This window comes from Lysobacterales bacterium (assembly GCA_014946745.1).
Lineage (GTDB): Bacteria > Pseudomonadota > Gammaproteobacteria > Xanthomonadales > Xanthomonadaceae > Aquimonas.
On sequence record JADCRD010000001.1, the window covers coordinates 2,640,504 to 2,868,405 of the forward strand.

Annotated in this window: 195 protein-coding genes, 8 tRNA genes and 4 pseudogenes (1 of these 207 running past the window's edge); 69 read left to right on the forward strand and 138 right to left on the reverse strand. The window is 66.9% G+C overall.

Features of this window, described 5'->3' with window-relative positions:
* From H4O13_10480 to H4O13_10490, 3 genes are all read left to right on the forward strand, one after another.
* Positions 1 to 3,008, forward strand: the 3' portion of a protein-coding gene (locus tag H4O13_10480; GenBank protein MBE5315818.1) for a S8 family serine peptidase. 307 nt of this gene lie to the left of the window's left edge; the window shows 3,008 of its 3,315 coding nt (coding positions 308-3,315); its start codon lies off the left edge, out of view; the stop codon is at positions 3,006 to 3,008.
* A gap of 167 nt (positions 3,009 to 3,175) precedes the next feature.
* A complete protein-coding gene (locus H4O13_10485) occupies positions 3,176 to 3,673 on the forward strand; it encodes a TIGR00645 family protein (protein ID MBE5315819.1) in 498 nt (165 codons plus the stop codon).
* Positions 3,673 to 4,224, forward strand: coding sequence for a DUF2058 domain-containing protein (locus tag H4O13_10490; GenBank protein ID MBE5315820.1), 552 nt, complete (start codon positions 3,673 to 3,675; stop codon positions 4,222 to 4,224). Before H4O13_10485 ends, H4O13_10490 begins: the two co-directional genes overlap by 1 nt.
* A gap of 69 nt (positions 4,225 to 4,293) precedes the next feature.
* Here H4O13_10490 and H4O13_10495 read toward each other — a convergent pair whose 3' ends face one another.
* A complete protein-coding gene (locus H4O13_10495) occupies positions 4,294 to 5,313 on the reverse strand; it encodes a sugar kinase (protein ID MBE5315821.1) in 1,020 nt (339 codons plus the stop codon).
* Between the two features lie 341 nt (positions 5,314 to 5,654).
* Between H4O13_10495 and H4O13_10500 the strand changes: the two genes are divergently transcribed.
* Both H4O13_10500 and H4O13_10505 read left to right on the forward strand, forming a co-directional pair.
* Positions 5,655 to 8,363, forward strand: coding sequence for a TonB-dependent receptor (locus H4O13_10500; GenBank protein ID MBE5315822.1), 2,709 nt, complete (start codon positions 5,655 to 5,657; stop codon positions 8,361 to 8,363).
* 197 nt (positions 8,364 to 8,560) lie between these two features.
* Positions 8,561 to 9,487 (forward strand): rhamnogalacturonan acetylesterase, encoded by a 927-nt coding sequence (locus H4O13_10505; GenBank protein MBE5315823.1) that lies wholly within the window; start codon positions 8,561 to 8,563, stop codon positions 9,485 to 9,487.
* Between the two features lie 59 nt (positions 9,488 to 9,546).
* Here the strand turns inward: H4O13_10505 and H4O13_10510 are convergent, their stop codons facing one another.
* Positions 9,547 to 10,890: a pectate lyase gene (locus H4O13_10510; GenBank protein MBE5315824.1), complete on the reverse strand. Its 1,344-nt coding sequence runs from the start codon at positions 10,888 to 10,890 to the stop codon at positions 9,547 to 9,549.
* Positions 10,891 to 11,025: 135 nt separating this feature from the next.
* On the opposite strand from H4O13_10510, the gene H4O13_10515 reads away from it, so the two are divergent.
* The 5 genes from H4O13_10515 (at position 11,026) to H4O13_10535 (ending at position 15,813) form a co-directional block, all read left to right on the forward strand.
* A complete protein-coding gene (locus H4O13_10515) occupies positions 11,026 to 11,871 on the forward strand; it encodes a 2-keto-4-pentenoate hydratase (protein MBE5315825.1) in 846 nt (281 codons plus the stop codon).
* Positions 11,868 to 12,869 carry a TRAP transporter substrate-binding protein gene (locus tag H4O13_10520; GenBank protein MBE5315826.1) on the forward strand — a complete coding sequence of 334 codons (1,002 nt, stop codon included), beginning with the start codon at positions 11,868 to 11,870 and terminating at the stop codon, positions 12,867 to 12,869. Before H4O13_10515 ends, H4O13_10520 begins: the two co-directional genes overlap by 4 nt.
* Positions 12,870 to 12,964: 95 nt before the next feature.
* Complete coding sequence (locus H4O13_10525; protein MBE5315827.1) at positions 12,965 to 13,363, forward strand: TRAP transporter small permease subunit; 399 nt, start codon at positions 12,965 to 12,967, stop codon at positions 13,361 to 13,363.
* On the forward strand, positions 13,363 to 14,643 hold the full coding sequence (locus tag H4O13_10530) for a TRAP transporter large permease (protein MBE5315828.1): 1,281 nt from the start codon (positions 13,363 to 13,365) through the stop codon (positions 14,641 to 14,643). Before H4O13_10525 ends, H4O13_10530 begins: the two co-directional genes overlap by 1 nt.
* A gap of 57 nt (positions 14,644 to 14,700) precedes the next feature.
* Positions 14,701 to 15,813, forward strand: coding sequence for a LacI family DNA-binding transcriptional regulator (locus tag H4O13_10535; GenBank protein ID MBE5315829.1), 1,113 nt, complete (start codon positions 14,701 to 14,703; stop codon positions 15,811 to 15,813).
* A gap of 103 nt (positions 15,814 to 15,916) precedes the next feature.
* Here H4O13_10535 and H4O13_10540 read toward each other — a convergent pair whose 3' ends face one another.
* From H4O13_10540 to ffh, 6 genes are all read right to left on the reverse strand, one after another.
* Positions 15,917 to 16,330, reverse strand: a complete 414-nt coding sequence (locus H4O13_10540; GenBank protein ID MBE5315830.1) for a hypothetical protein — start codon at positions 16,328 to 16,330, stop codon at positions 15,917 to 15,919.
* Positions 16,331 to 16,765: 435 nt separating this feature from the next.
* Positions 16,766 to 17,134 carry a 50S ribosomal protein L19 gene (gene rplS, locus H4O13_10545; protein ID MBE5315831.1) on the reverse strand — a complete coding sequence of 123 codons (369 nt, stop codon included), beginning with the start codon at positions 17,132 to 17,134 and terminating at the stop codon, positions 16,766 to 16,768.
* 70 nt (positions 17,135 to 17,204) lie between these two features.
* On the reverse strand, positions 17,205 to 17,951 hold the full coding sequence (gene trmD, locus H4O13_10550) for a tRNA (guanosine(37)-N1)-methyltransferase TrmD (protein MBE5315832.1): 747 nt from the start codon (positions 17,949 to 17,951) through the stop codon (positions 17,205 to 17,207).
* Positions 17,952 to 17,997: 46 nt separating this feature from the next.
* Positions 17,998 to 18,531 (reverse strand): ribosome maturation factor RimM, encoded by a 534-nt coding sequence (gene rimM / locus H4O13_10555; protein ID MBE5315833.1) that lies wholly within the window; start codon positions 18,529 to 18,531, stop codon positions 17,998 to 18,000.
* A gap of 21 nt (positions 18,532 to 18,552) precedes the next feature.
* On the reverse strand, positions 18,553 to 18,810 hold the full coding sequence (gene rpsP, locus H4O13_10560; protein ID MBE5315834.1) for a 30S ribosomal protein S16: 258 nt from the start codon (positions 18,808 to 18,810) through the stop codon (positions 18,553 to 18,555).
* Positions 18,811 to 18,954: 144 nt separating this feature from the next.
* Positions 18,955 to 20,328 (reverse strand): signal recognition particle protein, encoded by a 1,374-nt coding sequence (ffh, locus tag H4O13_10565; GenBank protein MBE5315835.1) that lies wholly within the window; start codon positions 20,326 to 20,328, stop codon positions 18,955 to 18,957.
* Positions 20,329 to 20,419: 91 nt separating this feature from the next.
* Between ffh and ccsA the strand changes: the two genes are divergently transcribed.
* Positions 20,420 to 21,211, forward strand: coding sequence for a cytochrome c biogenesis protein CcsA (gene ccsA / locus H4O13_10570; protein ID MBE5315836.1), 792 nt, complete (start codon positions 20,420 to 20,422; stop codon positions 21,209 to 21,211).
* Complete coding sequence (locus tag H4O13_10575) at positions 21,208 to 21,591, forward strand: PilZ domain-containing protein (protein ID MBE5315837.1); 384 nt, start codon at positions 21,208 to 21,210, stop codon at positions 21,589 to 21,591. The genes ccsA and H4O13_10575 overlap by 4 nt, the downstream gene beginning before the upstream one ends.
* Positions 21,592 to 21,692: 101 nt before the next feature.
* On the opposite strand, the gene radA is transcribed toward H4O13_10575, so the two are convergent.
* The gene (gene radA, locus H4O13_10580; GenBank protein MBE5315838.1) at positions 21,693 to 23,060 is read right to left on the reverse strand and encodes a DNA repair protein RadA; all 1,368 of its coding nucleotides are present in this window, start codon (positions 23,058 to 23,060) and stop codon (positions 21,693 to 21,695) included.
* A 206-nt stretch (positions 23,061 to 23,266) separates the two neighbouring features.
* Here radA and H4O13_10585 point away from each other — a divergent pair, with 206 nt between their 5' ends.
* The gene (locus H4O13_10585) at positions 23,267 to 24,526 is read left to right on the forward strand and encodes a DUF21 domain-containing protein (protein ID MBE5315839.1); all 1,260 of its coding nucleotides are present in this window, start codon (positions 23,267 to 23,269) and stop codon (positions 24,524 to 24,526) included.
* A 257-nt stretch (positions 24,527 to 24,783) separates the two neighbouring features.
* Here H4O13_10585 and H4O13_10590 read toward each other — a convergent pair.
* Positions 24,784 to 24,859: transfer RNA gene (locus H4O13_10590), tRNA-Thr, on the reverse strand.
* A 60-nt stretch (positions 24,860 to 24,919) separates the two neighbouring features.
* Positions 24,920 to 25,870 (reverse strand): 4-hydroxy-3-methylbut-2-enyl diphosphate reductase, encoded by a 951-nt coding sequence (ispH, locus tag H4O13_10595; GenBank protein MBE5315840.1) that lies wholly within the window; start codon positions 25,868 to 25,870, stop codon positions 24,920 to 24,922.
* A gap of 204 nt (positions 25,871 to 26,074) precedes the next feature.
* On the opposite strand from ispH, the gene H4O13_10600 reads away from it, so the two are divergent.
* Positions 26,075 to 28,009 (forward strand): conditioned medium factor, encoded by a 1,935-nt coding sequence (locus H4O13_10600; protein ID MBE5315841.1) that lies wholly within the window; start codon positions 26,075 to 26,077, stop codon positions 28,007 to 28,009.
* 199 nt (positions 28,010 to 28,208) lie between these two features.
* A complete protein-coding gene (oxyR, locus tag H4O13_10605; protein ID MBE5315842.1) occupies positions 28,209 to 29,138 on the forward strand; it encodes a DNA-binding transcriptional regulator OxyR in 930 nt (309 codons plus the stop codon).
* A 19-nt stretch (positions 29,139 to 29,157) separates the two neighbouring features.
* On the opposite strand, the gene H4O13_10610 is transcribed toward oxyR, so the two are convergent.
* Positions 29,158 to 29,565 carry an MGMT family protein gene (locus H4O13_10610; protein MBE5315843.1) on the reverse strand — a complete coding sequence of 136 codons (408 nt, stop codon included), beginning with the start codon at positions 29,563 to 29,565 and terminating at the stop codon, positions 29,158 to 29,160.
* 98 nt (positions 29,566 to 29,663) lie between these two features.
* Between H4O13_10610 and H4O13_10615 the strand changes: the two genes are divergently transcribed.
* Positions 29,664 to 30,071 (forward strand): hypothetical protein, encoded by a 408-nt coding sequence (locus H4O13_10615; GenBank protein MBE5315844.1) that lies wholly within the window; start codon positions 29,664 to 29,666, stop codon positions 30,069 to 30,071.
* A 60-nt stretch (positions 30,072 to 30,131) separates the two neighbouring features.
* Here H4O13_10615 and phoU read toward each other — a convergent pair whose 3' ends face one another.
* Positions 30,132 to 30,842, reverse strand: coding sequence for a phosphate signaling complex protein PhoU (gene phoU / locus H4O13_10620; GenBank protein MBE5315845.1), 711 nt, complete (start codon positions 30,840 to 30,842; stop codon positions 30,132 to 30,134).
* Between the two features lie 227 nt (positions 30,843 to 31,069).
* Between phoU and H4O13_10625 the strand changes: the two genes are divergently transcribed.
* Positions 31,070 to 31,672, forward strand: a complete 603-nt coding sequence (locus tag H4O13_10625) for an exopolysaccharide biosynthesis protein (protein ID MBE5315846.1) — start codon at positions 31,070 to 31,072, stop codon at positions 31,670 to 31,672.
* A gap of 192 nt (positions 31,673 to 31,864) precedes the next feature.
* Here H4O13_10625 and H4O13_10630 read toward each other — a convergent pair whose 3' ends face one another.
* A complete protein-coding gene (locus H4O13_10630; protein MBE5315847.1) occupies positions 31,865 to 33,352 on the reverse strand; it encodes a histidine--tRNA ligase in 1,488 nt (495 codons plus the stop codon).
* 56 nt (positions 33,353 to 33,408) lie between these two features.
* On the opposite strand from H4O13_10630, the gene H4O13_10635 reads away from it, so the two are divergent.
* Positions 33,409 to 33,485: transfer RNA gene (locus H4O13_10635), tRNA-Pro, on the forward strand.
* A gap of 127 nt (positions 33,486 to 33,612) precedes the next feature.
* Positions 33,613 to 33,897 carry a zinc ribbon domain-containing protein gene (locus H4O13_10640; protein MBE5315848.1) on the forward strand — a complete coding sequence of 95 codons (285 nt, stop codon included), beginning with the start codon at positions 33,613 to 33,615 and terminating at the stop codon, positions 33,895 to 33,897.
* A gap of 269 nt (positions 33,898 to 34,166) precedes the next feature.
* Here the strand turns inward: H4O13_10640 and H4O13_10645 are convergent, their stop codons facing one another.
* Positions 34,167 to 35,531, reverse strand: coding sequence for an LOG family protein (locus H4O13_10645; protein MBE5315849.1), 1,365 nt, complete (start codon positions 35,529 to 35,531; stop codon positions 34,167 to 34,169).
* A gap of 297 nt (positions 35,532 to 35,828) precedes the next feature.
* Between H4O13_10645 and rapA the strand changes: the two genes are divergently transcribed.
* Together rapA and H4O13_10655 are read left to right on the forward strand one after the other, a co-directional pair.
* Positions 35,829 to 38,678 carry an RNA polymerase-associated protein RapA gene (gene rapA / locus H4O13_10650; GenBank protein ID MBE5315850.1) on the forward strand — a complete coding sequence of 950 codons (2,850 nt, stop codon included), beginning with the start codon at positions 35,829 to 35,831 and terminating at the stop codon, positions 38,676 to 38,678.
* A 298-nt stretch (positions 38,679 to 38,976) separates the two neighbouring features.
* Entirely contained in the window at positions 38,977 to 39,498 is a 522-nt protein-coding gene (locus tag H4O13_10655; protein ID MBE5315851.1) for a response regulator, read from the forward strand.
* Between the two features lie 245 nt (positions 39,499 to 39,743).
* Here H4O13_10655 and H4O13_10660 read toward each other — a convergent pair whose 3' ends face one another.
* Complete coding sequence (locus H4O13_10660; protein ID MBE5315852.1) at positions 39,744 to 43,796, reverse strand: hypothetical protein; 4,053 nt, start codon at positions 43,794 to 43,796, stop codon at positions 39,744 to 39,746.
* A gap of 438 nt (positions 43,797 to 44,234) precedes the next feature.
* On the opposite strand from H4O13_10660, the gene H4O13_10665 reads away from it, so the two are divergent.
* The 11 genes and pseudogenes from H4O13_10665 (at position 44,235) to H4O13_10715 (ending at position 58,651) form a co-directional block, all read left to right on the forward strand.
* Entirely contained in the window at positions 44,235 to 45,728 is a 1,494-nt protein-coding gene (locus tag H4O13_10665; GenBank protein MBE5315853.1) for a phospholipid carrier-dependent glycosyltransferase, read from the forward strand.
* A complete protein-coding gene (locus H4O13_10670) occupies positions 45,725 to 46,300 on the forward strand; it encodes a hypothetical protein (protein ID MBE5315854.1) in 576 nt (191 codons plus the stop codon). Before H4O13_10665 ends, H4O13_10670 begins: the two co-directional genes overlap by 4 nt.
* A gap of 496 nt (positions 46,301 to 46,796) precedes the next feature.
* Entirely contained in the window at positions 46,797 to 47,552 is a 756-nt protein-coding gene (gene kduD / locus H4O13_10675) for a 2-dehydro-3-deoxy-D-gluconate 5-dehydrogenase KduD (protein ID MBE5315855.1), read from the forward strand.
* A 163-nt stretch (positions 47,553 to 47,715) separates the two neighbouring features.
* On the forward strand, positions 47,716 to 48,351 hold the full coding sequence (locus H4O13_10680) for an RpiB/LacA/LacB family sugar-phosphate isomerase (GenBank protein MBE5315856.1): 636 nt from the start codon (positions 47,716 to 47,718) through the stop codon (positions 48,349 to 48,351).
* Between the two features lie 145 nt (positions 48,352 to 48,496).
* Complete coding sequence (locus H4O13_10685; protein ID MBE5315857.1) at positions 48,497 to 48,964, forward strand: cupin domain-containing protein; 468 nt, start codon at positions 48,497 to 48,499, stop codon at positions 48,962 to 48,964.
* Positions 48,965 to 49,219: 255 nt separating this feature from the next.
* Positions 49,220 to 49,606 (forward strand): BlaI/MecI/CopY family transcriptional regulator, encoded by a 387-nt coding sequence (locus H4O13_10690; GenBank protein ID MBE5315858.1) that lies wholly within the window; start codon positions 49,220 to 49,222, stop codon positions 49,604 to 49,606.
* A gap of 5 nt (positions 49,607 to 49,611) precedes the next feature.
* Entirely contained in the window at positions 49,612 to 51,645 is a 2,034-nt protein-coding gene (locus tag H4O13_10695) for a TonB family protein (protein ID MBE5315859.1), read from the forward strand.
* A gap of 452 nt (positions 51,646 to 52,097) precedes the next feature.
* Positions 52,098 to 53,174 (forward strand): annotated as a pseudogene (locus tag H4O13_10700) (pectate lyase).
* Positions 53,175 to 54,580: 1,406 nt separating this feature from the next.
* Positions 54,581 to 55,660 (forward strand): annotated as a pseudogene (locus tag H4O13_10705) (polysaccharide lyase family 1 protein).
* Positions 55,661 to 56,914: 1,254 nt separating this feature from the next.
* Positions 56,915 to 57,991: pseudogene (locus tag H4O13_10710) on the forward strand (polysaccharide lyase family 1 protein).
* A 378-nt stretch (positions 57,992 to 58,369) separates the two neighbouring features.
* Positions 58,370 to 58,651 (forward strand): annotated as a pseudogene (locus H4O13_10715) (hypothetical protein).
* 60 nt (positions 58,652 to 58,711) lie between these two features.
* Here H4O13_10715 and H4O13_10720 read toward each other — a convergent pair.
* Positions 58,712 to 60,349: a sigma 54-interacting transcriptional regulator gene (locus H4O13_10720; GenBank protein ID MBE5315860.1), complete on the reverse strand. Its 1,638-nt coding sequence runs from the start codon at positions 60,347 to 60,349 to the stop codon at positions 58,712 to 58,714.
* A gap of 170 nt (positions 60,350 to 60,519) precedes the next feature.
* Between H4O13_10720 and H4O13_10725 the strand changes: the two genes are divergently transcribed.
* The 4 genes from H4O13_10725 to H4O13_10740 all read left to right on the forward strand — a co-directional run bounded on the left by H4O13_10725 (position 60,520) and on the right by H4O13_10740 (position 65,542).
* Entirely contained in the window at positions 60,520 to 62,067 is a 1,548-nt protein-coding gene (locus H4O13_10725; protein MBE5315861.1) for an RNA-binding protein, read from the forward strand.
* A gap of 389 nt (positions 62,068 to 62,456) precedes the next feature.
* Entirely contained in the window at positions 62,457 to 63,677 is a 1,221-nt protein-coding gene (locus H4O13_10730) for an RtcB family protein (protein MBE5315862.1), read from the forward strand.
* Between the two features lie 79 nt (positions 63,678 to 63,756).
* Positions 63,757 to 64,437, forward strand: coding sequence for a hypothetical protein (locus H4O13_10735; GenBank protein ID MBE5315863.1), 681 nt, complete (start codon positions 63,757 to 63,759; stop codon positions 64,435 to 64,437).
* A 31-nt stretch (positions 64,438 to 64,468) separates the two neighbouring features.
* Entirely contained in the window at positions 64,469 to 65,542 is a 1,074-nt protein-coding gene (locus H4O13_10740; protein MBE5315864.1) for an RNA 3'-terminal phosphate cyclase, read from the forward strand.
* 356 nt (positions 65,543 to 65,898) lie between these two features.
* Here H4O13_10740 and H4O13_10745 read toward each other — a convergent pair whose 3' ends face one another.
* From H4O13_10745 to H4O13_10770, 6 genes are all read right to left on the reverse strand, one after another.
* A complete protein-coding gene (locus tag H4O13_10745) occupies positions 65,899 to 67,125 on the reverse strand; it encodes a PQQ-dependent sugar dehydrogenase (GenBank protein ID MBE5315865.1) in 1,227 nt (408 codons plus the stop codon).
* 151 nt (positions 67,126 to 67,276) lie between these two features.
* Entirely contained in the window at positions 67,277 to 67,759 is a 483-nt protein-coding gene (locus H4O13_10750; protein ID MBE5315866.1) for a hypothetical protein, read from the reverse strand.
* Positions 67,760 to 68,008: 249 nt separating this feature from the next.
* Positions 68,009 to 68,584, reverse strand: coding sequence for a hypothetical protein (locus H4O13_10755; protein MBE5315867.1), 576 nt, complete (start codon positions 68,582 to 68,584; stop codon positions 68,009 to 68,011).
* 247 nt (positions 68,585 to 68,831) lie between these two features.
* Entirely contained in the window at positions 68,832 to 70,193 is a 1,362-nt protein-coding gene (locus H4O13_10760) for a sigma-54-dependent Fis family transcriptional regulator (GenBank protein ID MBE5315868.1), read from the reverse strand.
* Between the two features lie 10 nt (positions 70,194 to 70,203).
* Positions 70,204 to 71,730 carry a HAMP domain-containing histidine kinase gene (locus H4O13_10765; protein ID MBE5315869.1) on the reverse strand — a complete coding sequence of 509 codons (1,527 nt, stop codon included), beginning with the start codon at positions 71,728 to 71,730 and terminating at the stop codon, positions 70,204 to 70,206.
* Between the two features lie 59 nt (positions 71,731 to 71,789).
* On the reverse strand, positions 71,790 to 73,028 hold the full coding sequence (locus H4O13_10770) for a DUF4010 domain-containing protein (GenBank protein ID MBE5315870.1): 1,239 nt from the start codon (positions 73,026 to 73,028) through the stop codon (positions 71,790 to 71,792).
* Positions 73,029 to 73,223: 195 nt separating this feature from the next.
* Between H4O13_10770 and H4O13_10775 the strand changes: the two genes are divergently transcribed.
* Entirely contained in the window at positions 73,224 to 73,661 is a 438-nt protein-coding gene (locus H4O13_10775; GenBank protein MBE5315871.1) for a VOC family protein, read from the forward strand.
* 334 nt (positions 73,662 to 73,995) lie between these two features.
* On the opposite strand, the gene H4O13_10780 is transcribed toward H4O13_10775, so the two are convergent.
* The 3 genes from H4O13_10780 to H4O13_10790 form a co-directional block, all read right to left on the reverse strand.
* Entirely contained in the window at positions 73,996 to 74,535 is a 540-nt protein-coding gene (locus H4O13_10780; protein MBE5315872.1) for a response regulator transcription factor, read from the reverse strand.
* On the reverse strand, positions 74,532 to 75,812 hold the full coding sequence (locus H4O13_10785) for a sensor histidine kinase (protein MBE5315873.1): 1,281 nt from the start codon (positions 75,810 to 75,812) through the stop codon (positions 74,532 to 74,534). Before H4O13_10785 ends, H4O13_10780 begins: the two co-directional genes overlap by 4 nt.
* Positions 75,813 to 75,886: 74 nt before the next feature.
* Positions 75,887 to 76,636, reverse strand: a complete 750-nt coding sequence (locus H4O13_10790) for an rRNA pseudouridine synthase (protein ID MBE5315874.1) — start codon at positions 76,634 to 76,636, stop codon at positions 75,887 to 75,889.
* A 141-nt stretch (positions 76,637 to 76,777) separates the two neighbouring features.
* On the opposite strand from H4O13_10790, the gene H4O13_10795 reads away from it, so the two are divergent.
* The 9 genes from H4O13_10795 (at position 76,778) to H4O13_10835 (ending at position 87,988) form a co-directional block, all read left to right on the forward strand.
* Positions 76,778 to 77,737 (forward strand): acyl-CoA desaturase, encoded by a 960-nt coding sequence (locus H4O13_10795; GenBank protein MBE5315875.1) that lies wholly within the window; start codon positions 76,778 to 76,780, stop codon positions 77,735 to 77,737.
* A gap of 1 nt (position 77,738) precedes the next feature.
* Complete coding sequence (locus H4O13_10800) at positions 77,739 to 78,986, forward strand: FAD-dependent oxidoreductase (protein ID MBE5315876.1); 1,248 nt, start codon at positions 77,739 to 77,741, stop codon at positions 78,984 to 78,986.
* On the forward strand, positions 78,983 to 79,822 hold the full coding sequence (locus H4O13_10805) for a DUF1365 domain-containing protein (GenBank protein ID MBE5315877.1): 840 nt from the start codon (positions 78,983 to 78,985) through the stop codon (positions 79,820 to 79,822). Before H4O13_10800 ends, H4O13_10805 begins: the two co-directional genes overlap by 4 nt.
* Before the next feature lie 139 nt (positions 79,823 to 79,961).
* Positions 79,962 to 81,230 carry a class I SAM-dependent methyltransferase gene (locus tag H4O13_10810; protein ID MBE5315878.1) on the forward strand — a complete coding sequence of 423 codons (1,269 nt, stop codon included), beginning with the start codon at positions 79,962 to 79,964 and terminating at the stop codon, positions 81,228 to 81,230.
* Positions 81,227 to 81,754 carry a DUF2878 domain-containing protein gene (locus H4O13_10815; GenBank protein MBE5315879.1) on the forward strand — a complete coding sequence of 176 codons (528 nt, stop codon included), beginning with the start codon at positions 81,227 to 81,229 and terminating at the stop codon, positions 81,752 to 81,754. Before H4O13_10810 ends, H4O13_10815 begins: the two co-directional genes overlap by 4 nt.
* A gap of 1 nt (position 81,755) precedes the next feature.
* Positions 81,756 to 82,550 carry a DUF1295 domain-containing protein gene (locus H4O13_10820; protein MBE5315880.1) on the forward strand — a complete coding sequence of 265 codons (795 nt, stop codon included), beginning with the start codon at positions 81,756 to 81,758 and terminating at the stop codon, positions 82,548 to 82,550.
* A gap of 33 nt (positions 82,551 to 82,583) precedes the next feature.
* Positions 82,584 to 83,615, forward strand: coding sequence for a class I SAM-dependent methyltransferase (locus H4O13_10825; GenBank protein ID MBE5315881.1), 1,032 nt, complete (start codon positions 82,584 to 82,586; stop codon positions 83,613 to 83,615).
* A gap of 225 nt (positions 83,616 to 83,840) precedes the next feature.
* On the forward strand, positions 83,841 to 85,385 hold the full coding sequence (locus tag H4O13_10830; GenBank protein MBE5315882.1) for a DUF4080 domain-containing protein: 1,545 nt from the start codon (positions 83,841 to 83,843) through the stop codon (positions 85,383 to 85,385).
* A gap of 425 nt (positions 85,386 to 85,810) precedes the next feature.
* The gene (locus tag H4O13_10835; protein ID MBE5315883.1) at positions 85,811 to 87,988 is read left to right on the forward strand and encodes a hypothetical protein; all 2,178 of its coding nucleotides are present in this window, start codon (positions 85,811 to 85,813) and stop codon (positions 87,986 to 87,988) included.
* Positions 87,989 to 88,339: 351 nt separating this feature from the next.
* On the opposite strand, the gene H4O13_10840 is transcribed toward H4O13_10835, so the two are convergent.
* Both H4O13_10840 and H4O13_10845 read right to left on the reverse strand, forming a co-directional pair.
* Positions 88,340 to 89,050, reverse strand: coding sequence for a hypothetical protein (locus H4O13_10840; protein MBE5315884.1), 711 nt, complete (start codon positions 89,048 to 89,050; stop codon positions 88,340 to 88,342).
* Between the two features lie 390 nt (positions 89,051 to 89,440).
* On the reverse strand, positions 89,441 to 90,403 hold the full coding sequence (locus H4O13_10845; protein ID MBE5315885.1) for an alpha/beta hydrolase: 963 nt from the start codon (positions 90,401 to 90,403) through the stop codon (positions 89,441 to 89,443).
* A gap of 120 nt (positions 90,404 to 90,523) precedes the next feature.
* Between H4O13_10845 and H4O13_10850 the strand changes: the two genes are divergently transcribed.
* The gene (locus H4O13_10850; protein MBE5315886.1) at positions 90,524 to 91,417 is read left to right on the forward strand and encodes a mechanosensitive ion channel; all 894 of its coding nucleotides are present in this window, start codon (positions 90,524 to 90,526) and stop codon (positions 91,415 to 91,417) included.
* A 17-nt stretch (positions 91,418 to 91,434) separates the two neighbouring features.
* On the opposite strand, the gene H4O13_10855 is transcribed toward H4O13_10850, so the two are convergent.
* On the reverse strand, positions 91,435 to 93,915 hold the full coding sequence (locus H4O13_10855; GenBank protein ID MBE5315887.1) for a glycogen debranching protein: 2,481 nt from the start codon (positions 93,913 to 93,915) through the stop codon (positions 91,435 to 91,437).
* A gap of 363 nt (positions 93,916 to 94,278) precedes the next feature.
* Between H4O13_10855 and H4O13_10860 the strand changes: the two genes are divergently transcribed.
* Positions 94,279 to 97,320 carry a DUF3372 domain-containing protein gene (locus H4O13_10860; protein ID MBE5315888.1) on the forward strand — a complete coding sequence of 1,014 codons (3,042 nt, stop codon included), beginning with the start codon at positions 94,279 to 94,281 and terminating at the stop codon, positions 97,318 to 97,320.
* Between the two features lie 273 nt (positions 97,321 to 97,593).
* A complete protein-coding gene (locus H4O13_10865) occupies positions 97,594 to 99,207 on the forward strand; it encodes an alpha-glucosidase (protein ID MBE5315889.1) in 1,614 nt (537 codons plus the stop codon).
* Positions 99,208 to 99,509: 302 nt separating this feature from the next.
* Here H4O13_10865 and pip read toward each other — a convergent pair whose 3' ends face one another.
* From pip to H4O13_10925, 12 genes are all read right to left on the reverse strand, one after another.
* On the reverse strand, positions 99,510 to 100,451 hold the full coding sequence (gene pip, locus H4O13_10870; protein ID MBE5315890.1) for a prolyl aminopeptidase: 942 nt from the start codon (positions 100,449 to 100,451) through the stop codon (positions 99,510 to 99,512).
* A 155-nt stretch (positions 100,452 to 100,606) separates the two neighbouring features.
* A tRNA-Pro gene (locus tag H4O13_10875) sits at positions 100,607 to 100,683 on the reverse strand.
* A gap of 131 nt (positions 100,684 to 100,814) precedes the next feature.
* Positions 100,815 to 101,180 carry a MerR family transcriptional regulator gene (locus H4O13_10880; GenBank protein MBE5315891.1) on the reverse strand — a complete coding sequence of 122 codons (366 nt, stop codon included), beginning with the start codon at positions 101,178 to 101,180 and terminating at the stop codon, positions 100,815 to 100,817.
* A complete protein-coding gene (locus tag H4O13_10885) occupies positions 101,161 to 101,460 on the reverse strand; it encodes an integration host factor subunit alpha (GenBank protein MBE5315892.1) in 300 nt (99 codons plus the stop codon). The genes H4O13_10880 and H4O13_10885 overlap by 20 nt, the downstream gene beginning before the upstream one ends.
* A gap of 1 nt (position 101,461) precedes the next feature.
* Positions 101,462 to 103,885: a phenylalanine--tRNA ligase subunit beta gene (locus tag H4O13_10890; protein MBE5315893.1), complete on the reverse strand. Its 2,424-nt coding sequence runs from the start codon at positions 103,883 to 103,885 to the stop codon at positions 101,462 to 101,464.
* Positions 103,886 to 103,971: 86 nt separating this feature from the next.
* Positions 103,972 to 104,967 (reverse strand): phenylalanine--tRNA ligase subunit alpha, encoded by a 996-nt coding sequence (gene pheS, locus H4O13_10895; protein MBE5315894.1) that lies wholly within the window; start codon positions 104,965 to 104,967, stop codon positions 103,972 to 103,974.
* Between the two features lie 205 nt (positions 104,968 to 105,172).
* The gene (rplT, locus tag H4O13_10900) at positions 105,173 to 105,529 is read right to left on the reverse strand and encodes a 50S ribosomal protein L20 (protein MBE5315895.1); all 357 of its coding nucleotides are present in this window, start codon (positions 105,527 to 105,529) and stop codon (positions 105,173 to 105,175) included.
* A 15-nt stretch (positions 105,530 to 105,544) separates the two neighbouring features.
* Positions 105,545 to 105,742 carry a 50S ribosomal protein L35 gene (gene rpmI, locus H4O13_10905; protein ID MBE5315896.1) on the reverse strand — a complete coding sequence of 66 codons (198 nt, stop codon included), beginning with the start codon at positions 105,740 to 105,742 and terminating at the stop codon, positions 105,545 to 105,547.
* Between the two features lie 377 nt (positions 105,743 to 106,119).
* On the reverse strand, positions 106,120 to 106,641 hold the full coding sequence (gene infC, locus H4O13_10910) for a translation initiation factor IF-3 (GenBank protein MBE5315897.1): 522 nt from the start codon (positions 106,639 to 106,641) through the stop codon (positions 106,120 to 106,122).
* A 64-nt stretch (positions 106,642 to 106,705) separates the two neighbouring features.
* Positions 106,706 to 108,625: a threonine--tRNA ligase gene (gene thrS, locus H4O13_10915; protein MBE5315898.1), complete on the reverse strand. Its 1,920-nt coding sequence runs from the start codon at positions 108,623 to 108,625 to the stop codon at positions 106,706 to 106,708.
* Between the two features lie 278 nt (positions 108,626 to 108,903).
* On the reverse strand, positions 108,904 to 110,034 hold the full coding sequence (locus H4O13_10920; protein ID MBE5315899.1) for a PilT/PilU family type 4a pilus ATPase: 1,131 nt from the start codon (positions 110,032 to 110,034) through the stop codon (positions 108,904 to 108,906).
* Positions 110,035 to 110,194: 160 nt separating this feature from the next.
* Positions 110,195 to 111,232, reverse strand: a complete 1,038-nt coding sequence (locus H4O13_10925; protein MBE5315900.1) for a type IV pilus twitching motility protein PilT — start codon at positions 111,230 to 111,232, stop codon at positions 110,195 to 110,197.
* Positions 111,233 to 111,380: 148 nt separating this feature from the next.
* Here H4O13_10925 and H4O13_10930 point away from each other — a divergent pair, with 148 nt between their 5' ends.
* The 5 genes from H4O13_10930 to H4O13_10950 all read left to right on the forward strand — a co-directional run bounded on the left by H4O13_10930 (position 111,381) and on the right by H4O13_10950 (position 114,965).
* Positions 111,381 to 112,106: a YggS family pyridoxal phosphate-dependent enzyme gene (locus tag H4O13_10930; protein ID MBE5315901.1), complete on the forward strand. Its 726-nt coding sequence runs from the start codon at positions 111,381 to 111,383 to the stop codon at positions 112,104 to 112,106.
* Between the two features lie 76 nt (positions 112,107 to 112,182).
* On the forward strand, positions 112,183 to 113,013 hold the full coding sequence (locus H4O13_10935) for a pyrroline-5-carboxylate reductase (protein MBE5315902.1): 831 nt from the start codon (positions 112,183 to 112,185) through the stop codon (positions 113,011 to 113,013).
* Positions 113,014 to 113,198: 185 nt separating this feature from the next.
* The gene (locus H4O13_10940) at positions 113,199 to 113,771 is read left to right on the forward strand and encodes a YggT family protein (protein ID MBE5315903.1); all 573 of its coding nucleotides are present in this window, start codon (positions 113,199 to 113,201) and stop codon (positions 113,769 to 113,771) included.
* Between the two features lie 62 nt (positions 113,772 to 113,833).
* Positions 113,834 to 114,268, forward strand: a complete 435-nt coding sequence (locus H4O13_10945; protein ID MBE5315904.1) for a DUF4426 domain-containing protein — start codon at positions 113,834 to 113,836, stop codon at positions 114,266 to 114,268.
* A gap of 10 nt (positions 114,269 to 114,278) precedes the next feature.
* Positions 114,279 to 114,965, forward strand: coding sequence for a histidine phosphatase family protein (locus H4O13_10950; GenBank protein MBE5315905.1), 687 nt, complete (start codon positions 114,279 to 114,281; stop codon positions 114,963 to 114,965).
* Positions 114,966 to 115,153: 188 nt separating this feature from the next.
* Here H4O13_10950 and H4O13_10955 read toward each other — a convergent pair whose 3' ends face one another.
* The 56 genes from H4O13_10955 to H4O13_11230 form a co-directional block, all read right to left on the reverse strand.
* Positions 115,154 to 116,461: an amidohydrolase family protein gene (locus H4O13_10955; protein MBE5315906.1), complete on the reverse strand. Its 1,308-nt coding sequence runs from the start codon at positions 116,459 to 116,461 to the stop codon at positions 115,154 to 115,156.
* On the reverse strand, positions 116,451 to 119,624 hold the full coding sequence (locus H4O13_10960) for an amidohydrolase family protein (GenBank protein MBE5315907.1): 3,174 nt from the start codon (positions 119,622 to 119,624) through the stop codon (positions 116,451 to 116,453). Before H4O13_10960 ends, H4O13_10955 begins: the two co-directional genes overlap by 11 nt.
* Positions 119,625 to 119,735: 111 nt before the next feature.
* A complete protein-coding gene (locus H4O13_10965) occupies positions 119,736 to 121,121 on the reverse strand; it encodes a 3-deoxy-7-phosphoheptulonate synthase class II (GenBank protein MBE5315908.1) in 1,386 nt (461 codons plus the stop codon).
* Positions 121,122 to 121,228: 107 nt separating this feature from the next.
* Entirely contained in the window at positions 121,229 to 121,735 is a 507-nt protein-coding gene (locus H4O13_10970) for a disulfide bond formation protein B (protein MBE5315909.1), read from the reverse strand.
* A 168-nt stretch (positions 121,736 to 121,903) separates the two neighbouring features.
* Positions 121,904 to 122,290, reverse strand: a complete 387-nt coding sequence (gene rplQ / locus H4O13_10975; GenBank protein MBE5315910.1) for a 50S ribosomal protein L17 — start codon at positions 122,288 to 122,290, stop codon at positions 121,904 to 121,906.
* Between the two features lie 146 nt (positions 122,291 to 122,436).
* Positions 122,437 to 123,432, reverse strand: coding sequence for a DNA-directed RNA polymerase subunit alpha (rpoA, locus tag H4O13_10980; protein ID MBE5315911.1), 996 nt, complete (start codon positions 123,430 to 123,432; stop codon positions 122,437 to 122,439).
* A gap of 18 nt (positions 123,433 to 123,450) precedes the next feature.
* Positions 123,451 to 124,077: a 30S ribosomal protein S4 gene (gene rpsD, locus H4O13_10985; protein ID MBE5315912.1), complete on the reverse strand. Its 627-nt coding sequence runs from the start codon at positions 124,075 to 124,077 to the stop codon at positions 123,451 to 123,453.
* Between the two features lie 23 nt (positions 124,078 to 124,100).
* Entirely contained in the window at positions 124,101 to 124,493 is a 393-nt protein-coding gene (gene rpsK, locus H4O13_10990) for a 30S ribosomal protein S11 (protein MBE5315913.1), read from the reverse strand.
* 9 nt (positions 124,494 to 124,502) lie between these two features.
* The gene (gene rpsM, locus H4O13_10995; protein ID MBE5315914.1) at positions 124,503 to 124,859 is read right to left on the reverse strand and encodes a 30S ribosomal protein S13; all 357 of its coding nucleotides are present in this window, start codon (positions 124,857 to 124,859) and stop codon (positions 124,503 to 124,505) included.
* Positions 124,860 to 125,037: 178 nt separating this feature from the next.
* Positions 125,038 to 126,402, reverse strand: coding sequence for a preprotein translocase subunit SecY (secY, locus tag H4O13_11000; GenBank protein MBE5315915.1), 1,365 nt, complete (start codon positions 126,400 to 126,402; stop codon positions 125,038 to 125,040).
* A 3-nt stretch (positions 126,403 to 126,405) separates the two neighbouring features.
* Positions 126,406 to 126,840, reverse strand: coding sequence for a 50S ribosomal protein L15 (rplO, locus tag H4O13_11005; GenBank protein MBE5315916.1), 435 nt, complete (start codon positions 126,838 to 126,840; stop codon positions 126,406 to 126,408).
* Between the two features lie 21 nt (positions 126,841 to 126,861).
* Positions 126,862 to 127,050, reverse strand: coding sequence for a 50S ribosomal protein L30 (gene rpmD / locus H4O13_11010; protein MBE5315917.1), 189 nt, complete (start codon positions 127,048 to 127,050; stop codon positions 126,862 to 126,864).
* A complete protein-coding gene (rpsE, locus tag H4O13_11015) occupies positions 127,043 to 127,549 on the reverse strand; it encodes a 30S ribosomal protein S5 (protein MBE5315918.1) in 507 nt (168 codons plus the stop codon). The genes rpmD and rpsE overlap by 8 nt, the downstream gene beginning before the upstream one ends.
* A 73-nt stretch (positions 127,550 to 127,622) precedes the next feature.
* Positions 127,623 to 127,976, reverse strand: a complete 354-nt coding sequence (gene rplR, locus H4O13_11020; protein ID MBE5315919.1) for a 50S ribosomal protein L18 — start codon at positions 127,974 to 127,976, stop codon at positions 127,623 to 127,625.
* A 68-nt stretch (positions 127,977 to 128,044) separates the two neighbouring features.
* Positions 128,045 to 128,572 (reverse strand): 50S ribosomal protein L6, encoded by a 528-nt coding sequence (gene rplF, locus H4O13_11025; protein ID MBE5315920.1) that lies wholly within the window; start codon positions 128,570 to 128,572, stop codon positions 128,045 to 128,047.
* Positions 128,573 to 128,585: 13 nt separating this feature from the next.
* Positions 128,586 to 128,981: a 30S ribosomal protein S8 gene (gene rpsH, locus H4O13_11030; protein ID MBE5315921.1), complete on the reverse strand. Its 396-nt coding sequence runs from the start codon at positions 128,979 to 128,981 to the stop codon at positions 128,586 to 128,588.
* Between the two features lie 106 nt (positions 128,982 to 129,087).
* Positions 129,088 to 129,393, reverse strand: a complete 306-nt coding sequence (rpsN, locus tag H4O13_11035; GenBank protein MBE5315922.1) for a 30S ribosomal protein S14 — start codon at positions 129,391 to 129,393, stop codon at positions 129,088 to 129,090.
* A gap of 18 nt (positions 129,394 to 129,411) precedes the next feature.
* Complete coding sequence (gene rplE / locus H4O13_11040) at positions 129,412 to 129,954, reverse strand: 50S ribosomal protein L5 (protein ID MBE5315923.1); 543 nt, start codon at positions 129,952 to 129,954, stop codon at positions 129,412 to 129,414.
* 11 nt (positions 129,955 to 129,965) lie between these two features.
* Entirely contained in the window at positions 129,966 to 130,280 is a 315-nt protein-coding gene (rplX, locus tag H4O13_11045) for a 50S ribosomal protein L24 (GenBank protein ID MBE5315924.1), read from the reverse strand.
* Between the two features lie 11 nt (positions 130,281 to 130,291).
* Positions 130,292 to 130,660 (reverse strand): 50S ribosomal protein L14, encoded by a 369-nt coding sequence (gene rplN / locus H4O13_11050; GenBank protein MBE5315925.1) that lies wholly within the window; start codon positions 130,658 to 130,660, stop codon positions 130,292 to 130,294.
* Positions 130,661 to 130,679: 19 nt separating this feature from the next.
* A complete protein-coding gene (gene rpsQ, locus H4O13_11055) occupies positions 130,680 to 130,940 on the reverse strand; it encodes a 30S ribosomal protein S17 (GenBank protein ID MBE5315926.1) in 261 nt (86 codons plus the stop codon).
* 10 nt (positions 130,941 to 130,950) lie between these two features.
* Complete coding sequence (rpmC, locus tag H4O13_11060; GenBank protein MBE5315927.1) at positions 130,951 to 131,136, reverse strand: 50S ribosomal protein L29; 186 nt, start codon at positions 131,134 to 131,136, stop codon at positions 130,951 to 130,953.
* Positions 131,136 to 131,549: a 50S ribosomal protein L16 gene (gene rplP, locus H4O13_11065; protein ID MBE5315928.1), complete on the reverse strand. Its 414-nt coding sequence runs from the start codon at positions 131,547 to 131,549 to the stop codon at positions 131,136 to 131,138. Before rplP ends, rpmC begins: the two co-directional genes overlap by 1 nt.
* 12 nt (positions 131,550 to 131,561) lie before the next feature.
* Entirely contained in the window at positions 131,562 to 132,257 is a 696-nt protein-coding gene (rpsC, locus tag H4O13_11070) for a 30S ribosomal protein S3 (protein ID MBE5315929.1), read from the reverse strand.
* Positions 132,258 to 132,270: 13 nt separating this feature from the next.
* Positions 132,271 to 132,606, reverse strand: coding sequence for a 50S ribosomal protein L22 (rplV, locus tag H4O13_11075; protein MBE5315930.1), 336 nt, complete (start codon positions 132,604 to 132,606; stop codon positions 132,271 to 132,273).
* Between the two features lie 12 nt (positions 132,607 to 132,618).
* Positions 132,619 to 132,894 carry a 30S ribosomal protein S19 gene (gene rpsS / locus H4O13_11080; GenBank protein MBE5315931.1) on the reverse strand — a complete coding sequence of 92 codons (276 nt, stop codon included), beginning with the start codon at positions 132,892 to 132,894 and terminating at the stop codon, positions 132,619 to 132,621.
* A 12-nt stretch (positions 132,895 to 132,906) separates the two neighbouring features.
* Positions 132,907 to 133,728 carry a 50S ribosomal protein L2 gene (rplB, locus tag H4O13_11085; protein ID MBE5315932.1) on the reverse strand — a complete coding sequence of 274 codons (822 nt, stop codon included), beginning with the start codon at positions 133,726 to 133,728 and terminating at the stop codon, positions 132,907 to 132,909.
* Positions 133,729 to 133,739: 11 nt separating this feature from the next.
* Complete coding sequence (gene rplW / locus H4O13_11090; GenBank protein MBE5315933.1) at positions 133,740 to 134,036, reverse strand: 50S ribosomal protein L23; 297 nt, start codon at positions 134,034 to 134,036, stop codon at positions 133,740 to 133,742.
* Entirely contained in the window at positions 134,033 to 134,638 is a 606-nt protein-coding gene (rplD, locus tag H4O13_11095; GenBank protein MBE5315934.1) for a 50S ribosomal protein L4, read from the reverse strand. Before rplD ends, rplW begins: the two co-directional genes overlap by 4 nt.
* 12 nt (positions 134,639 to 134,650) lie before the next feature.
* Positions 134,651 to 135,289 (reverse strand): 50S ribosomal protein L3, encoded by a 639-nt coding sequence (gene rplC, locus H4O13_11100; protein ID MBE5315935.1) that lies wholly within the window; start codon positions 135,287 to 135,289, stop codon positions 134,651 to 134,653.
* 10 nt (positions 135,290 to 135,299) lie between these two features.
* Positions 135,300 to 135,611 (reverse strand): 30S ribosomal protein S10, encoded by a 312-nt coding sequence (gene rpsJ, locus H4O13_11105; GenBank protein MBE5315936.1) that lies wholly within the window; start codon positions 135,609 to 135,611, stop codon positions 135,300 to 135,302.
* An 82-nt stretch (positions 135,612 to 135,693) separates the two neighbouring features.
* Positions 135,694 to 136,884 carry an elongation factor Tu gene (gene tuf, locus H4O13_11110; protein MBE5315937.1) on the reverse strand — a complete coding sequence of 397 codons (1,191 nt, stop codon included), beginning with the start codon at positions 136,882 to 136,884 and terminating at the stop codon, positions 135,694 to 135,696.
* A 54-nt stretch (positions 136,885 to 136,938) separates the two neighbouring features.
* Positions 136,939 to 139,029 carry an elongation factor G gene (fusA, locus tag H4O13_11115; GenBank protein ID MBE5315938.1) on the reverse strand — a complete coding sequence of 697 codons (2,091 nt, stop codon included), beginning with the start codon at positions 139,027 to 139,029 and terminating at the stop codon, positions 136,939 to 136,941.
* Between the two features lie 74 nt (positions 139,030 to 139,103).
* Positions 139,104 to 139,571, reverse strand: coding sequence for a 30S ribosomal protein S7 (gene rpsG / locus H4O13_11120; protein MBE5315939.1), 468 nt, complete (start codon positions 139,569 to 139,571; stop codon positions 139,104 to 139,106).
* 65 nt (positions 139,572 to 139,636) lie between these two features.
* The gene (gene rpsL, locus H4O13_11125; GenBank protein MBE5315940.1) at positions 139,637 to 140,011 is read right to left on the reverse strand and encodes a 30S ribosomal protein S12; all 375 of its coding nucleotides are present in this window, start codon (positions 140,009 to 140,011) and stop codon (positions 139,637 to 139,639) included.
* A 238-nt stretch (positions 140,012 to 140,249) separates the two neighbouring features.
* Positions 140,250 to 144,458: a DNA-directed RNA polymerase subunit beta' gene (rpoC, locus tag H4O13_11130; GenBank protein ID MBE5315941.1), complete on the reverse strand. Its 4,209-nt coding sequence runs from the start codon at positions 144,456 to 144,458 to the stop codon at positions 140,250 to 140,252.
* 119 nt (positions 144,459 to 144,577) lie between these two features.
* Positions 144,578 to 148,669, reverse strand: coding sequence for a DNA-directed RNA polymerase subunit beta (gene rpoB / locus H4O13_11135; GenBank protein ID MBE5315942.1), 4,092 nt, complete (start codon positions 148,667 to 148,669; stop codon positions 144,578 to 144,580).
* Positions 148,670 to 148,914: 245 nt separating this feature from the next.
* Positions 148,915 to 149,289, reverse strand: coding sequence for a 50S ribosomal protein L7/L12 (gene rplL, locus H4O13_11140; protein MBE5315943.1), 375 nt, complete (start codon positions 149,287 to 149,289; stop codon positions 148,915 to 148,917).
* Positions 149,290 to 149,359: 70 nt separating this feature from the next.
* Positions 149,360 to 149,860, reverse strand: coding sequence for a 50S ribosomal protein L10 (gene rplJ, locus H4O13_11145; GenBank protein MBE5315944.1), 501 nt, complete (start codon positions 149,858 to 149,860; stop codon positions 149,360 to 149,362).
* A gap of 322 nt (positions 149,861 to 150,182) precedes the next feature.
* A complete protein-coding gene (gene rplA / locus H4O13_11150) occupies positions 150,183 to 150,887 on the reverse strand; it encodes a 50S ribosomal protein L1 (GenBank protein ID MBE5315945.1) in 705 nt (234 codons plus the stop codon).
* A gap of 3 nt (positions 150,888 to 150,890) precedes the next feature.
* Entirely contained in the window at positions 150,891 to 151,319 is a 429-nt protein-coding gene (gene rplK / locus H4O13_11155) for a 50S ribosomal protein L11 (GenBank protein ID MBE5315946.1), read from the reverse strand.
* 170 nt (positions 151,320 to 151,489) lie between these two features.
* Positions 151,490 to 152,050 (reverse strand): transcription termination/antitermination protein NusG, encoded by a 561-nt coding sequence (gene nusG, locus H4O13_11160; GenBank protein ID MBE5315947.1) that lies wholly within the window; start codon positions 152,048 to 152,050, stop codon positions 151,490 to 151,492.
* 8 nt (positions 152,051 to 152,058) lie between these two features.
* Positions 152,059 to 152,436, reverse strand: a complete 378-nt coding sequence (gene secE, locus H4O13_11165) for a preprotein translocase subunit SecE (protein MBE5315948.1) — start codon at positions 152,434 to 152,436, stop codon at positions 152,059 to 152,061.
* A gap of 15 nt (positions 152,437 to 152,451) precedes the next feature.
* Positions 152,452 to 152,527, reverse strand: a tRNA-Trp gene (locus tag H4O13_11170).
* A 96-nt stretch (positions 152,528 to 152,623) separates the two neighbouring features.
* Positions 152,624 to 153,814, reverse strand: coding sequence for an elongation factor Tu (gene tuf / locus H4O13_11175; protein MBE5315949.1), 1,191 nt, complete (start codon positions 153,812 to 153,814; stop codon positions 152,624 to 152,626).
* Between the two features lie 58 nt (positions 153,815 to 153,872).
* A tRNA-Thr gene (locus H4O13_11180) sits at positions 153,873 to 153,948 on the reverse strand.
* A gap of 103 nt (positions 153,949 to 154,051) precedes the next feature.
* Positions 154,052 to 154,125: transfer RNA gene (locus H4O13_11185), tRNA-Gly, on the reverse strand.
* 30 nt (positions 154,126 to 154,155) lie between these two features.
* Positions 154,156 to 154,241 (reverse strand) — tRNA-Tyr (locus tag H4O13_11190).
* An 83-nt stretch (positions 154,242 to 154,324) separates the two neighbouring features.
* Positions 154,325 to 155,416, reverse strand: a complete 1,092-nt coding sequence (ychF, locus tag H4O13_11195) for a redox-regulated ATPase YchF (GenBank protein MBE5315950.1) — start codon at positions 155,414 to 155,416, stop codon at positions 154,325 to 154,327.
* A gap of 89 nt (positions 155,417 to 155,505) precedes the next feature.
* Positions 155,506 to 156,096, reverse strand: a complete 591-nt coding sequence (gene pth / locus H4O13_11200; protein MBE5315951.1) for an aminoacyl-tRNA hydrolase — start codon at positions 156,094 to 156,096, stop codon at positions 155,506 to 155,508.
* A 49-nt stretch (positions 156,097 to 156,145) separates the two neighbouring features.
* Positions 156,146 to 156,763, reverse strand: coding sequence for a 50S ribosomal protein L25/general stress protein Ctc (locus tag H4O13_11205; GenBank protein MBE5315952.1), 618 nt, complete (start codon positions 156,761 to 156,763; stop codon positions 156,146 to 156,148).
* 81 nt (positions 156,764 to 156,844) lie between these two features.
* Positions 156,845 to 157,801 carry a ribose-phosphate diphosphokinase gene (locus H4O13_11210; GenBank protein ID MBE5315953.1) on the reverse strand — a complete coding sequence of 319 codons (957 nt, stop codon included), beginning with the start codon at positions 157,799 to 157,801 and terminating at the stop codon, positions 156,845 to 156,847.
* A 150-nt stretch (positions 157,802 to 157,951) separates the two neighbouring features.
* Positions 157,952 to 158,026, reverse strand: a tRNA-Gln gene (locus tag H4O13_11215).
* 28 nt (positions 158,027 to 158,054) lie between these two features.
* Positions 158,055 to 158,915, reverse strand: coding sequence for a 4-(cytidine 5'-diphospho)-2-C-methyl-D-erythritol kinase (gene ispE / locus H4O13_11220; GenBank protein MBE5315954.1), 861 nt, complete (start codon positions 158,913 to 158,915; stop codon positions 158,055 to 158,057).
* Complete coding sequence (gene lolB, locus H4O13_11225) at positions 158,908 to 159,537, reverse strand: outer membrane lipoprotein LolB (GenBank protein MBE5315955.1); 630 nt, start codon at positions 159,535 to 159,537, stop codon at positions 158,908 to 158,910. The genes ispE and lolB overlap by 8 nt, the downstream gene beginning before the upstream one ends.
* The gene (locus H4O13_11230) at positions 159,534 to 161,243 is read right to left on the reverse strand and encodes a tetratricopeptide repeat protein (protein ID MBE5315956.1); all 1,710 of its coding nucleotides are present in this window, start codon (positions 161,241 to 161,243) and stop codon (positions 159,534 to 159,536) included. The genes lolB and H4O13_11230 overlap by 4 nt, the downstream gene beginning before the upstream one ends.
* A 105-nt stretch (positions 161,244 to 161,348) precedes the next feature.
* Between H4O13_11230 and H4O13_11235 the strand changes: the two genes are divergently transcribed.
* Genes H4O13_11235 through ppk2 form a run of 3 tightly spaced genes read left to right on the forward strand, consistent with a single transcriptional unit; the run spans position 161,349 to position 164,549 of the window.
* On the forward strand, positions 161,349 to 162,638 hold the full coding sequence (locus H4O13_11235; protein ID MBE5315957.1) for a glutamyl-tRNA reductase: 1,290 nt from the start codon (positions 161,349 to 161,351) through the stop codon (positions 162,636 to 162,638).
* Positions 162,635 to 163,711: a peptide chain release factor 1 gene (gene prfA, locus H4O13_11240; protein MBE5315958.1), complete on the forward strand. Its 1,077-nt coding sequence runs from the start codon at positions 162,635 to 162,637 to the stop codon at positions 163,709 to 163,711. The genes H4O13_11235 and prfA overlap by 4 nt, the downstream gene beginning before the upstream one ends.
* Before the next feature lie 40 nt (positions 163,712 to 163,751).
* Entirely contained in the window at positions 163,752 to 164,549 is a 798-nt protein-coding gene (gene ppk2, locus H4O13_11245) for a polyphosphate kinase 2 (protein ID MBE5315959.1), read from the forward strand.
* 178 nt (positions 164,550 to 164,727) lie between these two features.
* On the opposite strand, the gene H4O13_11250 is transcribed toward ppk2, so the two are convergent.
* From H4O13_11250 to ttcA, 10 genes are all read right to left on the reverse strand, one after another.
* The gene (locus tag H4O13_11250; GenBank protein MBE5315960.1) at positions 164,728 to 166,419 is read right to left on the reverse strand and encodes a cyclomaltodextrin glucanotransferase; all 1,692 of its coding nucleotides are present in this window, start codon (positions 166,417 to 166,419) and stop codon (positions 164,728 to 164,730) included.
* A 67-nt stretch (positions 166,420 to 166,486) separates the two neighbouring features.
* Positions 166,487 to 167,875: an MFS transporter gene (locus tag H4O13_11255; GenBank protein MBE5315961.1), complete on the reverse strand. Its 1,389-nt coding sequence runs from the start codon at positions 167,873 to 167,875 to the stop codon at positions 166,487 to 166,489.
* A gap of 418 nt (positions 167,876 to 168,293) precedes the next feature.
* Positions 168,294 to 170,450: a flavodoxin domain-containing protein gene (locus H4O13_11260; protein MBE5315962.1), complete on the reverse strand. Its 2,157-nt coding sequence runs from the start codon at positions 170,448 to 170,450 to the stop codon at positions 168,294 to 168,296.
* A gap of 2 nt (positions 170,451 to 170,452) precedes the next feature.
* Positions 170,453 to 171,355 (reverse strand): FAD:protein FMN transferase, encoded by a 903-nt coding sequence (locus H4O13_11265; protein MBE5315963.1) that lies wholly within the window; start codon positions 171,353 to 171,355, stop codon positions 170,453 to 170,455.
* A gap of 573 nt (positions 171,356 to 171,928) precedes the next feature.
* Positions 171,929 to 172,735, reverse strand: a complete 807-nt coding sequence (locus H4O13_11270) for a DUF4198 domain-containing protein (protein MBE5315964.1) — start codon at positions 172,733 to 172,735, stop codon at positions 171,929 to 171,931.
* Between the two features lie 72 nt (positions 172,736 to 172,807).
* Positions 172,808 to 173,344 carry a DUF2271 domain-containing protein gene (locus tag H4O13_11275; protein ID MBE5315965.1) on the reverse strand — a complete coding sequence of 179 codons (537 nt, stop codon included), beginning with the start codon at positions 173,342 to 173,344 and terminating at the stop codon, positions 172,808 to 172,810.
* A gap of 17 nt (positions 173,345 to 173,361) precedes the next feature.
* Positions 173,362 to 173,985 (reverse strand): PepSY-associated TM helix domain-containing protein, encoded by a 624-nt coding sequence (locus H4O13_11280; GenBank protein MBE5315966.1) that lies wholly within the window; start codon positions 173,983 to 173,985, stop codon positions 173,362 to 173,364.
* A gap of 567 nt (positions 173,986 to 174,552) precedes the next feature.
* Positions 174,553 to 175,332, reverse strand: coding sequence for a M48 family metallopeptidase (locus H4O13_11285; protein ID MBE5315967.1), 780 nt, complete (start codon positions 175,330 to 175,332; stop codon positions 174,553 to 174,555).
* A gap of 7 nt (positions 175,333 to 175,339) precedes the next feature.
* Complete coding sequence (locus H4O13_11290; protein MBE5315968.1) at positions 175,340 to 176,251, reverse strand: recombination-associated protein RdgC; 912 nt, start codon at positions 176,249 to 176,251, stop codon at positions 175,340 to 175,342.
* Between the two features lie 365 nt (positions 176,252 to 176,616).
* Positions 176,617 to 177,567 (reverse strand): tRNA 2-thiocytidine(32) synthetase TtcA, encoded by a 951-nt coding sequence (gene ttcA, locus H4O13_11295; GenBank protein ID MBE5315969.1) that lies wholly within the window; start codon positions 177,565 to 177,567, stop codon positions 176,617 to 176,619.
* 179 nt (positions 177,568 to 177,746) lie between these two features.
* Between ttcA and H4O13_11300 the strand changes: the two genes are divergently transcribed.
* Positions 177,747 to 177,953, forward strand: a complete 207-nt coding sequence (locus H4O13_11300) for a DUF465 domain-containing protein (protein MBE5315970.1) — start codon at positions 177,747 to 177,749, stop codon at positions 177,951 to 177,953.
* A 109-nt stretch (positions 177,954 to 178,062) separates the two neighbouring features.
* Here the strand turns inward: H4O13_11300 and H4O13_11305 are convergent, their stop codons facing one another.
* The 4 genes from H4O13_11305 to H4O13_11320 are packed head-to-tail and all read right to left on the reverse strand — an operon-like array spanning position 178,063 to position 181,748.
* Positions 178,063 to 178,446, reverse strand: a complete 384-nt coding sequence (locus H4O13_11305; GenBank protein MBE5315971.1) for a response regulator — start codon at positions 178,444 to 178,446, stop codon at positions 178,063 to 178,065.
* Entirely contained in the window at positions 178,439 to 179,527 is a 1,089-nt protein-coding gene (locus tag H4O13_11310) for an HDOD domain-containing protein (GenBank protein ID MBE5315972.1), read from the reverse strand. The genes H4O13_11305 and H4O13_11310 overlap by 8 nt, the downstream gene beginning before the upstream one ends.
* Positions 179,524 to 180,645 carry an ATP-binding protein gene (locus H4O13_11315; protein ID MBE5315973.1) on the reverse strand — a complete coding sequence of 374 codons (1,122 nt, stop codon included), beginning with the start codon at positions 180,643 to 180,645 and terminating at the stop codon, positions 179,524 to 179,526. The genes H4O13_11310 and H4O13_11315 overlap by 4 nt, the downstream gene beginning before the upstream one ends.
* Positions 180,642 to 181,748, reverse strand: a complete 1,107-nt coding sequence (locus tag H4O13_11320) for an FIST C-terminal domain-containing protein (protein MBE5315974.1) — start codon at positions 181,746 to 181,748, stop codon at positions 180,642 to 180,644. The genes H4O13_11315 and H4O13_11320 overlap by 4 nt, the downstream gene beginning before the upstream one ends.
* Before the next feature lie 246 nt (positions 181,749 to 181,994).
* On the opposite strand from H4O13_11320, the gene H4O13_11325 reads away from it, so the two are divergent.
* From H4O13_11325 to H4O13_11335, 3 genes are read left to right on the forward strand one after another with little or no spacing between them, the layout of a single operon-like run.
* Positions 181,995 to 187,247 (forward strand): PAS domain-containing protein, encoded by a 5,253-nt coding sequence (locus H4O13_11325; protein MBE5315975.1) that lies wholly within the window; start codon positions 181,995 to 181,997, stop codon positions 187,245 to 187,247.
* Positions 187,247 to 187,690 carry a response regulator gene (locus H4O13_11330; GenBank protein ID MBE5315976.1) on the forward strand — a complete coding sequence of 148 codons (444 nt, stop codon included), beginning with the start codon at positions 187,247 to 187,249 and terminating at the stop codon, positions 187,688 to 187,690. Before H4O13_11325 ends, H4O13_11330 begins: the two co-directional genes overlap by 1 nt.
* Positions 187,690 to 190,563 carry an EAL domain-containing protein gene (locus H4O13_11335; GenBank protein MBE5315977.1) on the forward strand — a complete coding sequence of 958 codons (2,874 nt, stop codon included), beginning with the start codon at positions 187,690 to 187,692 and terminating at the stop codon, positions 190,561 to 190,563. Before H4O13_11330 ends, H4O13_11335 begins: the two co-directional genes overlap by 1 nt.
* A 121-nt stretch (positions 190,564 to 190,684) precedes the next feature.
* Here the strand turns inward: H4O13_11335 and flgL are convergent, their stop codons facing one another.
* The 12 genes from flgL to H4O13_11395 form a co-directional block, all read right to left on the reverse strand.
* Positions 190,685 to 191,881 (reverse strand): flagellar hook-associated protein FlgL, encoded by a 1,197-nt coding sequence (gene flgL, locus H4O13_11340; GenBank protein MBE5315978.1) that lies wholly within the window; start codon positions 191,879 to 191,881, stop codon positions 190,685 to 190,687.
* A gap of 2 nt (positions 191,882 to 191,883) precedes the next feature.
* A complete protein-coding gene (flgK, locus tag H4O13_11345) occupies positions 191,884 to 193,773 on the reverse strand; it encodes a flagellar hook-associated protein FlgK (protein MBE5315979.1) in 1,890 nt (629 codons plus the stop codon).
* 66 nt (positions 193,774 to 193,839) lie between these two features.
* A complete protein-coding gene (flgJ, locus tag H4O13_11350; GenBank protein ID MBE5315980.1) occupies positions 193,840 to 194,982 on the reverse strand; it encodes a flagellar assembly peptidoglycan hydrolase FlgJ in 1,143 nt (380 codons plus the stop codon).
* A 12-nt stretch (positions 194,983 to 194,994) separates the two neighbouring features.
* Complete coding sequence (locus tag H4O13_11355) at positions 194,995 to 196,101, reverse strand: flagellar basal body P-ring protein FlgI (GenBank protein ID MBE5315981.1); 1,107 nt, start codon at positions 196,099 to 196,101, stop codon at positions 194,995 to 194,997.
* A gap of 8 nt (positions 196,102 to 196,109) precedes the next feature.
* A complete protein-coding gene (gene flgH / locus H4O13_11360) occupies positions 196,110 to 196,787 on the reverse strand; it encodes a flagellar basal body L-ring protein FlgH (protein ID MBE5315982.1) in 678 nt (225 codons plus the stop codon).
* An 8-nt stretch (positions 196,788 to 196,795) separates the two neighbouring features.
* The gene (flgG, locus tag H4O13_11365; GenBank protein ID MBE5315983.1) at positions 196,796 to 197,581 is read right to left on the reverse strand and encodes a flagellar basal-body rod protein FlgG; all 786 of its coding nucleotides are present in this window, start codon (positions 197,579 to 197,581) and stop codon (positions 196,796 to 196,798) included.
* 23 nt (positions 197,582 to 197,604) lie between these two features.
* On the reverse strand, positions 197,605 to 198,348 hold the full coding sequence (locus H4O13_11370; protein ID MBE5315984.1) for a flagellar basal body rod protein FlgF: 744 nt from the start codon (positions 198,346 to 198,348) through the stop codon (positions 197,605 to 197,607).
* 25 nt (positions 198,349 to 198,373) lie between these two features.
* Complete coding sequence (flgE, locus tag H4O13_11375; GenBank protein MBE5315985.1) at positions 198,374 to 199,606, reverse strand: flagellar hook protein FlgE; 1,233 nt, start codon at positions 199,604 to 199,606, stop codon at positions 198,374 to 198,376.
* 23 nt (positions 199,607 to 199,629) lie between these two features.
* Positions 199,630 to 200,289: a flagellar hook assembly protein FlgD gene (gene flgD / locus H4O13_11380; GenBank protein ID MBE5315986.1), complete on the reverse strand. Its 660-nt coding sequence runs from the start codon at positions 200,287 to 200,289 to the stop codon at positions 199,630 to 199,632.
* A gap of 30 nt (positions 200,290 to 200,319) precedes the next feature.
* Complete coding sequence (gene flgC, locus H4O13_11385) at positions 200,320 to 200,730, reverse strand: flagellar basal body rod protein FlgC (GenBank protein MBE5315987.1); 411 nt, start codon at positions 200,728 to 200,730, stop codon at positions 200,320 to 200,322.
* A 5-nt stretch (positions 200,731 to 200,735) separates the two neighbouring features.
* Complete coding sequence (gene flgB / locus H4O13_11390) at positions 200,736 to 201,143, reverse strand: flagellar basal body rod protein FlgB (protein ID MBE5315988.1); 408 nt, start codon at positions 201,141 to 201,143, stop codon at positions 200,736 to 200,738.
* A gap of 124 nt (positions 201,144 to 201,267) precedes the next feature.
* Complete coding sequence (locus H4O13_11395) at positions 201,268 to 202,203, reverse strand: chemotaxis protein CheV (protein MBE5315989.1); 936 nt, start codon at positions 202,201 to 202,203, stop codon at positions 201,268 to 201,270.
* A gap of 270 nt (positions 202,204 to 202,473) precedes the next feature.
* Here H4O13_11395 and flgA point away from each other — a divergent pair, with 270 nt between their 5' ends.
* The 5 genes from flgA to H4O13_11420 all read left to right on the forward strand — a co-directional run bounded on the left by flgA (position 202,474) and on the right by H4O13_11420 (position 206,125).
* Entirely contained in the window at positions 202,474 to 203,154 is a 681-nt protein-coding gene (gene flgA / locus H4O13_11400) for a flagellar basal body P-ring formation protein FlgA (protein MBE5315990.1), read from the forward strand.
* 295 nt (positions 203,155 to 203,449) lie between these two features.
* A complete protein-coding gene (gene flgM, locus H4O13_11405; GenBank protein MBE5315991.1) occupies positions 203,450 to 203,734 on the forward strand; it encodes a flagellar biosynthesis anti-sigma factor FlgM in 285 nt (94 codons plus the stop codon).
* A 26-nt stretch (positions 203,735 to 203,760) separates the two neighbouring features.
* The gene (locus H4O13_11410; protein ID MBE5315992.1) at positions 203,761 to 204,078 is read left to right on the forward strand and encodes a hypothetical protein; all 318 of its coding nucleotides are present in this window, start codon (positions 203,761 to 203,763) and stop codon (positions 204,076 to 204,078) included.
* 83 nt (positions 204,079 to 204,161) lie between these two features.
* Positions 204,162 to 205,550, forward strand: coding sequence for a sensor histidine kinase (locus H4O13_11415; GenBank protein ID MBE5315993.1), 1,389 nt, complete (start codon positions 204,162 to 204,164; stop codon positions 205,548 to 205,550).
* Entirely contained in the window at positions 205,547 to 206,125 is a 579-nt protein-coding gene (locus H4O13_11420; GenBank protein ID MBE5315994.1) for a response regulator, read from the forward strand. Before H4O13_11415 ends, H4O13_11420 begins: the two co-directional genes overlap by 4 nt.
* Positions 206,126 to 206,503: 378 nt before the next feature.
* Here H4O13_11420 and H4O13_11425 read toward each other — a convergent pair whose 3' ends face one another.
* The 7 genes from H4O13_11425 to H4O13_11455 all read right to left on the reverse strand — a co-directional run bounded on the left by H4O13_11425 (position 206,504) and on the right by H4O13_11455 (position 213,460).
* Positions 206,504 to 207,652 carry a hypothetical protein gene (locus H4O13_11425; GenBank protein MBE5315995.1) on the reverse strand — a complete coding sequence of 383 codons (1,149 nt, stop codon included), beginning with the start codon at positions 207,650 to 207,652 and terminating at the stop codon, positions 206,504 to 206,506.
* Positions 207,653 to 207,840: 188 nt separating this feature from the next.
* Complete coding sequence (locus H4O13_11430) at positions 207,841 to 208,260, reverse strand: hypothetical protein (GenBank protein MBE5315996.1); 420 nt, start codon at positions 208,258 to 208,260, stop codon at positions 207,841 to 207,843.
* A gap of 17 nt (positions 208,261 to 208,277) precedes the next feature.
* A complete protein-coding gene (locus H4O13_11435; GenBank protein ID MBE5315997.1) occupies positions 208,278 to 209,120 on the reverse strand; it encodes a hypothetical protein in 843 nt (280 codons plus the stop codon).
* Positions 209,121 to 209,381: 261 nt separating this feature from the next.
* Positions 209,382 to 210,218: a ferritin-like domain-containing protein gene (locus H4O13_11440; GenBank protein MBE5315998.1), complete on the reverse strand. Its 837-nt coding sequence runs from the start codon at positions 210,216 to 210,218 to the stop codon at positions 209,382 to 209,384.
* 4 nt (positions 210,219 to 210,222) lie between these two features.
* Positions 210,223 to 211,692, reverse strand: a complete 1,470-nt coding sequence (purF, locus tag H4O13_11445) for an amidophosphoribosyltransferase (GenBank protein ID MBE5315999.1) — start codon at positions 211,690 to 211,692, stop codon at positions 210,223 to 210,225.
* A 52-nt stretch (positions 211,693 to 211,744) separates the two neighbouring features.
* Positions 211,745 to 212,311, reverse strand: coding sequence for a CvpA family protein (locus H4O13_11450; protein ID MBE5316000.1), 567 nt, complete (start codon positions 212,309 to 212,311; stop codon positions 211,745 to 211,747).
* A gap of 15 nt (positions 212,312 to 212,326) precedes the next feature.
* Positions 212,327 to 213,460, reverse strand: coding sequence for an SPOR domain-containing protein (locus H4O13_11455; protein MBE5316001.1), 1,134 nt, complete (start codon positions 213,458 to 213,460; stop codon positions 212,327 to 212,329).
* A gap of 79 nt (positions 213,461 to 213,539) precedes the next feature.
* Here H4O13_11455 and H4O13_11460 point away from each other — a divergent pair, with 79 nt between their 5' ends.
* On the forward strand, positions 213,540 to 215,279 hold the full coding sequence (locus tag H4O13_11460; protein ID MBE5316002.1) for a DNA primase: 1,740 nt from the start codon (positions 213,540 to 213,542) through the stop codon (positions 215,277 to 215,279).
* 380 nt (positions 215,280 to 215,659) lie between these two features.
* Here the strand turns inward: H4O13_11460 and H4O13_11465 are convergent, their stop codons facing one another.
* From H4O13_11465 to folC, 3 genes are all read right to left on the reverse strand, one after another.
* Positions 215,660 to 216,865 carry a methionine adenosyltransferase gene (locus H4O13_11465; GenBank protein MBE5316003.1) on the reverse strand — a complete coding sequence of 402 codons (1,206 nt, stop codon included), beginning with the start codon at positions 216,863 to 216,865 and terminating at the stop codon, positions 215,660 to 215,662.
* 114 nt (positions 216,866 to 216,979) lie between these two features.
* Positions 216,980 to 217,945, reverse strand: a complete 966-nt coding sequence (locus H4O13_11470) for a magnesium and cobalt transport protein CorA (protein MBE5316004.1) — start codon at positions 217,943 to 217,945, stop codon at positions 216,980 to 216,982.
* Complete coding sequence (folC, locus tag H4O13_11475) at positions 217,942 to 219,198, reverse strand: bifunctional tetrahydrofolate synthase/dihydrofolate synthase (GenBank protein ID MBE5316005.1); 1,257 nt, start codon at positions 219,196 to 219,198, stop codon at positions 217,942 to 217,944. The genes H4O13_11470 and folC overlap by 4 nt, the downstream gene beginning before the upstream one ends.
* Positions 219,199 to 219,320: 122 nt before the next feature.
* On the opposite strand from folC, the gene tdh reads away from it, so the two are divergent.
* Together tdh and H4O13_11485 are read left to right on the forward strand one after the other, a co-directional pair.
* Positions 219,321 to 220,355 carry an L-threonine 3-dehydrogenase gene (gene tdh, locus H4O13_11480; protein ID MBE5316006.1) on the forward strand — a complete coding sequence of 345 codons (1,035 nt, stop codon included), beginning with the start codon at positions 219,321 to 219,323 and terminating at the stop codon, positions 220,353 to 220,355.
* On the forward strand, positions 220,346 to 221,815 hold the full coding sequence (locus tag H4O13_11485; GenBank protein MBE5316007.1) for a hypothetical protein: 1,470 nt from the start codon (positions 220,346 to 220,348) through the stop codon (positions 221,813 to 221,815). Before tdh ends, H4O13_11485 begins: the two co-directional genes overlap by 10 nt.
* Here H4O13_11485 and H4O13_11490 read toward each other — a convergent pair.
* From H4O13_11490 to H4O13_11510, 5 genes are all read right to left on the reverse strand, one after another.
* Complete coding sequence (locus tag H4O13_11490; protein ID MBE5316008.1) at positions 221,724 to 222,425, reverse strand: class GN sortase; 702 nt, start codon at positions 222,423 to 222,425, stop codon at positions 221,724 to 221,726. The genes H4O13_11485 and H4O13_11490 overlap by 92 nt on opposite strands.
* Before the next feature lie 21 nt (positions 222,426 to 222,446).
* Complete coding sequence (locus H4O13_11495; GenBank protein ID MBE5316009.1) at positions 222,447 to 222,719, reverse strand: hypothetical protein; 273 nt, start codon at positions 222,717 to 222,719, stop codon at positions 222,447 to 222,449.
* 13 nt (positions 222,720 to 222,732) lie between these two features.
* On the reverse strand, positions 222,733 to 224,460 hold the full coding sequence (locus H4O13_11500; GenBank protein ID MBE5316010.1) for a VWA domain-containing protein: 1,728 nt from the start codon (positions 224,458 to 224,460) through the stop codon (positions 222,733 to 222,735).
* A gap of 104 nt (positions 224,461 to 224,564) precedes the next feature.
* Complete coding sequence (locus tag H4O13_11505; GenBank protein ID MBE5316011.1) at positions 224,565 to 225,338, reverse strand: FHA domain-containing protein; 774 nt, start codon at positions 225,336 to 225,338, stop codon at positions 224,565 to 224,567.
* Positions 225,339 to 225,410: 72 nt separating this feature from the next.
* Entirely contained in the window at positions 225,411 to 227,825 is a 2,415-nt protein-coding gene (locus H4O13_11510; protein ID MBE5316012.1) for an SUMF1/EgtB/PvdO family nonheme iron enzyme, read from the reverse strand.
* Positions 227,826 to 227,902 lie beyond the last annotated feature (77 nt).

Consider the following 227,902-nt stretch of genomic DNA (forward strand, 5'->3'; position numbering starts at 1 on the left):
GGCAGGGCGAATTCAGCCCCGACTGGAAGTCGGCGCCGGAGCTGAAGGGCCGTGAGGGGCGAATCGACAATGTCGCCGCGCTGGTGGTCAATGATGGCAAGCTGGATGAGCTGCTGGTGCGCATCGCGGCCATGGGCGGCGCGATCCGCAGCCACTCTCCGGCACAGCCAGATCGGGCCTTGCACACCATTGTGCTGGGCCTGCACGCCGACAAGCTTTCCGCACTGAACGATCTGCCGCAGGTGCTCTGGGTCGAGTACTCCAGCCCCAAGCCAATTCTCGATGACGAACTGTCGAGCCAAATCGTGGCGGGCAACTACAACGCATCGAACCAGGTTATCGGTCCGGGCTACCTGAACTTCCTGCAGTCGCTGGCCTTGAGCGGTGCAGGCGTGACCTTTGCGGTGACCGATTCGGGCATCGACTATGACAACCCCGAGTTCGCCGGCCGGATCGTGGGCGGCTTCGACTATGCGGGCTGCGCCTCGGCCGCGGGTCGCCCCGGTGACGACAAGTCCACCGGCGGCCATGGCACCCATGTAGCCGGCATCATGGCCGGCGCAGGTGTAGTCGCGGGCGGGGTCGACGCCAACGGCTACCATTACGGCGTTGGCGTAGCTCCGGCCAGCCGTCTGGTGGCGCTTAACCCGATCTGCGGCGGCAGCGGCGCGTCTTGGCCGCCGGCAGGTGGCTGGCAGGAGCTGTCGAAGCGCGCACTGCTGCTTGGCGCCATCGGCAGCAACAACAGCTGGAACTCGGGCGAAGGGACCGGGATCGGCTACAACGCGTCAGCGCGTACACACGACTTCATGGTGCGCGACGGTGACTTCGACACTGCCGGCGTCAACGAGCCCTTCGTGCTGGTGTTCTCGGCCGGGAATTCGGGCAGCGGCGCAAGGACCATCACGGCGCCGAAAGAAGCCAAGAACATGATCACCACCGGCAATTCGCTCAATCAGCGCGCGGGTGCGATCACCGGAATGGCCACCTCGAGCAGTCGTGGCCCTGCCGTCGATGGCCGCATACTGCCGACGATCGCCGCGCCGGGCTCACAGATCGCGGCGACCCGTCGCGTCGCCGGTGCGACCCAGTGCGGCACGGCGATCGGTGCGGGGGTGCTTCAGAACTATGCGTTCTGCACCGGCACCAGCATGGCCTCGCCACATGCCGCTGGCCTCACCATCCTGCTCACCGAGTGGTGGCGTGGCCTCAACAGCGGCGTCACGCCCAGCCCAGCGATGCTGAAGGCGCTGCTGATCAATGGCGCAGTCGATATCGGCGGACCTAGCGCCCCGGTTCCAAACAACGCGCAGGGCTGGGGACGCGTGCATCTGCCGGGCAGCATCGGGCTCGGTCTGCAGAGCAACTACTATGACCAGAGTCATCTGCTGGACAACGCAGGCGAGGTTTTCGAGCGGAGCTTCCGTATCCCTAACTCGGCCAAGCCAGTGCGCATTTCCCTCGCCTGGACCGACGCGCCAGGTGCGGCAGGCGCCAACCCTGCCTTGGTCAACAACCTCGACCTCGAAGTCGTGGCGGGCGGGGTCACCTATCGCGGAAACGTCTTCAGCAACGGCAGCTCGGCCGCAGGCGGCAGCGCCGATGATCGAGCGGTGACTGAAAACGTCTTCTTGCCCGCCGGCACCAGCAATATCGTGGTGCGCGTGCGCGCCTCTGCCCTCCCGGGCGACGGCGTACCCAACCGCGGCGACGCCACCGATCAGGACTTCGCGCTCGTGTGCAGCAACTGCGCCGAGGAAGCATCGTTCACGATGGCCGGGAGCACGATGGGGGAATCCTTCTGCGCAGGCGAAACGATCACCAGCACGCTCGGACTCGGCCCGATCCTAAGCTTCAACAGTCCGGTGACGATGAGCGCCACGGGTCTTCCCAGCCCCGGCACAGTCAGCTTCAACCCGAACGTGGTCAGCACCTTGCCGGGCACCACGACGGTGGCCATCAATACGGCCGGCGTCCCTGCCGGCACGCATACCCTCCAGCTCGTGGGCACCTCGGGAGACATCGTCCGCAGCTTGGGCCGCAGCCTTTTCGTGGCCAATGCCCCGGCAGGCGCTGCCACCTTGGCCAGCCCAGCGAACAACGCGGTGGGCATCGCGCTGAACGCAGCCTTCAACTGGGAAGCAGGAAGCCAGAGCTTCGAGTACACGGTGCAGATCGCTCGCGATGAGGGCTTCACCGACATCGTGAGCGAGGCCACCACTCGCGGGCTGGCGTTCACCCCGCCGCAGGCACTGCCTAGCAACGCCCGCTTGTACTGGCGGGTGATTTCGCGCAATGCCTGCGCCGCCGTGCCAACCGCGCTGTTCTCGAACGGTTTCGAGAACACTCCCCCGGCAATCCGCGCGATCGGCGCAACCGGAACAGTCTCAGCGATCGGCAGCTTCACCACCGCCGCCTTGCCGGGCGACTGCCCAATCGGCACTACGGTCCAGGCGCTGTACTCGGAGGACATGGAGACCGGCGCGGGCCCCTTGCCGAGCGGCTGGACCAGCAGTGCGGGCACAGGCACCAACACCTGGACGATCAACACCTTCGCGCCACAGGCCGGTCTGCGTGGCCTGCAGGGCGTTGCCCCCACAACAGTCGCGGATCAGCGGATCGAAACCCCCGCCATCGCGGTGCCCGCAAGCGGCGGCCCCAGCTCGCTCGTCTTCTGGCAGCGCCATGACCTTGAACCACGCAGCGGTGGCGGCTGCTGGGACGGTGGATTCCTGGAGGTTTCGGCCAACGGCGGTGCGTTCACGGCGGTCACGTCGGGTATCGCGAACCCGCCCTACGACGGCGCCCTGGCTGGCAGCAACCCTGCAACCCCACAAGCGGCCTGGTGCGGAACGCGCGACTACGTCCGCACGGCCGTCGACCTTGCGCCCTACGCCGGCCAGAGCCTGCGCTTCCGCTTCCGTCTGACCTCCGATGACTCGGCCAATCGGCCCAACGGCTGGATGATCGACAACGTCCGCGTGCAGCAGTGCAGCACCGCGCCCTGAGCCGGATCTAGCCCGGCGGGACCACGGAGGCCCGGGGCAACCCGAGCCTCCGTGGTCCTTCTTGCGAGCGCGTCCGAGACGTGCCGCTTTCACCGTCCGCCTGCGACCGCAATGCGGGCCTGCTATCGTGCGCGCCCCCAGAGTTCACCCTGCGAGGTCCACGGACCATGCTTGAGCGCGTTATCGAACGCAGCCTGTACGCCGCGCGCTGGCTGCTGGCGCCCATCTACCTCGGCCTGTCGCTGGCCGTGCTGGCCTTGGGCTTGAAGTTCTTCCAGGAGCTCTTCTATCTGCTGCCGTCGGTGTTCGAGAAGACCGAGGCGGATCTGATCCTGGTGGTGCTGTCTCTCATCGACCTCGCCCTGGTGGGCGGCCTGCTGGTGATGGTGATGCTGTCGAGCTATGAGAGCTTCGTGTCGCAGTTGGACTCGGCCGACGAGGGCGACAAACTCGGCTGGCTGGGCAAGATGGATTACACCAGCCTCAAGAATAAAGTGGCCTCCTCTATCGTTGCGATCAGCTCGATCCACCTGCTCAAGGTGTTCATGGACACCCATCGCACCGACAACGACAAGCTGCTGTGGTACGTCATCATCCATCTGACCTTCGTGGTCTCGGCCGTGGGCATGGGCCTGCTCGACAAGTTCACCCGCAAGGACGACTGATGGCGCGCAACCCACTGCAGGAACAGCTGCTCAAGGCCGGCCTGGTCAACAAGAACAAGCTCGACCAGGTGGTCCGCCAGCAGCAGAAGGCGCGCGCCGGCAAGGGGGCGCCGGCATCCAGTGAAGAAGCCGATGCCGTCGACGCCGAGCGCTTGCGGCTGGAGCGGGCGGAGCGCGATCGCGCGATCGAGTCACAGCGCCGCAGCGAGCGCGAAGCGGCGGAGCGCGCGGCGCAGGTGCGCCAGATCATCGAAGCCCATCGAGTGAAGAACGGCGATGACGGCGACTATCGCTTCGAACATGCGGGGCTGATCCGCAGCCTGCGGATAGGCGCCGCACAGCGCCCGCTGCTGGGCCGCGGAGCGCTGGTGATCGCAAGCCTCGGCGAATCCTACGCCTTGGTCGCGCGCGACATCGGCGAACGTCTGCGCGGCATCGACCCAGGAGTGATCTGCGTAGACCATGCGCAGAGTCCGCATCAGCCCCCGGAATCGGGGTCTGACGAGGAGTTCTACAGCCGCTTCCAGGTGCCCGACGACCTGGTCTGGTGAATCCGCGCGGCGGTCGACGGACGGCACCGGTCATCCACCGCCGCGCCTTGCCTCAGGCGCATGACGCCTTCAGCGACGCACGTCAGCGCCCTCACCGACCTGCCAGGCCTCGATCTCGGCCCGGCTGCAGCGCGAGAAGTCGCCCGGCACCGTGTGCTTGAAGGCGCCGCTGGCGAGCGCGAAATCCAGAGTCGCCTGGGCATCGAGGCCGGAATGCAGACCATGCAGCAAGCCTGCAGCGAAGGCATCGCCTCCGCCAATGCGATCGACGATGCCGTCGAGCACATAGGGCGCTGCTTCCAGCAGACTGCCGTCGCGCAGGGCCAGCAGCGCGCCCAGCTCTTGCTGCTGGACTCCTCCTGACAGTCGCAGGGTCGCGGCAAACTGCTGGAGCCGCGGAAACGCCGTGAACGCGGCCTCGGCGGCGGCGCGGAAGGCCGTACGCGGATGCATGCCGTCGAAGTTTTCTCCCAGCACCAGTGCGATGTCGCGGTGGTTGGCGAAGATCACGTCTGCACTGGCCATCAAGGGCTTGAGCAGGGCTGCCGCGTCGCCTCCCCAACGCTGCCACAGCTTGCCGCGGAAGTTGCCATCGAACGAGACCGGCATTGCCAACTGGACGGCGGCCTCGGCCGCGGCAATGGCTGTGCGCGCGCACTCGGCCCCCAGTGCGGGCGTTACCCCTGACAGGTGCAGCCGACTTCCGCCCGCCAGCAGGGCCGGCCAGTCGTAGTCGGCACTCTGCGCAGACGCGAATGCTGAGCCTTCGCGGTCATAGACCACCTCGCTGGCGCGCCGCAGCGCACCCTGTTCGAAGAAGTACAGCCCCATCCGGCCCTCGCTGCGACGCACGCCATCGGTCTGTACGCCAAGCCGACGCAATTCGCCCAAGGCCGTCTCGCCGAGCGCGTTGGCAGCGACGGTGCCAAGCATGGCCACCGGGTGACCGAACTGAGCAAGCGCAACGCCGACGTTAGCCTCGGCACCCCCGACATGGACCTCCAGACGCGGCGTCTGCAGGAGACGTTCGTGCGCAGGTGCCGAAAGCCGCAGCAGCAGCTCACCAAAGCACAGGATCGGGCCGCTCATTGCACCTCTCCGCGCATTGCGCTGCACCGCACCATCGATCCGCTTTCCATCCTCATCCCTCCTGAACGCCATGATTTTTCGAGCCTGGTGAGCGAGCGCTGCAACCGCTGTTGACGGCGGCATCGTCCTTATCTGGCCTCTTGTTGCTGCAATGCGATGCTTGCTAGCCTGCTGTCTACCGGTGTCACGGCCATCTTCTCACGCCAGATGCTACCGGTGTCAAAGACATCCAGCGTCGCGGCCAAGGCTGCCGCGGCTCGCCAAGGGGAGGGAGTTTTGTGACCAAGAATGTCCGGGGGAACCGCAGTCTGGCTGTGGCCAAGCTGTCAGCCGCGATCCTGATGAGTCTGCCTGCAATGCTGCTCGCGCAGGAGACCCAGAGTACTGCCGCAAACGAGGAGGCCACTGAGCTTGACGAGATCGTGGTCAGCTATCGCGCCAGCTTGAACAAGGCGCTCGATCTCAAGCGGTCCGAGGTCGGTCAGGTCGATGTGATCGTGGCCGAGGACATCGGCAAGTTCCCGGACCTGAACCTGGCGGAGTCGCTGCAGCGCATCCCCGGTGTGGCCATCACCCGCGATGCTGGCGAAGGCCGCAACATCTCGGTGCGCGGCCTGGGCCCGCAGTTCACGCGCATCCGCATCAACGGAATGGAGGCGCTGGCGACAGGCGGTGGCACCGATTCCTCGGGCGGCGCCAATCGCGGCCGTGGCTTTGACTTCAACGTCTTCGCCTCCGACCTGTTCAACAGCATTACCGTGCGCAAGACCAGCTCCGCCGAAGTCGACGAAGGCTCACTGGGCGCCACGGTGGATCTACGCACGGCCCGCCCCTTCGACTACGACGGCTTCACCGCAGTCGCCTCGGGACAGGCCAGCTATGGCGATCTGTCGGGCGACGTCGACCCGCGCACGGCGGCGCTCATCAGCAATACCTGGGGCGACGGTCGCTTCGGCGCCTTGCTGTCGGTAGCGCAGAGCGAGCGTGACCTCATCGAAGAGGGCCACAGCACCGTGCGCTGGAGCCAGGCCACCGCGAACGGCAACTTCGCCGCCAACTCGCCCTTTGCCGCAGCGCGCGGCGCCAACGTGTTCCACCCGCGCCTGCCGCGCTACGGCGTGCTCGAGCACAGCCAGGAGCGCCTTGGTGCAACGCTCGCCTTGCAGTGGCAGGTCGGCGAGGACACCCTGCTTAACCTCGATGTGCTGCACGCCAAGTTCGACGCAACGCGCAGCGAGAACTTCCTGCAGGCGCAGAGCTTCTCGCGCGCTGGCAACGGCAAGCCGCAGACGGTGGTGCGCGAGGGCGTGGTCGACGAACGCGGCAACCTGGTCTACGGCGTCTTCGACAACGTCGACCTGCGCGCCGAGTCGCGCTACGACGAGCTGACCACGCGCTTCAACCAGTACAACCTGGAATTCGGTCACGCCTTCACCGACAGCTTCCGCATCGACGCCGCCTACGGCACCTCGACGTCGCGCTTTCGCAATCCCATCCAAACCACGATCACGCTCGACCGCGCGAACGTCAACGGCTACAGCTGGGACTACCGCGGCAACGATCGTCTACCGTCCATCGGTTACGGCTTCGACGTCGCGAATCCGGCCAACTGGAGCTGGCTGAATACGGCGCCCAACAGTCAGGGCTCCGAAATCCGCCTGCGTCCGCAGACCGCCGACAACGATTTCGAGACGCTGCGCTTCGATCTGACCTGGGACGCCAGCTACACTTGGTCCTTCCGCGGCGGCATGAGCTGGAAGGATTACGACTTCGCCACCACCGAACAGCGTCGTGCGTCCGAGACTGCGGTGCCGGCGCTGCCGACCGGCACATCGCTTGCGGATCTCACCCGCACGATCAGCTTTGCCGGTCTCAATGCCAACACGCCGAACACCTGGCTGATTCCGAACGTCGACGCCTTCGCCAGTCTGTTCGACATCTACTGCCGCTGTGGCACCTTCGCCCTCTCGACCGACCCCGCGCGCGGAAACAACGGCAGCGTCAGCGAAGAGTCGCTGGGCACTTACCTGCAAGCCGACTTCAACACCGAGCTGTTCGGCCGCAACTTCTCCGGCGGCTTCGGCGTGCGTCATGTCAAGACCGATCAGAGCTCAACCGGCATCGGCCTGGTCGCCAACCAGCCGACACTGATCACGGTCGATCGCTCCTACAGCGACACCCTGCCTTCGCTCAACCTCAGCTGGGAGCTCAACGACGAGCTGCTGCTGCGCTTCGGCGCTGCCAAGGTGATGTCGCGGCCGGGCCTCGGCAACCTGAGCCCAGGCGTCAATATCACCGTGTCCGGCTCGGCGCGCGGCATCAACGGCCAGAACCCGCTGCTGAATCCGTTCCGCGCCACGACCTACGACCTGGGCCTTGAGTGGTACTTCGCGGAAGAGTCGCTGCTGTCGCTGGCGCTGTTCTACAAGGACATCGACAGCTTCGTGCAGACCACGCGTCAGACCGGTCTGTTCAGCGAGAATCCGTTCGGAATCCCGGACAGCCTGCGGCCCGCCAACACCTCGCCGCAGGACAGCTGGGAGTTCACCTTCCCGGTCAACACGCCGGGCGGCCCGCTTAAGGGCTACGAGATCTCCTTCCAGAAGCCGTTCAGCGGCCTGCCGGGACTGCTCTCGAATACCGGCATCCAGCTGAATCACACCTACGTCGAATCGACCATCGACTACCTCACGGCCACGGGTGCGCTGGCCGCGCGCGAAAACCTCACAGGTCTCTCGAAGAACGCCTACAACGCCACCCTCTACTACGAAGACGAGCGTTTCGGCACGCGCGTCTCGGTGTCGAACCGCGATGACTACCTGACCACGGTGCCCGGGCGCGACGGCAACAACGTCGAAGGCACCAAGGGCACCACCACGGTCGACATGTCGGCCTCCTACAAGCTCAACGAGCAAGTGGAGTTCACCCTGGAAGGCTTGAACCTCACCAACGAGTGGAACGATCAGTGGGTCGACTCGGTGGGCGATCGCGTCAACGTCTACCACCAGACCGGCCGCGTCTACATCCTGGGCGTGCGCGTGAAGTTCTGAGCCTGAAGCAAACGCGAGTGTGCCGGCGGACGTCTCCCCTCCGGCGCACACGAGTTCGATGCCGGGACCTCGTGGCCGGCATCGATTTGGCGAGCCGCGTCTCCCTCCCCAGGGTCTAGGGTGGCACTGCCCCGCAAGGGCGGTGCCACGCTTTACCGACGCGCGTATGGCCCGGCTTCCCCGTCCGGACCCGCCACATGGCCGCCGCAGATGCGGCGGCCTTTTCTTTGCTGGCGGCGGGCGTCCAATCGACGCACGGCCACGCCGGAGACTCGGCGACAACCGGCTCGCGCCCACCCACGCCGCTGAACCGTCGTCGCACCGGGCCGGAAGTCGGCCACTCTTGCTGGAGGCTGCGGATGAAGCGATGGATCCCGATCGTATCGATGCTGGTTCTGTGCGCGCTCGCCGCCAGCCCGGTCTTCGCCAGCGAACGACGCGCTCGCCTGCATCTGGCGGGCGACTCCACGCTGTCGGACAAGCTTCCCGAGAAGCGCCCGGAAACGGGCTGGGGTGAACCTTTCGCCGCGCTGTTCAAACCCGGCTCGGTCGTGGTGATCAACCATGCGCGCAATGGCCGAAGCACGCGCACCTTCATCGAGGAGGGTCGCTGGAAGTCGCTGCTGGACAGCGCCGCCGCTGGCGACTACCTGTTCCTGCAGTTCGGCCACAACGACGCATCCGAGCACAAGCCCGACCGCTACACGCCGCTGCCGCAGTACCTCGACAACCTTCGGCGATTCGTCGGGGACGCGCGCGCGGCCGGCCTGCATCCGCTGCTGCTGACGCCCGTCGCGAGGCGTCGCTTCAACGCCAAGGGAGAACTGCAGCCGAGCCACGGTGACTACCCGCAGGCGGTACGCGCGCTGGCGATGGAACTGGAGGTGCCGCTGGTCGACGCGGAAGCGCTGAGTTCAGTGCTGCTGATGGAAGCAGGGGCCGACGCTTCAAGGCAGTTCTTCCTGCACCTTGAGCCCGGCGAGCATCCGAACTATCCGCAGGGCCTGCAGGACGACACCCATTTCTCGCCGGCTGGCGCGGCGGCTGTTGCCAAGCGCATCGCCGACGCTTTGCGCCAGCAAGCCCATCCGCTGGCCGCGCATTTGGCGAACTCATCGCCGTGAATCGGCCCGCAGCGCCAGCGACAGGCGCGCTGCTCTGCGCAGCGCGCCCGACGGCGGGATCAGCCCGGCGGGGGCCGCCGCGGCAGTGGCTTCCTCGGCTCCATCGTGTCCAAGTCCCAGTCGGCCTCGACGAACGGGGCACGCACCTCGGGCACGATCGGATAGCCGCCGACCTCCGACTCACCGTCGATGATGGCACCGCGGCCTTCGATGACGTTCGCGACGATGCGGCGATCAATATCGTCGCGGTCCCAGGGGCGTGCGCCGGCGTTTGCGATCACTGCATCCTGCACGTCAACCGCAGGCAGGAGCCGAACGCCGAAGGGCAGGTCCGGCGCACGCTTCAGCTCGATGATTCGTGCGCGACCGGTGGTGTAGCGGCCGATCAGCGGCAGCGGCTGGCCGAGGCGATCCACCGCGATGGTGTCGTCCATGTAGAGCTCGACATCGCCCGAGCCGCCAAACATGAAGAACGCCAGCGGTTCAGTCGAAGGCCCGCCGCGCAGCACATTGCCGCGCAGCGCGAGCTGGCCGAGCTGGTACTCGCGGCCCACCCACTCTTCAGCGATGAGGTTGTAGTGCACCGCACGCTGGCCGGGATCGTAGATCAGGTTGTTTATGTACTGGCCGCGCGCTCCGCCCTTGAACAGCGGACTGCGCTCGTAGTTGTGCGCGTAGAGATTGCCGACGATCAGAATGTCGTTGACGTTGTCATGGACCAGGCTGCCCTTGCTGTGCTCGCCTTTGGCGTGGGTGGAATGGGCGAGCCCTTCGGCCAGGAGGTTGTTGCTGAAGGTGATCCGGCGGCTGACGTTCTGCCGCCACTCGTCCGGCGTGGCTCCGACGAAGCGCGTTCCCGAAGCGGACAGGTTCTCATCGGTCGCCCAGGTCATCGAGTTGTGATCGATGATGACGTCGCGGGCGCCAGCGACCGTGGTGATCGCATCGATATCGAAACCCGCGCGCTTCTGCAGGCGCCCCTCACCCGGGCGGATGCGCAGGTGGCGAATCACCACGTCGTGGGTAGCGATGGTGAGTCCACCGCGAACAATCGTGATGCCCGGCGAGGGCGCGGTCTGTCCGGCGACGGTCAGATTGGGTTGGTCAATGCGGATCTCTCGCAGACCGAAATCGATCACGCCGGCGACCTCGAACACAACGACGCGGGGACCCGGCGTACGCAGCGCTTCGAGCAGCGAGCCCGGCCCGTCCGCGGCGAGCGTGGTGACGCGGAGGATCTGGCCACCGCGTCCGCCCGGCGTGTGCGCGGCCCAGCCCTGCGCGCCCGGAAACGCAGGGCGCAGCGGCTCGGCCGCCATGCTGCCTGTCGCCAGCAGCAGCGCCAGCGCACACAGCGCCAGCCGAGCAATGCGGCCCACACGGCCGCCTACCTGGATATTCATGGCTTCCCTCCCTTTCGCGATGAGCATGGCGCTGTTGCAGCGCGCGTTGTAAATGACACCGGTTTCCTTTATACAGCATCCCCACCCCGCCGCGCGCCTGCCAGCGTCGCTGCGGGCCGCCCGCGGAGTCTTTAAGTGAACGAACAGCGCGTGTATTTCGAACCCCCTGATCTCAGCCAGCAAATCGCTTCGCGTTTCGTCAGCGCGAGACTGGCCGCCCGTGCCCTTGAGGATTATCCCGGCGCCTTGCCAGAGAGCCTGGACGCCGCCTATGCCCGACAGGATGCAGCGATTGACCTGTGGCCCGACAGGCTCGCCGGCTGGAAGGTCGGGCGCATCCCGGACGCCTGGTTGGATCGCATGGGAGAAGACCGACTCATGGGTCCCGTCTTCGCGCGGCAGCTGCAGCCTCTTGCAGCCGACCGTTCGGCTGAGCTGCGGGTCATCGGCGGTGGCTTCGCTGCGGTCGAGGCCGAGTACGTCTTTGTGCTGGGCGCCGATGCCGAACCCGGCCGAAGCGACTACAGCACCGCTACGGCCACGGCTTTGGTTGGGGCGCTACACGTGGGCATCGAGCTTGCCGGCAGCCCCCTCGCAACCATCAACGTACTGGGGCCGGCGGTCGTGGCCTCCGACTTCGGCAACAACGCCGGCGTGTTCCTGGGGCCCGCCATCGCCGACTGGCGCGATCGCGACTGGGCCTCCCTGACCTGCTCGACCTGGGTGGAAGGCACCTTGGCGGGCCGCGGCGGCGCGCTCAATCTGCCCGGTGGCCCGCTGGCGGCCTTGGCGTTTGCACTCAATCGCGCGGCGCGCCGCCAGCGCCCGCTCAAGGCGGGCATGGTGATCTCGACCGGCGCAGCGACAGGCATCCACGACATCCTCGCCGGTCAGCATGCGCGCGTTGTGTTTGATGGCATCACCGAGCTGAGCGCGCATGCCCTGCCCGCTCAGCCCCACGCCCTTGGGAGCCTTACATGAGACCCGACTTCGGACGCCGTCACCTGCTCGCAGGCTTCGGCATCGCTGCCGGCGCCGCCTTGCTGCGGCCAGCGCTGGCGGCGGACACCCGCCTGTTGACCGCTACCGACGTGCACGTGAGCGACTACCCCACGGTGGAAGCCGTGCGTTGGATCGGCCAGCAGCTCGAAGCCGAAACCGCCGGCCGTCTGAGTCTGCGGATCTATTACTCCGGCCAGCTCGGTCGCGAGAACGATCAGATCGACATGGCCCGGCACGGCGCCATCGACATTACCCGCGTCTACTCCGGCGCCTTGAACAATGGTTGGCCGCGAACGATCGCGCTGGGCTTGCCCTACCTGATCCGCAGCAAAGCGCACCTGCGCGCACTGATCGACGGTGAGGTGGGAGCGCGCGTTCTCGAGTGCTTCGAGGCCCGCGGACTGGTGGGGCTTGCCATCTATGACTGTGGCGCGCGCAGCATTTACAACACGCAGGGTCCGCTGCGCACACCGGCCGATCTCGTGGGGATGAAGCTGCGTGTCCCGCCCTCCGACATTTTCCTCGATCTGATGCGCGAGCTCGGCGCCAATCCAACTCCGCTGCCTTTCGGCGAAGTGTTCTCGGCCCTCGAAACACGTCTGATCGATGGCGCTGAAAACAACGTCCGCAGCTTCCACAGCAGCCGGCAGTTCGAACTGGCGCGCTTCTGGTCGGAAACCCAACACTCGTACGCACCCGACGTGCTGCTGATGTCCAAGCGCAATTTCGATCAACTGAGCGCCGACGACCAAGCCCTGCTGCGCGAACTGGCGCGTCGATCCGTGGCGGTGATGCGCGAGCGCTGGGATGCCGGCGAAACGCGCGCGCGCGAGGCCATCGCTGCTGCCGGCGTCGAGATCAACACTGTCGACATCGAAGCGTTCCGTGCGGCTGCAGCGCCGATCGTTGCGCGCTATCGCGCACATCCTGAAGTCGCCCCCCTGGTCGAGCAGATCGAAGCGGAGACCCAAGCATGAGTGACACCAGCGTCGTCCATTCCAAGCTCGAACTCGCACTCGCGCCGCTCGCGCGCCTGTCCACCTTGTTCGCCGCGATCGGCCTGTTCGGCATGGTGGTCACGCAGGCCTGGCAGGTTCTCGCGCGCTACGCGCTCAACGCCTCGCCAAGCTGGACCGAACCCGTGACCCTGGTCTGCCTTACCAGCACGCTGGCCTTCGGGGCCGCCGCTGGCGTGCATGCACGCAGTCACTTCTCCTTTCCGCTGCTGGTGCTGCTGCTGCCGAAATCAGGCCAGCGCGCCTTCGTCCGCCTGTCGGCATGCATCGTGATCGCAGTGGGCCTCCTGCTGGCCGTCTACGGTCTGCAGCTGGGTCTGGATGGTCTTGAAGTGCGCATGGCGGGAGCGCCCCTGCCGCAGAGCAGCGCCTACTTTCCGCTGGCCCTGGGGGGTGCCTTGATGTGTCTCTTCGCCCTTCCGCATCTGGTGAGCGCGCCCCTGGAGAACGTGTAATGGCCGTCGCCCTCTTGTTCGGCGTTTTCGCACTGCTGCTGATGGCCGGAGTGCCGGTCGCGTACGCCTTGGCCGCTGCTGCGGTCGTGGTGCTGATTCATCTCGACCTGCCGATGATTCTGGCCGCCCAGCAGCTGTCTGCTGGCGCAGGCGCGATCTCCCTGATCGCAATCCCACTCTTCATTTTCACGGGCGAGCTGATGCTGCGTGGCGGCATCTCGGAGCGCCTGATCGGCCTCGCCGGCAGCCTCGTTGGCCATATCCGCGGCGGCCTTGGTCAGGTCAATGTGCTGTCGAATCTGTTTTTCGGCGGCGTCTCGGGCTCGGCCATCGCCGATGTGTCTGCGGTGGGCGGTGCCATGATTCCGCAGATGGTCAAGCGCGGTTTCGATCGCGACTTTGCCGTCAATGTCAGCGTCAGCGCAGCGCTGGTGGCACTGCTGGTGCCGCCCTCGCACAACCTCATCCTGTTTTCGGCCGCCGCTGGTGGCGGGCTGTCGATCGCTGATTTGTTCGCCGCAGGCATCGTGCCGGCCCTGCTCATGACCTTCATGATGATGGTGACCGGCTGGTTCATCGCGCGACGCCGCGGCTACGCCGTCGAAGCTTTCCCGGGGTTCCGCATGGTGCTGGTGCGGCTGGTGTCTGCGCTGCCTGGTCTGCTGCTGGTGGTCCTGATTTTCGTAGGCATCCGTGCCGGCGTGTTCACGGCGGTCGAGAGCGCGGCGATCGCCGTGGTCTACGCCCTTCTCATCACGATGTTCGCTTACCGCTCGCTGCGCGGTTCGGCCCTGCTGGATGCCTGCATGCATGCGGCGCGCACCACCGGCAGCATCCTCTTCGTGATCGCCTCGGCCGGCCTATTCGGGTGGCTGCTGGCCTACTTGCAGGTGCCCGCCGCAGCGGTCGAAGCGCTGCGCGCTATCGCCAGCGAGCCGATCACCGTGCTGCTGGTGATCGTGCTTACGTTGCTGTTGCTGGGCACCTTCATGGACCTGGCGCCGATGATCCTGATCTGTACGCCGATCTTCCTGCCGGTCGCGCGGGCCTTCGGCATCGACCCCATCCACTTCGGTGTGGTCATGATCCTGGCCGGCGGCATCGGTCTGATCACTCCGCCAGTAGGGTCGGTACTGTTCGTGGGTGCGGCGATCGGCCGCATTCCGGTCTCACAAACCTTGCGCACGATCTGGCCCTTCTACGGTGCAGCCGCGCTGGTATTGCTGCTGGTCGCGCTGTTCCCAGGCCTGTCGCTGTGGCTGCCCGCGGCCTTGAAGTGAACGCGGCACAGAGACAAGGGGATAGAATCGGAGCTCGATGTCCACCGCAGGTCAGGCATGAGCGCACGTCGCAGCTCCGATTCCGTGTCACCCGCCGCAGCGCGGACAGAAGAAGGTGACGCGTCAGCGAACGCGCAGCCCAAACTCGGCAGCGGGAAAACCACCATCAACGACATCGCCCGCCTGACCGGCGTGTCCAAGAAGACAGTGTCGCGGGTCATCAACGGCTCGGAGTTGGTGCACCCGGAAACGCGCGAGAAAGTGCAGGCCTTGATGACCGAGCTCGGGTACTCACCCGATCCACAGGCGCGTGGCTTGGCGTTTCGCCACTCCTTCCTGATCGGACTCGTGTTCGATAACCCGACCGCCCAGTACATCGTCAACATGCAGTACGGTGCCCTCGACGCTCTGCGCGATTCAGGCTTCGAGTTGGTCGTACACCCCTGCGACAGCAAGCAGGCGGACTACATCGAAGGCATCAAGCGCTTCGTGCAGAGACAAAAGCTGTACGGCGTGATCCTGATCCCGCGCGTGTCCGAGGACCAGGCACTGGCCGATGCGCTGCAGGAACTCGGAATCCGCTACGCGCGCATCGCATCCGTGCCGCTGGATGAGCCCACGCGCATGGTGCTGACCCACGACCGCCGCGCGGGTGCGGAGGTGGCGGAGTATCTGGAGTCGCTCGGGCATCGCCAGGTCGGACTCATCACCGGTCCAAAACGCTACCGCAGCTCTATCGAGCGCGGCGGCGGTTTCATCGAAGGGCTTGCGAGACGCGGCATCAAGCTTGGCGAAACGCACATCTACGAAGGTGGCTACACGTTTGAATCGGGTGTTGCCGGTGCCGAGGCCCTGCTACGCCAATCGCCCCGGCCGACCGCCATCTTCGCTTGCAACGATGAGATGGCAGCAGGCGTGTACAAAGCCGCGCTGCGCATGGGCTTGTCGATCCCAGGCGATCTTTCGGTCGTCGGTTATGACGACAGCCCGCTGGCGAGCCAGCTTTGGCCGCCACTGACAACCATTCATCTGCCCGTGCGTGATCTGGGGCGTCAGGCGGCCGGGCTGCTGCTGGCCAAGGACTGGCCGCAGGCCCGCGAAGCGCCGGCCGCGTTCACCGTAAGCCCGCACCTGGTCGTGCGCGACTCGACGCAGCCACCCCGGAGCTGAAGCCCGCAGCAAGCTCGCCAACGCTGCACCTGACGCTTTACCTGAAGCCAATGACACCAAGGCCCGCATTCGCGGGCCTTGGACTATCGGGATCAGCAGGAACCTACTGCGACACCACAGGTGGCTCTTCAGCCTCGGCCTCGGTGCGGCCGCGGGCCACGCGCACGCCGCGGCTCTTCATCCAAGCGTCGAACTCGGCGGCGCTCAAGCCCTTCCCAGAATCCGCATTGAAACGCCAGGGCGTGTTGTCGTGCTGGGTCTTGGGCACGTAGCCAGCAAACTCGCTGCTCGGTCCGCATGCGCCCAGCTGACGTCGCAGCAGTACGGCGCTGACCGAAAGGTGCTCATTGGGGTGGGTGCCCAAAAGATGCGCAGAGACCCCTGCCAGATCATCACCAGCGGCCAAGGCGACAAGCTGTGGGCTGCGTGCTACCCCCGTAGAGCCACCGTGGCAGACATTGGCGGACGCCAAGCTGGGAGCCGCAAAGCAGAGCCCGGCCAGCGCAACAGAAGCCATCCTGATCATTCGGGGGTTACCTCAAGACATGCGTGCAAGCGCTTGAGTCTAACAGCAATTCGCAGCGGCTCGACGCTGACAAGGCGGCGAACAGCTCGGGATCGACAAGACGGGCAGACCGACGCGAGAGTCTGGAACTTCGAGCACGCTGGGCTTGGCATCAGCGTGCGCCTGCCAGTCGGGCACGCCGCTGGCAGGCCGTCGAAAAACAGCCTGCTCGCCCAGCCAGGGATAGCGGGGACGACGAAGCAAGCGCGTAAGCGATGGATGTGTCGTGAGGCGGTACGGACCTGCGCCGGGCAGCCGGCTTGAAAAACTCCGCGGAAGGGAGTTCTTCAACAAGCTGCTAGAGGCGACACAAAACACAAAGGCCCATCCCCAACCGAGGACGGGCCTGTGTCAAGGAGACCGCGCGCAATGCGCGGGTCTAGACCCTCAGCGCGGCGCGCCCAGGTCTTCCTTGATGCGCGCGGCCTTGCCTTCCAGATCACGCAGGTAGTACAGCTTGGCCGAGCGAACCTTGCCGCGGCGCTTTACTTCCACCGAATCGATCAGCGGGCTGTGGCTCTGGAAGACGCGCTCAACGCCCGTACCGTGGGAGATCTTGCGAACCGTGAAAGCGGAATTCAGACCGCGATTGCGCTTTGCGATCACAACGCCTTCGTAGGCCTGCACGCGCTCACGGTTGCCTTCCTTGACCTTGACGTTGACGATCACGGTGTCGCCTGGGCCAAAGTCCGGCAGCTGGCGCGCAGCCTGGGCGGCCTCGAACTCGGCAATGATGTTCTTGTTGATCTTGCTCATGACACTACCCACCGGCAAAGTTAGTCGAAAATTGTAGCGCGAAATCCTGGCACATGTCAGGCCCGCGCAATTATTTTTTCTCCGCCAGCTCTCGGCGGAATTCTTCCAGCAGGGCGAAATCCTTCGCGCCCAGTTGCAGCCTCGCCAGCAAGTCGGGCCGCCTCAGCCAGGTGCGGCCAAGAGACTGCTTGCGGCGCCAGCGTTCGATGGCCGCGTGGTCGCCAGACATCAGCACCGCAGGCACTGAACCGTACTCGTCATGCTCCGGCCGGCTGTAGTGCGGACAGTCGAGCAGGCCATCCTCGAAGCTGTCCTGGGTGGCGCTTTCGCTGCGGTTCAATGCACCTTCCTGAAGTCGACCCACCGCGTCGATCAACACCGCAGCAGCCAACTCGCCGCCAGACAGCACGTAGTCACCAATCGACAGCTCCAGGTCGACTTCGCGGTGGATCAGACGCTCATCGACACCCTCATAGCGACCGCATATCAGCAGCAATCGCGGCCTAGCAGCCAGATCGCGCACCCGCCGCTGGGTCAGACGCTCACCCTGCGGACTCAGGTACAGGGTCAATGCAGGGGTGTCTGACTGGGCACGGATCGCAGCCAATGCCGAACGTAACGGCGCCACCTGCATCACCATGCCGGGCCCGCCCCCAAAGGTGCGGTCGTCCACGCGCCGGTGCTTGTCCTCGGCGAAGTCCCGAGGGTTATGGCAGTGCAGCTCCAGCAATCCCTGCCGAATAGCCCGCCCGACAACGCCGACCTCGGCACTAGTCACGAAGAACTCGGGAAACAGGCTCAGCACGTCAATGCGCATGTCGCCTCTGTCGTCTTCGAATCCTGCGCCGATGCGTGGGCGCGGGCTAGAACTCGGGGTCCCAGTCCACCAGCACGCGACCGGCTGCAAAGTCGACGGACACCACCGCATGGCCTGGGGTGAACGGCAGCAAGCGCTCCCGGTCACCGCGTACCACCATAACGTCGTTGGCGCCGGTGGCGATCATGTGCGAGATCCGACCCAGTTCGACGCCCTCGGTGGTGATCACGCTCAGGCCTTCGAGGTCGATCCAGTAGTACTCGCCAGGGCCGGGCGGGGGCAGCGATGAGCGCCGCACCCAGATCTCCTCGCCCAACAGAAGCTCAGCCTGCTCGACCGTGTCGCATCCGGGCAGCTGTACCACCACGGTCTTACCCTGCTCGCGCAGTTCGCGAGGAAGGATCTCGCGCAGCGTACCGCCGCGTCCCACGAGCCAGGGCCGATAGCGGAAGATGCCGTCGCGCGGTTGGCTGTAGGACTCGATCTTGAGCCAGCCGCGAACGCCGAATACGCCGACGACACGGCCCATCAGGATGCGACGCTCAGCGGACTCGGCGGGCAACCCATCCGGCCCGGTCATGCGCGTCGCATCCGCAGGAAATCAAGCCGCCGCGGGCGCGCGGCTGACTTCCTTGTACAGCGAGCGAACCTTGTCGCTCATCTGCGCGCCATGACCGACCCAATGGTCGATGCGCGCGATATCCAGCTGCAGACGCGGGTCATTGCCAGCGGCGACAGGGTTGTAGAAGCCCACGCGCTCGATGGCGCGGCCGTCGCGCTTGTTGCGCTCGTCGGTCACGACAACGTGATAGAAGGGACGCTTCTTGGCGCCACCGCGGGTCAGACGGATCTTGACCATGGTCGATTGCTCTGTAGTTCTTGGGTGGTGGTCGGGCGCGATACGCCCAAGTGAACGCGCAATGATAACCGCGACCGGTCGGAAGTCAAAGCACCGCGTGCGTCCGCAGGCCTGAGCCGGCTCCCGTGCACCATTCCTGTCCCATCAACGCAGAGGCATGCCACCCGGTCCGCGACCGCCGAGCATGCCTTTCATGCCGCGCATCATGCCCTTCAAGCCGCCCGAGCCCAGCTTGGACATCATTTTCTCCATCTGCTGGAACTGCTTGAGCAGCTTGTTGACATCCGAAGGCTGGGTGCCGGAGCCGCGCGCGATACGGGCGCGCCGCGAGCCGTTCAGGGTGGCCGGGAAGCGGCGCTCCTTTGGAGTCATCGAGTTGATGATGGCGACCATACGCACGATCTCGCGGTCGTTGACCTTGCTCTTGACCTGCTCGGGAATGGCGCCCATGCCCGGCAGCTTGTCGAGCAGGCTCGAGAGGCCGCCCATGTTCTGCATCTGCTCCAGCTGGTCGCGCATGTCGTTCAGATCGAACTTCTTGCCCTTCGCAACCTTCTCGGCCAGCTTCGCTGCCTTCTCCTGGTCGACCTTGCGCTCGACCTCCTCAACCAGCGACAGCACGTCGCCCATGTCGAGGATGCGGCTGGCGACGCGGTCGGGGTGGAACACATCGAGGCCGTCGGGCTTCTCGCCGACGCCGATGAACTTGATCGGCTTGCCGGTGATGTAGCGCACGCTGAGAGCGGCACCGCCACGCGCATCGCCGTCGGTCTTGGTCAGCACCACGCCGGTCAGCGGCAGGGCCTCGCTGAAGGCCTTGGCGGTATTGGCCGCATCCTGTCCGGTCATGGCATCGACGACGAACAGGGTCTCAACCGGGCTGACCGCCGCGTGCAGGTCTTTGATCTCCGCCATCATCGCCTCGTCGATGGCGAGACGGCCGGCGGTGTCGACCAGCAGCACATCCACATACTGCTTGCGCGCGGCATCGATAGCGGCGACCGCGATCTGCCGCGGGCTCTGGTCAGGGCTGCTGGGATGGAAGATCGCGTCGACCTGCCCGGCCAGCGTCTGCAGCTGCTGGATTGCCGCGGGACGATAGATGTCGCAGCTGACCACCATGACCTTCTTCTTGCGGCGCTCTTTCAGATGCTTGGCGAGCTTGCCCACGGTGGTGGTCTTGCCAGCGCCCTGCAGGCCGGCCATCAGGATCACCGCCGGAGCTGGGACATTGAGGTTCAACTCAGCGCTCTGCGCGCCCATCACCAGGGTCAGCTCATCGCGGACGACCTTGATCAGTGCCTGACCGGGCGTCAGGCTCTTGGCGACCTCCTGACCGACTGCTCGCACCTTGATGCGCTGAATCAAAGCCTGCACCACCGGCAGGGCGACATCGGCTTCGAGCAGGGCCATACGCACATCGCGCAGGGCTTCGCGGATGTTCTCTTCGGACAGTCGACCGCGGCCGCGCAGGCGCTGGACGGTGGCGGAGAGACGCTGGCTCAGTGACTCGAACATGGGCAATGCCGACTTGCTGGGTGACCTGCAAGTATAGCCAAGGCAGGTCGGGCGAACCGGCGCCTGCGCCCGTATGCCACACTTGCCCGCCATGCTCGCCCTTATCCTCCAGCTGCTGGCCGCCTTGGGCTACGTAGCCACCGCTCTGTTGGCGCTGCGCGAACGCAGTCGCTCGACCGCAAGCCGGCTGCCCTTTTTCGCGGGGCTCGCCGCCGTCGCGGCCCATGCACTCGGATACGCGCTGCGCACCTGGGGCCAAGGGGGGCCTGAGCTGCACTTCTTCGCGGCGCTGTCGCTGGTCGGGCTCGGGATGGGCGTACTCACGCTCACCGACGGCCTGCTGCGGCGGGTCAACGCACTGCAGGTCGTGGTGATGCCGCTGGCAGCGCTGGCGATGCTGCCCTACGCATTGCTGCCGGCGCAGCCGGCTGCCAGCCTCACCTGGCAGCTTCAGCTGCATGCCTGGACTGCCCTGCTGGCGTACGCGTCCATGAGCGTAGGCGCTGTCCTTGCCGCGCTGCTTTGGCTCCAGGAGCGCGCGTTGCGCAACCGCCGCCCTTCAACGATGACGCGCAGGCTGCCACCCTTGATCCAGACCGAGGCGCTGCTGTTCCGCATCCTCTGGGCCTGCTTCGTGCTGCTGGGCATGACCCTGGTGACGGGCGTGCTGTTCGTCGAGGACCTGCTGGCCCAGCACCTGGCCCACAAGACCGTGCTCTCCGTGCTGTCGTGGGGTGTCCTCGGTCTGCTGCTGTTCGGGCGCCACCGCTTCGGCTGGCGCGGCCAACGCGCCGTTCGTCTGACCTTGCTTGCGATGGGACTGCTGCTGCTGGCGTTCTTCGGCAGCAAGTTTGTGCTTGAACTGGTGCTGGCCCGCGCATGAGCTCCCTCTCCGCTTCGATTCACGCCGATCACGGACGGCGCCACAGTCGTTTCCCTATCGAAGGTTCGGTGCGCATCTACTCGGGCTCAGCCATGTGGCAGGCCCAGCTGATTGATCTCGCGATCCGCGGCGCTCTGGTTTCGCGGCCATCAGGTTTCGATGGCCGCATCGGCAGCCGCTATCGCCTCGACGTGCGTCTGGAAGGCGGGCCAATGATCGCGATGGCGGTCAGTCTGGTCCGCCTGGACGATGTCGCCATTGGCTTCAGCTGTGAACGCATCGATCTCGACAGCTTCTTGCGCTTGAAGCGCACCATCGAGCTCAATCTCGGCAACGCCGAACTGCTGAACCGCGAGCTGTCTGCGCTGGGCATGGCCTAAGCCGGCACTCGAGAATTCAACCTTGCCGCGCGCCATGGAAGGGCGCGCCCGGGGACCGAGAAAGCAAGCGCTTGATCCGTAGAGCCCCGGGAGCCTGCGCTTCAGTCGGCGGCCTCCAGCGCCTGCGATAGCCGCTCCACGCCAATCACGTCCATATCCTTGATGCTGCCGCGACGCGGCAGGTTGGCCTTCGGCACGATCGCACGTCGAAAGCCGTGGCTGGCGGCCTCGCGCAAGCGCTCCTCGCCGTTGGGCACCGGCCGGATTTCGCCCGACAAGCCGACTTCGCCGAACGAGATGGTCTTCTCCGCCAGCGCGCGGTTGCGATACGACGACAGCACCGCCAGCAGCACCGGCAGATCCGCCGCGGTTTCCTGCACGCGGATGCCGCCGACCACGTTGACGAACACATCCTGATCGAACACCGCCAGCCCGCCATGCCGATGCAGTACGGCGAGCAGCATGGCCAAGCGGTTCTGCTCCAAGCCCAGCGACACGCGCCGTGGATTGGACAGCGAGCTCTGGTCCACCAGGGCCTGCACCTCGACCAACAGCGGACGAGTGCCCTCGCGAGTCACCATGACGATGCTGCCCGGCGTTTCGGCCAGCGTGCCCGACAGGAACATGGCCGAAGGATTCGGAACTTCGCGCAAGCCGCGGTCGCCCATCGCGAACACGCCCAGCTCGTTCACCGCTCCGAACCGGTTCTTGAACGCGCGCAGCACGCGGAAGCGGCTGCCGGACTCGCCTTCGAAGTACAGCACCGCATCGACCATGTGCTCGAGCACGCGCGGGCCGGCGATACCGCCTTCCTTGGTGACGTGTCCGACCAGGAAGATGCTGGTGCCTTGTTCCTTGGCGTGGCGCACCAAGCGCGCAGCGGACTCGCGAACCTGGCTGACGGAACCGGGGGCTGCGGGAAGCTGCTCCGAGTGGATGGTCTGAATCGAGTCGATCACCGCCAGCCGCGGCTTCTCGGCATTGAGATGCTGGACGATACGCTCGACGCAGGTTTCGGTCAGGCAGTTCAAGCCTGCCAGCGACAGGCCAAGACGTGCGGCGCGATTGGCCACTTGGCCCAGACTCTCCTCGCCGGTGACGTACAGCCCCGGCAGCCGGCTGCGCAGTGCGTCAAGGGTTTGCAGCAGCAGGGTCGACTTGCCGATGCCGGGATCGCCGCCGATCAGCACCACCGAGCCATCGACCAGCCCACCGCCGAGCACGCGGTCGAATTCGCCGATGCCGACCTCGGTGCGCGATTCGACACCCTGTGGCACCTGATCGAGCCGCGTGACCCTGGCCTGCAGGCCAGCGCCGGCATAGCCAGCCCTGCGTGTGGCGGCCGCGGCCGGCGTCTCAACGAACTCGGTCAGCGTGTTCCACGCGCCGCAGTCAGGGCACTGGCCCTGCCACTTGCTGGAGGTGCCGCCGCATTCGCTGCAGACATAAGCAATCTTCGACTTGGCCACGCGGGATTCCTGATCGGCGTCGGGGGCGCAATCTAGCAAGCCGGCCGTCGCAGCCGTTGAGATTCCGGTGCGGCGCAAGGATCCAGCACGCTTAGCGCGGCTTCGCAGGGAATATCTCGGGGACGCTGACCTGCGCTTTCTGCCACACTCCAGAGCCCTCATCGGGTCGCGGCGCCTGCTGCGCGCGCGGCTGCACCACCCTGCGCATGGACGACACTCCCCTCACTCTGCTGCTCCCGGCGCTCGGCCTTCTGCTGGTGCTCTCCGCATTCTTCTCCGCCTCGGAGTCGGCGCTGACATCGATCAACCGCTACCGGCTCATGCATCTGGCACGCGGCGGCAGTCGCGGGGCCCGGCTTGCGGGAAAGCTACTGAAGCAACCGGAGCAATTGGCCGGCCTGATCCTGCTGAGCAAACACCTCGTCAACGGCGCCGCAGCGGTGATTTGCACCCTGTTGTTCATCGGCCTGCTCGGCTACGCCGGGGTGCTGGTGGCCATACCAGTGATCGGCCTGGTGCTGCTGCTCTGCTCCGAACTGATGCCCAAGTCACTTGCCGCCCTCAATCCCGAGCGCATCGCCCTGCCCGCGGCCTACGTGCTGTGGCCGATGCTCAAGCTCGGAACGCCCGTGGTGATGGCCGTCAATACGCTCGTCGCAGGCATCCTGCGGACCTTCGGGCTGCGCCCCTCCTTGGGTGACGCTCACGCGCGCTCCGCCACCGAACTGCGCACGCTGCTGGAGGAGGGCGGCCAGCTGCTCCCAGACAAGCATCGGCAGATGCTGCTCAACATCCTCGCTCTCGAAGAAGCGAAGATCGAGGACATCATGGTGCCGCGCAACGAGATCGAGGGTATCGATCTGGACGCAAGCCCGGACGAACTGCGCCAGCGACTGGCGGGCTTTCCTTTCAGTCGTGCGCCGGTCTATCGCGGCAGCATCGATCAGGTGATCGGCATCCTGCATCTGCGCAATCTGCTGGGCACGCCCGCAGCGCGACTCAACGCGCACTACATTGAGTCACTGCTGCGCAAGCCCTACTTCGTCCCCGAAGGCACGCCGCTGACCCGACAGATGCTGGAGTTTCAGCGAGTCAAGCGACGTGTCGGCCTGGTCGTCGACGAGTACGGCGACATCGTCGGCCTGGTGACGCTGCCGGACATCCTTGAAGAGATCGTCGGCGATTTCGTGAGCGCCCCCGGCCAGAACACCCAGCCCATTCTGCAAAGCCCTGACGGAAGCCTGCTGATCGACGGCCGAACGCCGCTGCACACGATCAATCGACAACTCGACTGGTCCTTGCCCACCGATGCCTTCAGCACCCTGAGTGGCCTGATCGTCGCGCAGCTCGAAGATCTGCCCTCGGTGGGCACCGAGCTTGAGATCGAGGGCCTGAGAATGCGGATTGAAGCCACGGGCGACAATGTGGTGCAACGGGTGCGGGTATTCCCGGCCCGGAGCCTGTGAACTGCGCCTCCAGACTCCACAGCGGCGGCAGCTACGCCCTGCCCTCGTCGCGAAGCATTGCATGAGTGCGCAGTCCTTGGGTCACGAGGGTCGGCAGAACGCCCGCCGCGCGCTGCTGCGGCGGCGAGCGGCCGCAGGAGGCCGCAGTCGTGGGCTGGCGCCTCGATCGCTCCGGAGCCTGCTCCCCCGCCTGCAAGGTTTCGGAGTCGCGCAAAACAAACGGCCGCCTGCGCGGGGCGAGGCGGCCGTCTGAGTTCTGGTGCCGGAAACAGGAGTCGAACCTGCGACCTACGCATTACGAATGCGCCGCTCTACCAACTGAGCTATTCCGGCGAATAGCCGCGAAGTTTAGGCACGTCGGCGCACCGGGTCAACGCGTTTGCCACCAATAGCTCACGCCACCAGGGTGACGCGCAGCTCCTTGGGCAGGGCGAAGATCACATTCTCGGGCTCGCCCTCCAGCTGGCGGACGCCGCTGGCGCCGAGTTCGCGCAGTCGATCGACCACGCCCTGCACCAGCAGCTCGGGCGCGGACGCCCCGGCGGTGAGGCCAATTCGCCGGCGGCCGGCCAGCCAGGCAGGGTCGATATGCTCAGCGCCGTCAATGAGGTAAGCCGGCACGCCCTGCTTCTCGGCCAGCTCGCGCAGGCGGTTCGAATTCGAGCTGTTGACCGAGCCCACCACCAGCAGCAGATCGCACTCGGCGGCCAGCCGACGTACCGCATCCTGGCGGTTCTGGGTGGCATAGCAGATGTCGTCCTTGCGCGGCCCCAGGATGGCCGGGAAACGCTGGCGCAGCGCTTCGATGATGCCGCGGGTGTCGTCCACCGATAGCGTGGTCTGAGTCGTGTACGCCAGGTTGTCGGGCTGGCCTACATCGAGCCGCGCCACATCGGCCACATCTTCGACAAGGTAGATCTGTCCGCCAGCGCTCTCGGCGTTCCATTGGCCCATGGTGCCCTCCACTTCCGGATGTCCGGCATGGCCGATCAGCACCACGTCGCGGCCGGCCCGGCAGTGCTGGGCCACTTCCATGTGGACCTTGGTGACCAGCGGGCAGGTCGCATCGAACACCTTGAGCCCACGGCGAGCGGCTTCGCCTCGCACCGCCTGAGAAACGCCATGGGCGCTGAAGATCACGGTGGCGCCGTCAGGCACCTGGTCGAGCTCCTCGACAAACACGGCGCCGCGCGCGCGCAGGTCTTCGACCACGTAGCGGTTATGCACCACCTCGTGACGCACGTAGATGGGGGCGCCGAAAAGCTCCAGCGCACGCTTGACGATCTCGATAGCGCGGTCGACGCCGGCGCAGAAGCCACGGGGGTTTGCGAGCAGGATGTCCATGCGCCGAGTGTAGCGCGCGGCCCGTAGCGAGCCGAGTCGACCGCGCTTCGCTGCAGCGCAGAATGCGTTCGGCCGGCGTTTGGGCCTAGCCTCCATGCGCCGGCGTAGGGGAGGAGAACGACAGCCACCGAGCTGCCGCCCTCGGTGCGCCGCACGCCGCAGGCCTCCTGCCTGCGGTGCACTCAATCCCTGGGGAGGGATCCAATGAAGCTGAAGCCTCTGGCGCTCTGCGCCGCCTCGCTGTTTGTCTGCTCCGCCCTGCCTGCCCTGGCCTCGCCGGCCTTCAAGCAGCTGGCAGGTCCAGCCTCCGAAATTCCGCAGATGCGCGCACTGGAGCCAGCGGCCGCCGCCATCCATTCGAAATCGGCGCTGATTCCGGTCGAACTCAAGGAAGAGAAATCCGGACGCCTGAGTTGGCGCATGGCGCTGCCGGTCGAGCGCTCGGAGCTGCAGGTACTTCTGCTGGCGGGCGAAGAGCACGGCTGGGAGCTGGGTCTGCGCGGCCCCTCGGGCACACTCTACAAGGCGGCCCAGCTGGCCGAGCGCGCACAGCCGGGAGAGTTCGGCATTGAGGGCGAGCGCTTCGCCTCCGAGCTTTACCAGTTCGGTCGCCTGCAAAAGGGCGGCTGGTCGCTCGAAATCACCGCCAGTGCCGACGCGCGCAAGCAGGGCTTTCTGCTCATCGAGGGCGATGCTGGCACCGAGCTGGCCTCGCACCCGACCCATCTCGACTACCTCGCGGGCGCTCGTATCGGCCTGACTGCGCAGCTGACGGCCGTGGACAAGTCCGGCGTGGTGCTGGGCCACGCGGCGGGAACGGTCGACGAGGCTTCGATCCGGCTCACGCGCGCCGACGGCTCGATCGAGAAGATCGCGATGTTTGACGACGGTCTGCATGCCGATGGCGTGGCCGACGACGGTCTCTACGGTGGGGTGTTCGAGGCAGGCAGCGCCGGCGTGTTGAACGCGCAGGTGCTGGTCAAGGGCCGCAGCGCCGACGGCACCGAACTGATCCGCACTGCCGAGCACGTGATCCCGGTGGTGGAGTCCGACCTGCGCATCGGCGGCGCCGCTCGCGCTTCGCTGGCGAAGTCCGGCGGCCCCTCGCGGCTGTCTTTGCAGGTGCCTGTCAGCAGCGCCAAGAAGGGCGGCCACTACCGCGCGATCGGCGAGGTCTGGGGGCGCGATGCGAAGGGCGCCGAGGTCGCGATCGCCTGGGTCGGGGGCATGGTCGAAATCGCCGAGGGCAGGATCGAACTCGGCTTCGATGAGCGCTGGGTGGCGAAGTCCGGGGCACGCGGGCCCTACGAGTTGCGCCACCTGCGCATCGAGGACCCGAACCACTTTGTCGCGCTGGCGAAGGCCGAGCGACTGCCGCTGGCGATGGACGTTTCGGCGCAGAAATACGCAGCGACAGAGCTCACGATCGACGAGCTGATGACGCAAGGCCCGCGCCCCGCCGACTTGAATCGCAAGGGCGTGGGCAGCCGATTGCTACTGGTCCACGGCTACTGCTCAGGCGGCGTGTGGCCCGCCAGCCAGTTCAGCAACGCCTCGACGTTCCTCGACGCCAACCAGAACCGCAGCCACGACGAGTTCGCTCGTCGCATCCGCGACTTTGGCGCGACCTGGAACTCGTTCGGCACCGTTGCCCACAGCCAGGGCGGCGCGGCCTCGCTGCATCTTTACACCTACTACTGGAGCGGCCTGGACAACGCGGTTGGCGCGCGCCGCATGCAGTCGGTTGGCACGCCCTACCAGGGCACCAACCTGGCCGGCGTTTTGGCCGCACTGGGCGGTATCTTCGGCGTCGGCTGCGGCACCAATAGCAACCTCACCTACAGCGGCGCCGCCAGCTGGCTTGCCGGCATTCCCAGCGGGGCGCGGGGCCAGGTTCACTACTACAGCACCGGCTTCCGCAGCACCAACTGGTGGACCAACGATTTCTGCAATTTCGCCTCTGACCTTGTCCTCAGCGATCCGGAAGACGGCACGGTGGAGCGCAGCAACGCGCAGCTGCCCGGGGCCGTCAATCAGGGCCACGTCAACGGTCAGTGCCACACCACCGGCATGCGAGACCCTGCCCAGTACCTGGACGCTTCACGCAACTCGGTGATGAACGCCAACGCCGCGCGCTGAAAGCCGGACCCTCCCGCAGCACAGGGCCCGCCAATGGCGGGCCCTGATCGTTTGCCGCTCGGCCGTCTCCGACGCTGCCGCCGGATGAGTCGCGAAGGACAGGGGCGATGAAGCTTTCGGCCGCTTCCGTTTGATTGACGTTGACGATAGGGATTAATCTATCGATCAGTCACGTATATTCGTCAACCGGAGCGGCTCCATGAATCTTCGCGATCTCCGCTATCTGGTGGCCCTGGCTGAACTGCGCCACTTCGGCCGCGCCGCTGACGCCTGCTTCGTCAGCCAGCCCACCTTGTCCACGCAAATCAAGAAAATCGAAGATGAGCTTGGCGTCACCCTGGTGGAGCGCGCACCGCGCAAGGTGATGCTGACCGCTGCGGGCGCCGAGATCGCGCAGCGCGCGCGGGTGGTGTTGGACGAGATCGAGCAGATTCGCGCCATTGCGAGACGCAGCCTGGACCCGGAAGCCGGCTCGCTCAGGCTCGGCATTTTCCCCACCCTCGGCCCGTACCTGCTCCCACACGTCGTGCCCAAACTGCGCACGCGCTTTCCGCGGATCGAGCTGCTGCTGACCGAAGAGAAGACCGAGATTCTCCTTCAGCAGCTGCAGGAAGGCCGCATTGATGCCGCGGTACTCGCCTTGCCGCTGCACGAGGATCAGCTCCACACCGAACTGCTGTTCGAAGAGCCATTCGTTCTGGCCGTGCCGGCGACCCATCCGCTTGCGGGCGCCGAGCGGCTGGGTCTCGACACCATCGCCGATGAGCGCCTGCTGCTGCTCGATGACGGCCATTGTCTGCGCGACCAGGCGCTGGATGTCTGCCACCTGGCGGGCGCCAGCGAGAAGGATGGCTTCCGCGCAACGAGTCTGGAAACGCTGCGGCAGATGGTTGCAGCCGGCGTCGGCATGACCCTGCTGCCGCTGCTGGCGGTACAGCCGCCGGTGCCGCGCTCGGAAACGGTACGCCTGTTGAGCTTCACCGACTCGCGCCCCAGCCGACAGATCGCCTTGGTCTGGCGCAAGTCGTCGGCGCGGAGCGATTTCCTCCACAAGGTCGCCGGCGTGCTGAGCGACCTGCCGCCCGCTCTGCTGACGCCGCCCGGGCTCGCGCTGACCCAGAGTGCGTAAGCGCCACCGGGCGGCGGCATCACCCTCGACGCGAGTCGCTCGAACGCCGCGCGCGCGCCTTGGCGCCGCCGCGCGGCTGCGGCGAAGCTCCCCACAGGGCGGCATCCAGCCCGCTGTCGCCTCCGGCTTGCCGACCTGCGCGGCTCACTCGCCCCTCGATGAGGGTCAAGCCCTCGATAGCGAGACGCCTCGCTTGCTCAAGCCACGATGGCGAGCCCTTGGGAAACGCGATGCGGCCGTCGGCTCGCAGAACGCGATGCCAGGGGAGGCCTGGCACCTCCGACTCCGACAGCACGCGCGCCACCAGCCGGGCGTGCCGGGGCCAGCCGGCTGCACGCGCGACCTCGGCATACGAACGCACCTCGCCACGCGGAATCGCGCTCACCACAGCGAGCACGGCGCGTTTGCGATCGAGCGGATCCGCCAGATTGAGAGTGCCGGTCGGGTCTGACACGGGCCAGATTCTCAGGCAGCGTCGGTGGGGCTGTTAGCATACGGCTCCGCTTCCAGGTTGCCGCTTACGCCATGCAGAACTTCGAACAGATCCGCGCCCACGCCGCCTCCCACTTCACGGTCACGCGCAGCGAGCCATATCTGATCGGCATCGAGCTGACCCTGAACCATGGCTCTCGCCATCAGGGCCTGTTCCTGACCGAGCTGGAGGACGAGGATGGCCGCAAGTTCCTGCGCGTCAGCACCGCGCTGGCCCCGACGACCGGACTGGATGCAAAGCGCGCGCTCGCCTTCAACTGGGAGCAGCGCGTCGGCTATCTGGCGATCTCGGAACTCGATGGGCTGACGTATCTGCAGCTGTGCGAGAACCGCCCTCTGGAGGGGCTGACCGCAGCCGAACTCGATCGGCTGATTCTCGAGATTGGCGGCTTGGGCGACCGCATGGAGCGCGCTCTGTCAGCCGGCGGCGATCTGTTCTGAGGCCACGCTCAGGACTTCAGAGTGGCCGCGCGCCCCGGCACGCGCGCATGCCAGGCCGCGTCAGTCGTCGGCGGCCATGCGCGCCTTGGGGTGGCGCACGTCGCGACCCTCGACCAGATAGAACACATAGCCGGCGATGTTCTTGGCATGGTCGCCAATGCGCTCCAGCGACTTCAGCGCGAACAGGGCCTGCACGCCCGGCGCCACCGCGGCCGGGCTGTCCGCCATGAGCTGGGTGAGCTGCGACACGCTCGCTTTGTAGGCCTTGTCTAGACGATCATCGTCGCGGCGGGTGCGCTCGGCTTCTTCCAGATCGAGCCGCACCAGCGCATCCAGCGCGCCGCGCAGCATGCTTGCGGAAATCTTGGAAAGCCCGCCGATCTCGGCAACCATCGGCACTTCGACGCGGTCGCCGCTGGCGTCCATGAGGCGCTGCGCGATCTTGGCCAGCTTCTTCGATTCGTCTCCGATCCGCTCCAGATCGTTGACCGTCTTCGACAGCGCCAGAATGGTGCGCAGATCCACACCAAGCGGCGCGCGCAACGCGATCAGCTGGGCGATTTCCTCGTCGGCGCGCAGCTCGTAGCGGTCAATGTGGCGATCACCGTCGACCACGCGCTCGGCCAGATCCATATCGCGCATCTCCAGCGCGCGCATGCCCAGACGCAGCTGCTCTTCCACGCCCGCCCCCATCTTGATGACGAGATCACGCAGGGTTGCGAGGTCCTCGTCGTACTTCTTCAGGGTGTGGCCTCCTGCTACCAGCGACATCTGCACTCCTTGGGGCCTGCGCATCAGGCCGGATGCCTTGCGGTGGGGCGACGCGCGCGGCGTCGATGCGTCACGTTACAACAGCTTCCCGCGCGTGCGCGTGCGATGACAGTGGACCGTTCATTCGGCGAGCCCATGCGCGCCGGCACGGGGGCATCACGACGCCATGCGCATCACGCATGCAGCCTCAGGCCCGGTAAAGTGAGCCCCCGCCAGCCTGACCGCCCATGCAGCCCTCCAGCGCTTCCAGCACCAGCCAGATCCTGCGCGAGCTCGCCGCGGGCGAAGTCGATCCCAGCCTGGATGCAATCCTGGCCGCCTTCGGTAGACGCGCCTTCGGTGCCGCCCTGCTGCTGGCGATCATGCCGGCCTTCCTGCCCCTGCCCTTCGGCGTCGGTGCGATCAGCGGCCCACTGGTGTCGGTGCTCGGACTGCAGATGCTGTTCGCCCGGCGCCAGCCCTGGCTACCCAAGCGCTGGCGCGAGAAAACCGTGCCGCGCGCGCGTCTGGATGGCTTCAACGCCAAGATGGGCGGGGTATTGCGGCGCATCGAACGTCTCTGCAAGCCGCGCCTCAACGGACTGGCAACGCAACCTTGGGCCACTGTGTTTACCGGTGCGCAGCTGATCCTGCTGGGTATCCTGCTGTCGCTGCCGATTCCACTGACGAACTATCCCTTTGGCCTGCTGCTGGTCCTGTACGCACTGGCCCTGATCGAGCGCGATGGTGTGTTGCAGCTCGTCGCTTGGGTGCTGGGGCTCAGCACGATCACCGCCTCAGTCCTGCTGTCGAGCGAAGTGGTCGGCCTCCTCACCCGGCTCTGGACCTGAGTCGGTCCTGCGCGCAGGCCCTGACCGGCCCCGGCCCCAACAGCTGGTTGAAGAGCTCCCTTCCGGGGAGTTTTTCAAGTCGGCGGTCCGACGCAGGTCCGTACCGCCTCACGACGACGCAATCGCTTGCGCGCTTGCTTCGTCGTCCCGACCATCCTTGGCCGGACGCGCAGGCTGCTATTCAACAGCCTGCTAGCCGCCGTGATTGCCGCGCCCGGCCATGGCGCGGGCTTGCTCCAGTTCAACCCGCAGCGCACGCACGAGATCCTCGCGCGGCACCTCGAATTGCTCCTGCTTGCGCATGTCCTTCACCGCGACCACGCCGCGTGCGGCCTCGTCCTCACCCAGCAGCAGAACGAAACGGATGCCGGCGCGATCGGCGTACTGGAACTGCTTGGCGACCTTGCGCGACTCCAGCTGCACCTCGGCATTGATGCCGGCGCGGCGTAGCTCCGACGCCAGCTTCAGGTACTGCGGCAGCCGTACCTCGTCCATCTGCGCCACCAGCACCTCGACGCTGCTCTCGGCGGATTCGATCAGGCCGGCCTCACGCAGCTGCCAGAACAGCCTCGATGCGCCGATCGAGATGCCCACGCCCGGCAGGTGCGACTTGGTGTACTGCCCCGCCAGGTTCTCGTAGCGACCGCCCGAGCAGATCGAGCCGATCTGGGGGTAGTCGTTGAGCGTGGTTTCGTAGACGGTGCCGGTGTAGTAGTCGAGCCCGCGCGCAATCGACAGGTTGATCGCGTAGTTGGCCTCGGGCACGCCGAAGGCGCGCACCAGCTCCAGCACCTCGCGCAGCTCGGCGATGCCCTGGTTGAAGGTCTCGCTGCCCTGCCCCAGACGATCAAGCTGGGCCAGCGCATCGGCGTGTCCGGCCGAGCGGATGCCGACGAAATCCAGAATCTTCGAAACCGCCTCGATCGAGAGGCCGAAGCCTTCACCGGTGAGCGTCTCGCGCACATAGTCCGGCCCGCGCTTGTCGAGCTTGTCGACCTCGCGCAGCACCGCGCCCTGCTGCTCGGGATCAACAACGCCCAAGCCCTCGAAGAAGCCGCGCATGAGCTTGCGGTTGTTGATCTGGATGGTGAAGGCACCGATCGCCAGGTCGCTGAAGACGGAGTGGATCACCGCCGGCAGCTCGGCATCGAAACGGACCGACAGTGCGTCTTTGCCGATCACGTCGATGTCGCACTGGTAGAACTCTCGGAAGCGCCCGCGCTGGGCGCGTTCGCCGCGATAGACGCGCTGGATCTGGTAGCGGCGGAAAGGGAAGTGCAGTTCGTGCTCGTGCTCGGCGACATAGCGCGCCAGCGGCACGGTCAGATCGAAGCGAAGCGCCTGCTCGGGCAACTGGCCCGCTTCGGCCTTCTCAAGCGCACCGGTACTCTGCACGAAGTAGACCTGCCGCTCGGTCTCGCCGCCCGACTTGGTCAGCAGGACTTCGGACAGCTCCATCACCGGCGTTTCAACCGGCAGGAAGCCGAAGCGCTCGTAGTTGTCGCGGATGATGTCGAGCATGCGCTGGAAAGCGATCTGGTCGCGCGGCAGCAGCTCAAGGACGCCGGGCACGGTGCGGGGCTTGATCAAGGCGGGCTCCAAAGGCGGTGCGGCGGGCCTCGACAGGCCACGCCAAAGGCGGCACAGGCTACCAGTTTGGCGCCCGCGCCTCACGACCATCTTGCGCAGGCGATGTGAGGCCCGTATGATGCGCGGCTCTCACGCGGCGCCCAGATCGGGGTGTAGCTCAGCCTGGTAGAGCGCTACGTTCGGGACGTAGAAGTCGCAGGTTCAAATCCTGTCTCCCCGACCATCCGCGCCAGCGTGAAGCAAGCAACCCCGCCGTCGAGCGGGGTTTTTTGTTTGCGCGACACCTCCGCCGCTTGCCTCGCGCATCGGCGCACCCCACCCTGCCGTGGACCGAACCCGCGGAGACCGCCATGCCCATCTTCGAATACCGCGCCAGCGGGGATGCTGGCTGCCCGCACTGTCGAGACGGCTTCGACGTGCTGCAGAAGCTCTCGGAGCCGCCGCTCCAGGACTGCCCGAAGTGCGGCGCGCCCGTACGGCAGCAAATCGGTGCGCCCGCGCTGGCCATCGGCGGCGCCCACCTGCTGAAGGAAAAGAAGATCGGCGACGCCGGCTTCACCCAGTACCGCAAGATCGGCAAGGGTGTCTACGAAAAGACGGCGGGCAAGGGGCCGGGGATCATCCGCGGCGACTGAGTCCGCTTCGCGGCGGGATTGGGGATTGGGGATTGGGGATTGGGGATTCGGGATTCGGGATTCGGGATTCGGGATTCGCAAGAGCCGCATCGGCTGCCGCGGCAAGACCTTGGAGCCCCTCTCCGGCACGCGTCGACCTGAGCAGCCATGAGCCCGGCATTTTCAAGCGCTACGGGCGGTCTGGCGGAGCGTCACCCCAAGGCTGGACTCGACCGACATCCCGTCGGACGAATCCCGAATCCCCAATCCCGAATCCCATCGCGTCGGCGTCAGCCGACGCGATAGCAGGGCTTGTACTCCCCGCTCATCTTCATCCGCCGCTGCTCGACGAACGCACGCAGCAGGGCGTCCAGGGCGCGCATGATTTCGGGCTCGCCGTCGATCACGTAGGGGCCGTGGGCTTCGATGGCGCGCATGCCCTCTTCCTTGACGTTGCCGGCGACGATGCCGGAAAACGCGCGGCGCAGATCGGCGGCGAGCGCGTGCACCGGCTGGTCGCGGTGCAGCTTCAGACCGGCCATGTTCTCGTGGGTCGGTGCAAACGGGTGCTGGAACTCCGGCTGGATCTTCAGTGCCCAGTTGAAGAAGAACGCGTCCTTGGTGTCGAGCCGGTGCTCGCGCACCTTGGCCAGGCCGCGCTCCATGTAGCGCGCCACTTCGCGCGGGTCGTCGACGATGATCTTGTAGCGCTCCGCCGCGGCATCGCCCAGCGCGAGCCGCAGGAACTGGTCGATCTGCTCGAAGTAGGCCGCCGATTCCTTGGGCCCGGTGAACACCAGCGGGAACGGCAGGTGGGCATTGTCCGGATGCAGCAGGATGCCGAGCAGGTAGAGGATCTCTTCAGCCGTACCCACGCCGCCGGGGAACACGATGATGCCGTGACCGACGCGCACGAAGGCCTCCAGGCGCTTCTCGATGTCCGGCATGATCACCAGGTGGTTGACGATCGGGTTCGGCGACTCGGCGGCGATGATTCCCGGCTCGGTGATGCCGATGTAGCGGTTCTGGTAGCGGCGCTGCTTGGCATGACCCACGGCCGCGCCCTTCATTGGCCCCTTCATGGCGCCCGGGCCACAGCCGGTGCAGATGTCGATGTCGCGAAGGCCGAGCTCGTAGCCGACGTGCTTGGTGTACTCGTATTCGTGGCGCGCAATCGAATGACCGCCCCAGCACACCACCAGGTTGGGTTCAACGTTCGGCTTCAGCACGCGCGCATTGCGGAGGATCTCGAAGACCGCGTTGGTGATGTCCTGGCTGTTCGCCAGATCGAACTCGCCGGAGTCCCTGATCTCGGTGGAGACGTAGGCGATATCGCGGACAACCGCGAACAGCAGCTCGGCGACACCGGCAATGATCTTGCCGTCCACGAAGGCCTGCGCCGGGGCGTGGCGCAGCTCAAGGCGCACACCGCGATCCTGCTGCTGCACTTCGATCTCGAAGTCGGGGTAACGCTCCAGCGCGGCGCGCGGATCGTCGCTCGTGCTGCCCGAGGTCAGCACGGCCAGCGCGCAGCGGCGCAGCAGCTCATGCAGGCCACCCTTGGAAGCGTCGCGCAGGCGGCTCACTTCGCTGCGCGAGAGGACATCGAGGCCGCCGCGCGGGGAGATGCGGGCGTTGACGGTGATCGGAGACATGCGGAATTCCTGAAAGGCCTGGTCGAGTGTTCTTCAAAGGGCCGTCGGGAGCGCGGGCGCGGACGAACCGCGCCGGAAGCGGAATCGGACGGCTGCGGCCCCGGCCATCGGGTGCCGCGCGTGTCGCGGACCGGCTGCGCTCTCGATGGCGCAGCATCCGGCCCCTCGCCTGGGACGACAGGTCCCATCGGGCGGCCGCGGAGCATCGCACAGGCCGGCCCGGCGGTGAAGCACGGCGCCGAAGGGCCGACGTGTCTCGACTTTGGCGGGCTTGGCTTCGGGCGTAGAATTGGGCGGATGAATTCTCCCTTCGTCCCCGGACAGCGCTGGCTGTCCACTGCCGAGCCCGAGCTCGGCCTGGGCACGGTGATGCGCCTTATCGGCCGCAGCGTGCAGATCGTCTTCACCGGCAGCGGCGTCGTCCGCCAGTACGCGATGGACACCGCCCCCTTGTCGCGCGCCGAGTTCCGCATCGGCGAGCGTCTGCGCGCGGAGGGCGTCGAGTACACCGTCGAGAGCGTGGACGTGGCCGACGGTCTCTACGTGTATGGCGTCGGCGACCGGCAGATCCACGAGGGCCTGCTGGACCCCGAGCAGCCGGTCTCACAGGCCGATGCGCGCCTGCTGTCCGGCCGCGTCGACCGCAGCCCGGCCTTCGAGCTGCGCCGCGAAGCTCTGCGCCGCCGCGCCGACGCTCGCCGTCACCCGGGCTGGGGCGTGCTGGGCGCACGTATCGACTTGATCCCGCACCAGCTGAAGGTGGCCGAGCTGGCCGCCGAGCGACGCACTCCGCGGCTGCTGCTGGCCGACGAAGTGGGCCTCGGCAAGACCATCGAGGCCGGCATGATCCTCGCGCAGCAGCTGGCCACCGGCCGCGCCCGCCGCGTGCTGGTGCTGACGCCCGAGAGCCTGGTGCACCAGTGGTTCGTCGAGCTGCTGCGCCGCTTTAACCTGCGCTTCGCCCTGTTTGACGAGGAGCGCTGCGAATCGATCACCGAAGTCGATGCCAGCCGCAATCCCTTCGAGGACGAGCAGTGCGTGATCGCCTCGGTCGACTGGCTGGCGCATTCGAAGAAGCGCGCCCAGCAGCTGCTCGAAGCCGGCTGGGATCTGCTGGTGGTGGACGAGGCCCACCATCTGGCCTGGGCGCCAGACGCGCCGAGCCGCGAGTACAGCCTGGTCGAGGGCCTCGCCCGCGTCACCGCGGGAGTGATTCTGCTGACCGCCACGCCCGAACAGCTGGGCCGCAGCGGCCACTTCGCACGCCTGCGCCTGCTGGACCCCGCGCGCTATGCCGACCTCGACGCTTTCATCGCCGAGTCGGACCGGCATCTCGCCCTCTCACAGGTCACCGAAGCGCTGCTGGAAGCGCGCGCACCCGACGCCGCCGGTCTGAAGCTGCTGGAAGAGCTCTTCCACGACGAGCCGCAGACGCTGTCGACCGCACTGCCAAAGATCGAGGCGGGCGACGAGGCCGCCGCCTGGAAGCTGGTCGAAGCCCTGATCGACCGTCACGGCACCGGGCGCGTGATGATCCGCAATCGCCGGGCCGCCGTCGGCGGCTTCCCCGAGCGCATTCCCCACCTCGAACGCATCCCGGACACCAGCGAAGACCCCTCTCTACCCGGCCGCCTGCGCGCCGAAGCATTGGCCGACGCGGTTGCGCATGGCCACCACGAGCCCGAGCACGACTACACCCGCGACCCGCGCTTCGAGTGGCTGCTGAAGCGCCTGGAGACGATCGCGCCGGCCAAGGCCCTGCTGCTGTGCCGCTCGCGCGCCAAGGTGCAGGCGCTAGACGAAGCCCTGCGCCTGCGCTCGGGGCTGCCGGTGGCGCGCTTCCACGAGGACATGAATCTGCTGCAGCGCGACCGCGCAGCGGCCTATTTCGCCGATCCCGAAGGCGCACGTCTGCTGATCGCCTCGGAAGTCGGCGCCGAAGGCCGCAACTTCCAGTTCGCTCAGCATCTGATCCTGTGGGATCTGCCGCTGGATCCAGACATGCTGGAGCAGCGCATCGGCCGCCTGGACCGTATCGGCCAGCAGGGCGCTGTGCAGATCCACGCCTGCGCCGTCGAAGGCAGCCCACAGGACCTGCTGCTGCGCTGGTATGACGAGGGCCTCGACGCCTTCCGCCAGGTCTGTGCCGACGGCCGCGAGCTGCTGCGCCGCTTCGGGCCGCCGCTGCTGAACCTGTTCGAGACACCGAGCGACAACGGCGTCGAGGCTCTGATCGCCGACACCCGCACGGTCCATGCGGAACTGTCTGACAAGGTGCACCGCGGCCGTGATCGCCTGCTGGAGCTGTCCAGCCAGCGCGCCGCCAGCGACGGCCGCCTGCTGCAGGCGCTGAAACTCGACGACATCGCCGCCACCATCGAGGACTATCCGCTGCGCCTACTGGAGCAGTTTGGCATCCACAACGAGCCGCAGGGCCACGAGATCGTTCTGCTCGATCCCGAGTACGTCACTCTGGACGCCTTCGAAGAGCTGAAGGGGGGCGCCCGCCAGGCCACGTTCTCGCGCTCTCGCGCCCTGGCCCGCGATGACCTGCTCTACCTGCGGGCAGATCACCCGATGCTGCTCAACGCCGAGGAACTGCTGCTCTCGTCCGAGACCGGCAACGCCGCCGCGCTCGTCGACGACAGCCTGCCGCCGCGCAGCCTGCTGCTGGAAGCGGTCTACGTGCTCGAATGTGTGGCGGAAGCTGATCTGCACGTTGATCGCTTTCTGCCGCCGCTGCCGCTCACGGTCGTCGTCGACACCCGCCTGCAGCCGCGCCTCGATTACGTGCCCGGCGCGCGCGCCTTGCGCAGTTCGGGCGACAGGCCGATCGACCTGTCGCGCCAGCGCAAGCTGCTGACCACCCTGCTGCCGCCGATGCTGGGCGCCGCCGAGAAGCTGGCGAAGGCGCAGGCCGAGCAGCGCATCGAGACGGCCCTGGGCCAGGCCGAGGAGCTGCTGGGCGGCGAACTCGCGCGCTTGAAGCGACTGGCCCGAATCAACCCGGCGGTGCGCGCGGAAGAGGTGGATTCGCTGGAGCGCGAGCATGCCGAACTGCTGACCGCGCTGCCGCAGGCGCGGCCGCGCCTCGATGCCCTGCGCCTCGTGCTCAGTCCGGATGTGGTCTCGCTGCGGCCGGGCTAACAGCGTGTTGAAGAACTCCGTTCCGGGGAGTTTTTCAAGTCGGCGGTCCGGCGCAGGTCCGTAGCGCCTCACGACAAAACAATCGCTTACGCGCTTGCTTCGTCGTCCCGGCCATCCCTGGCCGGGCGAGCAGGCTGTTTCTCAACAGCCTGCTAAAGGCGAACCACCCCTCACTTTCGGCCTACGAGTTTCCGGACTTGCGGGGCTTTGTCACAAACTGTCTCGCACAGACCCCTTGCGTCACCGAATCACAAATCGTGACAATCCACGTCACGTTGGAGTTCTGTAGGGGCGGGTCATGAGTGGAGTCGGACTGTTCAAGCGTCTGTTCGGGAATGAGGACAAAGGGGTCGAGCGCCGCCTGCGTCCTCGCCAGCAGGCGCGGCCAGATACGCGCTTCCTGATCATCGATGACAGCACCACCATCGTCACCGTGCTGCGGCGCATGCTGCAGCAGAACGGCTTCGCGACCCGCGAGGCCTACGACGCCGAGCGCGGCATCGAGATCGCCGAAGCCGAGCGCCCGCACCTGATCTTCCTCGACATCGTGCTGCCCGGCATGAGCGGCTTCGAAGCGCTGCGCCACCTGCGCCGCTCCGAGAACACCCGCAACATCCCGATCATCATGATCAGCGGCAACGAACAGGCGACCGAGCAGTTCTACCTGCAGCGCATCGGTGCAGATGACTTCATGAAGAAGCCGTTCTCGCGCGACGAAGTCTTCTCGCGCATCGGCCGTCTGCTCGGCCCCGATCTGCTGCCGCATCGCCCGCAGCCGGCGCGTGGCGAGCCCGGCTTGGGCCTGCGCGCGGCGATCTAGGGCCGGAACGCGGGCTTCCAAGCTTCGACTTCGCAAGAGGCGGGCCCAGTGCCCGCCTCTTGCGTTTCCGCATTCGCAATTCCGCCTCAGGCAACATGGATCACGTCCATCCTGAGCTTGATCCGTGCTCGCGAGTCCGGCGTCGCCAGACTCGCTTCCGCTGGACCAGGCCTCGCCTGCTCGATCCGCGAGCGCGCCTTCCGTGGCGCGCGGCAACGCTGAATTCCTCAACGTTGCCCCAAGCGCTAGCGCAGCCGCCCCGCACCCGCCTCGGCGGGTATGCGCGTGCCCAGGCTCACTGGATCGGTCTCGACGCTGTAGGCATAGGGCGGCGTCCAGGTGCCCGCAGGCAAGCCGCTGCAGCCGGCAAGATTGCTGTCCACGCGCTGGGCAATCAGCGCACTCGGATCATCGCTGCGGAACCACAGGTTCTCGCCGCGGAAGCCCGTTGCGCTGCCGTGGTGATGGACGAGCTTGCCGCAGATCTCGTTGCTGGCGTTGATCTTCAAACCCAGCACGTGGAAGAAGTTGCCCTGCGCCAGCACATCGCCTTCGTAGGCCACAGCGATGCCATTGCCCCATTTGCGGTTGGGCACCGGAGCGATGCTGCCGGAGAAGAAGTTGTTGTAGAGGTGCACGCGGCCGTAGCGCACCCGCGGCATGCGCGCCTGGTTGTACTCCCAGTGGTTGCCGACAAAGCTGACCTTGAGGCGGCCAGCGTCGCTCCAGCGCCGGCTGCTGTCGGCGTTGCCGATCAGGTTGGTCTTGTCGCTGGAGTAGAAGCGGCTGTTGCTGATGGTGACGTAGCTGGAGCCGCGCACCACATCCAGCGCGCCGTCCCTGCGCGTGGCCGTGTAGACGCCGTCGTACTGGCCCGGCCCGATGGTGACGTGATCGATCCAGATCTGCTGCGCCCAGGCCAGCACGATGCCGTCGTACTCGGCGTCCGCCGAACCGGGGTTCACGTCCCAGGGCGTCTCGATCTCCAAGTTGCGGACAATCACATTGCGGGTCCAGCCGGGATACTCCTCCGGATCACGACCGGCGTTCACCCAGGCCTGGAAATTGGTCTGCGCCGTCGGCGCCGCCGGCGAGAACGCGTGCACGGGCGAAAACTCCCGACCAATCGCGATCTGCGTGCCTGCGAAGCGCGCGGGACGCCCCTGCGCATCGTTGATGCCGACCAGGGTCGTGTTGGACGGGATCACCACCGTGCCGCCCGCCGCCTGATCGGCCTGGCTGGTGTACTCCTCGTAGACACCGTTGGTGAAGCGGAAATCGATCACGCCGAGCACGCGGATGATCTTCGGCCGGTTGCCGGAGCGCTGCAGCGCCGCGAGCAGCTCTTCCTTGGTGCGCACGGTGTAGACGTCGTCCGGCGCCGCCGCCGAGCCGCCGGTGACGCGCACCGGGCCGTACTCGCTCCAGCCCATCCAGCCGAGCGCAGGCGCAGCTTCGCGCTCGAAGCTGAGCACCCCTCCGGTCGGGTCGGCCGGAAGATTCCGGTAGTGATCCACATGGACAGGCACCGGCGGCACCGCCACAAACTGCAGGTTGGCGGTCGGCGCCGCGTAGGTGCGCTGGCCCATGTTGGCCGGCATGGGTTGGCCCACGGGCAGCAGGGCCGCGTCGATCAGGGCGCCCTCGCCCGCTTCGAAGCTGCTGGCGAATATCGAAGCCAGCGCCGGCGGCGGCACGCTCGAACTGGACGAACTGGAGCTGCTCGAGGTCGAGCTGGAGCTGGAACTGCTGCTTGAACTGGAGCTGCTGCTGGAAGATGAGCCCGGAAAGCCGAGGCAGGCATCGATCCTGCCCACGCCGGTGTTGGCCAGCACATGCGGCTTGACCTCGGCGACAGGCAGCACCGTGTAGGCGTAGGGCGGCGTGTAGCTCGTCGTCGACACAATCTGACCGCCGTTCTGCACCGTGCCCGGCGTATTGCCCCAGGCGCAGGGGTTGCTGGTGCAGTTGGTCGGCAGCGGAGTCCAGGTGACGTTCTGGAAGAGATTGTCGCCGTTGGTGTCCCAGAAGCCGATCTGCTGGCTGTCCTGCGAGATCACCACGTTCTGCGAGTCTTCGAAGTGGGTGCCATCGACGCGGATGCGCGCGCCCATGCGCGAATTGATGCCCGAAGCGCGCACGTTGCGGTAGTAGTTGTTCAGCACGTGCCCTTCGCCGAAGCGGAACAGCGGCAGACGCGAGTTGACGTTCTCCCAGCGGTTGGCGATGAAGCTGACCGTGCGGTTGAAGCCATCGGTGTCGCTGGAGCCCCACAGCGAGGTCTTCCAGCTGTCGTGGAAGTAGTTATAGCTCAGCGTCACGTTCGACACGCTGCCCTTGCCGCTGACCAGCTCGTCGTAGAAGTCGATGTCGACATCCAGGGAGTTGTAGAACTCGTTGTGGTCGATCCAGATGTTGCTGGCCGGGCCCTCCAGGCTGATCTGGTCCTTGTCGCCGGTATTGACGAAGCGCATCGTGAGGTTGCGCACGATGATGTTGTTCGCACGCCAGATCTTGATGCCGATTCCATCGAACAGGGCACCGGGCAAGCCGATGATCGAGACATTGTTCATGTCCTTGACGTCGAACTTGACGACGCTGCCGCTGTTCGCCGGCGTGATCACGCCGTTCACGAAGATCGTCAGCGGCTGCGGATTGCCGACCTGTCCGGCGAGCGCGGCCGCCAGCTCGACGCCCGTGGTCACGACGACCTGGCGCCCGCCGGCGCCTCCGGTCGTGCCACCGCCGAGAGAAGCGAAGCCCTGCACGGTGTTGGCCTGCGAACAGCTGAGCGTGCCCGGCGTCGGTGGCGTCGACGAGGACGAGGAGCTGCTTGAGCTCGATGTGCTTGAACTCGAACTGCTTGAGCTGGTGCTTGAGCTGGATGAGCTGCTGGAGGACGAGCTGGAGGATGAACTCGACACCGGCGGACAGGTCGCCGAGCCCACGCTGCCGCGGTCCAGGCGCAGGTTGTCGAGAATGGCCTCTTCACCGCTCTCCACGCGCAGCACAAAGAACGAGGTCGGAGTGCCGATGCTGGATGTCACGCTGTAGACCGTGTTTGGCACCAGGTCGCCCAGAGGCTGATTGAAGATGCGCGAGGCCGTGCCGTGAATCGAGTTGGCGGCACCGCTGGTGTTGTTGTTGACCTGGATCTGCAGCCGCCGCGTGCCGTCTGTGCCGCGCCGCCCCACGTAGCAGAACGACACCGTATAGGGCTGGCTCAGGTCGAAGATGCCATTGGTGCTCGTATCGGTCCCCGTGGTGGCGGTGAACGCCTGACGGTTGCCAACGCCAAACACCAAGCCTTCGATGCCCAAGGCGCCGTTGAGCATGCGCGTGCGCGTGGTTGAGCTGCTGACGAACATCGCCGTCGAGGGCGCATCCGGCAGGCTCCGATAGGCCGCCGTCAGCAGGGTGCTTGCGGTGGCAAGGTCGAAGTCTTCGGCGAAGAGGTTGAGTCCGGCGCTGCTGGAACTCGAGGAGCTTGATGAGCTTGATGAACTGGAATCGCTCGAGCTTGAGCTGCTCGAACTGCTGGACTCGCTTGAGCTCGACGAGCTGGAGCTGCTGGAGCTGGACTCGCTTGAGCTGCTGCTTGAGCTGCTGCTTGAGCTGCTGCTTGAGCTGCTGCTTGAGCTGCTGCTTGAGCTGCTTGAGCTGGAGTCGCAGTTGGCGAGCGTCGCCGACTGCGCGTCGCCAAGGCTGATCGTGAGGTTGTCGACCACCACCGTTCCGCCGGTCTCCGTGCGCAGGGCCACGAAGGAATTGGCCGAACCGAGGCTCGAAGTCACGCTGACCACGCTGTTCGGCTGCAGCGTCGAAATGTCGAGATTCAGCAGACGCGAGGGTCCGCCGTGGGGAGAGTTGGCCTGACCGGTGCTGTTGTTGTCGACGTAGACCTGGAACTTCTTGTCGACCGCCGGATCGGCCAGCGCCGCCGAGCGCAGGCACATCGATACCGTCCAGGTGGCGCCAAGCCCGAAGACGCCCGTAAAGCCACTTCCCGCCGCGGTGGTGACGGTGGGTGTGGTGTTGCCGATGCTCAGGCGCGCGCCATTCAGAGCGACGCCGCCGTCGACCACGGCCACGCTGCCGGAGAGACGATGGAACATCTGCAGCGGAGGTTGAACCCCCGGCAGCGCGCGGTACTCGGGCGTGACCAGAGAGGCCGTCGTCGCGCCGTCGAAGGTGTCGACGAAGGGCAGATTGGCCTGTGCCTGCGCGAAGGCGGGAAGCAGCAGCAAAGGCAGGCACAGCAGAGGGCGCCCGCTGAGGCGGTTGGGATGGAACGACATTTGGCTCTCTCCACCAAAGGGCCAGCGCCGAACAGAGACTGCCCAGCCGCCCCGGATAAGGGCAGTGCCGTCTGGGCACTGCCGCGAGTTCAGCCTCACGAGCGCCTTCCTGGTGCGCGCAAGGCCAACCGTGTTGCAGCATGCGAACCCGGGAAGACCGGGTGCTGGGACGCAGCCGCCGAGCGATGGACGCGATCTCATCGGCATGGACAAGATCTCGGTGGCGGCGGGCGTCAGGCCCGCCGAGCGCGTGGCACAACGCGCGGTTCATCCGCATCACCGGCGCCCCCCAGGCGCCTCCCTAACGGCGATGCGGAGCCGATCCTCTGAGCACATGCCACCGGTGTCAACGTGCACTGCAACATGTGCGATTCTTATGGGCTGGATCTGTGAGAGGCAGCTATGCGGTTTGCGAACGGTGCTGGGCTGATTCACTCAATGCGCGCGGCCTGGGGCCGCAACGCCCTGGACGGCGCAGCGCTGCTGCTGGTCTGCCTGGTCGCCATCCTCACTTTCGGCACGCGCTACTGGCAGCCGGAGTCCCTGTTCTGGGACGAGAACTATCACGTTGCGTCCGCGCACAAGCAGCTGGCGGGCGTGATGTACATGGAGAACCACCCGCCGCTCGGAAAGATGCTGATCGCCCTGGGCGAGGCCGCCGTGGGCGCCAACGAAGGGCTCGACACCACCGCGCTGCTGCACACCGATCACGCCAGCCAGTCGCAGCTGCCGCCGGGCTACAGCTTCGCGGGCGTACGCCTTGCCTCGGTGCTTGGCTTGATTCTGGCGACGCCCCTGCTCTACCTGCTGATCTTCGAAGCCACGCGCAGCCGCGCCGTGGCCGTGTGCTTTGCCCTGTTGCTTCCTCTCGACAACGCCTGGGTCACGCACGGCCGCGCCGCCATGCTGGAGGGCGTGCAGCTGCCCTTCGTGCTGCTGGCGCTGTGGCTGTTTGCGCGCTGCGTTCGTGCCGGCGGGTCGATTCGTCTGCACCACTACCTGCTGCTGGGCGCCAGCCTCGGCCTGGCGCTCGCGGTGAAGCTCAACGCCGCGCCTTTGCTCTTGCTGCCTCCCGTGCTGCTGGGCCTCGAACTGTGGCGTCAGCGCGCGAGCCTGCGCCCGCTCGCGGTGGCGCGCCGCTCGCTCGCCACCGGCTCAGTCACCATCGCCGGGCTCGGCGGCGTGTTCTTGGGCGTGTTCTGGCTGCAGATCGCGCTGTCGCCCACTGTGATCGAAGGTCGGATCTACAAGGCGTCTCCCGAGTTCATCGCGGCGCTGTACCAGAAGCAGTCGGCGGCACCTTCGACCTTCCTGGTCGGCGTGCGCGACCACCTGCGCTACATCGCCGAATACTCGGACGGCGTGCCGCGCTTCGATGCCTGCAAGCCCGGCGAGAACGGCAGCCCGGCGCTGCACTGGCCGCTGGGCGGCAAGACCATCAACTATCGCTGGGCCAAGGTCGATGTCGACGGCCAGACCAAGGTGGACTACACCTACCTGGTCACCAACCCGATGGTCTGGCTGCCGGTGCTGGCGGGCATGCTGCTGTCTTTCGCGCTGCTCGCCTCGTGGGCGGTGTTCGGGCTGAAGCCCAAGGACACCCGCCTGCTCGGCTGGATCGCGCTGATGAGTGCGCTCTACCTCGGCTACATGATCTCGATGCTGCAGGTCGAACGGGTGATGTACCTCTACCACTACCTGCTGCCCCTGGTGTTTGGCATCGTCAATCTCGGCCTGGTCTTCAGCTACGTGTTCCGCGATTCGCTGCTGCGCGGCGACTGGCATCCGCGGATCAATCTGGCGGCCTATGCCGGGCTGGTGCTGGCGGGCTTTCTGTACTTTGCGCCCTTCACCTACGGCTGGCCCATCGACGAGGCCGACGTCGAACGGCGGGCCTGGCTGCAGGTCTGGAAGCTGGAGCCGGTGCGATGAAGCGCCTCGACCCCGCCAACACCGTGCTGTCGGGCCTGCTCTGCGCGGCGGCTCTGCTGCTGGCTCTGCTGATGCGCGCGCCCAGCGTCGATGCCGTGCTGCCGCTGGTCATCGAACGCAACGCCGTGCCGATCGATCAATTGGACCAACCACGCGTGCTGGCCGAGCGCAGCACCGTATGGGTGGACCGCCTGGATCTCGCCGAGGGGGGCGAACTTCGCCATGCCGTTCTCGGCAAGATCGGTCCGGCCGAGCAGTTCTTCATCGACCTTCGTGTTCGCGTGCGGGTCCCCGAGTCACGGGTGCTGCACTTCGAGATCGAAAGCGATGATGGCTTCGCGCTTGCGCTCAACGAGCGTCGCGTCTGCGCCTTCACCGCCCAGCGTGGGCTGTCCGCGCAGCGCTGCTACGCCCTGCTGGAAGCCGGCGAGCACGACCTGCATCTAAGCTACTTCCAGGCCGGCGGCCCGGCGGGCCTGCGCCTGCGCCACGGGCCGAGCGAGGACGGGCCCTGGGTGCTGCTGGGCGAGGCCAACCACTGGCTGGAGCTGGTGCCGGGCTCGGGCGAGTAAAGCGCCGTCCGGGCCGCGGCGCCGCGCGTCTTCTGGCTCAGGCGCGCGCACCTTCTCGCGGATGTCAGCGCCTGCGCAGACGCAGACGCAGACGCAACGGTGAGCCGAGCCCCGAACACTTGGGGCAGCGACCGGCTCGGTCGATACGGTCCTGGCGGCTGACGGCGCCCAGTCGATGTGGGGCAAGACCCACGCTGTCCCGGAATGATCTGGGATCACCCTGCCCGTAGGCAGCGGGCTGCGGGCTGCGGGCTGCGGGTAGCGAGTAAGCGAGTAAGCGAGTAAGCGAGTAAGCGAGTAAGCGAGTAAGCGAGTAAGCGCATGGCTCGCGGCCCGCTGCGGCAAGCGGACCCGCTGCCTTTGCTGCACCACGGCTTGCTCCGACCGCAAAGCCCCGCCACAATGACACCGGTAGTCATTCATGACCCCGGAGTGCACGCGTCGCGTCTTCCGTGCGGACTCCACTTTTGCCGGTTTCATCCGAGGAGCGTTCACGATGGGCAATGCCTTCAGCCTGGCGGGCCAGGTCGCACTGGTTACCGGGGCCAACAAGGGCTTGGGACAGGGCATCGCGCTGGCGCTGGCGGAAGCCGGGGCCGATATCGCTGCCGTCAGCAGCTCCAACGCCGACGACACCGGCGCCAAGGTGCAGGCCCTGGGTAGGCGCTTCGCCTTCGTGCAGGCGGATCTCACCTCGCTGGAGCCGATCCCGCGAATCCTGAGCGAGACGCTGGCCAGCCTCGGCAGGCTCGACATTCTGGTGAACAACGCCGGAATGATCCGCCGCGCCGATGCGGTGGACTTCACCGAGGCCGACTGGGATGCAGTCATCGACCTCAACCTGAAGTCCGCCTTCTTCCTGAGCCAGGCGGCGGGGCGCCACTTCATTGCCCAAGGCCGCGGCAAGATCATCAACATCGCCTCGATGCTGAGCTTCCAGGGCGGCATCCGCGTGCCCTCCTACACCGCCAGCAAGTCCGGCCTGGCCGGCATCACCAGGCTGCTGGCCAACGAGTGGGCGGCCAAGGGTGTGAATGTCAATGCGATCGCGCCGGGCTACATGGCCACCGACAACACCGCGCAGCTGCGCGCCGACGAGCAGCGCAACCGCGACATCCTGGCGCGCATTCCGGCCGCTCGCTGGGGCACCCCGCAGGATCTCGCCGGCGCGGCCGTGTTCCTCGCCTCGCGGGCTTCCGACTACGTGCACGGCACGGTACTTCCGGTCGACGGTGGATGGCTGGCGCGCTGACGCTGCCCTGAGCCCGACGACCCTCCCTGTCCGTGCGCCTGTCGATCAGGTTTCCAACGCGAGCGTTGCACTGGGCGCCCGCTCGCGCCGGGCTGACCGACAGGCGCACCGACGTCTGCTTCAACCGCGCCGCCGAGCGCGGCCACTTCCATAGGACATCGCCATGAAGATCGCGCTGATCACCGAGAACAGCCAGGCTGCCAAGAACGAGATCATCCACACCGCACTCAAGACGGTCGCCGAGCCACTGGGCCACGCCGTGTTCAACTACGGCATGTACTCGGCCGAGGACAAGGCTTCGCTGACCTATGTCATGAACGGCCTGCTGGCGGGCATCCTGCTGAACTCGAAGGCGGCGGACTTCGTAGTCACCGGTTGCGGCACCGGCATGGGTTCGATGCTCGCCTGCAATGCGATGCCTGGCGTGTTCTGCGGACTGGTAATCGACCCCACCGACGCATTCCTGTTCGGCCAGATCAACGACGGCAACGCGATTTCGATGCCGTATGCCAAGGGTTTCGGCTGGGCCGCCGAGCTCAACCTGCAGGACTGCTACCGCAAGCTGTTCGACGGCGCCCGCGGCCTGGGCTATCCGAAGGAACGCGCTGCGATCATGGCCAAGAATCGCGGCATCCTCGCCCAGGTCAAGGCGACGAGCTGCAAGGACATGCTGACGGTGCTGAAGGAGGTCGATCAGGACCTGCTGAAGTCGGCGATCGCCGGCGAGAAGTTCGCCGAGCTGTTCTTCCCGAACTGCCAGGACGAGGCCATCGCGGCCTATCTCCGCGGCCTGAATTGACAGGCTCCGAGAGCCGCTTGCTAGCTGTCGGCGCCATCGTGCACGCGCACGGTGGCGCCGGCCGGATCGCAAACCCAGCTGGCGCTTGAGGCCAAGCCGCATAGAGGCGTACTCGGGCGCAGGCTCGATACCAAAGGACCGGCGCATGCAGATGACGTCCGAGAGCCCGCTGCCGCGCATGGCGGCGATCGCATCCGCTCTGCTCTTCGCGACATTCGCTGTCGTTCCCGGCTCTGCTGCAACGCCAGCCGAGCAGCGCTCCGGCTCCTACGTCGAGCGCGAGGCCGACATCGCCGTCCAGCAGCCCGGCCCGCACAGCGGGGATGGCCTGACCACGGCCTTCCCCTTCTTCGAGCAGGCCGAAGGTTTCGACCTGGTGTTCCGCAAGCGCGCCCTGCACCCGGGCGCCAGCATTGGCGAACACCTGAACGACAAGGACGAGATCTATTACGTGCTCTCGGGTCGCGGTGAGCTGATGCTCGACGGCGACTACCGCGAGGTCGGCCCGGGCGACGCCATCCTCACCCGCCGCGGCAGCAGTCATGGGCTGCGACAGCAGGGCGACGAGGATCTCGTGATCTTTGTCGTGTTCCGCCGGCCCGACCAGCCCTAAGGAAGCTCGGATTCATGGGAGCTTCCCGCGCGCCAGAAACGGCGTGCTCGTGGATGGAGCGCGCACCTGCTTGATCCAGCACGAGTGAGTCCGGACCGGCGCCGGACTCTCGAGGTTTGGTCGACTCGCGAACGGAGTGGCTCAGACCTTCCCTGGCCCTCCAGCCCAGCTCCGTTCTGATCGCGCACTGCCGAGAGAGTTGACACGAGCGTTTACAGGCGTAATCTGAGGCTGCCGATTACAGGAGTAAACGCCATGCAGATCAGCGAAGCCGAGTCCGTGGTGATGGAAGTGCTGTGGGCCTCCAGCCCGCGAGCGGCTGAGGAGGTGGTCGAGGCCTTGGCCGACCAGCAGGACTGGCAGGAGCCCACCATCAAGACCCTGCTCAATCGCCTGCTGAAGAAGGGCGCGATCTGCGCCGAACGCGACGGCAGACGCTATCTGTACGCGCCCGTGCTCAAACGTGAGGACTGGGTGCGGCAGCAAAGCAGCAGCCTGCTGGACCGCCTGTTCGGCGGACGGCTGGCACCCCTGGTCGCTCAGTTCCATGCAGAGCAGGGCTTGAGCGAAGAAGATCGTGAGGCCCTGCGTGCGCTGCTTGAGCGCAGCGAGGCAGCCGCAAGCAAGAGTCCCCGTCGATGAGCGCCATGAGCGGGATTCTCACGATGCTCGCCGGCGAAGCGCTGGAGGCCGTGCTCGCGACCAGCGCGGCCTGTCTGCTGGTCTTGCTGCTGCGCGGACCGGCGCGTGCGCTGTTCGGCGCGCGGGCCGCCTATGCGCTTTGGTGGCTGGTGCCGGCAGCACTCCTGGCCGTGCTGCTGCCAGCGCCGCAGATCGCCCCCACCGCGATCGAACTGGGTCGGGCAAGCGCCGCTTTCGGCCCCCTGGCTCAGCTGGCTGCGCCTGAAAGTCCGGAGCTACCAGCGTGGACTCGGGTCGGGCTGGCGCTGACCCTTGTTTGGCTCATCGGCTGTGTCGCAGCGCTGATCGCGCTGGTGCGGCAGCAGCGTCGCTTCCGCCGCAGTCTTGGGTCGCTTCAGCCCGCTGGCGAGGGTCTCTGGAAGGCCGAGGCCAGGGAAGGTCTGCCCGCGGTAATCGGACTGCACCCGCGGATCGTGCTGCCCGCGGATTTCGAACGTCGCTATACACCCGAACAGCAGACTCTGGTGCTGGCTCACGAGCGCGTGCACGCCGCTCGCGGCGACGTCTACTGGAACCTGGGCATCGCGCTGCTGTGCGCGCTGCAGTGGTTCAACCCGTTGATCCGCATGGCCCAGCGCGCCTTTCGCCTCGATCAGGAACTGGCCTGCGACGCCCGCGTTCTGGCTCTGCATCCGCAAAGTCGGCGCAGCTACGGCGAAGCCCTGCTTGGCAGTTCCACGGCTTTCCCCGCGGCGCCGTTGGCCTGTGCTGCTTTCGGCACGCACCCACTGAAGGAGCGCATCACCATGTTGACTCGCCCATTGCCCTCGCTGATCCGAGTTTCTGCCGGCTTCGCCCTGAGCCTCGCGCTGGGGACTGGCGTTGCGGGCCTCGCCTGGGCCCAGCAGACACCACGCATCGTCGATGCAGAGATGCTCGACATCCAGCTGCAGCTCTCAATTGACGGCGGCCCCACTCACAGCCCGCGCGTCATCACCCCGGCCGGACAGGAGTTCGGCATCCGGCTTGAAGCGCCAGAGGGTCAAGAGTGGTCCTTCGACCTCGTGGCAGAGCGCGCCCAGCAGGGGCTGATCGATGTGTCGGGCCGCGTCAGCCGCGAAGGCACGTTGGCGGCCAGTCCGCAGCTCAGCCTGCGTGAGGGCGTTCCCGGCAGAATCGCGCTTGAAGGCCCCGACGCTGGCCGGTTCAGTCTGCTTCTGACGGCCAAGGCGACTACAGGCGCGGCGCCGCCACCGCCGCCAGCCCCTCCGGCACCGCCTGCTTCGCCTGCAGCGGTATCTGCCTCCGCACCACCTGCCCCCCCGGCTCCCCCTACACCGCCTTCGCCGCCAGCGCCGCGGCCAGCACCGATCGTTGCCGTCGAGCCGCCGCAGGGGGATGACACGGCGGTGGCCTACCGGCGGCTGCAGCCGGCCAAGTACCCGAAGGAAGCCATCGCGCAGAAGATCGAGGGCGAGACGCTGCTGCACGTGCAGGTGCTGAGCAGCGGAGCGCCTGGCCAGATTTCCGTCTACCGCAGCTCCGGCAGCGAACTGCTCGACCAGGCCGCGATCGACACGACCTCGAACTGGCTGTTCCACCCGGCCAAGCGCGCGGGCAAGGCGATCGAAGCCTGGATCACGGTACCCATTCGCTTCGCGCTCGACGAAGAGCAGCTCGCCGCATCCGAGGCAGAGGCCGTCGGCACGCCGCCCAGCTACCGTCGCCTGAGCCCTCCCGACTATCCGGCCACCGCCAAGGCCGCTGGCCAGGAGGGCACCACCCTGCTTGAGGTAGAAATCGACGCCACCGGGAACGTGCAGACCGTGAACATCGTCGCCGGCGCGGGTTCAGACGTGTTGGATCGCGCCGCCTCCGATGCGGTCGAGCGCTGGTCCTTCAATCCGGCAACCAGCGACGGCTTGGCGGTGGACAGCCGGATTCTCGTCCCGGTGCAGTTCATTGCCTCCAACAGCGCGGCCGAACCTTACGCCGCACCGCCCGGCGCGCTCGACACCATCACCCTGCGCGCAGACTGAGGCCCAAAGGGCGAGGCTCCTCCAGCGCAACCGCTGAAGCGCGACCCGATCGAAAAGCGAACACCGTCCGAAGCCGCCCCCAGGGGCGGCTTCGGCGCATTGGGCCCGCAAAGGCAGGACGACGCCGCTGGCCGTTGGGCAGGCCGAGGCAGCCTCGGACAGGCATCACGCGGTGACATCCCAGCCCCCCATGAGAACTCGCCGACAGATCTGCAGAACGGCGGCCCAAGCCGCGGCGCAGCGAAGCACACGCATGCGGGCGGCATCGGCCAACGGAGCGGACAGCCTGTTTTTGAAGCCCGTTACACTTTTTTGCATTGCTCGTTGACACCGGTGGCCAGCCAACGTCAACTGCGCGCCGCCAGGGTCGAACTGTGGGCAGGGACGGCAGTTCAGTTCGAGCGTGGCCAGCCACGCCCCTCTGCGGGCACCACTTACTCGGGGAGAACTCCATGTTGTCCAGCAATCGTTTGCTGGCACGGGCGCTTGCGCTCGCCGTCAGCCCACTCGCGCTGAGCCTCGCGCTCAGCGACACCGCCAATGCTCAGGCCATGGGCTATGCCTCTGGCACGACGGGCGGCGGCAACCGCACACCCGTCAGCGTCAGCACGCCAGAGCAGATGCGCGCAGCCATCAACGCCTACAGCGGCAGCGGCGGCCTCGTCATCAACTACACCGGCCAGTTCAACTTCGCCAGCATCACCGACCCCTGCGCGCAGTGGCGCAAGGATCCGAACGTCGTCGAGATCAAGGACAAGAGCGACATCACCATCCAGGGCGCGAACGGCTCCAGCGCGAACTTCGGGCTCTCGATCAGCGGCAACTCGAAGAACATCATCGTTCGCAACATGACGATCGGCCTGCTCCCGGGCGGCGAGGGTTCGGACTCCATCTCGATTTCCGGCAGCGGCGAAGGTCGCATCCCCGAGCGCATCTGGATCGACCACAACACCATCTTCGCGACGCTCACCAGCTGCCCGGGCGCGGGGGATGCCAGTTTCGACGGCGGCATCGACATCAAGCGCAGCGCGCGCAACATCACGGTGTCCTACAACCACGTCTACAACTACCAGAAGGTCGCGCTGAACGGCCACGACGACGGCTTCACCGCGCACAACAGCGCCCGCACCACCTACTACCGCAACCGCTTCGAGAACGTGCAAGCGCGCGTGCCGCTGCAGCGCTTCGGCCTGAGCCACATCGTCAACAACTACTTCGGGCGCATCACGTCTTCGGGCATCAATGTCCGCATGGGCGGTGTGTCGCTGATTGAAGCCAACTACTTCGAGAACGTCGCCAACCCGGTGACCTCGCGCTCGAGCTCGCAGGTCGGCTTCTGGGAGCTGCGCAACAACTTCGTCGGCTCCGGCATTACCTGGTCGGGCGGCAGCGGTGGCACGGTCAATGCGACCAACTGGCAGACCACGCGCGCCTTCCCTGAGGCCCTCGGCTACAGCCTGCCGGTCGCCTCGGCCGCACAGGTCAAGTGCCTGGTGTTCGCGACCGCAGGCGCTGGCACCAACCTCGCGACGACAGCACCGCAGTGCGGCACGGGCGGCTCGTCGAGCAGCTCGTCCAGCAGTTCCTCAAGCTCCTCCAGCAGTTCGTCGAGCAGTGGCGGCACGGCCGCGATCAACCTGTCCGCCAGCGGCACCAGCAGCGGCGTCAACTTGAGCTGGACGCCGGTCAACCTGACCCCGGCCTCGCAGGAGGTGTATCGCGACACCGATGCCACCCCTGAGGGCCGCAGCCGCATCGGCATCGTCGGCGCAACCATCCGCAGCTACAGCGACACCAGCGCCGTGGCCGGCACCCAGTACTGGTACTGGATCAAGAACACCACCAATGGGGTCGTGACGGAATCCCCGGCGGTGTCGGCGCGTCGCAGCGGCTCAAGCTCTTCAAGCAGTTCCTCAAGCAGCAGTTCGTCCTCAAGCGCCGCGCCGGGCGCCAGCTGCAGCTATGTCATCACCAACAACTGGGGCAGCGGCTTCACCGGACTGGTGCGGATCACGAACCGTGGCCGCACGCCGATCAGCGGTTGGAACGTGAGCTGGACCTACGCGGGCAGCACACGCCTGACGGGCACCTGGAACGCGAACGTGTCGGGCGCCAACCCCTACTCCGCCTCCAACCTGAGCTGGAACGCGATCATCCAGCCCGGTCAGACCGTGGAGTTCGGCTTCCAGGGCACCCACAGCTCAGCGGAGATTCCCACGGTCAGGGGCGCCGTCTGCGGCTGAGGCAGGTTGGGGGGCGGCACCCGTGAGCCTGCGCAACGTTCACAGCGTGGGACGTGTGCGGCCGGACGCGGCGACAGGCGCGAGAGCGCCTGCCGCCGCACGCCGGAAACGCAGGCCTGCTTTCGTCGAGCCCGGGGAGAACTGTGCTTGCGGTCCTACGCTGAACCCCAGGCGCTTTTCTGGGCGCGGACCCGAGCTCGCAGCTGGTTGAAAAACTCCCTTCCGGGGAATTTTTCAAGTCAGAGGTCCAGCGCAGGTCAGTACCACCTCACGACAGAGCAATCGCTTACGCGCTTGCTTCGTCGTCCCGGCCATCCCTGGCCGGCCTAGCAGGCCGCTTTTCAACAGCCTGCTAGGGCTCGCCCGCCCCCTATGTGCTCCTCACCGAAAACTTCGCCGGACAGGCAGCTCGGAGAAGCCTGCAACTTGTCCGTGGACAGCGGCGAGGCCAGCCAGGGACAGGCTGCGACATTCACACCGGTGTTTTCTGCAGCGCGCAACGAAAGCCCCGGTAACGCATCCAAAGCATTAATTTGATGGAGTTTGCATTTTGTTGCATTGCCGTTTGACACCGGTGGCCACGACGCGTCAACTGTGCGCCGCCAGCGTCGAACTGTTCGCAGGGATGTCAATTCGGTTCGAGCGGGGCAACCTTGCCCACCAGTGGGCACCACTTTCGCGGGGATACCACCATGAACACCAGCAATCGATTGCTGGCGCGGGCGCTTGCGCTCGCCGTCAGCCCTCTCGCCCTGAGCTTCGCGCTCAGCGACACCGCCAACGCCCAGGCCATGGGCTATGCCTCCGGCACCACCGGCGGCGGCAGCCGCACGCCGGTCAGCGTCAGCACGCCGGAGCAGATGCGCGCAGCCATCAACGCCTACAGCGGCAGCGGTGGACTTGTCATCAACTACGTCGGCCAGTTCAACTTCGCCAGCATCCCTGACCCCTGCACGCAGTGGCGCAAGCCGGCGAACATCGTCGAGATCAGGGACAAGAGCGACATCACCATCCAGGGCGCCAACGGCTCCAGCGCCAACTTCGGCCTCTCCATCGTTGGCAACGCACGCAACATCATCATCCGCAACATGACGCTCGGCCTGCTACCGGGCGGCGAGGCCTCCGACGCGATTTCGGTCTCAGGAGACTCCAGCAATCCTGACCGCTTCCCGGTAGGCATCTGGATCGACCACAACACGATCTTCGGGACGCTCACCAGCTGCCCGGGCGCGGGCGATGCGACCTTCGACGGCGCCCTCGACATCAAGCGCAGCGCGCGCAACGTGACGTTCTCCTACAACCACGTCTACAACTACCAGAAGGTCGCGCTGAACGGCCACGACGACGGCTTTTCGGCCCACAACAACGCCCGTACCACGTACTACCGCAACCGCTTCGAGAACGTGCAGGCTCGCCTGCCGCTGCAGCGCTTCGGCCTGAGCCACATCGTCAACAACTACTTCGGCCGCGTCACCGAGTCGGGCATCAACGTCCGCATGGGCGCCGTTTCGCTGATCGAGGCGAACTACTTCGAAGACGCCAAGAACCCGGTGACTTCGCGCTCCAGCAGTCAGGTCGGATTCTGGGATCTGCGCAACAACTTTGTCGGCCCCGGCATCACCTGGTCGGGCGGCAGCAGCGCCGTCAACGCGACGGACTGGCGCACCACGCGCGCCTACCCTGAGGCGCTCGGCTACAGCCTCCAGGTCGCTCCGGCGGCACAGGTGAAGTGTCTGGTGTTGGCCACTGCCGGCGCCGGCACCAACCTCGCCACCACCGCCCCGCAGTGCGGCACCGGCGGCTCTTCGAGCAGTTCGTCCAGCAGCTCGTCGAGCTCGTCCAGCAGCTCGTCGAGCAGCGCAGGCACGGCAGCGATCAATCTCACGGCGAGCGGCACCAGCAGCGCCGTGAACCTGAGCTGGACCCCGGTCAATCTCACGCTGGGTTCGCAAGAGGTGTATCGCGACACAGACTCCAACCCCTCGGGTCGGTCGCGCATCGCCATTCTCGGCGCCAGCATCCGCAGCTACAGCGACACCACCGCAGTGGCCGGAACCCAGTACTGGTACTGGATCAGCAACACCACCAACGGCGTCGTCACCGAGTCGCAGGCCGTCCAAGGCCGTCGCACCGCGTCCAGCAGTTCATCAAGCAGCTCCTCCAGCAGCAGCTCTTCGAGCAGCTCGGGCGGCGGCACTCCTCCGACCCTGTCGGGCACCGGCGACTATCCGAGCGGCTTCAGCAAGTGCGCGGATCTGAACGAGACCTGTGAGGTGAGATCCGGCACCGGTTGGGTCGCCTACGGCCGCAAGGGCAACTGGGCGCTGCGCTTCGTCGGCGTCGGCAACAGCGTGGCCTGCACCACCGCGGCGTTCGGCAGAGATCCGGCCGGCAACCCGAACAAGTGCTCGCGGCAGAACTGACGCACTGAGTGTGTCCCTGGCGGAGGTGTTGACCGCACCTCCGCCAGGCACGCCGGGTGCCATCTCGATAGGCGGCCCAGCAAGCCGCACCCACGGCGGCAGCTGAAGGGGAGCATGCCCGCGCCTACGATCAGCGATGACGCTCTGAACGCGCTTGCAGGCTGGACGATCGCTCCGGCGCCAGCCCCAAGCGAAGCGTTCGGCAATCAGGTGATCGGCCCCAGCAAGACGCCTCAGGCAGCTGAGCCGACTCAGGCGCGACTCGGCACGGGGCTGAACTATCTGGATGAGCTTCGAGTGCGGATACCGACGCACGCCACAGCACTCTGCGCGCGCCAAATCTGACCCCCAGCACAGTCCACTTCGCCAGTCAGTTCACAGATTCACGCCCGTGTTTTTTGCACCGCCGCCAAAGCACGCGCGAACGACATCTATCAGTCTGTTTTATATGCTTTTTTCATCTGTTGCACTGCCGTTTGACACCGGTGGTCATGGAGCGTCAACTGTGCCCGCCGATGGCGAACTGTTCTCAAGGATGGCAACAACGTTCGAACGCGGCCACTCAGCCCGAACCACGGGCACCACTTTCTCGGGGATATCAACATGCAAACCGGCAATCGATTGCTGGCTCGGGCGCTTGCGCTCGCCGTCAGCCCACTCGCACTGAGCGTCGCGCTCAGCAACACCGCCAGCGCTCAAGCCATGGGCTACGCGGCCGGCACCACCGGCGGCGGCAGCCGCGCCGCGGTCAACGTCAGCACGCCCGAGCAGATGCGCGCCGCCCTCGACGCCTACAGCGGCAGCGGCGGCCTCGTCATCAACTACACCGGCCAGTTCAACTTCGCCAGCATCACCGACCCCTGCGCGCAGTGGCGCAAGGATCCAAACGTCGTCGAGATCAAGGACAAGAGCGACATCACCATCCAGGGCGCCAATGGTTCAAGCGCGAACTTCGGCATCTTCATCGTCGGCAACTCGCAGAACATCATCGTCCGCAACATGACCATCGGCCTGCTGCCGGGCGGTGAAGGCGCTGACTCGATCACGGTGGAAGGTCGCGGAGCCGGGCGCATTCCCGAGCGGATCTGGATCGACCACAACACCATCTTCGCCTCGCTCACCAGCTGCTCCGGCGCCGGTGACGCCAGCTTCGACGGCGGCATCGACATCAAGCGCAGCGCGCGCAACATCACGGTGTCCTACAACCACGTCTACAACTACCAGAAGGTCGCGCTGAACGGCCACACCGACAGCTTCACAGACCACAACAGCGCGCGCACCACGTATTACCGCAACCGCTTCGAGAACGTGCAGGCTCGCGTACCGCTGCAGCGCTTCGGCCTGAGCCACATCGTCAACAACTACTTCGGAAACATCACGACCTCGGGAATCAACGTCCGCATGGGCGGCGTGTCGCTGATTGAAGCCAACTACTTCGAGAACGTGGCCAACCCGGTGACCTCGCGCGACAGTTCGCAGATCGGCTTCTGGGACCTGCGCAACAACTTCGTGGGCTCGGGCATCACCTGGTCCTCGCCGGGCGGCAACACCGTCAATGCGACCAACTGGCAGACCACGCGCGCCTTCCCTGAAGCCTTGGGCTACAGCCTGGCCGTGGCGCCGGCCGCGCAGGTGAAGTGCCTGGTGTTCGCGACCGCAGGCGCCGGGACCAACCTCGCGACCACGGCCCCGCAGTGCGGCACCGGCGGCTCGTCGAGCAGTTCTTCGAGCAGTTCTTCGAGTAGCTCCTCCAGCAGCTCGTCCAGCTCGTCGAGCAGCGGCGGCACCGCAGCGATCAATCTGACCGCCAGCGGCACCAGCAGCGCCGTCAACCTGAGCTGGACGCCGGTCAACCTGACCCTGGCATCGCAAGAGGTGTATCGCGATACGGACTCCAACCCCTCGGGCCGCACCCGCATCGGCATCGTTGGCGCCAGCATCCGCAGCTACAGCGACACCACCGCCGTCGCCGGCACGCAGTACTGGTACTGGATCAAGAACACCACCAACGGCGTGGTCACCGAATCGCCTGCGGTATCCGGGCGTCGCACAGCAGCAAGTTCGTCCAGCAGCTCCTCCAGCAGCTCCTCCAGCAGCAGTTCGAGCGGTGGTACTCCGCCGGTCCTGTCAGGCACTGGCGACTACCCCAACGGCTTCAGCAAGTGCGCCGATCTGAACGGCACCTGCAGCGTGAGCTCCGGCACCGGCTGGGTGGCCTATGGCCGCAAGGGCAACTGGGTGCTGCGCTTTGTCGGCGTGGGCAACAGCATCGCCTGCACCACCGCCGCCTTCGGCAGCGATCCGGTCGGCAACCCCAACAAGTGCTCGCGGCAGAACTGAGCGCATTGAGTCCGACGGCTGCGGGCGGGCAGACTGCCCGCCCGCAGCGATCGGCTTGATTCACGGACGCGCAGCGATCGAGTCGAAGCTCAGACCGAAGCGCGCCAGGTACTTTCGCAGCCGATCCGCATCGTTGCTGCTGCGCTTGCGTTCACGGCTGACGTTGAACAGTCGCCGTCCGGCTTCGCTCAAGCTGCGGCACTCGCGACACACCCGCAGCACGTCCGCGAGCTGCACGCGATCAAAGCGGTCCAGCTCGGACGCAGCCTCGCCGAGCACGTCGATCAGACCGTCCTCACCGGACACCGCCTCGCGCGCTGCACGCTGCGGCGCCCACAGCCGGCGCAGTCGCCCGATCTCTTCCTGCACGGTCTCCAGGGTGACGCGCCCGGACTCGGCCAAGGTCGCCATGCGCGTGACCGAGGCGCCGAGATCCCGGAAGTTGCCCGGCCAGCTTGCTTCGCTGCTGGTGGCAAAGCGCAGAAACGCTGCGCGCGCTTCGCGATTGAATCCCACGCGCTCGCCCTGCAGACGGGCATGCCGCTCCAGCTCGAAATCGAGGTTGGGCTCGATGTCTTCGCTGCGCTCCTTGAGGCCCGGCAGGTAGAAGGTCCACAGGTTCAAGCGCGCGTAGAGATCCTCGCGGAAGCGCCCCTGCGCCACCGCCTCACCGAGGTCGCGATTGGTGCCGGCCAGCAGCTGGAAGTCACTGGTGACCTCGCGATCGCCACCCAAGGGCAGGAAGCGCCTGTCCTCGATCGCGCGCAGCAGCATGGCCTGTTCGTCGAGCCCGAGCTCGCCGATTTCGTCCAGAAACAGCAGGCCGCCGTCGGCACTCTTCAGGTGCCCCACCCGCTCATTCTGAGCGCCGGTATAGGCCCCCTTGACGTGGCCGAACAGGGCGCTGCCGGCGCCGTCACCGCGCAGGGTCGCGCAGTTCACTTCGACGAAGCGCCCGCGCAGGTCATGGCGCTGCTTCTTCAGCTCGAACAGATTGCGCGCCAGCATGCTCTTGCCGGCGCCGGTCGGCCCCATCAGCAGGATGGGCGCTTTGGAGCGCACGGCCACGCGCTCGATCTGATCGATCATGCGATTGAACGCCGGACTGCGGGTCTGGATGCCGGACTTCAGGAACTGCGCGGTTTCCATCCGCTCGGCAGCGAAGCGCTGGGCGATCCGGTCGTAACGCGCCAGATCGAGATCGATGATGCTGAAGCTGCCGGGATCGCCCGCGCGCTGCTTGCGCGGCGGCGAGGTCTGCAGCAGGCGCGCCGGCAGGAAGCGCGCTTCGGTCAACAGGAACCAGCAGATCTGCGCGACGTGCGTGCCGGTGGTGATGTGGACCAGGTAGTCCTCGCGCTCGGGGTCGAAGGGGTAGCTGCGCACGAAGTCCATCAGCGCCGCATACACCTCTTCGAAGTCCCACGGATCCTGCAGGTAGACGTCGTGAGGCGTGACTCGGGTCTGCGGCGACTGCATGGCCAGGTCGGCTTGCACCTGTTTCAGCAGGTCGCCAAAGCGGCGGGCATCCAGCAGCAGCTCGATGCGATCCACCCAGAGGTCCTCGAACATCCCGAGGCTTACCGTAGGCCGCCATTTCTCCCAGCGCCCAGCCCCGCCGCCGGCATCCAGCGAAGTGCCGAGGAAGCCGATCACCACCAGGGGTTTGCGCCCAGGGGCGCGCTCACTCGTATTCATTTGGATAAACAACTCGCCCAGAAGATATCTCGCAATCCTATCCGAATCGGCTTCGGATCACGCAAATCCATATTTTTCAATGCTTTGAACAAAACTCGGAAACTTGGCACGCCCCTTGATATGTCCCGAGCATGCCCGGCAGTCCGCCGGAGCGTTCGAGGAGTCTCGTCATGATCCATCGCTGGCTGTTCGGCACCGCGGGCAACACTGCCCTGCAGCCGACCGATACGCGCAACCAGGCCGGTGCACCGGCCTATGCGCTGTCGCCCAAGCAGACTCTGGCCCAGCTGGCGATGACCGGCTGCCTGAACTCGACCTACTACAGCGATGCCGAGTCGCAGTTGGACGCCCTGCTCGCGGCCTGCTTCGAGGTCGACAGCGCCTTCGTGGCACGCGCCGCCCTGCATGCCCGTCGCCATGGCCACATGAAGGACACGCCGGCCCTGCTCTGCGCGTATCTGGCCAGCTTCAACGGCGAACTGCTGCGGGCGATCTTCCCGCGGGTGATCGACTCGGGACGCATGCTGCGCGCCTTCGTGCAGATTCTGCGCTCGGGGCGAGTGGTGCGACGCAGCCTGGGTTCGCTGCCCAAGCGGCTGGTGCAGGACTGGTTGAACACCTGCAGCGACGCCGAGTTCATCCGCGCAATGGTGGGCCAGCAGCCCTCGTTGGCCGACGTCATCCGGATGGTGCATCCCAAGCCGCTGACCCGCGAGCGCGAGACGCTGTTCGCCTATGCGCTGGGTCGGCCCTACCTGCCGGAACGGCTGCCGCCGGCGCTGCAGGCCTTCGAGGCCTTCAAGCGCGACGCCAGCCAGCCGGTGCCGGACCTGCCGTTTCAACTGCTGACCGGTCTGCCGCTCAGCCCGGCGCACTGGAAGGCGATCGCCCTGCAGTGCAGCTGGACCACCCTGCGCATGAACCTGAACACCTTCCAGCGGCACGGCGTGTTCGAAGAGGGCCATGTGGCGAACAGGCTGGCCAAGCGGCTGGCGGATCCTGCGCTGATTCGGCGCGCTGGTGCTTTCCCGTACCAGCTGCTTGCAGCACAGCGCGCAGCGACCCATCTGCCTCCGCGACTGCAGGAGGCGCTGGGCCAGGCGCTCGAGTCTTCGGTGCGGGTGGTGCCCGCGCTGCCGGGCTCGCTGGCGCTGGCGGTCGACGTATCGGGCTCGATGGAGTCGCCGGTGACAGGGCATCGTCGCGGCGCCACCACTTCGGTGCGCTGCGTCGATGTGGCCGCGCTGTTCGCGGCGGCGCTGCTGGCCCGCAACCCGCGGGCTCAGGTGTTGCCCTTCGCGGAGGCCGTGCGCCCGTGGCGTGCCGCGGGCGGCGATCTGCGGCAACTCACCGAGTCGCTGTCGGCGCTGCTGGGCGGCGGCACCGCCATCAGCGCGCCGCTGGCGCAGTTAGCCGCGCAGCGGGAGCCACCGGACCTGATTGTGCTGTTCTCGGACAACCAGAGCTGGCTGGACGCGCGGCGCCCCGACGGCACCGAAGCGCTGGCGCAGTGGCAGACGCTGAAGCGTCGCAACCCGGCCGCGCGGCTGGTTTGCGTCGACCTGCAGCCCTATGCCAACAGCCAGCTGCCCGAGCGCACCGACGTGCTGAACGTCGGCGGCTTCTCGGACGCGGTGTTCGAGCGCATCGCCGAGTTCGCGCGCGGCGAAGGCAGCGCCGAGCACTGGGTGGAGCGGATCGAGGCCGAAACGCTCTGAATCTGAAACCTGTTGCATCCACCGAATGCCCGCGGGAGTACAGGGTCATTGGCCTGTTCAAGTCAGGCGCGCCGCGCATACCGGCGAAACCTCTCGCTCCAACGTGTCGGCAGATGCAGCTCCTGTCCAAGCACGACTGGTTTCCCTTCCGCGAATGCTCTGGGGACTACATCTAATCCAAGCGCCGCGGGTTCGAGTCCCGCCGGACCTCGCGTCCGTAGCTCAGTCGGTAGAGCATTGGCACGTCTCCAACCCACCTTGTCGCCGAAGCGAAGCAACCCATCGAACCGCCCGAATGCCGCGGGGACTACATTCCAAACTGTGCCGTCTCCGCACCCGACTTGTCGTGCCGTTCGATTCATCGATTGACCTTGCAGAAGACACGCACCATGAACATGCAGAACTACAACCTCATCCACGATCCGGGCTCCGTGCCGATCAAGCTCTGGACTCGCGGCGTGCCGCTGGAAGACCAGGCCCGCGAGCAGCTGCGCAAGATCGCGCGGCTGCCAGTGGTCGGCCCCTGGCTGGCGGTGATGCCCGACGTGCATCTCGGCATCGGCGCCACCGTTGGCTCGGTGGTGCCCACCGAGAAGGCGATCATCCCGGCCGCCGTCGGCGTCGACATCGGCTGCGGCATGATCGCCAGCCGCACCACGCTCACCGCCCGCGACCTGCCGGATTCGCTGGCCATGCTGCGCACCCGGCTGGAGCGCGCCATTCCGCACGGACGCAAGCCGGGCAAGCGCGACCCTGGCGCCTGGGACAACGTGCCAGCATCGGTCGCCACCGCCTGGAAAGGTCTGGAGGACGACTTCAAGCGGCTCTGCGAATGGCAGCCGCGTCTGGCCCACACCAACAACGCCAACCACCTGGGAACGCTGGGCACCGGCAACCACTTCGTCGAAGTCTGCATCGACGAGGAAGAGCGCGTGTGGCTGATGCTGCACTCGGGTTCGCGCGGCGTCGGCAACGCCATCGGCACCCACTTCATCGAGCTGGCCAAGCGCGACATGCAGCACCACATCGCCAACCTGCCGGACAAAGACCTCGCCTACTTCGAGGAAGGCAGCAAGCACTTCGATCAGTACGTGTTCGCGGTCGACTGGGCGCAGCGCTATGCCCGCACCAACCGCGCCCTGATGATGCGGCGCGCGCTGGCGGCGCTGGCCGAGGAGATCCCCAAGCGCTTCCAGACCGACAAAGAAGCCGTGAACTGCCACCACAACTACGTGCAGCGCGAAACCCACGGCGGCCGCGAGCTGTTCATCACCCGCAAGGGTGCGGTCAGCGCCAGGCTCGGCGAGCTCGGCATCATCCCCGGCAGCATGGGCGCGAAGAGCTACATCGTGCGCGGCCTCGGCAACGCCGAGAGCTTCTGTTCGTGCTCGCACGGCGCAGGCCGGGTGATGAGCCGCGGCGAGGCCAAGCGCCGGATCACGCTGACCGAGCACAAGCAGGCCACCGCCCACGTCGAATGCCGCAAGGATGCCGACGTCATCGACGAGTCACCCGCGGCCTACAAGCCGATCGAGCAGGTGATGGCGGCCCAGCAGGATCTTGTGGAAATCCTCCACACCCTGCGCCAGGTGGTGTGCGTGAAGGGCTGAGGTCGCGCGGCACGCCCGCCGGGGCGTGACCGCGCGGAGCCCGAGGCCAACGCACAGACACACATTCCAGGAGATTCCCATGCGCCCAGACATGCAGCGGGTGCTGATCGACTGCTACCGCGGCGGCCTGCGCATCAAGACCGACCGCAGCGCCAAACCGAGGGTGCAGCAGTATGTGGACGCCGACAGCGATGCCGGCCCGCACCGCCCGAAACGCCAGCGCACACGCTGGTTCAGCGACAACCTCGGTCCCTTGCGACGCTGGCTGCGTGCGCAGGTGGGTCGGCCCTGGGACTGCGTCTGGAGCGAGCTGTGCGCAGGCGTCGACCGCGACACCGTGGCCGGGCAGCACCTGCTCGAGCATGCGCTGTCTGAGGTCGAACGCGACTGCCGCATGGACGGCCGCGTTGCCATCAGGAGCGTGGAACGCAGCTGGCGGGGCCATCGCGTCGAGGGGCTGTACGTGCATCCACGGACGGGACTGCTGCGTTGGCAAGCCCGGTCGCCGCATGAGCCCCCGGCCACGCCGAAGGACTGGATCCTGCTGGATCACGGCGAGGAGCGTCTGCTGCGCCGTCTGCGCGGCCTGTGGTTCGCGGTGGAAGTCGAACTCCTCGGCGAGGCCTGGCGGCTCGACCCCGTCCTCCTCAAGCAGCCGGACCTGCTGACGCTGGACAGGCGCGTGTTTCGCGTCCTGCGCCAGAGGCAGTTGAATCATCGCGAGCTGCGTGCCCATGGACTGCACAATCAGGCGGACTGATCAGGCCCCCAAAGAATTCCGAATCCCGGCAATGAACACTCTCCACTCGCAGGCGAACGCGAGCGTTCCCATCGATATCGACGGCAGCCAGGGCGAAGGCGGCGGCCAGGTGCTACGGACCAGCCTCAGCCTGTCCATGCTCAGCGGCCGTCCGGTTCGCCTGCACAACGTCCGCGCCGGCCGCCGCAAGCCCGGTCTGATGCGCCAGCACCTGACCTGCGTGCTGGCCGCCGCACGCGTCTGCTCGGCCCAGGTCGAAGGCGCGGCGATCGGCTCCACCACGCTGGAGTTCCGCCCCGGCCCGATCGAGGCCGGCGACTATGGCTTTGCCATCGGCAGCGCCGGCAGCACCGCGCTGGTACTGCAGACGGTGCTGCCCGCGCTGCTGCAGGCACCCGGCCGCAGCCGGCTGCGCATCGAGGGCGGCACCCATGTGCCCATGGCGCCCTGCGCGGACTTCATTGAGCACGCGTTCCTGCCGGTGCTGCGCGACATGGGCGCTGCCATCGACTTCCGGCTTGAACGCCACGGATTCTATCCGGCCGGCGGCGGCGCCATCGAGGTCATGATCGATCCGCGCCCCCTTCAGCCGCTGGCACTGGATCAGCGTGGCGCGCTCACGGAGCTGGTCGCCGAAGCCATGGTCAGCCAGCTGCCCACGCGCATCGTCGAGCGCGAGCTTGATGCCCTGAAAAGCGCCCTGCCGTACGCTCAGCTGAAGCGCCGCGAACTGGGCGCAGGCTGCGGCCCCGGCAACGCGCTGGTGCTGCGCGCGCAGTTCGAGCACGCCTGCGAGGTCAGGACTTCGCTGGGGCTAATAGATCTGAGTTCGGAAGAAGTCGCACAGCTGGCTGTCAGCGAATTCAAGCGCCACTTGGCCCACGGCGCACCGGTCGGTGAACATCTGGCGGATCAACTGCTGCTGCCGCTGTGGCTGGCAGGTGGCGGTGAATTCGTTACTTGTCGCCCGAGCACGCATCTCGAAACCAACATCGCCGTGATGCGCGCCTTCGGCAAGGTCGAGATCAGCCTAGAACCCGACCTGCAGGACCCACAGCGGCGCTGGCGGGTCGCGCTGCAGCGTGATGGCTTAGCAGGCTGTTGAAAAACAGCTTGCTAGCCCGGCCAGGGATGGCCGGGACGACAAGGCAAGCGCGTAAGCGATGGCTTTGTCGTGAGGCGGTACGGACCTGCGCCGGACCGCCGACTTGAAAAACTCCCCGGAAGGGAGTTTTTCAACAAGCGGCTGGGGCGACCAGCGAAGCTTGCTTGGCCAAGGCCAGCAAAGGGCCGAGCGGACCATGAGCGAGTGCGAGTTCACCCCTCTCCCCAACCCCTCTCCCACAAGGGGAGAGGGGCTCGTGCGGTCGCAGGCGTTGTGGCCGTGGAAGCAGGACGCCCCTCGGAAACGTCAAAGGCCGCCCGAGGGCGGCCTTTGGCGGCATGCGTCTTGGCCTGATTTCAGCCCGCCAGCTCGATCTTCAGCACGCGGCCCTGCACCTCGTCCGTCACCACGTAGACCGCGCCATCCGGGCCGACGCGCACGTCGCGGATGCGCCAGCCGAGGTCGTCGAGCAAGCGCTCCTCGCCGGTGATGGCGTCGCCGTCCAGGGTGAGGCGGATCAGTGCGCGCTGGGCCAGCGCACCGACGAACAGGCTGTGCTTCCAGGCGGGGAAGCGCTCGTGGTTGTAGAAGGCCATGCCGCTGACGCCCGGGGACACCTTCCAGACGTGGTGCGGGTTTTCCATGCCTTCGACAGTTTCGCCCTGCGCTTCGGGGATCACCGCGCCCGAGTAGTTGATGCCATAGGTCGCGATCGGCCAGCCGTAGTTCTTGCCCGGCTGCGGGATGTTGATCTCGTCGCCGCCCTTTGGCCCGTGCTCATGGGTCCACAGCGCGCCCGTCCACGGGTTCAGCGCCGCGCCCTGCTGGTTGCGGTGGCCGTAGCTCCAGAACTCCGGCAGCGCGCCGTCCTGGCCAATGAAGGGATTGTCCGTCGGCACCGAGCCATCCAGATTCACCCGGATCACGCCGCCCATGTGGCTGCTGAGATCCTGCGCGCTGGGGCGCACGCCGCGGTCGCCCAGGGTGATGAACAGGTGGCCCTGGCCGTCGAACACCAGCCGCGAGCCAAAGTGATGCCGCGTGTCGAGCTTGGGCGTCTGGCTGAAGATCACCTGCACGTCTTCGAGGCCCGCGTCAGTGAGGCGGGCATGCGCGACTGCGGTGCTCGCAAGGCGCCCCTCACCGGGCTCGGCAAAGCTCAGGTAGATGCGCTGGCTCTGCGCGAAATCCGGCGCAGGCACCACATCGAACAGACCGCCCTGCCCTTCTGCGACCACCGCCGGCACGCCGGCCAGCGGCGCGGAAACCGCACCGTCCGCGCTGACGATGCGCAGGCGCCCGGGGCGTTCGGTGACCAGCATGCGGCCGTCCGGCAGATGGGCCAGCGCCCATGGGTTCTCCAGCCCCGTCGCGACCGTGCTGATGCTGAGCGCGCCGTGCTGGCTGCTGGCCTGGCGCACGGGTTCGGCGGGCGTCGGGGTCGATGCAGCAGCCGCCGAACTGGCCGCCACGCTCGCGGCGACGGGGGCGGGCGCTTCGGCCTGCGAGCAGCCGGTCAGCGCGAAGCTCAGGGCAAGGGCGACCGCGAGCGGCGCGCGGCTGGATCGGAACAGACGGTGCATACGGGCACTCCGGCAGACGAAATGGGGAGCGCAACGATAGCGTCCGCCGCGTTAGGCGAACGTCCCGGAAGTCCTGAGCCTCTGTGCGGGCCGAGCCTGTTCCGCGGGGCACGCGGCAGGCCTTCGCCGCGCGGGCGTCGGCCGCAGGGTTTCAATCCGCGGATCGGGCGATCGCCGGCGCGGGCTCGAAGCCGTCGCCGAACAGCAGGGGCGGCGCGAACTCACGGGCGCCCTGCTGGAGCCAATCGCGAATCAGGGCCTGCTCGCTGAGAGGAATGGGAATGCGCCCGCGCGGCATGCGCGCGCCGGCCTCAGGCTGGGCACAGTTGATCTTCTCGAACAGATAGCTGGCGCTGGCCTGTCCCGGCACCGCACGGATGCGGCCGGGCGCCTGCACGCTGGGGATATCCACCAGCGCGATCCACGAATCCGGCGCATTCAGGCTCAGGCCCGCAGACGCCGAGCCGCCGAAGTTCACATGACAGTTCGAGCAGCGGATCTCCCAGATCGGCTGGATCTGCGTGTAGTAGTCCACGCGCGGCGTCACCGGCTGCTGCGCGAGCGAATCGCAGCCCGTCGCCTGCGCCATCGCCCCCGCGGGCAGCAGCATCGCCAGGCACAGGCCGAGCTTCAACGCCTTGCTTCGAACAGTCCGGAGACGCAGCGCAAGCAGCGGCAGGACGGCCGCCCTCGGGGCGACGGGGCGAACAGCGCGAATCTGCATGTGGGCGAGCTCCAGTGATCCGCTGCAGGCGCAGCGTCAGGACTGCGATGCTCGGCTGCGCGGCGCCGACGTGCAAGGCTGCCGTGAGCGTCGGGGTGCCGCCACAGGGCTCCGCGGCAGCGCCCGACGGCCGGTCGGGCGCTGCACGTGCCGAACAGTTCAACCCTCTTCGCTGGCCCGCTCACGCTCGATACGGCGGATCACCCGCACCTTGCGGGCCTGCTCTGCCGCCTGCAGGGCCTGGCCGTGCGCATCATCCGCGGCGGCGCGAGCGGCCTCGGCTTCGGCCAGGGCTTCCGCGAGCATGGCTTCGATCTGCGCCTCATCGACCTCGCCGTCCAGCGTGCGGTGGATCACCCGCACCTCCTGCTTGCCGTCGGCGGAATCGCCGCCGGCGCGCTTGATGACGATGTGCTTGCCGGCGTCACCGCCGCCGAGATCGACGAGTTCGATGGGCGGCAGGTGGATCTCGTGGGTCTCGCCGGCCATCTCCACGCGCAGGCCCTCGGGCGTGCGGGCAACGATCGCAGGCAGGCCGGAGTCCGCGCTCAGCTGTCGGCTCTGGCCCTCGCCGAGGCTGTTCATGTCGACCTCGATGCGCTGTTCGGCGCCGTTGGCCTGCACGTGGACCTCGGCGATGTCGCGGTCGGCGGCCTGGGCCGCGAGTGCGCCGATCAGTCCGATGGCGGCGAAGCTCGCGCCGAAGAAGCGGCGTACGTTGGAAACTCGATACATGGGGCTCTCCCTGGTCCTGGTTCGAAGCCGGCGACCGTGCCGGCCTCCATGGCTCAGCACACGCCGTGCCAGCCTGCTAAGCCCAGGAAAAACTGGGCTTTCACGCGCCTGAGCGCCCACGCGATCCCGATTGCGGGACTGCTGGTCCGCATTTGCGGATCGGTTCCAGCGCTGAATCACTGCAGCGCATCGAGAGCCCGGAGAAATCCGGGAGACTGCCGCAGGCGCAGGGTTCGGTCACCCGCTCTCAGCCTTCGCCCAGGCCGTGCTTTTCCAGGCGGTACAGGAAGGTCTTGTAGCTCAGCCCCAGCAGCGCGGCCGCGCGCTTGCGCTGGCCGTCGGCCCGCTGCAGGGCCTGCTGCAGCAGGGAGCGTTCGAGCGCTTCGAAATCGAGCCCGTCGGCCGGCAGCCGAAGGTCGCCATCGCGGCCGCTGAGCGCAGGCACCGGCGTGCTGTCCTCGTCGGCATCCTCGCCGAGCAGCAGCAGACGCTCGACCGCATTGCCCAGCTCGCGCACATTGCCCGGCCAGTCGCGCTGGATCAGCTCGCGCAGTAGCGCGCGCGGCAGCGGCGTCAGCGGCAGGCGGTGCAGCCGCGCTGCGCGCGCCATGAAGTGTTCGACCAGCAAGGGGATGTCCTCGCGACGCTCGCGCAGCGGCGGCAGATCGAGCCGCACCACGTCCAGGCGCCAGTACAGGTCTTCGCGGAACCGGCCCTCGGCGGCTTCGCGCTTGAGGTCGCGATTGGTGGCCGTCAGCACGCGCACATCCACGCTCAGCTCGCGCGCGCCACCGACCCGGGTCACGCGGCCTTCCTGCAGGGCGCGCAGCAGCTTGGGCTGCAGATGCAGCGGCAGCTCACCGATCTCATCCAGAAACAGGGTGCCGCCGTGGGCCTGTTCGAACCAGCCGGCGCGGGCGGCCTGGGCGCCGGTGTAGGCGCCGCGCTCGGCGCCGAAGAACTCGGCCTCGACCAGGCCTTCGGGAATGGCCGCGCAGTTCACCGCCACGAACGGCCCGTCGACGCGTCGCGACAGCGTGTGCAGGGCGCGCGCCACCAGCTCCTTGCCGGTGCCGCTCTCACCCTGGATCAGCACGGTCGCCTCGGTCGGCGCCAGCCGCTGGATCTGCCGGTACAGGCGCTGCATGGCAGGCGCCCGGCCGATCATTTCGACCAGGCCCTCCTGCTCGCCCAGGGCCTGCACCAGGCGACGGTTCTCGGCGCGCAGCGCGCCGCTGCGCAGCGCCTTGTCCACCGCCAGCAGCAGGGCCTGACGCTCGAAAGGCTTGGCGAGGTAGTCATCGGCGCCGGCCTTGAGCGCCTCCACCGCATGCTCGATGCGGCCATAGGCCGTGACCAGAACGAAACTCAGCTCGGGCCGGCGCTGGCGCACGGCGCGCAGCAGGGACAGACCATCGCCGTCGGCCAGGCGGAAATCCGATACCACCAGCACCAGCCCCGGCAGGTCCAGCAAGGCAAGCGCCTCGCTCTCGGCCGCCGCCAGATGCACCGAATGTCCGGCCGCGCGCAGGGCCTCCGCCACCAGCTGCTGCTGCAGCGGGTCGTCCTCGACCAGCAGCACCTCGACGCCGGTGGCGCCGCGGTCCATCGTCTTCGGCTCAGTCGGCATCCATGCCCTCCTCGCGACGGTCGTTCAGGTGCAGCACGGCGCAGGTGCCCTGCGGCTGCCGCGGCTGCAGGTCGATGCCACCGCCGTAGCGCTGGCGGGCGAGCCGCTGCGAGAGGTACAGGCCCATGCCGGCGCCGGTCGGCTTGCTGCTCACATGCGGCTCGAACAGCCGCGCACGCACAGTTTCAGGCACGCCCGGGCCGGCATCTTCCACTTCGATGCGGACGCCTGCCGCCTCGGCGCGACAGGACACCCGCACCGTCGTGCCTGCGGGCGCAGCCTCGATCGCGTTCAGCACCAGCGTGTGCACCAGAATGCGCAGCTCCGCGCGCACCCCGCGCAGCGACACGGGCGCGAGCTCGCGCAGCAGTTCGACCCGGGTGCCACAGCGCTGGCGGGCTTCCAGCAGCACGTCATCGATGATCTCGCCCAGCCACACCGGCTCGGCCTGCGCGCCCTCGCCGGAGGCGAGCGCCAGAAAGCCGCGCAGAGCCTGGTCGATGCGCGCCAGCTGTTCGCGCCCGGCAGCACGGAGCTGCGCCGCGTCGCCGCCGTCGCTACGCGCGGCCAGCGCCTCCAGGCTCAGGCCAAGCGCATGCAGCGGATTGCGCAGCGAATGCGCAAGCCCGCGGCCGATCTCGCCCAGCTCGGCCAGGGCGCGCTGCTCGCGGCGGACGCTGGCTTCGGCCTCGACGCGCGCAAGATCCGCGCTCATCCGGTTGAAGGCGTCGATGCTGGCGCGCAGCTCGGGCGGGCCCGCGCTGCGCACCTGCACCCCAGCCTCGCCGCGGCCGAGCGCGGCCGCCCCTTGCGCCAGCGCCTGCAGCGGGCGGGTCAGACGCCGCGCGATCAGGCTGGCGCCGAGCATGCCGAACAGCAGCAGCCCCCCCAGCGCCCACAGCAGCTGCCGCCGAAACTCGTCGAGCGCACGCTCCACCGGTGAACTCGGCAGCTCGATGCGCAGCTCGGGCCCCAAGCCGATGACCTGCAGGCGCGCCTCGCCGCGCTCGCGCAGCACCTCGAAGCGCACCGCATCTGGGTCGATGCGCTCGGCCAATGAGTCCGTGAGCGCGGCGATGTCCTGGGGCGCCAGCTCGCGCCCATTGACCTCGACCCGGACCTCGCGCTGCAGGCCCGGGCCCGCGGCGACCGCCTCGCGCATCGCCTGATCGATCGCCTGGTGGATCTCCGCCTGTGCGTTCGCACGCGCGGCTTCTTCACGCGCGCCCTCGGCCTGCGCCTGCAGCACCAGCGCCTGAATGCGGGCGACTTCGGCCGCCTGATCTTCGGCGCGCATCTGCGCTTCGTTCATCGGCAGCCGCGACGTGCGCAGCACCTGCACCAGCGAGCGCCCGACCGCGCCGGCCGATTCGCCGACGGCCTGCTGCAGCCGCTCGGTCATGCGTCCGATCGCGAGCAGGGCCAGCAGCCCGAGCAGCAGGATCAGGGCGGACAGGCTCAAGGCCAGGCGCAGGCTCAGACTCAAGCCAGCGCCGGATTCGGGGATTCGCGGCATGCGGGTTCCTCAAATGCGGATCGACGCAGGACAGTGAGCACAGTGCGTGCCAAAGCCCTCTACAGGCTGATCGCCAGCGTCGCCGCCAGCCAGGCCAGCATCAGCGAGCCGGCGACGCGCAGCCCGTAGGCGCGGCCGCCGGCAGTGAAGGCCACCGCGCTGCGCGAGGCCACGCTGGCCAGCAGCACGCCCTGCAGCGCCCACTCGGCCAGCGCGTCGTCGAGTGCGCCGCTGGCGCCGAGTTGGGCAATCGACGCCATCGCCGCATGCAGTTCGACCATGGCGGCGATCGCCGAGGTCACCAGCGCCCCCGCATTGCCGAAGCGCTCTTGCAGGAACGCCGACAGCAGCAGCACGCCGGCGATCAGCGCCGCGAACACCAGGGCGTGGCTCAGCCGGAACATGCGCGACGCCGCCGTTGGCATCGCCGCCTCGGGATCCACGCCATTGCCGCGCAGCCCCATCAGAACGGCAATCGCCAGCACCGCGCCGAACGCCAGCAGCTGCGGCAGTACCAGGCTCAGGTAGCGCGCCGACACCGTCGCCAGCACCGGCAGCGCCAGCAGCAGCGAGGCCAGCGCCGCGCCCTGGGCCGCGGCAACGCAGGAGCGCAACAGCAGCGGCTGTTCGCGCACGCGCTGGCCAAAGCCGGCGATCGCGGCGGTCGAACTGACGAAGCCGCCGAAGAAGCCCGCCAGCGGCAGACCGAAGCGGCTGCCCACGACGCGCAGGGCGACGTGTCCAGCGGCACTGATCGCCATCACCAGCACCACCAGCTGCCACAGCTTCGCGGGATTGAGCACACCGTACGGCCCCACCGGTGCGTTCGGCAGCAGCGGCAGCACCAGCACCACCGCAGCCAGCAGCAGCAGACCGTCGCGCACTTCGGCCTCGCTGATCAGCTCGCGGCTGAAGCGATGCAGGGCCGCGCGCGACTGCAGCAGCAGCGCAACCACGACGGCCAAGGCCGCTGCCAGCGCGGGTTGGGGCTGGGCCAGCCCGCCGAGCAGGGTGGTCAGCACCAGCGCGACCTCGCCGGTCAGCCCGGGCGAGGTGGTCGGGTTCAGTCGATAGCTGCCGAAGGCGAGCAGGGCGATGGCGGCCAGCGCAATCGCGAACACCGGCAGCCCCAGCTGCCAGCCGACCGCACCGGCCAGCGCCGCCAGCGTGTGCGTGCGCATGCCGGCGGCGATCTTCTGCTGGCTGTCGCGCTGGCGCTCGCGCACGATGCCGATCAGCAGACCCAGGCCGAGGGCGCTGACATAGGCGGAGTACTCGGCGGGGATGTCGCTGGTCATGGCGCGGCTGCCGTGGCGCGGGAGATGTCCCACACTGTAGACGCCCGACCGCGCTGGTGGCGAAGCGCGCACGCACGCGCAGGGTCGCGCGCGAAAACCGTCACCCGCCTGTCGATCTGCCGGAGCTTCGAACGACTGCAATGCGCCGGTGTGCCGCTCGCGCCGGACCCAAGCCCACCCGCCAAGGAGCCACGCATGCTGATTCAACCCTATCTGTTCTTCGACGGCCGCGGCGAAGAGGCCGCGCGCTTTTACAGCGCAGCGCTGGGCGCGGAAATCGAGATCCTGATGCGCTTCCGCGAGTCGCCCGATCCGCCGCCGCCCGGCGTGCTGCCCGCCGACTGGGGCGACAAGCTGATGCACGGCAGCCTCAAGATCGGCGCGCTGCGGCTGATGCTTTCGGACGGCTGCGGCGATGACGGCGGCAGGCCGAACGGCTTCGCGCTGTCGCTGGACGTCGCCGAGGCCGAGGCCGTCGATCGGACCTTAGACGCCCTGGCCAAGGACGGTGGCGAGATCACCATGCCCGCCAGCCGCACGTTCTGGTCTCCGCGCTTCGGCTCCGCCCGCGACCGTTTCGGCGTGCAGTGGATGGTGGGGCTGGCGGAGGCAGACGACGCGCCTTCGGCTTGAGGGCCCGGGCCCTCGCCCCGGTCAGGCCATGGCGTCGCGCGCCCGCCCGGGCAGGCGCGCTTCGGGGTCTGCGGAGCGCGCGCTCCGCACGACGGCACTCGGCGGAGCGCGACCACTGGCGCCGCCCAAGGGTCGCGCCCTGCCTGCTCGCGTTAGGCGCAGCACGAGCCGCCCGCCGCGAGCAGGCTGTTGAACAACAGCCTGCTCGCCCGGCCAGGGAGGGCCGGGACGACGAAGCAAGCGCGTAAGCGATGGCTTTGTCGTGAGGCGGTACGGACCTGCGCCGGACCGCCGACTTGAAAAACTCCCCGGAAGGGAGTTTTTCGACACGCTGCTAGCCCCCCGGCCCAGGCCGCTTCGCCAGCTTGCGCTGCAGGCTGCGCCGATGCATGCCGAGCAGGCGGGCGGCGGCGGAGAGGTTGCCTTCGGTTTCGTGCAGGGCCTGCTGGATGTGCTCCCACTCGATGCGCGCGAGCGGGGTCATCTGCTCGGGTGCAGGCGGTGCCGCGTCTTCTTCGTCCTCACCGCGCAGCGCGCGCAGAATGGCCTCGGCGCTGGCCGGCTTGGGCAGGTAGTTGATCGCGCCGCGCTTGATCGCATCCACGGCGGTGGCCACGCTGGCGTAGCCGGTCAGCAGCAGGATGCGCAGCTCGGGCAGCGACTCGCGCAGCGGTTCGATCAGGGGCAGGCTGCTCTCGCTGCCCAGCTTGAGATCGAGCACGGCGTAGTCGAAGTGTTGAGCGGACGCGCGCTGCAAGGCTTGCACGCCGTCCTGCACCCACACGCAGCGCAGGCCGCGTTTCTCCAGCGCGCGCGACAGGCTGCGGCCGAACACGGGGTCATCTTCCACCAGCAGCGCAGTCTCGTCCTTCATGTCGTGCTCCCTGTCGACGCCGCGGGCGATTCTACGAGCGCCGCCAGCGGCAGCCGCACCTCGGCCACGCTGCCGCCATGGGCGTGCGGGCGCAGCGCCAGGCTGCCGCCGAAGTGCTCGACGGTGGCATGCGAGAGCGCGAGACCCAAGCCCAGGCCCTGCGGCTTGGTGGTCTCGAACAGGGCCTGCAGGCGACGCGCGGCGGTCGATTCCAGGCCCGGGCCGTGGTCACGCACTGCAAGTTGCAGGGTGTCGGACTGCAGTTCGAGGGCCAGCTCGATGCGATCCTGACCCGCCTCGATCGAGGCATCGGCGGCGTTGTTCAACAGCGCCAGCAGCAGATGCTCCAGCAAGGGCTCCGGGCGGATCGGCACGCTCACTGCGTCGAGCCCGGACGCGCGCAGCTGCAGGGTCGGCCGCAGCAGGCGCCAGCGCTCGATGGCTTCACCGAAGAACTCGCCGGCCGGCAGCGGCTTGGCTTCGAGCGTCTGCGCCTGCGTCACCAGCGACTGCACGCGCGCGCGGCACTCGCCGGCCAGCTGGCGCAAGGTGCGCAGGTCCTCCTGCGCCGCGGCGTCAGCGGGCGCGAGTTCGAGATCGTCCAGGATCAGCTGCATGCTGCCGAGCGGCGTGTTCAGCGCATGCGCCAAGGCCGCCGCGTGCGCGCCCAGCGCGAGAATGCCTTCGTTGCGCGCCGCGCGTTCGCGCAGGCGCGACAGCTCGCGCTCGCGCTCGCCCAGCATGATGCCGAGGTAGCGCAGGGCGACGGCGAACAGCAGGGCGCTCAGCAGGAAGTTGATCGCCATGCCCCACAGGTGCAGATCGAGCTGCAGGGCGCGCGCGCCGTGCATGTGCGGCCAGCCGGGCGCGAACAGGGCGAGCATCAAGTAGGCGGCGCAAGCCGACAGGCCCACGCTCAGCACCCAGCGCAGCGGAAGAGCGACGGCGACCAGGGCGATCGGCACCAGATACAGCGACACAAACGGGTTGGCGGTGCCGGCGCTCCAGTACAGCTGCCAGGTCAGCACGCCGAGATCGACCGCCAGATGCAGGGCCAGTTCGAAGGGCGAGCGCGCAAGCCCGCGGTTGCAGCGCCACTGCGCCCAGCTGTTGAACAGGATCAGCACCGCCACGCCGGCCCACAGCGGCGGCGGCGCAAAGGGCATGTCCATGCCGCTGATCGCGACCACGATGGCCAGCGGCTGGCCGGCCACCGCCAGCCAGCGCAGATCGGTGAGCAGGCTCAGGAAGCCAGGAATCGATCGATCGGTTCTCATGGCTGCGAAGTATGCCGTTGCCCTACTCCGAGCCGGTCGGCGCGCGAGCAACGCAAGGGCCGCCCAGCGCGCTTTCAGCGTGCGCCGGCAGCGTGGCGCAGCGCCTGCACTTCCTCGGCCGTGAGCGGCCGCGCAGCGCCCTTGGCAAGCTCGCCCAGCGCGAGCGGCCCGATCGCCACCCGCATCAGCCGCAGCACCGGCAGGCCGCCCGCGGCGAGCAAGCGGCGGATATGCCGGTTGCGGCCTTCGTCGAGCACGATTTCCAACCAGGCATTGCGCGCGCCCTGACGCATGAGTGCGATGGAAACGGCGGACAGGCGCTCGCCGGCGTCGTCGATGCCCGCGCGCAGCCGCGCCAGCAGCGCCGCATCCGGCTCGCCTTCCACCTGGACGCGATAGGTCTTGTGCAAAGGCGTGCGCGGCTCGGTCAGCGCGGCGTTGAAGGCGGAGTCATTGCTGAGCACCAGCAGCCCTTCGCTGGCCTGATCCAAGCGGCCGGCCGGCGCGACCCAAGGCAGATCCAGGCCATCGAAGCAGCGGTAGACGGTGTCGCGGCCGCGCTCGTCGCGCGCGGTCGTGACCAGGCCGCGCGGCTTGTTCAAAGCCAGATAGACCCGCTCGGCCGCCTGCGCCTCGCCGCCGTCGACGACGATGCGCGGCTCGTCGAGCGCGGTCGGCGACTCCGGATCGGTCACCACACGCCCGCGCACGGTGACGCGGCCGGCGCGCACCCAGCGCTCAGCCTCGGCGCGCGAGCACAGGCCGCGCTTCGACAGCACGCGGGCCAGGCCGTAGCGAGGGGTTCGGGGGGGCTGGACAGACATCGCGCAGTGTCAGAGCGTTTGCATCCAGCGCAGGCGTCGGACGCGTAGAGCAGCAGGTCAGGGGCCGCAAGTGTGCCCCAGCCAGATGCAATCGCGTCGCGATTCACTGCGAAATCACCGATCACCCTCACAATCGCGCCCATGTCTGAACTGCCCACGCCCGATCCGGCGCCCGCGCCGCGCACCCTGCCCGCTCCGATCGCCGCCCTTGTCCGCTGGTTCGACAACAGCGTGCAGCCGGCCGATGCCGGCCAAGCCGACCGCATCGATTGGCTGCGCGTCATTCCATTCATTGGGCTCCACGTGGCGTGCGTGGGCGTCATCTGGGTGGGCGTCTCGTGGTTCGCGGTCGCGGTCGCGGCCGGCCTGTACGCGCTGCGGATGTTCGCGATCACCGGCTTCTACCACCGCTATTTCTCGCACAAGGCCTTCAAGACCTCGCGGCCGATGCAGTTCGTGTTCGCCGTGATCGGCGCCATGAGCGTGCAGCGTGGGCCGCTGTGGTGGGCCGCGCATCACCGCCACCACCATCGTCATTCCGACCAGCCGGTCGACCTGCACTCGCCGGTGCAGCACGGGTTCTTCCGCTCGCACATGGGCTGGTTCCTCACGCGCGGCGCCTTCGCCACTGACAGCAACGCGATCGGCGACCTCGTCAAGTACCCGGAACTGCGCCTGATCGACCGCTTCGACGTGCTGATCCCGGTGGCGCTTGCGACCGTTCTGTTCCTGCTTGGGGGCTGGCTTGAGACCGCTGCGCCGGGGCTCGGGACCAGCGGCCCGCAGCTGCTGATCTGGGGCTTCTTCGTGTCGACCGTGGTGCTGTTCCACGCCACCGTGACCATCAACTCGCTGGCCCATCAGATCGGCAGCCGTCGCTTCGAGACCCGCGACAACAGCCGCAACAACTGGTGGCTGGCCCTGCTGACCTTCGGCGAGGGCTGGCACAACAACCACCACCATTTTCCCGGTTCAGCGCGCCAGGGCTTCCGCTGGTGGGAGCTCGACCTCACCTACTACGGCCTCAAGCTGATGAAGTGGATGGGCCTGGTCTGGGATCTGAAGCCCGTCCCTGCGGGCCTGAAGCGCGGCAAGGACTGACATGCGCATCGCAGTGGTGGGATCCGGCATCGCCGGCATGGCGACAGCCTGGCAGCTCGCGCGCGAGCATTCGGTGGTGCTGTTCGAGGCGGATTCGCGCCTCGGCGGCCACACGCACACGCACACCGTGCAGCGCGAAGGCCGCAGCTTCCAGGTCGACTCGGGCTTCATCGTCCACAACCCCGAGAACTATCCGCTGCTCACCGCGATGTTCCGCGAGCTCGGGGTCGAAACCCAAGCGACGACGATGAGCTTCTCGGTGCACAGCGAGCGCACGGGGCTCGAATACAACGCCGGCACCTTGAACGGGCTGTTCTGCCAGCGTCGCAATCTGCTGCGGCCGCGCTTCTATCGCATGGTGGCCGACATCCTGCGTTTCTACCGCGAGGCCCCGGCCCTGCTCGAAGGCGATGCACAGGGCCCGGCGCTGGGCGACTACCTGCGCGAGCACCGCTATTCGCCCATGTTCATCGACGAGCACCTGATCCCGATGGCCTCGGCCCTGTGGAGTTCGCCATCGGACCGCGTGCTGCAGTTCCCGGCGCGCTACCTCGCCCAGTTCATGGCCAACCACCACATGCTGAGCGCGGGCGCGCGCCCGACCTGGCGGGTGGTCAAGGGCGGCTCCAGCGCCTACATTCGCGCGCTCGAAAGCCGCTGGCGCGTCGAAGCGCGGCTGGCGTCAGCGGTGCAGTCGGTGCGCCGGGTCGAGAGCGGCGTCGAGATCACCACGCCGCACTACGCCGAGACCTTCGACCAGGCCGTGCTGGCCTGCCACAGCGACCAGGCGCTCAAGCTGCTGGAAGCCCCCAGCGAGCGCGAGCGCGAGGTGCTGGGCGCGATCCGCTACCAGCCCAACGAGACCGTGCTGCACACCGATGCGCGCCTCTTGCCGAAGAACCCGCGCGCCTGGGCGGCCTGGAACGCACACATCCCGGCCGAGCCCAGCGCCGACTGCACGGTCAGCTACTGCATGAACCTGCTGCAGGGTCTGACATCGCGCGAGCCCTTCGTGGTCACGCTGAACCGCACGGCCGCGATTGACCCGGCCAAGATCATCGCGCGCATGCGCTACGCGCACCCCGAGTACACCCACGCCAGCGTCGCCGCGCAGGCGCGCCGCAGCGAGATCAACGGCGTCGACCGCATCTGGTACGCCGGCGCCTACTGGGGCTGGGGCTTCCACGAGGACGGCATCCGCTCGGCGATCGACGTGGTGCGTGCGCTGGGCGTGCGCTGGCCGCAATGAAGCTCCCTGCCGACCGCGCGGCGCTGGCAAGCGCGGTCTACGTCGGCCAGGTGCAGCACCGGCGGCATGCGCCGCATCCCCACGCCTTCCGCTATCCGCTGTTCATGCTCTACCTCGACCTCGGCGAGCTGGATCGCGTGTTCGCCGGGCGCTGGCTGTGGTCGGTCGGTCGGCGCAATGTGGCGGCTTTTCATCGCGAGGACTACCTCGGCGATGCGTCGATGCCGCTCGACGAAGCCGTGCGCCGTCGCTTCGCGGAGGTCACTGGGCACCGGCCGCAGGGGCCGATCCGCCTGCTCACCCATCTGCGCTACTTCGGCTACAGCTTCAACCCGGTCAGCTTCTACTACTGCTTCCGGGAGGACGGCGAGACGCTGGACGGCATCGTCGCCGAGATCACCAACACGCCCTGGAAGGAGCGGCACAGCTATGTGCTGCCGATCGACCGGGCGGAAACCACGGCGGACGTCGCTGCACGGGCCGCCGCAGATACAGATGCAGTCGCAGCGCCGCCCACAGGCCCATGGCGCTGGCGCTTCGACAAGCGCTTCCACGTCTCGCCCTTCATGCCCATGGATCGCGGCTACGACTGGCGCTTCAATGCGCCGGGCGAGCGTCTGCAGGTGCACATGAACATCGAACGCGCCGACGGCCGTGACTTTGACGCAACGCTCACGCTGCAAAGGCGCCCACTGTCGCCCGCCGCGCTGGCGGGCTGTCTGCTGCGGCATCCGTGGATGACGGCCAAGGTGCTGTTCGCCATCCATTGGCAGGCGCTGCGGCTCTGGCTGAAGCGCAATCCGGTCTATGACCACCCCCGCAAAACACATTCGTGATGACGCGCAGTCCACGCCGCGGCGTGCAGGCTGTCTCCTACTTCCGCAGCACCCGCCGAGCGCACGCATGAATTCCCGCACCGAAGCCGACACGCTCTACTCTGGCGAGCCCTTGTCGAGCCAGCTTGAGTCACTGCCGATGGCGGCGCTGAAGGGCCTGGACCGGCGACTGCGCGCCCAGCTGCTGGCTCGATTGGCGGGCCTGCGCGAGTGCGAGCTGGTGGTGGAAGATGCCGAAGGGCAAGTCAAGCTGGGCACTGCCGTTGAAGGCCGCGAAACCCTGCGCTGCCGCATCCGCATCTTCGACCCGGCCTTCTACCGCATGGCTGCAGCCCAAGGCTCCGTGGGCGCCGGCGAGTCCTACATGGACGGTCACTGGCAGTGCAGCGACCTGGTCACGCTGGTGCGCATCCTCGTCATCAACCGCGACCTGCTCGATGCGATGGAAGGCGGCCTCGCCCGCCTTGGCGGCTGGGCGCTGAAGGCCTGGCACAGCCTGCAGCGCAATACGCGCGCGGGCAGCCGCCGCAACATCGCCGCCCACTACGACCTCGGCAACGAGCTTTTCAAGCTCTTCCTCTGCGACAACCTCATGTACAGCGCGGCGGTGTTCGACGACCCCGCCGAGCCGCTGGAGGTGGCCTCCACCCGCAAGCTCGACCGCATCTGCCAGAAGCTCGACCTCAAGCCGGGCGAGCGCGTGGTCGAAATCGGCACCGGCTGGGGCGGCTTCGCGATTCATGCCGCCCGCCACTACGGCGTGCATGTCACCACCACCACGCTGTCCAAGGAGCAGCGCGAGCTGGCGCTGGCGCGCATCGAAGAGGCCGGCCTGTCGGACCGCATCAGCGTGCTGCTGTCGGACTACCGCGACCTCTCCGGCACCTACGACAAGCTGGTCTCGATCGAGATGATCGAAGCCATCGGCCACCAGTACCTCGACACCTACTTCGCCAAGGTGCGCAGCCTGCTGAAGGACGACGGCATGGCCCTGATCCAGGCCATCACCATCGAGGACCACCGCTACGAGGTCGCGCTGAAAGCCGTCGACTTCATCAAGCGCTTCATTTTCCCGGGCAGCTTCATCCCCTCGATCCACGCCATGCAGGGGGCGATCGCACGCTCCACCGACCTCAAGCTCTACAACCTTGAGGACATCGGCCCGAGCTATGCGCTGACCCTGCGCCACTGGCGACAGCGTTTCCTGGCCCGCCTGGACGCAGTGCGCGCCCTAGGCTATCCCGAGCGCTTCATCCGCATGTGGGAGTTCTACCTCTGCTACTGCGAGGGCGGCTTCATCGAGCGCTCGATTGGCGACGTCCAGCTGCTGCTCACCGCGCCGCGCTGCCAGCGCGCCGAATACCTGCCCGACCTGCACGGCGCTCAAGCGCCCCAAGTGCACGCATGAGACTGCTGGCCAACATCGTCTGCTTTCAGCTGGTCTGGATGGTCACCGTCGGCGGCGCAGCGCAGGGCCTGTGGTGGGCTGGCCCCTTGGCTGTTGCGCTTTTTGCCGCCTGGCAGGTGCCGCTGTCGTCGGCGCCTCGCGCGGATCTCAAGCTGATGGCGATCGCGGCCGCGGCGGGCTTCGCGATCGACAGCGCCCTGGTGCTCTCCGGCTTGCTCACCTTCAGCACGCCGGTGCCTTGGGACTTTGCCGCGCCGATCTGGATCATCGCCCTGTGGGTGGCGTTCGCCCTCACCCTGAACCACTCGATGGAGTCGTTGAAGCAGCGCCCCGTGCTGGCCGTGCTGCTCGGCCTGATCGGCGGACCGCTCGCCTACTGGGTGGCAGCGCACGTGTGGAAGGCGGTCGATCTCAACGGCAGCGCGCTTCTCGGACTGGCGGTGATAGGCGTCGTCTGGGCGCTGATCACTCCGCTCCTGCTGGCCTTGGCCGAGCGGCTCAAACGGCAGGCTCAGGTGGCTTGAGATGGCTGCGCTCTCACCTTCGCTGCTGCTGATCCTCACCGCCGGCATCGCCGTACTCGGCATGAGCGCGGTGTGGCTGCTGCAGATCCGCACCCGCAATGCCGGCTATGTCGATGTTGCCTGGGCCGCCCTGCTCGCCGTGGCCGCCCTCCTCTACGGCAGCTTCGGGCCGGGCGCGGGCCTGCCGCGACTGCTGATCGCGATGCTCGGGGGCATCTGGGGCGTGCGGCTGGCGCTGCATCTGCTGGCGCGCGTGCTGCACGAGGCCGAAGACGGCCGCTACGCCGCCCTGCGCGAACACTGGCAAGGCCACCAGGGCAAGTTCTTCGGCTTCTTCATGGCGCAGGCGCTGCTGGTGGTGCTGTTCTCGCTGCCCTTTCTGGCCGTGGCCACCAACCCCCACACGGGCCTGAGCCTGAGCATGGTGCTGGGTGTGCTGGTGTGGGCCGGCAGCCTCGCTGGCGAGAGCCTCGCAGACATGCAGCTCGCGAAGTTCCGCAGCTGCCCCGGCAACCGCGGCAAGACCTGTCGCATCGGGCTTTGGAACTGGTCGCGCCACCCGAACTACTTCTTCGAGTGGCTGCACTGGTTCGGCTACGTGCTGCTGGCCTGGGATTCACCGCTGTGGTGGCTCGCTCTGCTCGGCCCCATCGGCATGCTGGTCTCGCTGCTGTGGGTGACGGGTATCCCCTTCACCGAGCAGCAGGCTCTGCGCTCGCGCGGCGACGATTACCGCCGCTACCAGCAGGAAGTGAGCATGTTCTTCCCCTGGCCGCCGCGCCGCGCGCGCGACTGACGCCGCCCTCTTCCCTTTCGAGACGACGCTTCGATGAGCCTGATCGACCTGTGCGAACGCGGGCTGGTGCCCGATGCCCTGACCCGCTTCGGCATCCGCCGCCTGTGCGCACAGCGCCTGCGCGAAGAGCACGACGGCGATGCCGTTGCCGCCTGGGCGCGTTTCCGCGACCTTCTCGAAAGCCTGCGCGCCAGCCCGCTGGCGATCGAAACCGACGCCGCCAACCGCCAGCACTACGAAGTGCCCGCGCGCTTTTTCGAGCTCAGCCTGGGCAAGCGCCTCAAGTACAGCAGCTGCTACTACCCGACCGGCCGCGAGACGCTGGACCAGGCCGAAGAAGCCATGCTGGCGCTGTACGGCGAGCGCGCCGAACTCGCCGACGGCATGCGCATCCTCGAACTCGGCTGCGGCTGGGGTTCGCTCACCCTTTGGATGGCCGAGCGCTTTCCGAACGCGCGCATTCTAGGCGTCTCCAACTCGGCCAGCCAGCGCGAGCACATCCTCGGCCAGTGCGCCAAGCGCGGCCTGAACAACGTCGAGATCCTGACCCGCGACGTCAACGTGCTGGATCTTGGCGAGCGCCGCTTCGACCGTGTGGTCTCGGTCGAGATGTTCGAACACGTGCGCAATTACCGCGTGCTGTTCGAGCGCATCAGCGGCTGGCTGGACCCGGGCGGCAAGCTGTTCTGCCACATCTTCTGCCACCGCGAGCTGATGTACCCCTTCGAGACCGAGGGCGAAGACAACTGGATGGGGCGCTACTTCTTCACCGGCGGCCTGATGCCAGCGGCCGATACGTTCCTGCACTTCCAGGAGCACCTGCGGCTGGAGGAGCAGTGGCGCCTGTCGGGCACCCACTACGAGCGCACCAGCAACCACTGGCTGGAGAACCAGGACCGCCACGCCGACGAGATCCTGCGCCTGTTCGAGGACGTCTACGGCAAGGCCGAGGCGAAGGTCTGGGCGCAGCGCTGGCGCATGTTCTGGATGGCCTGCGCCGAGCTGTTCGGCTACGCCGGCGGCAACGAGTGGCTGGTGGCGCACTACCGGTTCCAGAAGCGCTGAGGCGATCGGCGGGCTGCGCTCGGCAACGCGAGCCGAGCGGTAAGTCGGTGTCGTGCTCATGACGGGCACTGGCCCACCACGGCATCCGGGGCTCATCGCCCACCCGGAGCGTCGGGCACGCAGGCGCCCCCACCGGCGTCGCCCCGCGCGTGGGCGTCGAGCCACGGGGTCGACCGGCACGCCTCCGAGTTCCGTCAAGCCCACCGCAGCCCGTACCCTGTGCGGATGCCTGCCATCGTCCTTGCCACCTTAAACGCCCGCTACGCCCACGCCTCGATGGGCCTGCGCTGCCTGCGCGCCAACCTCGGCGAGCTGCGCGAACTCTCCGTCATCCGCGAATTCGTGATCGGCCAGAAGACCGAGGAAATCGTCGAGAAGCTGCTGGCCGAGTCGCCGCGCATCCTCGGCCTCGGCGTCTACATCTGGAACGTCGAAGAGACCACGCGCGTGGTCGCCCAGCTGCGCGTGGTCGCACCGGAAGTGCGGATCGTCCTTGGCGGCCCCGAGATCAGCCACGAGACCGATCAGCAGCGCATCTGCGCGCTCGCCGACTACGTCATCACCGGCTGGGGCGATATCAGCTTCGCCGAGCTCGCGCGCGCATTGCTCGCAGGCACGCCGCCCGCCGCCAAGCTCATCCCCGGCGCGCAGCCGCCGCTGGCCGAGCTGGCGATGCCCTACGCCGAGTACAGCGACGAGGACCTGCAGCGCCGGCACATCTACGTCGAAGCCTCGCGCGGCTGCCCCTTCAAGTGCGAGTTCTGCCTGTCGGCGCTGGACAAGACCGCCTGGCCGTTTCCGCTGCCCGCCTTCCTCGCCGCGCTGGAAACCCTGCACGCCCGCGGCGCGCGCCAGTTCAAGTTCGTCGACCGCACCTTCAACCTGAAGGTGGACACCTCACTGGCGATCCTGCAGTTCTTCCTCGGCAAGCTCGAAGCCGCACCGGACGACCCGCTGTTCGTCCACTTCGAGCTGATCCCCGACCACCTGCCCGAGCGCCTCAAGGCGCTCATCGCGCGCTTCCCGCCCGGCAGCCTGCAGTTCGAGATCGGCATCCAGAGCTTCAACCCCGAGGTGCAGGCGCGCGTGTCGCGCAAGCAGAACGACGAAGCCGCCGAGGCCAACCTGCGCTGGCTGCGCGAGCACAGCCGCGCCCATCTGCACGTCGACCTGATCGCCGGCCTGCCGGGCGAGGACATAGCCAGCTTCGCCGCCGGTTTCGACAGGCTGGTGCGGCTGGCCCCGCACGAGATCCAGTTCGGAATACTGAAGCGCCTGCGCGGCGCGCCGATCGCACGCCACACCGCCGGGTTCGACCTGCGCTTCAACCCCGACCCGCCCTACAACATCCTCTCGACCCGCGAGCTCGACTTCGCGACGCTGCAGCGCCTGTCGCGCTTCGCCCGCTACTGGGATCTGGTCGCCAACTCCGGCCGCTTCCCGCGCACGCTGGGCCTGCTCCTGGGCGAAACACCCTTCGCCCACTTCCTCGCCTTCAGCGACTGGCTGTATGCACGCATCGGCCAGACCCATGCGATTGCGCATGAGCGGCTTGTGCTGCTGCTGCGCGAGCATCTGCTGGCGCGCGGCGACACAACAGGCGACGCGATCGACCGCCCCCTGATCGACGACTACCGCAACGCCGGCGGCCGCTCCCGCTTCGACTTCGAACCCGCCGACAGCCCGGCACCAGCGCCGCGGCAGCGCGACGCGCAGAAGGCGGCGGCCACGCCGAAGCGGCAGGCGCGGCACTTGCGGGCGGAGGCGTGAGGGGGTTCCTTCACCGCCTCCCGGATGTGGCTGCCCGATGCCATCGCTTGATCGGCGATCGACGAACGGAGCTCCGTAACCAGGCTCGCCGCTCTTGGACTTCCGAAGTTCTTCAGAAGCTTGAAGGTCGATCTCACAGCCTGACAGCAGAGCAACCAAAACCTCGCGGCCGATCAGCACGGCTGATCGATCATGCCGAAGCAATTCGTCCGGGCGCCGAAAGTTGGGCCAGTGAGAACTGTGAGCTGATTCCAACCTTTTCCGCGGATGCTATCGACCAGCAGCGGTCTTTCGCCCATATTGCGTGAATCGGCGCATACACCGTATCGTTGCGACGCGATCGAGGGCACTCCCCTCGGGCTGCCGGCTTGGCGGTGGGCGCTTCCTCACGACAATTGCATACGTTACCGTATCGCGACGTTTACATGGGATTACATCGAATGCGCTTGGTTGCTTGCGTGGCGGGCCTCATGCTCGCTGCTCCCACGTTCGGCGAGAGCGAACGCTCCTGGTCAGTTGTTCCTGGGTTCTACCAGCCGGGTGGAGCTGGCATCGAGGTCTTGGACCTCGATGGTGACGGAACGCAAGAGGCGGTCATCAGCGGCACCAGTGACGGGGGGTTCGGTCAGGGAGGCTCAAGATTCCTGGCCGTACTAGAGCAAGTAGCCGGCGATCTTGAAATCACTGGCGTTGCGCGCCTCCGCAACGGCGAGAGTTTCACCGGGAACCTCCGGCGAGTGCCCGGGACCGAAGGGGCGCAACGCTTCGCGATACCTTTGCTTTCGAACGATCAGAGGTTTCTCGCGGTTTACGCTGGCAACGTGCCCGCACGAGTCGCAGAAATTCCGCTGCCTGCGAATTTCTACCTTGACGGAATCGCGGACGTCGATGGGGATGGAGAACTCGAGATTTATGGCAGCCGAGCCGCGAGCTCCTACCTTGGCGAGGGACACCCCGAAGTCAGAGACTTTGCGAGCGGTGCTCTGGAGTGGGCCGAACCAACCCGCACAACGAGAGCACTCGGTGCTGGCCAGCTTGACGCCGACCCTGCCCTTGAGCTGGTGTTCGGCGCCACCAACAGCGGCGACGGATCGGGATACGTCCTAGACGGCGCTACGCATGTTACGCAGTGGTCGTATGCTGACGGTTTTAGGGGAACCCCGGTCTTCGGAAACTTCGACACCCAACCCTCGACGCGAGAATTCGCCATCGTCGAACCATGGGGCACAACGCGTGTTTTCGTAACGTCGCCGTTTTTCTCCCCGCTTTCCGAGTACCCAACTGGAGAGGTGCAGGCGACCACGGTGCGCGATGTGGACGGCGATTCTGTTGACGAGATCATCGTGGGCGAGGGACAGTGGGGCAGCATCATCGCTTACAAGCCCACGACCTGGGCCAAGACGTTCAAGCAGCGCAATCCAGAGCATGGCGTAAGTGCGGTCGCTCTCGGACAGCTTGACGGAGACGCTAACCTCGAAGTCGTGTTTGGCGCCGGACTTAGCAGTTCCGGTGCAGACCTGCTGCAGGTGTTTGATGCAGATTCCGGCACGCTACAGTTTTCGCGCATCGACGCCGCGGGACCGCATGCCGCCACACTGGTGGCCGATCTGGATGGCAACGGCAGGCCCGAGCTTGTCTGGGCGACGCTCTACTCAGACTCGGGATACAGTGGTCCAAACCTCGTGGTAGCGGACGCGGAGAGCGGCGTCGAGCTACGCCGCCTTAACAGTGTTCTCGACCCTTGGGGTAGCAACCCCGGCACGCAACTACTCGCCGCAAACCTTGACGCAGATCCTGCCTTGGAGATCGTGGTTGGAGGTGGCCAACTGTACTCTGGCAGCGTGCGCGTACTCGACGGCGTCACCCTGCAGGAGCAATGGGTGGTCACGCTGCCCGGTGTGGACGTAGTGACGGGCTTGGTAGCGATCGACGCCAACGCAGATGCCGTGCCTGACATCGCGATTGCTGCACAAGGCCGCGTGATCGTGCTTAACGGCGCCGACGGTACCCAGCTCTGGCGTAGCGTGTCGGTCACGTCCGCCTGGAATCAGACCGTGGCGCTGGGCGAGATTGACACAGACCCAGCACCGGAGATGCTGTTTAGTGTGGGTAACTCACTCCACGTTATCGACACCGTCACACGATTGTTCGAACGCTCGATCGGGCACGGTGCGCCGATTCTTTCCGCCGCCACCGAAGGCAGCGGTGGCGCCTGCCGCATTATCGTTTACGAGGCAACGCGACTGGTACGCCGCCGCTGCGACACTGGCGCGATCGACTCACTCCGGGAGTATGGATTCACCGCGCTGATGGTCCGGCCGCTCACCGACTCCCTCGGCTCACTCGTGCTCTCGGACGGCACTCAGCTCAAGTTGCTGCAGGGCAACGTCGTAGTTGAAGAAAGTGAGCCGGTGGGTCCGCAGTTGGGCTGGAACAACTTGGGGACGGTGCAGATCACCGGCGAAGGTATTGAGGTCTACACTGGCGACCTAATCGCGACACACCGCTTCATACTCGCGAAGACTCGGTTGATGCGCGATGGCTTCGAAGCACCTACCGCGGCGTCACTTCCCGAAAGCACCGTACTGGCCGGAGATCAATGAGCCTCTTGCTTTGCACCAGGATTGGCGACCGACTCGCATGCACACCCAGATGCGCTGACTGAAGGCGGCGCGTTCCAAGGGCCGCGATCATTCGGCCTCGCTCTCTCGCACTTCAGCCTCTACGTGTGTTGCAGACAGTGGGTCATGGCATGTCTGTGGTCGCGCCTCTGGTCGAAACTGTGCCTCGACAGCCTGACAGCGTCACACCAGGCTACTTCGTTCACGATGTGTGCAAGCCCCTACCGCTACCAGACCAGAGACACAGAGCCGCGCCGATCGCCTCGCTCGGGTAATCAGCTCCCTCTGCCAACTTGGGTGCCAATAATCAGTTCCGGAAGGGAAGCTTCTGAGCTACCCCAACGCCGCCCGACAGGTAAAGAACCCATTCACCGTCAACCGCCCCTGCTCTGGATCAGCGCTTAACAGCTCCGGCCGCGCGATGTCGCCGCTGTGAAACAGGTCGCCGCGATAGACGATGAGGCGGTTGAAGCGCGGCGGCACGGTGGCGATGTGCTCGAACCAGGGGTTGCCTTCGCGCATGTAGCCGGGTGCGATGCCGGGGTAGCGGCCGTTGAAGGCCTCGGGGGCGAGGCGCACGGAGTCCTGCACCAGGGCCTCGATCTCGGCGATCGGGCGCGCCGGGCGATAGAAGCTCGTGCCACCCAGTTCAGGGCGATCGAACAGGTAGAGCACGCTGGCGGCGACCACGGTGCCGGGCTCGCTGCTCAGGCGGTCACGGTGGCAGAAGCGCTGGCAGGGTGCGAGCGTTTCGGGCGCGCGGGTCACAAGGGCGAAGCGGCTGTGGGCGCGCAAGGTGCGGCGGGCGCCAAGCGCGGCGCGTGCGTGCTGGGCGAAGAAGTCGCAGAGGCGATCGGTGACCTCGGCGGCCAGCGGCAGCTCGGGGCCGGGGTAGGCGTTCCAGGCACCCTCGACGAAACGCGCGCGGTGGGCGATGGCGGTGTCGATCCAAGCCCGCGGGTCGAGCAGCACGTCGTCGAAGACGAGGCAGACGTGGCCGTCGTGCAGGGGGATAAGGTGGCGCTTGGGCTTGGGGTTGAACATGCGCGGGTGGTGTCGGGAGCTGGCGGGTGCGTGGGTGGCGTGGCGGACAGCGGGCGAATCGTCGATGGCAAGAGCGAGCGGACGCGGCGCGCGCTGGCGAGGGTTGCGCGAGAGGCAGCGCGTGGCAAGCCAACGGCGAAAATGCGAACGCGAGGAACGAGAATTGAGAATTGAGAAGCGAGAAGCGAGAAGCGAGAAGCGAGAAGCGAGAAGCGAGAAGCGAGAAGCGAGAAGCGAGGAACGGGAGCGAGGAACGGGGAGCGAGGAACGAAACGCGCGCTGCGGCAGGCGTGGAGCGCCCCTCAAGCGGTCATCGCAGGGCCGCCGGTAGCTTGTCGTTGAAGCGGGGCGCGGGGCGCGGATTCAGATCATGGTGGGCCAAGGCTCACCCTATTCCTCATCGTGTGCCAGCAGGAAGCGCAGGGGGTCGGCGAGGCGTGCGGCCCAGGCCTGTTCGCTGTGGTTGGTGCCCGGGTACTCGCGGCTCTGCCACTGCACCGGCGGCAGGGGCGAGGCCTTGAACACGGCATCGACTTCGCGCTGCAGCGGTGGGTAGCGAGCATCCAGCGTTTCCGTGCCGTGGTCCATCCAGATTTTCTGTGCCGTCAGCGAGGGCAAGCGCTTTCGCAGGTAGGCGCGCATCGCGCGCGCGAAGGCGTCGTCGGCCGGGTCGAAGCCGCCCGGCCAGTGGGTCGACAGCGCCGCGGCACCACCAAAGTGCCGGGGCTGTTCGAGCAGGGCGTAGAGGCTGATCAACCCGCCCATGCTGGAGCCCATCAGGAAGCGATCCTTCGATGCGCGCGAGACCGCATAGCGTGACTCGATCAACTCGCGCAGCTCGCCCACCAGGAAGCGCACGTAGGCGTCCGCGGCTGGCGGGCCCGCGAACAGCAGTCTTCCCGGCTCACGCTCAGCGGACCGCAAGCGCGATCGGGCGTCGTCCGGCATCGCCTCGAACACGCGCTGCGGCAGGTAGTCGCGGTAGCGGTGCTCCTGCGCATTCCAGATGCCGACGACGATGAAGGGTCGCAGCGCGCCCGACTCGATCAGTGCTGCGGCCGTGCGTTCGACCTCCCAGGCCTGGCCGTTCCAGGTGGTGCCGGCATCGAACAGCATCTGCCCGTCGTGCATGTACAGCGTGGCGTAGGGCGCGCCCTGCGGATAGCCGGGCGGCAGCCAGACATCGACGCGGCGCGCAGCGATCTCGGCGGGGGCGAACTCGATGCGTTCGACGCGGCCGGACTCCACCTGCGGCAGCTCGCCGGCGCTGGCGAGCCCTGCGACCAGCGCGCTGTGACACAGAAGGCCGATGACCAACCCCGTCCAGCGCATCGATATCGAGTGTTGGCGCATGACTGCGTGTTCCTCCTGGAAGACAGGCCTGCCGATAACGGGGAGCTAAGGTCGGGTTCTCTACAGTGCTGCGCTTTGCGCGCCGCAGCCTGCGGCCGCGCGCATCAAGGAGAAGGCAGGATGCAGGAGCTCATCAAAGCCGGCAGCGGCATCGACTGGATGGGGCTGGCCACGTTCTGGGGCCTCAAGATCAGCGCGGCGCTGGCGATCGTGCTGGTCGGGCTGTGGCTGGCGCGGCGGCTGTCGAACGCGCTGCGGCGGCTGCTGGAGCGCACCCGCGTCGAGGGCATCCTCGCCAACTTCTGCGCCAACGTGGCGCATGCCGCTGTGCTGGTGCTGGTGCTGATCACCGCACTGGATGCGCTGGGCGTGCCGCCGACCTCGCTGCTGGCGGTGATGGGCGCGGCCGGCTTGGCGGTGGGGCTGGCGATGAAGGATTCGCTGTCGAACATCGCGGCCGGCGTGATGCTGATCGTTCTGCGGCCCTTCCGCACCGGCGATGTGGTCGAGATCGCCGGCATCACCGGCGAGGTCGAGCAGGTGCGGCTGTTCCAGACCGTGCTGCGCAGTTTCCAGAACCACGAGATCACCCTGCCCAACGGGCAGATCACCGCCAGCCCGATCATCAACTTCACCGCCAAGCCGCAGCGCCGCGTGGACATTCCCGTGGGCGTGGACTACGGCAACGACATCCGCGGTGCGCGCGAGGTGCTGCTGGGTTTCGCCAGGGCGCACCCCAGCGTGCTGGCCGAGCCCGCTCCCGATGTGATCGTCGACGCGCTGGCCGACAGCAGCGTCAACCTGGTGCTGCGCGCCTGGGTCAACACGCCGGATTTCGCGCAGGTCCGCTCGGACCTGCTCGAAGCCGTGCATCGCGGCCTGCCCGCGGCGGGCTACAGCATTCCGTATCCGCAGACCGACATGCACCTGCATCTGTCCGATGCCTTGGCCACACTGCTGCAGCGGCCGCAGGATCGGCCGGGCGCAGAGCCGAGCGATACCGGTAAGAGCTGAGCGCCCGTCGCGATCGCTCATCGCGGTGTCTCCGCTGCGCCTGCGGCATCGAGTATCCACCGTCGCAGGCCATCGGCTTCGCGGGTCATCGGATAGCGCTTGGGGTCAGCGGAAGGCGGCGATGCGAAGTCGAGCTGCTGCAGAACGCTCTGCGTCGAGGCCAGCACCTCGGTCTGCTCCAGAAGCAGGCCATCGAGCCGCGCTTCGCTTCCGTCCCAAACCAGCTCGCGCGCTGCCGGGCCAAGCGCAAAGCCAACGCGCACGCGTCCGCCCTCGACGCGCTGCAGGTCGAGCTCGATACGCCGCGCCTGCAGCGGCAAGCCCTCGAAGCGCCAGCGCTGGGTGCCCTTCTGCTGCGCGATCTGCAGGCCCAGGGTTTCGCCCGCGCCGAAGGGGATGCGCGCCTCGGTGTCGGTCCACGCCGACGGCAGCGCGGGCACGAAGCGCAGGGTGTTGCGCAGCAGATCGGGGCGAACGCCGAGGTAGTCCTGCCAGGCGTTGCGGGTGAACTCGGCGACGCTCCAGGACTGCGCGTAGGTCCCCGATGGAACAGGCTGCCCGCGGTCGCCAAGGGCGGCATCGAGCAGCTCGCTCATGCTGCCGCGCGTGCCGTCTTCAAGAATCTGTCGCGCCAGCTCGCGCGTCAGTCGCCAGGCGAGTTCCTGCTGGCCGTGGCGACTGAGGGCGGTGATCGCGAAGCCGGCGTTCCAGCCCCAGACCGTGCCGTTGTGGTACGCGGCGTCCTTGTGGTGCAGCTCGGGCCGGCCGAGGCGCACGGCCTCGTGACGCGGGTGGAACCACGGGTGCGCGGGCTCCAGCGAGGCGATGCCGAAGGGAAACAGCAGATGCTCGACGCTGTCGCGCAGCAGTCGCGCTTCGGCCTGCGTATCGAGGATCGGCGCCCACGGCACGCTGATCAGCATCAGGGCGTTGGGGCGGCGCGCGAGGTCGGCGCTGCCGTCCGGTCGAAGACGATCGGCCACGCGTCCGTCGATCACGAAGCGCTTCAGCACCGCGCTGCGCGCCCGCTGTGCCTGCGCGCGCCAGTGCGCGGCATCGCTGCCCTGCCCGCGCGCCTCGGCCAGCGCGGCGGCGCTCTCCAGCGCGGTGATCCACAGCGCCTGGATCTCGACCGCACGGTCACCCCGCGGCGACCAGGCCGGGCCGTTCTCGTAGACGCGCGCATCCATCCAGGTGTCGGCATCGGCATGACGCAGCAGACCCTCGGCGTCGAGATGCCGCTGCGCGCCTTCGATGTAGCTGCGCGCGAGATCGATCAGCCGATCGGCGAACTCGACATCGCCGCTGTAGCGCACGTACTCGAGCCCCGCCCGCAGCAGCCAGGGCGTGCCGTCGACGGTGTTGTAGATCGTCGGCTGGTTCGTCGCCACGCGATTCGGCACGCGGCCGTAGTCCGGTGAGGTCGGATCGCGCTGCTGGCGTGCGGCGAAAGCATCGAGCACGGCGCGCGCCTCGTTGAAGCGCCCCGAGACCAGCAGCGTGCCGGGCAGCGCGATGAAGGTGTCGCGCCCCCAGTTGTCGCGGAACCAGGGCAGGCCGGCCCAGATGCCCGGCCCGTACTGCTCGACCACGAAGCTGTGCGCGCTGGCCTGGGCCCAGAGCAGAGCGCGGTTGAACTCGGCATCCGCCGTGGTCAGCACAGCGCGACTCAGGCACTGATGCTGAAGTTCGATCTGCGGCCGCCAGCTGTCCTGCGCGGCGAGTTCGCGCGCGGACTGCAGCGCCTGTTCGCGACGGTCGGCATAGGCGATGTGCAGGGTGAGGCGCCTGCCCGGCGTGGCGCGAACGAGGCGCATGGACATCGCTTCGCCCTCTGTGGAGGGCGTCGAATCCACGCGCAGCGGCGCATCCGCACTGAGTGCGATCCAGTCCGGATGCCCGTCCTCGGGCGTCGGTGCCGGCGGCACCAGCAGCAGAACGTCCTCATGCCGTTCGATGCGGTAGCCCGCCAGCGCCGGGCTCCACAGCGGCGTGAAAGCGAGTTCGGCCGCGCTGTCCACCTCAAGGCGCAGGCTGAGCGCCGCGCGCCCCGAGTGCAGCAGCAGGCAGTCCCGCGCGTGCGCATGCTCGACGCAGTGCCCATAGGGGTACAGGGTCTCGCCGGCCGCCGCCTCGCGCGGCAGGCGCTGCCCGTCGACGAAGGCCTCGCGATCCTCGTACAGGCTCGCCTGGCCGATGCGATAGCCGACCCCGCCGCGATAGCCGTGCGTCCAGCCCTCGTAGTAGCCCGCACGGTTGTCGCCAGCGACGAACTGGGCGCGCTCGCCGGGGGCGATGCGGATCGCCATGGCCTCGAAGAAGCGCGCGGCCTCGGAGTGCGCGTGGTCGGCAGGCGCAGGGCGCAACTCGGTGGATGCATTCGGAGCGCTCTCGGCCGGCACCACGCCGATGGACGCACGCCTCGCACAGCCTGCGCCGACAGCCACGCACAGCACACCAAGCATGGCGAGGCCGAGCCGCGCGCGGCTGGCCTTCATTGCAAGCGCAGTCGATGGCATCCGCAGGCCTCGTGGAGATCGGCCCACGATGCTAGCGGCGCCGCCTCGGCTTTCCGTGCTGCAGCTGCGAGGCATACGTATGCAGACGGAGTTCGGCAGTCACAAACGCAAGCGTCGGGCTGCGCTGCGCTGGGTCCCAGCTGCGCGGGCACGGCGTCCCGATGGGGCCCAATGGGCGCAGGCGCGGTGACAGGTTGGGCCTCGCGCAGTCGTAGGTTGGGCCAAGCGCAGCGCGGCCCAACGAGGTCAAGCCCAGCCTCCACGCCGCATACGTATGCAGATGAACCCACCGGAGTACGAGGTCTGGCATCGTCGCGGGCCACGTCTTGAGGAAGCGCCGCAATGCCAGGCTCCTCGCGCAGCGCCGTATGCGCGACTGCGCCACGCGTTCGACCCAGCGCCCCTGCGTGTGCCGCCCGCCGTCTGCTCGGCTTCGGCCTGCTGATTGGGCTATCTCTGGCTGCACAGGCCGACGACAGCCTGCGCGCCGACTGCGATGCGCCCACCCACTTCCGCGTGCTGGCGCGCTCGGACTTGCCGGCGGAAGCGGCGGCGATCTGGCTGGACAGCCAGCGCCTTCGCTGGCCGCAGGCGCCGACCGGCCGCGAGATCGTCCTGCTGCATGCCGACACCGCGATCCGGCTGGATGCCGAGGGACGCCCCGACGAGGGCGTCGCACGGCTCGCACTTACGGCGGCGACCGAGGCCGTATCACCTGCACAACGGCAGCGGTTCGCCTGGTTCGGCGATGGGTCGGAGTTCGCGCTGCCTGAAGGCACCGATATCGCAGGACTGCTGCGCGGCGATCTGCTGCTGGCGGCGCTCGACGGCGAGGGCCGCGTGCAGGCCATGACCCGCGTGCAGCACGCCGCCGCGCTGGATGATCTCTACCCGGCGGCACTCGATGCGCCGCTCGGCGCGCTGCCGAGTCCGGACGCCACGACCTTCGCACTGTGGGCGCCGACCGCGCAGTCCGTTGCGGTCTGCGTGTTCGAGGCTGACGACAGCCCTGCGCGCTCGGCGCGCAGGCTCGATCGCGACGCGGCCAGCGGCGTGTGGTCGGCGCGCCTGCCGGAGGCCTCGATCGGCAGCTACTACAGCTATCTCGTCGATGTGTTCGTGCCGGGCCTGGGCCTGGTGCGCAATCGGGTTACTGACCCCTACGCGCTGGGCCTGGGCGCCAACGGCCAGCGCGCGATGGTCGTCGATCTGGAAGATGCGCGCTTCAAGCCTGAGGGCTGGGATGCGCATCCGCGACCGCCGGCGCCGCAGCACAACGTCGACATGGTGCTGTACGAACTGCATGTGCGCGATTTCTCGCGCGACGATGCGAGCGTGCCGCCGCAGCACCGTGGTCGCTATCTGGGCTTCGCCCAGCGCGACAGCGTGGGCATGCGCCACTTGCGCGCGCTGGCCGAGGCCGGGCTCACCGATGTGCATTTGCTGCCGGTCTACGACATCAGCACCATCCCCGAAACCGGCTGCGTGACGCCGGTGGTGATGGGACCGCCGGATGGCGAACAGCAGCAGGCCAGCATCGGCGCGGTCAAGCATGAGGACTGCTACAACTGGGGCTACGACCCGCAGCACTTCACCGTGCCCGAGGGCAGCTACGCCTCGGACGCGCGCGACGGTGCCGTGCGCATCCGCGAGCTGCGGCGGATGGTGATGGCCCTGCATGCGCTGGGCCTGCGCGTGGGGCTCGACGTGGTCTACAACCACACCAGCCATGCCGGTCAGCATGCGAAGTCGGTGCTCGACCGGATCGTTCCGGGCTACTACCACCGGCTCGATGCCAAGGGCGCGATCGAGCGCAGCACCTGCTGCGAGAACACCGCCACCGAGCACGCGATGATGGCGCGGCTGATGATCGACTCGGCGGTGGTCTGGGTGCGCGACTACCGCATCGATGGCTTCCGCTTCGACCTGATGGGCCACCAGCCGAAGGCGGTGATGCTGGAGCTGATGCGCGCCGTCGATGCAGCGGCCGGCAAGCGCATCCCGATCATCGGCGAGGGCTGGAACTTCGGCGAGGTCGTCGACGGCGCGCGCTTCGTGCAGGCGAGCCAGCTGAGCCTGCCGGGCAGCGGCATCGCCACCTTCAGCGATCGCGCACGCGATGCCCTGCGCGGTGGCGGCGCAGCGACCGCCGGGGCGGAGCTGCGGACGGCGTACGGGTGGCTGAATGGATGGGTTGAGAGCGGGGATCTGGGATTCGGGATTCGGGATTCGGAAGAGCGCGAGTCTCCCGCGCCGCCTTCCCTATCCCCCGGTGGGAGAGGGGCTGGCGGAGAGGGGGCAGCCGATCGCGAGAGTTCTCACCCTCTCCCCAACCCCTATTCCTCCAGGGGAGACGGGCTCGAAGACGCCACTTCGGTTGCCTTCGCCTCAAGCGCGAACTCATCGCCGACGAATCCCAAATCCCCAATCCTGAATCCCGGCTCTCAATCCCGAATCTCGAACCCCGGACTCACGCAGGACCTCGTTCGCATCGGTCTCGCCGGCACGCTGCGCGACTACCGGATGCGCGGAAGCAACAGCGTCGAGCGCTCCCTTGGCGAGTTCAGCTACGCGGGCCAGCCCGCTGGCTACGTGGCTTCGCCGAATGAGGTCGTCAACTACGTCGAGAACCACGACAACCAGACTCTGTACGACATCAACGCGCTGCGCCTGCCGCCGGCGACGACGGCCGAAGAGCGCGCGCGGGTGCAGGTGCTGGGCATGGCCTTCAACCTGCTGAGCCAGGGCGTGCCCTACTTCCACGCCGGCGTCGAGGTGCTGCGCAGCAAGTCGCTGGACCGCAACAGCTACGACAGCGGCGATCATTTCAACCGCTTGGACTACAGCGGCGAGGACAACGGCTTCGGCCGCGGCCTGCCGCCGGCCTGGGACAACGCCAAGGACTGGCCGCAAATGCGCGACCTGCTGGCGGACCCGGCGCTCAAGCCATCGCCCGAGATCTTCGACTACGCGCGCCGCGCTTTCCTCGATTGGCTGCGTCTGCGCGCGCAGACGCCGCTGCTGCGCCTGTCATCGACCGAAGACGTCCAGCAACGGCTGCGCTTCCTCGACATCGACGCCAGCTCGGGGCTGATCGCGGCGCACCTCGATGGCAGCGGGCTCGCAGGCAATCCGCACCCTGAGCTGCTGTATGCGCTCAACGTCAGCACCGAGCCGCAGAGCGTGCGCCTCGACTGGGTGCCAAAGCACAGCATCGGCCGCAGCTGGCGCCTGCATCCCGTGCTGGCGGAGGGCGTGGACCCGCGCGTCCATCGGGCGAGCCTGCAGCTTGAGCCGCACGCGGCGCCCGAGCGCGCGCAGCTGCGCCTGCAGGTGCCCGCACGCACCGCGGTGGTGTGGGTGGCCGGCGATCCGGAGGACTGAAGTCGAAGCAGACGTCGACGCAGGCGCGCGCGGCGGTTTGCTGCGCATGCGATGAGAGCAAAGTCCGGCGAGCAAAGGCTTTCCGGACAACCAGAAGCGATCTGATGCTGCGACCGAACAAACCGCTTGGCGCAAGCGCGGCGAAGCGCTCCGCATGAATACGTATGCACGCGCCGCGGCATGGCTGCGAGCGCTGATTAAGCTTGCCGCCACCTTCACCTCCTCTCGCCTGCACGCCATCGCCCGCCAGGCTCTCCTTTGCCGGAACACGACATGAGCACAGTTCCCTGGTGGCGCGGCGCCGTCATCTACCAGATCTACCCGCGCAGCTTCCAGGACAGCAACGGCGACGGCATCGGCGACCTGCCGGGCATCATCGAGCGCCTCGACTACGTCGCCAGCCTCGGCGTGGATGCGATCTGGATCAGCCCCTTCTTCAAGTCACCGATGGCGGACTTCGGCTACGACATCGCCGACTACCGCGACGTCGATCCGATGTTCGGCACGCTGGACGATTTCGACCGCTTGGTAGCCAAGGCGCATGCGCTGGGGCTGAAGGTGATCATCGACCAAGTGCTGAGCCACACCTCGATCGAGCACGCCTGGTTCAAGGAAAGTCGGCAGAGCCGCGACAACGGGAAGGCCGACTGGTACGTCTGGGCGGATCCGAAGCCCGATGGCACGCCACCGAACAACTGGCTGTCCCTGTTCGGCGGCTGCGCCTGGCAATGGGAGCCGCGGCGCGAGCAGTACTACCTGCACAACTTCCTGGTCAGCCAGCCGGACCTCAACTTCCACAATCCCGAGGTGCAGCAGGCCACGCTCGACAACGTGCGCTTCTGGCTGCAGCGGGGCGTCGACGGGCTCAGGCTGGATGCCGTCAACTTCTGCTTCCACGACCGCCAGCTGCGCGACAACCCGGCCAAGCCCGCGGAACTGCGCACAGGCCGTGGCTTCAGCCCGGACAACCCTTACGCCTACCAGTACCACTGGTACAACAACACCCAGCCCGAGAACATCGCTTTCCTGCGCCGCCTTCGCGCGCTGATGGATGAGTTCGACCAGGTCGCCGCGCTCGGTGAGATCTCGTCGGAGGACTCGCTGCAGACGATGGCGGAGTACACCGGGCCGGATCGCCTGCACATGGGCTACAGCTTCGAGCTGCTGACGCCGGATTTCAGCGTCGAGCACGTGCGTCGCACGGTGAACGATCTCGAAGCCAAGATGACCGAGGGCTGGCCCTGCTGGTCGATCAGCAACCACGACTCGCAGCGCGTGGTGACGCGCTGGGGCGGCGCGCATCCGCCCGCGCATATGGCGCCGATGCTGAGCGCCATGGCCTGCAGCCTGCGCGGCTCGATCTGCGTCTACCAGGGCGAAGAACTCGGGCTGCCCGAGGCCGATATCCCCTTCGAACTGCTGCAGGATCCGTACGGCATCGCGTTCTGGCCGAACTTCAAGGGTCGCGACGGCTGCCGCACGCCGATGCCCTGGCGCAGCGTTGAGCGGGGCGGCTTCACCGAGGCCAAGCCCTGGCTGCCGGTGCCTGCCGAGCATCTGCCTCTCAGCACTGAAGCGCAGGAAACCAAAGACGATTCGGCGCTGCGGCGCTTCCGCCGCTTCATGGCGTTCCGCCGCGCGCTGCCGGCGCTGCGCTGGGGCACGGTGCGCATGCTGGCGACGCGGGAGCCGGTACTGGCTTTCGAACGTGAGCTCGAGGGCAAGCGCCTGCTGTGCGTCTTCAACCTCAGTGCGGAAGCGCAGACGCTCGCGCTGGATGAAGCGCAGGGCGCACAGGCGCTCGACGGACACGGCCTGGTCGGCGGCGCGCTGCGCGACGGCCGCGTGGAGCTCCCGGGCTATGGGGCGTTGTTTGCGCGGTTGTGAGGGCGCCGCTGTAGGCTGATGCGCGACGCTGCGCACAGCCACCTGGCCGCATCGACTGTGACTGGATGCGAGCGGAGCTGGCGCACGTCAATCAGCGCGTCGCTCCGAACTGCCCCTCTGCAACCCCTTGCCTTCGCTTCGCTCGGGCTCCCGGGGCATCGGCTGCACCGGCAGCCGATGTCCCCGAACCGCTCCGCAGGGAGAGGGGCCCAAATGGGCTCGCCCCAAGTCGCTAGGTCAAGGCTGGCGAGACTGGCTCTGCGAATCCCGAATCCCGAATCCCCAATCCCGAATCCCGGCCCTTACCCATACCGCTCCGTCGCCCTCACCAGTGCATCCCCGTTGGCGGGCTCGAAGGCCGAATGGCCGGCATCGGCAGTGATCACCAGTTCGGCTTCGGGGAACGCACGCTTCAGATCCCAGGCGTTCTGGACGGGGCAGACCACGTCGTAGCGGCCGTGAACGATCGTGGTCGGGATGTGGCGGATGCGGTCGACATCGCGCAGCAGCTGATCCTCGACCTCGAAGAAGCCGCCGTTCACGAAGTAGTGGCTCTCGATGCGCGCGAACGCCAGCGCGAAATCGTCAGCCTCGTGCGAGGCGATGAAGTCGGGGTCCTGATGCAGGAAGCTGGTGGCCGCTTCCCATACCGACCAGGCGCGCGCGGCGGCCACGCGCACGACCGGGTCGCTGGAGGTGAGTCGACGGTGGTAGGCGCTGATCAGATCCGCGCGCTCGACCTCGGGAATCGGCTTCAAATAGTGCTCCCAGGCGTCCGGGAACAGGCGCGAGGCGCCCTGCTGGTAGAACCACTCCAGCTCCCAGCGCCGCAGCATGAAGATGCCGCGCAGCACGAGTTCGGTGACGCGTTCTGGATGGGTTTCGGCGTAGGCCAGCGCCAGCGTGGAGCCCCAACTGCCGCCGAATACCTGCCAGCGCTCGATGCCAAGGTGCTCGCGCAGGCGCTCGATATCGGCGACCAGGTCCCAGGTGGTGTTGTCGACGAGATCCGCATGCGGCCGTGAGCGCCCAGCGCCGCGCTGGTCGAACAGCACGATGCGGTACTTCGCGGGATCGTGGAACTGCCTCATCTTCGGGCTGCACCCGCCGCCCGGGCCGCCGTGCAGCATCACCACCGGCTTGCCTTTGGGGTTGCCGCACTCTTCGAAGTACAGGGTGTGCCGTTCGGACACCGCCAGCTCACCGCTGGCATAGGGTTCGATCGCGGGGAAGAGTGTGCGCATCGCTCAAGCTCGCTCGATGGAGGAAGCTCGGGAGTGTAGCGGCTTGGTGGGCCAGGGACCCACAGCTTGGGGAAACACCTCAGGCCAACGGCTCGACGAAGAAAATGCGAGCGCGGCGAACAGGCGAGGAATGGCCAAGCGGAGGATGGATCGGATGGTCGGGGCGGCCGGATTTGAACCGACGACCCTTTGCCCCCCAGGCAAATGCGCTACCAGGCTGCGCTACGCCCCGACGCGATTCCGATCAGTGCTGCGATCTGCACGTCGGCCTTGAGGCCTCGACAGTACAGATCGCGCAATTATAGACGAGAGTTGTGGGCTTGTCTCGACTGCACAGCCGTCCTGGCGACGGCATGCGGAAACTCAGGATTTCAGCAGCTCCAGAACGGCTTCGAGCTCCATGCGCACCTCGCGAAGGATCTGCAGCGAGCTGTCGTTCGCCAAGGGGCTGGGGCGCTGCCCGTCGGCCTCCAGACGCTGTCGCGCGCCAGTGATCGTAAAGCCCTCCTCGTACAGCAGAGCGCGGATCTGGCGGATGGTCAACACGTCCTGACGCTGGTAGTAGCGCCGGTTGCCGCGGCGCTTGACCGGCTTCAGGCTGGGGAACTCGGTCTCCCAGTAGCGCAGCACGTGCGGCTTGACGCGACACAGCTCGCTGACCTCACCGATGGTGAAATAGCGCTTGGCCGGGATGGCCGGAAGTTCGGCGTTACTGCCCGGATCCAGCATAGGCTTCCACGCGCTCCTTGAGCTTCTGACCCGGACGGAAAGTGACCACGGTGCGCGCGGAGATAGGAATCTCCTCGCCGGTCTTCGGATTGCGGCCGGGCCGCTGGTTCTTCTTGCGCAGGTCGAAGTTGCCGAAGCCGGACAGCTTTACCTGGTGGCCGGTTTCCAGCGCATCGCGCAACACATCGAAAAAGGCATCGACGAACTCCTTGGCCTCACGCTTGTTGAGGCCGACATCGTCGAACAGCTTCTCGGCCATTTCGGCCTTGGTCAGTGCCATGTCACCCCCTGAGCGTGGCGCCGAACGTCCTGAACAGCGCCGCCACCGCATCGGCGATGGCCTGATCCGCATCCTGATCCGTGAGGGTGCGTGAAACGTCCTGCAAAATCAAGCCAATAGCGAGGCTGCGGAAGCCCGGCTCGATGCCCTTGCCCTGGTACTGATCGAACAGCTGGATGGCTTGCACGCGGCCTTCCAACGCGCTCCGCAGGCAGGCTTCAAGCGCCGACCACGGGTGCTGCTCGGCGACGAGCACGGCGATATCCCGACGAACGGACGGAAAGCGCGAGACCGGCTGGGCGCGCGGCAGCGCACGCTCCAGCACCGGCGCCAGTTCGACCTCGAACACCACCACTTCCTCGTCGAGGTCGAGCGCCTTGGCGAGGGCCGGATGCAGGTGGCCGATGCAGCCGATGCTGCGGCCCTTGAACCACACATCCGCACCGCGCCCCGGATGCAGGAAAGCGGCCGTGGTGGGTCGGAACTCGACGCGAGCGGGATCCCCCGCCAATGCCAGCACGGATTCGAGATCCGCCTTCATGTCGTAGAAATCGAGCGCGCGCGCCGGCAGGCCCCACTGCTCGGCCTCGGCACGGCCGCAGGCGGCGGCGGCGAAGCGCAGGGTCTCGATCGGGCCGGACTCGCCCTGGTGGAACACGCGACCCAGTTCGAACAGGCGCGGCCGCAGCTCCTGGCGGTCACGGTTGTGCGCCAGCGCCTGCACCAGACCCGGCAGCAGGCCGGTGCGCATCACCGCCAGCTCCGCGCTCAGCGGATTGGCCAGAGCGATCGCGCCCTCAGCAAGACCCCAGCGATCCAGCAGCGCCTGCTCGACGAAGGCGAAGCAGATCGTCTCGCGATAGCCGCGGCCGGCCAGCGCGCGACGCAGTTCGCCCTCACCCAGCCGCGTTTCGCTCGGCATGGCCAGCGGAATAGCGCCCGTCGGCGTGCTGGTCGGGATGGCCTCGTAGCCGTGGATGCGCACCACTTCTTCGATCAGGTCTTCTTCAATCGCGATATCGAACCGCCGCGAGGGCGGCGTGACCCACCAGCCGCCACCGATGTGCGAGCCGCGCAGGCCGTCGACGGGTTCATCGGCAGCGCCGTCGAACGCTTCGACCTGCATGCCCAGCGCGCGCAGGATGCGCTCGACCTCGGCGTCGGCGATATGCACGCCCAGCACGCGCGCCAAGCGCGAGCGCCGCAGGCACACGGCCTTGGGCAAGGGCAGATGTTCGGACAAGGATGCTTCTGTCACCGGGCCAGCGCTGCCCCCGGCATGCGCCAGGATCAGCTGGGTCGCCCGCTCCAGGGCCAGCCGCGGCAGCTCGGGATCGACGCCGCGCTCGAAGCGGTGAGATGCATCGGTATGCATGCCCAGCTTGCGGGCGCGGCCGATGATGGCCTCGGGCGCGAAGTGCGCACTCTCAAGGAACACGCTGCGGCTGCCGGTGGTGACACGGGTGTCCCAGCCGCCCATCACGCCGGCCAGCGCCACCGCGCAATCGGCGTCGGTGATCACCAGGAAGCCTTCGTCGAGCCTGACCTCGCGCTCATCCAGCAGCTTCAGCGTTTCGCCCGCGCGCGCAGCGCGCACGCCGACCGGTCCGGTCAGCGTGGCACGATCGAAGGCGTGCATCGGCTGGCCGAGCTCCAGCATCACGTATTGGGTGACATCGACCAGCAGGCTGATCGGACGGATGCCGGAGCGGCGCAGGCGCTCGGCCATCCACAGCGGTGTGGGAGCTGCGGCATCGACGCCTTCGATGACGCGGCCGCAGTAGCGCGGCGCGGCAGCGCCAGCCCGCAGTTCCACCGGCAGCGCGTCGGCGCTGCTCACTGCGGCAGGCGGCACATCCAGCGGATGGACGTTCGCCCCCAGAACAGCGGCGACGTCATAGGCGATGCCGCGCACGCCGAAGCAGTCGGCGCGGTTCGGGGTCAGCTTGATCTCGATGCTGGCGTCAGGCAGGCCGAGATAGTCGCCAAAGCCGGCACCCACCGGCGCGTCGGCCGGCAGCTCCATCAGCCCGGAGGCATCCGCATCGACGCCCAGCTCCTTCGCTGAACAAAGCATGCCGAAGCTCTCGACGCCACGCAGCTTGGCCGGCTTGATCGTGAGGCCGCCCGGCAGCACGGCGCCAACGGTCGCCAGCGGCGCTTTCAGCCCTGGCCGCGCGTTCGGCGCGCCGCAGACGATCTGCACTGTGCCGCTGCCGGTGTCGACCGTGCAGACCTGCAGGCGGTCGGCCTCGGGATGGCGGGCGCAGTCCACGATCTGCGCCACCACCACACCGTCCAAGCCCTCACCCAGCGCGGAGATCTCTTCAACCTCCAGCCCGATCGCAGTCAGCTTGGCCGCGAGTTCTTCGCGCGAGGCTTCGACGGTGACGTGTTCGCGCAGCCAGTTTTCGGAAAACTTCATTGCCTGTGTCCATCAGAGGCCGCGCGAGCCAGACTCGCTGCGGCTTACAAATCCCGAATGCCCAATCCCTAACCCCGCAGTTCGCCTCAGGCGAACTGCGCGAGAAAACGCGTGTCGTTCTCGAAGAAGCTGCGCAGGTCGCTGACGCCGTAGCGGAGCATCGCGAAGCGCTCGATGCCGATGCCGAAGGCGAAGCCGGTGTAGCGTTCGGGGTCGATGCCGCAGGCGCGCAGCACATTCGGATGCACCATGCCGCAGCCCAGCACTTCCAGCCAACGCTCACTGCCGTCTTCGCGGTCCCAGCGGATGTCGACTTCAGCCGAGGGCTCGGTGAAGGGGAAGTAGCTCGGGCGGAAGCGCATCGCGAAGTCGCGCTCGAAGAAGGCGTCGACGAACTGCTTCAGCGTGCCCTTGAGATCGGCGAAGGTGCTGGTCTCGTCGATCAGCAGGCCCTCCATCTGATGGAACATCGGCGAGTGGGTCTGATCGGAGTCCGAACGGTAGACCTTGCCGATGGCGATCATGCGGAAGGGCGGCTGGCGCTCGCGCATGTAGCGCACCTGCACCGGCGAGGTGTGGGTGCGCAGCAGACGCCCGTCCGGGAAGTAGAAGGTGTCGTGCATGGCGCGCGCCGGGTGGTGCGGCGGGAAGTTCAGCGCCTCGAAGTTGTGCCAGTCGTCCTCGATCTCCGGGCCATCGGCCAGTTCGTAGCCCATGCGCGCAAAGATGCCGGCGATGCGCTCGGCGGCGCGCGCGACCGGGTGCAGGCTGCCGGCACGCGATCCGCGGCCAGGCAGGCTGACGTCGATGCGCTCGGAGGCAAGACGCGCATCCAGCGCGGCCTTCTCCAGCAGCGCACGGCGCGCACCGATGGCATCGGTCAGCGCCTGCTTGATGCGATTGACCTCCGCACCGGCGGCCTTGCGCGCCTCCGGATCCAGGGCGCCCAGCCGCTTCAACTGCTCCGTGATCAGGCCTGCCTTGCCTAGCAGGCGCACGCGGATGGCTTCCAGCGCGTCGATGCTGTCGGCCTGTTCGATCTCGTTCGCGGCGCTCTGCGCCTGCGCTTCCAACTCGCTCATGCTTATCGCTCGTGACGGTACCCGCACTCGCGGGCCTGGCCCGGGCTCGATGCCCGGGGCGTGGATCGAAAAGCCTGCCCTCGGCGGCGCTGCGCGCCAAGCCCCAAGCAAACTCCAACCCTGAAAACGCCTGTGGGGAAGAGCATGCCCTTCCCCACAGGAGATCCGCGGCATCCACTCCGCGGCATGTCGAACGCTCCGGACCTTAGGCCAGGGCGCCCTTGGCCTTCTCGGCCAGCGAACCGAACGCCGGCAGATCGTGCACAGCCAGATCGGCCAGGACCTTGCGGTCGAGGCTGATGCTGGCCTTCTTGAGGCCGTTCATCAGGCGGCTGTAGGACAGACCGAACTGGCGGGCCGCCGCATTGATGCGGACGATCCACAGCGCGCGGAACTGACGCTTGCGCTGCTTGCGGCCGATGTAGGCGTACTGGCCGGCCTTGGTAACGGCCTGCTTGGCAACGCGGAACACCTTGCGACGGGCGTTGTAATAACCCTTCGCGCGCGCGAGGACGGACTTGTGACGACGACGGGCGGTAACGCCACGCTTGACTCGTGCCATGGTTGCGATCCTCCCTTAGAGGTACGGGAGCATGCGCTGGACGCGGCCTGCGTCCTCCGCACGAACGTGGTTGGTGCCGCGCAGACCGCGCTTACGCTTGGTCGACTTCTTGGTCAGGATGTGGCTCTTGAATGCATGGCCACACTTGAACTTGCCGGAGGCGGTCTTGCGGAAACGCTTCGCGGCAGCCCGATTGGTCTTGATCTTGGGCATGGGAAACTCCTTGCAAGCAGCGGCGAACCGCTGCGGATCTTGGATACCCGGAATGCGCGGATGAAGCCCGTGTGGGCCGCATCGCTTGGGGAGCACATTCCGCGCTTGTAGCCCTCGCCACGGCAACGCCGTGGTGCAGGGCGGTAAGGCCTGCGCGAGTGCATCGCGGCACCGCGAAGGCGCCGATCACCAAACGGCTGCGATCGGCAAAAACCCCGGCGAACCGGGTACGACAGCCGCGGGCTCCTGCCCGCTCTGCGCGCGCTACGGGACTGCATGGCCCCGAACCGCTCCCGCTGCATCCCTGCGGGGGAATCTCTCAAGCGCGAGGCCCCGGCCGGTAGCGGCCGGGGCCTCGCGGTGTCGCTCGAAGACGCTTACTGCTTCTTCTTGGGCGCGATCATCATCACCATCTGGCGACCTTCGAGGCGCGGACGCTGCTCGATGACCACCTCGTCGCCCAGATCCGCTTCGATCTTGGCGGCCATCGCCAGACCGAGCTCCTGGTGGGCCATTTCACGGCCCTTGAAGCGGATGTTGATCTTGACCTTGTCGCCTTCCTCAAGGAAGCGCCGGATATTGCGAAGCTTGATGGCGTAGTCGCCGACATCGGTGGTGGGGCGGAACTTGAGTTCCTTCAACTCCACCTGCTTCTGCTTCTTCTTGGCGGCACTCGCCTTCTTCTGCTGCTCAAAGCGGAACTTGCCGAAATCCATGATGCGGCAGACCGGCGGATCGACGTTGGGCTGGATCTCGACCAAGTCGAGCTCCAGATCCAGCGCCATGCGCAGGGCTTCGTCGCGGCTCAGAACGCCGATGTTCTCGCCTTCGGCACCGATGACGCGCACGCGCGGCACCCGGATCTCGTGGTTCTTGCGGTTCAGCTTTTCGGTATTGATTCGCGTGTCTCCGTGCTGGGCTGCTGGTCCGGACCGACGCGCAAGGTGTTGATCCTGCGGGGGATCACACCTTGTCGCGAGCGGTGGGTCCGTTCTCCGCGCGCAGTCGCTCGATCAGCTCGGACAGTTTCATGCTGCCCAGATCTTCGCCAGAACGCGCGCGCACTGCGACGAGCCCTTCCTCTTTTTCGCGGTCGCCCACGACCAGGAGGTAGGGAATCTTCTGCAGGGTATGCTCGCGAATCTTATAACCGATCTTTTCGTTTCTCAAGTCGGACTGAACCCGGAAGCCTTGCTGGACAAGGGCTTGGGTCACCTCGCGGACATAGTCTCCCTGGGCATCGGTGATGTTCATCACCACCGCCTGCACCGGCGCCAGCCACAGCGGGAACAGGCCGGCGTGATGCTCGATCAGGATGCCGATGAAGCGCTCCATCGAGCCGACGATGGCCCTGTGCAGCATCGCCGGATGCCGGCGCGTGCTGGTCTCGTCGACATACTCCGCGCCCAGGCGGCCGGGCATCATGAAGTCGACCTGCATGGTGCCGACCTGCCAGCCGCGACCGATCGAGTCGCGCATGTGGTACTCGATCTTCGGCCCGTAGAAGGCACCCTCGCCGGGCAGCTCCTCCCAGTGCACGCCGCAGCTGCCGAGTGCGGCGCGCAAAGCGTTCTCGGCTTTGTCCCAGGTGGTGTCGTCGCCCAGGCGTGAATCCGGGCGCAGGGCGATCTTGAGCGAGATGTCCTCGAAACCGAAGTCGCGGTAAACCGCCATCGCCTGCTGATGGAAGGCGGTGACCTCGGCTTCGATCTGGTCTTCGGTGCAGAAGATGTGCCCGTCGTCCTGGGTGAAGGCGCGCACGCGCATGATGCCGTGGAGGGCACCGGAGGGCTCGTTGCGATGGCAGCCGCCGAACTCGCCGTAGCGGATCGGCAGGTCGCGGTAGCTGTGCAGGCCGGAATTGAAGATCTGCACGTGGCCCGGGCAGTTCATGGGCTTCACCGCATAGGTCCGCTTCTCGGACTCGGTGAAGAACATGTTCTCCTTGTAGTTGTCCCAGTGGCCGGACTTCTTCCACAGCGAGACGTCGAGGATCTGCGGGCAGCGCACCTCCTGGTAGCCCGAGGCCTTGTAGACGCCGCGCATGTACTGCTCGACTGTCTGCCAGAGCGTCCAGCCGCGCGGGTGCCAGAACACCATGCCGGGCGCTTCCTCCTGCTGGTGGAACAGGTCCAGCTGCTTGGCGATGCGGCGGTGATCGCGCTTCTCAGCCTCTTCCAGCTGGTGCAGGTAGGCCTTGAGATCCTTGTCGTTCAGCCAGGCCGTGCCGTAGATGCGCGACAGCATCTGGTTGTTGGAATCACCGCGCCAGTAGGCGCCGGCGACCTTCATCAGCTTGAAGGCGCGCAGCTTGTCGGTGCCCGGCACGTGCGGGCCGCGGCAGAGGTCGGTGAACTCGCCCTGCGAGTACAGCGAAAGGTCTTCGCTGGCCGGAATCGACTCGATGATCTCGGCCTTGTAGAGCTCGCCCAAGCCTCGGAAGAAGGTGATCGCTTCGTCGCGCGACTTGACCGTGCGGCTCACGGCGAGCTTCTCCGTGACGATCTTCTGCATCTCGGCTTCGATCTTCGGCAGGTCGTCCGGCGTAAACGGGCGCTCGTAAGCGAAGTCGTAGTAGAAGCCGTTGTCGATCACCGGGCCGATCGTGACCTGCGCGCCCGGATACAGACGCTGCACGGCCTGCGCGAGCAGATGCGCGGTCGAATGGCGCAGGATCTCCAGCGCGTCGGGATGCTTGTCGGTGATGATCTCCAGCGAGGCATCGGTTGAGATGCGGTGGCTGGTGTCGACGAGCCTGCCGTCGACCTTGCCGGCCAGTGCCGCCTTGGCGAGACCGGCGCCGATGCTGGCAGCGACCTCGCCCACGGACACCGGGCCTTCGAACTCACGGCGGCTGCCGTCGGGGAGCGTGATGTGGAGCATGGGAATTCACTCGTGCAGCGCCTGCGCGGAAGGCCCTCGGGGCGCACGCGTCAGGCAACAAAAAAGGGCGCAAGCGCCCTCGGATCGGGTGCCAGCGCAGTCTGGAAGATCTCAGTCGGCGGTAGTGGACATGTCGCACGCTCGGCCGGCGTTGCCGCCTGACCACCTTGGGTAGAATCGATTCAGGACACTCGCTGCGGGATGCGTTCACCGCAGGGCCGCAACGCTAGACCCGCCCGCCGCGCGCTGTCAAATCGCGCGGCGGACGCTGCAAGAGCTCAGCGCGACTCGATCAGCTCGACGCCGTCCATGCCTTGGGCCAGGGAATGCATATCGCCGCCCTGGGCCAGCTTGATCTTGAGACGGACTTCGTTGGTGGAGTCGGCGTGGCGCAGCGCATCTTCGTAGCTGATCTCGCCGGCCTGATACAGCTCGAACAGGGCCTGGTCGAAGGTCTTCATGCCGAGGTTGGTGGACTCCTTCATCACTTCCTTGATCTTGTGGATCTCGCCCTCGCGGATGTAGTCCTGCACCAGCGGCGTGCCCAGCAACACCTCCAGAGCGACGCGACGCCCCTTGCCATCGGGCGTGGGAATCAGCTGCTGCGCGACCACGCCCTTCAGGTTCAGCGAGAGGTCCATCAGCAGCTGACCGCGCCGGTCTTCGGGGAAGAAGTTGATGATGCGGTCCATCGCCTGGTTGGCGTTGTTGGCATGCAGGGTGCACAGCACCAGATGGCCGGTTTCGGCGAAGGCGATGGCATGGTCCATGCCCTCGCGGGTGCGCACTTCACCGATCATGATCACGTCCGGCGCTTGGCGCAGGGTGTTCTTGAGCGCGTTCTCCCAGCTGTCGGTATCGATGCCGACCTCGCGCTGGGTGATGATGCAGCCCTCGTGCTTGTGCACGTACTCGATCGGGTCCTCGATCGTGATGATGTGGCCCGAAGAGTTCTGGTTGCGGTAGCCGATCATCGCGGCCAGCGTGGTCGACTTGCCGGTGCCGGTGGCGCCGACCAGGATCACGATGCCGCGCTTGGTCATCGAGAGAGTCTTGATGACCGGCGGAAGATTGAGCTCATCGCAGGTGGGAATACGCGTCTCGATACGACGCAGCACCATGCCGACCTGGTTGCGCTGGTAGAAGCAGCTCACGCGAAAACGACCCACGCCGGACACACCGATCGCGAAGTTGCACTCGTGGGTTTTCTCGAACTCCTCGCGCTGGCTCGGCGTCATCACATTCAGCACCAGGTCGCGCGATTGCTGCGGCGTCAGTGGGGTCTGGGTGATCGGCTGCAGGCGCCCGTGCACCTTGATCGTCGGCGGCATGCCCGAGGTGACGAACAAGTCCGAGGCCTTCTTGTGCGACATCAGCTTGAGGTAGCTGGTGAAGTCGATGCTGCTCATGGCGTGCTCCTTCGGAGCGGGATTCGGGATTGGGGATTCGGGATTGAACGACCGCTGGGGCGGCGGCAGGGACTCTCAGTGCTTCGGGCGGAGACGGAACCGGAACACAGCCTCAAGGGCGCTCTCCCAATCCCGAATCCCCAATCCCGAATCCCGGCTCTTATTCAAACAACCGCTTGTCCTTCGCATACTCGCGGGCCGCCTGGCGGGTCACCAGGCCACGCTTCACCAGATCCTGGAGGCACTGGTCGAGGGTCTGCATGCCGTAGTTCTGGCCGGTCTGGATGGCCGAGTACATCTGCGCGACCTTGTCCTCGCGGATCAGGTTCCGGATGGCGGGAATGCCGATCATGATTTCGTGCGCGGCAACGCGGCCACCACCGACTTTCTTCAGCAGCGACTGCGAGATCACTGCGCGCAGCGACTCCGACAACATCGAGCGCACCATCGGCTTTTCGCCGGCCGGGAACACGTCGATGATGCGGTCGATGGTTTTGGCGGCCGAGCTGGTGTGCAGGGTGCCGAACACGAGGTGGCCGGTCTCCGCTGCGGTCAACGCGAGGCGAATGGTTTCGAGGTCGCGCAGCTCGCCAACCAGGATGTAGTCGGGATCTTCACGCAGCGCCGAGCGCAGGGCCTCGTTGAAGCCATGCGTGTCACGGTGCACCTCGCGCTGGTTGATCAGACACTTGTTCGAGGTGTGGACGAACTCGATGGGGTCCTCGACGGTGAGGATGTGCCCGTACTCGTTCTTGTTAACGTGGTCGATCATCGCCGCCAGCGTGGTCGACTTGCCCGAACCGGTTGGGCCGGTGACCAGGATCAGCCCTTGGGGCTGCTCGATCAGCTCGCGGAAGATCTTGGGCGCGGCGAGATCTTCGAGGGTCAACACCTCGGACGGAATGGTACGGAATACCGCACCGGCGCCGCGGTTCTGGTTGAAGGCGTTGACGCGGAACCGCGCGAGGCCCGGGATCTCGAACGAGAAGTCGACCTCGTAGAACTCTTCATAGTCGCGGCGCTGCTTGTCCGACATGATGTCGTAGATCAGCGCGTGCACCTGCTTGTGATCGAGTGCCGGGATGTTGATGCGGCGGACGTCACCGTCCACACGGATCATCGGCGGCAGGCCGGCAGAGAGGTGCAGGTCCGAGGCTTTGTTCTTGACCGAAAACGCCAGAAGTTCAGCGATATCCATGAGTCGCGCATCCCCGCTTGATGAGTGTCGGCAGGCGCCGCCGTAAGTCGGGCGGCGCGCCGCTAGACTGTGCCACAGCGCCTTGTGCGCCCGCCCCCTGGCGCCGGCCGCAATGCGCCGGAGTATAGCCCCGAACAGCAACCTGACCATGCCAACGCAGCCGCACAATCCGCAGACCGCCGCAGACCGCCTGGAAGCCCTTCGCGCTCGCATCGAGGTGGCCGCTCGGGGTCGGGCCGTTGAGCTGCTGGCGGTCAGCAAGACCCAGCCCGCCGAGGCGGTTTCGGCGCTCGCCGGCTGCGGTCAGCGGGCCTTCGGCGAGAACTACGTGCAGGAGGCCGCGGCCAAGATCGAAGCCCTGCGGGCGCTGGGCCTGCGCTGGCATTTGATCGGCCACCTGCAGTCGAACAAGGCCCCACAGGCTGCCGCGGTGTTCGATTGCATCGAAAGCGTGGACCGCGCCAAGCTGCTGCCGCTCTTGGATGCCGCGCGAGCGAGCAGCGGACGCGAGCCACTGGAGATCCTGCTGCAGGTCAACATCGACGACGAGACCAGCAAGTCCGGCTGCCGCCCCGAGGATCTGCCGGCGCTGGCCGAGGCTGCCGACCGCTGCGCGCATCTGCGCCTGCGCGGTCTGATGAGCATCCCCGCGCCCGCTCCGGAGCTCGAAGCCCGCCGCCGCAGCTTCGCGGCGCTGCGCGGCCTGTTCGAACAGCTGCGCGCCCGTCACCCACAGGTGGACACCCTGTCGATGGGGATGAGCGAGGACTTCGAGCTGGCGATCGCAGAGGGCGCCACGCGGGTGCGGGTGGGCAGTGCGCTGTTTGGGCCTCGCGGAACCGGGAATGGGCCATCGGGAATGGAGAATCGTTAGGAGCGGCCCGCTACACGGCTATTCTTGCCCCAGGTGACGCCTCGCCTTGCTCAAGCCCTCCGCAGACTCGCCCCGCATGACGACTCCCGATTCCCCGTTCCCGATTCCCGGCCCTACAGCCTTCATTGGCGGCGGCAACATGGCCCGCTCGCTGGTCGCTGGCCTGCGCCGGCAGGGGGTGGACGCGCAGCGGATCCACGTTGCCGAGCCACTGGAGGCGCTGCGTCTCGGCCTGCAGGCCGAGTTCGGTGTGCGCGTCTGTGCCGAGGGGCGCGATGCGGTGGCGGGCGCCTCGATGGTGGTGCTGGCGGTGAAGCCGCAGGTCATGCAGGCGGTCTGCGAGAACTTGCGCGGGGCGCTTGGCGATGCCGTGATCGTCTCCGTGGCGGCCGGCCTGCCCTGCGCCCGGCTCAGCGCGTGGCTGGGCACCCCGCGGGTGGTGCGGGCAATGCCGAACACGCCTGCCCTACTGGGCGCCGGCGCGACCGGTCTCTTCGCGCCGCACTGCGTCGATGCCGAAGGTCGAGCGCTGGCCGAGGCGGTCATGGCCAGCACCGGCCTCACCCACTGGATCGAAGACGAGGTGCTGATGGACGTGGTCACCGCACTCTCAGGCAGCGGCCCGGCGTATTTCTTTCTGATGGTGGAATCCCTGGTCGCGGCCGCCGTGGCCCAGGGCCTGCCGCGCGACACGGCCGAAGCGCTGGCGCGGCAGACCGTGCTGGGGGCGGCACGCATGCTCACCGAGTCAGCCGACCCCGCCGACGAGCTGCGGCGGCGCGTCACCTCGCCGGGCGGCACCACCCAGGCGGCCATCGAGTGTTTCCAAGCCGGCGGCTTCGCGGCCCTGGTCGGGAACGCGGTGGACGCAGCCGTCAAGCGCGGGCGCGCCCTAGCCGCTGGCTGAGGCCGCGTCGCGGATGCACATCGGGCACGATCATTCGCCAGCGCTCGCAGCAAGGCCCGCCGGCTTGCAGCGCGAGCGCCCGCCCAAACCTTGCACGCGCCCAAGTGCAGAGAAAGCAATCGCCCGAAAGATCCACAAACCCACGCCTCTCTCTCATTGCTCCACACCCACCGGAACCCGCGTCCATGAGCTACTTCGCCCAAGCCGGCGTGATCCTGATCGAGGTGCTGTTCGGCCTGTTCGCCACGCTGTTCGTACTGCGCGTGGCCCTGCCGCTGGCGCGCGCGAACTTCTACAACCCGATCTGCCAGTTCGTATACCGCACCACCCACCCGGTGGTGACGCCCCTGCGCCGTGTGCTGCGCCCGGTCGGACGCTTCGAGACATCCGCCGCGCTCACGGCCTGGCTGATCGTGACGCTGAAGGTATGGGCGGTGTACGCCTTGCTGGGTCGGGGCGTGGGGCTCGGTGCCGCGCTGGTGATCGGCTTCGCCGAAACCCTGGGCCTGGCGCTGTGGATCCTGTTCGCCCTCATCCTAGTGCGGGTGATCCTGAGCTTCATCCAACCGGCCGGGCACTCGCCTGCCCTGCCGATCATCCTGCAGCTGACCGAACCCCTGCTCGGTCGGCTGCGCCGAATGCTGCCGAACCTGGGCGGCCTGGATTTCTCGCCGCTCGTGGCGATGCTGCTGATCTCGCTGTCACGCGTTCTGATCATTGCCCCGATCACCGATTTCGGCCTGGCCCTGGCGCGCTGACATCGCCTGCGCGCGCGCTCGGCGTAGGCTGTAGCGCTTGCGTCCCCCACCGAGGAACCGTCATGTCATCCCTCCGCCTGCTGTTCGGCCTCGCCCTGTCCCTGCTGCCACTGCTTGCGGTCGCGCAGAGCAGCACGACACGCGGCCCCTACACGATTCATTACAGCGCCCTGCCCTCAACCCTGATCAGCCCCGAAGTCGCCCGCAACAGCGGGCTCACTCGCTCAGCCAGCCGCGGCCTGCTGAACATCGCGGTGATCAAGAAGGATGAAGCCCGCGAGCACGCGGTCACCGCCGTGATCGAGGCTTCCGCCACCAATGCCGCCGGCCAGCGCCAGAGCCTGCGCATGCGCGAAGTGCGCGAGGGCGAGGCGATCTACTACCTCGGCGAACCGCGCATCAGCGAAGGCGAGCGCCTCGACTTCGAAGTGCAGGTCACGCCAGAAGGCGCTGGCGAGCCCGTGCTGCTGCGCTTCGCCCAGACCTTCCACCCCTGAGACAGCGCGAGTGAGCCTGATCGCCATACGCCACGGCCAGGCTTCGTACGCCGCCGCCGACTACGACCAGTTGTCCGAGGCCGGCTACGAGCAGTCACGACGGCTCGGACGCTGGCTGCTGCAGCACGCGCCGGTGCCCGAGCGCGTGGTGATTGGCGCCATGCGCCGCCACCGCCAGACCTGGGACGCCCTCCAAGAGGCCTACAGCGAGGCGGGCGTTGACTTGCCCGCGCCCGAGGTGGACGCCGACCTCAACGAATTCGATCATCGAGCCGTGCTGGACGGCTACGCCCGCGAGCACCCGGAAGCAGCAGCGCTGTTCCGGGTAGAGCCCGGCGCAGCCCTTGACCCGCGCCGGGTGCTGCAGCAGCTGCTCGCCGCGCTGACTGCATGGACGGAGGATCGCATCGCGGGGGTTCCGGAACGCTGGAGCGAGTTCCAGTCGCGCACCCGCGCCGGTGCTGCCCGCCTGCGCAGCGAGGCTGGAACACTTTTGGCGGTGTCGTCCGGCGGTGTGCTGTCGCAGTTCGCCCAGGCCGCACTGGAGACCAGCAACGCGCGCGCCATCGAACTGAACCTCAGCCTGCGCAACAGCGCACTCTGCGAGTTCCACCACCGCACGGGGGCGATGCGTCTGTCGAGCTGGAACAGCGTCCCGCATCTCGCGGAAGCGCGGGAGCTGTGGACGTATTTCTGAGGAGCCGGGATTGGGGATTCGGGATTCGTAAGAGCAGAGGCGTTGAGGCTCGGCGGTGCATCTGCCTTGCGGGGATCCGGCAAGTAGTAGCTCGCGATCAACGTGTGCGTGCGGCTTGAGGGCTGCGGCTGCTAACGAATCCCGAATCCCGAATCCCCAATCCCGAATCCCAAAGCACCGCGGGCGAATCAGCGCCCGCGATACTTTTCGTACAAGCGCGTATGCCGGCTCGACAGGTCCACTTCGCGACCGCGGATCCAGGCGCGCTCGACATTCGTGCGCGCTTCCAGCGGATCGCCGTCGGCAATCACCAGGGTCGCGAGCTTGCCAGCATCGAGTGAGCCCACCTGATCGGCGACGCCGAGGATCTCGGCGGGGCTCAGGGTGATCGCACGCAGGGCGTCCTCGAAGCTCAGACCGTAGGCCACCGCGCTCGCGGCCTGGTACGGCAGGTTGCGCAGATTGCTGGTGTCGAAGCTGTCGCCGGGCGAGGCGATAGCGAAGCGCACGCCAGCGGCCTTCAGCTTTGCCGCCTGCGCATAGATCGCATCGACCGCATCGAAGCGGCGCTGTGGCAGCACATGGGTGCCGCCGAGGATCACCGGCACGTCCTGCGCGCGCAGGCGATCGGCGAGGCGCCAAGCCTCCGCGCCACCGACCAGCACGACGCGGAGCTTGAACTCGGCGGCGAAGTCCAGCGCCGCGCCGATCGAAACCGCATCATCGGCGTGCAGGAACACCGCCTGCTCGCGCTTCAGCGCCGGCTGCATGGCCGCCAGACGCAGATCCGGTACGGCGACCGTGCCAGCCTGCTCGGCCAAGCCATAGGCGCGGGCCTGTTCGAAAGATCGACGCAGGCCGCGCTGCTTCTCGGTCACCGCCTTCTTCGCGGCTTCGGCCACCTCGGCCGGCAGCCAGGGCGGCACTTCGCCGCTGGGCCAGACCACATGCAGGCCGATCGGCGCCTTCAGCGTCAGCTCTTCCCAGGTCCAGCCGTCGAGCTGGATCAGCGCCGAGGTGCCGGTGATGACGCTGCTGGCGCTGGCCTGCGGCGCGCTCAGCGCCAGCAGCACGCCGTTGGCTCGGGTCACCGGAATCAACTCGCTCTCCGGATTGATCGCGACTTCGGCGCGCACGTTGGCAGCGTTCAGGCCGACCTCGGCGATGTCGTTGGTGGCGCGCACTGCGCCGATTTCGGTGAGGCCCAGCACGCTATGGGCGGCGATCAGCCCGGGATACACCTGCTTGCCGACGGCATCGATGCGGTCTGCACCATCGAGGGAGACCTCGCTGCCGCCGACGGCGACGATGCGCTCGCCTTCGATGCGCACGCGGCCGCTTTCAATGCGGTCACCACTGACAGTGTGGACGGTGCCGCCGTCGATCACGATCGGCCGCTCGGCCGGACGCGCCGGTGGGCCGGGCTGGGCGAAGGCGGGAGCGAGCCCCAGCGACAGCAGGGCCGCGGCGCCAAACAGTCGGGACTTAGTGGACATGGTCATTGATCCCGCAGCTGTTGAGGTCGGTGCCGTCGTGATAGAGCCCGCGCAGGGCGCCGAAATGGGCCAGCCAGCGCACGTCGCTCTGGACCAGCCGCAGCAGCGCCGGATCGATGCGCACGGGCTTGGCCTCCTCTGCCTTCGCGTCCGCCATCATCGATTGGGATTTGCGCCGATCGGCAGCGGCCAGCGCCAGCAGACGCTCGCGCTCAGCCAGAATCTGCGCCTGCAGCTGCGCATCCTCGCTGTGATCGAAGTAGCGGCGGCCATCGATCCAGGTCGTCTCAGCGCGCGCATAGTTCGACAGCGGATGCGCGCTCCACAGCACCAGATCGGCATCAAGACCAGGCTTGATCGCGCCGACGCGGTCGGCGATGCCGAGCTGGATTGCCGGGTTCAGGGTCACCAGCTTCCAGGCCTCCTCATCGCTCAGGCCACCATGACGCAGGGCCTTGGCCGCCTCCATGTTGAGGCGCCGGGCCATCTCATCGCTATCGGAGTTGAACGAGCTCACCACGCCAGCGCGGGTCATCAGCGCACCGTTGTGCGGGATGCCGTCGATGACCTCCATCTTGAAGGCCCACCAGTCGGCGAAGGTCGAAGCACCGGCGCCGATCTCGGCGATCTCGCGGGCCACCTTGTAGCCCTCCAGCACGTGCTGGAAGCTCGCGACCTTGAAGCCGAACTCCTGCGACAGACGCACAAACATCAGGATCTCGTCCTGGCGGTAGGAGTGGATGTGCACGAGGCGCTCGCCGCGCAGGATCTCGACCAGGGCTTCGAGGCGCAGGTCGCGGCGCACGGGCTCGCCCCGCTCCAGCGCAGCCGCGTACGCGCGAGCGGCCAGGAAGTGGTCGCGCATGATCTGCTCGACGCCCATCCGCGTCTGCGGATAGCGCACGGTCATGCTCTCGCCCCAGTTCGACTGCTTGACGTTCTCACCCAGCGCGAACTTCACCCCCGTAGGCGCGCCCTCGAACACCAGGCCAGCGGCATCCGCGCCCCAGCGCAGCTTGATCACCGCGTTCTGCCCGCCCATGGGATTGGCCGAGCCGTGCAGCAAATTGGCGGAGGTCACACCACCTGACAGCTGGCGATACAGGTTGATATCGGTGGGGTCGAGCACGTCGCCGACGCGCACCTCGGTGGTGACGGCGTGCGAGGGCTCGTTGACGTTGCGGGCGATCGCGGTGTGCGAATGCGCGTCAATGATGCCGGCGGTCAGATGCCGGCCTTCGGCTTCGATCACCTGCGCAGCGCGACCGGCGCTCAGGCCCTGCCCGACCTCGACGATGCGCCCGCGTCGCACGCGCACATCCGCCCCTTCGAGCACACCCTGTTCGGTGTTGGTCCAGACCGTGGCGCCGCGGATCAACAGCTCCTCGGCCTGCGGCGGCAGCGCCGCACGGGCGTACTCACCCGCCGGGTAGCCGCTGTGGGCCGAGATCGCGCGCGGCGGCTCGGTCGCCTTGTCGTCCTTGCCCAGCGCCGTCGACGCGGCGCTGCTGGTGCCGGAGAAACCATAGCGGCGACCGTCGACAGTCTCGGCGAAGCCTTCCACCGCGCCGCCCTCACCGATCGCAAAGTCCACCCGTGTGGTGCGCGCCGGCCAGCCGGCGGGGCTGGACTCCGGCAGTGCCACCCAGCGGCCATCGAGCTGCTTCAGTTTCAATCGGGACTCGCCCAGCGTGAGCTCGCGACTATCGCCTGTGCCGCTCAGCGTCCAAGCTTCGCTCCGACCGTCCGCATGCCAGCGCAGGCTCAGGGAATCGCCCGGCAGACGCGGAGCGATCGCCGCCAGCTCGAATCGCTCGCCCTCGACCCAGACTTCGTAGAGCTTGGCTTTGTCCTCTCGAAACAGGCCGGCATCCGCGACCACCAGGTTCGCGAGCTGACCCGCGGCGACACGGCCGAGTTGGTCGCCCGACTTCAGCAGCTCAGCGGGAGTCACGGTGAGCGCGCGCAGCGCGGCGTCTTCGGAAAGCCCGGCCGCCACCGCGCGGCGCAGGGCCGGCCAGAACTGCTTTGCCGGCTCCTTGAGGCCTCGAGTGGACAAGGCGAAGGGCAGGCCCGCTTCGGCAACGCGCGCCGCATTGGCGGGCGCCTGCTCCCAGTGTTGAAGATCCGCCAGCGCCGTCTGCAGGGCTATGCCGGGCTGCTCGACCGCTGGGGCTTCGGGAAAGTTGAGCGGCAGCACCAGCGGGCGATTCCAGGCCTTGAGCTGGGGCAGCAGGCGGTACTCGTGGCCGCTGCCGACCAGCACGCCATCGAGCTTGAACTCGACGGCGATGGCATGAAGCCGACCGGCATCAAGCTCGTCGTCCATGAGCAGGAAGACGCGCTGCTGGCCGCCCAGCACCGGCGCCAGCGCTTCCAGACTCTGGCTGTGCTGCAGGCGGGTATCGTTGGGTGCACGTTGCGAGGTCGCGGACTGCGTGCTGGCGTACCACCGCGCATCGAACAGGCTCTGACGGATCAGGGCGATGCTGCCCATCAGCGAGCCGGGATAGTCCGAGCCGAACTGGAAGTCGAAACCAAACACCTGCGACACGCTGGGTGCCAGGATCGCGTCTCGGCGCGGGCCGCTATCAATCAGGCTGATCAGCGCGCCCTGTCCGGCAAGGATGCCCGCCTGTGGTGCGGTGTGAGCGGCGGTAAAGCCAAGCTCGCGCAGCGGCTTGGCATCGGCGGGTTTGTAGTCCAGCACGCGGGCCGCCGAGCGCTCGGGCTGGGCGCTGCGGTTCCAGTGCGGCGTCCCCGGCTGGCTGCCCTGCTGATCGTGAGGCGGCGCCTGTCCCGGCTGTCCACCCTTGATGCCCCCGCGCTGGTGATCAGCAGGCAGGCCAAGCGTGCTGATCGGCTCGACGAAACCGGCGAAGACTGTTGCGCCTCTGAGATCACGGATCTCGAACCCGGCCGGAACACGCAGGTTCGCACCGACGGAATCAATCCGGCCGTCGCGCACCAACACCGTGGCGTTCTCGATGACGCGCCCCGGTTCGGGAACCACCCGTGCATTGGTGAGCGCGACGTTACGCGAGGGCCGATCGGCCACGCCTTCGCTCGGCAAGGTGCGCTGCTGGGCGACCGCTACGGCGGCAACAAGCGGCAGCACGAAGAGACTGGTCCGGGCCAGCGGCCGGACGATGGATCTGATCATTGGGTTCCCCATGGGCCCCACCCGGGGCCATGGGGCGACGGTAGTGGCGAGCGCTCGTTCCAGCGCCGCCCAGAAGTCACGCGATGGCGCCAGCGGTCGGCGCGTCGCGGGCTAGAGCGGGAGCGACTGCACGCCGCGCTTGCGAACGATCAGCAGGGCCAGTTCCAACGACTGCTCGTAGTTGAGGCGCGGGTCGACCGTGGAGCGATAGGCGCGCTCGAGATCGACATCGGTCAGATCGCGCGCACCGCCAGTGCACTCGGTGACGTTCTCACCGGTCAGCTCCAGATGCACGCCGCCGAGACGCGTGCCCGCCGCCGCGTGCAGGTCGAAAGCCTGTTCCAGTTCGCTGCGGATGTTGTCGAAGCGGCGGGTCTTGAAACCATTGCTGGTCGACTCGGTATTCCCGTGCATCGGATCAGCCACCCACAGCACGCGGCGGCCTTCGCGACGCATCAGCTCCAGATGCGGCGGCAGCTCGGCCGCGATCTTGGCAGCGCCCATGCGGTGGATGAACGTCAGGCGACCCGCCTCGTTGTCCGGATTCAACGCATCAGCGAGGCGAATCAGCGCCTCCGGCTTAACGCCCGGGCCGACCTTGACCGCCACCGGATTGCGGATGCCACGCATGTACTCGGTATGCGCGCCGTCGAGCGCGGCTGTACGCATGCCGATCCAAGGGTAATGCGTCGACAGATTGAACCATCCCCAGTTGCGCGGCACCTGGCGGGTCAGCGACTCCTCGTAGTCGAGCAGAAGCGCTTCGTGCGAGGTGTAGAAGTCGACGCGACGAACGCCCTGTGAGGCTTCGCCGGAGAGGGTCTCCATGAAGCGCACACCGTCGCCGATCGCGCGCACCATGCGGTGGTACTCCTCGGCCAGCGGCGAATGGCTGACCCAGCCCAGATCCCAGTACTCGGGATGATGCAGATCGGCAAAGCCACCGTCGATCAGCGCGCGCACGAAGTTCATGGTCAGCGCCGAGCGCGAATGCGCTTCGATCAGTCGCTTCGGATCCGGTTGGCGCGTTTCTGGAGTAAACGCCGGCGAGTTGATGATGTCGCCGCGGTAACTGGGCAGCTCGACGCCATCCTTGATCTCCGTGTCGGCGGAGCGCGGCTTCGCGTACTGGCCTGCGAACCGACCGACCCGAATAACCGGCATCCGCAGGCCGTACACCAGCACCACACTCATCTGCAGCAGGACTTTCAGCCGATTCGAGATCAGACCGGACTCGCAGTCGGAAAAGCTCTCGGCGCAGTCGCCACCCTGCAAGAGGAAACGCTGACCCTCCTGCGCCTCGGCCAGCTGCTTCTTCAGCGCCAGAATTTCAAGCGAAGTCACCAGCGGCGGCAATCGGCCGAGCTCGGTGAGCGTAGCGTCGAGCGCGTCCCGGTCCGGATAACGAGGCTGCTGAAGCGCGGGACGCGCGCGCCACGAGGACGGGCTCCAGTCGACAGGCAGATTTACGGCTTCAAGATTGCGTTCGGACGGCATCGCACAACTCCAGGGGCTTGCTGCATCGCGTCAGCGATCATGCCACAGCCCTTTCGGCGCCAAGCCAGGCACCGAAGCTAGTTCCAATCCGTCACACCGAACGCAACTCAACTGCGACGACGGAGCCCAGCCCAGACACCGCCAGCGCCGAGGGCGACAAACCAGACCAGCGTCCATACGGGCATCGACAAGCCCAGGAACGTCCAGTCGATCTTGGCGCAGTCCCCGGAGCCGGTGAAGACTCTCTCGATGACGGTCTGCAGCGGGAATGCGTCGAGCATGTAGCCCAACTCCATGCCGCCGCAGCTTGGCACTTCACCGGCGGGCAGGTGCTGCATGCGCACGTGCCAGCCTGCGATGCCCGCGCCCACCGCAGCCCCCAGACCCACCAACGCCGCGTTCAGCACCCGCACCCAGCCGGGGCGCGGACCGATGATGGCCCCGAGCAGGAAGAACACACCCATGAAGACGAAGGCGATGCGCTGCAAGATACAGAGAGGACAGGGCATCATCAGCATGCCGTGTTCGACGTACAGCGCGTAGCCCAACAGCGCAGCGCAGCACGCAAAGCCGGCGAAGAACTGGGCGCGGAAGCTCCAGGCGAAAGGATTCATCGGTGCTCTCTTGCGTTGGGTCGATGCCGCCTGGAAGCATCACGAGTCGGCGGATTGCAGGGTACAGGGACGCAGGCTCCCACACGGACTGCGTTTACGGCGACAGGTTCCGAGAAAACGAAAACCCCGGCGCTGGGCCGGGGCTTTCTGGAACGATGGGCGACTCGCTTACTCTGCAGCCGGCTCGGCGTCCGCCTGCGGACGGTCGACGAGCTCGACGTAGGCCATCGGGGCGCTGTCACCCGCGCGGAAACCGGACTTCAACAGTCGCAGATAACCACCGGGGCGCGACACATAACGCGGACCGATCTCAACGAAAAGCTTGCCAACCGCCACCTTGTCACGCAGGCGCGCAAACGCCAGACGGCGGTTCGCGACGCTGTCGACCTTGGCCAGGGTGATCAACGGCTCAGCGAAGCGGCGGAGCTCCTTAGCCTTGGGCAGGGTGGTACGGATCAGCTCATGCTTGATGAGGGAGGCGACCATGTTGCTGAACATGGCTTTGCGGTGGGCGCTGTCGCGATTGAGCTTGCGGCCCGACTTCTGGTGGCGCATGGGAAATTCCTAGTTGAATGCTGGAGCTTCTGAACTTCGCTGTCGCCGTCCTGGCGTTGAAACGATGGACTGCGGATGGTCCTGGCCGGCCGTCCCTGGCCGACAGTCGCGAGCTCACGAGCTCGTCGACGGTGTGGAGCAATGGATCAGCCGAGCATTCCCTGCTGGAGACCGGCGGGTGGCCAGTTCTCGAGTTTCATCCCCAGCGACAAACCGCGCTGGGCCAGCACTTCCTTGATCTCGGTCAGCGACTTCTTGCCGAGATTCGGGGTCTTGAGCAGCTCAACCTCGGTGCGCTGGATAAGGTCACCGATGTAGTAGATGTTCTCGGCTTTCAGGCAGTTCGCAGAACGCACCGTGAGCTCCAGATCATCGATAGGACGTAGCAGCACCGGATCGACACCCGTCGCAGCCTGCTTCGATTCTCCGCGCTGACGCTGGGTGAAATCGCCGAACACGGAAAGCTGATCGGTCAGAATATCCGCCGCAGTACGCACGGCCTCCTCGGCGTCGATGCTCCCGTTGGTCTCGATGTCAAGTACAAGCTTATCGAGGTTGGTGCGCTGCTCGACGCGGGCGTTCTCCACCGCAAAGGCCACGCGGCGCACCGGCGAGAACGACGCATCCAGCATCAAGCGACCAATCGCGCGCGACTCCTCGTCCGGACGACGACGCGCCGAAGCAGGCTGGTAACCCAAGCCCCGCTCGACCTTGAGACGCATGTTTAGCGAGACATCCTTGGTGAGCGTGCAGATCACATGCTCAGGGTTGAGAATCTCAACGTTGTGATCGGTACGGATGTCGCCAGCGACCACAACGCCTGCGCCCTGCTTGCTGAGGGTCACAGTCGCCTGGTCAACCGTATGCATGCGAAGAGAGATGTCCTTAAGATTCAGCAGGATCTCAAGCACGTCCTCTTGGATACCTTCGACCGTGGTGTACTCGTGCAATACCCCATCGATCTCAACTTCGGTGATGGCGAAGCCGGGGATGGACGAGAGAAGGACGCGACGCAACGCATTACCGAGCGTATGGCCATAGCCACGCTCCAGCGGCTCGACAACGACCCTTGAGCGGTTGTTGGCGATACGTTCGATGCCGATGCCGCGGGGACGCAGCACCTGGGTGGCGGAAACGGACATTCGGCGGTTCTCCGTGGATTACTTCGAGTACAGCTCGATGATCAGGTTCTCGTTGATGTCCGAGGGCAGATCCGAGCGCTCGGGCAGCGCCTTGAAGACACCGCTGAACTTCTTGCTGTCGACATCGATCCAGTTCGGCACCAGATCCATCTGCTGGGCCAGGGCCGAAGCTTCCTGAACGCGAAGCTGACGCTGGGCGCGCTCGGTCAACGCAATCGCGTCACCGGGCTTCACCTGGTACGACGCGAGGTTCACTGCCTTGCCGTTGACCAGGACGCCGCAGTGGCTGACGAGCTGACGAGCCTGCGGGCGGGTAACGGCGAAACCCATGCGGTAGACCACGTTGTCCAAGCGGGACTCGAGGATCTGCAGCAGGTTCTCGCCAGTGTTGCCGCGGCGGGTTGAAGCCTTGCGATAGACGTTGCGGAACTGACGCTCCAGCAGGCCGTAGATGCGCTTGACTTTTTGCTTCTCGCGCAGCTGGACCGCATAGTCAGACAGACGGCCCTTGCGGGCGGCGCCATGCTGACCGGGCTTCTGCTCGAGCTTGCACTTGGAATCCAGCGCGCGGGCCGGGCTCTTGAGGCTGAGGTCTGCGCCTTCGCGACGAGCGAGTTTGCAGGTGGGGCCGATGTAACGTGCCATGGGTATGAGCTCCTAGCCGCGCGTCAGACGCGACGCTTCTTCGGCGGACGGCAGCCGTTATGCGGAATCGGCGTGACGTCGATGATGTTGGTGACCTTGTAGCCGACAGCGTTCAGCGAACGCACGGCCGACTCGCGACCTGGACCGGGGCCCTTGATGCGGACCTCCAACGTCTTCAGGCCGTACTCCAGCGCGACTCGACCCGCCTTCTCCGCAGCCACCTGGGCTGCGAACGGGGTCGACTTGCGGGAGCCGCGGAAACCAGCGCCACCGGAGGTGGCCCAGCTCAGGGCGTTGCCCTGGCGGTCGGTGATCGTGATGATCGTGTTGTTGAAGGATGCTTGGACGTGGGCGATGCCGTCGGTGACGACACGGCGGATCTTCTTCTTGCCCTTGACGGGAGCTTGCTTGCTCATGACCGGTCCTTACTTCTTGATCTGCTTGCGCGGACCCTTGCGGGTGCGGGCGTTGGTGCGCGTGCGCTGACCGCGCAGCGGCAGGCCACGGCGATGACGCAGTCCGCGGTAGCAGCCAAGGTCCATCAGGCGCTTGATGCTGATGCCGATTTCGCGACGGAGGTCGCCCTCGACAACGAACTTGCCGACCTCGGCGCGGAGGCGGTCCACCTCGGCCTCCGTCAGATCCTTGATCTTGGTGCTTGGGGTGACCCCGGCAGTCACACAGATCTTCTGCGAACGGGTACGGCCAATGCCGTAGATGCTCTGAAGCCCCACCCAGACGTGCTTCTGGACGGGAAGGTTGACACCTGCGATGCGCGCCATGAGGCGATCTCCAACAAGGTATTGCGCGGTGAATCGGAAAGTATACGTTGGCTTCGAGGACAAATAAAGTCCCAGGGTGCCGAGTGACACAGCACCCCTGAGGGCACGGGGCGATGGTGCCCGTGCTCCGGCGTTGTTCGATCCCGCCCGGGCCAGAGACACCCGGGCGAAACTTCAACTACCCGCGCGAGAAGCCGGCGCGCGAGCCGCCCTTCAGATTGGCCTTCTTCAGGAGACTGTCGTACTGGTGCGACATCAGGTGCGCCTGAATCTGGGCCATGAAATCCATAACGACGACGACAACGATCAGCAGGGAGGTCCCGCCGAAGAGATGCGCGACTGTTGGGGGGACACTCATGCCCAACTGCAGAGCCTCTGGCAGCAGGCAAACTGCAACGAGATAGAGCGACCCCGCCAGGGTGAGGCGAGTCAGCACCCCGTCAACATAGTCCGCAGTGGCCTTGCCCGGGCGGATGCCCGGAATCAGTGCACCCGACTTCTTCAAGTTCTCGGCTGTCTCTTGCGAGTTGAACACCAAGGCCGTGTAGAAGAACGCAAAGCCGATGATCAACGCACCATACAAGACCATGTGCAAGGGCTGGCCCGGCGAAAGCGCAACCGACAAGTCGGTCAGGAAGCCAACGCTCCCGGCCTCTCCAAACCAAGTCGCCGCCGTACCCGGAAACATGATCAAGCTGGACGCGAAGATCGCAGGAATGACACCCGCCATGTTCAGCTTGAGCGGCAAGTGAGAGCTTTGATTCATGTAAGCCTGGCGGCCGCCCTGACGACGAGCGTAGTTCACAGTGATCCGCCGCTGCCCTCGCTCGACAAACACTACAAAAGCGGTCACGGACAGAACGATGACGGTCAGCAGGATCACCGTGAGAGGTGCCATCTCGCCCTGGCTCACCTGGGTGAGTACCGTGATGATCGCGCCGGGAAGCGTTGCAACGATACCCGCAAAGATGATCAGCGAAATGCCGTTGCCGACGCCACGCTCAGTGACCTGCTCACCCAGCCACATCAAGAACAACGTGCCCGCCGTCAGTGACACGACTGCCGTGAAAACAAACCCGGGTCCCGGATTGAACACCACAGGCCCGACGGCACTTCCCTGCCCTTGCAGCGCGATCGCGATGCCGAACGCCTGGAAAACAGCCAGCAGAACGGTGCCGATACGGGTGTACTGCGTGATCTTCCGGCGTCCGCTCTCGCCCTCTTTTCGCAGCTGCTGCAGCGACGGAAAGATTTGCGAGGCCAGCTGAACGATGATCGATGCCGAGATATATGGCATCACGTTCAAAGCGAAGACACTGAGACGCTCGAGCGCACCGCCAGAGAACAGGTTGAACATCTGGACGACGCCCCCCTGCTGCTGCATGAGGGACGTCATGGCGTCTGGATTGACGCCCGGGACCGGCACGAAGGTGCCAAACCGGTAGACGATCAGCGCGCCAAGAACGAACAGCAGGCGCTGACGAAGCTCGGTGAGCTTGCCGAGAGCCGCGATGGAACTTGCACCCACGTTCGACTGAGCCACGGATTACTCCACCGATCCGCCAACTGCCTCGATCGCCGCCTTTGCGCCGGCGGTCGTGGCGAGGCCGCGCACGCTGACCTTGCGATCGAGCTCGCCCTTCTTGACGATCTTCGCGGTACGGGCGCGGGTCGGCACCAGATTTGCCGCTTGAAGTGCCGGAAAGTCGATGACGTCACCCTCGACCAGCGAAAGCTGATAAAGAAAAACCTGGGCGACATCGTCCTTCAACTTGGAGCGGAACCCGACCTTCGGAAGACGTCGCTGCAGCGGCATCTGGCCGCCTTCGAAGCCTGCCTTGACCTTGCCTTTGCCGGTGCGGGCGTACTGGCCCTTGTGGCCGCGGCCGCAGGTCTTGCCGAGGCCGGAACCGATACCGCGACCAACGCGAACGCGGTCTTTGCGAGCGCCGTCAGCGGGCTTGAGAGTATTGAGACGCATGGTGTTCTCCGGAGAATCCGCTTATTGCTCGACGCGGACCAGGTAATAGACGGTGTTGATCAAGCCGCGAACGCTCGGGGTATCCGGCAGCTCGCGAACATCGTTCAACTTGCGCAGACCCAGCGCCTTCACAGACAGGCGATGACGCGACTGGGTGCCACGCAGACCCTTGACCAGACGAACCTTGACGGTCTTGCCTGCATTAGCCATTGCTGATCTCCTCAAGCTTCTTGCCACGCTTGGCCGCGATCTTCGACGGCGAGTGCATCGCCTGCAGCCCCTTGATGGTGGCGCGCACGAGGTTGATCGGATTGCGCGAACCGACGGCCTTAGCGAGGATGTTCTTGACGCCGGCAGCTTCCAGCACCGCGCGCATTGCGCCACCCGCGATCACGCCAGTGCCGTCAGAGGCGGGCTGCATGTAGACGCGAGCGGCACCGTGGTTGGCCTTGATTGGATACCACACGGTTCCGCCGTTCAGCTCAACACTCACCATAGCCTTGCGCGCGTATTCCATCGACTTCTGAATGGCGACGGGGACTTCGCGCGCCTTACCGTAGCCGAATCCGACGCGGCCGGCGCCATCACCGACCACGGTCAAGGCCGTGAAGGTGAACTGGCGGCCGCCCTTGACGGTCTTCGACACGCGATTGACGGCAACCAGCTTCTCCAGCATGCCGTCGCTGTTGTCACGATCATTCGTGCTCATTGCGTTTCTCTCGTTGCTTACGGCCCTTTGGGCCGCTTGTAGTTGTGGTGCAGCTAATGGATCGCAAGAGCGATCAGAACTTCAGACCGGCCTCGCGCGCGGCATCCGCCAGCGCCTTGATGCGGCCGTGGTAGCGGAAGCCCGAACGGTCGAACGCGACCGCCTCGATGCCGGCAGCCAGGGCGCGCTTGGCGATGACCTGGCCGACCTTGGCGGCGGCGTCCTTGTTCTTGGTGCCTTCCAGGCCCTCACGCACTTCCGACTCCAGCGTCGAGGCCGAAGCCAGAACCTTGGAACCGTCGGAGGTGAACAGCTGGGCATAGATGTGCTGGCCGGTACGCGACACGGACAGACGGGCAGCGCCCAACTCGCGAATGTGGGCGCGAGTGGTCTTGGCGCGGCGCAGACGAGCGATTTTCTTTTCCATGGTCTTTCCTTGAGGAAGCTGAAGGCTTGGAGGGGAGCCCGCGAAGCGAGCTCCACGAGGACTCCGGATTAGGCCTTCTTGGCTTCCTTCATCACGATCTTCTCGCCGGAGTAGCGCACACCCTTACCCTTGTAGGGCTCCGGCGGACGGAACGCGCGGATCTTGGCGGCCACTTGGCCAACCACCTGCTTGTCGGCACCCTTGATAAGGATTTCCGTCTGGCTCGGGGTTTCGATGGTGATGCCCTCCGGCGCGGAGAACACCACCGGGTGGCTGAAGCCGAGGCTCAGGTTGAGGTCGCGACCAGCCACCGAGGCACGGTAGCCGACGCCGACCAGCTCGAGCTTGCGGGTGTAACCCTCAGACACGCCGGCCACCATGTTGGCGAGCAGAGCGCGGAGGGTGCCAGCCATGGCGATCAGGTCGTCATTGGCGGCCTGGACGCGGACTTCGCCGGCTTCAACTGCGACAGCGACACCGGCGGGCTTGACCTGGGTCAGCGAGCCCTTCGGGCCCTTGACGGTCAGATTCACCGCATCCTGGGTGAGTTCTACGCCCTTAGGCAGGGCGATGGGCTTCTTGGCAACGCGGGACATGTGCGATCTCCTCTTATGCCACCAGGCCCAGAACCTCGCCGCCGAGGCCTTCAGCCCTGGCCTGCGCGTCGGTCATGATGCCCTTGGAGGTGGAGATGATGGCGATGCCGAGGCCGCCCAGAACGCGGGGGAGCTCAGCCTTGCCGCGGTACTGGCGAAGGCCCGAACGGGAGAATCGCTCAAGCTTTTCGATGACCGGACGTCCCTGGTAGTACTTCAGGGCGATCTCAAGCACCGGCTTGTTCTCGACGGTCTGAACCTGCGCGTCAGCGAGGTAGCCCTCGTTCTTCAGCAGGGTGGCGATGGCGACCTTCAGCTTCGAGGACGGCATCTTTACGGTCTTCTTGCCAACCGCCGCCGCATTCTTGATGCGGACGAACATGTCGGCGATGGGATCAGTCATGCTCATTTGGTTTTACCTTTTGAGTCGCACCGATATCCGCTTTCGCGAACGGTCCAAGTGGAAAGAGCCGGCCCCTTGCGGAGCCAGCCCGGAGAAACATGAGTTCAACAGTTTACCAGCTTGCCTTGCGAAGACCAGGCACGTCTCCGCGCATGGTGGCTTCACGAAGCTTGTTGCGGCCGAGGCCGAACTTGCGGTAGACGCCGCGCGGGCGACCGGTTAGTTCGCAACGGTTACGCTGGCGGCAAGGGCTGGCGTCACGCGGCAGCTTCTGCAGCTTGGCCTGGGCGGAGGCCTTGTCTTCGTACGAGGCCTTCGGGCTGGCGATGATCGCCTTGAGCTCGGCGCGCTTGGCGGCGAACTTCTCGGCGGTCTTGGCCCGCTTGATCTCGCGGTTGACCATTGAGGTCTTGGCCATGTTTTGAGTCCTTCAGGATCAGTTGCGGAAGGGGAAACGGAAGGCTTCGAGCAGCGCCTTGGCTTCCGCATCCGTCTTGGCCGTGGTGGTGATGGCGATATCCATGCCGCGGATTGCGTCGACCTGGTCGAAGTCAATCTCGGGGAAGATGATCTGCTCCTTCACGCCCATGTTGTAGTTGCCGCGACCATCGAAGGAGCGGCCGGACACACCACGGAAATCGCGAACACGCGGCAGCGAGATATTGACGAGTCGATCGAGAAACTCGAACATCTTGGCGCGGCGCAGCGTCACCTTGCAGCCAATCGGCCAGCCGTCACGGATCTTGAAACTGGCCACCGAGATGCGAGCCTTGGTGGTCACGGGCTTCTGACCAGAGATTCTCGCCATTTCGGCGACAGCATTCTCCAGGATCTTCTTGTTGCCGACGGCCTCGCCCACGCCCATGTTCAGCGTGATCTTGCTCAAGCGCGGCACTTGCATGACGTTGGCATAGCCGAAGCGCTCCATCATCTTCGGTACGACCTGGTCCTTGTAGAACTTTTCAAGACGGGTGGTCATTACTGCATTCCTCAGGCGTCAATCGCCTCACCGCTGGAGCGGAACACACGCAGTTTGCGTCCATCCTCCAGCACCTTGAAGCCAACGCGTTCGCCCTTGCCCGTCGCCGGGTTGAACAGCATCACGTTGGAGATATGGATCGGCGCCTCACGCTCAATGATCCCACCCGGCTGATTGGCCTGCGGGTTCGCCTTGGTGTGGCGCTTGATCAGATTGATGTTCGAGACGACCACGCGGTCACCGACCACGCGCACGACCTCGCCCTTCTGACCCTTGTTCTTGCCGGTGATCACCAGAATCTGGTCACCCTTGCGAATACGGCTCATGGCTTATTCCTTTACAGCACTTCGGGCGCCAGCGAGACGATCTTCATGAACTTCTCGCCACGCAGCTCGCGCGTGACTGGCCCGAAGATTCGCGTGCCGATCGGCTCGTGCTTGTTGTTCAGAAGGACGGCGGCGTTGCCGTCGAAGCGGATTAGCGAGCCATCCGCGCGACGAACGCCCTTGCGAGTGCGCACGACGACCGCGTCATAGACCTCGCCCTTCTTGACCTTGCCGCGCGGAATAGCGTCCTTCACGGACACTTTGATGATGTCACCGATGTGCGCATAGCGGCGCTTGGAGCCGCCGAGCACCTTGATGCACATCAGCTCCTTGGCACCGGAGTTGTCTGCCGCATCAAGAAAAGACTGCATCTGAATCATGGATCTTCTCCTTGAGCGATCAGGCGCCGCGGCTCACGACTTCGACAACGCGCCAGGTCTTGGTCTTCGACAGCGGGCGGCACTCCACCACGCGGACGATGTCGCCTTCCTGACAGCTGTTGTTCTCGTCGTGGGCGTGCAGCTTGGTCGAACGGCGCAGGTACTTGCCGTAAAGCTCGTGCTTCACAGCACGCTCGACCAGCACGGTGACGGTCTTGTCCATTTTGTTGCTGACCACGCGACCTTCAACGGTGCGGGGGGTCTGGGTGTTGTCACTCATGTCGGTCGCCTTACGCGTTGGAGCCCAGCAGCATTTTCACTTGCGCGATCTCGCGGCGCACGTTCTTCAGCTGGTGGCTCTGGGTCAACTGGCCGCTGCCCTTCTGCATGCGAAGGTTGAACTGCTCGCGGCGCAGATCGAGGAGGTGGGCCTTAAGTTCAACGGCCGACTTTTGGCGGAGTTCCTTGATGTCCATCAGCGCACCGTCCGGGTCACGAAAGTGGTCTGAACCGACAGCTTGGCGGCGGCCAGACGAAAAGCCTCCCGAGCCGTCTCTTCGGGGATCCCCTCAATCTCGTAGAGAACTCGGCCAGGCTGAACGAGCGCCACCCAGTACTCGACGTTACCCTTACCGCTACCCATGCGAACCTCAATGGGCTTCTGGGTGATCGGCTTATCGGGGAAAACGCGTATCCAAAGCTTTCCACCACGCTTGACGTAGCGGCTGATGGTGCGTCGGGCGGACTCAATCTGACGAGCCGTCAGCTGTCCGTAAGTGGTGGCCTTGAGGCCATACTCGCCGAAGCTGACCTGCGCGCCGTTCCAGGAGAGGCCGGTGTTCCGGCCCTTATGTACCTTGCGGTACTTGGTTCTTTTGGGCTGCAACATGACAGGGATTCCTTACTTGGCCTGACGGGGCGCGCGCTCTGAGCGCTGCTCTTCGGCCTTTTCCTGACCCACCTGCGAGTAATCGAAGACCTCGCCCTTGTAGATCCAGGTCTTGATACCGATGACGCCGTAAGTGGTGTGAGCCTCAGCGAAGCCATAGTCGACGTCGGCTCGCAGAGTGTGCAGGGGTACGCGACCTTCGCGATACCACTCCGAACGTGCGATTTCAGCGCCATTGAGGCGGCCGGCCACGTTGACCTTGATGCCAAGCGCACCGAGGCGCATCGCATTGCCGACAGCGCGCTTCATCGCCCGACGGAACATGATGCGGCGCTCGAGCTGCTGGGCAATCGACTCAGCGACCAGCTGGGCGTCGAGCTCCGGCTTGCGAACCTCAGCGACGTTGATGTGCACGGGCACACCCATGATCTCGCTGACGTCGCGCCGCAGCTTCTCGATGTCCTCGCCCTTTTTGCCGATCACCACGCCCGGGCGGGCGGTGTGAATCGTCACGCGGGCTGTCTTGGCCGGGCGCTCGATCTGGATGCGCGAAACACCTGCGGCGGCAAGACGCTTACGCAGCATCTCGCGAACCTTCAGGTCGCCCGCCAAGTAACCGGCGAAATCGCGCTTGTTGGCGTACCACTTGGAATTCCAATCCTTGGAGATTCCAAGGCGAATTCCGATCGGATGAACTTTGTGACCCATCGTGCGTCCCCGATTACTGGCCGGTGCCCACAACCACAGTGATGTGGCTGGTGCGTTTCAGGATACGAGCTCCGCGGCCCTTGGCGCGGGCGTGGAAGCGCTTCATGGTCGGGCCCTCATCGACAAAGATGCGGGCGACCTTGAGCTCGTCGACGTCGGCACCGTCGTTGTTCTCGGCGTTGGCAACCGCCGAGAGCAGGACTTTACGGACGATCTGGGCGGCCTTCTTCTCGCTGAACTTCAGCAGATTGTCGGCGCGATCGACGGGGAGGCCGCGCACCTGGTCGGCGACCAGGCGGACCTTCTGTGCGGAGATGCGTGCACCGCGGAGGATGGCTTTGGTTTCCATTGCAATCGCTCCTTAGCGGCCGGACTTCTTGTCGCCACCGTGACCCTTGAAGGTCCGGGTGACGGCGAACTCGCCCAGCTTGTGGCCGACCATGTTCTCGTTGATCAGCACGGGAACGTGCTGGCGACCGTTGTGGATCGCAATGGTCAAGCCGATCATTTCCGGCAGCACCATCGAGCGACGGGACCAGGTCTTGATCGGACGCTTGTTATTCGTGGCCGCAGCGGTCTCCACCTTCTTGGCGAGGTGCAGATCAATGAACGGGCCTTTCTTGAGTGAACGTGCCATGACCTATTCCTATTACTTCCGGCGCCGCACGATGAACTGCTCGGTGCGCTTGTTGTTGCGGGTCTTGTAGCCCTTGGTCGGCACACCCCAAGGGGTGACCGGGTGGCGACCGCCCGAGGTGCGGCCTTCACCACCACCATGCGGGTGGTCGACCGGGTTCATCACCACGCCGCGAACGGTCGGACGAACGCCCATCCAACGCTTCGCGCCGGCCTTGCCGATCTTGGTGAGGTTGTGCTCGCTGTTGCCGACTTCGCCGATGGTGGCGCGGCAATCTGCCGGCACCTTGCGCATTTCGCCGGAGCGCAGGCGCAGGGTCGCGTAGCCCTGCTCGCGAGCGATCAGCTGGCAAGAGGCACCGGCGCTGCGCGCCAGCTGCGCTTTCTTGCCCGGCTTCATCTCGACACAGTGCACCGTGGTGCCGATCGGAATGTTGCGCAGCGGCAGGGTGTTGCCAACCTTGATGGGAGCGTCGCGGCCGGACATCAGCTGGTCGCCGACCTGGACACCCTTGGGAGCGATGATGTAGCGACGCTCGCCATCGGCGTAGCACAGAAGCGCGATGTGCGCGGTGCGGTTAGGATCGTACTCGATGCGCTCGACGCGCGACGCGATACCTTCCTTATCACGCTTGAAGTCGACGATTCGGTAGTGCTGCTTGTGGCCACCACCGATATGACGCGTGGTGATGCGACCCGCGTTGTTGCGGCCGCCGGTGCGCGATTGCGACTCGACCAGTGCCGCGTGGGGGGCACCCTTGTACAGATGGTCGCGGCTGACGCTCACCTTGGAGCGGCGACCCGGCGACGTGGGCTTGTAAGTGATCACTGCCATGTCTGCTTACCTCAGGCCCGGGCCATGACGTCGATGGACTGGCCTTCGGCCAGCTTGACGTAGGCCTTGCGCCAATCACCGCGACGACCCGCGCGGGAACGGAAGGACTTGCTCTTGCCCTTGACGTTGACGACGTTCACCCCCTCGACCTTGACCGAGAAGAGCTGCTCGACAGCAGCCTTGACGTCGGCCTTGGTGGCGCCAGCGGCGATCTCGAAGACGTACTGGTTCGAGACTTCCTGCAGGCGGGCGCCCTTCTCGGAGATCAGGGGCGCGCGCAGCACGCTCAGGATGTGTTCGGTGCTCATGCCAGCCACTCCTCGATCTTCTTGACCGCGTCCACGGTCACCACGACGTGATCGGCGCCCACCAGGGAAACCGGATCCAGGCCCTGAACGTCGCGGACTTCGACGTAGGGGATGTTGCGAGCGGACAAGTACAGCGCCTCGGAGCCGTTCTCGGTCACGATCAGCGGACGCTTGCCCAGCTGAAGCTCGGCCAGCTTGGCGACCAGTTCCTTGGTCTTCGGCTGCTCCAGATCGAACGACTCGACGACCAGCAGACGGCCGTGGCGGTTCAGCTCAGACAGGATTGAACGCAGCGCACCGCGGTACATCTTGCGGTTGATCTTCTGCGCGAAGTTGCGAGGGCGCGCGGCGAAGCTGACGCCTCCGCCGATGAAGATCGGCGCGCGGTAGTCACCGTGGCGAGCACCGCCACCCTTCTGCTTCTTGAACTTCTTGGTAGTGCCGGACACCTCAGAACGGCTCTTCTGAGCCTTGGTGCCTGCACGGCCGGCGTTGCGGTAAGCCACGACCACCTGATGAACCAGGTCTTCGCGGAAGTCGCGACCAAACACCTCGTCGGAGACGGTCAGCGTCTTGGAGCTTCCCTTGACTGCGAGTTCCATGACTGAGCTCCTTTAGGCCTTGGCCGCCGGGCGGACGATGACGTCGCCACCGGGAGCACCCGGGATGGAACCACGCACAGCGATCAAGCCGCGCTCGGCATCCACCTTCATGACGACAAGATTCTGGGAGGTCTGATTGACCGCACCCATGTGGCCGGACATTTTCTTACCGGGGAACACGCGCCCCGGGGTCTGGCGCTGGCCGATCGAGCCAGGCGAACGATGCGACAGCGAGTTACCGTGGGTGGCGTCGCCCATGGTGAAACCATGGCGCTTGATGGTTCCGGCAAAGCCCTTACCGCGGCTGACGCCAGCAACATCGACCTTCTGGCCTTCGGAGAAGATATCGGCGCGAATCTCCGCACCCACCGCGTACTCTCCCGCTTTGTCAGCGGCAATGCGGAACTCCCAAAGACCACGACCCGCTTCAACCTTCGCTTTCGCGAAGTGACCGGCTTCCGGTTTGTTCAGCAGGGCGGCGCGCTTCGCGCCAGCGGTGACCTGGATGGCGGCGTAGCCGTCCGACTCCAGAGTCTTGACCTGGACCACGCGATTAGGGGTCGCCTCGATCAGGGTGACCGGCACCGACTCACCCGACTCGGTGAAGATCCGGCTCATGCCGCACTTGCGGCCAACGATTCCGATGCTCATGGGGAATGCCTCAGTACAGCTTGATCTGAACGTCGACGCCAGCCGCGAGCTCAAGCTTCATGAGCGCGTCCACGGTCTTGTCGTTCGGATCCACGATATCGAGCACGCGCTTGTGCGTGCGGGTCTCGTACTGGTCGCGGGCGTCTTTGTCGACGTGCGGCGACACGAGCACGGTATAGCGTTCGGTCTTCGTGGGCAGCGGGATCGGTCCGCGCACCTGCGCGCCGGTCCGCTTGGCCGTCTCCACGATCTCGCTCGCGGAACGGTCGATCAAGCGATGATCGAACGCCTTGAGCCGAATCCGAATCTTCTGGTCCGCCATGGGCCTGGTCCTTGGTTTTCGTTAAAGAGCGTCGGGGGTGGGAGCGTTCGTCCCACCCCCCGGGTGCAAGCCCGCTATCGTATCACTGGATGATCTTGGCGACAACACCGGCGCCGACGGTACGACCGCCTTCGCGAATCGCGAAGCGCAGGCCTTCTTCCATCGCGATCGGGGCGATCAGCGTCACGTTCATCTTGATGTTGTCGCCCGGCATCACCATCTCGACGCCTTCCGGCAGCTCGATCGATCCGGTGACGTCGGTCGTACGGAAGTAGAACTGCGGACGGTAGCCCTTGAAGAACGGCGTGTGACGACCGCCCTCGTCCTTCGACAGCACGTACACCTCAGCTTCGAACTGGGTGTGCGGCTTGATCGAACCCGGCTTGCACAGCACCTGGCCGCGCTCGACATCGTCGCGCTTGGTGCCGCGCAGCAGCAGACCGGCGTTGTCGCCCGCCTGACCCTGGTCCAGCAGCTTGCGGAACATCTCGATGCCGGTGACCGTGGTCTTGACCGTCGGGCGAATGCCCACGATTTCGACTTCGTCACCGACCTTGATCACGCCGCGCTCGATTCGGCCCGTCACAACGGTGCCGCGGCCCGAAATCGAGAACACGTCTTCCACGGGCATCAGGAAGGTCTTGTCGATGTCGCGCTCAGGCTCCGGAATGTAGGTGTCCAGCGCATTCACCAGCGCAATGATCGACGGCACGCCGATCTCGGACTGGTCACCTTCAAGCGCAAGCTTCGCCGAACCCTTGACGATCGGGGTGTCGTCGCCCGGGAAATCGTACTTCGACAGCAGCTCGCGGACTTCCATCTCCACCAGCTCCAGCAGCTCGGCGTCATCCACCATGTCCGCCTTGTTCAGGTAGACCACGATGTAGGGGACGCCGACCTGGCGGGCCAGCAGGATGTGCTCGCGCGTCTGCGGCATGGGGCCGTCAGCGGCCGAGCACACCAGAATCGCGCCGTCCATCTGCGCCGCGCCCGTGATCATGTTCTTCACGTAGTCGGCGTGACCCGGGCAATCCACGTGGGCGTAGTGGCGGTTCGGCGATTCGTACTCGACGTGCGAGGTCGAGATCGTGATGCCGCGCGCCTTCTCTTCCGGCGCCTTGTCGATCGCGTCGTAGGCCTTGAACTCGCCGCCGAAACGCTCCGCGCCCACCTTCGTCAGCGCCGCCGTCAGCGTCGTCTTGCCGTGGTCAACGTGACCGATCGTGCCCACGTTCACGTGCGGCTTGGTGCGCTCGAACTTACCCTTGGCCATGGTTTGAACCTCTTTGTTTATGTCTTGGAGTCTTGGCTGGAGCGATACGCTCGATCAGCCCTTCTTGGTCACTGCGTCGGCGATGTTCGCCGGCGCTTCGGCGTAGTGATCGAATTCCATCGTGTAGGTCGCGCGCCCTTGGCTCATGGAGCGCAAGGTGGTCGCATAGCCGAACATTTCGCCAAGCGGCACCATCGCGTTGATGACCTTACCGGACGGACTATCGTCCGAACCCTGGAGAATGCCGCGCCGGCGACTGACGTCGCCCATCACATCACCGAGATAATCCTCGGGCGTAACGACCTCAACCTTCATGATCGGCTCTAGAAGGACCGGGCTCGCCTTGGCGAAGGCCTCCTTGAAGGCCATGGATCCCGCGACCTTGAACGCCATTTCGTTCGAGTCGACGTCGTGATAGCTGCCGTCAACGGCGCGAATCTTGATGTCGACGACCGGATATCCGGCAAGTGGGCCCGTGGTCATCGCGTCCTGAATGCCCTTGTCCGACGCCGTGACGTACTCCTTCGGAACCACGCCACCCACGATGGCGCTCTCGAAGGTGTAGCCCGCACCGCGCTCCTGCGGCTCCATCTCGATAACGATATGGCCGTACTGGCCGCGACCACCGGACTGGCGAACGAACTTGCCTTCCTGCTTCACTGACTTGCGGATCGTCTCGCGGTAAGCAACCTGCGGCTTGCCCGTGTTCGCCTCGACGTTGAACTCGCGCTTCATGCGGTCAACCAGAATCTCGAGATGCAGTTCGCCCATGCCTGAAATGATGGTCTGGCCTGACTCTTCATCCGTCCGCACGCGGAAGGACGGGTCTTCCTGAGCCAAGCGACCAAGCGCGATGCCCATCTTTTCCTGGTCGGCCTTGGTCTTCGGCTCAACCGCCATCGAAATGACGGGCTCCGGGAAGATCATTCGCTCCAGAGTGATCACGTTGTTCAGATCGCACAACGTGTCACCGGTGGTGACATCCTTCAAACCGACGGCTGCCGCGATGTCGCCAGCCAGCACTTCCTTGATCTCGTCGCGCTGATTGGCATGCATCTGAAGAATGCGACCGACGCGCTCCTTCTTCGACTTGACCGGGTTGTAGACCTGGTCGCCGCTGTTGAGCGTGCCAGAGTAAACACGGAAGAACGTGAGCGACCCGACGAACGGATCGGTCATGATCTTGAAGGCCAGGGCAGAGAAAGGCTCAGAGTCGCCCGCCTTGCGGAAAGCCTCGCCCTCGTCCTCATCAATGCCCTTGACCGGCGGACGATCCGCGGGAGACGGCAGAAACTGCACGACTGCGTCGAGCATCGCTTGGACGCCCTTGTTCTTGAACGCGGTACCGCAGAACGCCGGGATGATCTCGCACTTGATCGTCCGCTCACGAATGCCATTGATGATCTCGGCTTCGGAGAGCTCACCCTCTTCGAGGTACTTGTTCATCAGCTCTTCGGACGCCTCGGCGGCGGCCTCGACCATGAACGAGCGAGCAGCCTCCACCTGATCCTTCAGGTGCGCCGGAACGTCGCCGTAGGTGAAGGTCGTCCCGTTGGTGGACATGTCCCACTGAATGGCCTTCATCTTCAGAAGATCAACGACGCCTTCGAAGGTATCTTCAGCGCCGATCGCCACCTGCATCGGGACGGGATACGCCCCGAGGCGCGCGCGCAGCTGCTCGATCACTTTGCCGAAGTTCGCGCCGGTACGATCCATCTTGTTGACGAAGGCCAAGCGCGGCACGTTGTACTTGTTCGCTTGGCGCCAGACAGTCTCGGACTGCGGCTGCACGCCACCGACCGCACACAGAACGAACACCGCGCCATCAAGCACTCGAAGCGAGCGCTCCACCTCGATCGTGAAATCGACGTGGCCAGGAGTATCGATGATGTTGAATCGGTGATCCGGCAGCGCGCCATCCATGCCCTTCCAGAAGCAGGTCGTCGCGGCGGAGGTAATCGTGATTCCGCGCTCTTGCTCCTGCTCCATCCAGTCCATGGTGGCTGCGCCATCATGCACTTCACCGATCTTGTGGTTCACGCCGGTGTAGAACAGGATGCGCTCGGTCGTGGTGGTCTTGCCAGCATCGATGTGAGCCATGATGCCGAAGTTGCGGTAGCGCTCGATTGGGGTCTTGCGAGCCACGGGAGTTCCTTTCAGATCTTCAGGCAGCAACGTGCGCGAACCACGCCCGTAAGAGCGCGGCCCGACAGCAACCGTTACCAGCGATAGTGCGAGAAGGCCTTGTTAGCCTCAGCCATGCGGTGCGTTTCTTCGCGCTTCTTGACAGCGCCACCGCGACTCTCGGCCGCGTCCAGCAGCTCGCCAGCGAGCTTGCGGGGCATCGAGGTTTCTCCGCGCTTGCGGGCCGACTCAATCACCCAGCGCATCGCCAAGGCGTTGCGGCGCGAACTACGCACTTCGACTGGAACCTGATAGGTCGCACCACCGACACGGCGAGACTTCACTTCGACTGCCGGGGCCACGTTGCCCAGCGCCTTCTCGACGAGCTCCAGCGGGTTGCCGGACTTCTCGCCAATAACGTCCATTGCACCGTACACAATGCTTTCAGCAACAGACTTCTTGCCGCTCTTCATCACCATATTGATGAAGCGGGCAACCAATTCGCTGCCGTGCTTGGGGTCGGGCAGGACAGAGCGGGTACCGGGCGAACCTTTACGGGACATGATGCGAACCTGATTTGAAAAGATCGGGTAGAACGCGCGCCACGCGTGCGGCGCGCTTGCCTGTGTTACTTCTTCGGGCGCTTGGCGCCGTACTTGGAACGGCCCTGGCGGCGCTTGGCAACACCAACGGCGTCCAAAGAGCCGCGCACGGTGTGGTAACGCACACCCGGCAGGTCCTTGACACGGCCACCGCGAATCAGCACGACCGAGTGCTCTTGAAGGTTATGCCCTTCGCCACCGATGTAGCTGATGACCTCGAAGCCGTTGGTAAGGCGCACCTTGGCCACCTTGCGAAGCGCGGAATTAGGCTTCTTCGGGGTGGTGGTGTAGACGCGGGTGCAGACGCCGCGCTTCTGCGGGCAGCTCGCCAGGGCCGGCGAGGCGCTCTTGTAGGTTTTCGGATGCCGGGGCTTGCGCACCAGCTGGTTGATGGTTGCCATTGCAGAGAGCCTCTAGAAAACAAAGACGAGCCAACCCGGGCCCGCCAAGACCGAGAAGTTTAGCGTGTGCGCACAAAGGCCGTCAACGAGTGACGACCCCTGCACTCGGACTTCGTGTCCGCGAACACGAGGCGCATCCTGCGCCTCATTTCGTTGGTTCTGGACCCTGGGCCCGTTGCGGCTCGCCATGCTCTGGCGAGTCCGAGGCGACCGCCATATGAATGACGGCCAAGGAACATCAAGCGCTTTCGCCGGTATCGGCAACGCCCTCGGGAGCGCCAAGCGCTGAGCTACGGAGGATATCGAGTTCGGCGTCAGTGAGCTCCGTGTCACGGCGACGTCTCTTGCTGTGATAAGCAAGGCCCGTACCGGCAGGAATCAAGCGACCCACGATAACATTCTCCTTCAAGCCCCGCAAGGTGTCGCGCGTGCCGCGCACCGCCGCCTCCGTCAGTACGCGGGTCGTCTCCTGGAACGAGGCCGCGGAGATGAAGCTCTCGGTTGCCAAGGAGGCCTTGGTGATGCCAAGCAGAACCGGGTCGTACTTGGCAACAATGCCGCTGCGCGCGTTGATCTTCTGGTTCTCTTCAATCACGCGCACGCGATCGAGCTGTTCGCCGCGCAGGAAACGGCTGTCGCCGGTATCCGTGACTTCAACCTTGCGCAACATCTGACGAATGATCGTCTCGATGTGCTTGTCGTTGATCTTCACACCCTGCAAGCGATAGACGTCCTGAATCTCCTTGACCAAGTAGGCAGCCAGCGGCTCGACGCCGAGCAAGCGCAGGATGTCCTGCGGGTTCGGCTCGCCGTCCACCACGGTCTCACCCTTCTCGACGTGCTCGCCTTCGAACACGATGATCTGGCGATATTTGGGGATCAGCTCCTCGTGCTCACCACCGTCAGCATCCTTGATGATCAGACGCTGCTTGCCCTTGGTGTCCTTGCCAAAGCTGACCACTCCCGAGCGCTCCGCCAGGATGGCCGGGTCCTTCGGCTTGCGGGCTTCGAATAGGTCGGCGACGCGCGGCAAACCACCGGTGATGTCGCGCGTCTTCGAGGCCTCCTGCGGGATCTTGGCAACAACGTCGCCCACGCCCACTGGAGCGCCGTCCTGCAGGTTGACCACCGAGCGCGGTGGCAGGAGGTACTGCGCCGGCAAGTCGGTGCCGGGAATCGAGAGATCTTTGCCGTTGCCGTCGACGATGCGAATGATCGGGCGCAGATCCTTGCCCGCCGAACCGCGGCGCTTGGGATCGGTGATCTCGATGCTGGCCAGACCGGTGAGCTCGTCGGTCTTTTCGATAGCGGTGACGCCCTCGACCAGATCAACGTAGCGAACGAAGCCAGCGACTTCAGACACGATCGGATGGTTGTGGGGATCCCAGTTGGCCGCCACTTCGCCCGCCTTGATCGCGGCGCCGTCCTTGAAGTTCAGCACTGCGCCGTAAGGCAGTTTGTAGCGCTCGCGCTCGCGCCCGTGGCCGTCCATCACCGAGATTTCGCCCGAACGCGAGACAGCCACGAGGTGGCCGGCCGCATGCTGGACGGTCTTAAGGTTATTGAACTTGACCGTACCGCTAGTGCGCACGGAGACGTTGTCGACCGCCGCTGCACGCGAGGCCGCGCCGCCGATGTGGAAGGTTCGCATCGTCAGCTGCGTGCCCGGCTCGCCGATCGACTGCGCCGCGATCACGCCCACCGCTTCACCGATATTGACGACGTGACCGCGCGCGAGGTCACGGCCGTAGCAGTGACCGCAGACGCCAAAGCTGGACTCGCAGGTGATCGTCGAGCGGACCTGAATGGTTTGCACGCCGGCGTCTTCGAGCTTCTGCACCCACTTCTCATCGAGCAGGGTGTTGCGGGTGACGAAAGGATCCTCGTCGTTGCCCGGCAGATACACATCCTCCGCGACCATACGACCGAGCACGCGCTCGCGCAGCGGCTCGACCACATCGCCGCCTTCGACGATCGGCGTCATGGTCAGACCGTTGCGGGTGCCGCAGTCCACCTCGGTGATGACCACATCCTGGGCGACGTCCACCAGACGGCGGGTCAGGTAACCCGAGTTCGCCGTCTTGAGGGCGGTGTCGGCAAGACCCTTGCGGGCGCCGTGGGTCGAGATGAAGTACTGCAGGACGTCAAGGCCTTCGCGGAAGTTCGCCTTGATCGGCGTCTCGATGATCGAGCCGTCCGGCTTGGCCATCAGTCCACGCATACCGGCCAACTGACGGATCTGTGCCGCCGAACCACGCGCGCCCGAGTCGGCCATGATGTAGATCGAGTTCATGGACTTCTGGTCGATGGTCTCGCCCTTGGCGTTCTGCACCTTCTCGGTGCCGATGCCTTCCATCATCGCCTTGGCGACCTGCTCGTTGGTGCGCGACCAGATGTCGACGACCTTGTTGTAGCGCTCGCCGGCGGTGACGAGACCGCCCTGGTACTGCTCCTGGATCTCCAGCACTTCGCGCTCGGCGCCCGCCAGGATCTGGCGCTTGGCGTCCGGGATGACCATGTCATCAATGCCGATGGAGACGCCCGCACGCGTCGCGTTGCGGAAGCCGGTGTACATCAGCTGGTCGGCGAAGATCACCGTCTCCTTGAGACCCAACTGGCGATAGCAGGCGTTGATCAGTCGGCTGATCGACTTCTTGTTGAGCTCGGTGTTGACGAGTTCGAACGAAAGACCTTCAGGCAGGATCTCGGCCAGCAGCGCGCGGCCGACTGTGGTGTCAACAATGGAGGTCTTGCTGCTGCGGGTGCCGTCCTCGGCAATGTTGGTGAGCTTCAGGCGCACCTTGACCTTGGCATGCAACTCAACCACGCGGTTGTCATAGGCGCGCTGCACCTCACCAAGATTGGCGAAGACCATACCCTCGCCCTTCTTGTTCTCGAGCGCGCGAGTCATGTAGTACAGACCGAGGACGACGTCCTGGGTCGGAACGATGATCGGCTCGCCGTTGGCGGGGCTCAGGATGTTGTTGGTCGACATCATCAGCGCACGCGCTTCCAGCTGGGCTTCCAGCGAGAGCGGCACGTGCACGGCCATCTGGTCGCCGTCGAAGTCAGCGTTGAACGCGGTACAGACCAACGGATGCAGCTGGATGGCCTTGCCTTCAACCAGCACAGGCTCGAAGGCCTGGATGCCGAGACGGTGCAGGGTGGGCGCGCGGTTCAACATCACCGGATGCTCGCGGATTACCTCTTCGAGGATATCCCACACCTCAGCCGACTCACGCTCGACCAGCTTCTTGGCTGCCTTGATGGTGGTGGCCAGGCCGCGGCGCTGCAGCTTGGAAAATATGAAGGGCTTGAACAGTTCGAGCGCCATCTTCTTCGGCAGGCCGCACTCGTGCAGGCGCAGCGTCGGACCGACCACGATGACCGAACGACCGGAGTAATCGACGCGCTTGCCGAGCAGGTTCTGGCGGAAGCGGCCCTGCTTGCCCTTGATCATGTCGGCCAGCGACTTCAGCGGGCGCTTGTTCGTGCCGGTGATGGCGCGGCCGCGACGGCCGTTGTCCATCAGGGCGTCGACCGACTCCTGCAGCATGCGCTTTTCGTTGCGCACGATGATGTCCGGCGCGGCGAGCTCCAGCAGGCGCTTCAGACGGTTGTTGCGGTTGATGACGCGACGGTACAGATCGTTGAGATCCGAGGTAGCGAAGCGACCGCCGTCGAGCGGTACGAGCGGGCGCAGATCCGGCGGGAGCACGGGCAGCACCGTCATCACCATCCACTCGGGGCGATTGCCCGATTCAATGAAGGCTTCCATCAGCTTGATGCGCTTGGACAGGCGCTTGAGCTTCGTCTCGCTGTTGGTGGAGGCGATCTCCTCCTTCAGCTGCGCCAGCTCGGCATTGAGGTCGATCGACTTCAGCAGCTCGTAGACCGCTTCCGCGCCCATACGCGCGTCGAAGTCGTCGCCGTGCTCGGTCACCGACTGCAGGTACTGCTCTTCGGTCAGCAGCTGGCCGCGCTCCAGCGGGGTCATGCCCGGCTCGATGACGCAGTAGGCTTCGAAGTACAGGATGCGCTCGATGTCACGCAGCGTCATATCCAGCATCAGGCCGATCCGCGACGGCAGCGACTTCAAGAACCAGATGTGCGCAACTGGGCTGGCCAGATCGATATGGCCCATGCGCTCGCGGCGCACCTTGGCCAAGGTCACTTCAGTGCCGCACTTCTCGCACACCACGCCGCGGTGCTTCATGCGCTTGTACTTGCCGCAGAGGCACTCGTAGTCCTTGATCGGGCCGAAGATCGCCGCGCAGAACAGGCCGTCACGCTCCGGCTTGAAGGTGCGGTAGTTGATCGTCTCGGGCTTCTTCACTTCGCCGTAGGACCAGGAACGGATCAAGTCCGGCGAGGCCAGCGCGATCTTGATGGCGTCGAAATCGAGCGTCTGGCGCTGCTGGTTGAAGAGGTTAAGCAGGTCTTTCATTGCAGTCTCCGGGATTCGGGAGTCGGGAGTCGGGATTCGTCAGAGCGGGGATTCGGTCGTCAGGACAGCTCGGCTTGCGCCTTTGCGAATCCCAGATCCCGAATCCCCAATCCCGTTCCTCAGTGCTCTTCCAGCTCGATGTTGATCGCCAGCGAACGGATTTCCTTGACCAGCACGTTGAAGGACTCGGGCATGCCCGCGGCCATCTCGTGGTTGCCGTCGACGATGTTCTTGTACATCTGGTTGCGGCCCTGCACGTCGTCGGACTTCACCGTCAGCATTTCCTGCAGGGTGTAGGCCGCGCCGTAGGCTTCCAGCGCCCAGACTTCCATCTCACCAAAGCGCTGGCCGCCAAACTGCGCCTTACCGCCCAGCGGCTGCTGGGTGACGAGCGAGTACGGGCCGGTCGAGCGCGCGTGCATCTTGTCGTCAACGAGGTGATTCAACTTCAGCATGTACATGTAGCCCACGGTGACCGCGCGATCGAACGCCTCACCCGTGCGGCCGTCGTACAGCGTGGTCTGACCCGATTCGGGCAGATCCGCGAGCTTCAGCATCGCCTTCAGTTCAGCTTCGTCGGCGCCGTCGAACACCGGGGTTGCCATCGGCACGCCAGTGGTCAGGTTCTTCGAAAGCGCAAGGATTTCGTCGTCGCTGAGCTGCGAGAGATCCTCACGCAGCGAACCGCGAATGCTCTTGTCGTGGTTGTAGATCTGGTCGAGGAAATCGCGCAGTTCTTTGACCTTGCGCTGCTCGTCGAGCATCCGCTGGATCTTCTCGCCCAGGCCCTTCGCGGCCCAGCCCAAGTGGGTTTCCAGCACCTGGCCGATGTTCATGCGCGAAGGTACGCCCAGCGGGTTCAGGACGATGTCGACCGGACGGCCGTCGGCCATGTAGGGCATGTCCTCGACCGGCTGGATCATCGAGATCACACCCTTGTTGCCGTGGCGACCCGCCATCTTGTCGCCCGGCTGGATACGACGCTTCACCGCGAGGAAGACCTTGACCATCTTCAGCACGCCCGGCGCCAGATCGTCACCTGCAGTGATCTTGGCGCGCTTGTCGGCGAAACGCTTCTCGAATTCCTTCTTGTGCGCTTCGATCTGCTTCTGCGCGCGCTCGATGAAGTCAGCGGCGTCCTCGTCCTTCATGCGGATCGAGAACCACTCGTCCTTCTTCAGGCTGCCCAGGTACTCGTCGGTGATCTCGGCGCCCTTCTTGAGGCCCGCCGGACCGCCATTGGCCACGCGGCCCAGAATCTGGGTGCGCAGGCGGGCGAAGATCGCGCCCTCCAGGATGCGGAACTGGTCGTCGAAGTCTTTCTTGACCCGACGGACTTCCATTTCCTCGATCTGCTTGGCGCGCTTGTCCTTCTCGATGCCGTCGCGCGTGAACACCTGCACGTCGATGACGGTGCCGTCCATGCCCGGAGGCACACGCAGCGAGCTGTCCTTCACGTCCGAGGCCTTCTCACCGAAGATCGCTCGCAACAGCTTCTCTTCCGGGGTCAGCTGACTTTCGCCTTTGGGCGTAACCTTGCCGACCAGGATGTCACCTGCCTGCACCTCGGCGCCGATGTAGACCACACCGGACTCGTCCAGTCGGCCCAGTGCCTGCTCGGACACGTTGGGGATGTCGGCGGTGATTTCCTCCGGCCCCAGCTTGGTATCGCGGGCGACGCAGGTCAGCTCTTCGATGTGGATGGTGGTGTAGCGGTCCTGCTTGACCACCTGCTCCGAGATCAGGATCGAGTCTTCGAAGTTGTAGCCGTTCCACGGCATGAAGGCGATCAGCATGTTCTGACCCAGCGCCAGCTCACCGATGTCGGTCGAGGGGCCGTCCGCCAGGACATCGCCACGTTCCACCCGGTCACCGACATGTACCAGCGGGCGCTGGTTGATGCAGGTGTTCTGGTTGGAGCGGGTGTACTTGGTCAGGGTGTAGATGTCGACGCCCGGGTCGTTCTCGCCGATCTCGGCTTCGTTCACGCGCACCACGATGCGCGCCGCGTCGACCTGGTCGATCACGCCGCCGCGCTTGGCCACGGCATTAACGCCCGAGTCGCGGGCCACATCCTTCTCGATGCCGGTGCCGACCAGCGGGGTCTGGGCACGCAGGGTCGGAACAGCCTGACGCTGCATGTTCGCCCCCATCAGGGCGCGGTTGGCGTCGTCGTGCTCGATGAAGGGCACCAGCGCCGCCGCGACCGAGACGGTCTGCATCGGCGAGACGTCCATGTACTGGATCTCGGCCGGCGCCATGAGCAGCGACTCACCCTGGTAACGGCATGGCACGAACTGCTCGATGAACTTGCCGTCCTCGGTCAGGTTGGCGTTGGCCTGCGCCACCGCGAACTCGGCTTCTTCGATCGCCGAGAGGAAGTCGATCAGGTCGGTGACCTTGCCATCGACCACGCGACGGTACGGCGTCTCGAGGAAGCCATAGCGGTTCGTGCGGGCGTACACGGCCAGCGAGTTGATCAGGCCGATGTTCGGACCTTCCGGCGTTTCGATGGTGCAGACGCGGCCGTAGTGGGTTGGGTGCACGTCGCGGACTTCGAAGCCGGCGCGCTCGCGAGTCAAGCCACCCGGCCCCAGCGCGGAAACGCGGCGCTTGTGGGTGACTTCCGACAGCGGATTGTTCTGGTCCATGAACTGCGAGAGCTGCGAGGAGCCAAAGAACTCCTTGATCGCCGCCGCGACCGGCTTGGCATTGATCAGCTCCTGCGGCGTGAGGCCTTCCGATTCGGCCAGAGAGAGGCGCTCCTTGACGGCACGCTCAACGCGCACCAGTCCCACGCGGAAGGTGTTCTCGGCCATCTCGCCCACCGAGCGTACGCGACGGTTGCCGAGGTGGTCGATGTCGTCGACTGTGCCCTTGCCGTTGCGGATGTCGATCAGCACCTTCATCACCGACAGGATGTCGTCGTTGCTCAGCACGCCTGAGCCCTCGACCTCCTTGCGCCCAACGCGGCGGTTGAACTTCATGCGCCCGACGCCCGACAGGTCGTAGCGCTCGGTCGAGAAGAACAGGTTCTGGAACAAGTTCTGCGCGGCTTCCTTGGTCGGCGGCTCGCCCGGACGCATCATCCGGTAGATTTCGACCAGGGCTTCCAGCTGGGTGCGCGTCGGGTCGATGCGCAGGGTGTTCGAAATGTAGGCGCCGCGGTCGAGGTCGTTGACCCAGATCGTGCCGAGGTTCTGCACGCCGGCCTTGCGCAGCTTTGCCAGATGGTCCTCATGCAGCTCGTCGTTGGCCGAGGCCAGCAGCTCGCCGGACTTCGGGTCGACAACGTCGTGCGCCAGAATGCGGCCGAGCAGGTACTCGTCGGGCACTTCGAGAGCGCTGATCTTGGCCTGCTCCAGCTGCTTGACGTGGCGGGCCGTGATGCGCTTTCCGGCCTCGACGATGACCTTGCCGTCAGCGACCAGATCGAAGTTCAGCGTCTCGCCGCGCAGACGCTCGGCGACCAGCTCAAGCTCAACGCCTTCCGGCAGCAGGCTGAAGCGGTTGATCTCGAAGAAGGTCTCGAGAATCTCGGGGTTCGAGAAACCCAGCGCGCGCAGCAGCACCGTGACCGGCAGCTTGCGGCGGCGGTCGATACGGGTGAACAGCGCGTCCTTCGGGTCGAACTCGAAATCCAGCCAGGAGCCGCGATACGGGATGATGCGCGCGCTGTACAGCAGTTTGCCCGAGCTGTGGGTCTTGCCGCGGTCGTGGTCGAAGAACACGCCGGGCGAGCGGTGCAGCTGGGAGACGATGACGCGCTCGGTGCCGTTGATGATGAACGTGCCGTTGTCGGTCATGAGCGGCAGTTCGCCCATGTAGACCTCTTGCTCCTTGACGTACTTCACCGCCTTGTTCGAAGCCGGGCTGTCCTTGTCGTAGATCACGAGGCGCACGGTCACGCGCAGCGGCGCGCCATAGCTCATGCCCCGGTTGCGGCACTCGCGCTCATCGAAGGCCGGCTCGCCCAGCTTGTAGCTGACGTACTCAAGCGCTGCATTGCCGCTGTAGCTGCTGATCGGGAAGACCGACTTCAGGGCGCCGTGGAGGCCCTGCTCGCTCCGCTGCGCGGGAGCGATGTGCTCCTGCAGGAACTCGCGGTAGGAGTCCACTTGGATCGCCAGCAGAAACGGCACCTCGAGGATCGAGGAACGCTTGCCGAAATCCTTGCGGATGCGCTTCTTTTCGGTGAAGGAGTAGGTCATGGCCGAAGTACCACCCTGGTTGTGCTGGAGCGGCCGCGTCGTGGCACCGATCCGGGAAAGTAAGCGTGCGTTGCAGCCCTTGCGGGCCGCGATTGGAGCTGGGTCCTGGAGCAGGGCGCAGGTCCAATCGGGGCCTGTCAATCAGTGGAGCGCACTACGAGTACCGCAGAGACGGACGAAAGCCCGGGGGCTTTCGCCCCCAGGCTCGTTCGCGCGACGTTCAAGCGCGCGACGCAAAGCGTCGCTTACTTGATTTCGACCTTGGCGCCGGCGTCTTCCAGTTCCTTCTTGAACTTGGCTGCGTCTTCCTTGCTGACGGCTTCCTTGACCACGGCCGGCGCGCTCTCGACCAGGTCCTTGGCTTCCTTCAAGCCGAGGCCGGTGATGGTGCGGATGGCCTTGATCGCGTTGACCTTGTTGGCGCCGGCTTCGGCCAGGATCACGTTGAACTCGGTCTGCTCTTCGACCGGGGCGGCGGCGGCGGCGGGGCCGGCAGCCATCATGACCGGGGCGGCGGCGGTGACGCCGAACTTCTCTTCAGCGGCCTTGACCAGGTCCATGACCTCGAGAAGGGTCATGCCGGCGATCGCTTCGAGGATCTGCTCGTGGGTGAGAGACATCGTTTTCTACCTCTGGAATGGATTCTGGAAACTGTGGATTCGATGCGGCCCGCGAGGGGTCCGCGGGCGGTCAGGCCGCCTGCTCCTGCTGCTTGTCGCCAACCGCCTTGACCACGCGCGCGAAGCGGGTGGCGGGCTCAACGAGCACGCTGAGGAACATGGCGATCGCCTGGTCGCGGGTCGGCAGCGAAGCAAGCACATCAACGTGCGAGCCCGGCAGCAACCTGCCGCCCATCGAGACCACCTTGGGCTGGAGCTTGTCGTTGCCCTTGGCGAACTCCTTGATCAAGCGCCCGGCGGCGCCGGGATCTTCTAGCGAGAACGCATACAGCAGCGGGCCGACCAGTGCGTCCTTGACGCACTCGAATTCAGTACCCGCCATCGCGCGCGCAGCCAGCGTGTTCTTGGCAACCTTCAAGTACACGCCGGACTCGCGAGCCTTCTTGCGCATCTCCGTCATCTTGCTGACGGTCGTGCCCGCGTACTCGGCTGCGACCAAGGAGTGGGCCTTGGCGGCGATCTCCGCCAGCTCGGCGACCACTTCTTGCTTTTGAGTCAGATTGAGAGCCATTGCACTCCTCCGTATGAAATTCCGCAGGCGCTGTGTCAGCCGCGCGCGGTCCCTGGCGGTGGCCTTCCTTGGTCACCGGAGACGTCGACGACGTCCCGTTGGTAGCCGGCTTCGAGAATTCCAGAAGGTCGGCACCATCTACGCAGGCATGTCGGCGCGACGCCAACGGTTTAAGCCACGCAACAAGGAGAGCAGCCGTGACTTTCGCCCCGGATCGCCCTCCTCCTTGAGTAACACCTGCGGTCTTTGACGGCGGCCACTCGCGTGGCTGCCTCCAAAACATGCCGCGCGCCTGGCGGGCGCGCGGCCATTAATGCCGTGATCAGACCTTGAGCGAGAGGCTCGACTGGTCGACCGTGATGCCGATGCCCATGGTGGTGGACAGCGAAATCTTCTGCAGATAGTGGCCCTTGGACGCGGCGGGCTTGGCCTTGATCAGATCGCCCAGCAGCGCATGCAGGTTGCCCTTCAGCGCCTCAGCATCGAAGCTGGCCTTGCCGATCGTGCAGTGGATGATGCCGGCCTTGTCAGTGCGGTAGCGGACCTGACCGGCCTTGGCGTTGCGCACGGCTTCGGCGGGGTTGGCGCTGACAGTGCCAACCTTCGGGTTCGGCATCAGGCCGCGCGGACCGAGCACCTGACCGAGCTTACCGACCACACGCATCGCATCCGGAGTGGCGATGACAACGTCGTAGTTTAGGTCGCCGCCCTGCATCTTCTCGGCCAAGTCGTCCATGCCGATGGCCTCCGCGCCGGCCGCGACAGCTTCATCCGCCTTGGCGCCAGGAGGGCAGAACACGGCGACGCGAACCGACTTGCCGGTGCCGTTCGGCAGCACGGTTGAACCGCGGACCTGCTGGTCCGACTTGCGGGCATCCACGCCCAGGCGCACGGCCACGTCAACGGACTCGACGAACTTGACCTTGCTGCTGTCCTTGAGGATGCGCAGGACGTCGTCGATGGCGTAGGTCTTGCCGGGCTGCACCAGGCTCTGCATCGCCTTGAAACGCTTAGAAATCTTTGCCATGACTTAGCCCTCCACCACCAGACCCATGCTGCGGGCAGAACCCGCAATCGTACGCACACCCGCCTCGATGTCGGCTGCCGTCAAATCGGCCTGCTTGGCCTTGACGATCTCCTCCAGCTGGGCGCGAGTGACCTTGCCGACCTTGTCGGTGTTGGGACGCTTGGAGCCTGAAGTGATGCCCGCGGCCTTCTTCAGCAGCACAGTCGCCGGGGTGCTCTTGGTGACGAAGGTGAAGGTACGGTCGGAATAGGCCGTAATGATGACCGGAGTCGGCAGGCCCGGCTCCATCTTGGAAGTCGCGGCGTTAAACGCCTTGCAGAACTCCATGATGTTCAGGCCACGCTGACCCAGGGCCGGGCCGACGGGCGGGCTGGGGTTGGCCTGACCGGCCTTGACCTGCAGCTTGATGTAGCCAACAACTTTCTTTGCCATGACATTAACTCCTCGGGTTCAAGCGCCGCGCGGTGTTATGCACCGGTATGGCTCCCCGTTGGTTGCTTGATTCGGGATCAGGGACGGAGGATTCGACCTTCGCAAGAGCAGCCAGCGGTGCGCTGCCTACACTTGCGAGATCGGAATGCCGATTCCCGATTCCCGGCCTCTCAGGCCTTCTCTACCTGGGTGAACTCAAGTTCCACCGGGGTCGAGCGACCGAAAATAAGCACCGCCACACGCAGGCGGCTCTTCTCGTAGTTGACTTCCTCGACAGTGCCGTTGAAGTCGTTAAAAGGTCCGTCAATCACCCGAATCATCTCGCCGGGCTCGAACAGAATTTTGGGCCGCGGCTTCTCAACGCCATCCTGAACGCGCTGGAGGATGCGGTCGGCTTCGCTGTCCTTGATGGGCAGCGGCTTATCGGCCGTACCGCCAATGAAGCCGAGCACCTTGGGCGTGGTCTTGACCAGATGCCAGCACTCGTCATCGATCCGCAGGCCACCGCCTTCGCCATGGGTTTCGATTTGAACCAACACGTAGCCTGGAAAGAACTTCCGCTCGCTGCGGCGCTTCTGTCCGCCACGCATCTCGATGATCTCTTCCGTCGGCACGAGGACATCGCCGAAACGCTCCTCAATGCCCGAGCGCGCGATGCGGTCGATCAATGCTTTCTTGACCTGCTGCTCGAAGCCGGAATACGCCTGCACCACGTACCAACGCTTGCTCATGTCCGCCCTCACGCCCCCAGAAGGGCGCGAACGCCGGTGGAGATGATCAAATCGAACAACGCAAGGATCAGGCTGATGATGATGACGACCACCATGATCAGGCCCGTAGTGCGCATCGTTTCCTGACGCGTGGGCCAAACCACCTTGCGAAGCTCGAACCGCGTTTCCGCAAAGAACTCCCGCGTTTCCCTGCCTTTGGCGGTCAGCATGAAAACGCCGATGGCGAGACCAACGCACACGAGCATGCCAACAACGCGCAAAGCGGTTGGAGCCGTCGAGAACCAATAGAAGCCAGCCAATGCGCCGACGACCAGAAGGCCGGCGATGACGTATTTGACGATGTCACTTGTGGACACCGCTTCGTTCTGTACGACCTTTGCGTTCATCCGGGTCTTCTGAAATGGCACGCCAGGAGGGACTCGAACCCCCAACCTGCGGTTTTGGAGACCGCTGCTCTGCCAATTGAGCTACTGGCGTACACGAGGTTACGAAGCGTCAAACTCCGAAAAGGCCGAAGGCGAGCCTGGATGGGGCTCGCCTTGGCCAGCCTTCCCACGAAGGGAAGGCGCTATCTTACTGGATGATCTTGGCGACAACACCGGCGCCGACGGTACGGCCGCCTTCGCGGATCGCGAAGCGCAGGCCTTCTTCCATCGCGATCGGGGCGATCAGCGTCACGTTCATCTTGATGTTGTCGCCCGGCATCACCATCTCGACGCCTTCCGGCAGCTCGATCGAACCGGTCACGTCGGTCGTACGGAAGTAGAACTGCGGACGGTAGCCCTTGAAGAACGGCGTATGACGGCCGCCTTCGTCTTTCGACAGCACGTACACCTCAGCTTCGAACTGGGTGTGCGGCTTGATCGAACCCGGCTTGCAGAGCACCTGGCCGCGCTCCACGTCGTCGCGCTTGGTGCCGCGCAGCAGCAGGCCGGCGTTGTCGCCCGCCTGACCCTGATCCAGCAGCTTGCGGAACATCTCGATGCCGGTGACCGTAGTCTTGACCGTCGGGCGAATGCCCACGATTTCGACTTCGTCACCGACTTTGATCACGCCGCGCTCGATACGGCCCGTCACCACGGTGCCGCGGCCCGAAATCGAGAACACGTCTTCCACGGGCATCAGGAAGGTCTTGTCGATGTCGCGCTCAGGCTCCGGAATGTAGGTGTCCAGCGCATTCACCAGCGCAATGATCGACGGCACGCCGATCTCGGACTGGTCACCTTCCAGCGCAAGCTTCGCCGAACCCTTGACAATCGGGGTGTCGTCGCCCGGGAAATCGTACTTCGACAGCAGCTCGCGGACTTCCATCTCCACCAGCTCCAGCAGCTCGGCGTCATCCACCATGTCCGCCTTGTTCAGGTAGACCACGATGTAGGGGACGCCAACCTGGCGGGCCAGCAGGATGTGCTCGCGCGTCTGCGGCATCGGGCCGTCAGCGGCCGAGCACACCAGAATCGCGCCATCCATCTGCGCCGCGCCCGTGATCATGTTCTTCACGTAGTCGGCGTGACCCGGGCAATCCACGTGGGCGTAGTGGCGGTTGGGCGATTCATACTCGACGTGCGAGGTCGAGATCGTGATGCCGCGCGCTTTCTCTTCCGGCGCCTTGTCGATCGCGTCGTAGGCCTTGAACTCGCCGCCGAAACGCTCCGCGCCCACCTTCGTCAGCGCCGCCGTCAGCGTCGTCTTGCCGTGGTCAACGTGACCGATCGTGCCCACGTTCACGTGCGGCTTGGTGCGCTCGAACTTACCCTTGGCCATGGCTTTGGTATCCCGGTGAACTGAAGATTCGGAAAGTGAGGATAGGTGCCGTGAGAGATGGTGCTCATGACTGGAATCGAACCAGCGACCTCTTCCTTACCAAGGAAGTGCTCTACCGACTGAGCTACATGAGCACGCAATTTTTGAACCCAGCCTTCACCCCTCGGCGAGGGTGGAGACCGATAAGTCTTGGCGGCCTTTGGCTCGCCCTGACCTTCGAACTTCAGCTAACAGCGGTGGAGCGGGAGACGGGGATCGAACCCGCACCATCAGCTTGGAAGGCTGAGGTTCTACCATTGAACTACTCCCGCTTGGATCTGCAAGCCGAAGCCATCAAACGGTGGTGGAGGGAGGTGGATTCGAACCACCGAAGGCGTGAGCCAGCAGATTTACAGTCTGCCCCCGTTGGCCGCTTGGGTATCCCTCCAACAGAGAGCCCCGCATTTTCAACGTCGAAATGGCATCTGTCAATGCCGGATCGCGAAAAAGTTTGCGCGAGGCGCTGGAAGCTCAGACGTTGAAGCGGAAATGCAGGACGTCGCCCTCCTGGACGATGTACTCCTTGCCTTCGAGCCGCAGGCGCCCAGCCTCCTTGCACCCCCCTTCCCCGCGATACCTGATGAAGTCGTCGAAAGCCATGGTTTCTGCGCGGATGAAGCCGCGCTCGAAGTCGGTGTGGATCACACCCGCCGCCTGGGGGGCAGTGGAGCCCGCCTTCACGGTCCAGGCGCGCACTTCTTTCACACCGGCGGTGAAGTAGGTCTGCAGACCGAGCAGCGTGTAGCCCGCGCGGATGACCTTGTTGAGGCCGGGCTCATCGAGACCAAGGTCGGCGAGGAAGACATCGCGGTCGGCATCCTCAAGCTGCGAGAGCTCCTCTTCGATGGCCGCGCAGACGGACACGACTTCGGCGCCTTCGCCCGCTGCGCGCTCGCGTACGCGATCGAGATGAGGGTTGTTGGAGAACCCGTCCTCGCGCACGTTGGCGATGTACATCACCGGCTTCGCCGTAAGCAGGAAAAGCTCGCGCAGCAGGGCGCGCTCGTCGCCGTCCAGCCCCATGCCGCGCACGGGTTTGCCCTGGTCGAGATGGGCGCGCACGCGCGTCAGCAGGTCGCGGCGCAGGGCGGCGTCCTTGTCGCCGGCCTTGGCAGCGCGCTCATAGCGATTCAGCGCCTTCTCGACGCTTTCGAGGTCCGCCAACGCGAGCTCGGTGTCGATGGTGTCGATATCGGCGATCGGGTCGACCTTGCCAGCCACGTGCACGATGTCGCCGTGCTCGAAGCAACGCACCACGTGCGCGATCGCATCGGTCTCACGGATGTTGGCCAGGAACTTATTGCCCAGGCCCTCACCCTTGCTCGCGCCCGCAACCAGGCCGGCGATATCGACGAACTCGACGGCCGTCGGGATGATCTTCTGAGGCTTGACGATCTCCGCCAGCTGGCCGAGCCGCGGATCCGGCACCGGCACCACGCCCACGTTGGGGTCGATCGTGCAAAAGGGAAAGTTGGCCGCGGCGATGCCCGCCTTGGTCAGGGCGTTGAACAGGGTGGACTTGCCCACGTTGGGGAGTCCGACGATGCCGCATCTCATGGCCATGGGCTTGGAGTCCGGGATTGGGGATTCGGGATCGGGGATTCGAAGGAGCAGAGACGGCCGGGGCGCAGGCTTGCGCCCATCCCGAATCCCTAATCCCGAACCCCGGTGTTCGTATGCAGCCTCTTCATCGCCTCGGCGAGGTCGCCGCGCAGCAGCAGCGGCAACTGGTCAAGGGCGGCATCCAGGCTGCGCTGGATGGCGATCTCGTCGTCGCGACCGGGCCGTCCTAGCACCCAGGGCGTGACCTTGTCCTTGTGGCCGGGGTGGCCAATGCCGACCCGAAGCCGATGGAACTTGCCGTGGCCCAGATGGGCGAAGGCGTCGCGAAGGCCGTTCTGGCCGCCGTGGCCGCCGTCGAACTTGAGCCGAGCCGTGCCGGCAGGCAAGTCGAGCTCATCGTGCGCCACCAGCATCTCGGCCGGCTCGATCTTGAAGTAGCGCAAAGCAGCAGCAATGGACTGGCCGCTGCGGTTCATGAAGGTCGCGGGCTTGAGCAGCCAGAGCTGGTGGCCTTCCACGCTCACCCGCGCGGTCTCACCCTTCAGTTTGGCTTCGTGAGCCAAGCGTGCGCCCGCCTTCTCTGCCAGACGGTCAACGAACCAGAAACCCGCGTTGTGGCGGGTGTGGGCGTAGTCACTGCCTGAGTTGCCCAGGCCGACGATCAGTCGCAGCGCGCTCATGCGGCAAGGCAGATCCCGCCGGCACGATCGCCGGCGGGATCGGCAGGTCTTACTTCTTCTCTACTGCGGCTTCGTCGGACTCGCCGGCCTTCGACTGGCGGGCGATCACCACGGCAACGTCATGCTCCTTGCCCAGCTTCAGCTCAGGAATGGTGACGCCAGCCGGCAGCTTGATGTCGGACAGGTGCAGGGTGTCGCCGGCCTTCAGCGCGACCAGGTCGACTTCAATGAACTCCGGCAGGTTGCCCGGCAGGCAGGACACTTCGACTTCGTTGACTTCGTGGGTGATCACGACGCCGCCGGCCTTGCCCGCCGGCGAGGTTTCCTGGTTCAGGAAGTGCAGCGGCACGCGCACGCGGATCAGCTCGTCGGCGGAGACGCGCAGGAAATCCATGTGCATGATCAGCGGCTTGACCGGGTGACGCTGCATGTCGCGCAGGATGACCTGCTGCACCTGACCATCGACGTTCAGATCAAGGATCGAGCTATAGAACCACTCGTGCGCGGCGGCCAGCCACACGGTGTTGTGGAGGATCTCGATGCTGGTCGGCTCGGCGTGACCGCCGTAGACGACCGCAGGCACCTGGCCCGAACGACGCAGGCGGCGGCTCGCACCCTTCCCTGCATCCTTGCGGACGGTAGCCTTGATTTCATGCTGGGTTGCCATTGTGTGTTGCCTTTCTTGCTTGAGATAAGCCGCTTTGCAGCGGCCTGGAGCCCACCCCGCGACCAGGGTGGGCGGATGGCGTCAGTCGACGTAGAGCGAGCTGACGGATTCTCCGAACGCGATGCGGCGGATGGTTTCCGCCAAGAGCTCGGCCACGCTGAGCTGGCGGATGCGGCCGCAGGCGCGAGCCTCATCCGAGAGCGGGATGGTGTCGGTGACCACCAGCTCGTCGAGCTGGCTGCCGTTGATGTTGCTGATCGCGGCACCCGACAGTACCGGATGGGTGCAGTAGGCGACGACCTTGCGCGCGCCGTGATCCTTCAGGGCTGCGGCCGCGGCGCACAGGGTGCCGGCGGTATCGACAATATCGTCTACCAGTACACAGGTTTTTCCGGACACGTCGCCAATGATGTTCATCACCGTTGCGACGTTGGCGCGGGGCCGGCGCTTGTCGATGATCGCGAGATCGGCATCATCGAGGCGCTTGGCGATCGCACGCGCACGCACCACACCGCCGACATCCGGGCTCACCACGATCAGATCCTTGGTGCCCTGGGTACGCCAGACATCGGCCAGCAGCAAAGGCGAGGCGTAAACGTTGTCGACCGGGATGTCGAAGAATCCCTGGATCTGATCGGCATGCAGGTCAACCGTCAGCACGCGGTCGGTGCCCACTGCGCTGAACATGCGCGCAGCCACCTTGGCGGTGATCGGCACGCGCGCCGAGCGCGGGCGGCGATCCTGGCGTGCATAGCCGAAGTACGGCACCACCGCGGTGACGCTGGCCGCCGAGGCGCGCTTCAGCGCGTCCACCAGCACCAGCAGCTCCATGAAGTTTTCGGCGGTGGGGGCGCAGGTTGGCTGCACCACGAACACTTCCTGACGGCGCACGTTCTCTTCGATCTCGACCTGCACTTCGCCGTCAGAGAAGCGGCCGACCAAGGCCTTGCCGGGTCGCACGCCCAACTCGCGGCAGACCGCGTTGGCCAGCGGGCGATTGGCGTTGCCGGTGAAAACGAGGATGCCGTCAGTATTCACATCGCACCTGTGGGCCGCTTGCAGCAGCCGAATGGACGGGCCCGCCACCGCGGCGCGCCCTGAAACTGCGCGGGCGCGGACTCCGTGTCCGACGCATCGCCTAGCGCCGCTGCCGCGTGAAGCGACACTCGGCGGATGCCACCGCGAATCTGGCTGGGGCGGCAGGATTCGAACCTGCGAATGCCGGAATCAAAATCCGGTGCCTTACCACTTGGCGACGCCCCAACACTTGCAACTCTCGGCCTCTACGGCCCTATGTCTCCAACGCTTGCAGCAGGGGCGAAACATCGAGCCCCCGACAGACCCAGCTGCGCCAGCGCGGCGGGAGCCGCTGCTGCGCCGCCTCGGCCTGGGCGCGCGATGCGAAGCGCGCGAAACAACAGCCGCCGGTACCACTCAATGCGACCTGGGTAGCGGCCGCGCCGGCCGCCGCCCTGAGCCCCTGCAGCGCTTCGCCCACCGTGGGCGAGCGCGTCACCAGCACCGGCTCGAAGGCATTGCCCGCGCTTGCACCGGAAGCGAAGCCCGCAATTGTCGCGGGGGGCGCATCCCGTGTCAATTCAGGTGCTTGGAACAAGTCCGCGGTGGGTACCGAAACCCCGGAATCCAGAACGAGATACGTCGCTTCGCCAAGCGCCAGCGGCTGCAGTCGCTCGCCGACACCTTCTGCCCAGGCGGAACGGCCGCGCACAAAGACCGGCACGTCCGCCCCCAGCTGCAGGCCAAGGGCCGCCAGCCGTTCGGGACCGAGCGCCAGCCCCCACAGGCGATTCAGGCCCAACAGCACCGCGGCCGCGTCCGAGCTGCCGCCGCCCAGCCCACCGCCCATCGGGATGCGCTTGTCCAAGGTGATCGTGACGCCAGCGCCGGGCTTCGCCATCGGCTGCAGCAGGCGGGCGGCGCGCACGCACAGGTCGTTCTCCGCGGACACACCCGGCGCACCGGACGCGCGCTCGATGCGGCCGTCACGGCGGGCTTCGAGACGCAGCTCATCGCAGAGGTCGATCAGCTGGAACACCGTCTGCAGCACGTGGTAACCATCGGCGCGGCGACCGACGATCTGCAGGAACAGGTTCAGCTTGGCGGGCGCCGGCAGGACCAGCGTCTCAGTCATCGCCGAGCTCCCAGCGGTCGACTACCAGACGCACGCGGCGCTCACCGGACTCGGCGAACACCCGCACCGGCAAAGGCAGGCCGTCGACCTCGCCCCAGTTGCGGTACTCGATGCGCCAGCCGGCCTGCTGCAGCAGCGCGGGCAGGCCCTGCTCGCCGAAGGCGATATCGGCTTCACCGCGCGTGCGGGCGCCGCGCACCCAGGCGCGCAGCTGCTCCAAAGGCATCGACCAGCCCGCCGCGCGATGCAGCAGGGCCTCGGGATCGCGGTCCTCGATCGCGCCTTGGCCATGTCCTTCGAGCCGGGCGCCCGAGGCGTCGCCGCTCAAGCGCCAGCTCTGCCGGCTGACCGGCGCACTCAGCTCGATGGTGTAGGCCTCGCCGCGCTGCTCCCAATCGATGCGCCCGCTGCCGCCCTCGCCTTGGCCGGAAACCGCAAGGCGACCCGTGAGTCGCCAGTGTTCGATCTGGGCCAGCGCCGACTCGCGTCCCGACTGGGCCGCCAGCAGCTCGGCGTCCGGCCCTCGCAGCGGCGCGCGCGCGCAGCCGGCAAGCAGCGCAGCGAACAGAGAAAGCCACAGCCAGGGCCGCGACGCGGCCCGCAGATAGCTCGGCCGCCTCATGGGCCGAACTGCTCGCGCAAACGCTGGATGGCGCGGTTTTCCGGGTCCAGCCCGGCGCCCTTTTGCCAGATCTCGCGGGCTTCGTCTTCGCGCCCCAGCGCCGCGAGCACCTCGGCGAGATGTGCGGCAATCTCGGCGTCCTCCTGGCCGGCGAAGGCGCGCTGCAGGTAGTCCAGGGCTTCCTTGTGACGGCCGAGCTTGAACAGCACCCAGCCCATGCTGTCGAGAATGGCCGGCTGCTCAGGGGACAGCGCCAGCGCGCGCTCGATGTAGCCGAGCGCTTCCTGGTAGTCAGTGGTGCGGTCCGCCATGGTGTAACCCAAGGCGTTCAGGGCGTCCGCGTCCTCGGGGTCCTCGGTCACCAGCACCTGCAGGTCGATGATGGCCTCGGGCACGCGATCCAGCCGTTCGTAGGTCAGGGCGCGCGCATAGAGGAGCGCGCGATCGCCCTCGAAGATCTGCAGGCCGCGATTCAAGGCGTCGATCGAGGGCACAAGCTCGCCGCGACGGTTCAGAAGTTCAGCTTCAAGCAGGAAGGCATTGCGCAGGGTCTCGCCGTCCTCGCTGTCGCTGCTCTGCACCGTTTTCAGGGTTTCGATGGCCTCAGCTGCGCGTCCGGCCTGCTCCTGCAGCACGGCGATGCGCAGCTGCGCGGGCAGGCGCCGGGCCGGGTCGCTGACCGCCGAGTACCAGCGCAGCGCCTCCTCGCCAAGCTCCAGCACCTCGGCGATCTGGCCGAGCAGAAAGCGGCGATCGTCGCTGATGTCGGCGTCGAACACCGTGGTCTCAGCGCTCGACTCGGGGCCGATCGCAGCCACCGCATCGGCCTTGATCAAGCCATACAGAGCCTGCAAGGCGTCGGACTCGCCCAGTCGCGCGAGATAGGCGGCACGGCCGGCGAAGGTTGCATCGCTTTGCTCGCCTTCGGCCAGCAGCTCGGCGGCGCGCTCGGGCTGGCCCAGCCCGTCGAGCAACGAGGCCGCACGCAATCGCTCGGGAATATCGGTCAAGCCCAGTGCGAGCACGGCGTCCAGCGCGGCCCCTGCGGCTTCCGTGCGCTGCTGTCGCAGCAGCACTTCCGCGCGCCACAGGCCGACCCGTCGGTCCTTGGGAAACACCTCGCCAGCACGCTCCACCACGCGCGCTGCGAGGTCGGCGTCGCCCCACTGCTGGGCCAGACCGCCCAGCGCCACCCACAGCCCGAACTCGGCTGGCAGGCCAGGCGCGTCCAGCACCCGCGCGAGCACGTCGAGCGCCGGTGTGCCGCTGCCGGCCAGGGCCTGGATGGCGAGCCGCTGGCCCTCCTCACCTTCCTCCATCAGTGCGACCAGACCTTCCGCGGCCTCGTCGAAGCGCTGTTCGCGAATCAGGGCGACCTGCTCGAACTGGCGTCCGCCCAGCGACTCGGGGTCCAGTTCACGCCAGCGCTTGAGGGCATCCAGCAGGAGCAGGCGCTCGTCGGCCAGTAGCGCCACGCGGGCGGCGCGCTCGGCCACGCTGGGGTCTGAGGACTGCTTGGCGGCTTCCACATAGGCCATCGCGGCCGCAGCGGAATCGCCCTGCTGCAGGGCGAACTCGCCTTCAAGCAGGGGCAGCAGGGCATCGCCCAGCACCGGCGCGGGCGGCCGCGCTTCGTCGGCGTCAGCGGCCGGCGAAGGGCCAGCCAACGCAAGGAGCAGCAGCAGGTAGAATGCGCGCGCGTTCATCGACCTTCTTGCAGTGTCCGGCGCCCGCCGCAGGCTGCGGCGAACCGGGCCGGAATATCGCCCGCAGTGTACCCGAACCCCCCTTCCGACCGTCCGCAGCGACGCCTGCTGGCGCTGGGCCTGAGCCACCAGACGGCACCTGTCGCCCTGCGCGAGAAGGTGGCGTTCGGCCCTGAGCGCCTGCCCGCCGCGCTGGCCGCGCTGCTGGCGCGGCCGGGTGTGGAGGAAGCCGCGGTCGTCTCGACCTGCAACCGCACCGAGATCTACTGCAGCGTCGGCGAGGGTTTCGAGGGCGAACCCGCGCGCTGGCTGGCGGAGAGCCACGGCCTGGAGCTCGACAGCCTGCGCAGCTGCCTTTACCAGCATCAGGACGGCGAGGCCGTACGCCATCTGTTCCGGGTAGCCACCGGGCTCGACTCGCTGGTGCTGGGCGAACCGCAGATCCTCGGCCAGGTCAAGGACGCCTGGCAGCAGGCGCGCGACGCCGGCGGTCTGCGCTCGGGGCTCGACCGCCTGTTCCAGCACGGCTTCGCGGTCGCCAAGCGCGTGCGTACCGACACCGATATCGGCGCCCATCCGGTCTCCGTCGCTTTCGCAGGCGTGCGCCTAGCGCAGCAGGTGTTCAGCGATCTGAAAGAGGCCAGCGTGCTGCTGATCGGCGCGGGCGAGACCATCGAGCTGACCGCCCGCCACCTGCTGGAGCAGCAGGCCAAGCGCCTGCTGGTCGCCAATCGCACGCTGGAGAACGCGCAGGCCCTGGCCGCGCGCATCGGTGGCTATGCCCTGCCGCTCAGCGAGCTGGGGCGGCACTTGCACGAAGCCGACATCGTGATCTCAGCCACCGCCGCGCGCGAACCGATCCTGCACCGCGCCGACCTGGCCCAGGCGCTGCGCCAGCGCAGGCATCGGCCGATGTTCCTGCTCGATCTCGCCGTGCCTCGCGACATCGCCGAAGACGTGGCCACCCTAGAAGACGTCTTTCTGTACACCGTCGACGACCTCGACCAGGTGATCGAGGAGAACCGTCGGTCACGGCAGGCCGCCGCGCGTGAGGCCGAAGCCATCATCGACCTGCAGGTCGAGCATTTCCTGGGCTGGTGGCGCGCCGCCGACCGTCAGGGCCTGATCCGCGACATCCGCAGCCAAGCCGAGCGCGAGCGCGACGCCGTGCTGATCCGGGCGCAGCAGATGCTGGCCCAGGGCAAGCCGGCCGATGAAGCCCTGCGCTACCTTGCCCACACGCTCACCAACAAGCTGCTGCACGCGCCCTCGGCGCGGCTGCGCCAAGCCGCACAGCGCGGCGAGCTGGAGCTGTTCCGCGCCGCCGAACAGCTGTTTCAGGGCGCCGAAGCCGGCGACAGCGCTGGCGATGAATCCTCACGCGAACCGCAATGAGCCCAAGCATCCGCAGAAAACTCGACGCACTCGCCGAGCGCCACGAAGAGGTCGGTCTGCTGTTGGCGGCCCCTGAAGTCGCCGCCGACAACAAGCGCTTCCGCGAACTCTCGCGCGAGTACGCCCAGCTGGAGCCGCTGACCCGCGCCCTGCGCGAGTACGACGGCGCCAGCGCCGAGCTGGAGGCCGCGCGCGCCCTGCTCGCCGACCCTGACATGCGCGACATGGCGCAGGAGGAGATCGAGCGCCTGCAAACGCGCCTGATCGAGCTCGACACCGAGCTGGGCCTGCTCCTGCTGCCGCGCGATCCACGCGACGAGGCCAATATCTTCCTCGAGATCCGCGCCGGCACCGGCGGCGACGAGGCGGCGATCTTCGCTGGCGACCTCTTCCGCATGTACACGCGCTACGCCGAGGCGCGGCGCTGGAATGTCGAGCTGCTCTCGGCCAGCGAGGGCGAACACGGCGGCTTCAAGGAAGTGATCGCGCGAATCGAGGGCCAGGGGGCGTTCTCGGCGCTGAAGTTCGAGAGCGGCACCCACCGCGTGCAGCGCGTGCCCGCCACCGAAAGCCAGGGCCGCATCCACACCTCGGCGGCGACGGTCGCCATCCTGCCCGAGCTGGACGAGATCGAAGACATCGAGATCCGCGACGCCGACCTGAAGGTCGACACCTTTCGCGCCTCGGGCGCCGGCGGCCAGCACGTCAACAAGACCGACTCGGCGATCCGCATGACGCATCTGCCGACCGGCATCGTGGTCGAGTGTCAGGACGAACGCAGCCAGCACAAGAACCGGGCCCGCGCGCTCAGCCTGCTCAAGGCGCGCCTGCTCGACGAGCAGCGCAGCCAGCAGACCCAGGCCCAGGCCGAGTCGCGGCGCCTGCAGGTGGGCTCGGGCGACCGCAGCCAGCGCATCCGCACATACAACTTTCCGCAGGGCCGGGTCACCGACCACCGCGTCAACCTGACCCTGTACCGCCTGCCCGAGATCGTGGCCGGCGACTTGGGCGAGCTGATCCAGACGCTGACCCGCGAGGCCCAGGTCGACGAGCTCAAGCTGCTCGGCCAGTAGCGCGCGCCGGGCTACCATCGCGCGTCCCCCGGAGACGCCAATGAAGATCAAGAAAAAGGACTACGAAGAGCTGCTGAAGCCCATGCAGCGCGAGCTGGTGCAGGTGCAGCGCTGGCTGCAGAACACCGGCACGCGGGTGGTCGTGCTTCTGGAGGGCCGCGACGCCGCCGGCAAAGGCGGCGTCATCAACGCCATCGCCAACACCCTGAATCCGCGCGCCTGCCGGGTGGTGGCCCTGCCCAAGCCCAGCGACCGCGAGCGCACGCAGTGGTACTTCCAGCGCTACGTGTCCGAGCTGCCCGCGGCCGGCGAAATCGTGCTGTTCGACCGCAGCTGGTACAACCGAGCCGGCGTCGAGAAAGTCATGGGCTACTGCTCGGAAGTCGAGTACGAGCGCTTCCTCGTGCAGGCGCCGGCCTTCGAGAAGATGCTGGTCGACGATGGCCTGCTCTTGTTCAAGTACTGGCTGGCGGTCGACCAGGAGCAGCAGGAGGAGCGCTTTGCCGAACGCGCCGCCGACCCGCTGAAGCGTTGGAAGCTGAGCCCGGTGGACCTCGCCGCGCGCGCGAAGTACGCCGAGTACGGCAACGCGCGCGAGGCCATGTTCCGCGCGACACATACAGCGCATGCGCCGTGGTGGCTGATCGATTTCAACGACCAGCGCCGCGGCCGCCTGAACCTGATCCGCCACTTCATCGACCACCTGCCCAGCCACAGCGCGGCGGAGCCGGACATCCAGTTCGAGCCTCTGCCGGAGCCGCTGCTGAAGGAGCGATTCGAAGGCGCGGTGCAGCCGATCGCCGATCGCTTCAAGGGCGCGAACGGCAACGGGCATTGAGCCCGGACAGACCCTTCAAGGCAGATTGGTCGGGGCACGTAGGTTGAGACAAGCCGCAGGCGCGTCCCAACATCGGGGATCGCATTTGGCGCGACTGCCACTTCGGGCCGCGCTTCGCTTGGCCCAACCTACACCCTGCTCCGCTCAGGACTGACGTGCCGCTTGGCGAGCGACGAGCTCAGCCCGCCTGCGCGCGCAGCGCCGCAAGCAGCGCCGCATCGCTCAGCGGCGCCTCCCACAGCAGCACGCGCAGACCGTTGGCCGGCACCTCGATGCGCGCCTCGCTGCCGAGCTTGATGACTTCGCCGCTTTCGGCATCCTTCCAGTCGCCGGGCTGCAGATGCTGGCCCAGTGCGATGGCGCGCGGCTCGGCCGACTTGTTCAGCAGCACCAGCGCGGTCTGGTTCGTATCTTCGGTCTGCAGCACGCGATAGAACGCAGCCTCGTCGCCTTCAAGCTTCAAGTTGAACTGCAGGCCGCGCTGCAGCGCCGGCAGGCGCTGGCGCAACTGGGCGACGCGGATGAGGCCCTGGCGGATCGGGTGACTGCGAGCAGCCTCGATGCCTTCGACGCCGAAGTAGTTGCGGTTGCCGTTGTGCTCGACCGCGCCGCGCTCGAAGCCGATCTCCGAGCCGTAGTAGATGACCGGGATGCCGCGCGCGGTGAACAGCCAGTGGTGGGCATTGATGAAGCCGGTGTCGCTGGCGTTCATCCGCGCCATGTCGTGGTTGTCGTAGAAGGTCATCAGCTCGTAGGGGTTCGCGTACGGGCCGTCTTTCAGGTACAGCGCCGGCGTCAGCGCGGCGAAGTCCGAGCCCTCGTTCTCGAAGACTTCGAGCAGCGCCTTCTTCAGCGCGAAATCGAGCACGCTCATGCCGCCGTTCTCGGGGTGCGTGTACATCGCCGTCTTCGCCGCCTCGTAGTCGAACACCTCGCCGAACATGAAGAAGCCCGGATGCTTGGCGCGGATGCGCTCGGCGAACACGCGCCAGAACTCCGGCTTCACATGGCGCACGGTGTCGATGCGGAAGGCATAGGCGCCCTGCTCGATCCACTGCAGGTAGGCGCCGACGAGATGGTCCATCACCGCCGGGTTGGCCTCGTTGAAGTCGGACAGCTGGGCCAGATCCGGCTTGACGTTGTAGAAGGCGTGCAGCGGGTTGTTGGCCGGATCGAGCTGATCCGGCGGCAGGTTGCCGTGGTCGGCGATCAGGGTTCCGCTGGCGTCGTAGAGTCGACCGAACTCCGGCTGGTCCACCGGCATCGACCAGCCCGGCGAGCCGTGATTGGCGACGATGTCGAGCACGATCTTCAGGCCCGAACTCTTCATCGCCGCGGTGAAGGCGCGGAAGTCCAGGCCCTCGCTCGGCAGATGCTCGTCCACGGTGTAGAAGTTCTTGGCCCAGTAGCCGTGGTAGCCCGACTTGCCGCGATCGGTCAGAAAGCTGGTCTGGGTGATCGGCTCGCCGCCGGTGAAGGCTTCATCGGGGTTGTCGACGATGGGCGTGATCCACAGCGCGGAGAAGCCCATCTCGCGGATGTAGCCGGCGTGGTCCAGCAGGCCCTTGAAGTCGCCGCCGAGGTAGCCGACGTTGTCGGTGCGCCCGTCCTCCCATTTCAGCGGGATATCGAAGGTGCCGCGCTCGCCGCCCTGTTCGCGCTGGTCGTTGGACGGGTCGCCATTGACGAAGCGGTCGGTGACGACGAAGTACACGGCCTCGGAGGCAAAGGGCTCGGTGGTGCCGATGAAGCGATCGACCGCGGCGACAGCAGGCACTGCGGGGGCTGCTGCCTCAGGCGCAGGCGCCTCGCTGCCGCAGGCAGCCAGCAGGGTGAGCGAGAGGGCGAGGACGAGCGGACGGATCTGCATGGGCGACTCCAGTGCGGGCGCGCGGCGCCGGTTGGATACTCGGAAACGTCTTGACGAAGCGATGGGCTCAGTGCGCTGCCGCCATCGCAGCGGCAGGCGCGGTGCGCGGCTCGCGGACGAAGGCGAGACACAGCGCGCCGACGATCAGGCTGCCGCCGGCGATGATCAGGGCATAGATCGGCTCACCGCCGAAGAATGTCCGCAGCACGGGCCCCAGCAGGGTGGCGGCCACGATCTGCGGGATCACGATGAACATGTTGAAGATGCCCATGTACACGCCCATTTTCTTCGGCTCTACAACGCTAGCCAGCAGCGCATAGGGCATGGACAGGATGCTGGCCCAGGCCACACCCACCAGGGCAAAGCTGCCGATCAGCCAGACCGGCTGTGAGACCACGGCCATCGACAGGAAGCCGGCGCCGCCCAGCAGCAGCGACACGAAGTGGACGAGCCTGCGGTTGAGCACGAAGCGCGAGGCGTAGAAGGCCAGCAGCAGGGCCACCGCCATCGAGGACAGCCCGTAGTAGCCCGTGTACGAACCCACAAGATCCGCCGCATTCTGGAACGCGCCGTTGGCCTCGGCGAACGTCTGCGCCTGTGCCGGCGCAGACATGTCGAACGCGTTGGGGTCGGGCGCCGGCGCCTTGAACACGTGGCTGGTGAGGGCAGGCGTGCTCATGGTCCACATGGCGAAGAAGGGGAGCCAGCTGAAGAACTGCACGATGCCGAGCTTCAGCATCTGCCCCGGCATCTGCAGGATGTCGCGGCTGAGATTGGCGAGGAAACTGCCCTCGCGACGCTCCTGCTGGAAGCGCTGCATGTCCTCGGGCGGGTCTTCGCTGGTGGTGAAGACCGTCACCAGAATGCTGGCGAGGAAGACGAAGGCGCCGATGGCGAAAGCGATCTGCACCGAAGGCGGCACCACGCCGGGACCCGCCTGATTCGACACGCCCAGCCAGCTCACGAACCAAGGCAGGTTGCTGGCCACCCAGGTGCCGATGCCGATGATCAGCGTCTGCACCACAAAGCCATAGGAGCGCTGCTCCTCGGGCAGCTTGTCGGCAACCAGTGCGCGGAAGGGCTCCATGCTCACATTCATGGAGGCATCCAGCACCCACAGCAGGCCAACCGCCATCCAAAGCGTGGGCGAGTGCGGCATCACCAGCAGCGCGATGGAAGCCAGCACTGCACCGATCACGAAGTAGGGGCGTCTGCGACCCAGAATCGGGTGCCAGGTGCGATCGGAGAAGTAGCCGATGATCGGCTGCACGATCAGGCCAGTCAGCGGAGCGGCGAGGAACAGAAAGGGAATCTCATCTTTCGCTGCTCCGAGCGTCTGGAAGACGCGCGACATGCTGCCGCCCTGCAGGGCGAATCCGAACTGGATGCCCAGGAAGCCAAAAGACATGTTCCAGATCTGCCAGAAGCTCAGCTTCGGCGTGTTGCGGTTCGACATCTCGCTCCCTCGCTGCGACGGTCGATGCCAGAGCACAGAGGCCCAGGCGACGCGCAGTCCAGGGGATGTCGCACGACGAAGAGCGCTGCCAGGGCGCTTCGCGATCCGCAGTCCGGGCCACCGCAACATTCATGCACGCGCTGCGTGTGCCCCGCCCTCCCCGGGAACTGCCTTGAGAGTCGCGACAGCAGACCGCCGCGACCGGCCGACAGCTTAGCGGCTGGGGGCGAGGGTGCCTTCGGGTGCATACGTATTCACGCCGCGGAGCGGCGTGAACGGGATTGGGGATTGGGGATTGGGGATTCGCAAGAGCGGGCCATCGAGCCCGGGGCGATGGCTGCGGTTCGCAGCGCTGTAGTGACGCAAGCGATGCGGCTGGCGCCGCGAATCCCGAATCCCCAATCCCGAATCCCCGCTCTCAGAACACCTCCCTTCGGTAGCGCCCCGCCGCCAGCAGCGCATCCACTGAGTCTTCGCCCAACAGCTCGATCAGGCAGGCATGTACCCCCTCGCCCATGCCGCGCCGACTGCCGCAGACGCGCAGGTGCGCGCCGCGATCCAGCCAGTCGCGCAGGCGCAGGGCCTGCGCGCGCAAAGCGTCCTGGATGTAGGCCGGCGCGACCGGATCGCGCGAGAAGCAGCGGTCTAACTGCAGCAGGTATCGCGCATCCACATGCGCCTGCAGCTCGGCGGCCAGCACGCAGTCGCGCTGCGGATCGCGCTCGCCGAACAGCAGCCAGTTGTCGCGCGCGCCCTGCTCGATCCGCGCATCCAGCAGACCGAGCAGGCCAGCCAGCCCGCTGCCGGCACCGATCAGGACCAGCGGCAGCGCTGGCGGCGGCGCACGGAAGCCTGGGTTGCTGCGCAGCTTGAGGTTCAACTCGGCGCCAATGTCGCTGTCGAGAAGGGTGGCCGAGCCCAGCCCGGGGCGACCGTCAGCGTGGTTCTGTCGGCGCACGATCAGGCGCAGGCGGCCGCTGGCCGCAGTACTGGCGATGGAGTACTCACGGCTCGGCAGGCGAGGCAGCCGGGCGATCGCGTCCAAGGCGATGGGCTCGACCGTCTCGACCGCGAGCGCTTGCGTGTTGTGCGTTTCACCCGCGTTGCGCGAACGAAGCAGCGGCAACGCGTCGAGCGCGCGTTCCCGCAAGACGTCGGACAGCGGTCGCTCCCGCCCGTCCACGACAATCGACGCGGCGCCATCCAGCCCCCGCGCCGCCATCCAGCGCTGCACCCTCGCGGCGGAGTTCTGGGTCTGCAGCACGGCCACATCGCCGGGCTGCCAGCTCAACGGCGCGCCGCTCACCGGCAGCAGTTCGATGTCGCACAGCGCCGGCGCGGCGCTGCGCGGGTTGAGGCGCGTGCGCGACTGCAGACGCCAGCGCTGCCACGCGCGGTCATGCCCACCGTCGGCGCGCGGCGCAAGGCGTGAGGCGGCACCCACGGTGACCGCTGACGCTGCCGCCGATGCCCCCCTCTGCCCTGAGCCCGCGTCGGCGGAATCAGCCAGCGGCACAGGCGTAGGCCAGGGCTCTTCAGCATCCCCCCACTGCGCGCGCTGCGCGGCAGCCTCGACGGCCCGCAGCCAGGCATCGAGCGCCTGCGGATCACCGTCATCGACCTCGATGCGTTCGAACAGCGGGCGCGCCGCACAGCCCTGCAGCCAAGCATCCAGCGCACGGCCGAAGGCGCAATAGTCCCGGTAGCTGCGATCGCCCAACGCGAGCACAGCGAACTGCAGATGCGACAGCGCCAGCGTCTGCGGCATCAGCCGACGCACGAAGGCCGCGGCGGTATCGGGCGCATCCCCCTCGCCGGTGGTGCTGACGACCAGCAGCAGGCGACGCGCTGCGCGCAGTCCGTCTGCATCGAGTTGGGCGATGGCGCAAAGCTGCGCGCGCGCGCCGAGCAGGCGGAGGCGAGCGACGGTCTGCTCGGCCCACTGCTGCGCCTGCCCCGTCTGGCTGGCGTGCACCACCCACCAGGTCGGATCACGCTGCGACGCCTGTTGGCCTTCGATGCCGCGCCTGAAACGGATGCGGCTGCGCAGCCAAGGCAAGGCCAGCAGCAGCCAGGCGAGCCCACTTGCGATGGCGGCCGCTTCGCGCGAGAGCGCCTGCCGCCTTGGCGCAGGCTCGGGCGCAGCCAGCGCCGCGCCGCTGATCGCATCCACGGGCTGCAGCAGATGGCGACCGTCCTGAACGAATTCCAGGCTGGCAGGTCGCGCGGCATCACCGGCGCGGACAGCGATCAGACGCGCCGAGGCCCTGGGCCCGTCGGAATCGGTCGCGAGCCCCGCGGCCATTGAGACCCGCGCATCCATCGGCGGAGCGGCAGCGTCGCCGATCCCCGCGTCGTTGCGGATCGCTGGCGCAGACGCAGCAGGCGCGACGTCCGCTGCGGCAGCAGCCACACCGGCTCGCCAGCGTTCAATCAGCGCATCCGGCGCCAGTGCACGCGCGCTGCTCCGCGGACTCTCGCTGGGTGCAAGCGGCCAGCGCGCCCACAGCAGGGGCGTCGCAGCGAGCGCAAGCAGGGCCACCCACCACAGTCGATACAAGCGGCGGTGCGGCATGTTCAGTCGAGCGCCTCAAGTGCGTCGAACGCCGGAGTGCGACGCTCAACCCAGGCATTCGCGTCGCGATACACAAAGCGCGCGGCGATGCCGCGCGCGCGCGCCCATTCGAAACCTTCCCCGGGACCGAGCACTGAAAGCGCGGTGGCCAGCGCGTCGGCCTGCATGGAGGAGCGATGCACCACGCTGACCGCGATGCCCGCCTGCGCGATCGGCTGGCCCGTCCGCGGGTCGATCATGTGCGAATAGCGGTGGCCGTCCTGCTCGAAGAATTGGCGGTAATCGCCGGAAGTCGCCACAGCCTGATCGCGCAGGACGACACCGCTCGCAGCCCTCTCGCCACTCGGGCCTTCCAGACCAACGCGCCAAGGTCGAGCGCCTGGGTGCTCGCCCATGGCACGCAGCTCGCCACCGACATCGACCAGCAGGTGCTTGTACCCAGCCGCAGCCAGGGCCTCGACGATGCGATCCGCGGCATAGCCCGGGGCCAGTGCCGACAGATCCAGCGACACGCCGCCGGGCTGGATCAGCTGATCGCCCTCGATCCGCACGCGCTGCCAGCCGATGCGCGCACGCGCGGCTTCGATGTCGGCCGCCGCCGGCGCGCTCTGCCGCGGCCGCCCCGGGCCGAAGCCCCACAGCTCGACCAAGGGGCCGACCGTGGGATCAAAGGCGCCGCCGCTGTCCTCGGCCAGCGCCAGCGCCGCCGTCAGCACCTCCAGCAGCTGCGGCGGCAGCGCGTGTCGCGTGCCGGCGGTCGAGGCGTTGAAGCGCGAAAGATCGGAATCCGGCTCCCAGGTGCTCATCTGCGCCACGACTTGCTGCAGCTCCGCCTCGATCAGCGGGCGCGCGCGCGCTTCCTCAGCCGCCGAGTCGCCGATCAGCACCGACCAGCCGCTGCCCATGGACTGGCCTTCGATGCGCAGAGGCTGCGGCGGGGGCGAGCAGGCGGTGAGGAGGAGGAGTGCAAAAGTCAGAACAAAGAAGTGAGGAGTGAGAGAGATGCAGCGCGAGGGGCGTTCCCAGGCAGCTGCGATAGGCGGCACATGCACGCCCTCGGGACGCGCTTGTCCGTTCGCCACGTACGTCAGAGCTTGAAACCGGTCGATCATCTGGAACCCATCACTGTCACGCGCCTAAGGCAACACTGCTCAAGTCTCTCCTGGCCTTGATCAGTGGTCGCGTGTCCGGCACATGTCCGGACTCGTTCGGCCGCTATGCGGCGACGCCTTCGCTTCGCTCGGTCACGCTGGATCAAGCATTTGCGTGCTCGATCCGCGGGCGCGCCCTCCATGGCGCGCGGCAACGCTGAATTCTTCAGCGTTGCCCTAAAGCTCAATGCTCCACGGCTTCGTGGCTCGCAGCATCGGGCTGCGGCTACAAGCGGCGCGGCGTCTGCCCAGGTGCACTCCAACAGCCGGCCCCGTGCCCTGCTCTCACTTCTCACTTCTCACTTCTCACTTCTCACTTCTCCGCCCTCAGGGCAGCACTTCCAGCGTCACCACATAGCTGGCGCGGCGCTGCGTCGCCGGGGCCACTGCGGCCTTGGCGTCACTCACGTTGGCCTGCAGCCAGTACATGCCGGCGCTGGGCCAGGTGACCGCGAAGGCGCCAGTGTCGTCGGTGCGCAGGGTCATGGCCTGCTGGGCGTCGCGGTAGCGGGTGCCGCCGTTGACCACTTCGACAGCAGCGTCCGCCGCAGGCGCGCCGTCCAGCAGCAGCCGGAATTCGGCGGTGTCGCCGACCATCAGGTCGTTCGGGTGGCCGACGAATTCGAGGCTCAAGCCCTGCGCTGCCGGGGCGATGTTCTCGCGGCTCGGCCGGCCGAGGGTGACGAAGGTTTCGATACGGTTCTGCGCGTGGGTGACCTGCAGCTTGTCGGCGCCCGTCGGCACCTGGCTCGCGAAGTCTTGCGCGCGACCGCGCCAGCGCTTGGGCTCGCCGCCCTCTTCCCAGCTGGCAAACAGGCCGTTGCTGGCGAGCGCGATGCGGTAGGTGCCGGCGGCCGAAAGCTCCAGATCGAAGACGCTGCGCAGCTGGCCGGTGTGCGCGTTCTGCGCGCTCACCGCGCTGCCGTCGGGCGCGGTGACGCTGAGCGCATCCAGGCGCAGCGGCACATGGTTGAAGTAATAGAGATCGTTGGAAACGGCGGCGTCGACGGTGATCCAGACTTTCTCACTGGACAGCACGGTGTCGGAGGGCAGCAGCCAGGTCTTGTGCGCCTGCGCGGACAGCGGCAGGGCGGCGATCAGGGCGAGTGCGGCGTAGCGGAGCGCGGTGCGCATGGAGGTTCTCCGGTGAGTGTCGGTGTGGCCGTGCGCTTGCCCGCACAGCCTGAGTGTCGATCCGAGTGTCGATCAGGGTGTGAGCTTCAGGCTGAGTGCGCCAAGCTCGCGCTGGCCGTTTGCACTCAGTTCCACCGCCTGCGTGGGCGGCCACTGGAAGTCGATCTGCAGCAGCTCGCGGCCACCCACTTCGCGCGCGGCTTCGACCATCAGCCGGTAGTCACCGGCCGCGAGGTCCGCCAAGGGCGGCTGGGTCGAATCGAACTTCAGCGGATGCCGGCCGACCGGGCGCGTGGCCGCGCTCAGGCCGTCCACCGGCATGTCGAGATCGCGGCCACCGCGGCGCCACCACTGGCGCAGGTCCTTCAGCCATTTGCTGCCTTCGTTGTCACGCATGCCGATGTCGTACCAGACCGAGAGCTGGGCGGCGACGTGGCCATCGGGCGATTCGACCCAGGCGGCGACATAGGGGCGGTGGTACTCAGCGACATCGAGGCGCGGGATCTCGACCTCGATCGCCAGCTCGGCCGCTTGGGTGGCGGCGCTTGGCGCGAGCGTCATCAGCACGCCGACGAGACAGGTGGCAAGGGCTTTCGGTGAGTGGATCATGGGCGATTCCAGACAGCTCAGTGGATGAACAACAGGGCGATCAGCAGGGGCAGCACCAGTCCCAGCCCGACCACCGGCCAAGTGCCGGGGCGCTGACGCGCATGCATCTGCAGCAGGACGAGCCCGGTGAGGCAGAACACCACGCAGGCGACCGCAAACAGATCGATGAACCAGGACCACACCGGCCCGGTGTGGCGGCCCTTGTGCAGGTCGTTGAGCCAGGCGATCCAGCCGCGATCGGTCAGCTCGTGCTTCACCTCGCCGGAGGCGAGATCGAGGCTCAGCCAGGCATCTCCGCCGGGCCGCGGCAGCGAGAGGTAGATTTCCTCCGGCGACCATTCGGCCTCGATCGCTTCCACGCGCAGATCGAGTTCGCCGCGCAGCCAGGCGCTGGCGCGGGCGGGAAGCGGCGCGGTATCGGCGTCCTCGGCCAGCGCCTGCAGCTCGGCGAGCAGCGGCGCCGGCAGCTGCGCCAGGCGCAACTCCACCCTCGGCTGGGCTTCGATACGGCCGGCGTGGTTCAAGGTGATGCCGGTGACGGCGAACAGCAGCATCGCCACCAGGCACAGGGCGGAGCTGACCCAGTGCCAGAGATGCAGCTGCTTCAACCACCCGCTGCGTGAGGCGGAGGCGGTCGACATCGGCTCAGGGCACCGCGCCGCAGCGCGCAGGGGCCGCGCGCTGTGCTGCATGCTCGCCGCTGAGAGGCGAGCGAAGCGAGGGGAGCGGCGCGCGGAGAACGCGCGTCAACACGAGCAGGAACACGCCGAGAGATCCAGTGGGTCGTGAGGAACCCCGGTCTGGCGTCGGCTGGACGGGTGCTGAGAAGGCCGCGGCAGCTTATTGCAAATGCGAACGGGTCGCAATAGCGAAGAGCTGGGATTGGGGATTGGGGATTCGCAGCAGGCGCTGCCAGTCGCGACGGCGCCCCGTCGGGCTTCAAGCCGCTCCCACGTCGCAGCCGTTCGGGGGCGCTGATCGGCTGTCTATGGCCGCCGATGACGCCAAAAGCCCGAGCGGCGCGAAGGCGGGCTTGGGCAGCGGGCCGGGTGTTCTCTGGCGGTGCCGTCCATGTGCTTTCGGAACCCAGCCGATGGCGCTTCGCCAACGCTAGCTCGGAGGCACGCTCCGGCGTCAGACACGCTTGCAGATGCCGTGCACTCCACACCGCCGGCGTCGAATCCCCACTCCCGCACGGCAAGCGTCGCTCAGGCTTCGATCGCCAGCAGCTGCCGCAGCCGCGCCTTCAGCCCCAGCCCGTGCTGCTTGAGCCAAGCGCGCTGCTGGAGATGATCCGGCATGCGAGCGCGCACTTCGGCCCAGTAGGCGGGCGAGTGATTGCGCTGCAGCAGGTGGCAGAGCTCATGCACCAGCACGTACTCGAACACCCGCGGCGGCGCCTGCACCAGGGCGAGGTCGAGCGAGACTGCACCGGCGGCATTGAGCGAGCCCCACAGACTGGACAGCGGCCGCAGCCGAATGCTGCGCGGTGCAGCAGGCAAGGTGGGCAGGTACTGCGGCAGCCACTGGCCGAGATCCCGACGCGCCTCGGCCAGCAGGAAATCCGCCATCACCCGCTGCAGCTGCAGCGGCGTATAGCGCGGCGGCAGATGCAGCTCGACGTGGGCCGCGGACGGCACCGCCGCGAGACGGCGCGATTCGACGCGCTGGATCGGCAGCTGCGCGCCGCGCAGCAGCAGATGATCCGGACGCGCGGGGTCGGACGCAGGCGCGCCATCGCTGCCCTGCCCCGGCACGGCCGCAGGCAACGCCAGCGCGCGCAGCTGCTGGGCCAACCAGCCGCGATGCTGCTCCAGAAACTGGCGGATCTCGATCTCGCCAACGCCGCGCGGCACGGTCAGCCGCGGACCGCGCTCGGAGACCATCAGCTTCAGTCGACGTGCGCGCGCATCGCGCACTTCGACAATGCCCGCCTCGCTGCCGTCGGGCAGGCGCAGACGCCGCTCCGAGCGCAGCAGGCGGGCCATGCCTCGCTCAGGCCTCTGCCTTGCTGAGGCCGAGAATCTCCTCAAGCCGCTTGAGCAGCACGCGAAGCTCGCCGCTCATCAGCGCGAACACCGCGTCGATCTCGTCGCGCTGGGTATCGCGCTCGCCCTGCTCAAGCGATTCGGTGGCCGACTCCAGAAACTTCAGCTTGCGGATCACCAGGTCCTCGCCGAGCACGAAGCTGATGCGCTCCTCGAACACCAGGGCGACCTGGAAGGCCTGCTTGCCGCACTTCAGGTGCTCGCGCACTTCCTCGGCGCTGAGCTCCTGACGGCGGCACTTGATGATCGCGCCCGAGTCGACCGGATCGCGCAGCTCGCACTCATCGCCGAGCACGAAACCCTCGGGCAGCGGCTCGCCGTCGATCCACGAGGTCATCAGCGCGCGCGGGCTGGTTTCAGCGTTCACCGGCACCGCCGGAAAGCTGCCCAACGCTTCGCGGATCGCGGTGACGAAGGTCTCGGCGCTCTTGCGGCTGCTGCTGTCGATCACGCACCAGCCCAGGCCGAGATCGAGGTAGCCCGAGCAGCGCGAGGGCCGCGAAAACGCCCGCGGCAGCAGGTCGGTCAGCACTTCATCCTTGATGCGCTTGCGCTCGCGGCCGCCGGGGTTGCGGCCTTCGCTCTCGCGGATGTGGTCGAGTTTCTCCGAAAGCACGGCATTGACCACGGATCCCGGCAGCAGCTTGTCCTCGCTGCCGAGCGTCAGCAGCAGGGCCTCGGCGACGCGGTGCGACAGCGCCTGCTCGCCACGGCCGAGCGGGGAGACAAAGCCGCGCGAGGACAGCTCCAGCGGGCCGACGGGTTTGAGCACGTGCTCGGCGAGCTTGTCGTCAAGGTCCTCGAAGCTGTCGTTGATCGAGGTGGGATAGCGGAACAGGGTCAGGTTGCGGAAGAACATTAGGTGTCCTGTTTAGGCTCGCGCATGGGGCTGCGGGCGATCATTGCTCGCCGCGCGAGCGGTGGTGATTTTGCCCCTCTCCCCGTGGAGCGAGCCGAACCGTTTGTGGGCTGCCGGTGGCAGCCCACGGGTCGGCGAGCCCGAGCGGAGCGAAGGTCGGGGTTGGGGAGAGGGTTCGGCCGCCCATCAAGTGGCAATCCGCTCGATCCTGATTCCTCATGGCGGCGAGCTCGGCGCTTCAGCTGCAAGCTGCTCATCCATGCGCGAGTCCCGGACCCTCTCCCCCAAGCCCTCTCCCACAGGGAGAGGGGAGCGATGTGCGGATCGAGCGCGGCACGGGATCTGAGCAAGTTGGCAACAGACGATCACGCCTGCAGCCGCACCGGAATCTCCAGCAGGCGTGCAGGCGCATCGAGCGGTTCGACTGCGGCAGCTGCGCGCGCTTGGCTTGCGACCTCCGCAGGCTCCCCTGCCAGCCACGCATGCGCATCGGGCAGCGGTGCGTCGGACGCGCGGCCCAGCGAGAGGAAATCGAAAAGAGTGCGGTCCGACAGCTGCGAAGGGCGAATATCGCCCAGCGCACGCGCCATGGTTTCCAGCCGACCCGGCGCGGTGCGCTCCCACTCGTCCATCATCCGTCGCACCTGCTTGCGCTGCAGGTTTTCCTGCGAGCCGCACAGATTGCAGGGAATGATCGGAAAGCCCTTGGCCTCGGCGTAGCGCGCGATATCAGCCTCGGCCACGTAGGCCAGGGGGCGGATCACGATGTGGCGGCCGTCGTCCGAGCGCAGCTTGGGCGGCATGCCCGAGAGCTTGGCGTGGAAGAACAGGTTCATGAAGAAGGTCGCCAGCAGGTCATCGCGGTGATGGCCCAGGGCGATCTTGGTGAAGCCCTGCTCGGCGGCATAGGTGTAGAGCGCTCCGCGGCGCAGGCGCGAGCACAGCGAGCACATGGTTTTGCCCTCGGGCACCACGCGCTTGACGACCGAGTAGGTGTCCTGCTCCAGGATCTTGAAGGGCACGCCAAGGCTTTCGAGGTAGGCGGGCAGGATGTGCTCGGGAAAGTCGGGCTGCTTCTGGTCGAGGTTGACCGCCACCAGCTCGAAGCGCACCGGCGCCTTGGCCTGCAGCTGCATCAGCACATCCAGCAGGGTGTAGCTGTCCTTGCCGCCGGACAGGCAGACCATGACCTTGTCGCCTTCCTCGATCATGCCGAAGTCGGCGATGGCCTCGCCGACCTGGTGGCGCAGGCGCTTGGCCAGCTTGTTGTGCTCGTACTCGTGCTTGCGGGCGCTGGACATGGGCGGAAAGGGCATTGATGAGGGGCGTAGGAGCCGTCGGCCGGGAGCAGACCCGGTCGCGCAGTTTAGCAGCGCCCCCGGATCGCCTCGACCGTGCGCAAGGGCTGCCCGATGCGCCCGGCGCCGGGCCTCTTGCGCGGCCGCGGGGGGTGGGTAAGCTCACCGCTCCCGCGCACGCGATCCCTGGGTTTCCGATGCTGTCGAGCGATACCGCCGAGGTGGTGAGGCAGTTGGCCGAGCTGAAGCTCGAGCACCGCGACCTCGATAGCGCCATCGAACGCCTTGGGCAGACGCCAGGCGCAGATGAACTGCAGCTGCGGCGATTGAAGAAGCGCAAGCTGCGGATCAAGGACGTGATCGCGCGTCTGGAGAGTGAGCTGATTCCCGACCTGGATGCCTGAAGCGCCGGGATTCGGGATTCGGGATTCGGGATTCGGGATTCGGGATTCGGGATTCGGGATTCGAGAACAAGCGTATCCGGCGTCGACCTGTGCAACCGCGCCGTGGCCATCAGGCCCCGGTTCGATGCATGGCCTCGGCGATGGCGCGTTTCAGATCCTCCGCCGGGCAAGGCTTGGCCAGCACGCGGTGGATCGCACCGCTGGCGCGCGCGGCATCGCTGCTGCCGGTGTCGCCCATGCCGGTCAGCAGAATGCGTACGGTGCCGGGCCAGCGCTCGGCCACGGTCTGCAGGAAGCGCACGCCGTCCATGCCGGGCATGCGCATGTCGGACAGCACCACGTCGAAAGCGGGTTCGGATTCGAGCGCGTGCAGCCCCTCATCGGGCCCGACGGCGGTGATCAGCTCGACCGCGCCGAACAGGCTGCGGTTCAGGGCGCGCAGGATGTTGGGCTCGTCGTCGACCGCCAGCACGCGCGGCAGGGCCTCAGCCATGGCTGCTCTCCCGGATGCGCTCGGCCTTGTCGCGCCAGTCCTCGAGGCGATCGGCCACGCGCACGCGTTCGAGGTAGGCGAGGTCGATCTCGTCCTCGCCGGCCAAGGCAGCGGCGACGTGGACGATGCCGGCCAAGCCGAATTCGCGCTGGCTGGCGCGCTGCGGCTGACGGTGATGGGCGACGGCTTCGACAATCGCCATGGGCAGACCCCAGACGCCCAGCAGATAGGCCCCCAGCTCGGCGTAACTGAAGCGCTGCGCTGCGTCGCCCTCGGGCTGCGGCAGCAGCAGCCCGACGTTGGCGAGCAGACCGGCGATGCCCGCCTGATCGGCATCGGCGCGTCCGGCGGCCACCCGCGCTGCGATCAGCGAACTCAGCAGGGCCTGACGCTGCAGGGCTTCCACATCGACACGTCCGGCCTCCTGGCTGAACACCTCGGCGGCCAGCACCAGGTTGCGGATCATGGTTGAACCAATGCGCGAGACCGCCGTCTTGAGATCGGTGACCGCCCGACTGCTCGAGGGGAAGAACGCCGAGTTGGCCATGTGCAGCACCTTGGCCGTCATCGCGGGATCTTCGGCGAGGATCGCGCCGATCTGGCGCGCATCGCAGTTCGGATCCTGCAGGGCCTGGTTCAACTTGGCGAACACGTGGGGCGCTGCGGGCAGGCGCTTGATACGACCCACCACCTCGCCGATCGCCGGGTCGGCCAGCAGGTTCCTGAGCGCGACCGCCCCTTCAATGGTGTCGACCAGCAGCTGCGGCTCACAGGGCTTCGACAGGAACTGCTGGGCCACGTTGAGCGCGCGCATCGCGGCCTGGGTTTCGGTGTGGCCCGACAGCAGCATGCGCAGCGTCGAAGGCGACCTCTGCTGCACTCGCTTCAGCAGTTCAGCGCCGTCCATGCCCGGCATGCGCATGTCGGTGACCACCACATCGATCGGCCCGCGATCAAACTCGGCCAGCGCGGCCTCGCCACCGTCAGCAAGCAGGATCTCCCAGTCGCGGTTGAGCCCGAACAGCATGCGTTCCAGCCCGACCAGCACGCGCCGCTCATCGTCCACGAACAGAACTCTCATTCGGGCTCTCCACCGAGCTGCGGCCGCAGCGGCAGGCCGATGATGAAGGTGGTGCCGATGCCGGGCTCGGTTTCGAAGTGGATGCGGCCCTTGTGCTTGTCGACGATGGTGGCGTAAGCCATCGACAGGCCCTGACCCGTGCCCTTGCCCACCGGCTTGGTGGTGAAGAAGGGATCGAACACCGAACGCTGGATCGCCTCCGGAATGCCGCCGCCGGTATCGGCCACGCGGATCTCGGCCATGTCGCTGGCAAGGCGCGTGCTGATGCGGATGCGACCTTTGCTGCCAGGGTCCTTCAGCACGATGTCGCCGATCGCGTGCGAGGCATTGACGATGAGGTTAAGCACCACCTGACTCAGCTCATCGCGAAAGCACGGCACGGGCGGCAGCTCAGGGTCGAAGTCGGTGTCGAGATCAGCGACGTACTTCCACTCGTTTCGCGCGACCATCACGGTTGTGTCAATCAGCTCGCTGAGCTCGACCGGCTCCTGGTCCTCGCCCGAGGGATGCGAAAAGCGCTTCATCGCCATGACGATGTGCGATACCCGATGCAGGCCTTCCTGCGACTCGTCGAAAGCGTCGGGCACGTTGCGCCGCAGGTAGTCGAGGCGGGCGGCCTTGAGCGCTGCCTCGGCGGCATCGAGACGCTCGGCGGACAGCGGCGCCTGGCGCGCCTCGGCCAGCAGCCCGAGGTACTGGTCCACCACGCTCAGCAAGGCTTCGAAACCCGAGCGCAGAAAGCTGACGTTGTCGCTGACGTACTGCACCGGCGTGTTGATCTCGTGGGCCACGCCCGCCGCAAGCTGGCCGATCGCCTCCATTTTCTGCGACTGCAGCAGGCGCGCCTGGGTGCTGCGCAGCTCGGACAGCGCCTGCTGCAGCTGCAGCCGCTCACGTTCAAGCTCGCGGGTCTTTCGCGAGACCACCGCTTCGAGCGCAAGGTTCTGTTCGAGCAGGGCGAAGGCCGAGGGATCGCTGCTGCGCGACTCCAGCCGTTTGATCAGCACTTCGATGGTGCGATCACGCGCCGTCAGCATGCGCTTGAGCTCGGCCGGATCGTCGGTGCAGGCGGCCTCCGACATCGCTGCCGGCGGAACGGAAGGGTCAGTCACGCTCATGGGTGGGCGGCCACGGCAATCGCTGTGAACGACTGGTTGATGTGCAGGCCGTTGAACTGTTCGCCGTGGGTGGAGAATCCGAACACCCTGCGCTCGGCAAGAAAGTCGCCGATCGCCCCCAGCTGATTGTCGCGCTCGGCCTGCCGCCGCCGCAGCGTGCATTCGCAGCCCAGAACGAGCGCCGGTTCGCCGATGCGCGCTTCCACGGCTTCGAAGCCGCGACGCAGCGCCTCCAGGGCCGCACCGGCATCGCCCACGTCGACCAGCACGCCGGTTTCCACCGCCGACATGCACAGCAGGGCGCGAGCGCGGGTCACCCGGCTGATCGCCCGCACCACCAGTTCGTCGCCGACGCGCAGCAGCAGGGGATGGGCCTCCAGCAGTTCCGGGCTGAGTGCGGCTTCGGTGACGCCGAGCGTCCGCGCATAGACCTCGGCGGCCGGCAGGCCGTTGATCTGGATGACCAGCCGGCGCTCGGGATCGGCCTCGGTGATGACCAGACGCTCGCGGCGCGGCACGAAGTGCTGCACGCGGAAGGCCTCGAACACCTGCGATGTCTCGAACACGCCGAACACCGCGGCATTGCTGCGGAAGCGGCCATCGAAGTAGACCGGGGTGTGTTCGAAGCGCAGCTCGTCCGAGGCCGAGCCGCCGATGAAGGGCACGTCGCCCAGTCCGTGGTAGAGCGCGTGCGCCAGCCGCTCCTCACCCTGATGCAGACCGTCAACCAGCAGCAGGCCGAAACGCCGCCAGCCCGGCGCCAGCGGACGCTCCGCCAGACCGCGAGCAATGCGCTCCACGGCGGCATCGGCGCGCCCCAGGGGCTCGATCAGATGCGTGCTGAGTCTGAGTCCGGCGCCATAGCAGGCCAGCAGCGACAGGCCGCCGCGCCGGAAACCCCCGCTGCCGATCTGGCCGCCGCTGGTGCAGCCAAGCAGCGGGCAGGCGAAGCGCTGCGCCAGCGCATCGGCGAGTGCCTGCAGCGGATACAGGCCATCGCAGAAGAACAGCACCGCCGCCGGCGTCCGTCCGGGGCGGCGGCGAGCCAGCTCGGTCACCAGTGCGGCGACTGCCTGCCCGGGGTCCGCCAGTGCGCTGAACACACACTCGTTCGAGATCGGCGGCTCACAGCGATGGCTCGGTCCACCCACGGGCGTCGGAAAACCGTCGCTTGAACCGTGCGCAGGCGTCGATATCTGTCGCTCGCGGGTGCGGAGCGTCATCGCTGTCGGCCTCGCGTCTTCACGGTTGCGGGTCACCTGAGGGGGGGGTGGATGGGCGGGGGGGGGCGCCGTTCGCGGCGCGCGGATCGCGGATCGCGATGCTGCGTGCATGTCGCGTGCCGCGCGATGCGTTCGCGGGGGGCTGCGTTCAGTAAGCTTGGAGCCTGCTGCGCGGAGGACGCCCTGGACACCGCCCAACCACTGACTCGCCTGCCGGCGGCGCTGGCCGCAACGAGCGGCGCACTCGCGATCCTCGTCGCTGCGGGCGCGGGTGCCTTGGGCCTGTGGAGTGCAGCGGTTACCGCCGCCTGGGCGGCCCTGGCCTGTATCGCCCTGCTATGGCCGCTGCCGCGGGTGCGCGGCCTGATGGCAGCCCAGGCCTGGGCCATCGGCGGCGCAGGTCTGCTGATCCTGCTCTGGCGCCACATCGACAGCGGCGCCTGGTCACAGCCCTTTGCTCTGCTGGTGGGTGCCGCCCTGGCCGCCGCTGTCGGGCTGAGCCGTCCGCCGAGTCCCGCACGCCAGAGTCTGCTCAGCCTGAGCGGAGGCGCCGTGCTGCTGCTCGGCGGGCTTGACGCCCTGGGCGTACTGGGCGGACGCAGCGCAAGTGGCTCGCTCGGCGCCTTTCCGCTGCTGCTGGCCTGCGCTTCGATCGGTCTCAGCTCGGCCCTGCTGCGCCGGGGCCTGCCGCATGCGCCCGGCCTGCGCGAGGGCGCGCGACTGGCCACCGCCTTCGCGCTGGCCGCCGCCGTCGTCGACACCTGTGGGCGTCTGCCGCACCTCAACCTGGACCTGTTGCCGCCCGTCGTCGCCGGCGCTGCCGCCCTGTGCCTGGTGGCCGTCGCAGGTCGACGCGAGCGACTCGTAGGCGGTGTTCTGCTGGGTTTGGCCGCGCTGGCGCTGACGACGGCCGCGAGCTGGCTTGCGCCCGTGCTGGGGCAGGCCGTGCTGAGCCCACCCCTGCCCCTGAGCGCTGCGATGCCGCTGGGCTTGGCCTGCGTCGGACTGTTCTGCCTGCAGCGCCGCCAGCGTCGACTCGGCTGGCGCACCATGGCGTGGGCCAGCGGCCTGCTGCTGATCCTGATCGCCGCACTGGGCATGCTCGGCTTCCTGCTGGAAACCGACCGTCTGAACCCCTGGGGCGAGGCGCAGGCGCCGGGGCCGCTCGCTTCGCTGGGCCAGTTCGGTCTGGGCCTCGCCCTGGTCCTGCTTTCGGATATCGGCCGCGATGCGCAGCGGCCGCTCGCCGCGTGGCTGCCGGCGACGCTCGGCACCATGACGGTGCTGCTCGGCGTGGTCGGCTGGCGCGCCGTGCTGCCGGACAACACCCTGCGCATCGAGCGCGCCACCGCTGCGGTGGCGGATCTCGTCCAGAGCCAGCTCCAGCAGCGTCTCGACCAGTTCAGCCGCAGCCTGCGGCTCGCTGCCGTGCTGGGCGAAGACTCGCGTGACGTCCTCGCCGAAATCGATCCGGCGGTGATCGCGGTCGCCGACGCTCGGGGCAGCGGCTGGAAACTGCGCGATCCCGCACTGGCGCCCCAGCTCGACCGCCAGGAGAGCCGGCTGCGCGCCTTCTTCCTGCGGCTGCAGGAAGAACGCCCCGTCGAAGCCTCACCGCTGCTGGGCGTGGGCCGACCGGCCTGGATGATCGTCTCCGCCGCCGGCGGCGTACCCGGTGAGCGACTGCGCCTGCTGGTCGACGTTGAACGCCTCACCGCGCCCACCCTGCAGTTCGAGCCAGCGCAGTTCGCACTGGCGCTCGCGCAGGACGAGCAGACCATTCTCGGCAGCCCGGACGCGCTCCCGCCCAGCGGCGGCTTGCAACGCAGCTTCAGCGGCCTGGGCGAGGGCTGGACGCTGCACGTGGCGCCGCAGCCCGGCCTGGTGCAGCTGATGGGGTCGCGCCTGCCCTCGCTGGTGCTGGTCATGGGGCTGCTGCTGGGCGGCAGCCTGGCGGCCGCGCTTCGTCTGGCCCTGGTCGCCCAGCAGCGCGCGCGCAACGCCGAATCGATCGCCCGCGGCCTGGAGCGCGAGGTCGCGGCGCGCCAGGCGACTGAAACCGCGCTCGACCGCTCACTGGACGAGATCGGCCTGATCCTGTCCAGCATCAGCGACGGCTTCCTGTTTCTCGATCGCGATCTGCGGGTGTCCTTCGCCAACCTGCAGGCGGCGCGCATGCTGTCGGGCGAGGGCGAGCTGCCGCCCAATGCCAGCCTCGCGGGCCTGTGGCCGGATCTGGCCAACGAAGGCCGCCTGGTCGAGCTGGCACGGGCACTCGGCCAGACCGCGGAGACCCGCTTCGAGGCCTTCAATCCGCAGGCTCGGACCTGGCTTGAGGTGCGCGCCTTCGCCCATCCCAACGGGCTGGCGGTGCTGCTTCGCGACATCGGCGATCAGCGCCAGCGCGCCGAGGAGCTGGCCACCAGCGAAGCCGCCCTGCGCGGCGCGCAGCGGCTGGCCCGCGTGGGCAGCTGGCGCTACGACCTGTTCCGCGACAGCTGGCTGTGGAGCGACGAGCTGTATCGCATCCTCGGCCTGGTGCCCGGCCAGCTGCCGCCTTCGCGCGATCTGCTGCTGCAGCACGTGCCGGCAGTGCAGCGGGCGGCGCTGTCAGCCGCCTTCGACGCCCTGCTCAGCGAAGGCCGCGAACTGCTCAACGAGCACCGCGTGCAGCGCAGCGACGCCGGTTGGGTCGATGCACTGAGTCTGGCGCGCGCGGAGCGCGATGCCGGCGGACGCATCCGCGCCATCTCGGGGACGCTGCAGGACATCAGCGCACAGAAGCGCCAGGCGCATGAGCTGCAGGCCGCGCTGGCCCGCTCCGAGCGCCAGGCGCGCCAGCTGCAGGCCTTGCACCAGGTCTCGCTACTGGCCAGCCAGAAACTCGGCGACCCGGACCTGGTGCCGGTGCTGCTGACCGAGGTCCGCCGCGCGTTCGATGCCGGTGTCGCGCTGCTGGTCGAGGCCCCCGGCGGCAGCTTCGATGACGGCCGCGAAGCGCTGATGGACCTGCGCCCGGGATTCGCCTGGCCGCGCGCGATGGACTCGTCGACGCTGGCCTTCCTGCGTCAGCTCGCGGGCACCGGCGCGCGCCGCCTCAGCAAGGTCGAACTTCTGGCGCACTCGGCCTACGGCGAGTTGAGCCTGGCAGCGCTGGATCTGCCTCTGGCCGGGCTGCTCAGCGTGCCGCTGCGCGCGCCCGGAGGGCATGCCGGAGGCCAGCTGCTGCTGTCCTGTCCGTCGGAGGGTGAATTCGGCCAGGACGAACTGGAGGTGCTGGACCAGTTCGGCCAGATTCTCGCGTTGGCCCGCGACTGGTCGGACCTGATCGAAGCCCTGCAGTCCACCCGCGCCGACCTGCAGCAGCAGCTCGATGCCCTCTCCCGCAACCGCACCCTGCTGGCGGGCGCCGAGCGGGTGGCCGGGCTGGGCACCTGGGAGCTGCACTTCCTCGGCGGCCAGATCGTCGACTTCGAGGCCTCCGAGGTCGCCCGGCGCATCCTCGGCATGGAGGACGGGCCGCTGGCGCTCGATCTCGCCAACGAGCGCGTCCATCCCGAGGATCGGCCGCGGCTGCGCGAAATGTTTCTGGCCGCAAAGCACGGCGCGCAGGTGTTCGAGATCGACTACCGGGTGCACCATCCGGACGGCCGCGAGCTGTGGGTGCACACCCAGGCCGAGATCGCCCGAGATGCGGAGGGACGGCCGGTTTACCTGCTCGGGACCATGCAGGACGTCACCCGCCAGCGCGAACAGCAGCGCCGCGAGCAGGAGAAGATCGAGCTGCTGCGCGGTATCGCTGCCGGCGCTCCGCTCGAACAGAGCCTCAATGGCCTCGTCCGCCACCTCGAGAGCGCCCATGCGGTGCGCGTTGCGGTCGCCTATGGGCTGGATCTCAACCGGGGCGCCCGCGGCATTGCAGCGCCCTCGCTGGGCGAGGAGTTCCAGCGCGTGATGCGCGGCCTGAGCGGCGTTCCCGGCGTCGCACCCAGCCGGCTCGCCGCCGAGCGCGGGGAGCGGATCATCGTCGCCGATGTGCTGGCCGAGCCCGCCTTTCACCAGGTTCACGCCGCCTGCCGCAATGAGGGCATCCGCTGCATCGTCGCCACTCCGGTCCAGGGCACAGACGCGCGCGTCAGCGGCGTGCTGACCTGCTATCTGGATCACGCCGACGGCCCTTCGCACGAGCTGCTGCAGGCGATCGACTCGGCGGTCTCCGTGGCGGCGATCGCGCTCAAGACCGCCGCCGCCCGGCGCCACATCGAGGACAGCCGCCAGCGCCTGCGCTCGCTGTTCACCCTGGTGCCCGATGCGGTGTTCGCACTCGACCCGAGCGGTCGCATCGAGGACTGCAACGCCGCCGCCGAGGCGAGCAGCGGCCGGCCTCGCGACAGTCTGCTGGGCCAGGCGCTCACCGACATCGTCAGCCGCGAGGCCCGCGATCTGTTCGAGCAGCGCATCGGTCTGGCCGCACGCGGCAGCATCCAGCGCTTCGAGCTGCAGGGGGCGGACATGCAGGGCCTTCGCGTCGACACGGTCAACACGACCCTGCCCATCGAAGTCGACGGCAGCACGGTCGGCGTCTTCCTGATCCGCACCGACGTCAGCGAAGCGCGTCGCGCCCAGGCCGCCCTGCAGGCCGCACTCGCCGATCTGGAGTCGCGCAATCAGGAGCTGCAGGACTTCGCCTTCGTCGCCTCGCACGATCTGCAGGAGCCCCTGCGCAAAGTCCAGGCCTTTGGCGATCGGCTGCGACTGCATCTGGCCGAGCGCCTGGATGAGCGCTCAGCCGACTACATCCAGCGCATGCGCTCGGCGGCTGCGCGCATGCAGACCCTGATCAACGATCTGCTGGCCTACTCGCGGGTCTCCCGCAATGCCCACCAGCCGCAGCGCGTGGCGCTGTCGCGCGTGCTGGCGGAAGTGCTTGCCGATCTTGAGAGCCGCATCGAAGCGAGTGGAGCGGTCGTCGAAGCGGGACTGCTGCCGGAGGTCGAGGCCGATCCGACGCAGATGCGCCAGCTGCTGCAAAACCTGCTCGGCAATGCGCTGAAGTTCGCCGCCCCCGGCCGCGCGCCGCGGGTGCGGGTGTCCGCCAGTCAGCGCGAAGGCCGCGTTTGTCTGCTCGTCGAGGACAACGGCATCGGCTTCGACAACAAGTATCAGGACCGCATCTTCGCGCCCTTCCAGCGCCTTCACGGGCGCAGCGAGTACGAAGGCTCGGGCATCGGCTTGGCTATCGTGCGCAAGATCGTCGAGCGCCACGGCGGCCAGATCCACGCCGACGGTCGCCCCGGCGAGGGCGCTCGCTTCGCGCTCGACCTGCCGGCTTCCACTGCTCTTTCCAGCGCGCGCGACGTCTGCGAGGATTCGGCCTGATGTCCATTCCTGACACCCTGCCCTGCTGGATCCTGGTCGCCGAAGACGATGGCGACGACCAGCGCCTGTTGGCGGACGCCTTCGAGCAGTGCGGCATCCGCTGCCGGCTCGATTTTCATGGCGATGGCGAAAGCCTGCTCAAGGCGCTCAGCGACTGCACGCCGGCCTCGCCGCCGCGGCTCATCCTGCTCGACCTCAACATGCCGCGTATGGATGGACGCGAGACCCTGCAGCGGCTGCGCGCTGACCCCGTGCTGGCGCAGGTGCCGGTGGTGGTCATGTCGACCTCGGCCGCCGAAGACGATTGCAGCCGCGCTCGCCGCGCCGGCTGCGACGCCTATTTCGTGAAACCCGCCGAGTACGGCGCCTTGCTCGACATGGTCGGCTTGATCGCCCGGCGCTGGCTGCAGCTGCCGTCACCGGCGGGAGGGGACGTCCGATGATGGCGCGCGAAGTCCCGCACATTCGCGTGCTGCTGATCGACGACGACGAGGACGATGTCTACCTCACCCGGGCGCTGTTCGAGGAGGTCGTCGACTTCCGCGCCGAGGTGGTGGCCGCAGGCAGCCTTGACCAGGGGTTCCGTCTGCTCGGCGAGTCGGACTTCGACATCTGCCTGGTCGACTACCGCATCGGCCCGGACAGCGGTATTGCTTTCATCGAGCAGGTGGCCCGCTCGGACTCGCGGGTGCCCGTCATTCTGCTGACCGGCCAGGGCAGCCGCGAGGTCGATCTGCGCGCGATGGAGGCCGGCGCAGCCGACTACCTGGTCAAGGGTGGGCTGGACGCGGAACGGCTCGGACGGGCCGTGCGCTACACCCTCGATCGCGCCGAAGACGTGCGTCTCATCGAAGCCAGCGAGGCGCGCTATCGCCTGCTGTTCGAATCCAATCCGATGCCGATGTGGGTCTGCGACAACGAGACCCTGCGCTTCCTGGCCGTCAACGAAGCGACCGTGGAGCACTACGGTTACTCGCGCGAGGAGTTCGCGCGGATGGACTCCACCCATCTGCGCCCCGCCGAGGACGTGCCGGCCTTTCTGGCGGGCGTGCGCGCCAGCCTGCCCGGCCCCTACCGGCGCGGACCGGTGCGCCACATCCGACGCGACGGCAGCGTCATCTGGGTCGAGATCACGGCGCACGACATCCGCTTCGAAGAGCGCCCGGCGCGCCTGGTGCTGATCAACGATGTGACCGCCAAGCGCGCGGCCGAAGCCGAGGCCCGGCTGCTGGCGCGCGCGTTCGAATCGAGCAAGAGCGGCATGCTGATCGCCGACGCCCGCGGCCCGGACCTGCCGACGGTGTACGTCAATCCGGCGTTCGTGCGCATGAGCGGCTACGAGGCCAGCGAGATCCTCGGCCGCAACTGCCGCTTCATGCAGGGCGAGGACCGCGATCAGGAATCCTTGCGCACCCTGCGCGAGACCTTGGGCAAACAGGGCGAATGCGAAGTCGTGCTGCGCAACTACCGCCGCGACGGCAGCCTGTTCTGGAACCAGCTCACGCTGGCGCCAGTGCGCGATGCGGATGGGCAGGTGACCCACTACATCGGCGTGTCCACCGACCTCACCGACCGCCGTCGCCACGAGGCCGAGCTGGCCTATCTCGCCCGCCACGACCAGGTCACCGGGCTGCCGCGCTTCATTGATCCGGACGACGCCTTGCGGCCCCTGTTCGAGGAAGCCGCCGCAGCCGACGAGCAGGTCGCGCTCTGGTGCATCGACATCGACCGTTTCCAGTCCGTCAACGAGAGCGTCGGCTACCGGGGCGGCGATGAAGTCCTGAGGCTGCTTGCCTCGCGCATCCGCTACGTGACGGGCGCCGCCGGCAAGCTGTGGCGCCTGACCTCCGATGAATTCGTGCTGTCCCTGCGTTTCCGGCGCGGCGAATGCGAGCCGCTGGCCATTGCGGAGCAGATCCGCGAGACCCTGGAGGTGCCCGTCCCGGTCGCTGGCTCGCAGCTTTTTCTGTCCGGCACCATCGGCGTGGCCGTGCATCCCGACAACGCGCGCGACCCGGTCGAGCTGTTCCAGTGCTCGGAGTCGGCGATGTACCGCTCCAAGCGCAGCGGCCGCAATTCGGTGCTGGCCTCGTCGGCCTCGCACGCCGAGGAGCTGCGCGAGCGTCTCGCTTTGGGCAGCCGCTTGAAGAGCGCGATCGCCGCCAACGAGTTCGTTCTGTACTTCCAGCCGCAGGTCAACGGCAGCGACGGCCGCATCACCGGCATGGAAGCGCTGGTGCGCTGGCGCACCGCAGACCGCGGGCTGATCGAGCCAATGCGCTTCATCCAGGTGGCCGAAGAGCTCGGCAGCATCGTCGACCTTGGCCGCTGGGTGCTGCACGAGGCCTGCCGTCAGGGCCGGCGCTGGCTCGACCTGGGCCACACCGAGCTGCGCATCGGCGTCAACGTCAGCGCTCTGCAGCTGCATCGCATGAGCTTTGTCGACGAGGTGCGCGAGGCGCTGGAGCGGTCCGGCCTGCCTGCGCACATGTTGGAGCTGGAGACGACAGAGGCCGCGATCGTCGAGAACCTCGCCCGCTCGCTGGATGTGCTGTCCAGGCTGAAGGCTCTCGGCGTGCAGCTCGCGCTCGACGACTTCGGCCTGGGCTACAGCTGCCTGAGCCAGCTGAAGCGCTTCCCGGTGGATCGCCTGAAGATCGACCAGAGCTTCGTGCGCGATGTGGCGCTCGCCGGCAGCGAAGCCGCGATCGCCCGCGCGATCACCGCGATGGGCCACGAGCTGCACCTCAAGGTGATCGCCGAGGGCGTCGAGACCGAAGCGCAGTTCGGCTATCTGCTGCGCAACCACTGCGACGAGTTCCAGGGCTTCCTGTTCAGCCCGCCCTTGCCGGCCGACGAGGCCACGACGCTCCTGGCCAAGCGCTACGTGGCGCCGATGGTGATGAGCCTGGCGCGCCCCGAGCGCGGCCTGCTGCTGGTCGACGACGAAGAGAACGTGTTGCGCGCCCTGGTGCGTGTGCTGCGTCGCGACGGCTATGTGATCCACACCGCCACCAACGCCACTGAAGGCTTCGAGCTGCTGGCGAAGAACCGCGTGCAGGTGATCGTCTCCGACCAACGCATGCCCGGCATCAGCGGCACACAATTCCTGTCGCGAGTGAAGGAGATGTACCCCGACACCATGCGCATCGTGCTGTCGGGCTACACCGATCTGGCGACCTTGACCGACGCCATCAATCGCGGCGCGATCTACAAGTTCCTGACCAAGCCTTGGGACGACGAGGACCTGCGCGAGCAGGTGCGCGACGCCTATCGCCAGTACGACGAGCGCGCCGCGCGCGAGTCGGTCGGCTGAACCCGCGAGGGCGCGTCTGCCGCGCCTGCGGCCGCTGATATCGAGCACGCGTCGGCGCCGACTGCGCGCGGGCGCGCGGGTTGCGGCATACGCGATGCGCTGCTTGGGTGAACGCGCGGGCTCAGCGGATGAAGTTGAACAGCGAGTTGCCCTGGACCTTGGTAAAGGTGGCCTGGGCCGCCTCCAGCATCAGCAGCTGCTGGCTCAATCGACTCGCGGCCTCGGCGTAATTGACGTCGCGAATCTCCGACAGCGTGGTCGACAGACTGAGCACCTGCGAAGCGCGCTCTTCGGTGGTGCGGTCGAGCGTGTTGAGGCCGGCGCCCACCTTGCTGCGCGCGTCGATGATCTGGTCCTGGGCGACGCCCAGATCTTCGAGGCTGGCGAAGAAGGCGTTGCGCTGCGCGGCGCGCTCGGGCGGCGTGGTCGAGGGCATGCGCAGCGCGTCGATCACGCCCTGCACCGTGGCGAACATGTCCTGCCGGGCCGAGGGCTGCACCGTGAAGCTGTCGCCCGCCGCCGGCACACCGCTGAAGCGCAGCTGCGCGCCGCCGAACTCGATGGCCTGCCCGGCGGTATAGGTGCCGGTGGCGATCACGGTCGAGGCGCCGTCCTGAACGCTGTAGCCGCCTGCGCCATCGAAGGTGATGCGGTAGTTGTCGGGCACCCAGGGCGTGCTGCCCGACAGGCCCGCCGAATCCAGGATCAGGGTGCCGGCATTGGCCGCATCCGGCCGCGCCGCGAAGGTGCCGTTGCCGGTCGGCACGCGCAGGAAGATCTCGCTGCCCGGCGCCACATCGGCCACCGACAGCGAGGGCGAGACATCGACGCGCCGCTGCACCTGATCGCCCGCATAGATCACGCCCGTGGGGCCCGGGGTGAACGGAATCGCCGAGCCCTGGCTGCCCGCAAACAGGTAGCGGCCGCTGCCATCGTCGCTGTTGGAGAGCGCGTACAGGGCCTCCAGCTGCTGCTCCAGCTCGTCGGCGATGGCGGAACGCGACTCAGCGTTCTGGGTGCCGTTGAAGCCCTGCACGGCCAGCTCGCGCACGCGCAGCAGGCGATCGCCGGTGGCGGTGAGGGCGACCTCGGCCAGGTTGAGCCGATTCGCCAGGACGTTGGAGTTCGCGCCAAAGCGCTCCAGCTCGGCGCGGGCGCGGTCGAGCTGGACGATCGAGCCAGCGCCGACGGGGTCCTGCGAGGCAGTGTTGATCTTCTGCCCGGTCGACAGCTGCAGCTGGGTCTTGAAGGATTCCGCCTGCCGCGCCAGCAGCGCGTTCAGGCTCTGGGTGAACTGCAGATTGGTGGAGATGCGCATGGCTATCGCCTCACGGCCGCGAGCAGCGAGTCAAACGCCGCGTTGGCGATGCTGATGATCTGCGCCGCCGCCTGGTAGGACTGCTGGAACTTGAGGAGATTGGCGGCCTCCTCGTCGAGGTTGACGCCGGACACCGCATCGCGCTCGGTCTGCAGCTGATTGTCGATCGCCTGCTGGGCGCCGAGCGTGAACTCGGCCTGGCGCGCAGCGCCGCCGAACTGCGAGGTCATCTCGCTGAGCGCGGCGGTCAGGTTCTGGTTGCCGCCGTTGAACACGCCGACATTGCCGACATTCGCAAGCAGGCGCGCATTGCCGTTGTCGCCGGAGCGCGGGCCCATGGCGGCGAAGTTGAACTGGTCGCCTGGCGCAGGCGTGCCGTCGAGCGTGACCTCCCAACCGTTGACCGCGATGGTGTCGCCCGGCGTATAGGCAAACGCACCGGCGCCGTTGATCGAATACACGCCGGCGGCGGTGAACTCGATGACCACCGGCGCCTGCAGATTGGGGTTGCTGGGGTCAGTGATGCGCAGCGGGCCCAGGAGCCCGTTGCCGGTGTTGTCGAGCGCAGCGCTCGCGCGCACCGGCAGGGCGGCGGCGATACGGTTGGGGTCGGTCATCGCCATCGCCATCTGCCGCGCGGCATCCGAACCGGTGCGCACCTGGATGTCGTCGCCGACAGCCGGTGTGCCCGTGACTTCAAGACTGACGCCCTCAACGATGAAGGGGTCCGCGGCAGTGCCGGTGCCGGTCATCGGCAGGGCGGCGCCGGTCGAGGCCAGCCGCGCCTGCCAGTTGGCGCCGTCCCAGCGCAGCACGATGTCGCGGCCGGTCATGGCGCCGACATCGCTGATGCCGGCGTTGAAGTTGGCGGTGCCGGCGTTGTTGATCGAGGGCAGCACGGTCGGCGCGATCGGCCGGAAGAAGTCGGTGCCCAGGTTGCCGTTGAAGTCGACGCCGGCGCGCTGCTGGGCGTTGAAGGATTCGGTCAGGCCGATCGCCATACGGCCCAGCTGGGCCATCGCCGGGTCGATGACCTGGTTGCGGAAGTTGAACAGGCCCGCCAGCTCGCCGCCCAAGCCTGCGGTGGGCAGGCTGGTGACGCCGACCGGGCCGGTGATGCTCAGCTGCTGGCGGTCAAGGCGGAACGGGTCGCGGGTCACCGCGATGGTCTGGGCGGTGTTGCCCAGCACCAGGCTCGCGCCCGAGGCCGTCTGCACGTTGATGGCGCCGTCGTCCTGCTCGAAGGTGATCACGCCGATCTTGGCGGAGAGCTCGCGCACGGCCTGGTCGCGCTGGTCCAGCAGGTCGTTCGGCGGCTGGTTGAATTCGCCGCGGGCGCGGACGATGTCGCGATTCAAGCGCGCGATCTGGGCGCTCAGGCTGTTGACCTCGGTCACCGTATTGCCGATCCGCTGGCCGGTTTCGAGATCCAGCTGGTTCAGCTGGTTGGCCTGGGCGCGGAAGCGGCCTGCGGCGTTTTCGCCGCCATCCAGCATCGACTGCCGGGCCGCCGCCGAGGTCGGCTCGGTGGCCACGCCCTGGGCGGAATCGAAGAAATCGGAAATCGGCCGCGTGAGTGAGGTGCCCGATTCGCTGACCACGCGGTCGACGCGGGTGGCGAGCCCGGACAGCACCTGCAGCCGGCCCAGCTCGGAGGCGCTGGCATCCAGCCGCGACACCAGAAAGCTGTTCAGCATGCGATTGACGCCGCTGATCTGTACCCCGGCGCCGAGAAACCCGAAGCCCTGGCCTTGGCCCACGCGCGATGAGAACTCGACGCGCTGGCGGGTGTAGCCCGGCGTCGACGCGTTGGCGACGTTGTTACTGGCCGTGGCCATAGCCCGCTGGAAGGCCAGCAGGGCGGACGTGCCTATCGAAAACGGATCGGACATGGGATCACCTCTCCCGGCTTAGCGGCCAGGACGCGCCGGACTTGAGGGCGGCAGCGCCGTGCGGATTCAGCCGCGCAGGCCGAGCGCCGAATCCGCAGCTCCCTGCAGGTTCTGCGCCAGCACCGGCGCGCGGAGGTCTGAGCCGTTCGCGGCCAGAGCTTCGAGGGCGCGGTTCAGGCGCGGGCCGTGGGCAATCGAGGTCAGCTTCTGCGCGTACTGCGGGTCGGTGGCATAGCCAGCGCGCTGCAGGGCGGAGGCATAGGCTCGGCTGTCCGCCGCCACGGCCAGCGCTGGTGCATAGCGCGGACTGCCGCGCAGCAGGGCCACATAGTCGCTGAAGCTCTGCTCGATGCTGTCGTAGGTGCGGAACTCGGCGCGCTCGGCCTGCATGCGGCCGTCGCGGAACTCCTGGGTCAGGTGCGAGGCGCGCTCGCCGCTCCAGCCGCGGCCCGCCTTGATGCCAAACAGATTGTGCCCGGCCTCGCCGTCGCGGGCGGCGGGCACATGGCGCCCCCAGCCGGTCTCGAGCGCGGCCTGCGCGACCAGCATGCGCGGATCGACCCCCAAGGCTTGGGCGGCGCGCTGGGCGTAGGGCCAGATGCGCTCGACGAACTGCTCGGGCGTCGACTTGCCGGCGCTGAGCGCCGCCACGCCCGGTGGCTTGGCGGCCGCCGGCCGCTCCAGCGGACGCGATTCGCGTGTCGGCGCGGCCTGAACCGCATCGCTCCGCGGGGCCGAGCTGGCAGCTCCGCTGGCAGCACCCTCGCCGCGCCCGCCGACCTGATGCAGTGCCGCCTCGCGATCGATCCGCTGCGCCGGCAGCAGCCGCGCATAGCCTTCGAGCGAATACGCCCGGCCGGGCTGCGCGATGTGCACGGGCAAGGCCTCTTCGTCACTGCGGCCTTCGAGCGCGGCCTGCTGCTGGCGCAGCGAGCGCTCGATCAGCGGTGCCAGACCGAAGCCCGCGCCCTGGCTTGCGCTCTTCACCACCTCACGGTCGTGCATTTCGCGGAACAGGCCCGACTGGCCCGGGAACAGCGCGTCGCCCTCGCCCAACGAGGACTCGCGCATGGTCTTCAGCATCTGCTCGACGAACAGGGCCTCGAACTGGCGCGCGGTGTCGGCCAGCTTGTCGCCCGCCTTGGGCGCGGCGGGCGCGCTGGTCGCCAGCCGGTTCATCAGTGCGAGATCAGGAATGCGCGCGTCCATGGGCGGCAAACCTCAGATGATTTCCAGCTCGGCGCGCAGCGCGCCGGCCTGCTTCAGCGCTTCAAGAATGGCGATCAGATCGCCCGGTGCGGCGCCGACCTCGTTCACCGCGCGCACGATCTCCTCCAGCGAAGTGCCGCCCTCCATCAGCACCATGCGGCTCTCCTTCTGCTCGACCTGCACGTTGCTGGCCGGCGCGGCCACGGTCTCGCCCTCGGCCAGCGGATTCGGCTGGCTGACTTCGACGCGCTCGGCGATGCTCACGGTAAGCGAGCCATGCGCCACCGCGGCCGGCATCACCCGCACGCCAGCGCCGATCACGATGGTGCCGGTGCGCGCGTTCACCACGACCTTGGCCGGCGCGTCGCCGGGCGTGAGCTCCAGGTTCTCCAGCTGGGCCATGAAGCCCACCCGCGCCGAGACGTCGAAGGGCGCGCGCACGGCCACGCTGCCGCCATCGACGGCGCGCGCAGTCTCCGGCCCGTAGGTGCGGTTCACCGCTTCGACCAGGCGCTGGACGGTGGTGAAGTCGGCGCGGTGCAGGTCGAGCACGAGCTCCTCGCCATTGACGCTCATACCGTCAGGCACGGCGCGCTCGACGATCGCGCCGTTGGGGATACGGCCGGCGCTGGGCACGTTCACCGAAATGCGCGAGCCGTCCGCGCCCTGCGCGCCGAAACCGCCGACCACGAGATTGCCCTGGGCGATCGCGTAGACCTCGCCATCAGCGCCTTTCAGCGGCGTCATCAGCAGCGCGCCGCCGCGCAGGCTGCCGGCGTTGCCGATCGAGGACACGGTGATGTCGATGGTCTGGCCCGGCTTGGCGAAGGGCGGCAGCTCGGCGTGGATCGCCACCGCGGCGACGTTCTTGAGCTGCGGATTCACGTTCGGCGGGATGGTCACGCCCAGCTCGTTGAGCATGGTCTTCAGACTCTGCACGGTGAACGGCGCCTGCGAGGTCTGGTCGCCGGTACCGTTCAGGCCCACTACCAGGCCGTAGCCGATCAGCGGGTTGCTGCGCACGCCGTTGACGCGGGCGATGTCCTTGACGCGTTCGGCCACAGCCGGCGTTGTCGCGAGCAGCAGACCGATGAAAGCAGCGGAGATCAGGCGGCGCATGGGGCACCTCACATCGGGAAGGCAGCGGACTGGAAGAAGCGGGTCAGCCAGCCCTGGGCATTGGCCTGGGCGAGGCTGCCGCGACCGCGGTAGGCGATCTGTGCGTCAGCCACGCGCGAGGACAGGATGGTGTTGTCAGGGCCGATGTCGGCCGGGCGCACGATGCCCTGGATCTGGATGTGCTCGTTCGCCTGGTTGATGCGGATCCACTTCTGGCCACGCACGACCAGATAGCCGTTGGGCAAGCGCTCGGCGACGGTCACCGTGACATTGCCGTCCAGGCGATTGCTCTGGGTGGAATTGCCGCTGCCCCCGAACTCGCTTTCTGCGCCCAGCTCGGAATCGAGCGTGCGGCCGCCGATTGTGGCGGGCGCGCCGAACAGGGTCGGCGCCGGCACCGCGACATTGGAGCTTTTCGACGCGTTGGTGCTGGACGTCGCGCTGGCCTGGGTGCGCTCGACCAGCTGCACGGTGAGGATATCGCCGACGTGGCGCGCCTTCTGGTCGGCAAACAGCGACAGCCCGCCCGTGCCGCCGCCGCGATAAATCGCGCCGGGCGCGGGCATTGGCGCCTGCGCATTCGAGGGGTAGCTGGGCTCGAAGCCGGCGGGCGGCAGGCTGGGGCCGCTTGCGGCGCAGGCGGTGAGCAGCAGGAAGCAGGCGACTGTGGCGGTGCGCGCGATCATGGCCGGGCTCACAGGTTGTTGTTCAGATAGGCCAGCATGCCGTCGGTGGTCGAGATCGCCTTGGCATTCATCTCGTAGGCGCGCTGGGTTTCGATCATGCTGACCAGCTCCTCGACCACGTTGACGTTGGAGCTCTCGAGCGCGCCCTGCTGCAGCAGGCCCAGGCCATTCAGGCCCGGCGTCGACTGCTGGGCCGGGCCGCTGGCGCCGGTTTCGACGAACAGGTTCTCGCCCTTGGCCTGCAGGCCGGCGGGATTGATGAAGTCGGTCAGGCTGACGTTGCCGATCTGGATCGGCTGGGCCTGGCCTGCGAGCTGGACCGACACCGTGCCGTCATTGCCGATGGTCACGCTCTGCGCGCCCTCGGGAATCTGGATGCCCGGCTGCAGGGTGTAGCCCGAGGCGGTGACCATTTGGCCCTGGTTGTTGATCTGGAAGCTGCCATCGCGGGTGTAGGCGGTGCTGCCGTCGGGCAGCAGCACCTCGAAGAAGCCGCGGCCGTTGATGGCGAGGTCCAGCGCGTTGCCGGTCTGCAGCAGGTTGCCCTGGATGAAGTTCTTCTGGGTCGAGACCACGCGCACGCCGGTGCCGGTGGTCAGGCCCGAAGGCAGCTCGGTCTGCTGCGAGGAAGCGCCACCCGGCTGGCGGATGTTCTGGTACAGCAGATCCTCGAAGCTGGCGCGACCGCGCTTGAAACCGGTGGTGTTGACGTTTGCGAGGTTGTTCGAGGTGACCGTCATGCGCGTCTGCTGCGCATCGAGACCGGTCTTGGCAACCCACAGGGACTGGAACATGGCTGTACTCCGATGCCGGGGGGCTAGCCGCCCATCCGCAGCAGGCTGTTGCTGGCGCGGGCGTTTTCGTCCGCGGTCTTGATCGAGCGGATCTGCATCTCGAAGCTGCGCGAGAGTTCGATCATCTTCACCAGCGCATCGCTGGCATTGACGTTGCTGCCTTCGAGCACGCCGGTCATCAGCACCGCGCCGCCCACGGGCGCCGCCGGCTCGCCGTCGCTGCGGCGGAACAGGCCGTCAGGCCCGCGGCTGATGTCCGCAGCCGGGGCCTCGACGACCTTGATGCGAGCGACGATGGCCTGGGTCTCGGGCCCCTGCCCCAGCGGCACAATCGAAATGCTGCCGTCGCCGGCGATTTCGAGCTTGGCGTGCGGCGGAATCGCGATCGGGCCGTTCTCGCCCAGCACCTGACGCCCACCTGCCGTAGTGAGCAGGCCGTTCTGGTTGACCTGCAGCTCGCCGCTGCGGGTATAGGCCTCGTTGCCCTCGCCGTCGGCCACCGCCAGCCACAGGCCTTCGCGCAGGGCGACGTCGGTGTCCTTGCCGGTCGACAGCAGCGGGCCCATGCGGTTGTCGAAGCCGCCGTCGACGCCGGTGGCGTCGTAGCGCGACTTCAGGCCGTGGCCTTCGATCTTGAAGGTCTCGGTATGCGACAGCAGCGCCCGGAACCCGGGCGTGCTGACGTTGGCGAGGTTCTGCGACACCGCCCCCTGCGCACGCAGGGTGCTGGCGGCACCGGTCATCGCGACGTAGAGGGATTTGTCCATGACGCTCGCTCCGGGGCTTCGACGATCAGCGGATGTTGATCACGGTCTGGGTGATCTGGTCGGCGGTCGAGATCATCTGCGCGTTGGCCTGGAAGTTGCGCTGCGCGTTGATCATCTCGACCAGCTGCTCGGTGATGTCGACGTTGGAGGCCTCCAGCGCACCGGCCTGCAGCAGGCCCAGATTGGCGCTGCCCGGCGCACCGCGCTGCGGCTGCCCGGACTCACTGGTCTCGCCCCAACTGGTGTCGCCCAGCTTCTGCAGGCCCTGCACGTTGGAGAAGCCGGTCATGGCGATCTGCCCCAGCGGAATGGCCTGGCCGTTGGTGTAGCGGGCCGAGACGATGCCGTCCTCCGAGATGTCGAGGTTCGACAGGCGTCCCGTCGGATAGCCGTCCTGCACCAGACGGTTCACCGAGAAGGTGCTGCCGTACTGGGTAGACTCGCCAAGCTGCAGCGTGAGTTCGATGTCGTTGGCGCCCGTGGTGGGCGTGTACGGCGGCAGCGTGATCTCGCCGGTCGCGGGCGTGACCAGTTCACCCGCGGGTCCATACTCCAGGGTCTGCGCACCGCCCACGGCGGTTCCATCGATCTGGGTGTGGAGCTGCCATTCACCGGGGTTGGCGGTCTTGACGTAGTAGAAGGTCGCGTTGTGCGACACGCCCAGCGAGTCGTACACGGTGACCGTGGTGGCGAAGTTGTAGGTCTGCGCGTCGGCCGGATTGAAAGGCGCCACGGTCGGAGGCACTGCATCGGCCGGCAGATTGGTACCGATCTCGACGATCGAACTGGCCAGCGGCGGCGCTTCGCCAAGCGCAAGCCGCAGATCGGTCAGCTGGCCGTTGTTGAAGCCGGTGATCTGGCCGGTGGCGGACACCGTCGGCGGGAACACCTGCAGGCGGTCGCCGACCGGATTCACCACGTAGCCTGCGCGGTCGACGCCGAAGTTGCCGGCGCGCGAGTAGACGGTCTGGCCATCGCGATTCAGGGTGAAGAAACCATTGCCCGAGATCGCCATGTCGAGCGCGTTGTCGGTGAAGTTGATCGTGCCTTGGGCGAACTGCTGGGCGACGTTGGTGACGCGCACGCCCGCGCCAATGGCATTGCGCTGCAGGCCGTAGCCGGAGTTGGCGAAAAGATCACCGAACTCCGCGCGCGAGCGCTTGAAGCCGACGGTGTTGACGTTGGCGATGTTGTTGGCCGTGGTGTTGAGGCCGGCGGAAGCGGCATTGATGCCGCTCAGTGCGATGCGAAAGCTCATGGCGGTAGTCCTCTTCCGGCCTCTCAGGCCTGTCCGATGCGGGTGATGCGGTCAAAGGTGGTCGGGCCGACCCCGACCAGGTTCAGAACCACCCCTTGCGAGGTGTAGGAAACGCTTTCCACGCGGGTCGCCACCTGCACCTGGGCCGCCGTGGTGTTCTGTTTGGCGGTGATCCGGTACTCGCCGGTGGGCGCAGGCTGGCCATTGGCGTTCAGGCCATCCCAGCGGAAATCGGCGGCGCCGCCAGCGCGGGCCTCGACCACGAAGCTGCGCACCAGCTGTCCGCCCGGGGTGCGGACTTCCACCGTCACGGGGCCGGGGCCGGGGGCCTTGAGCGAACCCTGCACGCCGGATTCGCCCTCAAGGGTTGCGATGTTGGTGCCGATATAGGCACTACGACCGACCATGGAGGCCGCCTGGAGGGCTTGGGATTCGCCAAACATCAGGCCGAGGTTCTGCAGCCCGGTGTTCATCTGCTCGATGCCCTTGACGGTCGAGAACTGGGCCATCTGGCCGATGAACTCGCCCTGCTCCATGGGCTTCAGCGGGTCCTGGTTCTTCAGCTGCTCGGTCATGAGACGCAGAAAATCCTGCTGCCCCATCTCGGTCCGCCGCTGCGGCCCGATCGAGGCTTGCTGTCGCACGCCCAGCTGGGTGTACAGGTCTGCACTGTTGACGCTCATGGTGATGCTCCAATGCGTGCAGGCGCGCGGTCAGCGGCCCACGTTGAGGGTGGCGAGCGCGAGTTCCCTGCTCGTGTTGAGCATTTCGACGTCCGCCTGGTAGGCGCGGGCGGCCGAGATCATGTTGACCATCTGCGCGACCGGGTCGATGTCCGGCGCGTAGACGTAGCCCTGCGCATCTGCCAGCGGGTTGCCAGGTTCGTAGCGCTTCAGCGGTTCGGCCTCGCTCTGCTCGATCCGGGTAACCCGTACACCGGCAAGTCCGGGCTGGGAGGGGTCGAGCACTTGGCTCTGGAACACGGGCTCGACCGGCTTGTAGACCGCCTGCGGATCGCCGGTGACGTTGCCGGCGTTGGCAAGATTGCTGGCGATCGTATTGAGCCGCACCGACTGCGCGGCCATGGCTTGTCCCGCGATATCGAAAATCTTCATCGACGGCATGGCGGCTAGTTCCCGGTGATCGCGGTCAACAGCCGGCGCACGCGACCGTCCACGAAGTTCAGGCTGGCGCGGTACTCGAACGCAGCGCGAGCGAAGGCAGCCTTTTCGTACTCGGCGTCAACGGTGTTGCCGTCCAGGCTGGGCTGCAGGGGCAGTCGGTAGACGAGATTGTCCGGGCCGGGCTCGGTCACTCCGCCTTGATGCCCGGCTTGCGTCTGGACTGGCGCGCCGGGCGGCGATTCGCCCATGGCACGCTGCAGGGCAGCCTGGAAATCGACGTCGCGCGCCTTGTAGTGGGGCGTGTCGGCGTTCGCGATGTTGGAAGCGAGCACCTGCAGGCGCTGCTGACGCAGGCTCAAGGCCGCGCCGTGCACGCCGAACAGGTTGCCGCCGATGGGATTGGACTCGCTCATGTCCGGCTCTCCGGAACGCCTGTTGCCAGGCTCGCTGGAGTAGCGGCAAGAGCTGTGCCAGAGCTTTTGTCAGAGTTCTGACGTCATTTTTGTGGCGCCCTCTGCGCGGAGGTCGGCGTCGGAACTACACCTCTTCGGTCAAGCCCAGCATCTCGAAGCGGTCCAACACGCCCTCAGCGAGGTCGTCGGGACTGAACTTGGCAACAAACGCATTGGCGCCCACGTGCTCAACCATCGCGGTGTTGAAGATGCCGGACAGCGATGTGTGCAGCATCACCCACAGATCGGACAACTCGGCATCGCGACGAATCTCGGTGGTCAGGGTGTAGCCGTCCATATCCGGCATCTCGATGTCGGAGATGACCATGGCGTAGTGCTCGGACGGCTTGATCCCGCGCTTGGCGAGGTCCTTGAGATGGTTCAGCGCCTTGCGTCCATCCGGCAGCAGCACGCAGCTGGCACCGAGGGTCTCGACCACGCCCTGGATCTGATGCTGGGCCACGCGCGAGTCATCAACGATGAGAACACGCACACCCGCTCCAGCCACGGCCTGCAGCCGCATCTCTTCGGAGAGCTGCGGCGCACCGCCTATGACTTCAGCCAGCACCTTTTCAACATCGATGATCTGGATGAGGTCCTCGTTGTAGCGCGTGACCGCCGTCAAATACGAACCGCCGCTGCTGTCCGGCGGCGGCTTCACGTTTTCGACTGCGATGTTGACGATGCGCTCGACCGCGCTGACCAGAAAGCCCTGCACCGAACGGTTGAACTCGGTAACGACGAGGTAGTCGGAGCGGTCGAGGCTGGACTCGGGATGCCGGATGGCTGCACCGAGGTCCAGCACCGGTATGGAGCGCTTGCGGATATCGGCGAGGCCCAGCAGCGGTGGGCGCGACTGCGGCAGGGGCTGCAGCGGCGGACGCTTCAATACCTCCTGCACTTTGAAAACATTGACGCCAAAAAGCTGGCGCCCGCCCAGACGAAAAAGCAGCAGGGCCAGACGATTGTGACCCGCCAGTCGGGTCCGCTGCTCAATGCGATCCAGCAGATCGGTGCTCATGCGCACTCCTGATGAGGGGCGAGCTGCCCCGCCGGAAGACCCCCGCGCGCACTCGCCAACTCGAGCAAAATGCGCGCGAATCAAACGCTTGCCGTTGACCCTCGAACGGGCCCAACGCCTTGCTGGGGAGCACGCGCGGCGCTGTGGTCACGCGGCCCAGCCATTCCGCCCACGGCGTGCAAGGTTTGCGCCGACGGCGCGCCAGCGCCCGCGCATCGACGGGCATGCAGCTTGCACGCAGGGGCTGTCCCCTCGCTCGCCCGGTGTCCCATGTCCTGCAAGCGCCTGATGGTCCGACTGCTCCTGCTGCTCGCCCTGCCCGCGTGCGCCTGGGCGGAGGGCGGCTTCGAGGCGGTTGAGCGCATCGCAGCAGCGGCGGTCTCAGCCGTTGCGCCGGACGCCGGCATCGACCCGCGCGTGCGCGCCGAGGCCGCCATCGACAGCGGTCTTCGCATGCCCGAATGCAGCGGCGGCCTCAGTGCACACGTGGGCCACCGCGGCGTTGCCGAAGTGAGTTGCTCAGGCCCAATGGCTTGGAAGCTGTTCGTGCCGGTAAAGGTCTCGCGGATGGGAGACACGCTGGTGCTTGCCCGACCGCTCGCGGCGGGACAACCCGTCACCGCGGACCTCGTGCGCGTCGAAACCCGCGACCAGGCGGGCCTTGCCGCCGGTGCTCTCGAGCGACCAGAGCAGGCCATTGGCCGCATTGCCGCGCGCCCGCTTGCCGCCGGCAGCGCTCTCTCGACCGGGGATCTGCGCTCCCCAAGACTCGTCAAGCGCGGCGACCAGGTCACCCTGATCGCGCGTCGCGGGGGCTTGGAAGTGCGCAGCCAGGGTCGCGCCCTCGGCGAGGCCGGCGAGGCCGAACAGGTGAACGTCGAGAATCTGAGCTCGCGCCGACAGGTTCGCGGCATCGTCAACGCCCGCGGCGAGGTTGAGGTGCTGCTGTGATGAGGGCGCGCTCAAGTCGTGCCTTTGGGGCCACACCGCTCGGTCATTGGACTTCAGCGCTGACGCTCGCGGCGAAAGCCCCAACAGCGTGTCGAATAGCTCCCCTGTTGGGAGTTGTTCGTGTTGGCGGTCCGGCGCAGGTCCGTACCGCCTCCCGACAAATCCATCGCTTAGGCGCTTGCTTTGTCGACTCGCCCCTCCTTGGCCCATCGAGCAGGCTGATTTTCAGCAGCCCGCTAAAGTCCCGCCGCGGGCGGCCGATAACCCCTGCACATGGCGGCACAGGGAGTACAGCATGAACACCAAGATCGACGGACTCGGCGGACCGCGGCTCGAACCGCAGGCGCGCCGCGTGGGCAGCCCGGGGCAGGATTCGGTCGGTGCGATCAGCAGCACCAATGCGCTTCGCTTGGACGACGACTCGGTGCAGATCAGCGCGACCGCCACGGCTGCCACGTCGGCGGGTTTCGATGCCGCGAAGGTCCAGCAGCTGCGTGCCGACATCGAAGCCGGACGCTATACCGTGGACGCGCGCGCGCTCGCCGCGCGACTGATGGAAATCGAAGGCAGCCTGAAGTGAGCTTGGACGACGCACTGCAGGGCCTGATGCAGGCGATCGAGGCTGAGCGCGGTGCGCTCGTTGCGCTCGATGGCGCCGCCCTGGTGCGCGCGGGTGAGGCGAAGCTCGCGGCTTTGGATCACATCGCGGCCTGCGCACAGAATGGGTACTTCCAGGGCGAAGCGCAGGCCGGCCTGCAAAGGGCCTATGAGCTGCATCAAGCCAACGCCGAGTTTCTGCTGCGGCGAAAGCAGGAAACTGCCTGGCTGCTGAAGATGCTGGGCGCGGTCGATCCCGCCTCCGCCTATGACGCCAGCGGCGACCGCCGCGACTCTGCGATTACCCGTCACATCGCAGAGGCATGAGGCTTGCAGCTCTGCGCGGGTGATCCGCGCCCTCGCCCCTGGCCAAGCGCGGCCGTCTGATCGTTGCGCGAGGTCGATGTCGCTTGAACAGTCTCCTGCCTCAAGTTGTTCCCGAAGCGAGCCCAAAGGGGCCGCTCGGGGCGCTTGCGTCGATCTCGGCGGCACCGGACAGTGGCGCGGTTGCCCAGGCGCAGGAGGCGCCCATGACCGCTGCACCCGAAGCCCATGCTGAGCTCCTGCCACTGATCAAGGTCGTGGCCGACAACAGCCAGAATCCCATCTTCCTGATCGATCCCGAGCTGGAGATCCTCTACGCGAACCGGGCGGCCCACGCCATCACGGTACAGATCGCCGTCGGCTCGGGCCGTCAGCCGGGCACACGTCGCATCACTGACCTGCATCCCGACCTGTTGCCAGCCTTCGCGCTCGAGATGGCGGCCAATGCAGGCGAGTGGAACGGCGAAGTGGCCCTTCCCCTGGGGCAGCGCCGGCCTTTGGTGCTGATGCTGCAGATCAGTGCCGTACGCGCCGCGGACCACAGCCTTCAGTGCTACGGCGTGTCTGCCCGCGACATCAGCTTCGAGTACGCACGCAAGACCGAGCTGCAGGCCCGCAACGCCGAACTGGAAGTCGCGTACCGCAAACTCAAGGGTGCGCAGGAGCAGCTGCTGCAATCCGAAAAGCTGGCCTCGATCGGTCAGTTGGCCGCGGGCGTGGCGCATGAAATCAATAACCCGATCGGCTACGTCCATTCGAATCTGGCAACGCTGCAGGAGTACAGCAAACACCTGCTGACCCTCGTCGATGCGTACGACCGCGCTCTGGGCGCAAGCGACCCGGAACGGGCGCGTGGCGAAGTGCGCGATCTGCGGCAGCGCCTCGACATCGAGTTCCTCCAAAGCGACCTTCCGCAGCTCATTGAAGAGTCGCGCGAAGGCATCGAACGCGTTCGCAAAATCGTGCAGGACCTGAAGGATTTCTCGCGTAGCGACGCACGCGACAAGTTCGTGCTTGCCGATATTCATCGCGGGCTCGACAGCACCCTCAACATCATCTGGAACGACCTCAAGTACAAGGCGCAGGTGGTCAAAACTTTCGGTGATGTTCCGCAGATCGAGTGCATTCCCTCCGAGTTGAACCAGGTGTTCATGAACATTCTGCTCAACGCGGGTCAAGCCATCGCGGAACGCGGCATCGTCACCGTCAGCACCAGCGTTGATGGCGATCATGTCGTCGTTGCGATCGGGGACGATGGAGTCGGCATCCCGGAGGACGTACTGCCGAAGATTTTCGATCCCTTCTTCACGACCAAACCCGTGGGCACGGGGACGGGACTTGGACTCGCCATTTCCTACGGACTGATCAAGAAGCATCACGGCAATATCGATGTCACCAGCACTCCCGGCGAAGGCACCCTTTTCCTTATCCGCCTTCCCATCACCCAACCCAAGATCGAGGGTAAGGTTCCATGAGCCGCGAAGCCGGCGTCTACCGCGTTCTTCTCGTCGACGACGAAGCCAACGTGCTGAACGCACTGCGGCGCTGCTTGTCGTTCATCAACGTCGACATGCTCGGCGGTCAGGGTATCCAGGTCGAAACCTATACCTCGACCGAGATGGCGCTGGAACGCATGGAGTCCGAGGACTTCGACCTCGTGATCAGTGACTACCGCATGCCGGAAATGAATGGCGTCGAGTTCTTGAGCCGCGCGATTGGACTGCAGCCGCACGTGGCCCGGATGATCTTGTCGGGTTACGCGGATCGCGACGCCATCCTGGCGTCGATCAATGAGACCCAGGTCTCGCGCTTTCTCTGCAAGCCCTGGGACGACGGCGAGCTGCGCAATCTGGTCGCAAGCACGCTCGTGCAGTCGCGCATCATTCGAGAAGCACTGAGCCGAGCAGCGAGCGCCAAGAACACTGCATCGACCGGACGGATGGCGGTAGCAAGCGAACTTGACCGGCTTGAGAGCGAGTTTCCGGGCATCACCCGCCTGCAGCGCGCCGAAGACGGCGGAATCATTCTGTCGCTGGATGACGATCTGTAAGCATCGGAGCGCCCAAACCGTGGCCTGCGTGAATGGCCCGGCGCCGAACTCAGCCGTCGAGGTATGCGCACCCCAGCGAAGCACAGCCCCAGCGGGGGCCTAGAAGCCTGCGGGTCAGAACCCATCGAGGCAAAGCGTGAGGCGCTAGAACGGTTTTCAGGCGATTCGCCGGCCTGTAGTGGTGCTGCATGGCCAAGAATCGGCGGAAGAGCGGGCCGCTCAGGCGCGTTTGCAGCCCGGTTGCTTCTGCCGCTCTGGCTCCTGGGGCGACGATCTGCGTCAGCACTGGGTCAGGCTTCGCCCAAACCACTCCGCAAGGCCCAAACGACGAAGGGCGCCCGAGGGCGCCCTTCGCTTTCAAGCCTTACGCGAGACTACTTACTGACCGCGGCGGAAGCCGACGAAGGCCAGACCCAGACCCGCCAGCAGGGCGATCAGGGCGATCTGCGACCACGTCGAGCTGGCCGGCACGACGGCCGGACGCGGCACCGGCGGCGGCAGCGTGCTGCCGGTCGAGGTGAAGTTGAACACAAACGGGCCGCCCGGAGCGTTGCTCGTGCAGCTGACGGTGCCGGTCGTGGTCACGCCATCGGCGGGAACCGTGCAGGTGGCCGTCACGGTCTGCGAGGCACCCACCGCGAGGCCAGTGGCCGCGCCGCCGGTGACGCCCGTGACAACACCAGCGCCGGTGCAGGTGAAATCAAGCGCCGAACCCGCGCCCGGATTGCCGTTGTTGGTGATGACGATCTGGCGCTGCACCGTGGTGCCCGCCTGACCGCTGCAGCTGATCGCCGTGGCCGGGGTGTTGGTCGCCGGCGAAGCACCGAAGCCCGGGCCCGGGACCGGAGTGCCCTGGGGGCAGCTCAGCGGCCAGGTGCGAGAAGCACCCGCGGTGCTGTCGGAGTCGGTTTCGGTACAGGTCAGGGTCGCACTGGCAGCACCACCCGAGTTGGGCAGGGTGCAGGTCAGGGGCAGCGTGCCGGTAGCGCCAGCGGCAACAGTGATGTTGGCCGGAGCCGTACCGAACGAGGCAGCGCCTGCGCCGGTGATTCCGCAGTTGGTCACCGTGCCCGAACCCACCGTGCCGCCGCCAGTGACGGTGATCGAGGCATTCTGGGTGGTCAGAGCAGTGCCAGCCGGGAAGGTGATGGTGCTACCGGCTGCCGGCGCGTAGGACAAGGTGACGTTCGGCGGGGCGGTGATGATGTTCACCGTTCCATCCACGAGTGTGCACGCCGTAGCCGTGCCGCCGGCGTTCTCAAAGCAACCGTCTCCGAGACCCGCATTGAACTGCAGATCCAGCGACGTCGCGCCGACGGGAGCTGCGGCCACCGACGAGAACGCAATGGTGCAAAGCGTGCTCGATGCCAACGGAGTGGTCGTGTTGTTCTGGGTAACGATCAGGATGAGGCCAGGGGCCGGATTCGTACAAACCGGATCGCCAGCCGTCAGGGTGGGAGTCAGGCGCGTCTGGTCATAGATCAGACGCCCCTGGACGTTGCCCGTCTGATCGCCGGCTGCGGGCACATACTGGATCGTATGCGGAGTGGGAGAAGTTGCACCGCCCGCCTGAAGCGCGGTGGCGGTGCTCGGGCTGATTGATACAGTACCTGCGAACGCGCTGCCGCCGATGGCGGACAGACACATCGCAGCAAGAAGCTTCTTGCTCACGTTCATTTTTTCTTCCTTACAGGGCTAGTGCTGTCGTCACTTCGTTACTGAACCGTCTCAACGTCGATCAGCTGGGCCTGCGCGTCAGCAGAGTACAAACGTTCCAGCACGAATTCGCCGGTGCCGCCAATCGCCTTGATCGTTCCCAGCGAAATCAAGCCCGCTGGAAGAGGAACGCTCTGGTCGTTGACGATCATGATAATCAGCTTTCCATCCACCACGTTGTGCTCAGCAGTGAAACCCTTCGGAAGGGACTTGGCGAACCCCGAAAGATCCACCTGCGCCTTGCCGGGAACCAGGATTTCAAACTGAAGCCCAACAGCGCGCCCGTCGCTCATGTAGTCAACGGCGACGGAGGAACCACTCTTACTCATCCCCTTGGTGAAAAGGAGTTGGTCGGCGCTTGCGCTGGAAGCGAAAGCAAACAGACCCAGGACAACTGCGGCAACGATCGACTTCTTCATACTGTTCTCCCGGATCCTCAGTTAACGCCGCCGCAGAAGGTACCACCCTGGCCCGACGAAATGATGCCGTTGACCTGGATGCGATCCTGAATGGACACCACGCCGTCTTCGTTCATGTCCGGCTGACCCCTTGCTACGCCCGTACCCGTTGTCTGACCGATGATCTGATTGTTCAGCGAGATACGGTCCTGAATATTGATGATCGTGTCCGTATTCACGGCGTTTCCGCGGCACAGTCGGCCGATGGGCGTCGTGGCAGAGCGGGTCGAGTTGTAGTCATCCAAAACCATGGCGCCGGGGCCGGTGCCAATGAAGCCAATGGCAGCAGAGCCGACCGTCCCCGTGACGGAAGTGCCCGTCACGGTTGTGGCCGTGGCAGCTCCGGCGCACTGCACGGACGCGGAGAATGCAGCTCCGCTCGAATGGAACACCTCGACCGAACACCACCGATTCGCCGGGGCCGTCACGGTTGCGACGCCCGTGGGGCCACTGAAGGAGATCGCGGAGCCGTTGAAGCTTGCGCCGACGATCTCCGCACCCGCCGAGTCCTCGCCGGCGGTCGCGGTGAAGAACTTGCCGCTGGTGCTGGTGAACACGTAGAAGCGCGCGCGGAAGTTAGCCTCGGCGCTGGGCGTGTTGTCGGTGACGAATTCACCCGCTGACGCCTGAATTGCGCACTCACCGCTGTACACGGGAATCTTGTTCGGGTCGCCGGCCGGAAGCGCCGTGCCGCTGGCAAGCACACCTGAGGCGGCGGCCGCGTTGCCAAGCCACGCGTTCTTGTTGCACGCCTCCGCCGAAGCGAAGGGCAGGGCCATCAGCATCGCTGCGGCCAGGACACTCTGAGTCAATGCTTTCATTTCCACCCTCTTGTGCAGTATGTGCTGCAAGCCACTGATCTGGACGGATTTCGCCCGGACGCCCCCACGCTCGCCAAAGGCTAGCACAGGAACTTCACAACAGGAAACACCTGTTTGCATTGGGTCCGGTCGAAGACTTGAGCCCCCGATCAGGGGGATCTCAGAGGGCTTATACGCAGCCGCGCGACGATTCAGGCCAGGTTCGGAGGAACTTTTTTTCGTTCTGTGCGTCCTCGCACATGAGCGGCACGGCCTGGAGCTTCAGGCAGTCCGCAGCCGCGCAGACCGCGTGGCAAGTTGTTCCAGTTCGATCGCCGTGAAGCCGGCCGCCAGCCGCGCCTGTTCGTTGAAGGGGGGCCGCACTGCGTCGGGTGCGTGAAGATCCAGCAGGCGCTGGAAGGTTGAGGCGGGCTCGCAGCGCTCGCGGGCACAGCACCACTCGAACCAGCGGGTGCCGGCGGCGACATGATCGACCTCTTCACGCAGGATCACATCCAGGACCTCAATGGAGGCGATGTCGCCGACGGCGCGCAGGCGCTCGATCATTGCTGGCGTCACATCGAGGCCGCGGGCCTCCAGCACCCGCGGCACCAGGGCCATGCGGGTCAAGCCATCGTGCGCGGTCTTGCAGGCCATGTCCCACAGGCCGTTATGGGCATCAAAGTCGCCGTAAGCCGCCCCGAGCTCGGCCATCCGCGCTTCAAGCAAGCGGAAGTGGCGCGCCTCGTCGGCGGCGATGCGGGCCCAGTCGCGGTAGAAGTCGAGTGGCATCGCTCGGAAACGGTAGACCGCGTCGGTCGCCAAGTTGATGGCGTTGAACTCGATATGGGCGATGGCATGCAGAAAGGCCGCACGCCCCTCGGCGCTGCCCAGCCCACGCTGCGGCAGAGCCCGCGGTGGCACCAGCCGCGGGCGCTCGGGCCGGCCGGGCACGGGAAGATCAATGGCTGCGGGCGATTCCATCGGCGCCAGCTCGCCCGCTTCGAGCGCGCGCGCGAGCTCAGTGGCGCCGGCGCATTTCTCGGCCGGGTGCTGCAGCTGCAGCACCCGCAGTGCAGCGGCGTGCAGGTCGGCGGCGCCCTGCCCTATCTGTGGCATCGGTTCAGGCCTGCCGGCGCAGACGCTTGGCGTCATCGGAACGCTGGGCGCGGATGCGCTCGAAGTAGTCGGCGTCGATGCCGGTGACGTACTCGCCCGTGAAGCAGCTGGCATCAAACGTGGTGAGGCGCTTCTTCGGCCCGCCAACCGCTTCCTTCAGATCCTCCAGATCCTGGTAGATCAGCCAGTCGCAGCCGAGTTGCGCCTGGATTTCGTCCTCGCTGCGCCCGTGGGCGACCAACTCTTCGGCGGCCGGCATGTCAATGCCGTAAATGTTGGGATAGCGCACGGGAGGCGCAGCCGAGGCCAGATAGACCTTGCGCGCGCCGGCCTCGCGGGCCATCTGGATGATCTGCCGGCTGGTGGTGCCGCGCACGATGGAGTCGTCGACCAGCAGCACCACGCGGTCGCGGAACTCCAGGGGAATCGGGTTCAGCTTGCGGCGCACCGATTTCACCCGCTGGCCCTGGCCCGGCATGATGAAGGTGCGGCCGATGTAGCGGTTCTTGATGAAGCCCTCGCGGTACTTCACGCCCAGCACGTTGGCCAGCTCCAGCGCCGAGGTGCGCGAGGTGTCGGGAATGGGGATCACCGTGTCGATGTCGTGATCCGGCCGCAGCCGCAGGATCTTTTCGCCCAGCTTGACGCCCATGCGCATCCGCGCCTTGTGCACCGAGACGTCATCCATCATCGAGTCGGGCCGGGCGAAGTAGACGAACTCGAAAATGCAGGGCGAGTGCTCGCCCACCGGCGCGCAGACCTCCGCGTGCAGCTCACCGCGCGGCGTCACCACCACGCACTCGCCGGGCTTGATGTCGCGCACGCGGGTGAAGCCGAGAATGTCCAGCGCCACGCTTTCCGAGGCCAATGCGTACTCGGTGCCCTCAGGCGTGTCGCGACGTCCCAGCACCAGCGGACGGATGCCGTGCGGATCGCGGAACGCCACCAGCCCGAGGCCCAGCACCAGGCTGACCACCGCGTAGCCGCCGCGACAGCGCGCATGCACGCCGGCCACCGCCTGGATCGCGGCCTCCGGCGACAGCGTGCCGCGCTCGGCCAGCTCGTGGGCGAAGACGTTGAGCAGCACTTCCGAGTCGGACTCGGTGTTGACGTGGCGACGATCGGTTTCAAACACCTGTGCACGCAGCGCATCGGTGTTGATCAGATTGCCGTTGTGGGCCAAGGCGATGCCGAAAGGCGAGTTGACGTAGAAGGGCTGAGCCTCGTCGGAGCCCTCCGAACCGGCTGTGGGATAACGACAGTGGCCGATGCCCATGCGCCCTGACAACAGGCGCATCTGCGGCTCATCGAACACGTCCTTGACCAGGCCATTGCCCTTGTGAACGCGCAGACGCAGGCCGTCGGCCGTGGCGATGCCCGCCGCGTCCTGGCCGCGGTGCTGCAGCACCGTCAATCCGTCATACAGGGCCGGGGCCACCGGGCTGGTGCCGACGATGCCGATGATTCCGCACATGGGGAGGTCCTTGGGGGCGAGGATCCGCGAGCACACCGCGGCAAGGCGCGCATTATCCCCCGTCCGGCTCCTGCTGGGCAGGCGGGGGTGCGGGTGAAGAGAGGTCGAGCCGCAGCACCGGCACGAAATTGACCTCTTGGGCCACCGAAGCGGGCAAATGAGCGCGCAGCCATTCGGCGCCGCGCTGGAACGCAGGCACCACCCGCGACTGCTCCCACCAAGCGTCGCCGGGCAAGGCGGTGAAACCCGCCAGCAGCACGGCTACGGCCCCGAGCGCATAGCCGCGCACCAGTCCGAACAGCAGGCCGAGCAGGCGATCGGTGCCCGACAGGCCGGTGGACTTGACCAGCTTGCCCATCAGCCAGGTGGCCAAGCCGCCCACCGCAAGCGCCAGCGCGAACAGCGTGGCGTAGCCCAGCAGCAGCCGCGCCGACGGCGCTTCCACGACGCCCTCGTACAGCAGGGCCGCACTGTCGCCGTAGGTGAAGGCCAGCCAGAACGCGCCCACCCACACCGCGACCGACATCACCTCAACAATGAAGCCACGCCAGAGGCCGACCAGGGTCGACAGGCCGAGGATGGCCAGCAGGACGATGTCCGCCCAAGTCAGGGTGTCCACGCGCGAGAGCGACGATCAGGGATGGCTGACGACAAAGCCGTCAACGTTGAGCCTCGACTTCAGCTCACCGCGGCGACGCTCGGCCGACGCGCGATCCAGCTCAGGCCCGACACGCACGCGCCAGAGTGTGCCGGCATCGGCGTTGACGCGCTCGACGAAGGCCACGAAGCCGGCGCCGCGGACGCGGTCACGCAGCGCATTGGCATCGACCTCGCTGCGAAGCGCCCCCAGCTGCACCGCAAACCCCGCGGTGGCGGGAGCGCGTGCAGGCGCCGGCGCATTGCCGACCGCATCGAGGTTGATCACGCTGGTCGGCAGATCGCGCTGAACCGCAAGCGCCGCCTGTCGGGCCCGCTCTGCCTCACCGCGCTGAGCGAAGGGCCCGAGACGAACGCGGCGCACCGGCCGACCGTCCAAGGTGACGCTTTCGGCGTACACGGCGATGCCGGCGTTGCGCAGTCGATTCTGCAGATTCTCGGCGTTGGCCACGTTCGCATAGCTACCGACGTTGACGGCATAGCTGCCTCCGGCGGTGGCCGCGGGAAGAGGCGTCGACGCCGGACGCGCAGGGACTGGCGCAGCGCTGCTGACGGCGACGGGCGGTGCGCTGGAGACAGGCCGCGGGGGCGAGGCTGCGGCTGGCGTAGCTGTCGAAGCGCCCGCCGCCGCGCTCGACGCCGTAGCTGACGTCGCGGGGGATGATGCTGCAGGGTCTGCTACAGCCGCCGCTGCGGGCGCTGCAGTGGTCGCGCTGGGCGTCGCGGCCGCGCCCGTCGCACTCGGTGCTGACGCGCCCGCTGGGCCGGGCGTTGAGGCTGCATGTGCGTTCGGATCAGAGCCTGCGCCCACCGGCTGGCCGCTCAGCGCATCCGTGCGCTGCTCGGCGCCGGTATCGACCACCGGCAGCACTTCGGCACCGTCCGCACTGGCGACGGGCGCCGTGGCCGCGCTGTCCGCGGGCGTCGGCAGCAGCGGGATCTCTCGGGTTTCCATCGGCCGGTCGGGCGGGGTCGGCAAGTCCAGGCTGAGCTGCTCGCCCACCGTCTCCCGCTCGGCTTCGGGGCCGTCGACCAGCATCGGCAGAAAGATCACGGCCAGCGCCACCAGCACGGTGGCGCCGATCAGGCGCTGCTTCAGGGCTGCATCCATGGGTTTCGTCGCGTCCGCGGCTTAGGGGTGAACACCGGTCGCGAGTATAGAGCCTGCCCTGCCCTACACTTGCGCGCCCATGGCCCGCATTCCCGACAGCTTCATCGACAGCCTGCTGGCGCGCACCGACATCGTCGAACTGATCGATGCGCGCGTGAAGCTGAAGCGCGCCGGCCGCGAGTACACCGCCTGCTGTCCCTTCCACGACGAGCGCACGCCTTCGTTCTACGTCAGCCCGACCAAGCAGTTCTACCACTGCTTCGGCTGCGGGGCGCACGGCACGGCGATCAAGTTCCTGATGGAGTACGACCGCCTTGAGTTCCTCGATGCGGTCGAGGATCTGGCCAAGCGCGCCGGCATGGAGGTACCGCGCGAGAACAAGCCCGCGCGCGGCCGCGAGGACGACTTCGGCCCGCTGTACTCGGCCACGGCCTCGGCGAGCACGTTCTTTCGCGAGCAGCTCAAGACCTCCAGCAGCGCGCGCGGCTACCTCCAGAAGCGCGGCGTCGACGCCGCCAACCAAGCGCGCTTCGAGCTGGGCTACGCGCCCGCAGGCTGGGATGCGCTGCTGTCCGCGCTGGGCCGCGACGAGGCGCAGCGCGCCCTGCTCGACAAGGTGGGACTGCTGTCGAAGAACGACGCCGGCCGCACCTATGACAAATTCCGCGATCGCCTGATCTTTCCGATCCACGACCGCCGCGGCCGGGTGATCGCTTTTGGCGGCCGCGTGCTGTCGGCGGACGACAGCCCCAAGTATCTGAACTCGCCCGAGACGCCGCTGTTCCGCAAAGGCCGCGAGCTGTATGGCCTGTGGCAGGTGCGGCAGACGCATTCGCGGATCCCGCGGCTGATCGTGGTCGAGGGCTACATGGACGTGGTCAGCCTGTTCCAGTTCGGCGTCACGCAGGCGGTCGCGACCTTGGGCACCGCGACCACGCCGGACCACGCCGAGCTGCTGTTCCGCAATTCCGGCGACGTCTACTTCTGCTTCGACGGCGATCGCGCCGGACGTGCGGCGGCGTGGAAAGCGCTGGAGTCGACCCTGCCGCGACTGAAGGACGGACGCCAGGCCTGGTTCCTCTTCCTGCCCGAGGGTGAAGACCCGGACACCGTGGTCCGCAGCGAAGGGGCGGAGGGCTTCGACCGCCGTCTGCAGCAGGCGATGCCGCTCTCGGAGTTCTTCTTCAACGAGCTCGGGCGCGACATCCAGATGGACAGTCTTGACGGCCGAGCGCGGCTGGCGGAACGCGCCAAGCCGATGATCGAACAGATGCCTGACGGCGCCTTCCGCGACCTGATGCGGCAGAAGCTCGCGGAGCTCACCGGTCTGGCCGCGCGCGTCGAGGTCGCCAAGCCCAGGCCCGCTCCACAGGCGCCACGCCCGCGCAATGCGCGGCGTTCGCTGGTGCGCATCGCCATCGAGCTGCTGCTGCAGCAGCCGGCATTGGCGCAGCGGATCGAGCCTCCGTACGTGTTCGCGTATCTCGACCAGCCTGGCGTGACGCTGCTGCTGGATCTGTTGGCGCGCTGCCGCGCGCGGCCGGACATCAGCACCGGCGCTCTGCTGGAGAGCTACAGCGAGAGCGAAGATCTGGCCGCGCTGACCAAGCTCGCGGTGGCTGAAATGATCGCTCCCCCGGAGGGATGGGCGGCCGATTTCGACGGCGCCGTGCGCGGCCTTGAACTCATGGCGCTGGAGCAGCGCGAGCGCGAGCTGCAGGTTCGTGCCCGGGAAATCGGACTGGCGAACTTGAGCCGTGAAGAGAAAGACGAGCTGCGTCTGCTGCCACAGCTGAAGGCGGAGCGGCGCGGCGCCTAGGGTCGGTCTTGACCCACCGAAGCTAAAGACTCCGTTCGACGGCCGGACTACGCCCTACATCCGTTCGGCATGCGCACGTCGCGATGGGCGCGCCGTGGGGTGATAGCTCGCGGCACAACAGCGGTGGGTCAAGACCCACCCTATGCGACTCGACGACCGGAGCGTGCCGTCACTTCGCATTGGAACCGCGCGCAGCCTTGCGTGCTCGGTTGCGGGCCAAGAGCGGTGGCGTGAGAGCCCCCTATTGAGAGCCACCCTATCCGGACACTGCGCCGATGCCGACTGGCTGATACCAGGCAGGTTTCCGGGGCTTCGACAGGCCCTTCAACGCACAGGGGCGCCCAAGGGCGCCCCTGTGTCGTACAAGCAAGCGGAGCGGATTACTTCAGGCCCGAATCCGCGCGCAGGGCCTCGGCGCGGTCGGTCTTCTCCCACGAGAAGGCCGTCGCCTTGACGGTGTTGCCAGCCGCATCCACGTAGCTGACCTCGTGGGGCTTGCGGCCAAAATGGCCGTAGGACGCGGTCTGCTGGTAGATCGGGTGCACCAGGTCGAGCATCTGAATGATGCCGTAGGGGCGCAGGTCGAAGTGCTTGCGGATCAGCTTCTCGATCTTGTCGTCGGCGATCTTGCCGGTGCCGAAGGTGGTGACCGAAATCGAGGTCGGCTCGGCGACGCCGATGGCGTAGCTCACCTGCACCTCGCAACGATCGGCCAGGCCCGCAGCCACGACGTTCTTGGCGACGTAGCGCGCCGCGTACGCCGCCGAGCGGTCGACCTTGGACGGATCCTTGCCCGAGAACGCACCGCCACCATGGCGCGCCCAGCCGCCGTAGGTGTCGACGATGATCTTGCGGCCGGTCAGGCCGCAGTCGCCCACCGGGCCACCGATCACGAACTTGCCGGTCGGGTTGATGTGGAACTTGGTGCCGCGGTGCAGCAGCTTCTCCGGCAGCACCGGCTTGATGATGTGCTCGCGCACGGCCTCGACCAGATCCTTCTGCTTGATGCTCGGATCGTGCTGGGTCGACAGCACCACGGCGTCGATGGCGACGGCCTTGTTGCCTTCATAGCGCAGGGTAACCTGGCTCTTCGCATCCGGGCGCAGCCAGCCGAGCTTGCCCTTCTTGCGCGCCTTGGCCTGCTGCTCGACCAGACGGTGCGAGTAGTGGATGGCCGCCGGCATGAAGTCCTTGGTCTCGTTGGTCGCGTAGCCGAACATCAGGCCCTGGTCGCCCGCGCCCTGCTCTTCCGGCTTCTTGCGGTCGACGCCCTGGTTGATGTCGGGCGACTGCTTGCCGATCAGGTTCAGCACGCCGCAGGTGGCGCCGTCGAAGCCGACGTCGCTGCTGTTGTAGCCGATGTCGAGGATGACCTTGCGGGTGAGGGCTTCGAGGTCGATCCAGGCTTCGGTGGTGATCTCGCCGGCGACGATGGCGACGCCCGTCTTGACCATGGTCTCGCAGGCCACGCGGGCGCGCTTGTCCTTGGCCAGGATCGCGTCCAGCACGGCGTCGGAGATCTGGTCGGCGACCTTGTCCGGATGGCCTTCGGACACCGACTCGGAGGTGAAGAGGTAGCTGCTCATCGGCGCTCTATCCTTGTATTCGGATGGATGGATGGTTGAAGCGGGCGCGCATGATACACGCCGCCTTGGTGGATTGCATGACGCGCGTTGTCAAGCCTTCAGGCGCGGGCGCGCTCACAGCCAGCGCACTTTCTTCAGCTTGCGGTACAGCAGCAGGCAGACCGTGAGGGTGAAGGCCATCACTCCGAGGTAGCCGAAACGGCTGGCCAGCTCGGGCATGGCTTCGAAGTTCATGCCGTACCAGCCGGTCACCAGGGTCGGCACCGCCAGCAGCGCGGCCCAGCCGGCCAGCCGCTTCACCACTTCGCCCTGGGCCACGGTCACCAGCGCCAGGTTCACGCTCATGGCGGCGGTGAGCATCTCGCGCAGGGTGTCGGTGGCGTCATCGATGCGCTTGGCGTGGTCGAGCACGTCGCGGAAGTAGACGCGAGTGTCGGCATGGATCAGGTTCGGGTACAGCCGCACCAGCGGCGCCAGCACGTCCTGCAGCGGCGCCACCGCCAGGCGCAGACGGGTCAGCTCGCGCTTCAGTTGATACAGGCGCTTGACCGTGTCGCGCTTGAAGTCCTCTTCGAAGATGTCGTGCTCCAGCGTATCCAGACCCGCGCGGAAGTCATCGACGATCGGAAAGTAGTAGTCGACGATCTGGTCGAGTACGGCATACAGACCGAAGCTCGGCCCGGCCGCCAGATACTCGGGATCCCGCTCGCAGCGCGCGCGCGCCGGCGCATAGGACAGCGAAGGGCCGTGGCGCACGGTGATGAGAAAGCGATCGCCGAGGAACAGATGGGTCTCGCCGAACTCGACTTCCTCGCCCGGCATCTGCGCGGTGTGCACCGCGATGAACAGGCTGTTGCCATACAGCTCGACCTTGGGCCGCTGGTGCGCCTTGTGGGCGTCCTCGATGGCCAGCTCGTGCAGGTCGAACTCCTCCTGGAGCTTTGCGAGCAGCGCGGCATCGGGCTCGACCAGGCCCATCCAGATGAAGCCCTCGTGGGTGCCGAGCACATCGGAGACGCGCTCGAAGTCGATGGCTTCGCGGCGACCGTCGGGCAGGTAGTGGGTGCAGTGCACGATCATGCAGGCAGGCGTCCGAGTTGGCGCAGGCAGGCGAAGGCCTCGCCAACGGTGTGGAAAGAGCCGAACACCAGAACACGCGCGTCCGCTCCTGCCTCGGCGAGCGCGGCGCGCAGGGCGGTGTCGACGTGCTCGTGCAGATGCAGCCGCGCATGGACCGCCGCTCGCATGACACGCTCGGCCAGCGCTTCGGCACTTTGGCTGCGCCCGACGACGTCCAGCCCGCCCAGATGCCAGCGCGCGATCGCGTGCTGCAGCGGTGCCACCACGCCTTCGATGTCCTTGTCGGCCAGCGCCGCAAACACCGCAATCGTCGGCTTGGGATGGGCCTCCAGCCACGCCGCCAGCTGCCGCGCCGCCTGCGGGTTGTGGCCGACGTCCAGCACCACCTCCGGCACGCCCTCGATGCGCTGCAGGCGCGCGCGCGGCGCGGCACCGGCGATGCCGGCGGCGATCGCCGCGTCAGGCAGACCGAGCAGGCGCAGCGCGCGCGTGGCCAGCGCCGCATTGTCGAACTGGGCGGGGGCGGCAAGCTGCGGGCGCGGCAGCCGCAGGGCGCCCTGCGCATCCCGATAGGCCCAGCCATCGGCGACGGCCTCGATATCGAAATCGAGGCCGCGGCGCTCCAGCCGCGCGCCGATCGTCGCCGCGTGTTCAAGCACGCTGAGCGGCGGCTCGCGCTCGCCGATGAGGGCAGGACGACCGCTGCGGAACACCCCGGCCTTCTCGCGGCCGATGTGCTCGCGGGTCGGGCCCAGCCACTCCATGTGGTCGAGGTCGACCGTGGTCAGCAGCGCGATGTCGGCATCGACCAGATTGACCGCATCGAGTCGCCCGCCGAGGCCCACTTCGAGGATCACCACCTCCAGTGCGGCGCGGGTGAACAGCCACAGCGCTGCCAGCGTGCCGAACTCGAAGAAGGTCAGCGACACGCCCGCGCGCGCGGCCTCGACCGCCTCGAAGGCGGCAATGAGGTCGGCGTCCTCAACGTCGCGCCCGCCGATGCGAATGCGTTCGTGATAGCGCTCGATGTGCGGCGAGGTGTAGGCGCCGCAGCGGAGACCGGCAGCGCGGCACACGGCCTCCAGCATGGCGACCGTTGAGCCCTTGCCGTTGGTGCCGGCCACCGTGAGCACCCGCGCAGCCGGGCGCAGCACGCCGAGCGCTTCGGCAACCGGGCGCACGCGCTCCAGGCCCATCTCGATGTTCTTCGGGTGCAGGCGCAGCTGGTGATCCAGCCAGGCGTCGACGTCCATGCGGCAGCGTTTGGAGTTGAGTGCGTGAACGCGCAGCATAGCCGCCCACGGCGCCGCCACGCCGCGCTTCTATAATCCGCGGCCTGCGCAGCGCGCCGCTGCCCCCACCCGAGGATGCCCCGATGTCGATGATGATGAAGGCCCTGGTCAAGCGCGAAGCCAGCAAGGGCATCTGGATGGAAGAAGTGCCGATGCCGAAGATCGGCCCCAACGAGGTGCTGGTGAAGCTGGAGAAGACCGCGATCTGCGGCACCGACCTGCACATCTACAAGTGGGACGAGTGGAGTCAGCGCACCATCAAGCCCGGCCTTGTGATCGGGCACGAGTTCGTCGGCCGCATCGCCGAGCTGGGCAGCGCGGTCACCGGCTACACAGTGGGCCAGCGCGTCTCGGCGGAAGGTCACATCGTCTGCGGCGTGTGTCGCAACTGCCGCGCCGGTCGCCAGCACCTGTGTCCGCACACCGTCGGCATCGGCGTGAATCGCCACGGCGCGTTCGCCGAGTACATCGCGGTGCCGGCCAGCAATCTGTGGCCGATCCACGACCAGATCCCCAGCGAGCTGGCCGCCTTCTTCGACCCCTACGGCAATGCGGCGCACTGCGCGCTTGAGTTCGACGTCATCGGCGAGGACGTGCTGATCACCGGCGCTGGCCCGATCGGCATCATCGCCGCCGGCATCTGCAAGCACATCGGCGCGCGCAACGTGGTGGTGACCGACGTCAACGACTACCGCCTGAAGCTGGCCGCCGACATGGGCGCCACCCGCGTGGTCAACGTCGCCAAGACTTCGCTCAAGGACGTGATGTCCGACCTGCACATGGAGGGTTTCGACGTCGGCCTGGAAATGAGCGGCAACCCGCATGCCTTCAACGACATGCTCGACTGCATGTACCACGGCGGCAAGATCGCCCTGCTTGGCATCCTGCCCAAGGGTGCCGGCATTGACTGGGACCGCATCATCTTCAAGGGCCTGACGGTGCAGGGCATCTACGGCCGCAAGATGTACGAGACCTGGTACAAGATGACGCAGATGGTGCTCACCGGCTTTCCGCTGCAGAAGGTGCTGACCCACCAGATCCACATCGACGACTTCCAGCGCGGCTTCGAGCTGATGGAAGCCGGCGCCTGCGGCAAGGTGGTCTGCAGTTGGAGCTGATCCGTAGTGCCCTGCGCGGGGCCCTGCTTGTCGGCGTGGGGCTGGCGACCCCGGCGCTTGCCCGCGCCGACGATTTCGTCGATCCCTTCCTCGGCGGCGATGCCGACATCGAGCTGGAAGCGCCCAAGGCGCCGGCGCCCGCCGTCACGGAGGACGAAACCGAAGCCGAACCCGAGCTGGCCAGCGCGGAGCTGCTGCCGCCGGCCTTGCTGACCGGCCCGGATTACCGGGTCGAGTCGCGCGCGCAGCTGCATGGCTTCCAGGCGCATTTCGTGCTGCACACGGACTACGGCGAACTCACCGCTGAGAGCGTCGAGATCCTCACCCTGCGCGTGCAGGAGATGGAAGCGCTGAAGGTGCTGCATGCGGAGTCGGTCACCGAAGCGCTGGCCAAGTCGGGCGCCGAAGCAGTGATGGCCCCGCTGCGCGCGGTGGCCAACGTGGTGCAGCGGCCGGGCGAAGCCATCACCGGCCTGCCTCGCGGCGTGTGGCGCTACTTCAGCGAGCGCGTCACCCGGATCGGCCAGCGCGCCAAGCGTCTGGGCGCGCGCGCCGACCAGCGCATCAGCCACGAGGGCTCGCCCTTCGATGACGCCGATGCTCCGATGGCTGCCAGCCGGCGCCAGCGCGAGAAGCAGGAAGACAGCTGGTTCGGCGATGTGGGGGACGAAGTGGTGCGCCTGGCCAAGAGCGAAGCCGGCTACGGCCGTGCCCGCCGCGAGCTGGCCGCGCGGCTGGGCATCGACCCGTTCACCGGCAACCCGCTGATCCACGAGCGTCTCAACCGCCTGGCCTGGGCGGCCACCGCCGGCAAGCTGGGCGTGGGCCAGGCCATGGGCCTACTCGATCCGGTCACCAGTGAAGTGTTGGGCACCAGCAGCGAGGTCAACCGGCTGGTGCTTGAGCTGCCGCCAGAAGACCTGCGCCGCCGCAACGACGAGCGGCTGATGGCGCTGGGCGCCGACGAGGAGCTGCGCTACACCTTCCTGCAGTTCGGCCGCTATTCGCCGACTCTGCAGACCGCGCTGGTGCAGTGGCTGGAGCGTCTGCAGCCGGAGTCCGGCGTCGACGTGCTGCTGGAAATCGCGCTGATGGCGCAGAACGAAGTCGAAGCGCGCTTCATGGTCAATGCGCTGGCGATGCTCCATGCGCATCTGGGGGATCGCGCGATCGGCGGGCGCATTGTCGGCGTGGGCGCCCTGTTGGCCTACGACAGCGCCGACGGCGAGCGCGTGTTTCCGCTGCCGGTGGATCTGCTGTCGTGGACGCCGGACACCGCGCGCTGGTTCGCCCAGCCCGGCCTGTGGGATCACGCCAACCGAAGCCTGCTGGTCGGCGGTGCGGCCAGCACGCAGGCCCAGCGCGCGCTCAGCCGCGATGGCTGGAACCTGTTCCTGCACCGTCGCTTCGACGGCTCACCGGCGTATGCGGAGGGCTGGGGCTCGCTGCCGCCGGGCTGACTGTGGGTGTCGGCCCGACCATCGGGGAGAAGCGCAGCACCAGACGCAGTGGCCCACCGGCGTCCACCGCATCGAAAGGCCAGCAGGTGACCAGCAGCAGCTGGTCTTCGGCGGCCTCAGGCGCCAGCGCGTGCTCGCGCACGTCGACGACGCGGCGGTCCTGCAGGCGATAGCGGCGCGTGCGCTGCAGACCTTGCAACTCGACTGTTGCGCCCGGGACCACATCGCGCAGCCAGGCGAAGTGGGTGTCGCGGTGGGCGCTGATGACCACGGTCCCGGGCGCGCCCGGTGCGCTCGACGCTTCGTTCCAGCCTGGCCCAAACGCGAGCACACGGCCGCTGTCGCCCGCCAGCACGATCTGCCCGTCAGGTTCACCCGCGCGACGCAGGAGCGCCACCGCGCGGGTATCAGCCCAGGCCCAGGGCGGCTGCGCCTCGCCCCGCGCACGCGCCTCGTCCCAGCTGCGTGCGAGCAGCCACTGCGCCAGTTCAGCCTTGGCCGGGATCCACAGGGCTTGCGCCAGCAGCAGTCCGCTGAGCAGCAGCAGCGCCAGCGCACACGCGCGGCGGCCGGCGAATCGAGGCTGCGCTGCCACGGCCCGCGCAGCCATCGAGCTGGCACTGACCATGGCCTAGTCCTGTGCCAGCAGTCGAGGCTGGCCAGGCACGCGCTCGCGCTGCCAGATCAGCAGCACCAGCGCCAGCGCGCCCAGCAGCAGCGCAAGCCGCAGCCTGCGCTCGAAGCCAGTGGCACCGGCAGCGAAGTCGAGCGTGCCGGCAGGCGTGGCATTGGCAAACTGCAGCGAGGCCAGATCGGCAGCCTCGGGACGCCGCGGCGTGCGGTCGACGGCGACCAGGCTGGTGTAGCGGCTGGCCACCCCATGCGCCAGGGCGAGATCGAGCACGCGGGCGCGGACCTCATCGGGGCTTGCCCCCTGACGCAGGCTGTCTTCCAGCTCGGCGATGCGCCGCCGCCCACAGGCGCGCCACGCCCTCGGTCGAGGCCAGGCGCGGCTCGCCCAGCTTGACCTCGGCGCGCCAGGCGAGATCGGGCCCACTGCCTTCCAGCGCACCCTGCTGGCCACCTTTGGGCAGCCGCAGCAGCACCTGCAGCGGTTCGCCGAGATAGAGATCGGGCAGCTGCGCCGGGTAGGCCTCGGCGCCCTCGGGCCACGCGGCCTTCAGGTCACGCAGGGCGGGCTGGCCCAGCTTGGCCAGCAGCTGATCGGTCACCTGGGCGACATCCTCGATGCGGCGGATCGTCACCTGCGCGCCGCGGCCGACTTCGGCCATGCGCCGCAGGATGTGGGCGTTCGGCGCGCTGCCGATACCGACTGCAAACAGCCGTGCCTCGCCGCGCCCGTGCTCGATGTGGTTCAGCAGCTGGGCTTCGTTGCTGATGGCACCGTCGGTGATCAGCACCACCTGGCGCAGATGACTGGGCGTCGCCGGCATGGCGAAGGCTTCGATCAGGGGCGCCAGCATCTCGGTGCCGCCCTCAGCCATCAGCCCCTGAACAAAGCCGCGTGCGCGCGCCACGTGGGCGGCGCTGGCTTCGACCGGCTGCGGAAACACGCTTTCGAAGCGGTGGTCGAAGCGGATCACAGCGAAGCGATCGGAGGCGCGCAGGCCGGCCAGGGCGCGGTCCACCGCCGCCTTGGCCTGCGCCATCGATGCGCCGTGCATCGAGCCGGAGTTGTCGACCACGAGAATCAGCTCGCGCGGCACCGGCGCCACCGGGCGGGTCGGCGGAATCAGGGTGAGGAAGGCGTAGCGGGCGTCGGCGCGGTCCTCGACGAACAGCGCCTGCTGCGGCTGCGCGCTGGGCTGCGGCGCCCAGCGCAACTCGAAGTCGCGGTCGCTGTCGACCCGGGTGGCGGCCAGCTCGATGCGATGACGCTCGCCTTCGCGACGCACCGTGATCGCGTGGCTGGGGCTGTCGATGCCAATCAGCGGCAGGCCGGCTTCGAGATCGACGCCGAGGCTGAACTTCGGCGCCGCAGCCGAGCCCAGGGCGATGCCTTGCGCGGGCACGTCGGCAGGCTGCGGATCATCGAGCCCGGCATCGGCCTGCTCGCCACCGCCGCGATACGGCGGCACGAAGGTCAAGGGCAGGCCGAGAGTGAAACGGCCGTCCTGCCAGCGCACCTTCTGCCAGTAGCCGGTCTCGATCTCGACGGTCTCGCCGGGGCCGATATTGGCCACTCGGGTCTGGAACAGGTTCGGGCGCTCGCGCTCGACCAGACTGGCGGTGCGGCCTTCGCTGGCCGCCTCGGCGTACGTGACCGCGGCCTGCTGCGTCTCCCGCACCTCGCCTTCGATGAGGCGCTCGCCGACCTGCATGCGCAGTCGACCCACCGCCGCCTCGTCGGGCAGGGGCAGGCGGTAGCGGCCCTCCATCCACTCACTGCTCGCGTTGCTGAAGCGCTGGCGCACCCGCACCTCGGTCATCAGCCCGCGCACGCGCAGGTCGACGTGGGTCTCCAGAGCGAAAGCGGCTTGCCAGCCGTCAGCGCCCTCGGCCCGCAGTGCCAGGCCATCGGCCGGGGCGAGGCCGTCGGCCTGGGCCAGGCTGCAGGCGAGCAGCAGAGCGGCGCCCAAGGCGCGCCTAGCGAACACGAGGGCGGCGGGACGTGGGATCTGCATGGTGGCCTCCAGGGATGGGCCATGCCATTGCAGAACAGCGAAACGTCAGCGCACGGCCAGCAGCGGCGCGCGCGCTGATCACATCGGGCGAAACGCGGGCGCGCTCAGCGCAGCAGGAAAGCCGCTGCCACGGCAGCCGCGACGACAACCGTGACGGCGACGAAGATGAGGCCGGTGCGGCTGCCGCCCTTGGCTTCCACGGCAGCGGGCGCACTGACCTTGTGGATCTCCTGGCCCGGCACCACCAGCATGAAGCGGATGGCGTCAAGGCGCAGCTCATCGCCGTTCTTCAAGAGCCCGCTCTGCATCCGCTGGCCGTTGATGAAGGTGCCATTGGACGAGCCCAGATCCTCGACCAGCAGACCGTCTGCGGTCGGCCTCACCTGCGCGTGACGGCGAGAGATTTCCTCGCTCGGGATCGAGATGTCGCATTCGTGGTGGCGACCGATGACCTGGGGCGAGACCACCGCATAGGTTTTGCCGAAGGCGGCGCCAGAGACACCGCGCAGCAGGTACTTGGGCAGCGCCGCGCGCACGCGGGTAGCTCCGGCATCGTCCACCTGCGGAGCGCGCGCCGCGGGCGCGCTGGAGACGCGCTCGACGGCAACAAGGCGCGCCTGCACCGGCCCAAAGCCCACCAGATCGCCCGCACGCAGGCTGTGCCGGGCGTCGGCGGGCTGACCGTTGACGCTGAGGCCATCGGCGCCGGGGGCGGCCACCAGATACAGGCGTTCGCCTTCGAGCTCCAGCGCACACAGCTCAGTGGGCATGCCTTCCACGGCCAAGCGCAAGAAGGCATCCGGCGCAGATCCCACCGTGTTGCTGCCAGGGCTCAGCAGGACGGCGCCGTGTTCACCCTTCGGGAAGATCAGCTTCATTGTGGTTCTCGCGAAGCGTACCGGCGGGGCCGGCACGCTGGGATTCGGGGCTGACCGCGCAAGCGGCCAGATTCATTCGCGCGGCGGGATTTCGCGCACCACGCGGATCCCGATGGTAGTGAAGGCGGGTTCTGCTGCAAAGCCGCGCGGCGAAACTTCGCCGGCTGCACTGAACCAGCTGCCCCCCGCGGCCAGCCGCTGCCGGCAGCTCGCCCCCTCGCAATCGGCGAGCCATTCAGCCACATTGCCCCAGATCCCGAGCAGCCCTCCCTGTTCACCGGACGAGCCGACCGGCGCGGTGTGGCCAAAGCCATCGCTGCAGGCGGCGGGGACGCGGGCATTCCAGACCCGGGCGGCGGTTTGGTCGCGGAGATTCGCCTTGCAGCCGCTGGGCGCGACCCCGGCAACGGCGCGCCACTCGGCGAGGCTGGGCAGACGGTAGCGCTGCCCGCTGCTTGCACTCAGCCACTCGGCGTAGTGCTGGGCCATGGCGAAGTTGACACAGGCGACGGGATGGTCGGCGCCCTGCGTGAAGTCGGGATCGCGCCAGTCGCGCCGACGCGAGCTGCGCAGCAGCGATTCGCGATCCCGGCAGGCCGGCAGATCGGCACCGAAGCGCGCACCGCCGGCCGCGGTCCAATAGGTCTCGAACTCGCTGACGCGCGTCTCGCTGACCGCCCAGGCCAAGCCGTTCACCACGAGCATCTCCGGCCCCTCAGCGCCGTTCTGGAGGCCGTCACGGAAGCGATAGCCCGCGCGCCCCAAAGCCTCAGCGCGAGCCAAGCCCTCGCGAGCAGCGGTCGAATCAGGCAGCAGTCGCCTGGCCTGCTCGAAGCCCTGCGTCGCGTCACGTCCTCGCCAGGCGGCAAGCGCCTCGCCAGCGGTCTGAACGTAGCGATCATGCTCGCCCTGGCGGTAGCGCTGCGCCTCCTGCTGCACGCTGCCCGCGACCGGATGCGCGGCGACCACGCGGTCAACGCAGGCCAGCGCAGAGAGCTTGGCCTCGAACTCCTGGGCATCCATCGCCTGCCGCAGGCACAGCGACGCCAGTTCGGCGATGCCCTGCAGGGTCGCGCGATGGTCCGCCTCGATGCGCAGGGCCTGCAGATAACGGTCCAACGCATTGCGCCCCGGCGGCGCGACCAAGCGCCCCGCCTGCAGATTGGTGCGGGCCAGCAGCAGCAGGCGTTCCAGCGGATCCTCGACGGTCGGCAGTGTGGTCGGGTCGAGTTCGATCGGCGAAGTCGGCGTCCAGTCGGCCTCGGGATCGGGCGCTTGGAAGCCGATGTCGGCCTGCGATGCAGCGGACACGGTCGAAGGCTCGCTCGGCGCGCCGGACGCGACAGGTCGAGCCTGTTCAAGACCGCCCTGCGCGCGCGCCTCAGGAGCAGCGGACGGGGTGTCGGAGGCCAGCCCCCACCACAGCAGCCCACCGAGAAGCGGCAGCGCGAGCCCAGCGGCGAGCAGCAGCGGCATGCGCGAGGGCGGCGATGGTGCCGATGTCTGCCCCGGTGAACGCGGAAGCTGCGCGCGCTTTGGCTCGGGTTCGAGACGCTTGCTGGGTCCCGTGCGACGCGCATCCGCTGCTAGCGCGGGTTCGGGCGCGGGTGGGCTGATAGCAACCCGATCAGCGGCGGTCGCAGCGCTGTCTCGTTTGCCCACCGCCGCCGCAGCGGCGGCCGGGTTCGGGCGGCCGGGCGGCGGAGCGGTTGCCGCCTGCACGGTCGCCGGCGTTTCGGAGCGGACGGGCAGCGCGGTCGAGGCGGCATGCGCCGCTGCGGCCGGCGCGACGCTGGGCGGCGAAGCGGCGGAGCCCGCTGCCGCGCCGGTTCGGCTGTGGTTGGAGGTCGACTTGCCCTCCAGCTCGTCGAGCAGGGCCAACAGCTCCGCGACCTCGGCCGTGCGACCGTCCAGCCCGAACAGCGGCTGCCAGCGGGCGAGGTAGTCGGGCAGCGTGTCGCTCAGGTCGGCCGGCGGACGGCCGGTCAAGGCTTCAAAGCCGAGCACCAGCAGCTGCTGCAATGGCCGGTGGTGTTCCGGGCTTGATGCCGGAGGCCACAGGCGCGTGAGCAGCGGTCGCCCTTGCGCATCGGCGAAGATCTCGGCCGCGTCGAGCACGGGCAGCAGCGGACACCGCGACTCCACGAAACGCGCGATCAGCGCCAGTCGACGCAGCAGGCTGAGGCTATCGACGAGGTCCAGGCCCTGCGCCAGGCGAAGCCTCAAGCTGGGCACGGCAGGCGCCGTCAGCGCCGCATACGCCCTGCCCTCAGGGGTCTCGCCGACATCCAGCACGGTCGCGAGCCCCGGATGCCGCAGGCCAGCGAGCTGGCGAATCGCCAGCCGTGCCGGCTGGGCAGGCCCCTCCCAGATCTGCAGCAACACCGGCGAATCGTTGACCAGCTGGCGCGCGCGCAGGAGCTGCACGCCCTGTCCTGGCGCGCTGGCGTCCTCGATTCGATAGCCATCGATCTCCACTGCCTGCACCGCGCACCTGCCGTTCCGGTCGGAAGATCGCGATCTTACATTTGGTTGCAGGCGTCGCCGTGCGCGCCTTGGCAGTC

Excerpts from the sequence above, each read along its gene's own strand:
- ccsA (MBE5315836.1), top strand. The coding sequence starts at position 20,420 with ATGCTCGCCCTTATCCTCCAGCTGCTGGCCGCCTTGGGCTACGTAGCC.
- tdh (MBE5316006.1), top strand. The coding sequence starts at position 219,321 with ATGTCGATGATGATGAAGGCCCTGGTCAAGCGCGAAGCCAGCAAGGGC.
- rpmC (MBE5315927.1), bottom strand. The coding sequence starts at position 131,136 with ATGGACATCAAGGAACTCCGCCAAAAGTCGGCCGTTGAACTTAAGGCC.
- rpsQ (MBE5315926.1), bottom strand. The coding sequence starts at position 130,940 with ATGAGTGACAACACCCAGACCCCCCGCACCGTTGAAGGTCGCGTGGTC.
- flgG (MBE5315983.1), bottom strand. The coding sequence starts at position 197,581 with ATGTTCCAGTCCCTGTGGGTTGCCAAGACCGGTCTCGATGCGCAGCAG.
- flgL (MBE5315978.1), bottom strand. The coding sequence starts at position 191,881 with ATGCGCATCTCCACCAATCTGCAGTTCACCCAGAGCCTGAACGCGCTG.
- pheS (MBE5315894.1), bottom strand. The coding sequence starts at position 104,967 with ATGAGCGAGTTGGAAGCGCAGGCGCAGAGCGCCGCGAACGAGATCGAA.
- H4O13_11250 (MBE5315960.1), bottom strand. The coding sequence starts at position 166,419 with ATGCAGATCCGTCCGCTCGTCCTCGCCCTCTCGCTCACCCTGCTGGCT.
- rpsP (MBE5315834.1), bottom strand. The coding sequence starts at position 18,810 with ATGGTCAAGATCCGTCTGACCCGCGGTGGCGCCAAGAAGCGTCCCTTC.
- flgE (MBE5315985.1), bottom strand. The coding sequence starts at position 199,606 with ATGAGCTTTCGCATCGCACTGAGCGGCATCAATGCCGCTTCCGCCGGC.
- H4O13_10630 (MBE5315847.1), bottom strand. The coding sequence starts at position 33,352 with ATGGTCGTGAGGCGCGGGCGCCAAACTGGTAGCCTGTGCCGCCTTTGG.
- rplB (MBE5315932.1), bottom strand. The coding sequence starts at position 133,728 with ATGGCAGTGATCACTTACAAGCCCACGTCGCCGGGTCGCCGCTCCAAG.
- rplD (MBE5315934.1), bottom strand. The coding sequence starts at position 134,638 with ATGGAACTCGCAGTCAAGGGAAGCTCCAAGACGCTGACCGTCTCCGAC.
- H4O13_11330 (MBE5315976.1), top strand. The coding sequence starts at position 187,247 with ATGTCCATTCCTGACACCCTGCCCTGCTGGATCCTGGTCGCCGAAGAC.
- rimM (MBE5315833.1), bottom strand. The coding sequence starts at position 18,531 with ATGACCGGGCCGGATGGGTTGCCCGCCGAGTCCGCTGAGCGTCGCATC.
- H4O13_11265 (MBE5315963.1), bottom strand. The coding sequence starts at position 171,355 with ATGGGCAGCGGCTGGTCGGTGCTGATCGGCGACTCGGCGGCTGAGGAA.
- rpsM (MBE5315914.1), bottom strand. The coding sequence starts at position 124,859 with ATGGCGCGCATCGCAGGTGTCAACCTTCCCGTCCAGAAGCACGTCTGG.
- rplC (MBE5315935.1), bottom strand. The coding sequence starts at position 135,289 with ATGAGCATCGGAATCGTTGGCCGCAAGTGCGGCATGAGCCGGATCTTC.
- ychF (MBE5315950.1), bottom strand. The coding sequence starts at position 155,416 with ATGGCCATGAGATGCGGCATCGTCGGACTCCCCAACGTGGGCAAGTCC.
- rplN (MBE5315925.1), bottom strand. The coding sequence starts at position 130,660 with ATGATTCAGATGCAGTCTTTTCTTGATGCGGCAGACAACTCCGGTGCC.
- H4O13_11305 (MBE5315971.1), bottom strand. The coding sequence starts at position 178,446 with ATGGCTGAGGCCCTGCCGCGCGTGCTGGCGGTCGACGACGAGCCCAAC.
- H4O13_11255 (MBE5315961.1), bottom strand. The coding sequence starts at position 167,875 with ATGTCGAACCGCAACACGCCGAAGCTGAGCTTCTGGCAGATCTGGAAC.
- H4O13_10935 (MBE5315902.1), top strand. The coding sequence starts at position 112,183 with ATGACGACTCCCGATTCCCCGTTCCCGATTCCCGGCCCTACAGCCTTC.
- rplP (MBE5315928.1), bottom strand. The coding sequence starts at position 131,549 with ATGTTGCAGCCCAAAAGAACCAAGTACCGCAAGGTACATAAGGGCCGG.
- H4O13_10835 (MBE5315883.1), top strand. The coding sequence starts at position 85,811 with ATGGGATTACATCGAATGCGCTTGGTTGCTTGCGTGGCGGGCCTCATG.
- tuf (MBE5315937.1), bottom strand. The coding sequence starts at position 136,884 with ATGGCCAAGGGTAAGTTCGAGCGCACCAAGCCGCACGTGAACGTGGGC.
- ispE (MBE5315954.1), bottom strand. The coding sequence starts at position 158,915 with ATGACTGAGACGCTGGTCCTGCCGGCGCCCGCCAAGCTGAACCTGTTC.
- H4O13_11435 (MBE5315997.1), bottom strand. The coding sequence starts at position 209,120 with ATGAAAGCATTGACTCAGAGTGTCCTGGCCGCAGCGATGCTGATGGCC.
- H4O13_10925 (MBE5315900.1), bottom strand. The coding sequence starts at position 111,232 with ATGGATATCGCTGAACTTCTGGCGTTTTCGGTCAAGAACAAAGCCTCG.
- H4O13_10725 (MBE5315861.1), top strand. The coding sequence starts at position 60,520 with ATGATCCATCGCTGGCTGTTCGGCACCGCGGGCAACACTGCCCTGCAG.
- rpsL (MBE5315940.1), bottom strand. The coding sequence starts at position 140,011 with ATGGCAACCATCAACCAGCTGGTGCGCAAGCCCCGGCATCCGAAAACC.
- H4O13_10920 (MBE5315899.1), bottom strand. The coding sequence starts at position 110,034 with ATGAGCAGCATCGACTTCACCAGCTACCTCAAGCTGATGTCGCACAAG.
- flgM (MBE5315991.1), top strand. The coding sequence starts at position 203,450 with ATGAACACCAAGATCGACGGACTCGGCGGACCGCGGCTCGAACCGCAG.
- rpmI (MBE5315896.1), bottom strand. The coding sequence starts at position 105,742 with ATGCCCAAGATCAAGACCAATCGGGCTGCCGCGAAGCGTTTCCGCAAG.
- H4O13_10740 (MBE5315864.1), top strand. The coding sequence starts at position 64,469 with ATGAACACTCTCCACTCGCAGGCGAACGCGAGCGTTCCCATCGATATC.
- H4O13_10790 (MBE5315874.1), bottom strand. The coding sequence starts at position 76,636 with ATGTCTGTCCAGCCCCCCCGAACCCCTCGCTACGGCCTGGCCCGCGTG.
- H4O13_10890 (MBE5315893.1), bottom strand. The coding sequence starts at position 103,885 with ATGAAGTTTTCCGAAAACTGGCTGCGCGAACACGTCACCGTCGAAGCC.
- H4O13_10880 (MBE5315891.1), bottom strand. The coding sequence starts at position 101,180 with ATGCTGGATCCGGGCAGTAACGCCGAACTTCCGGCCATCCCGGCCAAG.
- rplW (MBE5315933.1), bottom strand. The coding sequence starts at position 134,036 with ATGAGCACCGAACACATCCTGAGCGTGCTGCGCGCGCCCCTGATCTCC.
- rpsG (MBE5315939.1), bottom strand. The coding sequence starts at position 139,571 with ATGTCCCGTAAAGGTTCGCCCGGTACCCGCTCTGTCCTGCCCGACCCC.
- rpsD (MBE5315912.1), bottom strand. The coding sequence starts at position 124,077 with ATGGCACGTTACATCGGCCCCACCTGCAAACTCGCTCGTCGCGAAGGC.
- H4O13_10775 (MBE5315871.1), top strand. The coding sequence starts at position 73,224 with ATGCTGATTCAACCCTATCTGTTCTTCGACGGCCGCGGCGAAGAGGCC.
- H4O13_10845 (MBE5315885.1), bottom strand. The coding sequence starts at position 90,403 with ATGCGCCAACACTCGATATCGATGCGCTGGACGGGGTTGGTCATCGGC.
- H4O13_10755 (MBE5315867.1), bottom strand. The coding sequence starts at position 68,584 with ATGTATCGAGTTTCCAACGTACGCCGCTTCTTCGGCGCGAGCTTCGCC.
- H4O13_11470 (MBE5316004.1), bottom strand. The coding sequence starts at position 217,945 with ATGATCGTGCACTGCACCCACTACCTGCCCGACGGTCGCCGCGAAGCC.
- H4O13_11505 (MBE5316011.1), bottom strand. The coding sequence starts at position 225,338 with ATGAAGCTGATCTTCCCGAAGGGTGAACACGGCGCCGTCCTGCTGAGC.
- flgC (MBE5315987.1), bottom strand. The coding sequence starts at position 200,730 with ATGCCGTCGATGAAGATTTTCGATATCGCGGGACAAGCCATGGCCGCG.
- H4O13_10770 (MBE5315870.1), bottom strand. The coding sequence starts at position 73,028 with ATGACCAGCGACATCCCCGCCGAGTACTCCGCCTATGTCAGCGCCCTC.
- rplA (MBE5315945.1), bottom strand. The coding sequence starts at position 150,887 with ATGGCAAAGATTTCTAAGCGTTTCAAGGCGATGCAGAGCCTGGTGCAG.
- H4O13_11315 (MBE5315973.1), bottom strand. The coding sequence starts at position 180,645 with ATGAGCGTGACTGACCCTTCCGTTCCGCCGGCAGCGATGTCGGAGGCC.
- rplO (MBE5315916.1), bottom strand. The coding sequence starts at position 126,840 with ATGCGTCTCAATACTCTCAAGCCCGCTGACGGCGCTCGCAAAGACCGC.
- H4O13_11490 (MBE5316008.1), bottom strand. The coding sequence starts at position 222,425 with ATGGCTGCGCGGGCCGTGGCAGCGCAGCCTCGATTCGCCGGCCGCCGC.
- H4O13_10510 (MBE5315824.1), bottom strand. The coding sequence starts at position 10,890 with ATGAATATCCAGGTAGGCGGCCGTGTGGGCCGCATTGCTCGGCTGGCG.
- H4O13_11455 (MBE5316001.1), bottom strand. The coding sequence starts at position 213,460 with ATGGATGCAGCCCTGAAGCAGCGCCTGATCGGCGCCACCGTGCTGGTG.
- H4O13_11310 (MBE5315972.1), bottom strand. The coding sequence starts at position 179,527 with ATGAGAGTTCTGTTCGTGGACGATGAGCGGCGCGTGCTGGTCGGGCTG.
- H4O13_11500 (MBE5316010.1), bottom strand. The coding sequence starts at position 224,460 with ATGCAGATCCCACGTCCCGCCGCCCTCGTGTTCGCTAGGCGCGCCTTG.
- ffh (MBE5315835.1), bottom strand. The coding sequence starts at position 20,328 with ATGTTCGAGTCACTGAGCCAGCGTCTCTCCGCCACCGTCCAGCGCCTG.
- H4O13_10670 (MBE5315854.1), top strand. The coding sequence starts at position 45,725 with ATGAAGCGCCTCGACCCCGCCAACACCGTGCTGTCGGGCCTGCTCTGC.
- nusG (MBE5315947.1), bottom strand. The coding sequence starts at position 152,050 with ATGAGCAAGCGTTGGTACGTGGTGCAGGCGTATTCCGGCTTCGAGCAG.
- rpsC (MBE5315929.1), bottom strand. The coding sequence starts at position 132,257 with ATGGGTCACAAAGTTCATCCGATCGGAATTCGCCTTGGAATCTCCAAG.
- H4O13_10695 (MBE5315859.1), top strand. The coding sequence starts at position 49,612 with ATGAGCGGGATTCTCACGATGCTCGCCGGCGAAGCGCTGGAGGCCGTG.
- H4O13_10850 (MBE5315886.1), top strand. The coding sequence starts at position 90,524 with ATGCAGGAGCTCATCAAAGCCGGCAGCGGCATCGACTGGATGGGGCTG.
- ttcA (MBE5315969.1), bottom strand. The coding sequence starts at position 177,567 with ATGCCCTTTCCGCCCATGTCCAGCGCCCGCAAGCACGAGTACGAGCAC.
- rplT (MBE5315895.1), bottom strand. The coding sequence starts at position 105,529 with ATGGCACGAGTCAAGCGTGGCGTTACCGCCCGTCGTCGTCACAAGTCC.
- H4O13_10665 (MBE5315853.1), top strand. The coding sequence starts at position 44,235 with ATGCGCGCGGCCTGGGGCCGCAACGCCCTGGACGGCGCAGCGCTGCTG.
- H4O13_10780 (MBE5315872.1), bottom strand. The coding sequence starts at position 74,535 with ATGAAGGACGAGACTGCGCTGCTGGTGGAAGATGACCCCGTGTTCGGC.
- tuf (MBE5315949.1), bottom strand. The coding sequence starts at position 153,814 with ATGGCCAAGGGTAAGTTCGAGCGCACCAAGCCGCACGTGAACGTGGGC.
- H4O13_10930 (MBE5315901.1), top strand. The coding sequence starts at position 111,381 with ATGCCAACGCAGCCGCACAATCCGCAGACCGCCGCAGACCGCCTGGAA.
- H4O13_10830 (MBE5315882.1), top strand. The coding sequence starts at position 83,841 with ATGCCTGCCATCGTCCTTGCCACCTTAAACGCCCGCTACGCCCACGCC.
- H4O13_11285 (MBE5315967.1), bottom strand. The coding sequence starts at position 175,332 with ATGGCCCGCCTGCTGCGCTCGGAGCGGCGTCTGCGCCTGCCCGACGGC.
- H4O13_10680 (MBE5315856.1), top strand. The coding sequence starts at position 47,716 with ATGAAGATCGCGCTGATCACCGAGAACAGCCAGGCTGCCAAGAACGAG.
- H4O13_11355 (MBE5315981.1), bottom strand. The coding sequence starts at position 196,101 with ATGCGCCGCCTGATCTCCGCTGCTTTCATCGGTCTGCTGCTCGCGACA.
- H4O13_11325 (MBE5315975.1), top strand. The coding sequence starts at position 181,995 with ATGCGTTCGCGGGGGGCTGCGTTCAGTAAGCTTGGAGCCTGCTGCGCG.
- H4O13_10760 (MBE5315868.1), bottom strand. The coding sequence starts at position 70,193 with ATGGACCGCGGCGCCACCGGCGTCGAGGTGCTGCTGGTCGAGGACGAC.
- rplJ (MBE5315944.1), bottom strand. The coding sequence starts at position 149,860 with ATGGCTCTCAATCTGACTCAAAAGCAAGAAGTGGTCGCCGAGCTGGCG.
- rpsK (MBE5315913.1), bottom strand. The coding sequence starts at position 124,493 with ATGAGCAAGCAAGCTCCCGTCAAGGGCAAGAAGAAGATCCGCCGTGTC.
- H4O13_10810 (MBE5315878.1), top strand. The coding sequence starts at position 79,962 with ATGGCGGCGCTGAAGGGCCTGGACCGGCGACTGCGCGCCCAGCTGCTG.
- H4O13_10745 (MBE5315865.1), bottom strand. The coding sequence starts at position 67,125 with ATGCACCGTCTGTTCCGATCCAGCCGCGCGCCGCTCGCGGTCGCCCTT.
- H4O13_10820 (MBE5315880.1), top strand. The coding sequence starts at position 81,756 with ATGGCTGCGCTCTCACCTTCGCTGCTGCTGATCCTCACCGCCGGCATC.
- H4O13_11270 (MBE5315964.1), bottom strand. The coding sequence starts at position 172,735 with ATGCGCACCGCGCTCCGCTACGCCGCACTCGCCCTGATCGCCGCCCTG.
- rplV (MBE5315930.1), bottom strand. The coding sequence starts at position 132,606 with ATGGAAACCAAAGCCATCCTCCGCGGTGCACGCATCTCCGCACAGAAG.
- H4O13_10855 (MBE5315887.1), bottom strand. The coding sequence starts at position 93,915 with ATGAAGGCCAGCCGCGCGCGGCTCGGCCTCGCCATGCTTGGTGTGCTG.
- H4O13_10490 (MBE5315820.1), top strand. The coding sequence starts at position 3,673 with ATGGCGCGCAACCCACTGCAGGAACAGCTGCTCAAGGCCGGCCTGGTC.
- H4O13_10645 (MBE5315849.1), bottom strand. The coding sequence starts at position 35,531 with ATGTCTCCGATCACCGTCAACGCCCGCATCTCCCCGCGCGGCGGCCTC.
- rplE (MBE5315923.1), bottom strand. The coding sequence starts at position 129,954 with ATGACCACCCGTCTTGAAAAGTTCTACAAGGACCAGGTCGTACCGAAG.
- H4O13_11335 (MBE5315977.1), top strand. The coding sequence starts at position 187,690 with ATGGCGCGCGAAGTCCCGCACATTCGCGTGCTGCTGATCGACGACGAC.
- rpsH (MBE5315921.1), bottom strand. The coding sequence starts at position 128,981 with ATGAGCATGACTGATCCCATCGCCGACATGTTCGTCCGCATCAAGAAT.
- rplQ (MBE5315910.1), bottom strand. The coding sequence starts at position 122,290 with ATGCGCCACCAGAAGTCGGGCCGCAAGCTCAATCGCGACAGCGCCCAC.
- phoU (MBE5315845.1), bottom strand. The coding sequence starts at position 30,842 with ATGTCGCTGGTAGCAGGAGGCCACACCCTGAAGAAGTACGACGAGGAC.
- kduD (MBE5315855.1), top strand. The coding sequence starts at position 46,797 with ATGGGCAATGCCTTCAGCCTGGCGGGCCAGGTCGCACTGGTTACCGGG.
- H4O13_10655 (MBE5315851.1), top strand. The coding sequence starts at position 38,977 with ATGAGTGGAGTCGGACTGTTCAAGCGTCTGTTCGGGAATGAGGACAAA.
- H4O13_11280 (MBE5315966.1), bottom strand. The coding sequence starts at position 173,985 with ATGTCGACCGCCTCCGCCTCACGCAGCGGGTGGTTGAAGCAGCTGCAT.
- flgB (MBE5315988.1), bottom strand. The coding sequence starts at position 201,143 with ATGAGCGAGTCCAATCCCATCGGCGGCAACCTGTTCGGCGTGCACGGC.
- oxyR (MBE5315842.1), top strand. The coding sequence starts at position 28,209 with ATGAATCTTCGCGATCTCCGCTATCTGGTGGCCCTGGCTGAACTGCGC.
- pth (MBE5315951.1), bottom strand. The coding sequence starts at position 156,096 with ATGAGCGCGCTGCGACTGATCGTCGGCCTGGGCAACTCAGGCAGTGAC.
- H4O13_10720 (MBE5315860.1), bottom strand. The coding sequence starts at position 60,349 with ATGAATACGAGTGAGCGCGCCCCTGGGCGCAAACCCCTGGTGGTGATC.
- H4O13_10970 (MBE5315909.1), bottom strand. The coding sequence starts at position 121,735 with ATGAATCCTTTCGCCTGGAGCTTCCGCGCCCAGTTCTTCGCCGGCTTT.
- H4O13_11300 (MBE5315970.1), top strand. The coding sequence starts at position 177,747 with ATGCTGTCGAGCGATACCGCCGAGGTGGTGAGGCAGTTGGCCGAGCTG.
- rplL (MBE5315943.1), bottom strand. The coding sequence starts at position 149,289 with ATGTCTCTCACCCACGAGCAGATCCTCGAAGCGATCGCCGGCATGACC.
- H4O13_10505 (MBE5315823.1), top strand. The coding sequence starts at position 8,561 with ATGGCCGCCGCAGATGCGGCGGCCTTTTCTTTGCTGGCGGCGGGCGTC.
- rplX (MBE5315924.1), bottom strand. The coding sequence starts at position 130,280 with ATGAGCCGTATTCGCAAGGGTGACCAGATTCTGGTGATCACCGGCAAG.
- H4O13_10825 (MBE5315881.1), top strand. The coding sequence starts at position 82,584 with ATGAGCCTGATCGACCTGTGCGAACGCGGGCTGGTGCCCGATGCCCTG.
- H4O13_11410 (MBE5315992.1), top strand. The coding sequence starts at position 203,761 with ATGCAGGCGATCGAGGCTGAGCGCGGTGCGCTCGTTGCGCTCGATGGC.
- H4O13_10520 (MBE5315826.1), top strand. The coding sequence starts at position 11,868 with ATGAGACCCGACTTCGGACGCCGTCACCTGCTCGCAGGCTTCGGCATC.
- H4O13_10660 (MBE5315852.1), bottom strand. The coding sequence starts at position 43,796 with ATGTCGTTCCATCCCAACCGCCTCAGCGGGCGCCCTCTGCTGTGCCTG.
- H4O13_10940 (MBE5315903.1), top strand. The coding sequence starts at position 113,199 with ATGAGCTACTTCGCCCAAGCCGGCGTGATCCTGATCGAGGTGCTGTTC.
- H4O13_11290 (MBE5315968.1), bottom strand. The coding sequence starts at position 176,251 with ATGTTCTTCCGCAACCTGACCCTGTTCCGCTATCCCACCTCGATCAAC.
- H4O13_10785 (MBE5315873.1), bottom strand. The coding sequence starts at position 75,812 with ATGAGAACCGATCGATCGATTCCTGGCTTCCTGAGCCTGCTCACCGAT.
- pip (MBE5315890.1), bottom strand. The coding sequence starts at position 100,451 with ATGCGCACACTCTTCCCCGCGATCGAACCCTATGCCAGCGGTGAGCTG.
- H4O13_10765 (MBE5315869.1), bottom strand. The coding sequence starts at position 71,730 with ATGCCGCGAATCCCCGAATCCGGCGCTGGCTTGAGTCTGAGCCTGCGC.
- H4O13_10615 (MBE5315844.1), top strand. The coding sequence starts at position 29,664 with ATGCAGAACTTCGAACAGATCCGCGCCCACGCCGCCTCCCACTTCACG.
- H4O13_10840 (MBE5315884.1), bottom strand. The coding sequence starts at position 89,050 with ATGTTCAACCCCAAGCCCAAGCGCCACCTTATCCCCCTGCACGACGGC.
- H4O13_10815 (MBE5315879.1), top strand. The coding sequence starts at position 81,227 with ATGAGACTGCTGGCCAACATCGTCTGCTTTCAGCTGGTCTGGATGGTC.
- rpoB (MBE5315942.1), bottom strand. The coding sequence starts at position 148,669 with ATGACCTACTCCTTCACCGAAAAGAAGCGCATCCGCAAGGATTTCGGC.
- rapA (MBE5315850.1), top strand. The coding sequence starts at position 35,829 with ATGAATTCTCCCTTCGTCCCCGGACAGCGCTGGCTGTCCACTGCCGAG.
- H4O13_10885 (MBE5315892.1), bottom strand. The coding sequence starts at position 101,460 with ATGGCACTGACCAAGGCCGAAATGGCCGAGAAGCTGTTCGACGATGTC.
- H4O13_10955 (MBE5315906.1), bottom strand. The coding sequence starts at position 116,461 with ATGTCCACTAAGTCCCGACTGTTTGGCGCCGCGGCCCTGCTGTCGCTG.
- flgH (MBE5315982.1), bottom strand. The coding sequence starts at position 196,787 with ATGATCGCGCGCACCGCCACAGTCGCCTGCTTCCTGCTGCTCACCGCC.
- rpsJ (MBE5315936.1), bottom strand. The coding sequence starts at position 135,611 with ATGGCGGACCAGAAGATTCGGATTCGGCTCAAGGCGTTCGATCATCGC.
- secE (MBE5315948.1), bottom strand. The coding sequence starts at position 152,436 with ATGAACGCAAAGGTCGTACAGAACGAAGCGGTGTCCACAAGTGACATC.
- H4O13_10960 (MBE5315907.1), bottom strand. The coding sequence starts at position 119,624 with ATGATCAGATCCATCGTCCGGCCGCTGGCCCGGACCAGTCTCTTCGTG.
- H4O13_11395 (MBE5315989.1), bottom strand. The coding sequence starts at position 202,203 with ATGAGCACCGATCTGCTGGATCGCATTGAGCAGCGGACCCGACTGGCG.
- H4O13_10640 (MBE5315848.1), top strand. The coding sequence starts at position 33,613 with ATGCCCATCTTCGAATACCGCGCCAGCGGGGATGCTGGCTGCCCGCAC.
- H4O13_10795 (MBE5315875.1), top strand. The coding sequence starts at position 76,778 with ATGTCTGAACTGCCCACGCCCGATCCGGCGCCCGCGCCGCGCACCCTG.
- ispH (MBE5315840.1), bottom strand. The coding sequence starts at position 25,870 with ATGGACATCCTGCTCGCAAACCCCCGTGGCTTCTGCGCCGGCGTCGAC.
- prfA (MBE5315958.1), top strand. The coding sequence starts at position 162,635 with ATGAGCCCAAGCATCCGCAGAAAACTCGACGCACTCGCCGAGCGCCAC.
- H4O13_11440 (MBE5315998.1), bottom strand. The coding sequence starts at position 210,218 with ATGCCACAGATAGGGCAGGGCGCCGCCGACCTGCACGCCGCTGCACTG.
- H4O13_10530 (MBE5315828.1), top strand. The coding sequence starts at position 13,363 with ATGGCCGTCGCCCTCTTGTTCGGCGTTTTCGCACTGCTGCTGATGGCC.
- H4O13_11370 (MBE5315984.1), bottom strand. The coding sequence starts at position 198,348 with ATGGACAAATCCCTCTACGTCGCGATGACCGGTGCCGCCAGCACCCTG.
- H4O13_11460 (MBE5316002.1), top strand. The coding sequence starts at position 213,540 with ATGGCCCGCATTCCCGACAGCTTCATCGACAGCCTGCTGGCGCGCACC.
- H4O13_10865 (MBE5315889.1), top strand. The coding sequence starts at position 97,594 with ATGAGCACAGTTCCCTGGTGGCGCGGCGCCGTCATCTACCAGATCTAC.
- flgA (MBE5315990.1), top strand. The coding sequence starts at position 202,474 with ATGTCCTGCAAGCGCCTGATGGTCCGACTGCTCCTGCTGCTCGCCCTG.
- rpsS (MBE5315931.1), bottom strand. The coding sequence starts at position 132,894 with ATGGCACGTTCACTCAAGAAAGGCCCGTTCATTGATCTGCACCTCGCC.
- flgJ (MBE5315980.1), bottom strand. The coding sequence starts at position 194,982 with ATGGACGCGCGCATTCCTGATCTCGCACTGATGAACCGGCTGGCGACC.
- folC (MBE5316005.1), bottom strand. The coding sequence starts at position 219,198 with ATGGACGTCGACGCCTGGCTGGATCACCAGCTGCGCCTGCACCCGAAG.
- thrS (MBE5315898.1), bottom strand. The coding sequence starts at position 108,625 with ATGCTCCACATCACGCTCCCCGACGGCAGCCGCCGTGAGTTCGAAGGC.
- H4O13_11260 (MBE5315962.1), bottom strand. The coding sequence starts at position 170,450 with ATGCCGCACCGCCGCTTGTATCGACTGTGGTGGGTGGCCCTGCTTGCG.
- rpsN (MBE5315922.1), bottom strand. The coding sequence starts at position 129,393 with ATGGCCAAGACCTCAATGGTCAACCGCGAGATCAAGCGGGCCAAGACC.
- H4O13_10685 (MBE5315857.1), top strand. The coding sequence starts at position 48,497 with ATGCAGATGACGTCCGAGAGCCCGCTGCCGCGCATGGCGGCGATCGCA.
- H4O13_10730 (MBE5315862.1), top strand. The coding sequence starts at position 62,457 with ATGAACATGCAGAACTACAACCTCATCCACGATCCGGGCTCCGTGCCG.
- H4O13_10625 (MBE5315846.1), top strand. The coding sequence starts at position 31,070 with ATGCAGCCCTCCAGCGCTTCCAGCACCAGCCAGATCCTGCGCGAGCTC.
- flgD (MBE5315986.1), bottom strand. The coding sequence starts at position 200,289 with ATGAGCGTCAACAGTGCAGACCTGTACACCCAGCTGGGCGTGCGACAG.
- H4O13_10735 (MBE5315863.1), top strand. The coding sequence starts at position 63,757 with ATGCGCCCAGACATGCAGCGGGTGCTGATCGACTGCTACCGCGGCGGC.
- H4O13_10860 (MBE5315888.1), top strand. The coding sequence starts at position 94,279 with ATGCCAGGCTCCTCGCGCAGCGCCGTATGCGCGACTGCGCCACGCGTT.
- H4O13_10500 (MBE5315822.1), top strand. The coding sequence starts at position 5,655 with ATGAGTCTGCCTGCAATGCTGCTCGCGCAGGAGACCCAGAGTACTGCC.
- H4O13_10535 (MBE5315829.1), top strand. The coding sequence starts at position 14,701 with ATGAGCGCACGTCGCAGCTCCGATTCCGTGTCACCCGCCGCAGCGCGG.
- purF (MBE5315999.1), bottom strand. The coding sequence starts at position 211,692 with ATGTGCGGAATCATCGGCATCGTCGGCACCAGCCCGGTGGCCCCGGCC.
- rplR (MBE5315919.1), bottom strand. The coding sequence starts at position 127,976 with ATGGAAAAGAAAATCGCTCGTCTGCGCCGCGCCAAGACCACTCGCGCC.
- ppk2 (MBE5315959.1), top strand. The coding sequence starts at position 163,752 with ATGAAGATCAAGAAAAAGGACTACGAAGAGCTGCTGAAGCCCATGCAG.
- H4O13_10800 (MBE5315876.1), top strand. The coding sequence starts at position 77,739 with ATGCGCATCGCAGTGGTGGGATCCGGCATCGCCGGCATGGCGACAGCC.
- H4O13_11275 (MBE5315965.1), bottom strand. The coding sequence starts at position 173,344 with ATGATCCACTCACCGAAAGCCCTTGCCACCTGTCTCGTCGGCGTGCTG.
- rplF (MBE5315920.1), bottom strand. The coding sequence starts at position 128,572 with ATGTCCCGCGTTGCCAAGAAGCCCATCGCCCTGCCTAAGGGCGTAGAA.
- lolB (MBE5315955.1), bottom strand. The coding sequence starts at position 159,537 with ATGAGGCGGCCGAGCTATCTGCGGGCCGCGTCGCGGCCCTGGCTGTGG.
- rplK (MBE5315946.1), bottom strand. The coding sequence starts at position 151,319 with ATGGCAAAGAAAGTTGTTGGCTACATCAAGCTGCAGGTCAAGGCCGGT.
- H4O13_11465 (MBE5316003.1), bottom strand. The coding sequence starts at position 216,865 with ATGAGCAGCTACCTCTTCACCTCCGAGTCGGTGTCCGAAGGCCATCCG.
- H4O13_10485 (MBE5315819.1), top strand. The coding sequence starts at position 3,176 with ATGCTTGAGCGCGTTATCGAACGCAGCCTGTACGCCGCGCGCTGGCTG.
- H4O13_10945 (MBE5315904.1), top strand. The coding sequence starts at position 113,834 with ATGTCATCCCTCCGCCTGCTGTTCGGCCTCGCCCTGTCCCTGCTGCCA.
- H4O13_11420 (MBE5315994.1), top strand. The coding sequence starts at position 205,547 with ATGAGCCGCGAAGCCGGCGTCTACCGCGTTCTTCTCGTCGACGACGAA.
- H4O13_10965 (MBE5315908.1), bottom strand. The coding sequence starts at position 121,121 with ATGCCGTCCGAACGCAATCTTGAAGCCGTAAATCTGCCTGTCGACTGG.
- H4O13_10600 (MBE5315841.1), top strand. The coding sequence starts at position 26,075 with ATGAAGCTGAAGCCTCTGGCGCTCTGCGCCGCCTCGCTGTTTGTCTGC.
- H4O13_11430 (MBE5315996.1), bottom strand. The coding sequence starts at position 208,260 with ATGAAGAAGTCGATCGTTGCCGCAGTTGTCCTGGGTCTGTTTGCTTTC.
- rpmD (MBE5315917.1), bottom strand. The coding sequence starts at position 127,050 with ATGGCTAATGCAGGCAAGACCGTCAAGGTTCGTCTGGTCAAGGGTCTG.
- H4O13_10585 (MBE5315839.1), top strand. The coding sequence starts at position 23,267 with ATGGACGACACTCCCCTCACTCTGCTGCTCCCGGCGCTCGGCCTTCTG.
- H4O13_10690 (MBE5315858.1), top strand. The coding sequence starts at position 49,220 with ATGCAGATCAGCGAAGCCGAGTCCGTGGTGATGGAAGTGCTGTGGGCC.
- H4O13_10540 (MBE5315830.1), bottom strand. The coding sequence starts at position 16,330 with ATGGCTTCTGTTGCGCTGGCCGGGCTCTGCTTTGCGGCTCCCAGCTTG.
- trmD (MBE5315832.1), bottom strand. The coding sequence starts at position 17,951 with ATGCGCATTGACGTGCTGAGCCTGTTTCCCGAGTTCTTCGTGACTAGT.
- H4O13_11205 (MBE5315952.1), bottom strand. The coding sequence starts at position 156,763 with ATGGCAACCCAGCATGAAATCAAGGCTACCGTCCGCAAGGATGCAGGG.
- H4O13_10805 (MBE5315877.1), top strand. The coding sequence starts at position 78,983 with ATGAAGCTCCCTGCCGACCGCGCGGCGCTGGCAAGCGCGGTCTACGTC.
- rplS (MBE5315831.1), bottom strand. The coding sequence starts at position 17,134 with ATGAGCAAGATCAACAAGAACATCATTGCCGAGTTCGAGGCCGCCCAG.
- H4O13_10495 (MBE5315821.1), bottom strand. The coding sequence starts at position 5,313 with ATGAGCGGCCCGATCCTGTGCTTTGGTGAGCTGCTGCTGCGGCTTTCG.
- flgK (MBE5315979.1), bottom strand. The coding sequence starts at position 193,773 with ATGTCCGATCCGTTTTCGATAGGCACGTCCGCCCTGCTGGCCTTCCAG.
- rpsE (MBE5315918.1), bottom strand. The coding sequence starts at position 127,549 with ATGAGCACGAATGATCGTGACAACAGCGACGGCATGCTGGAGAAGCTG.
- H4O13_10575 (MBE5315837.1), top strand. The coding sequence starts at position 21,208 with ATGAGCTCCCTCTCCGCTTCGATTCACGCCGATCACGGACGGCGCCAC.
- rpoC (MBE5315941.1), bottom strand. The coding sequence starts at position 144,458 with ATGAAAGACCTGCTTAACCTCTTCAACCAGCAGCGCCAGACGCTCGAT.
- rpoA (MBE5315911.1), bottom strand. The coding sequence starts at position 123,432 with ATGTCCGTTTCCGCCACCCAGGTGCTGCGTCCCCGCGGCATCGGCATC.
- H4O13_11230 (MBE5315956.1), bottom strand. The coding sequence starts at position 161,243 with ATGAACGCGCGCGCATTCTACCTGCTGCTGCTCCTTGCGTTGGCTGGC.